The sequence below is a fragment of the Rhizobium sp. J15 genome (assembly GCF_002531825.1).
Classification (GTDB): Bacteria; Pseudomonadota; Alphaproteobacteria; order Rhizobiales; family Rhizobiaceae; genus Rhizobium.
This window is the reverse complement of the sequence record NZ_NWSX01000009.1, coordinates 1-210,368: the sequence shown is the minus strand read 5'-3', so window position 1 is coordinate 210,368 and position 210,368 is coordinate 1. Positions and strand designations below refer to the sequence as shown.

Sequence of the window (210,368 nt, the reverse complement as noted above, 5' to 3'; positions counted from 1 at the left end):
TCGCAGACTTCATGGGATCGCCCGCGATGAACTTGCTCGCTGGCACAATCGAAAACGGCGCGGGCGGGCTCACGGTATCGCTGGAGCGGCCGAATGCCGCGCCGCTCAAGCTGCCCGTCATGGCGGGAAATAACGGCCTCAGCTCCTATGCCGGCCGGCAGGTGGTCTTCGGCATCCGGCCTGAGGCGCTGACCGATCCAGACGGCGCCGACCGCAAGGCGCGGTCGCTGACCGAGGGCGATTGCCTGATCGAGGTGATCGAACCTGCCGGTTCCGACACTTTCGCGGTCACCAAGCTCGGCGGCAAGGAGGTCGTGGCCCGTCTGCGCGCCGATGCCGGCATAGCGCCCGGCCAGAGCGCCCGCCTTGCCTTCAATCTCGACAAGGCGGTGTTCTTCGATCCGGAAAGCCAGCTCAGGATTTCGTGATCGCCGTCAGGCGACAGCCGTCACGTTAAGCGTCGCCGGCGCAAAACGCGAGGAAACGGCTTCGACGGTGATTTCGCCGGTCAGTCCCGTCGCCTCCAGCCAGAAGCCGGTGGTGCCGCCCTGCAGCGGCACGTTGACCGGGCCGACGATCTTTGCCGGTCCATGAACCTTCAGCGAAATACTGTCGTTCATAAAGGGAAGGCGCTGGCCGCACTGATCGAGCGCGCGGATGATGACGCGGGTGCTGTCGCGTTCGCGGGCTTTCAGCGTGCGGCTGTCGGCAACGATTTCCAGCGTCGTCGGCAGCGGATCGGCCGCGAGCGTCAAGCTCGCCACCGGTTGGCCGCCGATATAGCCGGTCAAGGTGCCGTCGATCCATTCGAGGCCCCAGGTGCCGAGTTCGTCGGGCGTGAAGTGCCGGTGGTCGAGCACGATGGGCGGATGCGGCAGGTGCGGATAGTTCTCGCGGTCCGGACCGATGCGCTTGGACAGCGCGCCGTATTGCAGCTCCACCTCGTCGCAATTGGTCAGGATGATCAGCGGCAGCACGCCGCCGATATTGCGCTCGCCGCGCGCCCAGAAGGTCGCCGGCTTCATGACGATCTCTTCGGAAGGGTCGCACTGGCTGATATAGGCATAGGCCGCGAATTTCGGCTCGCGGAACATGTCCATGACGCCGTGATAGCAGATGCGGTCGCCGGAGCCGAAATCCTTGTGGGTGTTGTAATCGAACATGCACCAGCCGATGGCGCCTGAGATATCGGGGTCGCCATAGGCGGCATTCAGCACCTCCAGGTGACGGCGCACATGCTCGGCCTGGCGCTGTTCCTGGTCGTAGATCTTCGTCGGGTGCATGTGGCCGTTGAACTCGGTGATGAGGTACGGCACCTTCTGCGACAGGCCGGTGTTTTCCTGCTGGCCGCGCAGCGCCGTGCGCGGCCGGTTGGCGCCCGGCAGTTCCTCGTTGCCGAGGATGAAATCGTTCATCGTGTAGACGTCCTCGAGCAGTTCGCTCTCGGTAATATACCGCACGCCGCCGGTCTGGCGGGTGCTGTCGAGGTCGCGGGCCAGCCGGTTGGTCTCGACGTAGAAGTCGTGACTATCCTGCGACTCGTTGATGCGCACGCCCCAGATGATGATCGAGGGATGGTTCCAGTCGCGCTCGATCATGCGGCGGACATTCTCGATCGATTCCTTCTGCCAGTCGGCATCGCCGATATGCTGCCAGCCGGGAATTTCCTCGAAGACGAGCAGGCCGATCGCGTCGCAGCGGTCGAGGAACCATTTCGACTGCGGATAGTGCGAGGTGCGGACGATATTGCACTTCAGCACCGACTTCATGATGTCGGCATCGCGCTCCTGGGCGGACCGGCCGGCGGCGTAACCGACATAGGGGAAGGCCTGGTGGCGGTTGAGGCCGCGCAGCTTCAGGGGCTTGCCGTTCAAGCGGAAGCCTTCGGGCGTGAATTCGGCGGTGCGGAAGCCGAAGCGGGTGGAGACACGGTCGGAGCCGTGCTCGGTCCTCAGTTCGACGATGACTTCGTATAGCGTGGGATCGGTGATGTCCCAGAGGCTGATGCCGGTGAGGCCGCCGAAGGATAGCCTGGTGCGCTCGCCAATCGTTTCGGTTGCGGCGGTGGCGATCACCGTGCCGTCGGCCTGCCTCAGCGTGGCGGTGACGGTCGCCGAGAAGCTGCGGCCCTCGGGATTGGCGATATCGACGCGCACGCTTGCCGATTTCTCCGAAGCGAGAACATCGGTGGTTTCGATCTTGAGATTGCGGATCGAGACGGGGTCGGTGACCTTCAGCCAGACGTCGCGATAGATGCCGGCATAGGTGAGATAATCGATGCGGCCGCCGAAGGGCGGAATGGCGGGGTTTTCGCTGCCGTCGATTTTGACGGTGACGAGGTTCTCGCCCCTGATGAGCTTACCGGTAAGGCGGGCTTCGAACGGGGTGTAGCCGTCCTTGTGGGCGATGATTTCCTCGCCGTTCAGATAGACGACGCTGTCGGCCATGGCGGCGTCGAAGACGAGCGAGACCTCGCGGCCCTCAAATTCCGGCAGCCAGCGCAGCATCTTCTGATAGGTGAAGGCGCGCTGGTAGCTGGTTTCATCGAAATAGTTGAAGGGCAGTTCGACGGCGGTGTGCGGCAGGCTGACGGACTTCGCGGCATCGAAGCTTTCGAGCAGACGCTGGCCGAAGCCCTCGTGGAAACTCCAGCCTTCGTTGAAGGAAACGACGGAACGCATTCAGGCTCTCCCGCTCGTGGCATCCGGAGCCGTACGGCGCTCTTCGGCGCGTGAAAATCGGATCATCGTCTATTCCTCCTTGATGCAATAAGGCGCGGCCGCTTCAGCGCTTCGCGTCAAATCTGATTCATGCGACGCGCTTTAGCTTTTTTCAGCGATGCCGTCATCCTGCAACCGCTGCCGGGCGGCATGCATCGGGCCAACTAAGGCTACGCCGCAATGCTCCGATCCTTACGGATATTGCGCGCCGTTCGTCTTCGTATAGATCGAATAGACCGAGCGTGTCGCGGTGATGAAGAGCCGGTTCTTCTTGGGGCCGCCGAAGGTGAGGTTGGATACCGTCTGCGGCACTCTGATCTTGCCGAGCAGGGTGCCGTCCGGCGAAAAACAGTGCACGCCGTCGGACGCGCTTGTCCAGAGATTGCCGCTGACATCGAAACGGAAACCATCGGGATTGCCGATGTCGAGGCTGCAGAAATAGCGGCCGTTCGCGAGCCTTCTGCCGTCGACGACATCGAAAACTCTTATATGGCGCGGCACTTCATGTTTTGCCGAGCCGGAATCGGCAATGTAGAGCTTTGTTTCATCGGGCGAGAAAGCGAGGCCGTTCGGCTGGATGAAATCCTCGACGACGGCTTCGATCGCGCCGCTCGCGGGATCGATGCGGTAAACATTGCGGGTCGGCTGTTCGGGCTCGGCCTTGTGGCCCTCATAGTCCGACAGAATGCCGTAGGTCGGATCGGTGAACCAGATCCCGCCATCGGAATGCACGACCACGTCGTTCGGCGAGTTCAGCCGCTTGCCCCTGTAGCTGTCGGCGAGAACGGTGATGGCGCCATCCGGCTCGGTACGAGTGACGCGGCGGCCGCCATGCTCGCAGGAGATCAGCCGGCCCTGCCGGTCGCGGGTGTTGCCGTTGACGTAATTGGAGGGCGAGCGGAAGACCGAGACCGTTCCATCCGGCGTCCAGCGCATGATGCGCTCGTTCGGGATATCGCTCCAGAGCAGGCAGTTCAGGTCGGAAAACCAGACCGGACCTTCCGTCCAGCGGCAGCCGGAATAGAGCTCCTCGAGGGCTGCGCTGCCGATGACCAGAGCGCCGAAGCGTTCGTCGCGGATGTCGTAAAGCGGATTGTCGGCCACGCCGGTTTCCTCCCTGAATGCTGGCAGCCCTTCGTAGCGGCAAATGCGGGGAGGTGCCAGAGCCCGGTGGCGGGAAATGCCGGGCTCCGGTTGCGTCAGAGGGCCGCGACCGGGTGCGGCGAACCGTCGTAAGCACCCCAGATCGACTGGTCGAAGCAGATGACCGAGCCGGTCATCAAGCCGGATTCGGCCGATGACAGGTAAGCGCAGGCGCGCGCCACCTCATGCGGATCGACGAGACGGCCGAAGGGCTGGTTCGCCGCCGCCTGTTCCAGCCAGTCGGCGGGTGCACCGTGATATTCGCGCTGGATGCGGTCCTCGCCTTCGGATGCCATCCAGCCGATGTTGAGGCCGTTGACGCGAATGCGATTGCGCAAGAGCGCATAGGCGGTGTTTTTCGTCAGCGTTTCCAATGCACCCTTGGAGGCGCAATAGGCGGCGATGAAGGGCTGGCCCGCCTTGGCCGACATCGAGCCGATATTGACGATCGTGCCCTCGATCTTTTCGCGGCGCATGATCTTCACCGTCTCCTGCATCAGGAAGAACGGCGCACGCACGTTGACGGCGAACATCGCGTCGAAGAGTTCGGGGCTGGTGTCGAGAATGGTGCCGCGATCGGTGATGGCGGCGGCATTGACCAGCGCGTCGACACGGCCGAAGGCCTCGTCGCAGGCATGGACGACGTTCTGGGCGTCTTCGACCTTGCCGAGGTCGGCCTTGACGTAGACGACCCGTGTGCCGGTGGCGGCGGAAATCTCGGCGGCCTTCGCCTTGCCCTTGGCTTCGTTGCGGCCGCAGATGACGATGCCTTGCGCACCGCGTTCGGCGAAGAGACGGGCAATGGTCGCGCCCAGCCCTTGCGTGCCGCCGGTGACGATCGCGATCTTGCCGTCGAGGCGGCCGTGGTCTGTGCTCATGTGGTTCCTCCTTGGTGATATGCGAATGGCCTCCCGCGGGGGCGCGGAAGGCTCTTCTGTCATTGCCGATGAGCGAGCTTCCAGCTCCTTAGCTCAACTTCTTCTTCGCCTGCTCGGCAAGCGCTGCCGTAAAGGCTTCGTCGCTCCAGCCTTCCCGTAATGCCTCGTGCATCAGCTGCGCCTGTGTCTTCGGGGCCAGGCCGCCGAGCGGCGGGTCGCGGTCGAGATTGGTGGGGAAGGAGTAGCCTTCGGCGCAGGCGACGACGGCATTGGCGATTTCACCGGCCGACAGCTTGCCCCGCAGTGTTTTCAACGCGGGAAAGAGCCTGCCGCTCATCCTTTCGCGGTTGACGGTTTCCATTGCCCGGCCGAAAGCGGAGGAAACCTGCAGGAGGTTGGCGACGCGCTTGATGTCGGTCGAGCGGTTGGTGCCGGCGGCGTGGAAGAGTGCCGGATTGAAAAAGACGACGTCGCCTTTTTCGAGCGGCAACTGCACATGGCTGGCTTCGAAATAATCCCGGAACTCCTGGCGCTTCAGCGCGAGATAACCCGGCACATAGGTCTGGCTGTGCGGCAGGAAGAGCGTCGGGCCGCTTTCGAGCGGCATGTCGCAATGGGCGACCGCGCCCTGCAGCGTCAATACCGGCGAGAGCCGGTGCACATGCGCCGGAAACTGCTCGATCACCTCCGACGACTGGAAGCCGAGATGGTAGTCGCGGTGCGCCGACTGCGCGGCGCCGCCCGGATTGACGCGGTTGACCTGCGCCGTCATCTGGTAACTCGGACCGAGCCAGGCTTCGCTTGCCAGCGCCACGATCGCGTTGCCGTAATATTCGGCGAAATTTTCAGGATCGGCGAGGCAATGCTTCTCCAGCGAGTTCCAGATGCGGTCGTTGGCGCCGGGCTTCGCGAAGTGATCGCCGCCGCCGGTCGATGTGCGGTGTTGCTCCTCGATGATCGCATCGAAGATGGCGCTGGCGCGGTCGATGATGCCGGTGTCCTCGTAAGCACGCTTGAACACCACGACGCCGGGACCTTCGCCGAGAGCCTCACAGATCTCGGCCAGGACGGCGCGGCGGCCTTCCGGTCCTGCGGCGGCTTCCATTACCTTGCGGCTGTCATAGATCAGGATATTCCGTTCCACCGCCGACGCCGTCGGATAGTCGGCAAGCGCGGTCGTCTTTTCCGCAAGTCTGCGAAAATCGTCGAGATCGCAGGCGTCCTCGCTCAGCCAGACGCGGTCGGCGCGCAATTTCCGCTGATTGTCCGTTTTCATCAGGTGCTCCTCCCTGGTTCCGATGGAGGCACTATACGCCGCGCTGTCCGGTGATATAGATCAGGAATCCATCAAAAAACCATCAGGACGGCCTGTGGCACATAGCTTTCTCGTCAAGGACATCGCCTTTCAGGCGGGATTGAGCACCGCGACCGTCGACCGGGTGCTGAACGGCCGGCCGGGTGTGCGCCAGCAAACGGAAATGCGGGTGAGGGCGGCGATCGCTGAGCTGGAGAAACAGCAGGCGGGCGCGATAAGCAGCGGCCGCACGCTGGCGATCGATATCGTCATGGAGACGCCGCAGCGTTTCAGCGACGCGGTGCGCGCCGCCTTCGAAGCGGAGATCGCGGCCTTCCTGCCCGGCGTTTTTCGCTGCCGCTTCCATTTCGCCGAGGTGATGAAGCCGGCCGAGCTGGTGCAGCTTCTCGATCGCATCCGGCTACGCGGCACCCACGGCATCGTGCTCAAGGCGCCCGATGTCGCCGAAGTGGCTGCCGCCGTTGCGCGGGCGGATGCGGTGGGGATTCCCGTGGTGACGCTGGTGACCGATCTGCCGAATTCGGCGCGCATCGCCTATGCCGGGGCCGACAACCGTGCGGCCGGGGAGACGGCTGCCTATCTCATCGGCGAAGTGCTCGGGAACCACGGCGGCAAGGTGCTGGTGACGCTGTCGAGCGGGCGGTTCCGCGGCGAAGAAGAGCGCGAAATCGGCTTTCGCCGGATCATCCGCGCCCGTTATTCCGGCATCGGCATTACCGAAATCAGCGAGGGACACGGCACCGATGCCGCGACGGGAACGCTTGCGGCGGCAGCGCTCGCTGCCGATCCCGATATCAATGCCGTCTATTCGATCGGTGGCGGCAACCGAGCGGTGCTCGCCGCTTTCGAGGCCGCCGAGCGTCCGGTCCGCGTCTTCGTCGCCCATGATCTCGATGCTGACAACCGGGCGCTGCTTGCGGCGCGTCGCATCGGTTTCGTGCTGCATCACGATCTCCGAACCGATGCGCGTTCCGCCTTCAGGGCGATCATGGGCCGGGTGACATCACCGGGGCGGGCGATTCCGGCCTCGCTTTCATCGGTCGAAATCGTCACGCCCTACAATATGCCCGCCGGCGATTGAGGCGCTGGCGTTCCTTCCGCAGTGATTTTGGGCTACAGCTTGGGCAGAGCAAAGGTGAGCGGCATGGATTACAGCGACGTCAGCACGATTGCGGCCTGGGTTACGGAGCAAGGGCTAAAGGGCGTTTCGGAAGCCGAGCTGATGACCGGCTTCTGCGGGGCCTGCCGAAACGCCGGCCTGCCGCTCGACCGCGGTCTGGCGCTGATGGATACGCTGCACCCCGTGCATGAGGGCCGCGCCTTCCGCTGGGACAGCGTCGAGGAGATCGAAACCGAATTCGAATATGGTCCGACGAGCTCCGGCGAAGCGGCGCAGAACTGGCAGCGATCGGCCTTCTACCATCTTTGGTCGGGCAACGAGCGGGAGGTGCGCCGGCGCCTGGGCTTCGGCGATCCGACCGATTTCAGCATGCTCGACAAGATCGCGGAAGACGGCCACACGGATTTCGTGGCGATGATGCATCGGTTCAACGAAGCCGGCACGATCGGCGAAATGGATTGCTTCTTCTCGCATTTCGCAACCAGACATCCGCAGGGCTTTTCCGATCACGATCTCGCCATCCTGCGCAAGCTGGTGCCGGTCCTCGGATTGGCGATCAAATGCATCGCGCTCGGGCGCATCGCCCGCACCATCGCGGAAGTCTATCTCGGCGAAGATGCGGCGCGCCAGGTGATGGAAGGAAAGATCAGCCGTGGCAAATCCGAGCGGATTTCAGCCGCACTCTGGTTTTCCGATCTCCTGAACTACACCAAGATTTCCGATCGTGTGCCGCCGGAGGAAATCATCCCGCTGCTCAACGATTACAGCGAGGTGGCGATCTCGGCGATCCACGAGGCGGGCGGCAATGTGCTGAAGTTGATCGGCGACGGCGTGCTCGCCATCTTCAAGGGCGAGGTGCCGGCCGAGACCTGCCGTGCGGCGCTCAGCGCCGAATCGCTGCTGCGGGAAAAGCTCGTCACGCTGAATGCCGCGCGCGCAGCTGATGGCCGGCCGACGACGGATGTCTATATCGGCCTGCATATCGGCGATGTCTTCTACGGCAATATCGGCAGCCAGGACCGGCTGGACTTCACCGTCATCGGCCCTGCTGTCAACGAGGTCAGCCGCATCGCTTCGATGTGCCGCTCGGTCGACCTCAACCTGCTGATCTCCTCCGATTTCGCGGCGGCCATTCCGGAGGAGGAGCGCGCCGCGCTCGCCTGCGTCGGGCGTTATGCGCTGCGCGGGGTGCAGCGCGCGCAGGAACTCTACACCTTGGAGAGTGCACGGCTGGGCGACTGACTGTCTGACGACGCGCTGTTATCGCAGCAGGCCCTGGCCGCCGTCGATCCAGATCGGCGTGCCGGTGATGTGCCGGGCACGCTCGGAGGCAAGGAAGAGGATGGTTTCGGCGACATCCTCGCTCTTGCCGGCTTTGCCGCCTGCGATCGGGATATCGCCTTCCGGCCAGATGACCGGGACCTCGGTTTCTTCGCGGCCGCGGCTGGCGGTATTGGCGCTGATACTGGTTTCGATCTCGCCGGGGCAGACGGCATTGACGCGGATGCCGTGCCGCCCGAGTTCCAAAGCGAGCTGCTGGACCATGGCGACCTGCCCGGCCTTGGTCGCGGTGTAGGCGGTGGCGCCCGGCGTGGTGAAGGTGCGGGTGCCGTTGATCGAGGAGACGACGATAATCGAACCGCCACAACGCTTCAAATGCGGAACCGTCAGATGCAGGGTCAGATAAGTGCCGCGCAGATTGACGGCGATCGTCTTATCCCACTCGTCCGGCTTCAGATCGTCGATCGGAGCCCAGACGCCGTTGATTCCGGCATTGGCGACGACGATGTCGAGACCGCCGAAGCTATCCGCAAGCTTTTGCACGGCCGTGCGCATCTGAGCTTCGTCGCTGGTATCGGCCGTCAGCGCGATCGCTTCGCCACCGGCTGCCTTGATCTCGGCGCAGGTCTTTTCGACCTCGTCCGCCGTGCGGCTGAGCGCCGCCACACTTGCGCCCTCTGCGGCGAGCTTCACCGCGGCCGCCTTGCCGATGCCGGAGCCGGCGCCCGTCACCAATGCGATCTTTCCCTTCAGCTCCATGGCGGCCCTCCTTGACGTCCTGCCCTATGCCAATGTCCGGCGCGGCAGTTGGTTCCGGATGAGAGCGGGCCGTCGCGCTTATCTCAGCAGCGTCTGCTTCAAAGCCCATTTCTCCGGTCCATAAACGGCGGCAAAGAGCAGGCCGGCGAGGAATGTGAAGTGATCGACGAAGAAGCCGAATTCGGCCTGGTTCTGCCGCCAATGGGATGGCCCGTGGAAGGCGAAAGCAAGGAAGATCACGTAGATGCCCGCAAGCAGGCTGGCTTCGCGGAAGAAAGCGCCAGAGATGAAGGCGAGCGCCAGGGCGATTTCGAAGAAGGCCGCGACCCAGGTCAGGAACGTCGCCATCGGAAAACCGGCAGCGGCGATATAGCCGGATGTCGCGCCGATATCGGCGAACTTGAAGCCGGCGGCCATGAAGAAGATGAAGCTGAAAATGATGCGGGCGGCAATGATTGCGATTGCTCTGGCCATGGAAACCTCCTCTTGAGCTTCCATTATGACGGATGAGCCGCCTGATTTCCGACATGGCGAATGAAAAAGGGGCCGCTTGCGCGACCCTTTCCCTTTTACCATTCGGCAAAGCTGCCATCGGCATGGCGCCAGATCGGATTGCGCCAGCGGTGGCCCTCCCTGGCGCGCTCGATGACATAGGCTTCGTCGACTTCGATGCCGAGGCCCGGCCCTTGCGGGATCGAGACGAAACCGTCGGCATAGTGGAACACCTCCTTGTTGGAGACGTAATCGAGGATGTCGTTGCCGGTGTTGTAATGGATGCCGAGGCTCTGTTCCTGGATGAAGGCGTTGTAGCTGACGGCATCGACCTGCAGGCAGGCGGCAAGCGCGATCGGGCCGAGCGGGCAATGCGGCGCCAGCGCCACGTCATAGGCTTCGGCCATGGCTGCGATTTTGCGGCATTCGGTGATGCCGCCGGCGTGCGAGAGATCCGGCTGAATGATGTCGACATAGCCGTCCGCAAGCACCTGCTTGAAGTCCCAGCGGGAATAGAGCCGTTCGCCGAGCGCGATCGGCGTCGAGGTGTGGTTGACGATATCGCGCAGCGCTTCCTTATTCTCCGAAAGCACCGGCTCCTCGATGAACATCAGCTTGTAGGGATCGAGTTCCTTGGCGAGAACCTTGGCCATCGGCTTGTGGACGCGGCCGTGGAAATCGACGCCGATGCCGATATGCGGGCCGATCGCCTCGCGGATGGCGGCGATGGTCTCGACCGCCTTCTCGACTTTTTCATTGGTATCGACGATCTGCATTTCCTCGCAGCCGTTGAGCTTGATCGCCTTGAAGCCGCGCGCGACCACCTCCCTGGCATTGTTGGCGACGTCGGCGGGACGGTCGCCGCCGATCCAGGAATAGACCTTGATGCGGTCGCGCAGTTGGCCGCCGAGCAGCGAATGGATCGGCTGGCCGAGCGCCTTGCCCTTGATGTCCCAAAGCGCCTGGTCGATGCCGGAGATCGCGCTCATATGGACGGCGCCGCCGCGATAGAAGCCGCCGCGATACATCACCGTCCAATGGTCCTCGATCAGGAAGGGGTCCTTGCCGATCAGGTAGTCTTCCAGTTCGTGAACCGCGGCCTGGACCGTCAGGGCGCGACCTTCGACGACCGGCTCGCCCCAACCGACAATACCCTCGTCGGTCTCGACCTTCAGGAACAGCCAGCGCGGCGGAACGATATAGGTGGTGAGTTTGGTGATCTTCATCGCGGTTCTTCAGCTCTTCCTGGGGTTGCGATCGGCGGCATTTCTGCAGAGGTGTGGGATCGATTACTTCGTTCTGCCGATCGCCTTTTCGGCAGCGGCAAGGTCGCGCACCGCAAGATCGAGCATGCGGTTGGCGCATTCGCGGGCGCCGGCTTTGTCGCGCATGCGCAGGGCCTCGACCAGTTGGCCGTGAACGAGCACCGCATCCTCCCGATTTTCGACAGCGATGTTGGAGGCATGCAACGCATATTTCAGCGCCGCATGGATGGCGCTCGACAGGCGGCGGAACACCTGGTTGTGGCTGGCGGTGAGCAGTACCGTATGAAACATCACGTCGGCATCGGTGAAGCTTTCCGGTTCGCCGGCGCTGTCGCGCATCTGCCGCCAGGCCTTGTCGAGATCGGCGATCTCCTGGGCGCTGGCGCGTTCGGCGGCATATTCGGCGGCTGCCGGTTCGATGGTGCGCCGGGCCTCGAGAATGCAGCCGAGTAGATCGAATTCCTTGATGTAAGGCCCCATCCAATCGAGCACCTCGGCATCCAGGATATTCCACTCGTCCCTGTCGCAAACGGTCGTTCCGACCCGCGGCTTGCCACGGACGAGGCCCTTGGATTCCAGCACTTTCAGCGATTCGCGAATGACGGTGCGGCTGACGCCGTAGAGTTCGCAGAGATCGTTCTCGCGGGGCAGCGGCGAGCCAGAGGGGTAGCGGTCCGCACAGATATCCTGGGCGATCGCCGCCGTGATGTTGCGGCGTACGCGCGGCCGGCGTTCGCTGCTGCTGGAGCTTTCCGCTCGGCTTTGTCCCTCAGATTCCAACTTCACCTCTCCGCAGCTCTCTCCCGGGAAGAAACCGAACCTCATTATCCGAATTCGACCGGCTTTGCGACGGGCCCTCCCGGCTCCTATCGCTATCCTATTATTCTAATCATCATACATTGGCAATTGACTGGTATGATGATTTAACATAATTCATTACACACTGCCGGGGAGGCAGTTGCTCGATTTCAGAGTTTAGGGAGAGAGACATGCGCTTGTTCAAAGCAGCTATTGTGGCTGGCACTTTCGCCATTCTGACAGCCGGCTCGGCATTTTCCGCGGACGTCAAAATAGGATTCATCGTCAAGCAGCCCGAAGAGCCGTGGTTCCAGGACGAATGGAAGTTCGCCGATCAGGCCGCCAAGGAAAAAGGCTTCACCGTCGTCAAGATCGGTGCGGAAGACGGCGAGAAGGTGCAGTCGGCGATCGATAATCTCGGCGCCCAGGGTGCGCAGGGCTTCATCATCTGCACGCCCGACGTCAAGCTCGGCCCCGGCATCGTCGCCAAGGCCGAAGCCAACCAGCTGAAGCTGATGACGGTCGACGACCGCCTCGTCAGCGCCGACGGCAAGCCGCTGGAAGACGTGCCGCATATGGGCATCTCGGCGACCAAGATCGGCGAGACGGTCGGCCAGGCCATCGTCGACGAAATCAAGAAGCGCGGCTGGGACATGAAGACTGTCGGCGCGATCCGGGTCTCCTACGACCAACTGCCGACCGCCGTCGACCGCGTCGAGGGCGCTATTTCCGTGCTGAAGGCCGCAGGCTTCCCGGCCGAAAACATCTATGACGCGCCGCAGGCCAAGACCGATACGGAAGCGGCGCTGAATGCCGCGACCACGGTTCTCAACAAGCATGCCGACGTCAAATACTGGGTCGCCTTCGGCCTCAACGACGAAGCCGTTCTCGGCGCCGTCCGCGCGTCCGAATCGGTCGGCATCCCGGCGGCCAACGTCATCGGCGTCGGCATCGGCGGCGCGGAGTCGGCGATCAACGAATTCAAGAAGCCGGCCGCGACGGGCTTCTTCGGCACCGTTATCATCTCGCCGAAACGCCACGGCTACGAGACGGCGCTCAACATGTACGACTGGATCGCCAACGGCAAGGAGCCGGAAAAGCTGACGCTGACGTCCGGTTCGCTGGCGCTGCGCGGCGATTACGAGAAGGTCCGCAAGGATCTCGGCATCGAGTAATCATTCCCGAATGATGCATCTCCGGCGGCCGCTTACGCGTGCCGCCGGAATTTTCGCGGTGGAGTGACGATGGCTTTCCTCGAATTCAAACACATTTCCAAGGGCTATCCCGGCGTGCAGGCGCTGGCCGATGTCTCCTTCAGCGTCGAGAAGGGCGCCGTGCACGGCCTGATGGGTGAGAACGGCGCCGGCAAATCGACGCTGATCCGGGTGCTTTCCGGCGATCAGGCCGCCGATGCCGGCAGCATCCTCATCGAGGGCGAGGAACAGAGATACGGATCCGTTCGCGACGCTTTCCACGCCGGCGTCATCGTCATCCACCAGGAACTGCAGCTCGTTCCGGAGCTGACGGTGGCCGAAAATCTCTGGCTTGGCCGCTTTCCCGCCAAGGGCGGCGTGATCAATGCGAAGACCCTGATCGAGACGGTCCGATCGAAGCTCGAAGACATCGGCATCGATGTCGATCCGTCGGCCAAGGTTTCCTCGCTTTCGATCGGCGCCCGGCAGATGGTCGAGATCGCCAAGGCCGTCATGCTCGACGCCAGGGTCATAGCGCTCGACGAGCCGACGTCCTCGCTTTCCTCGCGCGAAAGCGAAATCCTGTTTTCACTCATCGATAAGCTGAAGGCGAAGGGCACGGTCATTCTCTACGTCTCGCACCGGCTCGACGAGATTTTCCGGCTTTGCGACAGCCTGACGGTGCTGCGCGACGGCAAGCTTGCCGCCCATCATCCCGAGATCGCCGTAACGACGCGCGAGCAGATCATTTCGGAGATGGTCGGCCGCGAGATCAGCGATATCTGGGGATGGCGCGAGCGCCCGCTCGGCGACATGAGACTGGAGGTCAAGGATCTCTCGGGGCCGAGGCTGCGCAATCCGATCAGCTTTTCGGTCCGCCGGGGCGAGATCCTCGGCTTCTTTGGCCTGATCGGCGCCGGCCGCAGCGAGATGGCGCGGCTGCTCTACGGCGCCGATGCGAGAGACCAGGGCCAGGTGAGGATCGATGGCGCCGCCGTTTTGCCGAACGATCCGAAAGCGGCGATCGATGCCGGCATGGTGCTCTGCCCCGAGGACCGCAAGTCCGACGGTATCGTTCAGGGGCGGTCGATCGAAGAGAATATCGCCATCTCGTCGCGCCGGCATTTCTCCCCCTTCGGGATTTTGAACCCGAAAAAGGAGGCGGCGCTGGCAGATGAGTTCATTGCCCGGCTTCGGGTGCGAACGCCGTCACGCAAGCAGGACATCATCAATCTCTCCGGCGGCAACCAGCAGAAGGTCATTCTCGGCCGATGGCTTTCCGAACAGGGTATCAAGGTGCTGGTGATCGATGAGCCGACGCGCGGCATCGACGTCGGGGCGAAATCCGAGATCTACGAAATTCTTTATGAGCTGGCCGCCGGTGGCATGGCGATCGTGGTGATATCGAGCGAATTGCCCGAAGTCATGGGCATCTCCGATCGCATCATGGTGATGTGCCAGGGCAGGGTGGCGGCTGATGTCGCGCGACCGGATTTCGACGAGCGCAGCATTCTGACGGCAGCGCTTCCCGACAAGAATGCCGCCGGCACTATCCAGCATCAGGAACAGGGACGATGAACTCGTTGAAAAAAATCCTTCTCGGCGAACAGGGACTGGTGGTGATCTTCGCCGCCGCCTTCGTCATCGTTTCGCTCTTCGTCCCGAACTTCCTCACCGAGCGGAACATGCTCGGTCTGCTGCAATCGGTGGTCACGATCGGCATCGTCGCCTGCACGATGATGTTCTGCCTTGCGTCGCGCGATTTCGACCTTTCGGTCGGATCGATCGTCGCCTTCTCAGGCATGGCTGCGGTGATGGTCTCGAACGCGACGGGCTCCATTCCGGTCGGGTTGCTGGCAGCCCTGCTCTGCGGCGCGCTCGTCGGCTTCGTCAACGGCATCGTTATTGCCCGCTTCCGCATCAACGCGCTGATCACCACGCTCGCGACCATGCAGATCGTGCGCGGGCTGGCGCTGATCGCTTCGGATGGCCGCGCCGTCGGCATCAACGATCCCGCCTTCTACCAGCTTGCGCTGTCGCGCTTTCTTACCGTGCCGACGCCGATCTGGATCATGCTCATCCTGTTCGTCTTCTTCGGCTTCGTGCTCAACCGCACCGTCTTCGGCAAGAACACGCTGGCGATCGGCGGCAATCCGGAGGCCTCGCGGCTTGCCGGCGTCAACGTCGTCAACATGCGCGTCTGGATCTTTGCGCTGCAGGGCCTCGTCTGCGGCATTGCGGGCATCCTGCTTGCCTCGCGCATCACTTCCGGCCAGCCGAATGCTGCGACCGGGCTCGAGCTTTCGGTGATTTCGGCCTGCGTTCTCGGCGGCGTCTCGCTTGCCGGCGGCCGGGCGGCGATGAGCGGCGTCATTGTCGGCGTGCTGATCATGGGCATTGCTGAAAATGTTATGAATCTGCTGAATATCCAGGCATTCTATCAGTATGTCGTGCGCGGGCTGATCCTGTTGATCGCGGTCCTGCTCGACAATCTGAGGTCTTCGGCGGCAGGGCGGCGTGGATGAGCAACGGACATGGCGGAGATGAAATCGAGCTGAGCCACGGCGATCTCTTGGTCAGGGTCAGCCGCCGGGGCGCTGCCGTCACCGCCGCAACGTTTCGCGGCAAGCCCTTTCTCCTTCCGGCCGGCGGCCCGGAGGGGATCTTCGCAAGTTTTCCCATGGTGCCGTTCGGCAACCGCGTCGAAGGCAATACTATGTCCTTCGGCGGACGCGACTATGTCTTCCAGCGAAATTGCCACGATCCCCTCTATCTGCACGGCGATGGCTGGATCAGCCTTTGGCAACTGGAGGAATTGAGCCCCGAACATATGCGGCTCTGCTTCTCGCGTGATGCCGACAGGATCTCGCCCTATGCCTATCTCGCCCGGCAGGAGATCCGCCTCGCCGGCAATCGGCTGGCGCTGACGCTTTCCGTGGAGAACCGGGGTGAGGCGGCTCTGCCTTTCGGCCTCGGCCAGCATCCCTTCTTCGTCAGGACGCCGGAAACGCGGTTGACGATTGCCGCCGACCGCTTCTGGAACGAGCGTCACGACCATCTCCCCGGCGAGCCCGGCCCGGTTCCCGATGATTTCGATTTCAGCCCCGGCAAGCCGCTGCCGCGGCTCTGGATGAACAATGCCTTCGAGGGATGGGACGGGCAGGCAGCGATCGCCTGGCCGGAACTTGGAATTCAGGCGGCGCTGGAAGCCGATGCCGCGCTCAGCCGGTTCATGCTGTACATGCGGATCGACCGCACGGATTTCTTCTGCCTCGAGCCGATGAGCCATCTGCCGAACGGCCATCACCTGCCGGAGTTCGGCGGCCTCATGCCGCTCGCGCCGGGGGAGGTTCTTTCCGGCATGGTGACGATCGAGCTGTCGGCGCTGCCGGTTCAAACGGAGGAGAGATGATGGGCAACCGCCTGCAGGGCAAGAACATCCTGATAACCGGCGCTGCGCAGGGTATCGGCCTTGCGATCGCGAAGGCGTTCGTCAGCGAGAATGCGGCCGTCTATCTCGTTGACCGCGATGCGGCGCTGCTGGCTCGGGCAGCGGGAGAGCTCGCGAGCACCGGTGGCCGGATCGGCTATCTGCCGGCCGATATAACCGATGCCGGAACGATCAGACTGGCGGTTGCCGAGGCGAATGAGGAGATCGGTCCGCTGAACGCACTCGTCAACAATGCGGGGGTCAATGTCTTTGCCGAGCCGCTCGCCACGACGGATGAAGAGTGGAGCCGCTGCTTCGACGTCAACCTCAAGGGCGCATGGAATTGCTGCAAGGCGGTGCTGCCCGGCCTGATCGAGCGGGGCGGCGGCGTCATCCTCAATATCGCCTCCACGCACGCCTTCACCATCATTCCGCACACCTTCCCTTATCCGCTGGCGAAACATGCGCTGCTCGGCATGACGAAATCCCTGGGCCTGGAATATGCGGCCCGCAATATCCGTGTCAACGCGCTGGCGCCGGGCTATGTCTCGACGCAGAAGGTGATCGACTACTGGAACAGCTTCCCCGATCCCGAAGCGGCCAAGGCGGAGACGATGAAGCTGCATCCCGGCGGGCGGATCGCAACGCCGGAGGAGATCGCCATGGCGGCGGTGTTCATGATTTCCGACGAATGCCCCTTCATGAACGCGACCTGCCTGACGGTCGATGGCGGCCTCAGCGTGCTGCAGCATCCCGTCTGAGCGGCATTGCCGACGGCGATTTTTACAAGCCTGTCGTCTTCTGCCGATAGAGCGTTATATTGCCTGTCGGGAAGGCTAACCTGATCTCCCGCAGGCTTGGAGCGGCGCCGCCGCTGCCTGAAAGCTCAACCGAAAACAGGAGGACGGCATGCAGATCAATCGTACGGCTTCGGCCCATTGGGCCGGTGGACTCAAGGACGGCAAAGGCCTGATCTCGACGCAGAGCGGCGCGCTGAAGGACTATCCCTACGGCTTTGGAAGCCGCTTCGAAGGCATTCCCGGCACCAATCCGGAAGAGTTGATCGGCGCTGCCCATGCCGGCTGCTTCACCATGGCGCTGTCGCTGATCCTCGGCGAAGCCGGCTTCACCGCCGAGCATATGGAAACCTCCGCCAAGGTGACGCTCGAAAGCGTCGAGGGCGGCTTTGCCGTCACCGCCATCCATCTTTCGCTCTCCGGCCGCATCCCCGGCGCCGATGAGGCGACCTTCACCGAACTCGCCAACAAGGCGAAGGCCGGCTGCCCGATTTCCAAGGCGCTCGCCGCCGTGCCGATCACGCTCGACGTCAAGCTCGCCTGATTTTTCTGCTGTCGCCGACGAGTGCCGCGCGCTACCGTGTCGCGGCACTTTCGTTTTTCTCCCGCGCACCGAGATCTTTTCCGAAATGCCGTGGTCAGTGGGCCGGGAAGCAGCGTCGCAGAACCTTTCGCGCTGTTGCAGTTCCATGCTTCGATATTGACAAATGACGTCTGATATTTTACGACTGACGAAATTCAAAAATCGTCAGTCGTAACTCGAGGCATCGAAACTTATGAACGACATTGCGGAAAATACGCTCGACGTCACGCGGCAGGAGAATGTGACCCGCATTCTCGACGCGGCCGAGCGGCTGTTCCGTCACTACGGTTACAGCAAGACGACGGTGGCCGACATTGCCCGCGATCTCGGCATGTCACCGGCCAATATCTATCGCTTCTTCGCCTCCAAGGTGGAGATCCACCAGGCACTCTGCGGGCGCATGCTCGCGACCGCCTATCAGATCGCCTACGACATCCGCCATCAGCCGATCAGCGCCACCGAGCGATTGCGCCGTTATGTCAAGACACAGCATCAGCTGACGCTGGATCTGATGCTCGACGAGATGAAGGTGCATGAGATGATCATCGTCGCGATCGAGCGCGACTGGCACGTCATCGAGAAACATATCGATCGCGTCCATGATCTGATTGCCGAAATCATCGCGGAAGGCATTGCAGCCGGCGAATTCGCCGAGCAGGACCCGGTCGTGGCCTCGCGCTGCTTCGGCGCGGCGACCATCAATCTCTGCCATCCGCAAATGGTCGCGCAGTGTCTTGCCAAAACCAACCGCGCAAGTGTCGACGAACTGATCGATTACGTGATCAGGGCGCTGAAGAAATAAGGGGCGGCAGCGGCCGCCGGAAACCCAGAAACGATCCAGGAGTGCGGAAGATGTTTTCGCTCAAGACCCTCAGCAACCGCATGCCGTCCGCCCTGAGCTTCGCGCTCGTCGGCGCCATCGGCATTGGCCTTTCGGCCTGCTCGGAAGAAAAAGCTGAGGTCAAGGAGGTTATCCGGCCGGTGAAGGTCGTCGAGATCGCCAAGGCCGGCGATACGCGCAAGCTCGATTATTCCGGTTCGGTCAAGGCGCGCACGGAGATGAACCTCGGCTTCCGCGTCGCGGGCAAGATCACCGAGCGCCTCGTCGATATCGGCGACCGGGTGACGCCGGGCAATGTCCTTGCCCGGGTCGACGCCACGGATTACCAGCTGGCGGTCAAGACGGCGGAGGCCAATCTCGCCGCGGCGGAACGCGGCGTCGAAACCGCTGACCTTGCCAATAAGCGCGCCGAGCAGCTCTTTGACAAGAGCGTCGCCCCCAAGTCGCAGCTCGAACAGGCCGCACTCAGCCACGACCAGGCCATCTCGCAGCGCGATGCAGCGCTCTCGGCGCTCGACCAGGCAAAGAACCAAGTGAGCTATACCGAACTCAAGGCCGGCCAGACCGGCATCGTCACATCGATCAATGCCGATATCGGCCAGGTGGTCGGCTCCGGCAGCCCGGTCGTCACCGTCGCCGTCGACGGCGAAAAGGAAGTGCAGATTGCGGTTCCGGAAAACGACATTGCCGAGTTCAAGCCGGGCAAGACGGTCAAGGCCAGTTTCTGGGCGGACGACAGGCTGGTGCTCGACGGCAAGGTGCGGGAGGTCTCCGGCAGCGCCGATCAGCAATCGCGCACCTTTGCGGTGCGGGTGAGCCTGCCGAACGACCCGCGCATATTGCTCGGCATGACGGCGACGATCGAGGCCGACGTCGACAATGGCGAAAGCTATGTCTCGATCCCGCTCAGCGCGCTGGCGGAGAAGGACGGCAAGCAGATGGTCTGGACCGTCGACCGCGACACGGCGACCGTGCACGGCCGCGACATCAAGGTCGCCGATTTCACCGGCGACGGCGTGCATGTGACCGAGGGCCTCGACACCGGCGATCTCGTCGTCGCGGCCGGTACACAGTTCATGAGCGAAAATCTGAAGGTGAAGGTGCCGGACCAGCAGTCGGCCCTGGCCAAGACGGATCAGACGGTCCGTTAACCGCGCCATACAAGGGAACAGGACCATGGACGCCACCACTACCGAGAAGCGGCCCTTCAATCTGTCGCGCTGGGCGATCGCGCATCCGAGCATCGCCCGTTTCCTCTTCGGGCTGATCATCATCACCGGCGTGCTCGGCCTGATGCGCATGGGCCAGCGCGAGGACCCCGAATTCACCTTCCGCGTCATGGTCGTCCAGGCACTCTGGCCGGGCGCTTCCATTCAGGAGATGGAAGATCAGGTCGTCAACAAGATCGAGCGCAAGCTGCAGGAAACCCCGCATCTCGACTGGGTGAAATCCTATACGCGGGCGGGCAGCGCGATCATCACCCTGCAGGTCCAGGGCGACACGAATTCGCAGGAAGTGGCGGATGCCTTCTACCAGGTGCGCAAGAAGGTCGGCGACATCTCCAGCGAGCTGCCGCAGGGCCTGCTCGGCCCCTATTTCAACGACGAGTTCGGCGATACCTTCATCACGCTGCATTCGATCAGCGGCGAGGGCTATTCCTATCCGGAACTGAAGAAATTCGCGATCCAGGCGCGCGACATGCTGCTGACGACGCCGGGCGTCGAGAAGGCCGTCATCATCGGCGACCAGCCGGAGAAGATCTATATCGACGTCTCGTCCAAGGCGCTCGCCGAGCGGGGGCTGACGATTCTCGACCTGCAGAACGCCATCAAGGGCCAGAACAATGTCGATCCGGCAGGCTCCGTCGACACAGGCCTGCGCTCGGTGCGCATCTCCGTCGAAGGCGACGTGAAGAAGGCGGCGGATATCCGTGAGCTGCGCCTTCGCGCCGGCGGCCAGGTGACGCGGCTCGGCGATATCGCCACCGTCAGTTCCGGGCTCGAGGACCCCTATCAGCGCAAGTACCGTTTCAACGGTCTCGAAAGCGTTCAGGTCGGTGTCGTCATGGCCAAGGGCTTCAACGTCACCGATGTCGGCAAGGATGTGGAAGCGACCTATCACCGCTTCGAGGAGGCGCTGCCTTACGGCGTGGCGGTCGATCAGATCGCCAACCAGCCCGACGTGGTGACGGATGCGATCAGCGAATTCATGCATGCGCTCGGCGAAGCCCTCGTCATCGTGCTCGTCGTCTCCTTCCTGTCGATCGGCTGGCGCTCGGGCCTCGTCATCGCCATCGCCATTCCGCTGGTGCTCGCCGCCACCTTCGCGCTGATGTACGAACTGGGCATCGACCTGCAGCGCATTTCGCTCGGCGCGCTCATCATTGCGCTCGGCCTGCTCGTCGACGATGCGATGATCGTCGTCGAGATGATGGAGCGAAAGCTGGAGGAGGGCTTGGTCAAGGTCGAGGCGGCGAGCTTCGCCTATTCCTCGACCGCCTTCCCGATGCTGACGGGCACGCTGATCACCACGGCGGGTTTCATTCCCGTCGGCTTCGCCGCATCGACGGCGGGTGAATATGTGCGCTCGCTGTTCTATGTCGTCGGCATCGCGCTGGTGACCTCGTGGTTCGTCGCGGTCTATTTCACGCCGTGGCTCGGCTACATGATCCTCAAGCAGCGCCATCACGCCGGCGAGCATCACGACGCCTTCGACACGAGTTTCTACCGCCGGCTGCGCGGCACGGTCGCCTGGGCGGTCCGCCATCGGGTCATCGTGCTGCTCCTGACGCTCGGCACCTTCGTCAGCAGCCTCTGGGCCTTCCAGTTCATTCCGCAGAATTTCTTCCCGCAATCCTCGCGGCCGGAAATTCTCGTCGATCTCTGGCTGCCCGAGGGCACCAGCATCAAGGAAGTCGAGGTGCAGGCGAAGGCGCTCGAAGCCAAGATGATGGATGATCCCGACAAGCGGTTCATCGCCACCTATATCGGCGAAGGCGCACCGCGCTTCTTCCTGCCGCTCGATCAGCAGCTGCGCAATCCGAACTTCGCCCAGCTTCTCGTCATGGCGAAGGACGAGCCGGCGCGCGAACGGCTGATCGTCAAGCTGCGTACCATCCTCGCGGAGGATTTCCCATCGATTCGCGGCAAGGTCGACCGCCTGTTCCTTGGGCCGCCGACCGGCTGGCCGGTGCAGATGCGCGTCATGGGTCCGGACCGCCAGGAAGTGCGTGCGATCGCCGATCAGGTGAAGGCGCGCTTCACCGCCAATCCGACGCTCGGCGCCATCCATGACGACTGGCTGGAGCCGGTGCCGGCGATGAAGCTGGTGATCGATCAGGACCGCGCCCGGGCGCTCGGCGTCACCTCGCAGCGTGTGCGCCAGATGCTGCAGACCGCCATGTCCGGTGCGCCGCTCGACGATTTCCGTGACGGCGAGGAGACGGTCTCGATCGTTGCCCGCGAGCCGGATTCCAGCCGCTCGCTGCTGTCGGCGGTCAATTCCGTCTATGTCCCGACGGATTTCGGCGGCTTCGTGCCGGTCTCGCAGGTCGCCAAGGTCATGCCGGTCATGGAGCAGGGCATCGAATGGCGGCGTGACCGCCTGCCGACGATCACCGTGCGCGCCACGCTGCCCGACGGCGTGCAGCCGAACGACGTGGTCATGAAGATGTATGCCGACATGAAGGACCTGCGCGACAGCCTGCCGGCCGGCTACAAGGTCGAGATCCAGGGCGGCGCCGAAGATGCGGCCGAAAGCCAGATGTCGATCGCCGCCAAGGCGCCGATCATGCTCGCCGTCATCATCGTGCTGCTGATGGTGCAGCTGCAGCATTTCGGCAAGGCGATGCTGGTGCTCGCCACCGGCCCGCTCGGCATCATCGGTGCGGCGGCCGCCTTGCTGATCAGCGGCGCGCCCTTCGGCTTCGTGGCGATCCTCGGCGTCATCGCGCTGCTCGGCATCATCATGCGCAACTCGATCATCCTGGTCGATCAGATCGATCAGGACATCAAGGCCGGCATGCACCGGCAGGAGGCGATCGTCGGCGCGGCCGTGCGGCGCTTCCGGCCGATCATGCTGACGGCGCTGACCGCCGTGCTGGCGCTGATCCCGATCTCGCGCGGCGTCTTCTGGGGCCCGCTCGCCTACGCGATGATGGGCGGCATCCTTGTTGCGACAGTGCTCACCATTCTGGTTCTACCCGCCGGTTACGCCCTTTTCTTCGGCCGCGAGCCGAAGGCGAAGGACGAGCCAGGCCGGGATGCCGACGCCATCCAGGAAGAGGCGGATGCCAGACATCCGCCGGCGTTGGCAGCCGAGTGAAGGCGGCGCGGCGAAAGCCGCGCCGTTTTCCTTTCAGGCCGCAGGTCCTCGTCAAAGCCCGCCGGCGCCGATTCCATTGCTCTCTCGAAGAAGCTAAGCTGCTAGAGAATGGCCGGGAACCAGCCGCGATCCCGGCCATTCGATGACGGGGAGGATGCGACCATGGCCGATTATCGTCTGGAAACTAGCTGGCACCCGGTCGAAGGCAGTTTCGGGCGCTTGACCTTCACGCTCTTCAATCTTTCGGCCGAGCCGCTTTCCGGCTTTTCGTTCGCCTATACGTCGGAGACGCGGGTTGCCGACAAGCATGTCTGCGACGGCGGCAGCCTCAAGCGGCAGGTGGCCCATTTCCATGAATTCCTGCCGCCCGAGGGGTTGAGCGTGCGGCCCGGCGGACATTGGCGGTTCACGGTCGAGGGGCTGACCAGAGAGCCGAAACATGGAACCGCCGGCGTCAAATCGGCCTATCTGACGCTTGCCGACGGGCGCCATGTCCCCGTCGGGTTCGGCGATCTCATTCTCGAAGGCCGGGACGGCGGCGTGGCGCCGCCGCTTCTGCCGGTGGGCCAGGTCCAGGAACCCTATTCGCTGCTGCCCTGGCCGCTTTCGCTCGGGCTGAAGGCGGGAGAATTGCCGGTCGTTCTTTATCCAGCGGACAAGACGCGGCCGGATGCGATCAGGACGCTTTCCCTGGTTCTCGGGCTCTACCAGCGGCTCTATCCTGCCGACAACGCACCGTTTTCGCTGAGCGCAGTCAAAGGCGGGCGCGCCATTCGTTTCGTCACCGAATCGTCGATCGCCGCCTTTGCCTACGAGCTGCGTTTCACCGCTCATGAGATCGTGCTGTCGAGCGCGGATGAAGCGGGGCGGCAATATGGACTGATCAGCCTGGCGCAGCTGCTGCGCGGCGCCCGCGCCGATCGCGAACACTTCAAATTTCCGAATTTCGGCACCATCGCCGACCAGTCGCGTTACGACTGGCGCGGTTGCCATCTCGATGTCGCCAGGCAGTTCTATCCGGTGGCCGACATCGTGCGGCTGATCGATATCCTCGCCTGGAACAAGCTCAACATCTTCCATTGGCATCTGACCGACGACGAAGCCTGGCGGCTGGAGATCAAGGCCTATCCAGCGCTGACTGCGATCGGCGCGCGGCGCGGGCCGGACGAGGTGCTCGTGCCGCAGCTCGGCGACGGAGCCGAACCCCGCGCCGGCCATTACACGCAGGATGACGTCAGGCGGATCGTCGCGCATGCCGCCTCGCTGCATATCGACGTCGTGCCGGAAATCGACGTTCCCGGCCACAGCACCGCGACGCTGTTCTCGTTGCCGGAGCTTATCGACGGGCAGGAGGCGCCGGACAGCTACCGGGCGGTGCAGGGCTATCCCAACAACGCCCTCAATCCTGCGGTCGACTTCACCTATGAATTCCTCGGCAAGGTGTTCGACGAGATGGTGGCGCTGTTTCCCGGCGACTACATCCATATCGGCGGCGACGAGGTGGCGCAGGGCGCCTGGCTTTCCTCGCCGCTCTGCAAGGCATTGATGAAGCGGGAGAAACTTTCCGGCACAGCCGAGCTTCAATCCTATTTCCTCAAGCGGATCAAGGCCATGCTGTCCGAGCGCGGCAAGAAGCTCGCCGGCTGGAACGAGGTCTCGCATGGCGGCGGCGTCGATCGCGACGGCACGCTGCTGATGGCCTGGGAGAAGCCCGCCGTCGGCATCGAGCTGGCGCAGCAAGGTTACGACGTGGTGATGACGCCGGGCCAAGCCTATTATCTCGACATGGCGCAGGCCGAAGCCTGGGACGAGCCCGGCGCAGCATGGGCGGGCCATGCGCCGCCGGAGCATAGCTATGCCTACGAGGCCGCGGGGGAGTTGCCGGAGGCGCTGCAGGAGAAGATGCGCGGCATCCAGGCCTGCATCTGGACTGAAAATTTCACCTCACGCGCCTATTTCAACCGGCTGGTTTTCCCGCGCCTTCCTGCCGTCGCCGAAGCCGCCTGGACGCCCTTGGAGCGTAAGGACTGGGACCGTTTCGCCGCAATCGTGCGGATGTGGCCTATGCTTTAGGACGCAGCCGCTTCGGCTTTCAGTCCGAGGAGTGCAGCGCCGATCAGGCCCGGTTCGATACGGCATTGGCTCGACACCACCAGCGGGCGGTCGAACCTGCGCAGGGTGCGGGCGCGCACGGCGCGGTCGAGTTCGGCAAGCAGCGGCTCGACATTGGAAAGACCGCCGCCGACCGGAACGATCGTGGCGCCGGTGATGTTGATGGTCAGCGCCAAGGGCGAGGCGACGAGATCGACATAGACGTCGATGGTGCGTGCCGCCTTCTCCTCGCCGTGCCGCCACTCTGCGATGATCTCCTCGCTGGAAAGATCGAGATCGTGCAGCGTCTTGTGCAGGCGCTCCAGCCCCCGGGCGCCACCGACGGTGTCGACGCAGCCCTTCTGGCCGCAGCCGCAGGCATAGGCGGGAATGGCGGCGGGCGGATTGCCGGCCGCCGAAGCGATGATCGGGCCGTGACCCCATTCGCCGGCGAAGCCGCCGGCCTCGTTGACGAGGCGGCCGTCGGCAACCAGGCCGCCGCCGACACCGGTGCCGAGAATGGCGCCGAAGACGATGCGATGGCCGCGGCCGGCGCCGAGACCGGCTTCGGCCATGGCGAAACAATCGGCATCGTTGGCGATCAAAACCGGCAGATCGAGTTCGGCTTCGAGATCGGCCGCGAGCGTGCGGCCATGGATGCAGGGAATATTGGCGCAGGTCAGGCGCTGCGTATCGGGATCGACGACGCCGGCGATGGAGAGCGCGATGCAGCTCGGCTGTTCGCCTGTTTCGGCGATGATGGCGCGCAAGGTCTCGACGAAAGCGGCAAAATCGTCCTTCGGCGTCGGGCGGCGGCCGAGAGGGACGATGTCTGTCTCGGAGCGGGCGATGCCGCCCTTGATGGCGGAACCGCCGATGTCGAATGAAATGATCATTGCACTGTGCCGTCTCTCTGGTCCTGCAGCGTCTGCTCGCACTGTTGCGGTGGAATTACAAGCCTTCAATCCTCGCGCTGCCATCCGCTTGCGCGGCAAATGAACGATGATCGAAAACGCAAATCGCCGCCGCCAGGTCTTCTCATTCGATATCCTGTCTCATAAGTCATTCAATTGGCATATTGCGCCGCCAGAATCGCAGCCTACATTTCCACCATCCACCGGTATCATGACCATCGAAAACGCCGAATCCCAAAGACGCAGAAGACCACGTCCGCCACGCCCCAAGGGCCGCCGCCTCTCAGCCGTCCTGCGGCAGCTTGCCGGCGACCGGAGCCGGGAATGGATTTCGATCGGCGATCTGTTCCAGACCATGGGCGACAGGGCGATCAGCGCGCTGATGCTGATCTTTGCGCTGCCGAACGCCTTTCCCACTCCGCCCGGCACCTCGGCGGTGCTTGGGGCGCCGCTGGTTTTCCTGGCGGTGCAACTGACCTTCGGGCTGAAACCCTGGCTGCCGAAGGCGATTGCCAACCGCTCGATGCGGCGGGAGGATTTCGAGACCATCGTCGTGCGCATCCATCGCTGGCTCGCCTGGGCCGAGCGCATGCTGAAGCCGAGGCTCGCGATCTTCGCCGAGCCGCCGGCGGAATATTTCGCCGGTCTCGCATGCCTGCTGCTGTCGATCGTGCTGGTGCTGCCGGTGCCGCTCGGCAATATCCTGCCGGCGATCACCATTTCGGTCTTTGCCTTCGGTATCTTGGGGCGCGACGGGCTTTTCGCGCTTGCCGGTTTCATCATGACGGCCGTATCGCTCGTCATCGCCGGCGGCGTGATTTACGGTCTGGCGAAGGCGGCGATCTATATCGTCATGCAATGGTTTGCCTGAGCGGCATCGGTTATTTCACGGGCTCGGTTGCAACGGGCTCGACATTTCCAGGAATTTTGTTTTGATCTGGCGCGATACAGACTCAAAAATCATGTTCGACGGCGGCAAGCCGGCTCACTTCGTGCGGTAGGCATTCAATGGCAAAAAGATCCGAGACCCCTGGACGGCTCGACGATGCGGCACGCGCCGGCTGGCTTTATTACGTCGCCGGGCGCACGCAGGACGAAATCGCCGCGTCGATGGGGATCTCGCGGCAATCGGCGCAGCGGCTGGTGTCGCTCGCGGTGGCCGAGCGTCTCATCAAGGTGCGGCTCGACCATCCGATCGCCGCCTGTCTCGAGCTTGCCAACCAGCTGCGGCGGAAATTCGGACTGAAACATGTGGAAGTGGTGCCGAGCGACCCCGGCTCCTCATCGACCACGGTCGGCATCGCCGAGGCGGCAGCGGCCGAAATCGAGCGCTGGCTGAAACGGCCGGAACCGATCGTGCTTGCGGTCGGGACAGGCCGCACGCTGAAGGCCGCCGTCGACCAGCTGCCGGCCATCGAATGTCCCGGCCACCGCATCGTTTCGCTGACCGGCAACATCGCGCCGGACGGATCGGCGGCCTATTACAACGTCATCTTCAGCATGGCGGATGCGGTGAAAGCGCGGCATTATCCGATGCCGCTGCCGGTGCTCGTCACGTCGGCGGAGGAGCGGGAATTGCTGCATGGCCAGCAACTGGTGCGCTCGACGCTCGACATGAGCGCCCAGGCCGACGTCACCTTCGTCGGCATCGGCGAGCTTGGCATCGACGGGCCGCTCTGCGTCGACGGGTTCCTCGAAAAGGACGAGATGATGGAGCTGATGCGCGGCGGTGCTGCGGGCGAGATCTGCGGCTGGATCTTCGATGCCGACGGCAGGCTGATCGACAACCCGATCAACGAGCGCGTCGCCTCCGCGCCGATCCCGTCGCGCGAGTCGTCGACGGTCATCGGACTGGCCAAGGGCAAGCGAAAATACAAGGCGATCAGGGCCGCCGTCGTCGGCCACCAGATCAACGGCCTGATCACGGACGAGGACACCGCTGAGTTTTTGCTCAGGAACTGAGCAAAAAATTTTCCATTTCAGATCAATGAGATAGGTGTTTTCTTCGGCATCGCAGCAACGAATGCCGATTGACTTTTTTTGCCGTCTGGTGAGTAATTGCTCATGAGCAAAGCGAATGCTCACATCTCGTCTTCTGGGAGGAAGATATGACATTGAGAACTTTTCTGCTGGGCGCCTGCTCAGCACTGGCGTTTGCCGGCATGGCTTCGGCCGAGACGCTGACAATCGCGACCGTCAACAACGGCGACATGATCCGGATGCAGAAGCTGACGGATGACTTCAAGGCGAAGAATCCCGGCATCGACCTCGAATGGGTCACCCTCGAAGAAAACGTGCTGCGCCAGAAGGTCACGACCGACATCGCGACCAAGGGCGGCCAGTACGACGTTCTGACGATCGGCACCTATGAAGTTCCGATCTGGTCGAAGCAGGGCTGGCTGCTGCCGCTCGACAATCTCGGCGCCAATTATGATGCCGACGACCTGCTGCCGGCGATCCGCAGCGGCCTGACCACGGACGGCAAGCTCTATGCGGCTCCGTTCTACGGCGAAAGCTCGATGGTCATGTACCGCAAGGACCTGTTCGATGCCGCCGGGCTGAAGATGCCCGACGCCCCGACCTGGGACTTCGTTGCGGAGGCTGCCCGCAAGATCACCAACAAGGACAAGGAAATCTACGGCATCTGCCTGCGCGGCAAGGCCGGCTGGGGCGAGAACATGGCCTTCCTGACGGCCATGTCGAACTCCTTCGGCGCGCGCTGGTTCGACGAGCAGTGGAAGCCGCAGTTCGATCAGCCCGAGTGGAAGGACACGCTGAACTTCTACGTCAACCTGATGAAGGATGCCGGCCCTCCGGGCGCTTCCTCCAACGGCTTCAACGAAAACCTGGCGCTCTTCCAGACCGGCAAATGCGGCATGTGGATCGACGCAACCGTCGCGGCTTCCTTCGTCAGCAACCCGAAGGAATCCACCGTCGCCGACAAGGTCGGCTTCGCGCTCGCCCCGGACAAGGGCCTCGGCAAGCGCGGCAACTGGCTGTGGGCCTGGAACCTCGCCATCCCGGCAGGCTCGCAGAAGGTCGAAGCCGCCGAGAAGTTCGTCGCCTGGGCAACGAGCAAGGACTACACCAACCTCGTCGCCGAGAAGGAAGGCTGGCTGAACGCACCTCCCGGCACCCGCACCTCGCTCTATGAGAATGCGGAGTACCAGAAGGCCGCTCCCTTCGCCAAGATGACGCTCGACTCGATCAACTCGGCCGATCCGACCAAGCCGACCGTCAAGCCGGTCCCCTATGTCGGCGTCCAGTTCGTGGCGATCCCGGAATTCCAGGGTATCGGCACGGCGGTGGGCCAGCAGTTCTCGGCAGCCCTTGCCGGCCAGATTACGGTCGACCAGGCACTGCAGAGCGCACAGCAGCTGGCAACCCGCGAAATGACCAAGGCCGGCTACATCAAATAACACCTCCTGAGCCAAGAGGCGGATACTTGACAATCCGCCCCTCTGGGCCGCCGATTGCCCGAATTGCATCGGCGGCCGCCTTTTTCAGAGAAAATTATCCTGCGACCGGCCCCCGCGTCAGATCAGATCGGTGATTGCCATGGCAACGTTACACACTCGCTCCGCAGCACGCCTGATGATTGCACCCTCCGTGCTTTTCCTCTTCGCGTGGATGATCGTCCCACTCGCGATGACGATCTATTTCTCGCTGCTGAATTACAATCTGCTCAATCCCGGCATGGAAAGCTTCGTCGGCTTTCTGAACTACGAATATTTCCTGTCCGATCCGGCCTTCTTCGCGGCGCTGGTCAATACGCTGCTGCTTGTCGCCGGCGTGCTCGTCATCACCGTCATCGGCGGCATCGCCTTCGCGCTGCTGCTCGATCAGCCGATGTACGGGCAGGGGATCGTGCGCATCCTCGTCATTGCGCCGTTCTTCGTCATGCCGACTGTGGCGGCACTCGTCTGGAAGAACATGTTCATGAACCCGGTCAACGGCCTCTTCGCCCATCTTGCGAAGGCGCTCGGCCTGCAGCCGATCGACTGGCTGGCGAATGCGCCGCTGTTTTCCGTCATTCTCATCGTCGCCTGGCAATGGCTGCCCTTTGCCACCCTCATCCTGCTGACCGCATTGCAGTCGCTCGACGAAGAGCAGAAGGAGGCGGCCGAAATGGACGGCGCCGGGGCGATCTCGAAATTCATCTACATCATCCTGCCGCACATGGCCCGCGCCATCACCGTGGTGATCCTGATCCAGACGATCTTCCTGCTTTCGGTCTTCGCCGAAATCCTCGTCACCACCAATGGCGGGCCGGGCACAGACAGCACCAATCTCACCTATCTCGTCTATGCGCAGGCGCTCCTGCAGTTCGATATCGGCGGCGCTTCGGCGGGCGGCATCGTCGCAGTCGTGCTTGCCAATATCGTTGCGATCTTCCTCGTCCGCCTCGTCGGCAAGAATCTGGAGGCTTGAGATGGCTCGAAAAGTCACAACCCAGCGCAAGGTCATCGTCACCGCGATTGCCTGGACGCTCGGCATCCTGATCTTCTTCCCGATCCTGTGGACGTTCCTGACCAGCTTCAAGTCGGAGGCCGACGCCATCGCCTCGCCGCCGCAGTTCCTGTTCTTCCACTGGACGACGGAGAATTATGCGGAGGTGCAGAGCCGGTCGAACTATCTCGGTCACTTCATGAATTCGGTGGTGATCTCCTTCGGCTCGACGCTGATCGGCCTGATCATCGCGATCCCGGCCGCCTGGGCGATGGCATTCGCGCCCACCAAGCGGACCAAGGACGTGCTGATGTGGATGCTCTCGACCAAGATGATGCCGCCTGTGGGCGCGCTGATCCCGATCTATCTGATGTTCCGCAATTCCGGCCTGCTCGACACGCGCACCGGTCTGGTGATCGTGCTCACCCTGATCAACCTGCCGATCATCGTCTGGATGCTCTACACCTACTTCAAGGAAATCCCCGGCGAGATCCTCGAGGCGGCCCGCATGGACGGGGCGTCGCTGATGAAGGAGATCGTCTACGTGCTGACGCCGATGGCGGTGCCCGGCATCGCCTCGACCCTGCTCCTGAACATCATCCTCGCCTGGAACGAGGCCTTCTGGACGCTCAACCTCACCGCCTCGAAGGCGGCGCCGCTGACGGCCTTCATCGCCTCCTATTCCAGCCCGGAAGGCCTGTTCTACGCCAAGCTCTCGGCCGCATCGACCATGGCGATCGCGCCGATCCTGATCCTCGGCTGGTTCAGCCAGAAACAACTCGTCCGCGGCCTGACCTTCGGCGCAGTGAAATAAGAAAAGGGAGAGAAACATGGGCAGCATTACCCTTCAGAAGGTTTCCAAGGTCTTCGGCGAAGCCAAGGTCATCCCTTCGATCGATCTCGATATCAATGACGGCGAATTCGTCGTCTTCGTCGGCCCGTCGGGCTGCGGCAAGTCCACGCTGCTGAGATTGATCGCCGGTCTCGAGGATGTCTCCGGCGGCAAGATCGTCATCGACGGCAAGGACGCCACCGAAAAGGCGCCCTCGGAACGCGGCCTTGCCATGGTTTTCCAGTCCTACGCGCTCTATCCGCATATGAGTGTGCGCAACAATATCGCCTTCCCGCTGAAGATGGCGGGCATCGACAAGGCGGAGATCGACCGCAAGGTGGCGGATGCCGCCCGCGTGCTGAACCTCACCGACTATCTGGAGCGCAAGCCGCGCCAGCTTTCCGGCGGCCAGCGCCAGCGCGTTGCGATCGGCCGCGCCATCGTGCGCCAGCCTTCGGCCTTCCTCTTCGACGAACCGCTGTCGAACCTCGACGCGGCGCTGCGCGTCAACATGCGTCTCGAAATCAGCGAGCTGCATCAGCAGCTGAAGACGACGATGATCTACGTCACCCACGACCAGGTCGAGGCCATGACCATGGCCGACAAGATCGTTGTCCTGAACCGCGGCAATATCGAGCAGGTCGGCTCGCCGCTCGAACTCTACAGCCGCCCGCGCAACCTTTTCGTCGCCGGCTTCATCGGCTCGCCGAAGATGAATTTCATCAAGGGCCAGAATGCGGTTCAACTCGGCGCCCATACGATCGGTATCCGCCCCGAGCACATTCTGCTGTCGATGGAAAGCGGCGACTGGAAGGGCAGGGTCGTGGTGGCCGAGCATCTCGGCTCCGACACCTTCCTGCATATCGATGTCGAAGACATCGGCATGGTGACGGCGCGCGGCAGCGGCGATTTCGCCGCCAAGGCGGGTGACGTCGTCTATCTGACGCCGGACCGTTCGCGCATTCATAAATTCAACGAGGGCGGCCTCGCCATCTGAGGTGGGCAGCCGGCTGGGGGCAGGCATGCGAGCCGGGCGATGGCGCCCGGCCGTCTCGGCAAGACCTTCAAGAGGACTGAAACATGACGTGCAAACTATCGCTGGCAACGCTTTCGGACGCGGCGCGCACTGCCGCCGTCCCCTCCTATGACAGGGCCTCGCTGAAAGCCGGCATCGTGCACTTCGGGGTCGGCAATTTCCACCGCGCCCACCAGGCGATCTATCTCGACGATCTCTTCAACCAGGGCGCCGATCATGACTGGGCGATCGTCGGCGCCGGCGTGCTGCCCTCGGATGCCGCCATGCGCGAAAAGCTTGCGGCGCAGGATTTCCTGACGACGGTGGTGGAGCAGGACAACAACAAGACGGCGGCGCGCGTGACCGCGCCGATGATCGACATCCTGCCGGTCGGCGATGCCGCCGCGATCATCGCCAGGCTTGCCGATCCGGAGATCCGCATCGTCTCGCTGACGATCACCGAGGGCGGTTATTTCATCGATGCTTCGGGCACATTCAATCCGGCGCATCCGGCGATTGCCACCGACGGGAAAAATCCCGATGCGCCGAAAACGGTCTTCGGCCTGATCGTCGCTGGCCTGAAGGCGCGCAAGGATAAGGGCCTCGTGCCCTTCACCGTCATGTCCTGCGACAACATTCCGCATAACGGCATCGTCACCGCCAATGCCGTGATCGGCACGGCGGCGCTTTCCGACCCAGCTCTTGCCGATTGGATCCGCGCCAATGTCGCCTTCCCGAATGCGATGGTCGACCGCATCACGCCGGCGACCGGCCAGCGGGAGATCGATTTCCTCCGGGATAATTTCGGCATCGAAGACAACTGGCCGGTCTATTGCGAAGAATTCAAGCAGTGGGTGCTCGAAGACAAGTTCACGGCCGGCCGGCCGGCGCTGGAAAAAGTCGGCGTCACCTTCGTTCCCGACGTCACGCCTTACGAGCATATGAAGATCCGGATTCTCAACGGCGGGCATGCGGCGATCGCCTATCCGGCGGCACTGATGGACATTCATTTCGTGCATGATTCCATGGAGGACCCGCTGATCCGCGCCTTCCTGGCGAAGCTCGAGAAGGACGAGATCATTCCGATCGTGCCGCCGGTGCCGAACACCTCGCTGACGGATTATTTCGCACTGATCGAACATCGCCTGCTCAATCCGAAGATTGCCGATACCATTCCGCGGCTGGCGCAGGACGGCTCGAACCGCCAGCCGAAATTCATCCTGCCTTCGACGCTCGACAATCTCCGCCAGGGCAGGGATATCGTCGGCCTCGCGCTGGTTTCGGCGCTGTGGTGCCGCTACTTCGCCGGCGAGACCGACAGCGGCAAGGATATCGTCTTCAACGACGCCAGCGCCGATCGGCTGCATGCGGCGGCGCTGAAAGCCAAGGACGATCCGTCAGCCTTCCTCGCCTTCGACGACATTTTCGGCGAAGTGGCGAAATCCGAACTTTTCCGCAAACGTTTCGCCCATGCGCTCAAAACCCTGTGGGTAAAGGGCACGCGGGAGACCTTGCAGCTCTATCTCGACGGCAAACTGGCAGTGTAGGAATCGGCATGGCGGCATCCGCTGCCGCCGTTCATCGGCCTTGCGGGGTACAGCGGGTCGCGTCCGAATTGAACTCAGGTTGGGTCTTTCATGGCTGATGCTGAACCACGGCTGGTGATCTTCGATTGCGACGGCGTGCTCGTCGACAGCGAACCGATCTCGATCAGCGTTCTCGTCGGCGCGATGAACGATCTCGGCGTCTCGATCACCGAGGATCAGGCCTATGAGCGCTTTCTCGGCCGCAGCCTCTCGACCCTCATCGATACGCTGGAAACCGAGTTCAACGTCCATGCCAGCGAGGAATTCCTCGAGCGTATCCGCACCGATCTCTATTCGCGTTTCCGCACCGAACTGAAGCCGATCGAGGGCATTGCGGCAACGATCGACGGGCTCGGCATTCCCTGCTGCGTCGCCTCCTCCAGCCAGATGGAGCGGATCCGGCTGTCGCTCTCCGTCACCGGACTTCTCGACAGGCTGCCCGATATCTTCAGTGCGACGATGGTCAAGCGCGGCAAACCGGCGCCCGATCTCTTCCTGCATGCGGCCAGGCAAATGCGTGTGGAACCCGCATCCTGCCTCGTTATCGAGGACAGCCCGGCCGGTATCGCGGCGGCCAAGGCGGCGGGCATGACGGTCTTTGCCTTCACCGGCGGATCGCATGCCAATTTTGCCGGATACCGCGCCGAACTCGACCGGCTTTCGCCGGAAGCGGTGTTTGACGCCATGCCGGATTTGATACACCTTGTCCGCAACCATAAGCTGGACGGGACCAAGTCTTGATGCGTGATCATGTGGTTGCGGTGGATATCGGCACCGGCAGTGCGCGCGCCGGCGTCTTTAATGCACGCGGCCGGCTGCTTGCCAAGGCAGAGCAGGTGATCATCATGAACCGGCCCCGTGAAAACCATGCCGAGCACGATTCCGAGGATATCTGGTCGGCCGTCTGCACGGCGGTGCGCCGCGCGATGGAGCAATCGGGAATTGCGGCTGCTTCGGTCGGAGCGATCGGTTTCGACGCGACCTGCTCGCTCGTCGTGCGGGATGTCGAGGGCCGCCAGATCAGTGTTTCGACAGGTGGCGAGAAGCGTTTCGACACGATCGTCTGGCTCGATCACCGGGCGCTGAAGGAAGCCGATTTCTGCACGGCGACGGAGCACCGCGTGCTCGAACATTCCGGCCACGTGATGTCGCCGGAAATGGAAATGCCGAAGCTGATGTGGCTGAAGAAGAAGCTGCCCGCCACATGGGAGAAGGCCGGCTATTTCTTCGACCTTGCCGATTTCATGACCTGGAAATCGACCGGATCGCTTGCCCGTTCGCGCTGCACGCTGACGGCGAAATGGAACTATCTCGCCCATCTCGAGAAAGGCTGGCAGCGCGATTTCCTGGAGCGGATCGGTCTCGACGATCTTCAGGCGCGCGGCAATCTGCCGGATGAGACCGCGCCCGTCGGAGACAGTGTCGGCCGGCTGACAGCTGATGCGGCCGAGGCCCTTGGGCTCACCATCGATTGCCATGTCTCGGCCGGGATGATCGATGCCTATGCCGGCGCACTCGGCGCGCTCGGCGGCTATGCCGCCGATCCGGTCAAACGCGAGCACCAGCTGGCGCTGATTGCCGGCACGTCGAGCTGCATCGTCGCCTTCTCGCTGGAGCGCAAACCGAGCCACGGCATGTGGGGGCCTTATTACGAGGCGGTCTTCCCGCAATGCTGGCTGGTGGAGGCCGGGCAATCGGCGACCGGGGCGCTGCTCGACCACATCGTGCGCATGCATGCGGCCGGCGGGGAGCCGACCTCGGCGCTGCATCAGAAGATCGTGACGCGGATTGCCGAATTGCGGGCCGAGGAAGGCGATGCCTTCGGAGAGCGCATTTTCGTGCTGCCGGATTTTCATGGCAACCGATCGCCGTTTGCCGATCCGCATGCTGTCGGCGTCGTCAGCGGCCTGACGCTCGATGTCTCCTTCGACGGGCTCTGTGCGCTCTATTGGCGGACCGCCGTGGCGATCGCGCTCGGCATTCGCCACATCCTGGAGAAGATGAAGGAATACGGCTACGTGCCCGATACGCTGCATATCGCCGGCGGGCATGTGAAGAACCCTGTCCTGATGGAGCTCTACTCCGACGCCACCGGCTGCAAGGTCGTGGTGCCGAAGATGAATGAGGCGGTGCTGCTCGGCACGGCGATCGCGGCATCCGTCGCCTGCGGCCTGCACAGGGATTTGGCGGCGGCCGGCGAGGCGATGTATCCGGGCGGCGAGGAGAGGCTTCCCGACAAGTCAAAGCAGGCGCTCTACGACCGCGATTACCGCCGCCTTCTCGCCATGTACCGGCATCGCGCCGAACTGGAAGCGATGCAGTAAGTAGTCAGAGCGTCATGCAAACCGCTTTCACACTTTTGCTTAGTGGTTGACGGTCTCGCCGAGGACTGTCGCGAATTCCAGCATGCGGCGACGGCGAAGCGCTGCCTCCTCTCCGACCTCGAGAATGACGGCCTCCGACAGGCAATCGAGCAGCGCGATCAGCGGCGGAATATTGTCGAGATCGGGAGCGCGGGCGGCCGGCAGGGGCAGCATGACGTTCGACTGGTCCGCCATCCAATCCGCCTGCTGCGGCGAAATCAGCACGACCTTATAGCCGTAGCGCCGCGCGGTCCTGGCAAGCAGCCGCGCCTTGGCGAAGCGGCGACAGTCGATGATGACGAGCAGCGCATCGTCGACCGCCAGCCGGGCAAAGAGTTCGGCAAAACGGTTTTCGGCGCCGTCGAGCGTGCGCACGCCGTCGCGGGCCTGCGTCAGGCGCTGGCAGAAATGATTGGCGAGGCTTGCGAGCCGCGCATGCGTGGCGATCGACACTTCGCGGGCCGTGCTGATCAGGCTGACGGCTTCGGCCCAGTTCGGCTGCGCCGTCAGATGATAGATGTGATGGAGCGCCTGGATCTGCTCGGCGACCAGCACGGCAAGCGGCTTGCCCTCCGCCGCGTCCTGATGCAGCTCGGTCATGGCGCTCTGCAATTGTGCCGGCGACGTCGTGACGGTCTCGCGAATCTCTACTTTGACGCTGTCCAGCCCCTGATAGCCGAGGGCGCGCAGGAAGCGCCCGACGGTCATCGGCGATAGATCAAGCCTGTCGGCGACGGACGCGGCCGTCTCGAATGGCAGGTCATTCAGGTGTTCGGAGAAATATTTCGCGATACGACGCTCAGCGGGCGTCCCGGTTTTTGCGTATTGCCTGAGCTTCTGTACAAAGTCTTCCACATCAGCCTCCCCCCGTCATTCCTCAGAGGCGTTCCGCGGATGCGCTATTGCGACCCCTTGTCTTTGCAACTATTTCGGAAGCTGCTTCTCAGGCCCATGCATATTCTGCTGTTACACAATATTATATTAGCATTTAATTTGCGACAAGTTTTCTAGTAAAGCCTGCAATTTTATTCTCTCTTGCCGGTGGCATTCGCTTTTCCTACATCTTCTGCGCAACTGGAGACGCCTGAAGAAATGATCCTCGACGCCGCACGACTTTCGCTCGCCAATCTATTCGCCCCCGAAACACGCTCGGTATTCTGGAAAGTGCTGGGGCTGACGGTCCTGGTGCTGGTCGGCCTCTGGTTCGCGCTGCGCGGAGCCTTCATGGCCTTTGTCTTTCCCTGGCTGACGAGCTTCTTTCCCGACCTGCCGGAATGGGCGGGGTGGTTCACCCTGGTCTTCGCGATCCTTGCGGGTATCGGCCTTGCGCTCATGCTGGCGCTGCTGCTTTCGCCGGTGACGGCCTTGATCGCCGGCCTGTTTCTCGACGATGTCGCCGATGTCATCGAAAAGCGCGACTATCCGACGGACGTGCCGGGCACCGCCATGCCGCTCGGACCGGCGATGGCAAGCTCGATCAAGTTCCTCGGCGTGGTGATCGCCGGCAATATCGTCGCCTTGCTGCTGCTGTTCATTCCCGGCGTCAATCTCGTCGCCTTCTTTCTAGTGAACGGCTACCTCCTCGGACGGGAATTCTTCGAATTCGCCGCCATGCGCTTCCGCTCGCCGCAGGAGGCGCGGCTCTTCCGCGCCAAGCATGCGCCCACCGTCTTTCTCGGCGGGCTGGTGATTGCGCTCTTCCTGATGATCCCCTTCGTCAATCTGCTGACGCCGCTCTTCGCCGCCGGCATGATGGTGCATCTGCACAAGCTGATTTCGGCGCGCGACGCCGGCTCGCGCGCCTGAGGCTCAGCCGGGCAGGGCGGAGGCCTCGTACATCGCGGCGAATTCCGCGCTCGGCGGGATCGGCTTGATGATGTCGATCAGCACGCCGTTCGGATCGGCGGTGATGAAATGCCGCTGGCCGAAATCCTCATCGCGGATCTCTCTCAAAATCGGCAGGCCGGCGCTCCGGCAGGCCTCGTAGATCCGATCGACATCCTCGACCTCGAAATTGAGCAGCAAGCCGCGGACTTCGCCGCGGGCGGCGGCAGGAATGGTCTCGTGGCTGCCGTCGAGGATGGCGAGCGCGACATTCTCCGTCTCGGCCGATTGCAGGTGAACGTACCAGTCGCTTTCAAAGAGCGCCTTGAAGCCGAAGTGGGCGCAGTAGAAGGCGGCAGTGGCCTCAACGTCGCCGGTCATGATGACAGGGTAATAGCTGGTCGATCGCATTTCTTGCTTCCTTCCTTTTTACATGCAGGCTGTATGTTTTTATGTATTAACATACATGCAGTTTGTATGTAAACAGGCTGCATGAGCCGCAGCAATCGCGAGAGAACGGAACAGACGAGGCAGGCGCTGATCGACGCCGGACGGCGCATCTTCGTCGAGAAGGGGTATGCCGAGACGGCGACGCCGGAGATCGTCGCGGCGGCAGGGGTGACGCGCGGCGCGCTCTACCATCATTTCGAGGACAAGAAGGCGCTTTTCGAGGCGGTGATCAAGTGTGAGGCGCAGGAAGTGGCCAAGGCGATCGAGGCGTCTTCGGCATCGGAACAAGCGCCGCGGGCCGCACTGATCGCCGGCGCTTCGGCCTATTTCACCGCCATGGCGCAGCCGGGGCGAACACGGCTGCTGTTGATGGAAGCGCCTGCCGTTCTCGGATCGCCGGCGATCGCGGCAGTGGATGCGGAGAATGCGGAGGCGAGCTTGCGGGAAGGACTTCAGGCGCTTCTGCCTGAGGCAGGCGCCTTGCTCGGCCCGCTGACGTCACTGCTGTCGGCGGCTTTCGACCGCGCCGCGATCGCGATCGATGCCGGCGGCGAGCGGCGGGATTACGAGCGGGCGATTGCGGCCCTACTCGACGGCCTCGCCGATCACCTGCGGCGGTAGCTCGACGAGCGGCGCCGGAATATCCGAACTCTTCTCCGGCGATTTGCAGATGTCGGCGATGACGCAGCGCTCGCATTCGGGGCGGCGCGCCTTGCAGGTGTAGCGGCCGTGCAGGATCAGCCAGTGATGGGCGTGATAGAGATAATGTTTCGGAACCACCTTCATCAGCCGCGCCTCGACCTCGTCGGGCGTCTTGCCGGGGGCGAGCCTGATGCGGTTGGCGATGCGGAAAATGTGGGTGTCGACGGCCATCGTCGCCTGGCCGAAGGCCATGGAGAGCACGACATTGGCGGTCTTGCGCCCGACGCCGGGCAGGCGGACCAGTTCGTCGCGCGTTTCCGGCACCTTGCCAGCGAATTCGTCGACCAGCATCTGGGAAAGCGCGATGACGTTCTTTGCCTTGTTGCGATAAAGGCCGATCGTCTTGATGTAGTCGCGGACCTTCTCCTCGCCGAGATCGAGCATCTTCCGCGGCGTGTCGGCGATCTTGAAGAGCGCCCGCGTCGCCTTGTTGACGCCGGCGTCGGTCGCCTGGGCGGAAAGCGCCACGGCGACGACAAGGGTGAAGGGATTGGTGTGTTCGAGTTCGCCCCTCGGTTCCGGCCGCTGCACCGAGAAACGGCGGAAGATCTCCTCGCGCTCAGCCACGGAATAGGCGGTTTTTACCGCCGCTGCCGGTTTGCGGCGGGCAATCACATTCGAGCTTTGCGAGGGTTTGCCAACGGATTTGAGTTTCGGATTCGCCATGGAGAATCTATACTCAACGGCCATGATGGAAAGCAACGCCGACAGCTTCAACGAAAAGCCTGTTTTCGCCGCCGAACTCTTTCCCCACCGGTCTCTCGGGCGCAAGGGCTTCAAGGTGCTGCTCATTTTGTCGGGCGCCGTCTGCTTTCTCTACGGCCTATTCTTCACCGTCACCGGCGCCTGGCCGATCGGCTTCTTCTTCGGGCTGGATTTCGTGCTGCTCTACGGCGCGTTCTGGCTGAGCTACCGCTCCGGAAGGGCGCGCGAGGAAGTCACGGTATCGCGCACGGATGTTTCGGTGCGCAAGTTCGCACCGTCGGGGCGGATGGTGGAGCATCATTTCAACCCGTTCTGGGCGCGTTTCCGCGTGCGCCGGCATCAGGAGATCGGCATCCTGTCCATGCAGATTTTCGGTGAGGGCCGGCGTACCGATATCGGCTCTTTCCTCAATCCCGAGGATCGCGAGACGTTCGCCAAGGCTTTCAAAGGGGCGCTCGCCACGGTCAAGCAGCGTATCTGATGCGCTGATAGGAAAGGGTGCGCAAGAAACGGGTGGTTTGGCCGGCCGCCCTTGATTATCTCCTGTCTAAAGGAGAAAAACGATGAATATGATCGCGAAGCTCGACACCGATATCACCCCGGATGGCCCGGATTACGACACCGTCCGCCAGGTCATCGAACTCATCAGCGAAGAATATCGCGACCAGCCCTCGCTGGAGGCGATCGCGGCGCGGCTGAACCAGTCGCCGACGCAGCTTCAGAAGACGTTCACCCGCTGGGCCGGCCTTTCCCCGAAGGCGTTCCTGCAGGCCGTCACGCTCGACCACGCAAAGCGGCTCTTGCGCAGGGAGGAGATGCCGCTGCTCGAAACCTCGATCGAAGTCGGTCTTTCCGGTCCGAGCCGCCTGCATGACCTGTTCGTCACCCATGAGGCGATGTCTCCGGGCGAGTGGAAGGCGAGGGGCGGCGGCCTGACGATCCGCTACGGGTTCCACACCTGCCCCTTCGGCACGGCGCTGGTCATGGCAACAGACCGCGGCCTTGCCGGTCTCGCCTTCAGCGATACCGGTGACGAGAAGGCTTGTTTTGAGGACATGACCTGCCGCTGGCCGAACGCCTGTTATATCGAAGACCGGCAGGCGACGGCTTTCTATGCGGAACGGATCTTCCAGCCGGGCCGCTGGAGCTCGGACCAGCCGCTGCGGGTGGTTCTGATCGGAACGGATTTCCAGGTCAGCGTGTGGCAGAGCCTGTTGAAGATCCCCTTCGGCAAGGCCGTGACCTATAGCGATATCGCCAGGGATATCGGCCGGCCGACCGCGATGCGCGCCGTGGGCGCTGCGGTCGGGGCCAACCCGATCTCCTTCGTCGTGCCCTGCCATCGCGCGCTCGGCAAGAACGGAGCCCTGACCGGATATCATTGGGGCCTGACCCGCAAGCGGGCGATGCTCGGTTGGGAATCGGCCCATGCCTGATAGATGCCGGAGCTAGTCAAAATCGGAATTGATGATCCGAGCGATGATGTCATCATCCAGATTGGATAGCGCCTCCGCGATATGGATATGGCCCTTGGCAACTGCCTGGGCCGCGCTTGCCGACAGGAGGGTTGGCCGATCCCATGCTTCATGGCGATGAAGGCTCACACACTCGGCTAAGGATGCGATCGCGTGCAGGTAGGCTTGCTCCAGATCACCCGGTATATCCGGTCCTCGCCCTGTTTTTCGAGAAACTTCGATACTCGCCGGCAACTGGTAGAATGAGAAATCGATTGGCGTCGCCGTGGTGAGCGCGATCCTGACGATATGAGGAACGGCCGCATATGACGCCGTGTAGACATCACCTTGATGACAGAGGCTCGACCACAGGCTGAACCAGGGTTCTGCCCCAGGGGTGGGCATTGGTCCAGGCGATTTTTCCAGCGTTTTCAGCAGCTCCGGCGTGTCTGTCGCAAGACCATAGCATTGCCTCAATTCACCCCAACGCTGACTATCGAGTGAAAGCATGAACTCATTCCGCCAGTCGCAAAAGTTCTCGCGCGGCGCTTTCATCGGTGATCAGCGTGTTGCAGCCGATGCGCTTGATGGTGGCGCGGATGGCGACGGCGCGGTGAGCGCCGCCGGAGGAGAGCACGATGTGCCTGGCCTCCTTCAGCGTGTCGAGATCGACGGACATGACGCGCCGGTTGATCGAGTGGTCGACCGAATTGCCGTCCTTGTCGAGGAAGTTGAACATGGTGTCGCAGACGCAGCCGGCGTCGATCAGTTCCTGCAACTCTGCCTTCGATATCCAGCCCTCCGACAGCGAGGTCGAGTGCGGGCCGATATCGCCGCAGCTGACGATGGCGAGATCGAGGTTTTCGGCGAGACGATAGATCGTGTCCAGCCCGCATTTCTCGATCAGATTGCGTTTGGTCTCGACGGAATCGACGAGCAGCGGCGCCAGGAACATATAGCATTCGGCACCGAGCTGGTTTGCCAGCCGCCAAGTATAGTCGATCGGGTTCGTCTGGTGCACGGCGACTATGCCCCCGAGCAGCGAAACGATCTTGCAGTTGTCGCGACGCGGCGGCCGGAAGCTTGCGAGCGACGCCGTCATGGTGCGGCCCCAGCCGACGCCGATGGTGTAATCGTCGGGAATCGCTTCGGAGAGGAACTGGCCGAGCGCCAGCCCGACATTTTTCGCCAGCCCGTTGACGTCGCAATTGACGGGCTTCGGTACCACGATCGCCTCGTCGAGGCTATAGGCGCGCTCCAACTTCACCGAAAGCTCGACGCAGTCGCCGATCGAATCGTTGATCCAGATCTGGACTTCGCTGCGTTTCATCGCTTCGTCGAGCAGGCGGATGACCGTGGTGCGGCTGATGCCGAGCTGTTCGGCGACGTCCTTCTGGGTCAGGCCCTCATTGTAATAGAGCCATGCGGCCCTCAGCCGCAGCGATGACGCTTCTGAATAGGCCGTGTGCGTGCCGCGTTTGAGCTTGACCACATCTCCTCCCGCACGATTTCTGTCCTAAATCCCTTGCGAGGACAAAGGCTGCAATGACGCGCTTGCTGCCGGGATAATGACGGGTGTGACACTTATGTCAATTGAAATGCACAAATGTCCTTGACTTTTCCTTAGCCGCGCGGCGATAGTCCTCGCGAGATGAAGTCGTTCTTGTCCGTCCGAGGAGGACATAGTGCGGGCATGCCGAAAGTCACGACCGGCCCTTGAGCCGCAGGCGCTGCCGCTTGCGTTCGAACAGCCGTTCGCATGCGGCCGGAACAGGTCCGCTGTCCCTCACGTTTATCGATCATCCGTTACGGATGCGCGTATTTCCGTCTGCAGCATGCAAACCGTCTGTCCCTAGATCACCTCTTTGCCGGGCGGAACTCGCGCCGGTCCGCAGCCCAAATTCAACAAGGATTACTGACCATGACATCCAAGCTTGACCAACTCCGCGAGATTACCACCGTCGTCGCCGATACCGGCGACATTCAGGCTGTCGCCCGCCTGAAGCCGGTCGACTGCACGACCAACCCGTCCATCGTTCTCAAGGCGCTCGGCACCGAGATGTTTGCCGACGACATGAAGGAAGCGATCGCCTGGGGCAAGAAGCTCGGCGGTGATGCCAATGTTGCCGCTGCAGCGGTTGCCGACCGCCTTGCCATCTCCGTCGGCGCCGCGCTGGTGAAGCTTGTTCCCGGCCGCGTTTCGACTGAGGTCGATGCCGACCTGTCCTTCGATACCGAAGCGTCGCTGAACAAGGCCCGCAGCATCATTGCCGCCTACAAGGAGCGCGGCATCGAGAAGGACCGCATCCTCATCAAGCTCGCTTCCACCTGGGAAGGCATCCGCGCAGCGGAAATCCTGCAGAAGGAAGGCATCGACTGCAATCTGACGCTGCTCTTCTCCAAGGCACAGGCGATCGCCTGCGCCGATGCCAAGGTTTTCCTGATTTCGCCCTTCGTCGGCCGCATCCTCGACTGGTACAAGAAGTCGACCGGCAAGGATTTCACCGCCGAGGAAGATCCGGGCGTGCTGTCCGTTCGCGATATCTACAACTACTACAAGGCGAACGACATCAAGACCGTCGTCATGGGCGCATCCTTCCGCAATACCGGCGAGATCGAAGCGCTGGCCGGTTGCGATCGCCTGACCATCGCTCCGAACCTGCTCGACGAGCTTTCGAACGACCAGGGCAAGCTTGAGCGCAAGCTGTCGCCCGAGACGATCAAGCCGGCCTCGAAAATCGCCGTCGACGAGAAGACTTTCCGCTGGATGATGAACGAAGACGCGATGGCGACCGAAAAGCTCGCCGAAGGCATCCGCGCCTTTGCCAAGGATCTGGCGACGCTGCGCACCATGGTGCAGAAGGAACTGCAGCTCGCTGCCGCCTGATCGGGCACGGCAAACGATCGAAGGCGCGGTGGCCCGCTGGCAACCGCGCCTTTTTCATGCTGTTATCAAGGACCTATGCGGCCGGAGGTGAAGATGGAGGACGAGGAACGGACAACGTCTCTGACGGCGCTTTCCTCCCGGCATGCAAGTTTCATCATCGCTTTCCTTGCCGGCCTGGCGGTCTTTCTGGCCGTGACATCGCGTGAGGTCAGCGCCCGCAACGTGCTGTTCGGATGGAATGCCAGCGCCGGCGTCTTCATTGCGCTCAGCTGGCGCAAGATGCTGCGGGCGACGGTCGAAAGCATCCGCAAACGCGCCGAGGATCTCGATTTTTCCGACACGGTCCTGCTGGCGCTTTCGATCGGTGCGTCGCTCGCGAGTATCGCCGGCATCGGGCTCGAGCTTCATTCGATCAAGGAGGCGACGCCTGACGTCGCGCTGGCAAGGGCGGGCGGCGCGGTGCTGACGATCCTGATCTCCTGGGTCTTTCTGCACACGCTCTTCACTATCCATTATGCCCACCATTTCTATGGCGGGGCGGACGAAGAGAGCGGCCTCAAATTCCCCGACGGTATCGACGAACCCGGTTACTGGGATTTTCTCTATTTCTCCTTCACCATCGGTGTTGCCGCGCAGACGGCGGATGTCGCCGTCAGCTCGACCAGCATGCGCAAGCTGACGCTGCTGCATGCCGTGCTGTCTTTTTTGTTCAACACGACGATCCTGGCGCTTGCGATCAATGTCGGGGCGAGCCTGCTATAGCGTGAGCTGGGCTCGGGACGTGTTGAAGAGGATCCGAACGAAAGCGGGCCGCCCGTCCGCTCTGCAAATGGGAGAATCTGATGGAAAGCGCCTCAAGCCGGCCGCCCCTGGCCGATATCATTCTTCTCCTCGGCAGGCTTCTCTTGTCCCTGATCTTCCTGCATGAGGGATTATCACTGGCGGCAAATCTCACCGCGACCATCGAGATTTTCGAGAAACTGGGCTTGTCGGCGCCGATTGCTTTTGCCACGATCGCGCTTCAGATAAGCGCCGGCCTTTCCGTCGCCGCAGGCTTCCTCAGCCGGCTCGGGGCATTGGCGCTGGCGCTTTTCTGTCTGGCGACGGCTTTTCTCTTCCATACCAATTTTGCAAGCCAGAACGAGCTGCTGCATTTCGAAAAGGACCTGGCGATTGCCGGCGGCATGTTCGCTCTTGTGGCTGTCGGCGCGGGATCGATCTCGGTCGACCATCTGCTGAAACGGCGGGCAGGCAACATGCATCCTTTGCTCAAGGCAATCCTGTAGCCAATTTGCTCACCGCAATGCGGGTGAGAGTGGAGGAGGTCATTGACGGGACAGCCGGCCAGCCGGGCGATCACCGCGATGATCGCGTTCCCGGCAACGGCCTATAGTTGGCACGACTTAGAGGACTGCCTGGCCTGCCATCAGCGCAAGGACGAGGAAGATCAGGAAGATCACCAGCGCGATACCGAAGAGAACGCGCGCGATCGTCGCGGTGGCGGCGGATACACCGGAGAAGCCGAAGAAGCCGGCGATGATCGAAATGACGAAAAATATCAGAGCCCATTTCAGCATGGCAGCATCCTTTTACCTTTGCCTGAGAAGACGCGGCAGCGGGGAAATTGTTCCCGCATCGTTGGAAGGATGCCTCATCAAGCGGAAGGCTGTTGCTGGCCGGGTCTAGATTTTCACGGCGGAGAGAAGCGAGATCAGCTGCGACTGGCGCTGCGTCCCGGTCTTGGCAAGCAGCTTCTTGACGTAGCCGCGCGCCGTTTCATAGCTCAGGCCGCAAATCTCGGCGATCTGGCGCGGCGAGGAGCCCTCCATCAGCAGACGGGCGACGGTCGCCTCCTGCGGCGTCAGGGCGAACAGCCGCCGCAGGAGGTCGCCGTCCGTTCTTGCGCGTTCGGAAAGGTCGGTAATGATGGCGACGGCGCGCGAGTGGGCGAAGATATCAGCGGGCAGGCCCCGGAGGGCCTGGGCACGAATGATGAGCGGGGCCTTGCCGGCGCGCGAGAAAAGCACCGGCGTCGATACGGCCGGGTTGAGGAAAGGGTCTCCCGCAAGAACCGCCTTCAAGTGCCGCCGCAGCAGGCCGGTCTCTTCCTGGCTGGCGGAAACCAGTTCACGGTCGACGATGCGGATATCGCCGTTGAGCAGTCTTTCGGCCCGATTGTTCAGATGGCTGACATGGCCGGTGCGGTCGAAGAAGACGGCAGCGGTGCCGCTGAGCTCGAAAGCCTCGCTCATGCCGTCGATCTTTGCGGCCTGCAGCGAGCGGATGATTTCGGCCGAGGCGGTCAGCTTCGATTGCATGGAGAGCAGGATGCGCTCCTCCTCCCGGTCGAACGGAGGATCGTCGATCCGGCGCTGCAGGTTGAGGGTGAGCAGCGTATCGCCTGAGGTAAAGGCGATCATGGCGGAATAACGCAGGCCGAAGCGGGCAAGAAACTCGGTGTAGAATTCGTGGCGCCGGAACTCCTCTTCCGAGGCGATGTCGTGCTCGATGATGATGCCTTTGGCGAGTGCGACCGGAAGCCCGCGCTCTCGAAAATCCCGCTTGTACCAGCCTTCGGCGAAATAGACGTCGAAGGCTTCGAGCAGGTTGGGCGTCGTCAGGAAGCCCGGAGAAAACTTGCCGATCGCCGGTAAAATATGGGCGCCTTCGGAGCCGGTCGCCCGGGAGATCGCTTCCAGCGTGCCGGTCCATTTTTCCGGGACGAGGGCGGATTCCAGCAGCCCGTCCATGGCCTTTTCAAGCTCGGAGATATCGATATGAGTCGCCATGAGAATGCTGCCTCATCGAATCTGTTGCGGGGTCGGCTTTCGAACCTCACGTCGCGATCTAACCGTATGGTCGTAACAACGATAGGACAAGAAGCAGGCAATATTTGCCGTCTTATTGTTCTGCTATGCTAAAGTTCGCCCGGTTGCTCCAGGCGAACCTTTTATTCATGCGATATATTGCCTTTCGCCTCAGCCGTGATTGATCATCACGTGACGAACCGCGGTATAATCCTCCAACGCATAAACCGACATGTCCTTGCCGTAGCCCGATTGCTTGAGGCCGCCATGCGGCATCTCGTTGACCAGCATGAAATGCGTGTTGATCCAGGTGCAGCCATATTGCAGGCGGGCGGCCGTCTTCATGCCGCGACCGATATCCCTCGTCCAGACGGAGGAGGCGAGGCCATAATCGCTGTCGTTCGCCCAGGCGATAGCGTCATCGGCTTGGGAAAAGCGGGTGACCGAGACAACCGGGCCGAAGACCTCGCGGCGGACGATCTCGTCGTCCTGGAGGGCGCCCGCGATGACGGTCGGGGTGAAGAAGAAGCCTCTGTCGCCGGAGACTGCGCCGCCGGTGGTGATTTCCATGTGCTTGTGCTCGGAGGCGCGGGCGACGAAGCTTTCGACGCGGTCGCGCTGGCGCCTGGAGATCAGCGGGCCGATCTCGTTTTCGGTGTCGTCGGCCTGATTGAAGCGGATGCTGGAGACGGCCGAGGAGAGATCGGCGACGAAATTGTCGTAGACCCTGGCATCGGCATAGATGCGGCAGGCGGCCGTGCAATCCTGGCCGGCATTGTAATAGCCGAAGGTGCGGATGCCTGAAACGACGGCGTCGATATCGGCATCGTCGAAGACGATGACCGGGGCCTTGCCGCCGAGTTCGAGATGGGTGCGCTTGACTGTCTTGGCGGCGGCCTGCAGCACTTTCTTGCCGGTGGCGATATCGCCGGTGATCGAGATCATGCCGATCTTCGGGTGGTTGATGAGCGCATTGCCGACGCTTTCGCCGCGGCCGAGAATGACGTTGACGACGCCTTCGGGGAGAATGTCGGAAAGCAGCTTTGCCATCTTCAGCGCCGTCAGCGGCGTCTGTTCCGAAGGCTTGAAGACGACGGTATTGCCGCCGGCAATCGCCGGCGCCAGCTTCCAGGCCATCATCATCAGCGGATAATTCCACGGCGCGATCGAGCCGACGACGCCGATCGGGTCGCGGCGGATCATCGAGGTATGGCCGGGCAGATATTCGCCGGCGGCCGGTGCGTGCAGGTTGCGGACGGCGCCGGCAAAGAAGCGATAACAATCGACGATCGCCGGAATTTCGTCGTTCAGCACCGCATTGATCGGCTTGCCGCAGTTCAGCGCCTCCAGCGTGGCGAAGCCTGCGGCATCCTTCTCGATGGCGTCGGCGATCTTCAGCAGGTAGCCGGAGCGCTCGGAAGGCGTCGTCTGCGACCAGCTCACAAAGGTCTTTTCCGCGGCGTCGACGGCGGCATCGATCTGTGACAGCGAGGCTTCAGGAAGGTCGATCACCGTCTCGCCGGTCTTCGGGTTCAGGATGTGCTCGTCCGTCTCCGTGCCCTTTTCGAAGCGGGAACCGATCAGCATTTGGGTGTCCATGACGTTCTCCCTGTCATTTGCCGGCGCCGGCGATCTGGTCGCCGTCGCGGGTGAGGTAGTAGGCTGCCAGGATCGGCAGGAAGGTGACGAGCACCACGACCATGGCGACCACATTGGTGACGGGGCGCTGGCGCGGGCGGATGAGTTCTTCGAGCATCCAGATCGGCAGGGTCGATTGCTGCCCGCCGGTGAAGGTGGTGACGATGACCTCATCGAAGGAAAGGGCGAAAGCGAGCATGCCGCCGGCAAGAAGCGCGGTGCCGATATTCGGCAGGATGACATGACGGAAGGTCTGGAAGCCGTCGGCGCCGAGATCCATCGAGGCCTCGATCAGCGAGCCGGAGGTGCGGCGGAAGCGGGCGACGGCATTGTTGTAGACGACGACCACGCAGAAGGTGGCGTGGCCGAGCACGATGGTCCAGACCGAAAACGGAATGTCGAAAAGGCTGAAGGCGGAGCGCAGCGCAATGCCGGTGATGATGCCGGGCAGGGCGATCGGCAGGATGACCAGCAGCGAGATCGCCTCGCGGCCGAAGAATTTCGTCTGGCTGACGGCCGCCGCGCAGAGCGTGCCGAGCACCAGCGCGATCGCCGTGGCGATGACGGCGACCTGCAGCGAAAGGCCGAGCGCCGACCAGACATCCGGCCGGTTCCAGGCAACGGCAAACCATTGCGTCGTCAGCCCGGGCGGCGGCCATTGATAGCTCTTTTCCTCCGTCGTGAAGGCATAGACGAAGATCAGCAGGATCGGCAGATGCAGGAAGAGCAGCCCCGCCGCAGCGGCGATCTTCAGGGGCAGCGGCGATGTCCTGAGGTCAGAGCGCATCGAAAGCTCCCTGTTTCTTGGCGAGCCAAAGATAGAGCGCCATGATGACGATCGGCACGACGGAAAAAGCGGCGGCCAGCGGCACGTTGCCGGCGGTTCCCTGCTGGGCATAGACGGCCTGGCCGATGAACAGCCTGGAGGAGCCGATGATCTGCGGGATGATGTAATCGCCCAATGTCAGCGAGAAGGTGAAGATCGAACCGGCGACGATGCCGGGGAGCGCGAGCGGCAGCAGCACGGTGCGGAAGGTCTGGCGCGGCGTGGCGCCGAGATCCGCCGATGCCTCGATCAGGTTGCCGGGCACGCGCTCGAGTGCCGCCTGCGTCGGCAGGATCATATAGGGCAGCCAGATATAGACGAAGACGATGAAGGTGCCGAGATAGCTCACCGAGAGCGAATTGCCGCCGATAACGGGCAGGTTCAGGATGCCGTCGAGCAGCCATGAGAGCGAGAGTTTCCCGAAGATCCAGGTGAGGATGCCTTCCTTGGCGAGGATCAGTTTCCAGGCGTAGACCTTGACGAGATAACTCGACCAGAGCGGCAGCATGACGCCGAGATAGAAGAGCGCCTTCCATTTGCCCTGCGCGTAACGCGCAGCGTAGTAGGCGATCGGAAAGCCGATCAGCGCCGAAGCGACGGTTACGAGAGCGGCCATCATGACGGTGCGGATGATGATGTCGAAATTCGTCGGGCTCAGCAGCTGGGCATAGGTCGAGAGCGTGAATTGGTAATTCACCAGGCCGGAGAAATCGTCGATCGAAAAGAAGCTCTGCAGAAGCAGGGCAATCAGCGAGCCGATATAGATGATGCCGAGCCAGAGCAGCGGCGGCGTCAGCATCAGGAAGAGCAAGAGTTTCGGGTGCCGCCAGAAGACATCCGACAGCCGACCGAAGAACCCGCCGCGGCGCGGAAGGATCGATGTCTTGCCGGCTGACAGGGTGAGCGTCGTCATGCCGCATCGTCCATATAGTGGATATCGGTGGGCTGCCAGGCAAGCCGGATGCCGGCGCCGACATCGGGCACGGCTGAACCCGCCGGCAGCATGACGTGCAGCCGGCTGCCCTTGAGATCGACGCTGAGGCGCGTCGCCGCGCCGAGGAAACTTGCATTCTCGACTTTCGCCTCGATACCGTCGCTTGCCAGCCGGATCGCTTCGGGACGCAGGCTCGCCCAGCGTTTCTCGCCGCCGAGCGAGACCATCAGATCCGGCGCGATCACATTCGACGAGCCGACGAAATCGGCGACGAAGCGGGTCTTCGGGCAGCGGTAGATATCCTGCGGCGTACCGTGCTGGACGATGTTGCCATTGTTGAAGACGGCGACCCGATCGGCCATGGACAGCGCCTCACCCTGATCGTGCGTGACGAAGACGAAAGTGATGCCGAGCGCGCGCTGCAGGCTCTTTAGCTCCTCCTGCATCTGCTCGCGCAGCTTCAGGTCCAGAGCGCCGAGCGGCTCGTCGAGCAGCAGCACCTTCGGCTTGTTGACGAGCGCGCGGGCGAGCGCCACACGCTGCCGCTGGCCGCCGGACAATTGACCGGGCCTGCGGGCGCCGTAACCGGGCAGTTTAACGAGCTCCAGGGCATCGTTCGCGGCTTTCATCCGCTCCGCCTTGCCGACACCCCTGACCATCAGCCCGTAGGCGACATTGTCAAGGATGTTCAAATGCGGGAAGAGCGCATAGTCCTGGAACACGGTGTTGACGTTGCGCCGATAGGGCGGAACGCCATCGGCCGTCTCGCCGAAAATCTGGATATGGCCCGCGGTCGGCTGCTCGAAGCCGGCGATCAATCTGAGGCACGTCGTCTTGCCGGAGCCGGAGGGGCCGAGCATGGCGAAGAACTCCCCCGGCGCGATCTCGAGATCGACGCCGTCGACGGCGCGAACCTGGCCGAAATGGCGCGATACTTGCTGGAAACGGACGGCTGACGTCATTGGAGCGCTCCGGGTCTTGCAATTTAGAGAGGGCTTCGGTCTTGGCTGATGAAGACCCCGCCCCAAACCCCTCCCCACAAGGGGGAGGGGCTTAACCTGCCGCGCTCCAGGATACACATGACTGCTGGATGCGGCCGGGTTAGGCGCCGCCTCTTGAGCCCCTCCCCCTTGTGGGGAGGGGTTGGGGAGGGGATTCTTGCCCTACGAAGCGAGACGGCTCACCGCCCGCCGATCACGCCGATATAATCCGAGACCCAGCGGTGATACGGCACGCATTCGCCCTGCGTCGTGCATTTGGCGACCGGGGTCTTCCAGAACTTGATCTTGTCAAAGTGATCGAAGCCGTTGTTGGCGCAGCCGGTATCGCCCATCAGCGCGTTGCCCTTGCAGGCAGCGGGAACGGAGGGCACGGCGCCGAACCAGGCGGCGGCGTCGCCCTGGACCTTGGCTTTGAGCGAATGTTCCATCCACATATAGGCGCAGTTCGGATGTTCGCTGTCGGCGTGCAGCATGGTGGTGTCGGCCCAGCCGGTGACGCCTTCCTCTGGGAAGGTGGAGGCGATCTTCTGCTTGTCGGCCTGCAGCAGGTTCACCTGGAAGGGCCAGGAGCCGGAGGCGACGACGCCTTCGTTCTTGAAGTCGTCGATCTGGATCATCGCGTCATGCCAGTAGCGGGAGACCAGCTTGCGCTGGCCGCGTAGCAGATCGAGGGCGGCCTTGTACTGATCCTCGGTCAGCTCGTAAGGATCCTTGATGCCGAGATCCGGCTTGTGGGCCATCAGATAGAGGGCGGCGTCGGCAATATAGATCGCGCCGTCATAGGCCTGGACGCGACCCTTGTTCGATTTGCCGTCAGGCAACGTCTCTTCCTCGAAGACGACTTTCCAACTGGTCGGCGCCTTGTCCTTGAAGGCGTCGGTATTATACATCAGCACATTCGGGCCCCAGAGATAGGGCACGCCGTAATGCACGTCGCCGACCGTATACCACGGGCCTTTCTGCAGGCGTTCGTCGACATTCTTGAAGCCCGGGATCAAATCGGTATTGATCGGCTGCACACGCTTGCCGGCAATGAGGCGCAGCGATGCGTCGCCGGATGCCGTGACGAGGTCGAAGCCGCCTTCGTTCATCAGCGAGACCATTTCGTCCGAGGTGGCGGCGGTCTTGACGGAGACCTTGCAGCCGGTCTCCTTTTCGAAATCGGTAACCCAGTCGTAGTTCTTGTCGGTTTCGCCGCGTTCGATGTAACCGGCCCAGGCGACGATGCTGACCGCGCCTTCGCCCTTGCCGAGCGCCTTTAGCGGTTCGGCGGCGACCACCTGCGTCGCGAAGCTCAGGCTGGCAAGCGCTGCCGTGCAGGATTTCAAGAGATTCGTCATCATCCGTCTCCCGGTTTGGTGCCACTTTTCGTGGCCGTTCGTTCCCGGTTATGAAGGTGAGCCGAAAAAGCCGCTTTCGCAAATTCATTTATCAGAAAGGCGATATCGGAAATTCCGATATCAACGTATGCGGCCGGAGCGCATGCTTTCGGCGATCCCGACGAAATCGCGTGCTGCCTGCGGCAGGCTGGAGCCCTTGCGCCAGACCATGCCGACCTGGACGACCGGTAGCGAGCCGGAAACGTCCCGGCTCTCGATGCGGTCGCCTTCGAGCGACCATGGGCGATAGACGAGATCGGGAAGCAGCGCGACGCCCGCGCCCGTTGCAACCAGGCTGCGCACCGCTTCCACCGAGCGGGTGCGGAAGGCGACATGCGGGCGGGCGCCGAGAGCCGAAAGCAGCTTGCCGGTATTCTCCTCGATTTCGTCGACCGTCAGCATGATCAGCGGCTCGCGGGCGATATCGGCGACCGAGATGATGTCGGCGGAAACGAGCGGATGGCCCATCGGCAGCCATAGGCGATAGGGCGAGGTTTCGAGGATTTCCGCCTGCAGCGCCATGCGGTCGCGCAGGTTGGAGATCACCATGACGGCGACATCGAGCTCGCCGCCGACCAGAAGATGTTCGAGATAGCCGCCATTGTCCTCGATGGCGCTGACTTCGATGCCCGGGCAGGCGCGCCGGTAGCGCGCTAAGAGATCGGAGAGCACGTAGCCGGCGACAAGCGAGGTGACACCGATGTTCAGCGTGCCGGAAAGCGCGCTTTGCTGCCCCGAGAAGCTGGTGCGCGCATCGGAGACGGACGCCAGGATCTTCGTCGCGTGGCGCAGGAACTGGTGGCCGTTATGGGTGATCGTCAGGCCGCGCGGATGACGCTCGAAGAGTGCGACACCGAGGTCCGTTTCGAGCTCCTTCAGCGCTTCCGTCACCGAGGATTGCGAGATCGAAAGGTTCTGCGCAGCCCGTGTCACCGAACCCTGTTCGGCGACGGCGACGAAGTACTGGATCTGGCGAAGGGTGAAGGCCATGGGCGTTTAGAGCATGGCGGAATATGCCGTGGCAAGCAGCTGAAAAATTCGGACCTTTTTTGGTGTTTTCCTGAAATGGGGCAAGCTCGGCATGCCCACTTAAACTTTCCGAAACGTCATTTCTTTAGCCTTGTCGGCACCTGTCCTGCGTTGGAGTTTCAGATGACGGAGCAGTTGGCGTGAAGGCCTTACTGCGCATATTCCGGCCTTCCCGGAAATTGGCAATCATCATCGGTGGAGTCGCTCTTCTGGCGGGCGTTTCCGGCGGCGCGGCCGTCTATGTCGGCAAGGACAGGCTGATCGGTTCCTCCCACGGGGGCTCCGGGCTTGAATGCAGCGACGTCAATCTGGTGACGATCAAGAAGCAGGATCATGTCTGGGTCCGGAAATATATCAAAACCGAACCGACCGACGGGATGACGCGGGTCAGGACGGCCCTTCGCGTCGCCCAGGCCGTCTATGCCGCGCAGAAGCCGGATCTCGTGCAGGTCGTGGTGCTCGACGAGAACGGCCCGACGCTGCGCGCCGATATTCGCGGCCGGGCGATTGGCGCCGATGTCGTCTATATCCCGCATCCCGATGAGACCGTTCCGGGCCTCGACGACAAACCCTATACGGCGCGCTACTACGACGGCAAGGCCAGCGAAAACGGGCTGTTCTTCGGCGAGCGCATCGAGCTGCCGGCCGACGAGATCGCCATGATCAGCGCCTCCTTCGAGGATCCGGAGGATTGTGTCGATCCGGTTGCCGTTGCTTCCACCAAGGGCGGAGAGAAGGTGAAGAAGGCCGAAGGCGGCGGCGGGCATGGCGCAGCGCCAGCGGCCGAAACCGCAGCGGCGCCTGTCGCCGAAGGCGGCCACGGCGCCGAGGCCGTAACCGAAGCGCCGGCCGAAGAGCCGCCGGCGGATGCCCCCAAGACACACTGAACAAGCGGCATGAAAAAAGCGGAGCGCCGGCCGGCACTCCGCTTTGCTTTTTCCGTGCTTCTTCCCGTCAGTCGGCCTTGCTGCGGCGGGCCGGGAAGAGGATGACGTCGCGGATCGACGGCGCGTTGGTCAGCAGCATGATCAGGCGGTCGACGCCGATGCCGAGGCCGCCGGCCGGCGGCATGCCCTGATCGATCGCGTCGAGGAATTCCTCGTCCAGCTGCTTTTCCTTTTCGCCCCGGGCGTGGGCCTGTTCGAGCTGCTCGACCATGCGGCGGCGCTGCTCTTCGGGATCGTTGAGTTCGGAGAAGGCGTTGCCGAGTTCCCAGGCATTGCAATAGGTCTCGAAGCGCTCGACGAGGCGTGGCTCGCCCGGCACTTCCTTGGCGAAGGGCGAGATATCCTTCGGGAAATGCGTGACGTGGGACGGCTGGATCAGCGTGGCTTCGACCTTCTCCTCGAAGATGAAGGCAAGGCATTCGCCCCAGGTCCAATCCTTCTCGACCGCGAAGCCGGCAGCCTTGGCGGCGGCGCGGGCTTCCTCATCGGTCTTGATCGCGAGGAAATCGATGCCGGTCGCTTGCCTGACGGCATCCGGCATCGGCACGCGCTTGAACGGACCCTTGAAGGACAAACGCTTGTCGCCGAAATCGAACTCCGTCGTGCCGTGAATGGAAAGCGCCAGACCCTCGAACAGCCGCTCGACGAGGTCCATCATATCCTCGTAATCGGCATAGGCCCAGTAACACTCCATCATGGTGAATTCGGGATTGTGCCGGGTGGAGACGCCTTCATTGCGGAAGTTGCGGTTGATTTCGAAGACCTTGTCGGTGAGGCCGGAAACCAGCGTGCGCTTCAGGAACAGTTCCGGCGCGATGCGCAGGTACATGTCGAGCTTCAGCGTATTGTGATGCGTCTTGAACGGTTCGGCGGTGGCGCCGCCGTAGATCGATTGCAGCATCGGCGTCTCGACTTCCATGAAGCCGTCATTTTCCATGAAACGGCGGATGCCGGAGACGATCTTCGAGCGCTGCTGGAAGCGCAGCTTCGAATCCTCATTGGTCATGATGTCGAGATGGCGCTTGCGATAACGCAGCTCGATGTCGGAAAGCCCGTGCCACTTCTCCGGCATCGGCAGCAGCGACTTCGTCAGCATTTCGATCTTCTGGGCGTTGATCGTCAGTTCGCCGCGCTTGGTGCGGCGCACGACGCCGGTGACGCCGATGATGTCGCCGATATCGATCATCGGCAGCAGGGCGCGGGCCTCTTCGCTCGTCACATCCTTGTGCGAGAAGATCTGGATCTTGCCGGAGGCGTCATGGATATCCATGAACATGCCGGAGTTGCGCGAGGAGTAGACGCGGCCAGCGACGGTGACGACGTCCTGCGTCTCGACGTCGGGCTCTAGGCCCTCGTATTTCGCCGCAAGCTCGGCATTGGTCAGCGTCCGGTGGAAATGCGCCGGATAGACATCGCCGATCTGCTCGCGCAGCAGCTTCAGCTTCTGGGCGCGCACTTCCGTCGCGTCGGAGGAGAGAGTGTTTTCGGTCTTGTCGTTCATGTCATTCGCCTCATCGATGCGGCACGAATTCTAAATCAATGGTTCCGCGGTTCGAAGCGCGGCGGCTGGCTCGGCTCAACCCTCCCCCTTGTGGGGAGGGTCGGAGCGAAGCGGAGGGGAGGGGTCTCTTGAAAAAAAGCCCCTCCCCAACCCCTCCCCACAAGGGGGAGGGGCTCCACAGTCATTTCGAGCCGACGAGAGCGGCGACGGCCTGGGCGGCGAGCTTCAGGCGCTGACGCACGACCGAGCGGCCGAGGATCGCCATGGAATCGAAGAGCGGCAGGGAGCGCGACGAGCCGGAGACGGCGACGAAGAGCGGCGAAACCACGACCTTCAGCTTCTTGCCCATGCGGTCGGCGATGGCGCGCAGCTCCGCCTCGATGGTCTCGACGTTCCATTCCAGGATCTTTTCGAGATCGGGCTGGACGGTGTTGAGGATCTCCAGGATCTCTTCCGGCGGCGACTTGATCTTGGCGAAGTCGGAAGGCTGCAGGCCGAGGTCGGACTTCAGCAGGAAGCCGGCGAGATCGGGCAGTTCGCCGAGCTTGGAAATGCGCGTCTGCGACAGGCGAAGGCCAGCCTTCAGACGATCGTTTTCCATCGCCCAGGCCAGCACGCGCGCCTGGAATTCCTCTTCCGAGAGCTTCTCGCGGATCCAGCGGCCGTTCAGCCAGTCGAGCTTCTGGATGTCGAAGATCGCGCCCGCCTTGGAGAGGTTTTCGGGATCGAATTTTTCGGAGAGCTCGTCCATGGTGAGCAGCTCTTCGCCTTCGGCGATCTGCATGAAGAACAGGCCGAGGAAGTTCATCAGCGCTTCGGGGATATAGCCGAGCGCGGTATAATAGGAGATCGAGGTCGGGTTCTTGCGCTTCGACAGCTTCGACTTGTCGGCATTGCGCATCAGCGACAGATGCATGAAGACCGGCTGGTCCCAGCCGAAATAGCGATAGAGCAGAATGTGCTTCGGCACCGAAGCCAGCCATTCCTCGCCGCGGGCCACATGGGTGATCTTCATCAGATGGTCGTCGATGACGTTGGCCATATGATAGGTCGGCATGCCGTCGGCCTTGATCAGGACCTGCATGTCGACGGAATCCCAGGGGATGGAGACATCGCCGTAGACGCCGTCGGTGAAGTCGCAGGAGCCCTCGGCCGGAATCTTCATGCGGATGACCGAGGCTTCGCCGGCGGCCGTGCGCGAGATCACTTCCTCCGCCGTCAGGCCGAGGCAGAGACCGTCATATTTCGGCGGCTTGCCGGCGGCGCGCTGCGCCTCGCGCATCTGCTCCAGGCGCTGCGGCGTGCAGAAACAGCGGAAGGCATGGGCCTTGTCCAGCAGTTCCTGTGCGTAGGGCTGGTACAGCGGCTTGCGGTCGGACTGGCGATAGGGGCCGTAGGGACCGCCGATATCGGGACCTTCCTTCCATTCCAGCCCGCACCATTTCAGCGCATCCAGCACCTTCGTCTCGAATTCCGGGGTCGAGCGCGTCGCATCGGTATCCTCGATGCGCAGGATGAACTCGCCGCCGTGTTTCTTGGCGAAAAGGTAGTTGAAGAGAGCGATGTAAGCGGTGCCGACATGCGGCTCGCCGGTCGGCGAGGGAGCGATGCGGACGCGGACGCCGGAAGCTGTCATAGTATGAGCCCGTCAATGAATGCCGGACGGCTTTCACGGGAAAGCGACGTTCGGCCGGAAGGATGCAGATATCTTCGGCAAACCGGCCGGAAAAAGGGCATGCGCCCGCACCATCCGCCGATCGTCCGTTCGGCTGGCCTTAGGCCATATTCAACCGGGCGCGTCAAGGAAAACCGCGTCCCGCGAGGGGATGACGGCGCTTGCGAGAGGGCGGCGGCTGCCGCGCACCCTCCCGCGTCGGCCTCAATGGGCGCTGTCGCGTTTGCGCTTGCGGGCGTTGCGCGCGAACATGTTCAGCACCTCGACCAGCGCCGAGAAGGCCATGGCGGCGTAGACGTAGCCCTTCGGCACGTGGAAGCCCATGCCTTCGGCGATCAGCGTCGTGCCGATCATCAGCAGGAAGGCGAGCGCCAGCATGACGATCGTCGGGTTCCGCTCGATGAAGTTGGCGAGCGGGGTGGCGGCGACCAGCATGACGGTGACGGCGGCGACGACGGCGATCACCATGATCGGCAGATGCGGCGTCATGCCGACGGCGGTGATGATGCTGTCGACGGAGAAAACCAGGTCGAGAAGCAGGATCTGGCCGATCGCCGATGCAAAGCCCGTCGTGGCTGAAGTCGCGATGAAATCCTCCTGGTGGTCGACCGGATCGACGCTGTGGTGAATTTCCTTGGTGGCCTTCCAGACGAGGAACAAGCCGCCGGCGATGAGGATCAGGTCCTTCCAGGAGAAGCCGTGTCCGAAGGCTTCGAACAGCGGTTCGGTCAGCTGCACGATCCAGGCGACGGTGCCGAGCAGCGCCAGGCGCATGACGAGGGCAAGGCCGATGCCGATCTTGCGGGCTTTCTCCCGGTGCTCGGGCGGCAGTTTGTTGGTGAGAATGGAAATAAAGATCAGGTTGTCGATCCCGAGAACGACTTCCATCACCACCAGCGTGATGAGCGCCACCCAGGCGGCCGGATCCTGAATGAGCGTCATAATTTCCTGCATCAGCTTATATCCCCTTTGCGTCACATGAGCGATGACGCCCGCAATGTAGTGTCGGCGGCTTTTCGCGCAAGCGCCGCAAGGGGATATACGAAATCTGTGTGACTTTTATTCCCTAAAGCGCGTCGCATCAAACTTGATTCATGTGACGCGCTTTAGCTCTTTGTTTTGATGCATGTCGTTATCCCGGAACCGCTGCACACTTCCGAGCGACATGCATTAGAACAGGATGTCGTCCGAAAACCGCGCACACTTTTCGGCATCATGCTCTGATCGGCAACCAGATTTCAGTGACGCCCATGCCGGTATAGGGGTCGAAGCGCTCGTCGTAGCGCTCGAACATGTCGGGTGTGGCACCGTGCTCGAGGCCGGAGGTTGGCCACCATGTGCCGAAAATCCGGTTCATCGTCGCGGAAATGCCGGAGACATGGCCGCGATGGATGAAGACGACGTAGCGCTGGCCCGGCAGCTTGAGTGTGGCAAAATCCGGCGGCAGATCGCCGGCATCGGAGATCTCGACCGCGGCCATATAGCGGAATTTCTCCGCTTCGCCGTCGATATGCGTGCAGATGCCGTAAGCGACGTTGCCCTTCTGGCCTGATATATGGCCGAAATGGGCATTGAACTTCTGCCAGAGAGAGGGAATGGCGGCATTGCCGCCATAAGGGTAAGTCTCCTGCAAACCGGCTAAGAGCATCGGCGGCAAGGTTTCGAAGCGGGGCGGTTCGAGGTCGTTGAGGTGGGCGGGGTCCATTCTGATCGGCTCCAGCAAGGCAAGGTTGCGGGCGTGCCCTTGTTTGCGCACCGCATCCGGCGTCATGCCGAACTGGTCGCGGAAGGCACGGGTGAAGGCCTCGTGCGAGCCGTAGCCCGCGCAAAGCGCAACCTCGAGAATTGTGGATGAACCGCCGACGAGCGCGGGCACGGAGCGGCTGAGGCGCCGTCCCCTGACATAGCCGCTGATCGAGTGGCCGGTGACGAGCCCGAAGACGCGCGACAGATGGTAGCGCGACAATCCGGCCGCTTCCGAGATCTCTTCCAGCGATATATCGCTTTCGAAATGGCTCTCTATGAACCAGATCGCCCGTGCGACGGCGCTCATCCCTTATCTCTCCTGGTTGCGGCTTCCTTCTTAGAAAAAAGCCGCCTGCCGGATTTGATCGTTCTTGCGGAGTTTTGGCCGATCACGGGCGGCCGTCAAGAAAGGGTGTCAGGCGGTGGCGGGCCGGCGGGTGCCGTAGGCGGCCATGAAGACCTTGATCGCGCCGCGGATGACGCGGTCGATTTCTTCGCGGGTGGGCGGCTCTTCCATGCTGCCGAACAGGCGCAGCTTGAAGAAACTGCCGCTGGCAAGATCGAGGAACTGGCCGGCGGCCAGATCGATGTCATCAATCTCAAGCGTGCCTTCGGCGACGTGGCGTTCGAGGAAATCGCGCATGATCGTGCGCAGATTGACTGGCCCCTTGAAGAAACGCTGACAGAGCGCCGGCATGCGGTCGCGCACACCGAGAACGGTGCGCATCGCGTTGATGACCTTTTCGTCGGTCATATGGGTGACGAAGCTTATCCCGAATTCATACAGTCCGGATTCAGGATCGTCATGTTCGGCAAGCGCGGTGCGGACGGCGGCCACGAAGGCAGCGCGCTCGGCCTCGATCATCGCCGAAAACAGCTCTTCCTTGTTGGTGAAGTAGACGTAGAGCGTCCCCTTGGAGACGCCGGCCTCGCGCGTCACATCGTTCATGCTGGCGGCGTCGAAGCCCATCTTCATGAAGACGCGCTTTGCGCCGTCGAGAATCTGCTGACGCTTGGCCGGGTCTTCGCCTGCGGCAAACCGGCCTCCGGCAGCAGGAGGACTGAACACGGCGGCATTGTCGGATTTCAGCGTCATGTCTCCTTAACCGTGTTTACGGTTTCGCCTTTCCCTTAAAAGAAATCGAACCGATTGGTTCTATGCATCTTGATATGACGATAAAACAGGTTTATGTCAACTGAACCGAACCGTTCAGTTCGATTAATTACACCAAGATCGGTAATGGCCATGTCGAGCAATTCAAAAAGCAACGTCGCGCGGATCGTCAGCGAAAACGCCGAGGCCGAAGAGGCAAAGGCCGCGGCCGTTGCGGAAGCTCCGGCTGCGGAGGCCCGTGAGGCCCCGCCTGCTCCCGCACAGTCGGCGCCGGCTTCTGTCGCCGCGCCTGCGGCCGCCAAGAAGCGCCGCAGCCCGGTGCTGCCGATCGTCGTGCTTGCCCTTCTCGCAGGCGGCGGCTGGTATGGTTACGAATGGTGGACGAACGGCCGCTTCATGGTGTCGACCGATGACGCCTACATCGAGGGCGATATCGCAACGATCTCGCCAAAGGTCACGGGCTACGTCGCGAAGGTGAATGTGGTCGCCAACCAGGAAGTCAAAGCGGGCGACGTGCTTGCCACGCTTGATAACGGCGACTATCAGAACGCCCTCGATCAGGCCGAGGCCCAGATCGCCACCGAACAGCTTTCGCTGCAGCGCATCGACGCGCAGATCGAAGGCGCGAATGCGAGCCTTGCACAGGCGCAGGCGCAGAAGGTGGCACTCGAAGCGGCCGTTCGCGGTGCCGAGATCACCCAGAAGCGCCAGAGCGAGCTCCAGGCGAAGTCGGTCGGCACGGCCGCCGACCTCGACAATGCCAATATCGCCCTTGATCAGGCCAAGGCCAATCTCGCCGGTGGCGACGCCAACATTACCGCGGCCCGCGCCAATATCACCATCCTCCAGGCCCAGCGCAAGGAGGCGGAGGGTTCGGTCCGTTCGCTGGAAATCTCGCGCGACAAAGCCGCTCGCGACCTCTCCTTCACCGTGCTCAAGGCGCCTTATGACGGCATCGTCGGCAACCGTTCGGTCCAGGAAGGCGATCTCGTCTCGCCCGGCCAGCGCCTGATGGCGCTGGTTCCGGTGCGCCAGCTCTATATCGACGCCAATTTCAAGGAAACGCAGATCCAGCATCTCGTTCCGGGCTCGAAGGTCAATGTCCATGTCGACGCCTATGACGACCATCCTGTCGTCGGCACCGTCGAATCGATCTCGCCGGCCTCCGGCTCGGTCTTCTCGCTGCTGCCGCCGGAAAACGCCACGGGCAATTTCACCAAGGTGATCCAGCGCGTGCCGGTGCGCATCGCGCTGCCGCAGGAGGCGCTCGACAGCGGGCGTCTGCGCGCGGGCCTCAGCGTCGTCGTCGACGTCGACACCCGCACGGCGCCCGGCAAGTGAGCCTTGAAGAACAAGTAAGCCTTTAAGAAAAGGCGGAGGTGGTTTGATGGCCGGGAGCGCGACAGCAACAGCGGCAACGATTCCGGCAGCGCCTGCTCATGCCGAGGATCGGATGGATCCGAGGAAGCTCATCGCCTTCTTCGCGATGGTGCTCGGCATGTTCATGTCGATCCTCGACATTCAGATCGTCTCGGCCTCGCTTGCCGAAATCCAGGCCGGCCTTTCGGCCGGCAGCGACGAGATCGGCTGGGTGCAGACGTCCTATCTGATCGCCGAAGTGATCATGATCCCGCTTTCGGGCACGCTGGCGCGCATCATCTCGACGCGTTACCTCTTCGCGATTTCCGCCGCCGGCTTCACCATGGCGAGCGCGCTTGCGGCGACGGCGACGAACATCGACCAGATGATCGTCTACCGCGCCATCCAGGGCTTCATCGGCGGCGGCATGATCCCGTCGGTCTTCGCGGCGGCCTTCACGATCTTCCCGCCGTCGAAGCGCAGCATCGTTTCGCCGATCATCGGCCTGATCGCGACGCTGGCGCCGACGATCGGCCCGACCGTCGGCGGCTATCTCAGCCACGCCTTCTCCTGGCACTGGCTGTTCCTCGTCAATATCATTCCCGGCATCATCGTCACGATCGTCACCTGGAACTTCATCGATTTCGACAAGCCCGAATTGTCGCTGTTCAAGAAGTTCGACTGGTGGGGGCTGGTCTCGATGGGCGTCTTCCTCGGGGCGCTGGAATATGTGCTGGAAGAGGGTAATTCCAACGACTGGTTCAACGACGACTCTATCGCCATCGCGGCCGTTGCCTCCGGCGTGGCAGCCATCGTCTTCTTCTATCGTGCCTTCACGGTGGAATTCCCCGTCGTCGATCTCAAGGCCTTTGCCAACAGGAATTTCTCCTTCGGCTCGGTCTTCTCCTTCGTCATGGGTATCGGCCTTTATGGCCTCACCTATATCTACCCGGTCTATCTCGGACGCATCCGCGGCTACGACTCGCTGATGATCGGCGAGACGATGTTCGTCTCCGGGCTTGCGATGTTCTTCACCGCGCCGATCGCCGGCCGGCTGTCGACCAAGATGGACCTGCGCCTGATGATGGTGATCGGCTTCGTCAGCTTCGCCGCCGGCACATACATCATGATGCATCTGACGGCGGACTGGGATTTCTACGAACTCTTCATCCCGCAGATCCTGCGCGGCTTCGGCCTGATGATGTGCATGGTGCCGATCAACAACATCGCGCTCGGCACGATGCCGCCCTCGCGCATTCGCGGCGCATCCGGCCTGTTCAATCTGACCAGAAACCTCGGCGGCGCTGTCGGCCTTGCCGTCATCAACACCGTGCTCACCAACCGGCAGGACGTGCATTACGAGCGGCTGCGCGAGAATATGGATTGGGGCAATCCGGCGGCGATCGAGCAGATGAACAACATGACCGCCAATTTCAACACCTATGGCATGGACGGCGCGTCGGTCGCGATCAAGCAGATGGTCGGCCTCGCCACCAAGCAGGCGGTTATTCTGTCTTTCAGCGACGTGTTCCTGATCCTCACCGTGCTTTTCCTGGCGATGATCCTCGGCGTCGCGATGATCAAGAAACCCGCGCCGCAAGGCGGGGGAGGAGGTGGCGGCGGCCACTGACCTCCGGCCCCGCCCCTTGAAAAGGCCCTCTCCCCCGGAGGGCCTTTTTGTTTGCCGTTTTCCAACCGTTATGTCATCAGGCGCCTGATCGCTCGTCCGAATCGGCCGAGCGTGGCCGGGGCACCGAAAAGTGCCGTCCGCGCGCGCGTCTCGATTTTTTGATTTACGTACATCAAATTTGGCGCTAATGGTCTCGTCAGGAGGAATGATGAGGCCAACTGTTCACGATATTGCTGCTGCCGCCGGTGTCAGTCTCGCGACTGTCGACCGGGTTCTCAACCAGCGTCCGGGCGTGCGCAGCGTTACGCGGGAGAAGGTCGAGGCCGCCATCCGCGAGCTCGGCTATATCAGGGACCTCGCTGCCGCCAACCTCGCCAAGGGGCGCACCTATCCGCTGGTGTTCATACTGCCGGCCAGCGACAATTCCTTCATGCACGGGCTCAATGCCGAAATCCGGCAGGCAATCGTCCGTTCGCCGGCCGAGCGCACCGATATCCGCACCATCGAGGTGCCGGCCTTCGATCCGGCCGCGCTCGTCGCAGTGCTCGAAGAGCTTTCCAGGGGCAAGCCTTGCGGCATCGCGATGGTGGCGACCGATGCGCCCGAAGTGTGCGCCGTTGCCGACAGGATGGTGCGCGACGGTTTCCCGATCGTCACGCTGGTTTCCGATCTCACGGGATCGCTGCGCCATCACTATGCCGGCGTCGACAATATTGCCGCAGGCCGCACGGCCGCCCGCCTGCTTGGCCGGTTTCTCGGGCCGCGAAAAGGCGAGATCGCCGTGCTTGCCGGCTCCATGCTGGTGCGTGACCATCGCGAGCGGCTCGAGGGCTTCACCTCCGTCATGGCCGAGGAATTTCCCGGTCTTGCGATCCTGCCGGTTCTCGAAGGCCGCGACGATCCCGAGGTCGCCCATATGCTGGTTGCCGACGCGCTTGGGAATGCCGGCATCGTCGGCGTCTACAGCCTCGGCGCCGGCAATCGCGGCCTCATCCGGGCGCTGAAGGAAAAGGCCGTCGACCGGACGCTGACCGTCATTGCCCATGAACTGACCGTGCATACGCGCGCCGCGCTCATCGATCATACGATCGATGCGATCCTCAACCAGGATGCCGGCCATGAGGTGCGCAGCGCCATCCGGGTGCTGAAAGCAAAGGCGGACGGGCTTGCCGTCATCGAAGCGCAGGAACGCATCCGCCTCGACATATTCCTGAAGGACAATCTGCCGTAACGGCAAAGGAGAATACCAGATGTATCTCGGTCTCGATCTCGGAACCTCCGGCGTCAAGGCGATGCTGATCGACGGCGATCAGAAGATCGTCGGCTCGGCCAACGGTTCGCTCGACGTCTCGCGCCCGCATTCCGGCTGGTCGGAGCAGGAGCCTGCCCACTGGGTGCGCGCCACGGAGGAGGCGGTCGCGGGCCTCAGGGCGAAGCACTCGCACGAACTTGCCGCGGTCAAGGGCATCGGCCTTTCCGGCCAGATGCACGGCGCGACGCTGATCGATGCATCCGACAATGTGCTGCGCCCCTGCATTCTCTGGAACGATACGCGCAGCCATGTCGAGGCCGCGGCGCTGGATGCCGATCCGCGTTTCCGGGCGCTGACCGGCAATATCGTCTTCCCCGGCTTCACGGCGCCGAAGCTCGCCTGGGTCAGGAAGCATGAGCCGGATATTTTCGCCAGGATCGCCAAGGTGTTGCTGCCGAAGGATTACCTGCGCCTCTGGCTGACCGGTGAATATATCTCGGAAATGTCGGATTCGGCCGGCACGTCCTGGCTCGATACCGGCAAGCGCGGCTGGTCGTCCGAGCTGCTGGCCGCCACGGACCTTTCCAAGGAGCAGATGCCGGCGCTCGTCGAAGGCACGGAGCAGGCCGGAAAGCTGCGGCCGGAGCTCGCGGCGCAATGGGGCATATCAGGCAATGTCGTCGTTGCCGGCGGCGCCGGCGACAATGCGGCCTCGGCCTGCGGCATGGGCACCGTCAGCGATGGCGCGGCCTTCGTCTCGCTCGGCACTTCGGGCGTGCTTTTTGCCGCCAACGGCTCCTATCTGCCGAAGCCGGAGAGCGCCGTGCATGCCTTCTGCCACGCGCTGCCGAACACCTGGCATCAGATGGGCGTCATCCTGTCGGCGACCGATGCGCTGAACTGGCATTCCAGTGTAACCGGCAAGTCGGCCGCCGATCTTACAGGCGAACTCGGCGAGACGCTGAAGGCGCCCTCCGGCGTCACCTTCCTGCCTTATCTCTCGGGCGAACGCACGCCGCACAACGATGCCGTCATCCGTGGCGCCTTCATCGGCCTCGAGCATGAAAGCAGCCGGGCCGTGCTGACCCAGGCCGTGCTCGAAGGCGTGACTTTCGCCATCCGCGACAATCTCGAAGCGCTGCGTTCGGCCGGCACCGGCATTTCCCGCGTGACCGCCATCGGCGGCGGTTCGCGCTCGCACTACTGGCTGGCCTCGATCGCGACCGCGCTCGGCGTTCCGGTCGATCTGCCGGCCGACGGCGATTTCGGCGCGGCCTTCGGCGCTGCCCGTCTCGGCCTGATCGCGGCAACCGGCGCGGATCCTATCGCCGTCTGCACGCCGCCGGTAACGGCAGGAACGATCGAGCCGGTTTCGGCGCTGAGCGGCGCTTATGAGGATGCCTACACGCGCTACCGCGCGCTCTACCCGGCGATCAAGTCGCTGGCACATTGAAAATCGGCGGCCCCCTCACCCTACCCTCTCCCCGAGGGGAGAGGGGGAGCCGCAACGGTGTTCGAAAGAGCTGAAACGTTGCAGCAAGTCCCTTCTCCCTCGGGGAGAAGGTGCCGGCAGGCGGATGAGGGGGCTTTTTCCGGCCGCATATCAATCAAAACCCAAGGAGACCTGACATGAGCACCGGATTTTTCGGCGATATCCAGAAAATCAAATATGAAGGGCCGGATAGCACCAATCCGCTGGCCTTCCGCTACTACCAGCCGGACGAGATCGTCCTCGGCAAGCGCATGGAAGACCATCTGCGTTTTGCGGTGGCCTACTGGCACACCTTCACCTGGCCGGGCGGCGATCCCTTCGGCGGTCAGACCTTCCTGCGCCCCTGGTTCGAGGACACGATGAAGGCCGCCAAGCTCAAGGCCGACGTGGCTTTCGAATTCTTCTCGCTGCTCGGCGCGCCCTACTACTGCTTCCATGATGCCGACGTGCGTCCGGAAGGCAAGAACTTCGCCGAAAACACCAAGAACCTGAACGAGATCGTCGACTATTTCGCCGAGAAGCAGGCTGCCACCGGCACCAAGCTGCTGTGGGGTACGGCGAACCTCTTCTCCAACCGCCGCTTTATGTCGGGTGCGGCGACCAACCCCGATCCCGATGTCTTCGCTTTTGCAGCCGCGACGGTGAAGACCTGCATCGACGCGACGCAGAAGCTCGGCGGCGAGAACTACGTGCTCTGGGGCGGCCGCGAAGGGTATGAGACGCTGCTCAACACCGACCTCAAGCGCGAGCTCGACCAGCTCGGCCGCTTCCTCAACCTCGTCGTCGAATACAAGCACAAGATCGGCTTCAAGGGCACGATCCTGATCGAGCCGAAGCCGCAGGAGCCGACCAAGCACCAGTATGATTACGACGTCGCGACCGTCTATGGCTTCCTCAAGAAGCACGGCCTCGAAAACGAGGTAAAGGTCAATATCGAGCAGGGCCATGCGATCCTCGCCGGCCACTCCTTCGAGCATGAGCTGGCGCTTGCCAACGCGCTCGGCATTTTCGGCTCGATCGACATGAACCGCAACGATTACCAGTCCGGCTGGGATACCGACCAGTTCCCGAACAATGTTCCGGAAATGGCGCTCGCCTATTACCACGTCCTGGCAGGCGGCGGCTTCAAGACCGGCGGCACCAACTTCGACGCCAAGCTGCGCCGCCAGTCGCTCGACCCGGCGGATCTGCTGATCGGCCATATCGGCGGCATGGATTGCTGCGCCCGCGGCCTGAAGGCGGCGGCCAAGATGATCGAGGACAAGGCTCTGTCGAAGCCGCTCGCCGATCGTTATGCCGGCTGGGAATCGGCAGAAGCGCAGAAGCTGTTCCGCGGCGAATATTCGCTGGACGAGATCACGAACTGGGTCGAAAGCAAGGACGTCAACCCGCAGCCGAGATCCGGCCAGCAGGAACTGCTCGAGAACATCGTCAACCGCTACGTCTGATAATAGGCGCCGGCGGCCATGGGTCGCCGGCGCAGCCTTCCCGGCCGGTTGTTGCCGGCCGATACCGCTTCAGCGTTTCGACCAGTTGCGCGACGGTGCGGAGACGGAATTGCGGACGACCAGATCCGGTCGCAGCAGGATTTCCGTCTCGGCCGGCCGGCCATCTGACAAGAGCTCCAACAGCAGCGCCATCGCCTGTTTGCCGATCGCCGTTCTCGGCTGGCGGATCGTCGTCAGCGACGGCGAGATGAAGACGGCCTGCGGCACGTCGTCGAAACCGGTCACCGAGAAATCCCGCGGAATATCGTAGCCCCGCGCGCCGAGCCCGATCATCACGCCGATGGCCGTCTGGTCGTTGACGCACATGAAGGCTGTGGGAAGCGTGTCGCGCATGAAAAGCTGTTCGACCGCATGCCGCCCGCTTTCGATCGTACCGTCGCCTTCGAGCACGATCCTGGCGTCACGCGGGATGCCGGCGGCGTCGAGACCGGCATCATAACCCATGCGGCGCCTGGTATAGGCGAGCCTTGTGCGGGAATCGCCGATGAAGGCGATCTTGCGATGGCCTTCGGCCAGCAGCAGGTCGACGGCCTTCCTGGCGCCCTCGATATCGTCGACGCCGACATAGGGAATGCCGCCGTTGAAGACCGGCTCGAAAACGCCGACGCTCGGCGGCAGCCGTGCCGTCATGGTCTGGTGACCGAAGGGCAGGATGCCGGTGAACAGGATCAGTCCGGCCGCCTGGTTCGAGTTTAAAAATTTCAGATATTCCAGGCCGCGCTGGGCGTCGTTCTGGGTGTGGCCGATCAGGACGCCGTAGCCGTGCGCACGGGCCTCGTTCTCCAGGCCGACGAGAATGTTGGAGAAATTGGGGTCGCCGATGTCGGGCGCCACGACGAGGATCATGTTGGAGCGGCCGAGCCTCAGGCTGCGCGCCATGGCATTGGTCGTGTAACCGGTGACGGCGATCGCCTGGTTGACCTTGAGCCGGGTGGAGTTGGCGACCTTCTCCGGCGTGTGGATCGCCCGGGAAACCGTCGCGATGGACACCTCGGCGATCCGGGCGACGTCTTCGATTGTTGCGGGCGTGGAATTCGACACTGCGCTCTGCCTTAAGGCTGTCTTCGCCGCGACACTACACAGACTCGTCGAGAGGTCAAAGGCAAGCTTCGACTGATCTGTGTAAATCCACGATGTAAACCTTTACATGCCTGATGTAAAGGTTTACATAAGGCTCAAAGCGGACGGGAGCCGCAAGCGCACGGCCCTGAGGATCGAAAGCGGTTTTCAGAAAGGAAATGTGCGCTACTTCAATGTGATGGAGCGTTGCCGGCACATGCCGCCGGGCGCGCAGCGCTCTAGGGGAGGGGATAATGACCGTCGAGACCGCCGACACCGCACCCGTGGTGCTGTCCGCCAGGCGCATATGCAAATCCTTCAGCGGCGTCCAGGTCCTCTTCAGCGTCAATTTCGATCTCCGCGCCGGCGAAATCCATGCCCTCATGGGCGAAAACGGCGCCGGCAAGTCCACCCTCGTCAAGGTGCTCTCAGGCTTCGAGCAGCCGAGTTCCGGCGAAATCCTGCTCGACGGCAAGCCTGTGGTGCTGCCGCCCAACGGTGCTGCCGAAGCACTCGGCATCGTCATCATTCATCAGGAATTCAACCTCGCCGACCATTTGACCGTGACGGAAAGCCTTTTCCTCGGGCGCGAGGTGACGCATTTCGGTGTGCTCGACCGCAAATATATGCGCGCCGAGACCCGCAAGGTTCTGGACGTGCTTGGTTCGCATGTCGATGAGAATGCGCTGATCAGCACGCTTTCCATCGCCGACAAGCAGATGGTCGAGATTGCCAAGGCGATCAGCCGCGATGCGCGCGTCGTCTTCATGGATGAGCCGACCGCCGTCCTGTCGCGCGAAGAGACCAGCATGCTCTTCAAGCAGGTCCGCAAGCTGCGTGATCAGGGGACGAGCTTCGTCTTCGTGTCACATAAGCTCGACGAGGTGATGGAGCTGACCGATCGGGTGACGGTGCTGCGCGACGGCCAGTGGATCAAGACGTCGCCGACATCGATTCTGGATGGGGAATCGATCGCGCAGCTGATGGTCGGTCGCGAACTTTCCAGCCTCTATCCCACCAAGGTCGAGCCCAATGTCGACGAGGAGATCGTTCTGCGCGTCTCTTCGGTCTCGACCGGTTATGTCAGGGATGCGAGCTTCGAGGTGCGCAAGGGCGAGATCATCGGTTTTTCCGGACTGATCGGCTCCGGCCGTACCGAGCTGATGGAGGCGATTGCCGGGCTGCGGCCGCGTCTCGACGGCGAAGTGGTCATCAAGGGGGAGGCGGTTCCCTCCGGCGACGTGCACGCCGCCAATCGCTGCGGCCTTGCCTACATGACCAAGGACCGCAAGTCGAAAGGCCTGCTGCTGCGTTCCGGCATGGTGACCAATCTGACTTTGCAGTCGCTCGGAAGGCATTCCCGCCATGGTTATCTCAGCCCCGGCAGCGAGGCGGCTGCGCTGGCGAAGGCCAGGCGCCGCTTCGACATCAGGGTTCGCGACGCCAATATCGTCGCCGGGCGCATGTCCGGCGGGAACCAGCAGAAATTGCTGCTCGCCAAGGTCATGGAGACCGATCCCGACATCATCATCATCGATGAGCCGACGCGCGGCATCGATGTCGGCACGAAACAGCAGATCTATCATTTCATCTCGGCGCTCGCCCGGGACGGCCGGTCGATCATCGTCGTTTCCTCCGAGATGCCGGAGGTCATCGGGCTCTGCACGCGGGTGGCGGTGATGCGCGAAGGGCATATCGTCGGCCTGCTCGAGGGAGACGAGATTTCCGAGCAGGAAATCATGCGCTACGCCGCCGGGCTGAAAAGGAAGGCGGCCGCCTGATGCATGTCGCCCAAAGTGTTCCGCGGTTTTGGGAGCACGACATGCATGGAACAAAGACCTGAGGGCGGGGCGGGACTTCGCCGGCGCGGACAATAGATAAGATGCCCAGGCAGTCTGGGACGGGAGGTTGGTTTTGGACATGAGTGTTAACGAGGAAACGCGAGACATCCGGCGCAGGTCCTGGCGTGATGTTGATTTGCGCGCGGTGGCACCATTTGCCGCTTTGGCCTTGCTTCTCATTGTCGGCGCACTGGTCAATCCGAATTTCATCGGCATCACCAACCTTGCCAACGTCGCGACGCGTTGCGCTTTCATCGCCATTATCGCCGTCGGTGCGACTTTCGTGATCTCCTCCGGAGACCTCGATCTTTCCGTCGGCTCGATGGTCGCCTTCGTCGCCAGCCTGATGATCCTGCTGATCAATTCGGGCGTGATTGCCGATCCGGTGCTGATGCTGACGGCGGCTGTGGTCTTCACGATCCTCGCGGGCGCCCTCTGCGGTCTCGCAAACGGCCTCATCACCACTGTCGGCAAGATCGAACCTTTCATCGCCACGCTCGGCACCATGGGCATTTATCGCGGCCTGACCACCTGGCTGTCGCAGGGCGGCGCGATCACTTTGCGCTCGAGCGAAATCCAGACGCTCTACCGTCCGGTCTATTTCGGCAACATTCTCGGCATACCGGTTCCGATCGTGGTCATCCTCGTCGTTACCGCGATTGCAGCCTTTATCCTCTACCGCACGCGTTACGGCCGCCATGTCGTGGCTGTCGGCTCGAACAGCGACGTCGCGCGCTATTCAGGCATTGCCGTCAACCGCGTGCGCACCATTGCCTTCGTCATCCAGGGCCTCTGCGTGGCGATCGCCGTGCTTCTCTATGTTCCGCGTCTCGGCTCCACGTCGGCAACGACCGGCATTTTGTGGGAGCTGCAGGCCATTACGGCCGTCGTCGTCGGCGGCACCGCACTCAAGGGTGGCGCCGGCCGTGTCTGGGGCACGATCTGCGGCGCCTTCATTCTCGAGCTCGTCGGCAACATCATGCTGCTTTCGAACTTCATCAGCGAATATCTCATCGGTGCGATCCAGGGTGCGATCATCATCATCGCCATGCTGGTGCAGCGGTCGCTGGTGCGCAAATCGTAGAGCAAACGGCTTTTCGGATTGGCCGGGCTTTACAGGGCGCCCGGCTCGGATTGGACAAGTCCCTGATATTTTTGGGAGGAAATAGCATGCGCAAGCTGATGTTGGGTCTGGCGGTTGCGGGGGTGGCTTTTGCCGGCGCAGCCTACGCCCAGGACAAGAACTACACGATCGGCGTGTCCATTCCGGCCGCCGACCATGGCTGGACCTCCGGTGTGGTGTTCCACGCCGAGCGCATTGCCAAGAAGCTGATGGCCGAACATCCTGGGCTGAACGTCATCGTCAAGACCTCGCCGGATGCCGCGACGCAGGCCAACGCCGTGCAGGATCTCGATACGCAGGGTATCGACGCACTCGTCATCCTGCCGTCGGATCCGGATCCGCTCGTCAACGCCATCAAGGAAGTCAAGGGCAAGGGCAAGTTCGTGGCGCTCGTCGACCGTGCGCCGTCGAACAACGACAATTCCGTGCGTGACCTCTATGTCGCCGGCAACAATCCGGCGCTCGGCGAAGTCGCCGGCAAATATATTGCCGAAAAGACGCCGGAAGCCGAGGTCGTCGTTATCCGCGGTCTGCCGATCCCGATCGACCAGCAGCGCCAGGACGGTTTCGACAAGGGCATTGCCGGCTCCAAGGTCAAGGTTCTTGACCGCCAGTACGGCAACTGGAACCGCGACGATGCCTTCAAGGTGATGCAGGACTATCTGACGAAGTATCCGAAGATCGACGTCGTATGGTGCCAGGACGACGACATGGCCGTCGGCGTTCTTCAGGCGATCGAGCAGGCCAAGCGCACCGACATCCAGTATGTCGTCGCCGGCGCCGGCTCCAAGGACATGATCAAGAAGGTCATGGACGGCGACAAGCTGATCCCGGTCGACGTTCTCTATCCGCCGGCAATGGTCGGCACGGCGATGGAACTGACGGCGGCTGCGCTCTACGATCAGGTTCCGGTCCACGGCAACTATATCCTCGACGCTACGCTCGTCACCAAGGACAACGCCAAGGACTTCTACTTCCCGGATTCTCCGTTCTGATCGATCGGCTATGCAAGCGCGCCCATTCGAAAGGATGGGCGCATTTTTTTGCCCTCGTTTTGGCGGGCAGTCGAAAATGCTGCACGTACCTCTTGCCCGCCAAAGCCCATCATGATTAGTTCTGAGCCATATCGCATCAGGCCTTGCGTGAGATCCGCGAGTTGAGAGCAAGGAAGCGTCTTGCTCCCGCCGAAATGCGTGCTACAAGTTTTCAGAAACGTTTACGGTCGATGTTCAGGGAGGAATCTGACATGAAGACGATCAAGGGCCCCGGCCTTTTCCTTGGCCAATTCGCGGGCGATACCGCGCCTTTCAATTCCTGGGACGCGATTACCAAATGGGCGGCCGGCATCGGCTACAAGGGTGTCCAGGTGCCGACCTGGGCCAGCCAGCTGATCGATCTGAAGAAGGCCGCCACCTCCAAGGATTATTGCGACGAATTCGCCGGCAAGGCCCGCGAAAATGGCATCGAGATCACTGAACTTTCCACCCATCTGCAGGGCCAGCTCGTCGCCGTGCATCCGGCCTATGATGAAGCCTTCGACGGGTTCGCGGCGCCCGAAGTACGCGGCAATCCGAAGGCGCGCCAGGAATGGGCGGTCGAGCAGGTCAAGATGGCGCTGACGGCATCGAAAAATCTCGGCCTCAAGGCGCATGCGACCTTCTCCGGCGCGCTCGCCTGGCCTTTCATTTATCCTTGGCCGCAGCGTCCTGCCGGCCTGGTTGAGACCGCCTTCGACGAGCTTGCCCGCCGCTGGACGCCGATCCTTAACCATGCCGACGAAAACGGCATCGACGTCTGCTACGAGATCCACCCGGGCGAGGACCTGCATGACGGCATCACCTTCGAGATGTTCCTGGAGCGGGTGAAGAACCATCCGCGCGCCAATATGCTTTACGATCCCTCGCATTATGTCCTGCAGTGCCTCGATTATCTCGAGAACATCGACATCTACAAGGACCGCATCAAGATGTTCCACGTCAAGGATGCGGAGTTCAATCCGACCGGGCGCCAGGGCGTCTATGGCGGTTATCAGGGCTGGGTCGAACGCGCCGGCCGCTTCCGCTCGCTCGGCGACGGCCAGGTCGATTTCGGCGCGGTCTTCTCGAAGATGACCGCCAATAATTTCGACGGCTGGGCCGTGGTCGAATGGGAATGTGCGCTGAAGCATCCGGAGGATGGCGCCCGCGAGGGAGCTGAATTCGTGGCGGCCCACATCATCCGCGTCACGGAAAAGGCCTTCGACGATTTCGCAGCCGGCGGCACGGACCAGGCGGCCAATCGGCGGATGCTGGGACTTTAATTTTTCATTTCCTTTCTCCCCAGCGGGGAGAAGATGCCCGTCAGGGCAGATGAGGGGGATGAGGAGCGATAGCGACGAATGCCTTGAGCGGCAAGCGAAAGGCGATGTCTGTCGTGAAGCCCTCTCATCCGACCCTTCGGGCCACCTTCTCCCCGCCGGGGAGAAGGGAAGCAAGATTCAGGAGGACAAGAATGGCAATCGAAGCATCATCCGAACAGACCCGCGAGCCGCGCATCCGGCTCGGCATGGTGGGCGGCGGCGCCGGCGCGTTCATCGGCGCGGTGCACCGCATCGCGGCGCGCATCGACGATCAGTACGATCTCATTGCCGGCGCCCTGTCGTCGACGCCTGAGAAGGCGGTTCAGTCCGGCCGCGACCTCGGCCTCGACCCGTCGCGTACCTATTCCAGCTACCGCGAGATGGCGATTCGCGAGGCGAAGCTGAAGAACGGCATCGAGGCGGTGGCGATCGTCACGCCGAACCATGTGCATTACGATGCGGCCAAGGAATTCCTGAAGCGCGGCATCCATGTCATCTGCGACAAGCCGCTGACTTCAAACCTTGCCGATGCGAAGAAGCTGAAGAAGGTGGCAGACGAGAGCGGCGCGCTCTTCGTGCTGACGCATAATTACACCGGCTATCCGATGGTCCGCCAGGCGCGTGAGATGATCGCGAGCGGCGAGCTTGGCGATATAAGAGTCGTCCAGGCCGAATATCCGCAGGACTGGCTGACGGAAGCGGTGGAGCAGACCGGCCAGAAGCAGGCAGCCTGGCGCACCGATCCCGCCCAGTCCGGCGTCGGCGGCTCGACCGGGGATATCGGCACGCATGCCTATAATCTCGCTGCCTTCATCACTGGCCTGGAACTCGACAGCCTGGCCGCCGATCTCGACAGTTTCGTGCCCGGCCGCCGGCTGGATGACAATGCCCACGTCATGCTGCGCTTCAAGGCGAAGGGCTCGGAGAAGCCGGCCAAGGGCATGCTCTGGTGCAGCCAGGTGGCGCCCGGCCATGAGAACGGCCTGATGGTCCGCGTCTACGGCACCAAGGGCGGTCTGGAATGGACGCAGAAGGACCCGAATTACCTCTGGTACACGCCCTTCGGCGAGCCGAAGCGGCTGATCACCCGTGGCGGCGCCGGGGCAGGCGCGGCTGCCGGCCGCGTTTCGCGCGTGCCGTCAGGGCATCCGGAAGGTTATCTCGAGGCCTTCGCGACGATCTATACGGAAGCCGCGCATGCGATCAACGCTCGCAAGAAGGGCAAGACGGCCGACAAGGCGGTGGTCTATCCCACAGTCGATGACGGCGTGAAGGGTGTCGCCTTCGTCGAGGCCTGTGTCGCCTCGTCCAAGAAAAACGGCGCCTGGGTCAAGGTCTAGGACGGATCGACATTCATGACATCCAGGATCGGATGGATTTCTCCATAAACAGGATCTACAGACTCAATATGTAAAAAAGCGCCGTGTGCCTCTTGGGGCGCACGGCGCTTTCATTAGCGCTCACTTGTTTTCTGAAGTGCTGCACGGTTGACGACAAACCTGGGGGAGCGCCCCTCGAAGAAGTCCTTCACTCCTTCCACGACCGCCAGCGCCAGCCGCTTTCGGCTGCTGTCCGTATAGGCGGCGGCGTGGGGAGAAAGGATCACGCTGTCGAGTTTCAGCAGCGGATTGTCCGGCGCGACTGGTTCTACCTCGAATACATCAAGAGCCGCGCCGAAGATTCGCCCTTCCTTCAAAATTTCGAAAAGGGCTGCTTCGTCGACGATGCCGCCGCGAGAGAAATTCGCAAGAATTGCCCCCGGTTTCATAAGCCCGAGACGTCGGGCATCGATGATATGATGGGTTTCCGCCGTCAAGGGAACGTGGAGCGAGAGGACGTCGGCCTGGGAGCAGATCGCGTCCACGTCCCTCAACAACTCGATACCGTTTTCTTCGGCGCGCTCTTTCGGCACGTAGGGGTCATAGGCGATGACCGGCATGTCGAAGGCGGCCCTGGCCTTCTTCGCGAGGATAAGACCTATATTCCCCAAGCCGATCAGGCCGAGCGTAGAGCCCGAAATGTCGATGGATCTGTTGTCCAGCTTGTCGTTCCACCGGCCTTCGCGTGTCGCACGGTCCATGACGACGGTGCGCTTGGCGACGGCGGCTATACCGGAAAGGGCATGTTCCGCCACCGACAGGGCGTTGGCATCTCCCGTATTGAGAACCGGAATGCCGCGCGCCGTGGCCCGATCGATATCGATATCGTTCGTTCCGGCGGCATGTTTGACGATCAGCTTGAGCTTTGGGCCATGATCCATCAGATCGGGCTCTATACGCGTCAATTTCACGACGAGGCAATCGGCATCCGCGATTAGCTTTTTCAATGTCGAAGGATTCTTGTCAGGCGCGACGACGACATCGAATTCCTTTTCGAGCGCTTCCATTCCCGCCTGGTGCATCGCCTCGGTCAGGAGTATTTTCGGCATGGTCGAACTCCTCCCCGCCAAAATCAGCTTACGACCTGAAGCACGTTTCCTTCGGGATCGATCAGATTGGTCAAGCGGCGGCCGGTCGAGGGAATGGCGCGAGGTTCCTTGTCGAAGGTTTTGCCCTCTTCGGTCAATTCGCGATATGTCTGGTCCACGTTGTCGCAACGCAGCGCCATATGCCGCAGACCAAGATTGAATGAGGGACGTCCCTCGCCGTGCTGTGCCGTCAGTTCCAGGATCGGCTGGTCGCCTTCACCCGGAAAACGAAGCTCTACGGCACCGCCATTGTGGTCCGTACGGCGTATTTCGGTGAAGCCGAGTGATATGAAGTAATCCGCCATCGTGTTCGGATCCTGAACGACGATATCGATATGGTCCAGCGCGGTAAACTTGCTCATTCTTTCCTCCGGAATGCGATGACGCGGTCGGTTGCTACGATCTTGCGTCGGGCAGATATTCATCCGGTCTTACGTGGCAGGCAGGCGGCCTGTCCAATTTGTTCCAATGCGGTCTGATATACGAAAAATAAATAACTACAGCGGGCGCGGCCTGTGCTAATGAATAAATGCAAGAGGATCGCATGTGGAAGGAATGACATGAACGATCGACAGCTTCGTTATTTCATAGCAGTGGCCGAGCATCTCAATTTCAGCAGGGCAGCCGAATATCTGAATATCAGCCAGCCGCCGCTGAGTTTGCAGATCAAGGCGCTGGAAGACGAACTGGGCATCGTTCTCCTCAAGCGAACTCGCCGCAGCGTCGAGCTTACCGATGCGGGCGTGTTGTTTCTGGACCATGCGCGCAAAGCCATGAGTCACATGGACGACGCGGCAGAAGTCATCCGGCAGGCGGTCAACGGACAGGCCGGTGTTTTGCGCATCGCGTTTACCGGCTCGGTTCCGATGCTCGATATTTTCAGCACGCTGATAAAGCGGTTTCGCCGTGATTATCCGAATGTCAGGCTGGAGTTTCGTAATCTGTCTTCCGCAAACCAGTTCGAGGCCCTTGAGGATGGAAAGATCGATCTCGGTATCCTGCGCCCTCACTACCGGTTCACAGGACGTATGGGTGCCGATGTTCAGGAATTGTGGAGGGACCGGCTGATGGTGTTCATGCCGGAGGATCATCCCCTGGCGGCTCCCGGTCAACCGATCGATATGCAGGATCTGGCGTCTCACCAGTTCGTCGCCGTTTCGCGCAAAGTCGGTTGCAGCGTTCAGGACCTGATCCGCAATCTGTCCGCAGCGGCGGGTTTCGAGCCCAAGGTAGTGCAGGAAGGACACGAGCTTTCCACCGTTCTCGGTCTCGTCTCCGCCGGTATCGGCGTGGCGATCATGCCGGAATGCTACTCCCGCATCGGCACGCCCTATGTTGTTTCACGGCCTATCAACTCACCCGATGCCAATAGCTGCTTCATGCTTGCGATGCGCTCCGGTGAGCAATCCAGGGTAGTGAACCGGTTCTGGGATACGGCCAAAGCCGTCCTTGACGACAGAATACATGTCGTGAAGGCCGCCTGAGCCCGATGACAGCTGCATCGTAAGAGGTCTGGCTCGAGAAGAGCTCAGCTCCGTTCGGCCAAAACTAATAATTCTGCTCTATATTCAGATATTTACGACGGGATTTCTGAGCGAAAAGCCGCAGGCGGCCTTCGCTATTCGCTGTAGTGCTTATATGCATTCCAAATAACTGTAAGCAAATAAGATATTGGACTTAGCCGACTGACTGCCTCAGATTCCGGTCGAGGCTATGGGAGGCTAAGTTCGGCAGTACAACTTATCGGAATATGATGCCGTATGTCTCCCTAGTATTTCAGGAGGAGACTAATGGCTGACAATATAAATTCGACGCCAAAACAGCAGGGCACACTTGTCGACTTCGCGTCCGTCGAGAAAAAGTTCGGCGAACTGACGGCAGTGACCGACATCAATCTGAAAGTGCGCGAGGGAGAGTTTCTCTGCCTCTTGGGGCCATCGGGCTGTGGCAAGTCCACGCTTCTGAACATGACCGCCGGTCTGTTCGCGCCAAGCACTGGCAAGGTCCAGTATCGTGGCAAATTTGTAACCGGCATCAATAATTCCGTCGGTTACATGACTCAGGCGGACCATCTGCTTCCCTGGCGCACGGTCAGCAAAAATATCGCCGTCCCGCTGGAGATCGCAGGCAAGTCCTCAAACGAAACGGCATCGACCATCGCCAGCCTTATCGAGACGGTGGGCTTGAAGGGATTTGAGAATTCCTATCCCTCTCAGCTTTCCGGCGGCATGCGCAAGCGTTGCGCTCTGGCTCGTCTGCTGGCCTACAATCCCGAAACATTGCTCATGGATGAACCATTCGGGGCGCTGGATGCCCAGCTGCGTCTTCGCCTGCAGATCGAATTACGCAACCTTTCACTGCGCTTGAACAAGACTGTGATCTTCGTGACCCACGATGTGGACGAAGCCGTCTCGCTGTCGGACCGCTGCGTCGTGTCCAGCGCGCGTCCGGGCACCATCCGTGAGATCGTGGACATCAAGCTTCCCCGTGACCGCGACATCAGCGCTCTTCGCTTCGATCCCGAATATCAGAAGGAATGTGCGCGCCTTTGGCACCTCCTGACACCTGAATTGGCTGCTCAAGAGGCGTTGGGAGTGAAGTGATGATTATAAACCTGATCAGATTCGCCTTTCTTGCCGCCATTCTTCTGTTTTGGCAGATCTTGTCGCCAGCTTATAAGATGGAGTTCTTCATTTCGACGCCTGCCGACATCTTCCACTCGTTCTGGGGATCGGTGCAGGATGGATCGCTGTTTTATCATGCAGGCATCACCAGCATTGAAGCGCTCGGCGGCTTTGCGCTGGGTAGCGCCATCGGCATGACGCTTGGCTTGATGCTGGGCCGCTTCGAAACGCTTGCTAAGATTCTCGACCCCTTCCTGATGGGATTTTACAGCCTGCCGAAGGCGGCGCTCGCCCCGCTTTTCATTCTCTGGTTCGGTATCGGCCTTGATATGAAAATCTATCTCGCGGCTTCCATCGTGTTCTTCCTGGTGTTCCTGAATACGTTCACCGGTGTCAGAAACGTCAGCCGCGAACAGATATCGATCCTTCGTCTGATGGGCGCGACGGAGCGCCATCTCATTACCAAGGTCGTCATTCCCTCCGCGGTAACATGGGTATTCGCCGGTCTGCGGCTTTCGGTTCCCTATGCCCTGATCGGCGCGATCGTCGGCGAAATCATCGCGGCCAATCGCGGGCTCGGCTTCCTTCTTGCGCATGCCACCGGGGAGTTCGATACGGCCGGCACGTTCGCGGCGCTGTTTGCCATCATGATCCTCGCGCTGCTTTTGAATGTGAGCGTCAACGCGATCGAAAAGGCGCTTCTTCCCTGGAAGACAGTGGAAGCCGAGCGCGAGATTACAGTGTGAAAATTATCGAGGAGGAGAAGACATGCTACGAGCATTCATGATCGCATTGTTGCTTTTGGGTCCCGTATCGACCGCAGTGGCCGAGGACACGAAAGTCGTATTCGGACAGGCATCCGAGGGCTTTCTCTACTTCCCGCTCTACGTGGCGAGGGGCATGGGCTATCTCGAGGAGGAGAAGATCAAGCCTGAGGTCATCGTGTTCAAGGGCGGCGCCCCTGCACTGACGGCGGTGATCGGCGGCGATGCGCAGGTTCAGATCGGCGATCCGACAGGCGCCATCACGGCACGGGAAAAAGGTGCTCCCATCAAGATCTTTGGTGGTGTCATGCAGCAGTTCGCGAGCAATATCGTCATCACCAAGGAAGCTGCTGAAAAGGTCGGGCTGAAGGAGACGAGCACCATCGAAGAACGGCTTGCGATGCTGAAGGGGCTGCGCATTGCCATCACCAGTCCCGGAAGCACCAGCGACAAACTGCTGCGTCATCTGGCGACCGCTGCCAAGATCGACGCCGACCGCGACTTGACGCTCGTGCCTCTCGGCACTGCCGGACCGATGCTTGCTGCATTCTCGCAGGGCCGTATCGACGGGTTCTCCCTGTCGTCTCCGACCTCCGATATCGCCATCAAGGATTATTCGGGCGTCATGCTTCTGGACCTTGCAAAGGGTCAGTACAAGCCTTTCGCAGGTTTCCCGAACATCACCCTGATCGCGCGGGAAGACTGGCTGCAGAAAAACCCGGATGTCGCAACAGGCGTCGTTCGAGCCATCGGTCGCGCTCTAGCCCTGATCAAAAACGATCCGGAAAAGGCGATGGAGGCTGCCAAGCAGTTCTATTCGAAGACCGACCCCGAAATCTACCGGCTGGCTTTCGAGAACAACAGGCGGGCCTATGCCGAAACACCCGTCCTCACGGAACAGGGCGTGAGCCTAGCCAACGACTTCCTGAAGGATGCAGGCGGCGGCACTTCCGGCTCCATCTCGGCCCTCTTTACCAATGAATATGCGGAAAAGGCGGCCAAGAAAGGTTTCTAATCCAAAATGGGCGGGCAGTAACGGCCCGCCCTCAAACCACCAGAGCGAGAGCATTTTCTGATGATCATCGATTGCCATGGACATTACACAACCGCTCCGGCCGCGCACGATGCATGGCGCGCAGCGCAACTGGAAGCCTTCAATGCAGGAAAGGCCGCTCCGGCCTATCCCTCCATAAGCGACGACGAGATAAGGGAAAGCCTTTCTGCAGCCCAACTGCGCATCCAGAAGGAGCGCGGTATCGATCTGACCATTTTCTCGCCCAAGGCGTCAGCGATGGGACATCATCTGGGTGATCTTGCCGTCAGCCGCGAATGGACGCGCCACAGCAACAATCTCATTCACCGCGTCTGCAGACTATTTCCCGACCGTTTCGTGGGTGTTTGCCAGTTACCACAATCACAGCATGGCACGCCTTCCGACTGCATAGAGGAACTGGAACGCTGCGTGACGGACCTGGGTTTTGTCGGCTGCAACCTCAACCCCGATGTTTCCGGCGGCAACTGGACCGGTCTGCCGCTGACCGACGAAATCTGGTTCCCCCTCTACGAAAAGATGGTCGAGCTGGACGTCCCGGCGATGATCCATGTCAGTGGCTCGTGCAACTGCAATTTCCACACCACCGGCGCGCATTATATCAATGCCGATACGACGGTGTTCATGCAGCTCATATCGGGAAACCTCTTTGAGAAATTTCCGAAGCTGAAATTCATCATTCCTCATGGCGGCGGCGCCGTACCCTATCACTGGGGCCGTTATCGTGGCCTGGCGCAGGAGCTGAAGCAGCCGCCTCTTGCCAAGCATCTGCTGAAAAACGTCTTCTTCGACACCTGCGTCTATCATCAGCCCGGTATCGATCTTCTGACAAAGGTCGTGCCGATCGACAACATCCTCTTCGCGACCGAGATGATGGGTGCAGTAAAGGGCATCGATCCAGAAACATCCCGTAATTTCGACGATACAGGCTGGTATCTCAACAACACCCAGCATCTTCAGCACACTGACCGCGCGAAGATTTTCGAACAGAATGCACGACGCGTCTACGGCCGGCTTTCCGGACAGATTCTGGCCCAGGCATACTGAGGGCAATCGCGGGACATATTATGAAGGCGCTGGAGCAGCCTATGGCATTTTTGCTTCGTACGGCATCCTGTGAATCAGTCAGCAACCGATTTGGGAATCCTGGATGTCGATTGGGGTCTAGGCCTGGAGCGGCGCGGAGCCTGCAAAAAGGCCAAGGCGATCATTGACCGCCTCGGCCTGTCCGTCATTCGTCAGGCCGCAGCGCGGTTGCGCTTCATCAGGCTGTCGACGCTGAGCGGCCCGGCGCCTGCCGCCACTAGATAGAGAAATACGAAGCAGAACAGGATTGCCGCGACGCCGCCGTTCTGCGCGGGATAAAAGCTCTTTCCCGCATGGCCGATGAAATAGGCGAAGGCCATCAGGCCGGAGAGCACGAAGGCCGCGATGCGGGTCTGGAATCCGATCAGGACGAGGAAGCCGAGAGTGAGTTCGATCAGCCCGGCGATCCAGGAGAGCGAGCCCATCGGCGGCACGCTTCCCGCGGCCGGAAAATGCAGGATCTTCTGCGTTCCGTAGCTGAAAAGCACGAGCGAGGAGATGATGCGCAGCAGGCTCAGCAGATGGGGCTGCAGCAGATGGATCGAAGACAGCATTGGGTTCCTTTCATGTTGCAATGTCTTCGCTGTGTAGCGATCGCCGCCTCGGCAGCAAGTCACGCCTGCTGACATTCGCGTTATGAGATCGGTTGCGGCGGGAAGGCGAATGTCCGGAGCGGCTAAACGATGCCGATCATGGCCGTTCCGCCCTTCCTACTGCAACGTTGCAGTTTTTCTTGGCCGAGACCTGTACTTTGCTTTTCGGCTTGGCTAAATCCGGCCCAACGGTCAGTCCACATGCTGAGAGACGGGGATTAGAGATGATCGATGCCAAGACGCTTGCCAGCCGCTTTCCCGGTGACTTTACCTTCGGCGTTGCCACCGCGGCCTTCCAGATCGAAGGCGCGAGCAAGACCGACGGCCGCAAGCCATCCATCTGGGACGCTTTCTGCAACATGCCTGGCCGCGTCCACAATCGCGATAACGGCGACATTGCCTGCGACCATTACAACCGGTTGGAGCAGGACCTTGATCTGATCAAGGAGATGGGCGTTGAAGCCTATCGCTTCTCCATCGCCTGGCCGCGCATCATTCCCGATGGCACAGGCCCGGTGAACGAAGCGGGGCTCGATTTCTACGACCGGCTTGTCGACGGCTGCAAGGCGCGCGGGATCAAGACCTTCGCGACGCTCTACCACTGGGACCTGCCGTTGCTGCTGGCCGGTGACGGCGGCTGGACGGCGCGCTCGACAGCTTACGCTTTTCAGCGTTATGCCAAGACGGTGATGAGCCGCCTCGGCGACCGTCTCGACGCCGTCGCGACCTTCAACGAGCCTTGGTGCATCGTCTGGCTGAGCCATCTCTACGGCATCCATGCTCCCGGCGAGCGCAACATGCAGGCTGCCCTTCACGCCATGCACCATATGAACCTTGCCCACGGCCTCGGGGTCGAGGCGATCCGTTCCGAAGCTCCCAACGTGCCCGTCGGCCTGGTGCTCAATGCCGCCTCGGTCATCCCGGGTTCCGACAGCCCGGCCGATCTCGCCGCCGCCGAACGCGCGCATCAGTTCCACAACGGCGCCTTCTTCGATCCCGTCTTCAAGGGCGAATATCCGAAGGAATTCGTCGAGGCGCTCGGCGACCGCATGCCTGTCATCGAAGACGGCGACCTGAAGTTGATCAGCCAGAAGCTCGACTGGTGGGGGCTGAACTACTACACGCCCGAGCGCGTCACCGACGATGCCGAACGCAAGGGCGATTTCCCCTGGACGGTGAAAGCGCCGCCGGCGAGCGACGTCAAGACCGATATCGGCTGGGAAATCTATGCGCCGGGGCTGAAGCTCCTGGTCGAGGACCTCTATCGCCGCTACGAACTGCCGGAGTGCTACATCACCGAGAACGGCGCTTGCGACAACACCGATGTGGTCGGCGGCGAGGTCGACGATGTGATGCGTCTCGATTATGTCGGCGATCACCTTGCTGTCGTCGCCGATCTCATCAAGGACGGTTATCCCTTGCGCGGCTATTTCGCCTGGAGCCTGATGGATAATTTCGAATGGGCGGAAGGCTACCGCATGCGCTTCGGCCTCGTCCATGTCGATTACGAAACCCAGATCCGTACAGCGAAGAAAAGCGGCAAGTGGTATAGCGAACTGGCGGCCCAATTCCCGAAAGGCAACCACAAGGCGGGTTAACTCTCATCGGCCTTAAGTGACTGACATTGCTTGGTTGAACCTTCGCATCAGCGGCAGGTACAGAAATTGATCGCTGGAGATCTTTAGCAGTGGTTGCTTAAACGTTTTTGAACCCTTGGCTGGCAAAGTCCTGCGGTCAGGGAGCCGTAATGCAGACAGTTGCCAAGTCGCAGAGCAAGGGATCGGGAATAGGCCGTCACATCACCGTCACCGGCGTGCTTTTCTCCTTCGCGGTCATCGTCGCTGTCGTCACCATCATGGTGCTGACGGCGCTCGAACGCGTGGCCGGAAATGCCAATCTTCTCGATGACGAGCGCTCGCGCGAAACGACGATCGGCGCGATGAAGACCTTCGAGGAGCAGCTCGGCGCCACGCTTGACGATTATGCCGCCTGGGACGATGCCGCAGCCAATGTCTACGCGCCTGACGGCATGGCCTGGACGGTCAGCAATTACGGCGAGATGTCGGTCAACAGCCCGCTTTTCGACATGGCGATCGTCATCGACGATCAGAAGAAGGCGATCATCGCCTATCGCGACGGCCAGCCGATGGCCGAGCCGCTCGCGGATTTCTTCGCGCCCTCGCTCTGGACCCTGTACGACAGGGTGAAGGCGGCAGGTCCCGCCGATCGTCCGCAGGCGGTCGGCTTCGTCACCACCAAACGCGGCATTGCCGCCGTCGGCGTGGCGCTGGTGCGGAAAAAATCCGGTGAGCTCGACGCGCCTGCCGGCCAGCACCGCTATCTCGTTTTCGCCCGCCATCTCGACGACGACAGGGTGACGGCGCTCGGTCAGACCTATGTCATCGGCGGGCTGAGGCTGGCGCCGCCGGCCTTCGAAGCCGATTATTTCGTGCCGATCACCGATCCCTCGGGAACAACGCTCGGCAAGCTCGTCTGGATCTCGCGTTCGCCCGGCGATATCGCCTATGCGCAGGTTCGGCCGATGGTCCTTCAGGCGCTCGGGCTGGTAGGCCTGTTCTTCATGGTGCTGCTGGTCATCGGCTGGCTTGCCGGCCGCCGGCTGAAGGGCGAGGAAAACAGCGCCCGCGAGGAGGCGCTGCGCGACAGGCTGAGCGGCCTTTCCAATCGCGATGGCCTCGGGCTCGCCGTCGATCGTTTCGTTGCCGAGGCGCGCCAGACCAGGCGCAACGTGCTGCTCCTCTATCTCGACCTCGACGGCTTCAAGGAGGTCAACGACAGCTATGGCCACGGCACCGGCGATCAGCTGATCCGCGCGGTCGCCGCCGGTCTCGCCGTGCTCATTCCTCAAGGCGCGGTTCTCGCCCGCATCGGCGGCGACGAATTTGCCATCGCCTTTCTCTCCGACGGAGAACATGCCGCCGCCCTGCAGCTTTCCGAACAGATTCTCGATTTTCTTGCCGAGCCGCTGGAGATCGGCCGCCGCGTCGTCGTCGTCGGGGCAAGCATCGGCATCGCCATGTCGCCTGCCGGCACGATCAGCCGCGAGGAGCTGGTGCGCCGCTCGGATCTTGCCATGTACAAGGCGAAGGAGGCAGGCCGCGCGCGCATGACGCTGTACGATCCGTCGATGGATGCCGATCGGGAACAGCGTAACGCGCTGGAGATCGACCTCCGGGTTGCGATCGAAAGCGGCGATTTGACGCTCGTTTACCAGCCGCTGGTCGATGCGGCGACGCAAGCGCTGAACGGCGTCGAGGCGCTGGTCCGCTGGAACCGTCCGGGCCACGGTCCCGTCTCGCCGGATGTCTTCATCCCGATCGCCGAGACCAGCGGGCTCATTGAATCGCTCGGCCTGTTCGTGCTGCGCAAGGCCTGCGAAACGGCCAAGCAGTGGCCGGGGCTCGCCATCTCGGTCAACGTTTCTCCGGGCCAGTTCCGCAATCCCGCCTTCACCGACTATGTGCGCTACGTGCTGAAGCAGACGGAGATCGAAGCCGGCCGCGTCACGCTCGAGATCACCGAAGGCTACATGATCCAGAATCCGCAGCGCACCCGCCAGTCGATCGAAAGATTGAAGGGGCTGGGGGTCAAGGTGGCGCTCGACGATTTCGGTTCCGGCTTCTCCTCGATCGGCTATCTCAGGCAGTTCGGTTTCGATCGTATCAAGATCGACCGCTCGCTGGTCATGGATGTCGACCAAGGAAAACGCCAGCGCGAGATGTTGCAGGCGACGGTGGCGCTTGCCCGCTCGCTCGACATTCCCGTCACCGCCGAAGGCATCGAGACCGAGGCGCAGGCCGTCGCCATGCGCCTCTTCGGCTGCGATTGCCTGCAGGGTTACCTGTTCGGAAAGCCGATGGCGGCCGACCACATCACCGCGTTGCTGAACGAGGGGCATGCGGCGGAGCCGGCTGCCCCGCGCCGTCTGGGCGCGGCCTGACCGGTCTAGGAATTTTCGTAAGGCAAATTCAAAACGAAATTGGCTTCAGCTGCCGATATGCCGCTGGCCGCGTTTTTTTGCCAGCGCGATCTGGTGCTGACGCTGGCGGTAACGCAGCCGGTCCTCTTCGCTGCGCGTGTGATAGCAGTGGCTGCAGGAAACGCCTTCCTCGTAGAACGGCGAAGTGATTTCCTCTGAAGTGATCGGATTGCGGCAGGCGTGGCACAGTCTGTGTTCTCCCTCCTTCAGCCCGTGCTCGACCGAGACACGCTCGTCGAAGACGAAACAGGCGCCGTCCCAGAGGCTTTCCTCCTGAGGCACGTCCTCCAGATATTTCAGGATGCCGCCCTTCAGATGATAGACCTCGTCGAAACCCTCCGCTTTCATGAAGGCGGTGGCCTTCTCGCAGCGGATGCCGCCGGTGCAGTACATGGCGATCTTCGGCTTGTTGTGCAGGCCGGAATTCTGCCGCACCCAATCGGGAAATTCGCGGAACGTCTTCGTCTTCGGATCGACCGCGCCGCGGAAGGTGCCGATTGCCGTCTCGTAGTCGTTGCGGGTATCGATGACGATGGTGTCGGGATCGGAAATCAGCGCATTCCAATCCTTCGCCGTCACATAGGTGCCGACCACCTTGTTGGGGTCGATGTCCTCGACGCCCATGGTGACGATTTCCTTCTTCAGCTTCACCTTCATGCGCAGGAAAGGCATTTTGGAAGCGCGGCTTTCCTTGTGCTCCAGCCCCGAAAATTCGGGCTGGGCGCGCAGAAAGGAGAGGACGGCATGGATGCCGGCATCCGGCCCTGCGATCGTGCCGTTGATGCCCTCATGTGCCAGAAGCAGCGTTCCCTTGACGCCTTTCTCCTCGCACAGCGCCTGCAGCGGAGCCTGAAGGCTCGCAAAGCGCGGCACGGAAACGAAATGGTAAAGCGCCGCCACGAGGAACGGGCTGGTGTGTGTCAGGCTGTCGGTCATGCGCCGGAAATACAGAAAATCGGCGGGCCGCGCAATTGCCTTCCCAAATCGCCCTCTCAACGCCCGGCCGTCAGCCAGAGAAGCTCGATACGCTCGGCTTCCTCGTCGGGATCGTCGGCGAAGACGGCTTCGGCTTTGACGAGCGCTTGCCGACGGTCTTCCTGCTGGCGGAAGATGATGGCGTCGAGCAGATGTGCCAGATCGTCGTTGCGGGTGAAAAGCTGCGGCTCGGCTTCGACCAATTCGGACAGCACGGCAAGATCGTGGATATGGCCGAGATCCTCGACAAGCTCCTTGCCCGCATCGCGCTTGGCCTGCATCGCGCCCGGCCAGACGTCGCGCAGGAGGGAATGATAGAGCCGGTAGTCGTAGGTGCGTTTGCGCAGGTCGTGGAAATCGCCAGCCGATGCCTCGCCGTGGCAGGCCGCGAGGGCAGCCTTCGCCTTCCGCGCGGTGCGGCGCCAGCTTTTGCCCAGCATGCGGGCATTCTTGCGATGGCCGCCGGCAAAGGACACGTCATCCAGGCAATTGATCGCCTCGTTCAAGACATCCGAGGTTTCCACCAGTCTCTGTTCAAGGCCGCTTTCGGCTTCCGCCATCCAGTCGCGCCGCCCTTCGAGGATGGTGACGATGCGGCCGAGCGCCTCGTTCTCTTCTTTCTCGCGGGCCGTTTGCTGCAGATATTGGGCGGTGCCGACGAGGGCGTTTGCGTCCCGGATCGCCGAAAGCGACCGCGCGGCGCTGCGCAGGCGTTCATTCTCACGAGCCTGGAAATCCGGCACCTCGCGGGCCACCAGCCGATAGAGCGAGCGCAGCCGCTTCAGGTTCTTGCGAAAGGAATGGATCGCCTCATGCGCGCCGTCCGGTCTCTCCTCGAGAATTGCGACGGCCTCGCCCAGCTGCTCCTTCGCAACACTGCGGAACTCCCGGGTGAAATCGGCGTCAGGCCGTATGCGATAGGCCATGCCTGTCGTGCCCATATTCTGTGGCAAGGGCCTGGTTGGAATAGCGGAAGTCTCCGGTCACTTCGCGGCCGAGCCAGGCCGGCAGCGCCGGCTTGTCGGTTTCGGCAGTCATTTCCACCTCGGCGATGACCAATCCGCGATGTTCGCCGGCAAAGACATCGACCTCCCAGACGAAGCCCTCATGCGGAACGCGATGACGCGTCTTCTCGATGACGATGCCGATTGCGTTCTGCAACAGCTCTTCGGCATCGGCGACCGGAATGTCATATTCGAATTCGTCACGGGTGATGGCGCTGCGGCCGATCTTGATCGTCAGTCTCGCTTTCCTGCCATCGAGGATGCGCACCCGGACCGAGCGGTCGTCCATGGAGGCGATGTAGCCCTGTCTGAGGCTCGACTTCGTCTCGACGGCGGAACGCCATCCGTCGCTGCGCACGAGAAACTTCCGCTCGATCTCTTTCGCCATACCAGTGAACCTTTTGTGACGATCGGGGCACGGTAGCCCAATTCCCATGGATTTCCTACCCATCTTGTCATGTGAATTGGTTTTGCCTCGACAAGGTTCCCCTGGGGCGCTATTCGGGACCAATTCAATCGTTTCAAGGAGGTCGCGCGACCATGGGCGAGAAAACAGAGAAGCTCCTTTCCATCCTGAAACTCCAGCCGGTCGTTCCGGTGTTGATCGTCGACGATGCGAAGTCGGCCGTATCGCTGGCGCGCGCGCTCGTGGCGGGCGGCCTGAAGGCAATCGAGATCACCATGCGCACGCCGGCGGCACTTGATGCTGTGCGCGCCGTCGCCGACGAAGTCGAGGGTGCGGAAGTCGGAGCCGGCACGATCCTGAACGCCGCCCATTGGGAAGCCGCCGTTGAGGCCGGTTCGAAGTTCATCGTCAGCCCGGGCACGACCCAGGAACTGCTCGATGCCGCCGCCGATTCCGAGGTGCCGCTGCTTCCGGGAGCCGCGACCGCCAGCGAAGTCATGGCGCTGCGCGAGGAAGGCTATCAGGTGCTGAAATTCTTTCCAGCCGAGCAGGCCGGCGGCGCCGCCTATCTCAAGGCGCTCTCTTCGCCGCTCGCCGGCACGCTGTTCTGCCCGACAGGCAGCATTTCGCTGAAGAACGCCAGGGATTATCTCTCGCTGCCGAACGTCGTCTGCGTCGGTGGTTCGTGGGTCGCGCCGAAGGAATTGGTCGCAGCCGGCGACTGGGCGGGGATCACCAAGCTTGCGGCGGAGGCCGCGGCTCTGAAGGCCTGAGGCCGGATCGGCGGGGGATGCACAATCCCCCGCGCCCATGTTTGTATTTGAGCCGCCGCAAACCTATGTTCTCTCCAGCCTCAAACAGGGAGACGACGAGGGATGTTCGACGCAAAGAAGCTTCTCGACCAGTTCTTGGGTTCGCAGGTGCCCGGTCTCGGCGGTTCGGTCCGCGACAGGGCGGGCGAGGCCGTGCAGACGGCCAGGAACAATCCGATGAAGACCGGTGCGCTCGCCGCCGTGCTTCTCGGCACCAAGACCGGCCGCAGCATTGCCGGCAATGCGCTGGCGATCGGCGGGCTTGCCGCCATTGCCGGCCTTGGCTACCAGGCCTACAAGAACTACCAGGCGGGGCAGGCGCCCGCGGCTCCCTCGGATGCGCCGTCGGCCAACAATCCGGTTCTCCTGCCGCCACCTGCCGAATCCGGCTTCGGGCCGGCGTCACCCGCCGGCAGCAACGAGTTCGTGCTGGTGCTGATCCGGGCGATGATCGCCGCCGCCAAGGCCGACGGCCATATCGACGACGCCGAACGCGCGCTCATCATGGACAAGATCAAGGCGGCCGACGTCAGCGGCGAGGCCGCGGCCTTCATCGAACGCGAACTTGCTTCCCCGACCGATATCGATGCGCTCGTCGCTGCAGCGGTGACGGAAGAACAGCGCGTCGAGCTCTATACCGCCTCGCGCCTCACCATCGAACCGGATTCGCGCGCCGAACGCGGTTATCTCGATCTGCTTGCCGGCCGGCTCGGCCTTGCCGACCAGTTGGTCGACCATATCGAGGCGACGGTGTCGTCCGCCAAGACGACCTTGTCACAGTAACATCTAGGCCGGTTGCCTTTGTCGGGCGGCTGGCCTATCCACTCCTCAGATCAGACACGGGGAGTGAACATGCGCGATCTTGCGAATTTCAAGGGCTGCCCGGCGCCGAAGCCGGTGACGCTGAAGGGCCGCTTCGTCACGATCGAGCCCTATCGGCGCGCGGAGCATCTCGAAGCTCTGTGGGAGGGGCTCGGCGGCATGGGCATCAACCCGCTGCTGCTCTATTTCGCGCAGGACGATTTTTCCGGCATCGAGGACTTCGCCAACTGGCTGGAATCCGTCTACACCAAGTCCGGCTGGCTCACCCATATCTTCCGCGATAACGCCACCGGCAAGATTGTCGGCATGGCGAACTACATGCGCGCCGATCCGGCAAACGGCGTTGTCGAGATCGGCGGCGTGGCGCATGGCGCCGACATGAAGCGCTCGCCGCTCTCCACCGAGGTGCACTATCTGATGGCCAAGCACGTCTTCGAAGATCTCGGCTACCGCCGCTACGAGTGGAAATGCGACAACAAGAACGAAGCGAGCAAGACGACGGCGCTGCGCTACGGCTTCAGCTTCGAAGGCGTCTTCCGCCAGCATATGCTTTCCAAGCACCGCAACCGCGATACGGCGTGGTTCTCGATGATCGATGCCGAATGGCCGTTGATCAACGATGCCTTCGAAGCGTGGCTTTCGCCCGAGAATTTCGATGCTGCCGGCAGCCAGATCCGCCGTTTGCAGGATATCCGCGCCGATCTGGAGAAGGAAAGGCTCGCGTGACCCCCGAGAGCCGCTCCCAGGCGACCGCTGCCGCCCTCATCCTGCTCGGCGCCGGCCTCGTCCTCTATTTCCTGCCGACCATCGTTCTGTGGATCGGCAATTTCTCGCCGGTGCTGGCGATCTTCGTCGGCATTTGCCTGATCATGGCGTTTTTTGCGGTCTTCTGGCTGCGGGCGCGCTATCAGCGCGGCAGGGGCGAGTAAGGCTAAAGCGCATCGCGATCTTTCAGATTCGCCCTTGCGCTTTAGGTCTTTGTTTTTACGCATGTCGTTATCGCAAAACCGCTGCACACTTTTGCGCGACATGCTCTAGCCCTGCAACGAGGCGCCGAGCAACAGGACGCCCATCAGGATGACGAGCACGGCGCCGAGGATTTCGATGGCGTTGCCGACCCAGACCGAAGCGGCCGAGCCGCGTCCGGAAAGGCGGACGGCGGCGCCCTTGGCGGTGACGGCAAGGGTCGCAAGCACGGAAACGGTGATCGCGGTGCCGAGCGACATGGCGGCGACCGAAAGCACGCCGCCGAGATAGAGCCCGTTCAGCAGCGAAAAGGTCATGACCAGAAGCGCGCCGGAGCAGGGGCGAAGGCCGACGGCAACGATCGCCGACCAGGCTTCGCGGGCGCTGAACTTGTCGCCGCCGAGCAGCGCCGGGTCGGGCACATGGGCGTTGCCGCAGGTCTCGCAGACCATGCCGGGAACGAAGGTATGGCCGGCTTCCACGGGCTGCGCCTTGCCGCGGAAGACATAGGCCTGGCGTTCGGCCGCATTGTCCTTCCAATCGAGCATCATCGAGACCGGCCCGGCAGGCGTCGCCATCAGCCGGCGGCCAGGCAGGTTGCCGATCATCGAGCGCAGTTTGCGGAAGAGCAGCCAGCCGCCGAAGAGGATGACCATGACGAAGCTTGCGATCTCCATCGCATGGGTCGCTGCCGTCAGCGTGATGCCCGTGCCGCGCAGCACCAGCCAGGCGCCGCCGACGAGCGCCACCGCCACCACGCCCTGAATGAAGGCCGAGATGAAGGAGATCACCACGCCGCGCTTCAGCTCGACCTCGTTGGCGATCATGTAGGAGGAGATGACCGCCTTGCCGTGGCCCGGGCCCGCGGCATGGAAAACGCCGTAGGCGAAGGACAGGCCGATCAGCGAGGCGAGCTGCCACGGATCCTCCCGCATCGCCTTCAGAGCATTGGTCAGCGCCCGGTAGAAGGCCTGCTGCTCATAGTTCACATAGAGCAGCAGCGGGGCGAGCGGCCCGCCGGTCGGCTGGAAGCTCGGCTCCGCCGTGCCGATGCCGAGCGGCGATTGCGCATGGGCGAGGCTTGCAGCCGCCAGGAGGGCAAGGGTCGCCGCGGAAAGAATGAGCGGCAGGCGTTTCGTCAGCATGTAACCTCCAGCCGGGTGGCGAAGAGTTTGGACATGTTGGTGCCTGTGGGATCGTTGAAGAAGGCATCGGTCAACGACTGCTTGTTCTCAGAGATCACCTGGTCGGCATCGGGTCTCACGACCTGATGCTTGCAGGCCTTGAAGCCGTCGCCGACGATCGAAAGTTCGGCGTCGGTCGGAAAATCGATCGACGTATAGAGCGTCGGGTCGTAGACGCCGAAGCTCAGCCTGCCCTTGAGCGGCATCTTTTCCGCCGGCTTCACCGCGAAGAACATCAGCAGCTGGCCGTCCTTGTAATCGACGTGGATGATGTCGGGCTTCTGGACGGTGACGTTCTTCCCGTCGACCGTCAGGTTCATGTAGTAATCATAATCGGCCAGCGACTGCTTCACCGTCTTTCCGACCTCCGCGAGCTCGTTCGGCTCCAGCTTCAAATCGGTGTTCTTGTCGAAATCCATGACGACGGAGGAGGAGAAGACCTCGTCGAAGCGCCAGACGTTGCGCAGCTCTTCGACGCTGCCGTCCTTGGCGGCCACGACCTCCAGGCGCGCTTCCACGAAGATGTGCGGATGGGCAAAGGCGGCGGCCGGCGCCAGCGAAAGAAGCGCGGCCATCAATATCGTCGAATGTTTCATTTATCCCGCTGCCCTGTTCGGTGACGCTGACTTCTTGCCAGAAATTGGGACGGAATTGGGACCGGGGCCCATATCCGGCTCATGTGATCAGAGGTTCAGGCGGGACGCAGTGTCGCATCGCCGGTCCTCTCACGAGTGCTTCTTGAACCAGTTGTGCAGGTAATCGACGAAGATCCTCACCTTGGCCGGCAGGTAGCGCCGGTGCGGATAGACGGCATAGATGCCGCGGTCGGTCGGGATGTAGTCGTTGAACAGCGTCAGCAGTTCGCCGCTGTCGATCGACTTGCGAGCGATGAAATCGGGGACGAGGGCAATGCCGATGCCGGCAAGCGCAGCGCGCAAGGTCGCATGCGGGCTGTTGACCTCCATCGGGCCGGAAACGGCGACGGCGAAGGTCGTGTTGTCAGGATTGTAGAAGCGGATGCTGCCCTGGGTGCGCGAATTCGTATCGACGATGAAGGGGACGTTGGAAATGTCGCTCGGATGCTCGAGATCGGGATGGCGCTCGAGAAATTCAGGGGTGACGCAGAGATGGACGCGGAAATCGGAGATCTTGCGGGCGATCATGCCGGAATCTTCGAGCTTGGTGATGCGGATCGCGACATCAAAGCCTTCCTCGATCAGGTCGACGAATCGATCGTCGGCGGCGATCTCCAGCGACAAGTCGGGGTTTTCCCGGGCGAAATCGATCAGCGACTGGCCGACATCGGCATCGACGAAGGTGCGCGGCACCGAGACGCGAAGCTTTCCCTTCAGCTGCGCATTGTTCTCGCGAACGAGATCGGCGAGATTGTCGATCTCCTTCAGGATATCGGAGGCGGTGCGATAATAGGTGTGGCCGGCCTCGGTCATCGAGAATTGCCGGGTAGTGCGGTTGAGCAGCAGAGCGCCGAGCTCATCCTCCAATTCGCGCACATATTTGGAGAGCAGCGCCTTGGAGCGGCCGGTGCGCCTTGCTGCGGCGGAAAAGCCTTCGGCCTCGACGACGTCGATGAAGGCGCGTATGCGGGTCAGAGTGTCCATGGCGCTTCCCCAAGCTGTTTCGAAACGTTGAACAAATCGGCCCGTTTTGTTCAATTATTTTTTTGACCCAAGATCAAAAAAACGCTTGATTATGAAGGCGAATATTCTTATTTCCCACTCAGCCCAAAGTCGCACGTGCCCATGGGTGTCCGCCGAACCCTCGAATTGGTGAGGAAATCGGTAAGGTACCTGGAATTAACCCCTCCAGTCGCTATTCCGGCCAACCGGAAAATGCGAGGACGCCTGAAGCAACGACGGTGCGGGCCTTTTTGTTCTCTCCCTGCTTTCCATCAGCGGGGGTTACTGAAGAGGCACACCATCATTGCCGGAAGTGCGGTTGGGATTCTCCCTCCAATCCATGGCAGACAAAGCCGAACTTACACCGCGTCCGCGGCGTTGGTTCACTATCCGCGCATCGAGCGCTTGCTATGGTTCCGGGGTCTCCACCGGCTGGTTCCAATGCGAGTTCTCGTATGCCCTTTGTCCTCCGGTTCATGCCGGAGCTCTGGAATTGGAAGAGGGAACGATATGACCACCCAGCGCATCCGCGACTTTCTCGCAACCCGACGTCCCGACGGTCCCTGCCTCGTGGTTGACCTCGATGTCGTTCGCGACAATTTCCACGCCTTCCGTCACGCGATGCCGGACAGCGCCATCTACTACGCCGTCAAGGCCAACCCGGCCCCTGAAGTGCTGAAGCTGCTCGCAGGCCTCGGCTCCAATTTCGACTGCGCATCCGTTGCCGAAATCGAAATGGCGCTCGAAGCCGGCGCGACCGCCGCCCGCATCTCCTACGGCAACACGATCAAGAAGGAGCGTGACGTCGCCCGCGCCCATGCGCTCGGTGTCAGCCTCTTTGCGGTCGACAGCCACGAGGAAGTCGAGAAGATCTCGCGCGCCGCTCCCGGCGCCCGTGTCTTCTGCCGCGTTCTGACGGATGGCGAAGGCGCCGAATGGCCGCTGTCGCGCAAGTTCGGCTGCGTTCCGCAGATGGCCGTCGACGTCCTCGTCTACGCCCATCAGCTCGGCCTGCAGTCCTACGGCGTCTCGTTCCATGTCGGTTCGCAGATGACCAAGGTCGATGCCTGGGATTCGGCGCTTGCCGATGCCAAGCGCGTCTTCGTCTCGCTTGCCAAGCAGGGCATTCACCTGCAGATGGTCAACATGGGCGGCGGCTTCCCGACCAAGTATCTGCGCGACGTTCCGTCGGCGGAAGCTTACGGCAAGTCGATCTACCAGGCGCTGCGCACGCATTTCGGCAACCAGATCCCGCAGACGATCATCGAGCCGGGCCGCGGCATGGTCGGCAATGCCGGTGTCATCAAGGCTGAAGTCGTGCTGATTTCGAAGAAGTCGGACAATGACGATGCGCGCTGGGTCTTCCTCGACATCGGCAAGTTCGGCGGTCTCGCCGAGACGATGGACGAAGCCATCCGCTATCCGATCCGCACGGAGCACGACGGCGACGAGATGGAGCCCTGCGTCATCGCCGGCCCGACCTGCGATTCGGCCGACGTGCTCTACGAAAAGAACCTCTATCCGCTGCCGATCTCCCTTTCGATCGGCGACGAGGTTCTGATCGAAGGCACCGGTGCCTACACGACGACCTATTCGGCGGTCGCTTTCAACGGTTTCGAGCCGCTGAAGGCCTACGTCATCTAAGTTGTTTCCGCCGGCCCGGTAACCAGCCGGGGCGGCAATTTCACAATTTCCTTCATCGCCGCTGATAACGGTATTGGGTACGGGAGGCCAAGATGGCCGCTGTTCTTGATTCTGTCCGCGCATTCTTTGCGCCCACCACTTTTGCCATCGACGCCGAAAATCCTTCGGACGTCGTTGCCCGCGAAAACCTACTCGACCGCGTCATGGGTCCTGATCGCCGCAAGAAGTCGTCGGAGAAGATCCGCCGCAACCGGATTCCGGCCGACGGCCTTGCGCTCGTCGCGCGTGACCGCGACGGTCATGTCATCGGCACGGTGCGGCTCTGGAACGTCGAGGCCGGCGTCAACGATCAAGGCACGCCGATCAACGCGCTGCTGCTCGGCCCGCTCGCCGTCGATTCCCGTCATGGCGGCAAGGGCATCGGCGGGGCGCTGATGCGGGCGGCGATCCTCGAAGCGAAGAACCGCGGGCACGGCGCCGTCCTGCTCGTCGGCGATGCCGCCTATTACGAGCGTTTCGGCTTCTTTGCCGAAAAGGCTCGCCATCTGGTCATGCCGGGTCCGTTCGAACGCTCGCGCTTTCTTGCGCTCGAGCTCAGGGAAGGCTGGCTTGACGGCGCGGCCGGCATGATCGTCCCCTCGGGGCGCATGCTGGCCGGCGCGCCGGTTCGCCGCGCAGCCTGAGGCTCTTCGACCAGTCGGCCGGGGTTGAGGTCCTTCCCTCGGCCGGCAATATCCGCGCCGCTTGACCATGGAGGCAGGCGGGCCGCCATGGTTGCGGCGCGGATTTCTTTCACGGCCGGTGGGTTAGGGCAGCCGGTTCACCTACAGACACAATCGCGTGAAAAGTGCTGCCGGCACGCGAATATGCTGCGGCGATATCCTATCTTGCGCCGCATGATCCGCATCTTTCGCCTCCTCCTTTTCTTCAGCCTGTCGCTTGCTGCAACAGGCCCGGCATCTGCCCAGAGCACGGCGTCCGCCGCCGGTCTTGGTTTGCGCCTCGACCGGGCGGCGAGCGATCCTGCGATGCGGCCGCTAAAGACGGTGATCGTCGCCCGCGACGGGCGTGTGCTCACCGAGCGCGGCTTCCGCGGTCACTCGCCGGCGGAATCGACCAACATCAAATCCGCGTCGAAATCGATCATTTCAGCACTGGTCGGAATCGCTATCAGCAAAGGTCTGCTGGAAGGGCCTGACCAGAAGATCGCGCCGATCCTGAAGGCCGATCTTCCCGAAACACCCGATCCGCGCCTCAAAGACATCACGGTCGGCAATCTGCTCTCCATGCAGTCGGGGCTCGACCGCATGTCGGGGCCGAACTACGGTCGCTGGGTCTCCTCGCGTAATTGGGTGCGCTTTGCGCTGTCGCAGCCTTTCGTCGATCAGCCCGGCGGCGAGATGCTCTACTCCACTGCATCCACGCATCTGCTCTCGGCTGTCCTCACCAGGGTCAGCGGACGGTCGACGCTGGCGCTGGCCCGCGAATGGCTCGGTCCCGTCGAGGGTTTCCGCATCGGCGCATGGGAGCGCGATCCGCAAGGCATCTATCTCGGCGGCAATCAGATGGCGATGAGCGCCCGGTCGCTGCTTGCCTTCGGCGAGCTCTATCGCAATGGCGGGCGCACGGCGGAGGGAGAGCAGGTGGTGCCTGCCGATTGGATCGTGCAATCGTGGCAGCACCGCACCAATTCGCGCTTCTCCGGCGACGAATATGGCTATGGCTGGTTCACGCGTGAGATCGGCGGCGAAGAGGTGCATTTCGCCTGGGGTTACGGCGGCCAGATGCTCTACATCGTGCCGTCGCTCGATCTTACCGTCGTCATGACCTCGGAAGAGAGCGGCCCATCGGCGCGAAACGGTTATAGGGACTCCCTGCACGGCCTGATGGCAGACATTATCGGCGCGGTCAGGGCCGCCTGATCAAGGCAAATCCAGCAGGAGTGCGCAGGCATTATGCATGTAAAAGAGCGGAGATGCCTTGAAAAAACGCGATCGATAAACTTTTAACGAAGCCTCCAATCAAACCGCAAAACGCTTGCTGTAGGTTCGCCGCCAGAACCTCGGGAAAGCGCCATGCTACTGGATCTCAGGACGATCTATTTCATTGTTGCCGTGAGCTGCTTCGTGCTGGGCATTCTCCAGCTTGCAGCCTATGCGACCGGCCGCTTCGACAGGTGGCCGCTCTGGTGGGGCTTGAGCAACCTGCTCATCGGCATCGGTTCCTTTCTCGTGGCGCTGCGCAATATCGTTCCCTACGCGGTCTCGATCGACGGCGGCAATGTCGTGACCATCGCCGGCTACATGCTGATGTTCTTTGCCGTGCGCGTCTTTTCGGGGCGGGTTCTCGAGCAGCGCTATTTCTGGCTAGCGATCCTCCTCGTCAGCGTGCCTGTGCTGCTTATCGTCAGTGATCCCACAGCGGTCTCGGCAAGGCTCCTCTATGTGTCCGTCATCTGCTGCCTCTGCGATCTTGCCGTCGCAAGGGAGGCGCTCAGCATTGTCCGCCGCGAGAGGCTGTATTCGGCGGCTCTGCTCGTCGGCCTCTATGTCTGCACCGCCATGATCTTTGCCGCGCGCAGCATTCTTGCTGCGACCGGAGAGATCGGCGGGCCGGATCCTTTCGGCGGCAGCGTGGTCCATAGCTGGATGGCGGTATCGGCGGTTGCCTTCATCATGCTCCGCAGCATGGCCATGGTGCTGATGGCGGCCGAGCGCAGCCGAAACCAGCTGACGGAACTCGCCCACCATGATCCGCTGACAGGTGCGCTCAATCGCGGCGGCCTTGCCCAGCATCTGCCCGCTCTCGGCTCCCAGCCGGTTTCGCTGCTGATCATCGACATCGATCATTTCAAGCAGTTGAACGATCGGCATGGCCATGCGGCTGGCGACGAGGTCCTGCGGCTGTTCGCCAGCGTTTCGAGAAGCATCATGCGACCGCACGATCTGCTTGCCCGGCAGGGTGGAGACGAGTTCCTGGCGGTGCTGAAAAACCTGTCACGGGAGGATGCCGTGGCGATTGCCGAGCGCATTCGTCTCGATTTCGCCGCCGCCGTCATGCAACGGCCGGATCTCGCCGTGTTTCCGACGCTGAGCATCGGGGTCGCCGCGCGGGAAAGCGATGGAGACTTTGAAAGCCTGATGCACAGAGCGGATGAAGCGCTCTACCGTTCGAAGCGCGAAGGCCGCAACCGCGTCGAGGTCTTCTGGGAAAATCAGCAGGCGGCATAGCTAGATATTCTGATCCATCGTCTCGGCCGGGATTTCATCGGCGCGATGGATGCGCACGACGGTGGCCGGCACGCCGGCGACCGTGCAATGTTCGGGAACCGCTTTCAGCACGACGCTGCCGGCGGCAATCTTGCTGAAGGCGCCGATTTCGATATTGCCGAGGATCTTGGCGCCGGCGCCGATCATCACGCCGTGGCGGATCTTCGGATGACGGTCGCCCGTTTCCTTGCCGGTGCCGCCGAGCGTGACATTCTGAAGGATCGATACTTCATCCTCGATCACTGCCGTTTCGCCGATGACGATGCCCGAGCCGTGGTCGAGCATGATCGAAGCGCCGATCCGTGCGGCCGGATGGATATCCGGGCCGAAGACCAGCGAGGCGAGATTGGCGAGCCAGGTGGCGATCTCCGTGCGACCGGCGTTCCAAAGCGCATGGGCGATGCGATGCGTCTGCAGCGCATGGAAGCCCTTGAGGTTCAGAAGCGCGTGCAGAAATGTCGTGCAGGCGGGATCGCGCTGGCGCACCGCTGCGAGATCGGCCTCGACCTTTCGCATGATGTCGTCGTTCAGGGTGGACAGGATGAGATCGAACAGATTGCCGGTTTCCACCTGCGTCACGGAAAGCCGGGCAGCGAGCACGCGGGCGAGGATCTCATGATTGCCGGTGGCATCGGTGATTTCTGTGGTCAGTAGCCGTCGCAATATCGGCTCGCGCGCCGCAAGCTCCGCCGCCTCGGCGCGGATGACGTTCCAGACCGGTGCATCGCCCAAAGGCGGCGGCTGCTGCTCGGCTACACCGAGGCCGGTCGATTTCGGCATTCGCAAGTCCTCTGTCAGCACGGCGACGGCTATGCCCGCGTGCATTTCATGTTTCGCCCCGGCAAGGCATTTGGCAAGCTCAATGTTCCGGAGCTTCGGCCGATGTTCTAGCCGGACGGTTTCAGACCAGGCGTCAGCTCCGGAAGCCGGCGCCAATGGTAGAGCACGTCAGGCTCCTTTTCCTCATTATCGATGCCGTCGGTTTCTTCCCCGGCGGAAAAACCGTGCCGCTCGTAGAAAGCGCGTGCGCCCATATTGCGTTGGAATGTCCAGAGCCTGATTTCGTCCATCTCTTCCTTGGCGCAGCCGAGAAGCATCGAACCGATGCCGATGCCCTGGAAATCAGGAAGAACGTAAAGCTGCTCTATCCAGCCGTCGCCATAGGCGATAACGCCGACGAGCTTGTTTCCGATGGCGGCGCCGAGGATCGTGCAGTTCGGCAGCAGATGCATGCGCCAATACTGCTCTTCCTCCTCAGGCGTGTGGACATCCAGCAGCCAGGGCAGGCGCTGCCAAAGCGCCACGCGCCTGATCCCCGTCGCAGCCCGCATATGGTCGGGCCCGAGCTTTACGATCTCGGGTTCCGTCAAGGCGTCGTCCATGGCCGGCAACGCGGCCTCAAGCCGAAATGTCGATGACCCCGCAATCGCCGGCTTCGGAGGCGAAGGCGAGCAGTTTGCCGTTGCCGCTCCAGCTCATCGCGGTGATCGCGCCCTTGCCGGGGCGGCGCAGCAGCGCTTCCTTGCTGTCGGCGATGCGCACGGCCAGGATCATGCCGTCGATGAAACCGATGGCGAGGATATCCTCCAGCGGATGGAACCTCACCGAGGTCGCCATGATATTGGCGCGGGTCCCGAGTTCGAGCGGCGCCTTGCCCATCGGCCCGTCCTTGCCCTGGAAGGGCCAGACGATGGCGGCGGGCGCGCCTGATGAGGCAAGCCATTTGCCCTTGACGGACCAGGAGAGGGATTTCACCTTGGCCGGATATCCGGTCATGCGCATATGGCGCGCCTCGGCGCCGGGCTTGCTGTCGAGCTTCCAGCCGTGCAGGGCGTTTTCCTGCATCGAGGTGACGAGGAAATTACCGTCCGGCGAGAAGGTGACGGCAGTATGCGCGCCCTTCCATTCGAGATCGACGGGCTTGGCGCTCATGCCGACCCAGTGCAGGGATACGCCGTTATAACGGGCGGCGGCGATGCGCAGGCCTTTGGGGGCGAAGGCAATGCCCTCGACGGTGCGCTCCTCGGGAAATTCCTTGGTCGTGCCGTCGGCGAGGCGCACCAGCGAACTCTTGCCGTAGGAATAGGCGATGGCGCCCTGGGGTCCGGCGGCGACCTGCGAGATCCACTTGCGCGGCGCGGCGGCGAGTTCGCTGACGCTGCCGTCGGCAGCGATGCGCAGCACCTTGCCATCCTCGCCGCCGGAGATCAGGCTCTCGCTATAGGGATCGCGGATGGCGGTGAGCATGCCCTGATGGGCTTCTGAAACCCTCTCGCCGCCATCCAGCCGGTGATACGTGCCGTTTGCGTTTGCGAAGAAGGGAACATCACCTAAAAATTCGACGGCCAGAACGTGGCCGTCGAGATCAAGCGGTGCAACTGTCGGCATCAGGCGGCCGCCTCGCAGGCCTTGAAGGAGGCTTCGAGCTTTTCGCGGTCGAGATCGCGGCCGATGAAGACAAGACGGCTCTCATGCTTCTCGCCGTCCTTCCACGGCCGCTGGTGATCGCCCTCGATGATCATGTGCACGCCCTGGACGACATAACGCTCCGGATCGTCCTTGAAGGCGATGATGCCCTTGAGGCGCAGAATGTTCGGTCCCTGCATCTGGGTGATTTTCTGGATCCAGGGGAAGAAGCGCTCGGCGTTCATCTCACCGCCGCGCAGCGACACCGACTGCACCGTCACATCGTGGATCGCCGACATGGCGCCGTGATGATGATGGCCGTGGTCATGATCATGATCGTGGTGGTGATGATCGCAATCCGGGCCGCAGACGTGGTCGTCATGGCCGTGTTCCAGGAAATGCGGATCGTTTTCGAGGGCGCGCTCCAGGTTGAAGGCGCCCTGGTCGAGCACGCGGGCGAGGTCGACGCCGGAGCGGCTGGTCTTGTAGACGCGGGCGGCCGGGTTGATGGCGCGGACGATGTCTTCGATCACGGCGAGTTCGTCGGCGGTCACGAGGTCGCTCTTGTTGATGACGACGACGTCGGCGAAGGCGATCTGGTCTTCGGCCTCGCGGCTGTCCTTCAGGCGCAACGGCAGGTGCTTGGCGTCGACCAGCGCGATGACGGCGTCGAGCTCGGTCTTGGCGCGTACGTCATCGTCCATGAAGAAGGTCTGGGCGACCGGCACCGGATCGGCAAGGCCGGTCGTTTCCACGATGATGCCGTCGAAGCGGCCAGGGCGGCGCATCAGGCCTTCGACGACGCGGATCAGGTCGCCGCGCACCGTGCAACAGACGCAGCCATTGTTCATCTCGTAGATTTCCTCGTCGGACTCGACGATCAGGTCGTTGTCGATGCCGATTTCGCCGAACTCGTTGACGATGACCGCATATTTCTTGCCGTGGTTTTCGGAGAGGATGCGGTTGAGCAACGTCGTCTTGCCGGCGCCGAGATAACCGGTGAGCACGGTGACGGGAATGGGCTTCTGGGTGGAGATCGCGTCGGTCATGAGAACCTCTAGGATTAGGCGTGCGGCCGACCGGCTTCAGATCGGCCGCTTGAACGGTTGGTCTCATATAATGGCATGGGCACGGCAGTTCAAAGGATTTTATAATGTTATAAGATCACATGCCCGGCGTCGGCCAAATGAGCCTCTTCACCGGAGCCGCGTGATGTCGAACGCATCGACGTCTTCCAGCAATTCCATCAAACCCTTGACCGCATGCGCGATCAGCGCCTCGCCCTTTTCAGCGCTCGCAGCCGCGGCATTGCCAGCCACGCCCTGCGGGTTGAGATCCGACATCTTCCAGCCGAAGGCATGCGGCCCGTAGGCGCGCAGATGTTTGAAGCGGCCGGCGAATTCGGTCTGCCGCGAGGGAAAGTTCCCCGCCTTGGCCATATCGACCCTGTCGGGATGAAGCGCCAGCATCACCGAGGTCTCGATATCGCCGCCATGGATATCGATCGCCTTTTCCTCCGGCGAGATCACGCCGTCGGGCAGGCCGAAGCGGGTCCAGCTCGTCGCTACCGCCAGCATGGCGAAGCGGACCCTGGCCTCGGTCGCGACGATCGATATCAGAGGCGAATTGCCGCCATGAGCGTTCAGCATCACGAATTTGCGGGTGCCCTGCTTCGCCAGCCCTTCGGCGATGCCGAGCCAGCGGTTGACCGCTTCGTTGAAGGCGAGCGTCTTCGTTCCTTCAACATCCATGTGCTCTATGGAGTAGCCAACCGATTCGGCGGGCAGGAAGGTGACGGGCAGGCCGGCGGGCAGGGCCGCCTTCAATCGCGCGGCGATGCCTTCGGCAATCAGGGTGTCGGTCTCGAAGGGCAGGTGGGGGCCGTGCTGCTCATGGGCGCCGAGCGGCAGCACGGCAATCGGGGGGCGTGCGCCGGGGGCAGAGGCCGGGTCGCTGTCCTCGAAGCGGGGCGAAGGCGTCATCATCCGGTCGTAGCCTCTTGTTTATGACGAGATCCTGGGCAATGTCATATCGCAGCGGCGCCAGCGCTTAAAGATCAAAGGGATGGCTATGGGCAAGAAGCACAAGGACGGCAAGAAGAACAAGTCCAAGAAGAAGGACCAGACCGAGTATACGCTCGTCGATCTTTCTCCGGCGCTGACCCAGGCGGCCCGCTCCATGCGCACGGTGCTGTCGCGCAACCTGTTCGAAAGCGGGCTCTATGCCGGCCAGGACGGCGTCATCCTCTCGCTTGCCGAGAGCGACGGCATGACCGCCGGCGGGCTTGCCCAGAAGCTGGGCGTCAAGGCGCCGACGATGACGCGCACTATCGGCCGCATGGAGGCGCAGGGCTTTCTCGAGCGCAAGCCCGACGCCGAGGACGCGCGCCTGACCAAGGTTTATCTGACCCCGCTCGGTCGCGACAGCGTGCGGGCGATCGAGATGGCGGCCTCGGCCTGCGACAGGCTGGCGACACAGGAGTTCTCCGAAAAGGAAATCCGCAATCTCGTGCGCCTCTTGAAGGCGATCGACGCCAATCTGCAGGCCGAAGCCCTTCATATCGAAGAACCGGACGAAGACTGAAATTTCCCCTGAAAGACGAATTGCTTCCGCTGATTAAATCTTTTAATTAAACATTTTAAGGGGCCGTGCCGATTTACCGGCAGGGTCTTGCTGTCTTGCGTGCTGCCTGGAGGAGGACACGTGGTCCAGAAGATCAAGCTTTCGACAATCGCCGAAACGCTCGGCATTTCAACGGCGACCGTGTCGCTTGCCTTACGCGACAGTCCGCTCGTCGCCGGCAATACGAGGGAGAAGATCAAGGAGCAGGCGCGCGCTCTCGGCTATATCTACAATCGCCGCGCCGCCAGCCTTCGCACCTCCCGCTCCGGTATCATCGGCGTCGTCGTGCACGACATCATGAACCCTTTCTACGGCGAGATCCTGAAGGCGATCGAAAGCGAGCTCGATCGCAGCCGCCACACCTTCATCCTGTCCAACCACTACGACAACGTCGAAAAGCAGCGCACCTTCATCGAGACGCTTCTGCAGCTCGGCGGCGACGGCGTCATCATGTCGCCGGCGATCGGCACGCCGCCGGAAGATCTGCAGCTGGCGGAAGAAAACGGCATGCCGGCGATCCTCGTCGCCCGCTCGATGGACGGCCTGGACCTGCCGACCTATCGTGGCGACGACAGCTACGGCATCTCGCTTGCCACCAATCACCTGATCGGCCTCGGTCACCGCTCGATCGCGATGATCGGCGGCACGGACCAGACATCCACCGGCCGCGACCGCTACCAGGGTTATGTCAACGCGCTGCGCAAGGCGGGCATCGAGGTCGATCCGAACCTGCGCATTCCCGGCCCGCGCTCGAAACAGGGCGGTTTCGAAGCCGCGGTGCATTTCCTGTCGCTGCCGCAGAAGCCGACGGCGGCCGTCTGCTGGAACGATCTCGTCGCGATCGGCCTGATGAACGGCATTGCCCGCGCCGGACTGGTGCCGGGACGCGATATTTCCGTCACCGGTTATGACGATCTCGAGGAAGCCTCGATCGCCACGCCGGCGCTGACGACCGTCTGGAACGGCCAGACCGAGGTCGGGCGCCTCGCCGCCCGGGCGCTTCTCGATCGCCTTGCCGGCAGCCACGAGCCCGACGGCATGCATCTCATCAAGCCGGAAATGCGCATTCGCCAGTCCACCAGTCCCCATCGGCCCCGCGCCTGAATCAAGACCGCCACCCAAGAGGAAAAGCCATGTCCCGCATCGCCATTCTCGTTCCTGGGAAGATACACGACCGTGTTCTCGAAAGGCTGAAGGATCGTTTTGAGATTATCGCCGTTCCGCGCGCGGAAAGGCTTGCTCTCGATGGCGAGACCGCCGCGCGCATCCGCGGCGTCGCGGTCTCCGGCGCCTTTCCCGGCGCCTGGATGGACCAACTGCCTGGCGTCGAGGTGATCGCCAGCTTCGGTGTCGGCTATGACGGCATGGATGTGAAGCGTGCCGCCGAAAAGGGCATCGTCGTCACCAATACGCCTGACGTTCTGAACGACGAGGTCGCCGATACGACGATCGGCCTGCTATTGAACACGATCCGCGACCTGCCGCGGGCAGAAGCCTGGATGCGCGCCGGCAATTGGAAGCCCGGCACCGCCTATCCGCTGTCGCGCTTCTCGCTCAAGGGCCGCCATGTTGGGCTCTACGGCCTCGGCCGCATCGGGCTCGAAATCGCCAAGCGGCTGGAGCCGTTCAAGGTGAAGATCAGTTACCACACCCGTTCGCGCCACGCCGACGTCTCCTATGACTACTACCCGACACTGAAGGGGCTGGCGGAAGCGGTGGATACGCTGATCGCCATCGTTCCGAAGACGCCGCAGACACACAAGACGGTCGATGCCGATATTCTCGCCGCGCTCGGCCCGGACGGTATTCTCGTCAATGTCGGCCGCGGCTGGACGGTGGATGAAGAGGCGCTCGGCGCGGCTCTTGCTTCAGGCGCACTCGGCGCGGCCGGTCTCGACGTCTTCTACGACGAGCCGACGGTGCCGGCCGACCTGCTTGTCGCCGAAAATGCCGTCCTGCTGCCGCATGTTGCCTCCGCATCGGTGCCGACCCGCAATGGGATGGCCGATCTCGTCGTCGACAACCTCATCGCCTGGTTCGAGAAGGGATTGGCGCTGACGCCGGTGCCGGAGACGCCGCAGAAGGCGTAAGTCCTGCTCAGGCGATGGCTTGTGCCGGCACCGTCGCCAATTTGCCGGCCGCATGGCTGCGGACGGCGTCGCCGAAGGCAGTAAAGAGCTTGTTGGAGGGCTTGTCCGTCTCGGCCCAGTATTCCGGATGCCACTGCACGCCGACGGCAAAGGCCTTGGCGCCGATGACCGAGACGGCCTCGACCGTGCCGTCTTCGGCGGTGGCTTCCACCTGCAGGCGCGGCGCGGTCCTGGCGATCGCCTGGCGATGCAGCGAATTCACGCGGACTTCGCCGGGGCCGAGAATGCCTGCGATGCAGGAGCCTTCCTTGACGTGGACGGTCTGGCGAATGGCGTACATTCCGTCGCGGTCGACGCCTTCCGGCCGCCGGTGATCCCAGATGCCGGGCTGCTCCTGGATCTCGCTTGCGAGCGAACCGCCGAGCGCGACATTGAGCTCCTGGATGCCGCGGCAGATGGCGAGCAAAGGAATGGCGCGGTCGATGGCGCGACGGATGAGCGGCAGGCTGGTGGCGTCGCGAGCGGGGTCGAACGGGCCGTCCCTTTCGGTCGCTTCGACGCCGTAGAGCGAGGGATGCACGTTGCTGGCCGAGCCTGATACCAGGAGGCCGTCGACGCGGTCGAGGATCGCGTCGGTATCGTAACCTTCCTCGAAGGCCGGAATGATGAAGGCCATGACGCCGGCCGCATTCAATGCGGCCCTGAGATATTGATGCTGCACGGCATGCCAGGTGATGCCGTCGAAGCTGCGGATATCGGCAGGAATGGCAACGATCGGTTTCGTCATGTTCACCCCGGTGAAATCTTTGTGCTCACCGTTTTGCCGCCAGAATGGCCGTCAAGTCAACGCTTGGCTGCGCGAGGTGGCCAAATTGCGGCGCAAGCGCTCCCGCCGCCATCCGATCTGCCGCTAAGCTGCTGATTTTGATGGGTGCGCTCATATTGCCTTATTGCCGTCTTGATGCCAAAGGCTAATAGACTAAAGCTTGAATCGCGGCCTTCGCCATGCTTAGGTTTGCCCTTGCTGCGGGTAGGGGTGAAGATCGCCGCGCAGCGCCATCTATACGGGAGGTTTTTGATGGATCGTCGTTCGTTTTTCAAGAAGGCGGGGACCGCCGGCGCCGGAGCGGTTGCCGCAACGGCATTGGCAGCGCCTGCGATCGCGCAGGAGAATCCGAAGATCGCATGGCGCATGACGTCGTCGTTTCCGAAGAGCCTGGACACGATCTATGGCGGCGCTGAGGACATCTCCAAGCATGTCGCCGCCGCCACGGACGGCAATTTCACGATCCAGCCTTTCGCGGCCGGTGAAATCGTGCCCGGCCTGCAGGCCGTCGATGCGGTAGCCGCCGGCACGGTCGAGGCGGCGCATACCACCTCCTATTATTTCGTCGGCAAGGATCCGGCCTACGCCTTCGGAACGGCCATTCCCTTCGGGCTGAACAGCCGCCTGACCAATGCCTGGTTCTACGAGGGCAATGGCAACAAGCTGATGAACGAATTCTACGCCACGCAGGGCATGTATGCGCTGCCGGCCGGCAATACCGGGGCGCAGATGGGCGGCTGGTTCCGCAAGGAAATCAACACGCTCGACGACCTCAAGGGCGTCAAGATGCGCATCGCCGGCCTTGCCGGGCGGATCATGGAGAAGGTCGGCGTCATTCCGCAGCAGATCGCCGGCGGCGACATCTATCCGGCGCTCGAAAAGGGCACGATCGACGCGGCTGAATTCGTCGGCCCCTATGACGACCTGAAGCTCGGCTTCCATAAAGTGGCGAAATACTACTATTACCCGGGCTGGTGGGAAGGCGGCCCGACGGTGCATGCGTTCTTCAATCTCGAAAAATGGAGCAACCTGCCGAAGCACTATCAGGCAGCGCTGACCGACGCCTGCGCCTTCGCCAATACCAACATGCTGGCGAAATACGACATGAAGAACCCGACGGCGCTGAAGCAGCTGGTTGCGGAAGGCGCGACGCTCCGCCCGTTCAGCCAGGAAATCATGGAAGCCTGCTTCCAGGCGGCGACCGGCATCTACGGCGAAATCTCCGGCACGAACCAGTATTTCAAGAAGATCTATGAGGACCAGACCGCCTTCAAGCGGGACGCTTATCTCTGGATGCAGCTTTCGGAATATACGTTCGACACGTTCATGATGATCCAGCAGCGGGCCGGGAAGCTTTAAGCTTTTCGCAGACTGCCGATGTCAGCTGATGGCAAAACCCCCGGATTTCGGTCCGGGGGTTTTCTTTTTCTCGCATGTCGTTGCCGCAAAACCGCTGCACATTTTGGCGCGGGGTGCGCTACTTGCCGGGCGCCGGCGCTCCGGGCAGGCCGTTCAGCGGCGGCAAGGTGAGACCGGGGATCTGCGGCGAGCCGTTGCCGCCGCCGACCGGCGGCAGGCCGAGCTGGCCGCCGAAGCCGGGCACTTCGATCTTGATCGAGTTCGGGTCCACCTTCGGGCCGCGGTCCAGCCAGTAGGTTACCGATTCCGGCCAGAAGATCACGATCGCCACCAGGATGATCTGCATGCCGACCCAGGGGAGCGCGCCCATGTAGATATCCGAGGTCTTGACCTCCTTGCCGGCGATCGAGCGCAGGTAGAAGAGCGCGAAGCCGAACGGCGGATGCATGAAGCTCGTCTGCATGTTCACGCAGATCAAGACGCCGAACCAGATCAGGTCGATGCCGAGGCTGGAGGCGACGGGGGCGAGCATCGGGATGACGATGAAGGCGATCTCGAAGAAATCGAGGAAGAAGGCGAGGATGAAAATGAAGATATTGACGAAGATCAGGAAGCCGACCGGACCGCCGGGAATGCCTGAGAGCATGTGCTCGATCCAGCGTGAGCCGTCCATGCCCTGGAACACCAGGCTGAAGCAGGTGGAGCCGATCAGGATCATCACCACCATCGACGTGATGTGGGTGGTCGACGTCATCGCCTCGCGGATCAGCGGCCAGGTGAGGCGGCGATGCAAGGCAGCGAGCCCCATGGCGCCGACGACGCCGAGCGCGCCTGCTTCCGTCGGCGTGGCAAGGCCCATGAAGATGGTGCCGAGCACGAGGAAGATCAGCACGATCGAGGGCACCATGCCCATCAGCACCTTCGCCAGCAGTGCCCAGTCGAGGTCGCCGCGCACCTCTTTCGGCAGCGGCGGCATCGATTTCGGCCGGATGATCGACATCACCATGATGAAGAGCACGAAGATCGTGACCTGCAGGATCGAGGGGCCGATCGCGCCGAGATACATGTCGCCGACCGACCGGCCGAGCTGGTCGGCGAGAACGACGAGAACGAGCGAGGGCGGGATGACCTGGGTGATCGTGCCGGAGGCGGCGATGACGCCGGTGGCGAGGCGCGGGCTGTAGCCGTAGCGCAGCATGATCGGGAGCGAGATCACCCCCATGGTGATGACGGAGGCGGCGACCGTGCCGGTGATGGCGCCGAGCACGGCGCCGACGAGGATGACGGCATAGGCGAGGCCGCCGGGAATGCCGCCGAAGAGCTTGCCGGTGCCTTCGAGCAGATCCTCGGCAAGCCCGCATCGCTCCAGCACCGCGCCCATGAAGGTGAAGAAGGGGATGGCGAGCAGGAGGTCGTTGGAGACGATGCCGAACAGGCGCAGCGGCAGATTGTGCAGGAAGGCTTCGCTGAAATGGCCCGTGGCGATGCCGATGATGCCGAAGAGCAGGCCGACGGCGGCGAGCGAAAAGGCGACCGGAAAGCCGTAGAGCATGAAGACGACCATGCCCAGGAACATCGCCGGCGGAATGATGCCGAAATCAAACAAATCAGTTCCTCCCGGTCCGCGTTACTGCAGCGGTTTTTCGTATGTGGTGTCGATGCTGATGCGGCCGGTGAGCGCTGCGATCCGCTTGATCAGCTCGGAAACGCCCTGAAGGGAAAGCAGCGCGAAGCCGGCGACCAGGATCAGTTTGACGGGCCAGCGGATCAAGCCGCCGGCGTTGCCCGATATCTCCCCCTGCTGGTAGGAGAGGGCGAAAAACGGCCAGCACAGCCAGGCGAGATAGATGCATGCGGGCAGGAGCAGGAAGGTGAGGCCGACGATGTCGATCCAGATCTTCGCCCTCTCGGAAACCGACCCATAGATCAGATCGACGCGGACGTGTTCGTTGTTGCGCAGCGCATGCGAGGCGCCGAGCATGACGACGAAGGCGAAGAGATACCACTGAATCTCCAGCCAGCCATTCGAACTGTAATTGAAGGCGTAGCGGACGATGGCGTTTCCGGCGCTGATCAGACAGCAGAAGAGTACCATGTACTCGGAAAATTTGCCCACGATGCGACTGACCCAGTCGATCAACCGGCTGACTGCCAGAAGTGCCGACATTCGTTCCCCTTGTCTTTTGTCCTGCCGGTTTTCCGGCAGCTTTCCTTCTTTGCAATCGATGTAGACCACGGCCTTGGAAATTGGAAGGATAAATGCCGCGCCTTGGAGTATAGTCTTAGCCGCGATGGCCGGTGTGCGCGACTTCTGGAGATTTGGACAACCCTGGCGTGGATAAAATATTTCAATAATCTCGCCAAGAGGATGCATTATCGCCTGTAAGATGTGAGGTTCATCCTCTAGTTTTAGAAAATTTGACCAAATGTTTGAACCGATTGAAATCAATTTTTAAAGGGTTGGCCTTAGACTCCCCGCGCACAGGGAAAGTGTGGATGAAGCCAGATAACCCGAACAGGGTCCCTTTAGATGTGTATCTGTCGTTTGTGAGTTCCCTCTCCGGGAACCGCATGACGCTTCTTGCTGGCGTGATCGTCCACATCGCGACCTGCCTCGCCGTCGCAGCCAAGACGCAATATTCCATCTACATCCTGTTGTCGCTCGCCTTCCTTCTGGTCTTCAGCGCCCGCATGGCTATCTTCCGGCAGTTCGATCGCGTCGACAAGGAAAGACTGTCGCGCGCCGACATCGAGCGCTGGGAGCGGATCCTCGTGGCTGGTGCGGCCTGCACCACTGCCCTTCTCGGCTTCGCCAGCGGCTATGCGATCTTCGTCGTGCACGATTCCTTCGCGGAGCTGGCCTGCATTTCGGTCACCATGGCGACCATGGTTTCCGTCGTCGGCCGCAATTACGGATCGCGTCTTGCCGTCGATCTCCAGACATTTTCCTGCTGTTTGCCGATGATCGTCTGCAGCCTGCTGGCGATGGATTTCTATCGCGGCGTGCTGTCGATCTTCCTCATTCCTTTCTGGCTGACGACGCGGGCCATGGCGAACGGCGTGCGCGAGTTCCTCTACGAAAATGTCATCGCGCGCCGGGAAATCACCATCATCGCCGACCGTTTCGATACGGCGCTCAACAACATGCCGCATGGCCTCGTCATGGTGGATGCCGAAAACCGCATCCAGGTCGTCAACCGCAAGGCCTGCGAGCTTCTGAAGATCGGTGCGCCCGAGCGGCTGAAAGACCGCGACCTCGGCGCGGTGCTGCGTTATGGCGCGCGCCACAGCTTCATGGATGCTTCGCAGCCGGAGCTCATCCTGCGCCAGCTCACCCAGGTGGCCGAAGGCAACCTGTCGCGCATGCTCATCCATTTTCCCGAGGGCCTGTCGCTCGAATTTTCCGCCAGCCGAAGGGCCGACGGCGGCGCCGTGCTGATCTTCGAGGACGTGTCGAGCCGGGTCAAGGCGGAGCAGAAGATCATGCACATGGTCCGCTTCGATGCGCTGACCGGCCTGCCGAACAGGGAATATTTCGGCCAGCTCGTGCAGGAATATCTCGCCAAACATCCGAGGAAATCAGGCCCCCTCGGCTTCATGGTGCTCGACATCGACGAGTTCAAGCATGTCAACGACATGCGCGGCCACGTCACCGGCGACCATCTGCTTTGCGCCATCGCTGCCCGCATCAAGCAGGCTTCGGGCAACGCCATCCTCGGCCGGCTGATGGGGGACCAGTTCATCCTGTTCTTCCCGCATGCGAAGGAACCGGCTTCGCTCGATCTCGAGATCCGCCGCGTGCATGCCGCGATCCAGGGTCATTACGAGGTTGACGAGATCACTTTCCTGGTTTCGCTCAGCGCCGGCTATGCGATCCTCGAAAGCACCGCCTTTGCGCTCGACGAATGGAGCGTCAAGGCGGATCTTGCGCTCTTCGAAAGCAAGTCGCGCCTCAAGGGCGGCATATCGGGCTTCGAGCGGGAAATGGACGGCCGCTATATCGAGCAGCAGAAGCTGAAGGCGGATCTGCGCGAGGCGGTTTCGGCGCAAGCGCTGCATCTCGTCTTCCAGCCGATGTTCCGGGCCGACGGCACACGGATCGAATGCGCCGAGGCCCTGGCGCGCTGGGTGCATCCGGAGAAGGGATCGATCCCGCCCGATGTCTTCATCCGGCTCGCCGAGGATATGGGCATCATTTCCGACATCACCCGCTTCGTGCTGTTCAAGGCCTGCAGCGAATGCATGAACTGGCCGGAGCATATTGCCGTCTCGGTCAATCTTTCGGCGCGGGATCTGCGCGATGCGGACATTCTCGCGGTCGTCGCCGATGCGCTTGCCCATTCCGGCCTGGATGCGGCGCGGCTGCATCTCGAAGTCACCGAAAGCTGCCTGATCGACGAGCCGCAGGCCGTGCGCGCCATCCTGGCGGAGCTCAGGGCCCGCGGCATCACCATCGCCATCGACGATTTCGGCACCGGCTTTTCCAGCCTCAGCTATCTCGACACGCTGCCGCTCGATATCGTCAAAATCGACCGTTCCTTCGTGCGCAACATCGTCGAGGATACCCGTCGCCTGAAGCTCCTGCGTGGTACGGTCCACCTCGCGCGCGAACTCGGATTGAAGATCGTCATCGAGGGCGTCGAGACCGAGGAGCAGCTCGCGCTGCTCAACAAGCACCGCAGCACCGATCTCGTGCAGGGCTACGTTTTCTCGCCGCCTGTGCCGTCTCAGAACATTCCCCTGTTGCAACAGGGCATCGGCCGCCGCGTCGTGCAACGCCGCCGCAACAAGGTCGCCTGACGGTCTTTAACGATCAGTTTTCCGACTGAAAATCTGGCGCCCTATTAACCTTAACAATTGGTATTCGCCCGGAATTACCGGATTTACTTGCGCAAATGTTGGTGGCGTATGATTAATGATCCGTTAACGAGCGGATCATGAGAATGTCAGAGTCACTGTTCAAGCGTAGCGATTTCAGCACCAAAATCCTGGAAATTCTGGACCACGTCGAATATCGCCGGGTCGAAAGCAGCGAAGACATGGAAGAGGTCGAACGCCTGCGTTACAAGGCCTACAAGGCCCATGACGTGCTGGCGCTGGCCCCGAAGGGGCTGTTGGATGACAGCGATTTCGACAGCCATGCCTATGTCTTCGGCCTGTATTATTATGGTGAACTGGTCAGCACGATCCGGGTTCATTATGTGACACCTGAACATCGCCTCAGCCAATCCGGCGGCGCCTTCCCGGAGGCGATGGACGAGCTTCTGGATGCAGGCCTGACCTTGATCGATCCGGCGCGCTTCGCGGCCGATCCGGAGCTCACCGCCGATATGCCGTGGGTTCCCTATCTGACGCTCAGGCCGACGATCGTCGCGGCCGCCTATTTCCGCGCGGACCGCGTTCTTCAGTTCGTCCGACCGCCGCATGCCGCTTTCTACAAGCGGGTCTTCTATGCCGATACGGTCGTGCCGGGCCGGCTGGCGAAGAATTACGGCATCGACATGACGCTGATGGCGACGAATGTGATCGAGGTCGGCCGCAAGCTGCTGACGCGCTATCCCTTCTTCATCTCCAGCGCCAGCGAGCAGCGCATGATGTTTTCGCGCAATCCCAACGACACGCTGCCGCCGCTCACGATCATTCCGACGGCCCGTTTCGTGCCGCCGGGCGAACTCGGCACCGACCTGCCGCTCTGATTTCTGCAGCTCTCTGGATGAGAGAGGGCAGGCGGCGATGACAAGATCCGCAGCCGGTGGTCAGACGCGCTTTTTCCCTTGTGGGAGAAGGTGGTTTGCAACCGCGGCTGCGGCATTCTCATGCATTGCGCTTTCGCCTGTCATTGTGTAATTCCTGCAGGCAGGGACTTCCCTCGGCGCAGCCAAGGGAATCAGGCAGCGCAAAGGCATTTCAGGGAGACGATATTTATGGCCGAACATCATACCGGACCGGTCGAGACCGGCGCGCCGATGGATTACAAGGAACATGAGCAGACCTACAACATGTTCATTGCCGGCACGAAATACGGCACGATGCTTCTCGTCGTTCTCCTGCTCGCGATGACCGCCGGTTTCTTCGGCGGCGCCGGCCTTCTCGGCGGTCTCTTCGTCTTCATCGTTCTTCTCGCCATCGGCATCTTCATGGTCCGCTGATCGCGTCCGGCGCATCGGCCCGAAGCCGGGCTCGATGCGGGGAAAGCGCGATTAAGCAGATTGGAAGGGCTGGAGCGTTGTGCGTCGGAGGGACGTCCGCTGCTCCAGGGGAGGGAGGCTTCTCTGAAGCTTTGTGAGCTCGGTGCTTGGCCTGCGCAGGCGCGCCTGCGGCGGTCTGGCTGACCCGGAGGAGGGGGCAGTTGGGCAATATTATTTTCGTTGCAAGGGAAGTCACGGACGGGGAGACGCGTGTCGCCGCTTCTGCCGAAACCGTGAAGAAAATGAAGGGTTTCGGCTTCGACGTCGTGGTCGAAACCGGTGCCGGTGCGGCGTCGCGCATTCCGGACGCCGAGTTCGAGGCCGCAGGCGCCAGGATCGGCAGTTTTGCGGATGCCGCCTCCGCCGACGTGGTGCTGAAGGTGCGCCGTCCGAGCCCATCGGAAATCGCAGGCTATAAGAGCGGCGCGGTCGTCATCGCCATCATGGATCCCTACAGCAATGATGAAGCGATCGCGGCCCTCGCAGGCGCCGGGCTTTCTGCTTTCGCCATGGAGTTGATGCCGCGCATTACCCGCGCCCAGTCCATGGACGTGCTCTCATCCCAGGCCAATCTCGCCGGCTATCAGGCCGTCATCGAGGCGGCCGCGGTCTATGACCGCGCCATGCCGATGATGATGACGGCGGCAGGCACCGTGCCGGCCGCCAAGGTCTTCGTGATGGGCGCCGGTGTTGCCGGTCTCCAGGCGATCGCCACCGCGCGCCGCCTGGGTGCTGCGGTCTCGGCCACCGATGTCCGCCCCGCCGCCAAGGAGCAAGTTTCCTCCCTCGGCGCCAAGTTCATCGCCGTCGAGGACGAAGAGTTCAAGGCGGCGGAAACGGCCGGCGGCTATGCCAAGGAGATGTCGGCCGACTATCAGGCCAAGCAGGCAGCGCTCGTCGCCGAACATATCGCCAAGCAGGATATCGTCATCACCACCGCGCTCATTCCCGGCCGTCCGGCGCCGCGGCTCGTCTCGCGCGCCATGCTGGCCTCGATGAAGCCGGGTGCCGTGGCTGTCGACCTCGCCGTGGAGCGCGGCGGCAATATCGAAGGTGCGGTTGCCGGCGAGGTCGCCGACGTCGAAGGCGTGCAGGTGATCGGTTTTGCCAACATGCCGGGCCGGGTCGCCGCCAGCGCGTCGGCACTCTACGCCAAGAACCTCGTCACTTTCCTCGAGACGATGGTCAACAAGGAAAGCAAGAGCGTCGTCGTCAATCTGGACGACGAACTCGTCAAGGCGACCATGCTGACCTATGCCGGCGATGTCGTTCATCCCGCCTTCGGCGGCGCGAAGAAGGGAGACATGTGATGGCCAGTGAAGCAATGGACAGAGCGCTGGAGCAGCTCGACCAGGCGGTGACCGCCGTCGTCACGGCCGCCGCCCAGGCGCCGGAGGCGGCAAGCGCTGCGACCGGCGGGGCGATCGACCCTTTCGTCTTCCAGCTCGCGATCTTCGTATTGTCGATCTTCGTCGGCTATTACGTCGTATGGTCGGTGACGCCGGCGCTGCACACGCCGCTGATGGCCGTCACCAATGCGATCTCCTCGGTCATCGTCGTCGGCGCGCTTCTGGCGGTCGGCATCTCCACAAGCGGGCTTGCGACCGGCTTCGGTTTCGTCGCCCTCGTGCTCGTCTCGGTCAATATCTTCGGCGGCTTCCTCGTCACGCAGCGAATGCTTGCGATGTACCGCAAGAAGGACAGGTGAGGGACCGATGACCAATATCGCAGCTTTCCTTTACCTCGTCTCCGGGGTTCTCTTCATCCTGGCGCTGCGCGGCCTGTCGCATCCGGCCACCAGCCGCAAGGGCAATCTCTACGGCATGGTGGGCATGGGAATCGCCATCCTGACGACGCTCGTGCTGGCGACGCCTAATTTCGGCGGTTTCGTACTGATCGTCCTTGGCCTGGCCATCGGCGGCAGCGTCGGCGCCTATGTTGCCCGTACCATCGCCATGACCTCGATGCCGCAGCTCGTCGCCGGCTTCCATTCGCTGGTCGGCCTTGCCGCCGTGCTGGTGGCGGCTTCCGCGCTCTACACGCCTGCGTCCTTCGGCATTGGCGAGATCGGCCATATCCATACCGAGGCGCGCGTCGAGATGGCGCTCGGCGTGGCGATCGGGGCACTCACCTTTACCGGTTCGATCATCGCCTTCCTGAAGCTCGACGGGCGCATGTCCGGCAAGCCGATCCTGCTGCCTTACCGGCATGTCATCAATGCGGCCCTGCTGGTGCTGATCGTGCTCTTCATCATCGGCCTTGCCGCCACCGAAAGTCATTTCGACTTCTGGGCCGTGGTGGCGTTGTCGCTGGCGCTCGGGGTTCTGCTGATCGTGCCGATCGGCGGTGCCGACATGCCCGTCGTCGTTTCGATGCTGAATTCCTATTCCGGATGGGCTGCGGCCGGCATCGGCTTCACGCTCGGCAATCTGGCGCTGATCATCACTGGCGCGCTTGTCGGCTCTTCCGGCGCCATTCTCTCCTACATCATGTGCAAGGGCATGAACCGCTCCTTCATCTCGGTCATTCTCGGTGGTTTCGGCGGCGAGACGGCGTCGGGCGGAGCCGATACGTCGGACAGGACGGTCAAGCTCGGCTCGGCCGAGGATGCGGCCTATCTGATGGCGAATGCGTCGAAGGTGATCATCGTGCCGGGGTACGGCATGGCGGTCGCCCAGGCCCAGCATGCGCTGCGCGAACTCGCCGACAATCTGAAGAAGAACGGCGTCGAGGTGAAATATGCGATCCACCCGGTCGCAGGCCGTATGCCCGGCCATATGAACGTGCTGCTTGCCGAAGCCAATGTTCCCTATGACGAGGTCTTCGAGCTCGAGGACATCAATTCGGAATTCGCCCAGGCCGACGTCGCCTATGTTATCGGCGCCAACGACGTCACCAATCCGGCTGCGCGCGACGACAAGACCTCGCCGATCTACGGCATGCCGATCCTCGACGTCGACCGGGCCAAGACCTGCCTTTTCGTCAAGCGCTCGCTCGGTTCGGGTTATGCCGGCATCGACAATACGCTGTTCTACAAGGACGGCACGATGATGCTGCTCGGCGACGCCAAGAAGATGACCGAGGACATCAACAAGGCGATCGTGCATTGAGCGACGCTGAAACAGCCGCCTTCGGGCGGCTGTTTAATTCAAGCCGCATGACATCCGCCATGCCGGCTGCGGTCAGCGCCTTTCCTATACCTCGCCCGGCACGAGCGTCATCTTCTCGACGCCGATCGCGAGGTTCAGCCCTTCCTGGGCCTGGACGTTCAGCGGCTGCAGCATGAAGGCTTTGTTGGTGCCGCCGGCGATCACCTTGGCTCCGGCGCCCGCCCCGATGCTGGCATCGGCACCGACGCCGTAATATTCACCGGCAAGCGCGAATTGCGGGATATCCGTACCGGTCTTCGCCAGCACCTGCCAGATCATCACGCTCTTGCCGGTCTGGCCGATATCCAGGCCGAATTTTTCGATCTTGCCGGCATAGACCGCCTTGGGGCCGCCCGCTGCCGGCGTATAGGTGCAGATGAGGTTCTTCTGTGAGGTGATGATCAGGCCTTGGCCGCCATCCGATCCGCAGACCAGACGGCCAAGCGTGACATAGTTTTCCGCGCCGGCCGGGCCGGCCCAGACAGCCGCGGCCAGTGCTGCGGCTGCGATCATCGTTTGCTTGAACATGGTCTTTCTCCTTTGGAACGACCTGTCCGAAACGGGTGGGGATGGCGATTGTTCCTGCGCTATTCCCGCTCCAGCGTGCCACGCTGGGCCGTCAAAACCCATAGGAGGCCTTCGGGCCGGAAATCCACCTCGACCGTGCCGCGAAAGGCAGCGGCGGCATGGGCCTTGATGACAGTCGTGCCGAAACCCGAGCGCGAGGGCTGCGTTACCGGCGGGCCGCCGCGCTCGTCCCAGGTGAAGCGGAGCAGGGCCTCCGGCTTGTCTTCTTCCTTCACATCCCGCCATTCGAAGCGAACACGGCCCTGCGGCACGGAGAGCGCACCGTATTTCACCGAATTGGTGGCGAGTTCATGCAGGGCAAGGCCGAGATTCTGCACCGCATCCGGCTTCAGGACGAAATCTTTACCGCTGACTTCGATCTGTTCGCGCGCTTGCGGGAAGGCCTGCAGGTGGATGTCGACGACCCGCCTCAGCGATACGCCTCCCCACTGCTCGCTTGTCAGCAGTTCGATGGAGCGCACCAGCCCCTCCAGGCGATCGGCGACGGCGGCCTGGAAGGTCTCGACGCTGTCGGCCTGTTTGGCGAGCTGGCGCATCATCGCCTGGGCAAGCGTCAGGAGATTTTTGGTGCGGTGGACGAGTTCATGCATGACGAAGCGCAGCCGGTCTTCGGTCTGGCTGCGATCGAATGAGGCATTCGAAAGGGCGATCGCCACCTGGTTCGCCTCGATGACGCTGGTCTCGACGGGCGAGACGATATGACCTTCGCCCATGCGGTTCGCCATGTCGGCGATCTCGCGGATGGTGGTGCGGACCTGCCTTGCAACGGCATAGGCGGCCAGCACGGCGACGAGCACCAGCGCGACGCCGCCGATGATGAGGAAGCGCCAGGTGCTGAGGATCGAAGCCTGGGCGACCGGCCCCCAGATGACCGTCTTCCAGGACCAGCCGGGAATCTGGGCATAACCGAGAAGCATGTGCGGCAGGACCGCCTCATCCTCGAAAACGCCCCGGAAGGTGCCGAGCGCCGGCAGGATGCGCGGGTCGAAGGGCGTGCCGGGTTCGAGATTGGCCGGTCCGGTGGCGGCGACGACATGGCCGCTCTGGTCGATGATGGCGGCCGACCAGCCGGGGGCAAGGCCTTCGGTGGTCACGAGCCTGCCCAGATCCTTGGCGTCCTGGGTGATGATAAGGGCTGCGACGGGATCGTTCGGCCGTGGCAGGGTGACATTATAGACCCAGTCGCCGCTGGTCCGGCCGCGGAAGACATCGGAAGCCTCGATGCGGCCGGAGGTCATAGCCGATTCGAGAGACGGCATGTTCGCCACTTTGTCGAGCGGCGTGCCGAAGGCCCGGCGCGTGTTCAGGAGTTGCTGGCCGGTGCGGTCGACGGCGATGACGAACAGCGAATTGTTCCGCAACGCTGTTTCCGTGCGCTCGTGGAAGGCGGCGAGATTGCCGTTTTCCAGTTCCGGCGAGCTCGACAGCAGCCGCAGCGTCGTCGCCATATCCTGCAGCTGGCGGTCGATGATGCGCGAAAGGGCAACGGCATCCTGGGCCGTCTCGCGTTTCAGCGCCGAGCGCTGGTTATCCTCCAGCTGCAGCAGAAGCAGTGCCACGAAGGCAAAGATCGGCAGTGCGATCGCCACCGCCATGGCGACGAGATAGGTGCCGATCGAGGCCTTGGGAAAGAACAGTGCGACGATCTTCATCTATTGCGCCACATAACCTGCGCGGTGGATGAAGCCATGCAGCGCTTCAAAGTGCTGCAGCGTCCTCTACGCCTCTGAAAAGAGGCGCGGCGCTGCGATGCGCGCAGCCCGCAACAGTTTTCGTTCGCGGCCAGGAAAGCAAAGATCCTCATCTCTCGCAAACCGCCCTCAATGCGTTTCGTATCGCCGATAGCAGGCTATCGAAGCAGGCGCATGTTAGGGGGAGGAGCAGCAGGTTGCAACACAGTATGACATGCCATCGAAGAGGGCGAACGTTTTTTCGGCCTGCTTTTTTGACGCGGGCGGAACCGCCTGTGCGGGCTGGATGGCGCCTATGGACGGCGCCCAATCAAAAACGCGCTCAAAATGGCGCCGGAGGATTCGCTTAGCTTGCCAAGATCTCCGCCGGTGTTCCGATCGGCGGCAAGAGGCCGTTGCGGGCGGCCGGTATTCCGGGCCGCCCAATGCATGTCCTTAGCCGGCTGGTGCGACGCCGACGCGGGCCAGGCCGTCGCGGGCCGGCTGGTATTTGGGATCGAGGCCGACTGCGTGGCGGTAGGAGCGGGCGGCCTTCGCCTTGTCGCCGCGGCGTTCGTAGACGAGCGCCTGGTTGGCCCAGGATTCGGCGATGTTGCCGTTGAGTTCGATCGCATGATTGAAATCGGCAAAGGCGTTGTCGTCATCGTTCAGCGCGAAATAGGAGATGCCGCGGCCATTATAGGGCTCGGGCGAATTCGGCGCGAGCGAGATGGCCTTCGAGAAATCGTCGATCGCCTTGTCCTGCTGATTGCGCTTCTGAAAGATCAGACCACGATTGTGATAGGCGCGCCCATCGGTGGTGCCGAGCTGGATCGCCTTGTTGAAATCGTTGAAGGCCGCATCGTCCTGGCCGGCCATGCGATAGACATTGCCGCGGCCGATATAGGCGACGTCGTAGCTCGGATTGATCTGCAGAGCGGCGTTATAGTCGGCAATCGCCTGCTGCTGCTGGCCCATGTTGCGATAGACCAGGGCGCGGTTGGCATAGGCCTGGAAGAAGCGCGGGTTGATCTGTAGGGCCGTGTTGAAATCGTTCAGCGCCTGCCGGAACTGGCCGCCGCGGCCATAGGCGGAACCGCGGACATTGTAGCCTTCGGGATCCCTCGGATTGGCGTTGATAACAGCGGTCAGCGACGCGATGTTTTCTTCCGAGCCTTGCGCCTTGTCGATGCGGATCACCGCATCCGTGGTGTTGGTCGTCTCGCAGCCGGCGAGGCCGAGCATGGCGGCCAGCGTCAAGGCGGGCAGGAATGCGGTTTTCTGCAAGCGCCAGGCGCGGGACGGATTGAAGGTGATATCAGCCATTCGGGCTCGCTTTCCCCATGCGGCATATCCGGTACGCGGATATGCGATCTTCAGCGGCAAACTAAAAAGGCGGCGGCGAACCCATCGCCCCCGCCACAATGCATCTGAAAACGTCGAAAAAACGACGGCAACGCTTAGCGTGCGACCAGGCCTTCGCGCTGGGCGCGCTTGCGGGCCAGCTTGCGAACGCGGCGAACAGCCTCGGCCTTTTCGCGAGCACGCTTCTGCGACGGCTTCTCGTAGTAGTCGCGCATCTTCATTTCGCGGAAAATGCCTTCGCGCTGCATCTTCTTCTTGAGAGCGCGGAGAGCCTGATCGACATTGTTATCGCGGACAAGTACCTGCACGAGAATCACGTTCCTTTGGTTTGGTTGATGCCTGAGGCAGCGCTGCGCCAGGGGCAAAAATATAACGTTCGCGCGGCCGCAGCCTTGCGATTGGTGATGCGGGATAGCAGATCGGATAAGGGAAGTCCAGACGGATATGGAGAGCGGGCGGAAAAATCACGCCTCGCCCGATACCCGGCTGCGATCGGCTGCCTCGGGCAGGGTTTCATCCAGCGCGGCGATCGCCTCCTTGAGGGCTGTCCTGACCCGCAGGCGATCGGCCGGCTCCAGCCGGCCCATATCGAGATGCAAGTCGAGGCCGGCAAGGTGTTCGCTGAGAACGCGGCTCCTGTGATCGGCGCCGAGCTTCAGCCCGTCTACCGCATAGGGCACGATCTCACGCTGTATGCCTTTCATCGTGATCGGCGGCAAGGGATGGGCGTCGACGATCTCGTTCACCAGCGCATAGGTTTCGTAGCTGATGACGATTTCTCCGCCCTGGGCGATCGATTGCAGCCGGGCCGCGAGATTGGCCTCGGCGCCGATGATCGTATAGTCCATGCGGTCGCTGCTGCCGAAATTGCCGACATTGCAATAACCGCTGTTGATTCCCATGCGGACCACGAACGGCTCCTCGGTTCCGTTCCTGCGCCACCTGTCCTTGAGTTCTCCGAGGCGGCGCTGCATGTCGACGGCCATGCGCAGGCACGCTTTCGCATCCTCCTCGGGGCCTTTCGTCTCGGGATCGCCGAAGAAGACCAGCATCGCGTCGCCGATGAACTTGTCCACCGTGCCGCCATGCTCGAGCGCAATGTTCGACATTTCGGTCAGGTATTCGTTCAGCATCTCCGTCAGGGCTTCCGGCTGCAGGCGCTCGGTGGTCGCGGTAAAATCCTTGATGTCGGAGAAGAAGATGGTCAGGCGCTTGCGCTCGGTATGGACGACGACGTCCTTCTGCCCGCTGAAGATGCTCTTGTAGATCTGCGGCGAGAGATAACGCGAGATCTTCAGGGAAACGCTGGCGAGGAACTCGTTCGCCGCTTCCAGATCCTGGTTGGCGGCGTGGATCGCCCGCGTCTGCTGGCGCTGGAGCAGGATGAAGGCGATGCCGATGACGGCGACGAACAGAAAATAGCAGAGCAGGTATTTGAAGGCGAAGACGTTGCTCACGTAAGGCTGTCTGATGATGACTTCCTGAATGCCGCGCACATCACCCACTTTCCAATCGGTCTTGGGGCTTTCGGGATGGCTGTTGTGGCAGGCGACGCAGGCCTGGCCCATGACGACAGGGGTGATGAACCTCAACGTATCGGTCAATCCGACGCGGGTAAGGTCGTTCAGCGTCTGCTGCGGATTGGCGCGCAGGGCCGCGAGCGCCTGCTTCTCGAAGTCGTCGAGCTCGTGGGATGCGCGGCTCTTGAAGGGGAGGTCGGAAACGAAACGGTAGGTGATATTGGCCTGCTGCTCCTTGATGACGTCGCCGAGTTCCAGGGAAAGGGTTGCCGGCAGCGGTATGGCGCCCGGGATATTGGCGTAGTTATGGGAGACGACCGTGCCTGCCGTGCCTCCGCTCGCATGCGCGGCCAGAACACGCCCAACGACATTCGTGGAATAATAAGAGCGGATGCTCGATATCAGCGAGCTCATGTCGCGCGCCTGCCGCCGCAGGGTATTTCCCGAGAGGTCGCTGATGTCGAGCCAGACGGCAAGCGGCAGCCCCGCGAGCATGGCCAGCACCACGACAATGAGCCAGTAGCCGCTCCGACGCGCGGCGGATTCGGAAATCACGGGCGACCCTCATTCTTTTTGGAAAGCATCCGATTTTCGATCGCTACAAGAACATTTCGTCGCCTGCCCGGCAAGATCGAAGCCCTTGTCATGCAGGCAAAAGCACGGCCAAAATTGGAGACGTCGCGCGGCAGGCCAAAAAGGGAGAAGCCGGGCTCGATGTGCGAATGGCGTTTGGAGCGAAAGCGGCGTAGCCTGTCTTCAGGCAGCTGCGGGCCTGCTCCGCCGGCCGTGGGAGGGGACAGCCGGTGAGATCATGACGCGCGTCCAGCAAATCGGTGTCGTTATCGGTCTGGCGATCGTGGCTCTGCTGACGATGCTGCGCGCCGGCGATCCCGGAATTTTCAAGCTGATCCGCGGCGTGACGTTCGACGAGTATCAGCGGCTCGTTCCCAGAACCTTCGCGCCGATGCCGGTCCGGGTCATCGACATCGACGAGGCTTCGCTGCGCGAATTCGGCCAATGGCCGTGGCCGCGAGACCGGCTGGCTCTGCTGGTGGACCGGCTTTCGGAAATGGGCGCTGCGGCCATCGCCTTCGATGTTCTGTTCTCCGAGCCGGACCGGCTGTCGCCCCGCAATGTCGTGCGCGAGGTGGCCGGGATCGATCCTTCGCTTGCCGAAAAGCTGCCCGACAATGACGAGATCTTCGCCCGTTCGATCGCCGAGAAGCCCGTCGTGCTCGGTTTCGGCCTCTCCAACGAGGGCAATTACCGGCCGCCCGTGAAGGCGGGTTTCGCCTTTACGGGCGAAAGCCCCGTCTCGGCGCCGCCCCATCTCGGCGCCTCGACGCCGCTCAGGCCGCAACTGGAGGCCAACGCGGCCGGGCTCGGCCATATCAGCCTCAATCCCGGCAATCCCTCGCCGGTGGTGCGGGCGGTTCCGCTGTTCCTGACCGATGGCACGCAGCTTTATCCGAATCTCGCGGTCGAAGCGCTGCGCGTGGCGCAGGGGGCCTCGACCTATGTGCTGGCAGGAGCGCCCGATCGCGCCGGTATCATGACCACGGCGAAGATCGGGGATTTCGTCGTGCCGCTGACGGCGGCGGGCGAACTCTGGCTCTATGTCACTCCCGATCGGGCCGAGCGTTACATATCCGTCCGGCAGGTGCTTGCGCCGGAAGGGGCGTCTCCCGAGACCGCAGCCGCCATCGCCGGCAGCATCGTCTTCGTCGGCACATCGGCGGCCGGCCTGCAGGACATCCGCGTCACGGCGCTCGGCGAGAACGTTCCCGGCGTTTCGCTGCATGCGCAGGCCGTGGAGCAGATCCTCTCCGGCCAGTTCCTGTCCCGGCCCGACTGGGCGGACGGGCTTGAAATCCTCGTCATCGCGGTGCTTGGGTGCCTGCTCGTCGTGGTGACGACCTTCGTCAGCCCCGCCGTTGCACTGGTCTGCGGCCTGCTGGTCACGGCAATGGCGCTTGTCGCGTCGTGGCTCTCCTTTCTCTATGCCGGGCTTCTCTTCGATCCGCTGGCGCCGATCATCAGCGGATCGATCACCCATTTTGCCGCGACCTCGTTCAAGATCCTGGTGATCGACCGAGAGCGGCGCGAGGTGCGGCGCGCTTTCGGGCATTATCTCTCTCCGTCGCTGCTCCATCGCATCGAGCATAATCGTGATGCATTGCGTCTCGGCGGAGACGACCGCGAGCTGACGATGATGTTCGTCGACGTCAGGAATTTTACCGAGATGAGCGAGCGGCTGGCGCCGACGGAGGTCGTCGCCTTCCTGAATACGCTGCTCGATGCGCTGAGCCGCCATGTCGTGGCCAATGAGGGGACGCTCGACAAGTTCATCGGCGATTCGATCATGGCGTTCTGGAATGCGCCGGTCGATGTGGCGGATCACGAGACCAAGGCAGTTCGCACCGCGCTTGCCATGCGCGAGACACTTGCCGAATTGAACGCCGGCGACGCTTTCGGTTTCGGGCCCGATCAGCAGGTCAGTATCGGCATCGGCATCCATACCGGCCTTGCCTGCGTCGGCAACATGGGCGCCAAGACCCGCTTCAACTATTCGGCCGTCGGAGATGCCGTCAACGTCGCGGCCCGCATCGAGTCGTGCTGCAAGGAGGTCGGCTTCGATATCCTCATCTCCGACAGCACCGCACGGTCCGTGCAGGGAATGGCGCTGATCGAGGCCGGCGCGCTGCCACTCAAGGGAAAGAGCAGCCGGACGCAGATCCTGGCCGTCGTCGGCGATGAACGGGTCGCGGCATCTCAGGAGTTCGCCGCGCTCGAGGCCGTTCACAGGCAGTTGATGGAGGCCCTGCAATCGCATTCGCGGAACAGCCGAAAGCTGATCAGCGCCGCCAAGCTGAGGGCGGTGCAGGTGACCGGCGCTCTGGCGGAATTCTACCAGCGCATATCCGGCAGGACCGATCATTTTCGCGAGGCGCCGGAGGGGAGCGAAAAGAGCGTCGCCGACTGAAGGACTTTACCGGCCGCGATTGAAATTCCTGCCCCGATCTTTGTCATGATCACGATCGCGGTCTCCGCCGTGATCACGATCGCGGTCCCCGCCGTGATTACGATCGCGATTTCCGCCATGATCACGGTCGTGATCTCGATGATCCTCGCCGTGATTTCCCGGCTTGCCGTCGGTGTCATGCCGGCCATGGCCATCATGCTTGCTGGGCTTATCCGGCTTGTCGTGATGCGGCCTGTCGTGATGCGGTTTGTCGGGCTTGTTCGGCCGCTCTTTTTGCGGCTCGGCCTGTTTCTGCGGCGGATCCTGCTTTTGCGGCGCAGGCGCTGCTGCCGGCGGAGGCCGTATCCGATCTTTTCTTTCCGGCGCGACCGAGGCCATGTTGCAGCCGCCGAGCATGCCGATGCCGCCCGCAAGCCGCTGATTGCCGGAGAGGAAGGGCAGGGCGCGTGAATTTCCGAGCGTATCGAGAACGCTGGGATCGACCCGGCGGGCCGGCGACATATCGCCGTTCGGCTTGGCGACGACGCAATCGCAGCGCTGCTGCAACTGGCGGCAACCGCCCGGACCGCAGAAGCTGGCTGCGCCATTCAACAGCACGACGGCAGTGGTGCCGTCGGGGCCGACGTAAAAGTCGAATGCGGTGCCGCGCACGCCGATGGTGCCGGCGGGCGTCAGGATCTGGTAGGCCGAGGATTTCGAATTGCCGCTGACCCAGCGGAAGGTTCCTTTCGCGGCCTTGATGGTGAGTTTCCTGACCGATTGCGAGTCGTCGAAGACATATTTGTCGATGACGACGGACGAGCCCCAGCCGACTGCGAGCTTGGTGCCGTCGCGGAACAGGAATTGGCCGAGCCCGGATTGAGACGTCCGGATGCGCTCGTCGCGGTGAACGCTGGTGTTGACTTCGATCGGCCCGGCCTGTCCCGTCACTTCTGTCTTGATGACGACGGCTTGGCCGACGGGCTCTGCGGCGATCGCTGGCCGCATCGTGGAGAGCGCAATGCAAAGCGCCGCGAGTAATGAACGCCGACCCCACATGATACAGACCCCGGCAAGACGGGGAGAATTAACATTTTAGTAACTGCTTGTCTTCTCGCCCACTTGGGCTAGGGCAGGCCCGTCGGGCGCCATGCGGGCTTTGCCTCATCTTCCAGAGGGTGTCACCTTGGGTCCGGGCACGCCTCAAAATTGCACCGTTTCGGAATCATGTCGCACAGTGTCAAAACCAAAGCTCTCGCCTGTCGCAAAAGAGCCGTTGTGCCGCATTTGGATTTGCGATTTGTATGGGCGCGGAGAACAGCTCTTGCCCGAAGGAGAAGAAGGCGGATGCGGAAATATTCGGTTTTTGCCGTGGCGCGAGAGGCCCTGCGTGGCCACAGAGGCTGGGAGAAGCAGTGGACTTCACCGGAGCCTCGCGCCGAATACGATGTCGTCATCATCGGCGCCGGCGGCCATGGCCTGGGAGCTGCCTATTACCTTGCCAAGGAGCACGGCATCACCAATGTCGCGGTGATCGAGAAGGGCTGGCTTGGCGGCGGCAATACCGGCCGCAACACCACCATCATCCGCTCGAACTATCTCTACGAAGAGAGCATGCACATCTACGAGCATTCGATGAAGCTCTGGGAGGGGCTTTCTCAGGAGCTCAACTACAATGTGATGTATTCGCCGCGCGGCGTGATGATGCTCTCGCACAATATTCACGACCAGCAGTCCTTCAAGCGGCACATCCATGCGAACCGGCTCTACGGCATCGACAATGAATGGCTGACGCCGGAGCAGGCGAAGGCCTATTGCCCGCCGCTCGATATTTCGGCGAGCGCGCGCTACCCGATCAACGGTGCGGCGCTCCAGCGGCGCGGCGGCACGGCGCGCCACGATGCGGTCGCCTGGGGCTATGCGCGCGCAGCATCGGATCGCGGTGTCCACATCATCCAGAACTGCGAAGTGACCGGCATCCGCCGCGCGCCCGACGGGCGCGTGACCGGCGTCGAGACCTCGCGCGGTTTCATCGGCGCCAAAAAAGTCGGCGTGTCGGCGGCCGGCCATACCTCGACGATCATGAAGATGGCAGATGTGCGCGTGCCGCTGCAATCGAGCCCGCTGCAGGCGCTGGTTTCCGAGCCGCTGAAGCCGATCTTCCCGTGCGTCGTCATGTCGAACACGGTGCATGCCTATATCTCCCAGTCGGACAAGGGAGAGCTCGTCATCGGTGCCGGCACGGACCAGTACAACTCCTATTCCCAGACCGGCGGGCTGCAGATCATCACGCACACGCTCGACGCCATCTGCGAACTCTTCCCGATGTTCCGGCGCGTCAAGATGATGCGGCAATGGGGCGGCATCGTCGACAATACGCCGGACCGTTCGGCGATCCAGTCGAAGACGCCGGTTCCCGGGCTCTACGTCAATTGCGGCTGGGGCACCGGCGGCTTCAAGGCGACGCCCGGTTCGGCCAATCTCTTTGCCCACCTGATCGCCCGCGACGAGCCGCACAAGTTCAACGCCGGCCTGACGCTGGAACGCTTCCGCAGCGGCCGGCTGATCGACGAGGCTGCGGCTGCGGCGGTGGCGCACTGATGATGGATGTTTTTGCCCGGATGCTCGCCGCTTTCGTCGCTCACCCCCTCATCCGCTTTGCACGCACCTTCTCCTCGATGGGGAGAAGGGGAGGAGAAGGAAATCTCACATGCTGCTGATCCATTGCCCTTATTGTCAGGAAGAGCGTTCCGAGCTCGAATTCCGCGGCGCGGGTGACGCCCACATCGTGCGGCCTGCCGATATCGCTTCGATTTCGGACGAGGAATTCGAGACTTATTTCTTTCTGCGCGAGAACCCGAAGGGGCTGATCTTCGAACGCTGGCGCCATATTCATGGCTGCGGACGCTTCTTCAATGCGGCGCGCGATACGGTCAGCGACCAGTTCGTCATGACCTACAAGGCGGGCGAGCCGAAGCCGCGGATCGGCGCCGAAGCCGAGCAGCATGCGCCAGTCGAGACATATGAAGCCGTGGAAGGAGAGGCGCAATGAGCGGTGCACATCGTATCGCCGGGAAGGGGCGCCTGACGCCGGCCAAGACCGCGCGTTTCAGCTTCGACGGCAAGAGCTATATGGCGCTTGAGGGCGATACCGTCGCCTCGGCGCTGATCGCCAACGGCATCCACCTCGTCGGCCGTTCGTTCAAGTATCACCGGGCCCGCGGCATTCTGTCGGCCGGCGCCGAGGAGCCGAACGCGCTGATCGACGTCGCCCGCGACAAGGCGCGCAAGCAGCCGAACGTGCGCGCCACGGTGCAGGAAATCTTCGACGGCATGATCGTCCAGTCGCAGAACCGCTGGCCCTCGCTTGCCTACGATGTCGGTGCGGTCAACAATCTGATGTCGCCGTTCTTCGCCGCCGGCTTCTACTACAAGACCTTCATGTGGCCGCGCGCCGCCTGGAAACACGTCTATGAGCCGTTCATCCGCCGTGCCGCCGGCCTCGGCGTCGCGCCGACGGAGGAGGATCCGGACCATTACGCCAGCCGCTACGCCCATTGCGACGTGCTGGTGGTCGGCGCCGGTGTTGCCGGACTTTCGGCGGCGCTGGCCGCGGCCGAGACCGGTGCAAAGGTGATCCTCTGCGACGAGCAGGCGGAAGCGGGTGGAGCGCTGCGCTACGACGCCGGCGTGACGATCGACGGTCAGGATGGTTACGCCTGGGCGCAGAAGACCGTGGCGCGGCTGAAGGCGATGGACAATGTCGAAGTGCTCATCCGCACGACCGCCTTCGGCTATTACAACCACAATTTCGTCGCCCTCGCCGAACGCGTCACCGATCATATCTCCAAGCCTTCCCACGATCTGCCGCGCGAGCGGCTGTGGCAGGTCCGGGCCAAGCGGGTGATCCTTGCCAACGGCGCGATCGAACGGCACATGGTATTTCCGAACAACGACCGGCCGGGCATCATGCTGGCTTCGGCGGGGCGGATGTATCTCAATCATTACGGCGTCGCCGTCGGCACCAATGTCGGCGTCTACACGGCGCATGATTCCGCCTATGAAGCGGCTTTCGATCTCAAGCGTGCCGGCGTTTCGATCGCCGCCATCGTCGATTGCAGGCAGACGCCGGGAGCGGCGGTGCTGGCAGAGGCGCGTGCGCTCGGCATCGATGTTCTGGTGGGTCAATCGGTTGTCAACACGGCCGGGCGGCTGCGCATCTCGTCGATGACGGTGGCGCGCAACGGCGGCGGCTCGCAGCGCAAGATCGCGGTCGATGCACTCCTGGTTTCGGCCGGCTGGACGCCGTCGGTCCATCTGTTCTCGCAATCGCGCGGCAAGGTGGCCTTCGATGCCGAAAGCCAGCGCTTCCTGCCGGGCACCTATGCGCAGGACTGCCTCTCGGTCGGCGCCTGCAACGGCACCGACGATCTGCAGCGGACGGTCGAGGAATCGCTTGCCGCCGGTGAACTGATGGCGCAGGCCGCCGGCAAAAAGGGCGGCGGGAAAATCACCATCTCGGCCGAGCAGCCCTATGACTGGACGGGCGGCATGATCGGTGCTGCCGAAGGCGCCGGGCCGAAGACGAACGCCAAGGCCTTCATCGATTTCCAGCACGATGTCTGCGCCAAGGATATCCGCCTGGCCGTGCGCGAGGGCATGCACTCGATCGAGCACATCAAGCGCTTCACCACCAACGGCATGGCCTCGGACCAGGGCAAGCTTTCCAACATGCATGGTCTGGCGATCGCCGCCGAAATGCTCGGCAAGGAAATCCCGCGGGTCGGCCTCACCACCTTCCGCGCGCCCTATACGCCGGTGACCTACGGTACGCTGATCGGCCATTCGCGCGGAAAGCTGTTCGATCCGACGCGCAAGACGCCGCTGCACGACTGGGAAGAAGCCCACGGCGCGGTCTTCGAGGATGTCGGCAACTGGAAGCGTGCGTGGTTCTATCCCAAGGCGGGCGAGACCATGCATCAGGCTGTCGCGCGCGAATGCCGCACGGCCCGCGAGTCGGCAGGTATCTTCGATGCCTCGACGCTCGGCAAGATCGAGGTGGTAGGCCCGGATGCGGCCAAATTCCTCAATCTCATCTATACCAACGCCTGGGACACGCTGAAGCCCGGCAAGGCGCGCTACGGCATCATGACGCGCGAGGACGGTTTCGTTTATGACGACGGCGTCGTCGGGCGCCTGGCGGAGGATCGTTTCCACGTGACGACGACGACAGGCGGCGCGCCGCGTGTTCTCCACCACATGGAAGACTACCTGCAGACGGAATTCCCCGATCTGAAGGTATGGCTGACCTCGGTGACCGAGCAATGGGCAGTCATCGCCGTGCAGGGGCCGAAGGCGCGCGAGATCGTCGAACCGCTGGTCGAGGGACTCGACCTGTCGAACGAGGCCTTCCCGCATATGAGCGTTGCCGAGTGCACGGTCTGCGGCGTGCCGGCGCGGCTCTTCCGCGTCTCCTTCACCGGTGAAGTCGGTTTCGAAATCAACGTGCCGGCCGATTACGGCCAGTCGGTGCTCGAAGCGGTCTGGGCCAATGCCGAACCGCTCGGCGCGTGCGTCTATGGCACCGAGACGATGCACGTTCTTCGCGCCGAGAAGGGCTACATCATCGTCGGCCAGGATACCGACGGGACCGTGACCCCCGACGACGCGGGCGTCGCCTGGGCTGTTTCGAAGAAGAAGAAGGACTTCGTCGGCATTCGCGGACTGCAGCGGCCGGACCTCGTCAAGGAGGGACGCAAGCAGCTCGTCGGTCTCGTTACCAAGGATCCGAAGCTGGTGCTTGAAGAGGGTGCGCAGATCGTCGCGAGCCCGAACGAACCGAAGCCGATGACCATGCTCGGCCACGTCACCTCGTCCTACTGGTCGGAAAATTGCGGCCGGTCGATCGCCTTCGCGCTGGTCGCCGGCGGCCGGGCGCGGATGGGCGAAACGCTCTATGTGCCGATGCCGGACCGGACGATCGCCGTCGAAGTGACGGATCTGGTGTTCTTTGACAAGGAAGGAGGCCGCATCCATGGCTGATGTCGCAATTCGCAAGCCGGCTTTGGCCGGCCGTCTCGGCGGCTCCGCAACCGTGCGCCTGACGGTCGCACCGGCCGCGACCCGCGTGGCGCTGCGCGCCCCGGCAGGATCGCTTGCCGCGATTTCCTCTGCTCTCGGCCTGTCCGTGCCGACCGCCCCGAAAACATCCAGCCGCGCTGGTGCGCGCTCGGTGCTCTGGATCGGTCCGGACGAGTGGCTGGTCATCGACGAGGATGGCGCCGATCTGATGGCGGCGCTTTCCGGCGCCGGCGCCGTGCATTCGGCAACCGACGTTTCCCACCGCAATATCGCGGTCATCGTCTCGGGACCCGGTGCAGAGACTACGCTTGCCGCCGGCTGCCCGCAGGATCTCTCGCTTGCCTCCTTCCCTGTCGGCGCCGCCTCGCGGACCATTTTCGGCAAGGCGGAAATCGTGCTTCTGCGCACGGAAGAGGATACGTTCCGGGTGGAGTGCTGGCGGTCGTTTTCCGATTTCGTCTTCGGACTGCTGGCCGAGGCAGCGGAAGATGCCGGGCATTGAAGCTTGCCAATCCCGGCTGCCTAAAAGCTAGATAATACTTTCGGGGTCGCGAACGACAGTTGCGACCCCGCTTTCGTTATAGAGTGGCGCCTGTGCGGGATCCGGCTGGAACAGAGCCGCGCTTGCCTACAAGTCCTCAGGACGATCCTTCGGATCGAACTGGATGATGGTGATCCATCTTGCCGTCAGCGCCGGCTTCTTCTCGTTTTCGATCTCGATCGTCACGTCATAAGTGGTCATCAGCATGCCGCCGCCGCGGAAGCGCGCTTCGGAGAGCAGGAAGCGGCCACGGACGCGGGCGCCGCTCTTGACCGGCGTCATGAAGCGGACGCGATCGAAGCCGTAGTTGATGCCCATGGTCTGCTCGCGCACTTTCGGCAGGCAGTTATAGTTCATCGCCGACAGCAGAGACAGCGTCAGGAAGCCATGGGCGATGGTGCCGCCGAAGGGGCTCTCAGCGGCCGCGCGCTCAGGGTCGACATGAATGAACTGGTGGTCGTCGGTTGCCCCCGCAAAGGCGTCGATCATCGTCTGATCGACGGTGATCCAATCCGAAAGGCCAGTTTCCATGCCGATCAATCCCCGCACGTCGGAGAGTGAAATTTCCTTGACCATGAATTCCTCGTGAGAAAAGCCGCTGGGCCAAGCCTTATCGTGCATTTATGACGATTGCGACAAGGATTTGCATGCGTGGGAGGAGGCGGTCATTTTTCGATGAAAAAGGCGACCGAGCGTGGCTCCACGGTCACGCGGGCGCCGGCTTTCTTCGCTCCCTCCGGCGTCAATTGACGCCAGCCCGGTTCGCCAGTGCCGGGAAGTGTGAAGAGCTGGCGGTCCTCCGAACGATTGAAGAGCACGGCAAGCCGGGTCTCTTTGCCGCGCGAGGAGCGGTCGCCGGTCGCGAGCAGCATGCCGAGGGTTGAGAGCGACGGCGTCTCCCATTCGGCGACGGTCATCGGTTCGCCGGAGAGCGAGATCCATTCGACATCGCCGTTGCCGGAAAGGAAGCTTGTTTCGGAAAAGACGGTGAAGCGGCGGCGCAGCCCGGCGACGAAGGCGGTATGGGCGACGAGATCCTCGTTCAGCGCCTTCCAGTCCAGCCAGGTGATCTCGTTGTCCTGGCAATAGGCATTGTTGTTGCCGCGCTGGCTGCGGCCACCCTCGTCGCCTGCCGTCAGCATGATGCTGCCACGGGTGGCAAAGAGTGTTGATATCAGCGCCATGACGTCGTTTATCCGGCGCTTGCGGATCGAGGGATAGAGGGTCTCGCCCTCGACGCCGTTATTCCAGGAGTGGTTCTCGTTGTGGCCGTCCCGATTGTGCTCGCCATTGGCGTCATTGTGCTTGCCGGCATAGGAGACGAGGTCGATCAGCGTGAAGCCGTCATGGGCGGCGAGGAAATTGACGCTGCGCGTCTCCCTGCCGTCGTTGCGGGAGAAGATGTCTGAGGAGCCGGCGAGCGCGGTGGCGAGCGAACCGGTCTTCCACTGGTCGCCGCGCCAGTAGCAGCGCAGGTCGTCGCGAACCCGGTCGTTCCATTCGAAGAAGGGTGGAGGGAAATTGCCGAGCTGATAGCCGTCAGGCCCGATATCCCAGGGTTCCGCGATCATGATGCGGTCGGCAAGCACGTCGTCGGCAAGGATCGCAGCGAGCGTTCCGCCGTCGCGCTGGAAGCCGGTCGCGGTGCGGCCGAGCACTGGGGCGAGATCGAAGCGGAAGCCATCGACGCCTGAGTTGAGCACGAAATGGCGCAGGCTGTCGATGACGAGGCGCCTGACCTCGGGATGATCGCAGGCGATGGTATTGCCGGTGCCGGTGTCGTTGACGAGTTCGCCGGGGCTGTTCTGGGCGTGGCGGTAATAATGCAGGTTGTCGAGGCCGCGCAGCGACAGCGTCGCGCCATAGCGGTCGCTTTCGCCGGTGTGGTTGAAGACGAGATCGAGGATGACCGCGATGCCTTCGGCATGGAGAGTGGCGACGGTCTTGCGCAGCTCCGCCATGCCGCCCGGGACGATCCTCGGATCGAGCGCCATCAGACCGACGGGATTGTAGCCCCAGCCGTTGGTGAGGCCGAGCGGCGGCAGGTGGCGTTCGTCGATCCAGGCGGTGATCGGCATCATTTCGACGGCATCGACGCCGATCCGCTTCAGGTAAGCGATGACCGAGGGATGGGCAAGGGCTGCGACGGTGCCGCGCTCGGCTTCCGGCACATCGGGGTGGAGAATGGTGAAGGGCCGTACCGCGACTTCGTAGATAAAGCCGCCCGGTTTGAAGAGCGGCTTGCCGATCGCTGCGCGCGTATCGCTGGTGACGATCGCCTTCGGCATCAGATCCTGGCTGTCCTCGCCATAGATGCCGAGGCGGGGATCGTAGCGGAATGGCCGGTCGATCTCCTTGGCGTAGGGGTCGATCAGCAGTTTGGAAGGATCGAACCAGAGGCCATTGTCGGGCGCATAGATGCCGTCGGCGCGATAGCCGTAGCGGGCGCCTTGCCTGAGGCCGTCGACGAAAAGGCGATGGATATGGTCGCCGTCGCGCACCATCGGCAGGCACGCGAATTCCCGGTTGCCGTCATCCTCGAAGAGGCAGAGCTCGATCTGTGCGGCATCATGCGACCACACGGCAAATTCGACGCCGGTCTCGAAGACGATCGCGCCCCGCGCCGAATTGCTATCCTGCATGCTCCCCCCGGATCAGGTGATCACGGTTGGCTCGTCGCGTCCCGTGCGCTCACGAATGCTGGCGATGCTTTCGGCGGCCGCGATCAGATCGGCGAGCGCTTCCTGCGTCTCGATGTTGTGGCGAGTCGAATCCGGCTCGTAGCGCTCGATGTAAACACGCAAGGTTGCGCCAGACGTGCCGGTGCCGGAGAGGCGGAAGACGACGCGGGAGCCGCCTTCGAAGAGTACGCGGATGCCCTGATGCTCGCTGACCGACTTGTCGATCGGATCGTGATAGGCGAAATCGTCGGCCTTTTCGACCTTCAGGGTGCCGAAGGTCTTGCCGGGCAGGGTGGGAAGCTGGCTGCGGAGATTGTCTATCAGGCCGTTCGCCGCATCGGTGTCGAGGCCTTCGTAATCGTGGCGCGAATAGTAGTTGCGGCCGTAGGTCTGCCAGTGCTGGGTGACGATATCGGCGACACTCTCGCCGCGCACGGCAAGAATGTTCAGCCACAGCAGCACGGCCCAGAGGCCGTCCTTTTCGCGGACGTGATTGGAGCCGGTGCCGGCGCTTTCCTCGCCGCAGATCGTCGCCATGCCGGCGTCGAGCAGGTTGCCGAAGAACTTCCAGCCGGTCGGCGTCTCGTACATGCCGATGCCGCGTTTCTCGGCGACGCGGTCGGCAGCGCCCGATGTCGGCATCGACCGGGCGATGCCGGCAAGGCCGCCGGAATAGCCGGGAGCGAGGTTGGCATTGGCGGCAAGGATCGCCAGGCTGTCGGAGGGTGTTACGAAGATGCCGCGGCCGACGATGAGGTTGCGGTCGCCGTCGCCATCGGAGGCGGCGCCGAAATCGGGCGCGTCGTCACCCATCATCTCGTCGAACAGTTCCTTGCAGTGAACCGGGTTCGGGTCGGGATGATGGCCGCCGAAATCCGGCAGCGGCATGAAGTTGCGAACCGAGCCGGAGGGAGCGCCAAGGCGGTTTTCGAAGATTTCCTTCGCGTAAGGGCCGGTGACGGCGCTCATGCCGTCGAAGGCGATGCGGAAGCCGAGGCTGATCAGATTGCGGATGGCGCCGAAATCGAACAGCTCTTCCATCAGCGCCGCATAGTCCTCGACCGGGTCGATGACCGACAGGATCATGCCGCCGGGAAGCTCGTCCTTGCCGATGCGGTCGAGGTTGACGTCGGCAAAATCGGCGATCTTGTAGCTGTCGATCGTCTTGGAGCGCGCATAGATCGCGTCGGTGATCTTTTCCGGTGCCGGGCCGCCATTGTTGATGTTGTACTTGATGCCGAAGTCTTCGGTCGGGCCGCCGGGATTGTGGCTGGCGGAGAGAATGATGCCGCCGAAAGCCTTGTACTTGCGGATGATGTGGGATGCGGCCGGCGTCGACAGAATGCCGCCCTTGCCGACCATGACCTTGCCGAAGCCGTTGGCGGCGGCCATCTTCACCGCCTTCTGGATGACTTCGCGATTGTAGTAACGTCCGTCGCCGCCGATGACGAGGCATTTGCCCTGGTAGCCTTCCAGCGAATCGAAAATCGACTGGATGAAGTTCTCCGCATAATTCGGCTGCTGGAAGACCGGGACCTTCTTGCGCAGGCCCGACGTGCCGGGTTTCTGGTCCAGATAGGGCGTGGTGGGAACGGACTTGATCATTTTAGGTCACATGCCTTTCGAGACGAGGCTTGAATAGAGGGCAGCGTAGCGTTCGGCGCTCTTCTCCCAGGAGACATCCGATTTCATGCCTTGCTTTTGCAATTGGGTCCAGAGTTTTCGGTCCGCGTAAAGATGCATCGCACGGCGGATTGCCTGTAGCATGCCCGTTTCGGTTATGGGGGCAAATTGTATTCCTGTTGCCACTTTCGCCGCAAGTGCGGCGTGGTTGGCGTCGATCACGGTGTCGTTGAGCCCGCCGGTGCGGGCAACGATCGGCACGCAGCCGTAACGCAGGCCGTAAAGCTGGGTCAGGCCGCAGGGTTCGAAGCGCGAAGGGATGATGATCGCGTCGCAGCCGGCCTGCATCAGATGCGACATCGGCTCGTTATAGCCGATCGAGACGCCGATGCGGCCGGGATGGCGGCTGGCGGAGGCGAGCAGGGCGCCTTCGAGGGCGGCTTCGCCGGAGCCGAGCACCACGAGCTTGCCGCCCATGGCGACGATCTCGTCGGCGACATTGGCGACGAGGTCCATGCCCTTCTGCCAAGTGAGACGGCTGATGACGCAGAAGATCGGAGCCTCGTCATCGTCGAGATGGAAGAATTCGGCGATCGAGCGGCGGTTCTCCTCGCGGTTCTTCAGCGTCGTGGGGCCATAATGGGTGTGGACGACAGGATCGGTTGCCGGGTTCCAGATATCGGTGTCAATGCCATTGACGATGCCGGAGAGATCGTCGACGCGGCTGGCGATGACGCCTTCAAGCCCCATGCCGAATTCAGGCGTCAGGATTTCATCGGCGTAGGAGGGGCTGACCGTGGTGATCGCATGGGCGGTTTGCAGGCCGCCTTTGAGATAGCCGATGGTGCCGTAATATTCGAGGCCGTCGACGGCGAAGGCATGGCCGGGCAGGCGCAGGCCGGGGAAGATCTCGGGGCCGAACTGCCCCTGGAAGGCGATATTGTGGATGGTCAGCACGCTCGGCAGCTCAGGCGTCGGGTAGTAGCGCATATAGACCGAGGTCAGCGCCGCCTGCCAGTCATGGGTGTGGACGAGATCCGGCCGCCAGCCGGGCAGAAGACCGGCGGCGATTTCGGAAGCGGCGAGCGACAGGGCGGCGAAACGGCGCCAGTTGTCTGGATAATCCTTGCCGAGCGGGTCGAGATAGGGACCGCCCGGCCTGTCGTAATAGGCCGGCGCATCGAGGACGAGCAGGTCGAGGCCCTCGTGCTGAACCTCCAGCACGGTCGCCTTTTCTCCGAGCAGATCGGGGAATTCCAGTTTGGCGACGGGATCGCGAATGACCTTCATGACGGCGGGATAGCCGGGCAGAAGGGTCTTGGTTTCGACCCCGAAGGCTTTCAGGGCAATGGGCAGGGCGCCTGACACATCGGCCAGGCCCCCTGTCTTGATCAGAGGGAAGACTTCGGACGAAACCGAAAGAACTTTCATAAGTCAGATATCCAGCTTGTCGATCATCGGTTGCGTGATCAGGCAGATGCCGCTTTCCGTCCGCCGGAAGCGCTTGGCGTCGAATTCCGGATCCTCGCCGACGACCAAGCCTTCGGGAATGACGACACCATGGTCGATCACCACGTTCTTGAGCTGTGCGCGCCGTCCGATCTTCACGTTTGGCAGGATGACCGCCCCTTCCAGCTTGGAAAAGGAGTTGGCCCTGACACCGGTGAAAAGCAGGCTCTTGTTGAGCATGGCGCCTGAGATGATGCAGTCGCCTGACACGACGGAGGAGGTGGCCGAGCCACGGCGGTCCTCGTCGTCGTGGACGAATTTTGCCGGCGGCGTGATCTCCGCATAGGTCCAGATCGGCCAGGACTTGTCGTAGATGTCGAGCTCCGGCACGATCGCCGTCAGGTCGATATTGGCCTGCCAGTAGGCATCGATCGTTCCGACGTCGCGCCAGTAGGGCTCGTGCTCGAAATCGGAGCGGACGCAGGACTTGGCGAAGCGGTGGGCGACCGCCTTACCGTGCTGGACGATATAGGGGATGATGTCCTTGCCGAAGTCGCGGCTCGAATTCGGGTCGGCTGCATCGCGGCGCAGCGCGTCGAGCAGGAATTTCGTGCGGAAGACGTAAATGCCCATCGAAGCGAGCGCGAAATCCGGCTTGTCGGGAATACCGGGCGGATTGGCCGGCTTTTCGACGAAGGCCTTGATCTCGTCCTTCTCGTTGACATGCATGACGCCGAACCCCACCGCTTCCATGCGCGGCACTTCCAGGCAGCCGATCGTCACGTCCGCGCCGGAATCGACATGCTGCTGGAGCATGTATTCATAGTCCATCTTGTAGACATGGTCGCCGGCGAGGATGACCATGTATTCGACGCCGTAGTCCTCGATGATATCGATGTTCTGATAAACGGCGTCGGCGGTGCCTTCATACCATTGCGTTTCGGAAACGCGCTGCGAGGCGGGCAGGATGTCGAAGCTTTCGTTTCGTTCCGGGCGGAAGAAGTTCCAGCCGCGCTGCATGTGGCGGATCAGTGAATGCGCCTTGTACTGCGTCGCGACGCCGATGCGGCGAATGCCCGAATTCAGCGCATTCGACAGCGCGAAATCGATGATGCGGGCCTTGCCGCCGAAATAGACGGCGGGCTTGGCGCGCCGGTCGGTGAGTTCCTTGAGACGGCTCCCCCTGCCGCCTGCCAGAACATAGGCCATTGCATCGCGGGCAAGTGGCTGAATACGCTTTTCTACCATTTTCTCCTCCCACCAGTCTTAATTTTCAGGTTCAAGCATGATCGTTGCCAAAGGCGGCAGCGTAATCGAGCAGGTGATGTCGCCGCCGGCATTGACGGCCTGCACGCGCCCGCCATTGCCCTTGCCGCTGCCGCCGTAGATATCGGCATCGGTGTTCAGAATTTCCCGCCAGCGACCCTCGGAGGGCAGGCGTATCGAATAGTTCTCGCGGTAGACGGGAGTGAAATTGGTGATGACGGCGACCGGCTTCTCGCCAGGCGCCTTGCGCAGCCAGGCGAAGACGGAATTCTCGCCGTCATCGGCCACCAGCCATTCGAAACCATCGCCCTCGCAATCGCGCGCATGCAGGGCCGGTTTGCTGCGATAGGTGAAATTGAGGTCGCGCACCAGGCGGCGCATGCCCTCGTGCATGCGGTACTGAAGCAGGTTCCAGTCGAGCGACTTGTTCTCGCTCCACTCGGCCCACTGGGCGAATTCCTGGCCCATGAACAACAGCTTCTTGCCGGGATAGCCCCACATATAGGCGTAGTAGGCGCGCAGATTGGCGAATTTCTGCCAGTCGTCGCCCGGCATCTTGGCGATCAACGAGCCCTTTCCGTGAACGACTTCGTCATGCGACAGCGGCAGGACGAAATTTTCCGAATAGGCATAGAGCAGGCCGAAGGTGAGCTCGTTGTGATGGTGCTTTCGATGCACGGGATCGCGGCTCATGTAGCTCAGCGTGTCGTGCATGAAGCCCATGTTCCACTTGAAGCCGAAGCCGAGGCCGCCTTCATGCACCGGCTGCGAGACCTTCGGCCACGAGGTCGATTCCTCGGCGATGGTCATGACATTGGGGTGCTGGCCGTAGATGCGGATGTTGAGATCCTGCAGAAAGCGGACGGCTTCCAGGTTCTCGTTGCCGCCATACTCGTTCGGGATCCATTCGCCGTGCTTGCGGGAATAATCGAGATAGAGCATCGAGGCGACGGCATCGACGCGCAGGCCGTCGAGATGGAACTTCTCGGCCCAGTAGAGGGCGTTGTTGACGAGATAGGAGACGACCTCGGTGCGGCCGAAATTGTAGATCGCGGTGTTCCAGTCGGGGTGGAAGCCCTTGCGCGGGTCTTCATGCTCGTAGAGCGCCGTGCCGTCGAACCAGCCGAGGCCGTGCTCGTCGGTCGGGAAATGCGCCGGCACCCAGTCGAGGATGACGCCGATGCCGACCTTGTGGCAGCCGTTGACGAAACGGGCGAAGCCCTCCGGCTCGCCGAAGCGGGCGGTTGGCGCGTAGAGGCCGGTCGTCTGGTAACCCCAGGAGGGGTCGTAGGGATGCTCGGTGATCGGCAGGAATTCGATATGGGTGAAACCCATGTCGACGCAATAGGGGATGAGACTGGAGGCGAGTTCGTCCCAGGAGAGCATCGTGCCGTCCTGCCGGCGCTGCCAGGAGCCGGCATGCACCTCGTAGATCGAGATCGGCTGGCGGCGCTTGTCGGTCTCCCGCCAATGCTTCACATGGGCTTCGTCCTCCCAGACCTGCTCCAGCTCGGCGGCGGCGAGGGAGGCTGTCTTCGGCCTCAGTTCGCTGCGGCGGGCGAATGGATCGGCCTTCAGCGGCAGCAGCACGCCGTCATGGCCGCGGATTTCGAATTTATAGGCAACCCCGAGCGGGATATCCGGAGCGAAGATTTCCCAGATGCCGCTGTCGGCGCGGAAGCGCATGACGTGGCGGCGGCCGTCCCAATTGTTGAAATCGCCGACGACCGAGACGCGCTGCGCATTCGGCGCCCAGACGGCGAAGTGGATGCCCTGCGCGCCGTCATGCTTGATGCGGTGCGCGCCCATCTTGTCGAACAGGCGCAGATGCGAGCCTTCGCGGGCGAAGTAATCGTCCATCGGTCCGAGCACCGGGCCGAAGCTGTAGGGGTCGGTCACCGCCCATTCGGCATCGCCGCGCCGGGCGCGGTAGCGCACCGGCTGGAGCTTGGTCAGCGAAACCGGCCCGGCGAAGAAGCCGTCGCCATGAAGCTGTTTCAATTCGCCGATGACGCTGCCGTCGAGCGTCATGGCGGTCACTTCCTCCGCACCCGGGATGAAGCAGCGGGCGACGAAAGCGTCGCCGGCCTGGTGCACACCTAGGACGGCAAAGGGATTGGAGTGCGAGCCTGCAAGGATCGCCGTGATTTCATCTGCCGAAATTTCCCAGGTAAGCTGTACTTCAGGGACTTTTTTCGGCGTTTTCATCCGGCTCTCCAGATTTCGTCTGCATATTGCCTGATTGTGCGGTCGGAGGAGAACCAGCCCATCCGCGCCGTATTGTTGATCGTCTTGGTGTACCAGGCGGACTGGTTGGTCCAGATCTGGTCGACGTCGCGCTGGGCCTGGGCATAGGCGTCGAAATCGGCCGCGACCATGAACCAGTCATGCGAATAGATGCCGTCGATCAGCGCCGTATAGCGGTTGCGGTCATCCGGCGAGAAGACGCCCGAGCCGATGGCCGAGAGCGCCTGCGAGAGTTCGCGCGATCCTTCGATGATGGCGCGGGGATTGTGGCCGTCGCTGCGGACCTTCGAGACCTCGTCGGCTCTCAGGCCGAAGATGACGATGTTGTCCTCGCCGACATTGTCGCGCATCTCGACATTGGCGCCGTCGAGCGTGCCGATCGTCAGCGCGCCGTTCAAGCCGAACTTCATGTTGCCGGTGCCGGATGCTTCCATGCCGGCGGTCGAGATCTGCTCAGAGAGGTCGGCGGCCGGAACCATGACTTCGGCAAGCGAGACGTTGTAGTTCGGCACGAAGACGACCTTCAACAGGCCGCGCACCGACGGGTCGTTGTTGATGGTGCGGGCGACGTCGTTGATGAGCTTGATGATCAGCTTGGCGTTGTAGTAGCTCGGCGCCGCCTTGCCGGCGAAGAGTTTGACGCGCGGCACCCAATCGAGCTCCGGATGCGAGCGGATCTGGTCATAGAGAGCGACGGCTTCGATGATGTTCAGAAGCTGGCGCTTGTATTCGTGAATGCGCTTGATCTGGATGTCGAACATGGCCGAGGGATCGAGCTTCACACCCATGCGGCTGGCGACGAGATTGGAAAGAGCCACCTTGTTGGCCCGCTTCACCGCGGCGAATTTCTGCTGAAAGCTCGGATCGGAAGCATGGGCCTCGAGCGGGCGCAGCTTCTCGGCATCATCCAGGAATTCTTCGCCGATCGCTTCGCGGATCAGGTCGGTTAGGCCGGGATTGCACTGCTGCAGCCAGCGGCGCGGGGTAATGCCGTTGGTCTTGTTGTTGATGCGGTCGGGATAGAGCTTGTGCAGGTCGGCAAAGACAGTGACCTTCATGAGGTCGGTATGCAGCGCCGAGACGCCATTGATCGAATGCGAACCGATGAAGGCGAGGTTGCCCATGCGCACGCGGCGGTCGCCGCTTTCCTCGATCAGCGAGATCGAGCGGATTTCGCTGTCGGAGAAGTTCTTGCTCTTGCGGGCGTCGAGCAGGATCTTGGCGTTGATCGCATAGACGATCTGCATGTGGCGCGGCAGCAGGCGCTCGAAGAGCGGCACCGGCCAGCTTTCCAGCGCCTCCGGCAGAAGCGTATGGTTGGTGTAGGAGAATGTGCGGCGGGTGATATCCCAGGCCTGGCCGAAATCCATGCCGTGCACATCGCAGAGCAAGCGCACGAGTTCGGCGACGGAGACGGCCGGATGGGTGTCGTTCAGCTGAATGGCCACCTTATCGGGCAGCGAGGTGAAATCGTCATATTGCTGCAGGTGGCGGCGCAGAATGTCCTGCAGCGAGGCCGACGAGAAGAAGAATTCCTGGCGCAGGCGCAGTTCCTGGCCGGCGGGGGTGGCATCGGCGGGATAGAGGACGCGGGTCAGGCTTTCGGCCTTGTTGCTTTCGCGCAGTGCGCCGATGTGATCGCCGGCGTTGAAGGCGTCGAGCAGGATCGGGTCGATCGGCTGCGCCGACCAGAGGCGCAGCGTGTTGACGCGCTTGCCGCGCCAGCCGACGACCGGGGTGTCGAAGGCGGCGGCGATGACGCGCTCGGCCGGCTTCCAAACGTAGCGCGGCTGGTCGTCATGGGTGGTGATGAATTCGACGGCGCCGCCGAAGCCGATTTCATAGGCGCTCTCGCGGCGCTCGAACTCCCAGGGATTGCCGTGCGCCAGCCAGTTTTCCGGCAGCTCCACCTGCCAGCCGTCGGCCAACTGCTGGCGGAAGAGGCCGTGGACATAGCGGATGCCGTAGCCATAGGCCGGAACGTCGACCGTCGCCATGCTCTCCATGAAACAGGCGGCGAGACGCCCGAGGCCGCCGTTGCCGAGTGCGGCATCCGGCTCCAGGCCGGCAATGACGTTGATATCGACGCCGAGCGAGGTCAGCGCATCGCGCACCTCTTCCATCAGGCCGAGATTGGAGACGGCGTCGCGCATCAGGCGGCCGATCAGGAATTCGAGCGAGAGATAATAGACGCGTTTGGCGCCGGTCGCATAGACTTCGCGGGTGGAAGCCATCCACTTGTCGATGATGCGGTCGCGCACCACCAGGATCGTCGCGGTCAGCCAGTCATGCGGCTTGGCCACCTTGGCGTCCTTGCCGATGCGGTAGGTCAGGCGTTCGATGATTTCCTCTGCGAGAATTTCCGGCCTTGAACTGCGGGGAGCGGGAGAGGGGATAACCGGCTTGGAAACGGTGTTCATGGTCAGATCTCGCCAATTTTAATTTGGTTTCAGGGTGTTATGCCTGATTTAATCGATTTGTCGCTTGCACTGACCACAGTTTATGCATCGTTAGGAAGCACTTGCAACAAAGGATTTGGACAAACGAAAAATTTGCGAAACCTCCATATTCACATCATCGGAGGGGCTTGATTCCAATCGCTTTTCCCGATCTGATGCGCGGGCTAGCGATAACGAAAAGCCGCGCCGGTTTGTTCCGGCGCGGCTTTTCTTGTGGTCTCTCACAGCCGATTTCGTGACTTAGTTCGTCAGGCGGGTAATCGAGCTTGTAGCCTTTGCGGCGATGTCGCCGAAATCTTCAACCAGTTTGGCCATATTGTCGGGAGCATAATAATTGGCGGGACTGCTTGCACAGGCCTGCAGCAGATCCTTACCCTTCTGCGGGGCCATGAAGGCAATGCTGAAGATGGTAATGCCATCACCTTTTACCAGAGTGCAGAGATCGCGGACTTCCTTGTCAAGCGAACTGCTCCACGAACCGCTGTTGCCCGTCATTTCACCGTCGGTCATCAGAATAATATATCGTTGGAAACTGTCGTGATTCTTGGATTTGTGCTTCTGGGTCTCGGTATCGGTGCCATCGGTCGAGGACTTCAGAGCCTTGTAAGCTGTATCGAGGGCATCACTCGCATCTGTGCCGCCGGTCGGCAAATAAGGGAGAGCCGAAACGTAGCTCGCGGCGTCCGCGGTGCCCCAATTGATCGCTTTGGCCGTCTGTTGTTTGTCCGTATAGGAGACGGCGCCGACACGTACGAGTTCGCTTTGTGGATCAGCTTTGTTAAGTTCAGTGAAAAGCCCGGCAGCGGCTGTCTGCAATGCCTCGATCTTGCGGATATAGCAATAGGACCTTAAATCTTTGTCCGGATCCGGCCAACTGCCTTGTGTGTAGTTGTCACATTTCGACGGCTTCGTTTTCTTCTGATCGGTTATGAAAGACATCGAACCGGAGCGGTCGAGGACCAGATACATCGAGAGTGCCCCCTGTGTATCGGTCTGGCCGTTCTCGCCGGTGCTTGTCGCGCTGATCGTATGCGTCGCCATACCAAAGACGCGCATCAGAGGACTGAGCGGGAGGTCGAAGGAGGTGTTGACATCGACCTTGAAGATCTTGCTTTTTGTGCCATTCGCCGTGGTCGTGACGTTGACGTCCGTTGTATCCTTGATCGAGCCTTGAATTGAATTCTTCGCAAGAACCTGTGCCATCTGTCCGGCGACAAAATCTTTCGCAAGGTTTTTTGCGCCGGCCTCGTCGGTCTTCTCATTGGCAAGCGCGGTCGCTGCGGCGAGAGCCGCCGAGTCCGTCGCTTCCTGCAACTCGCGCTTCGACAGCGCCATGTTCGAGTAGTCGATCGCTAAGCCGGCAGCACCGAAAAGAACGGGCAGCAGGATAGCCGTCATAATACCGAAATTACCGCCTCGATCGCTGAACATGCGACGCAGGCAGGGACGCAAAAACGAGGTGCTCATCATGTTCACCCAACTGGAAACCCTGTGAGGTGATTTACGCACGCTGCTTCTTTACGCCGCCCTTACGGCATCAATAGAATTTTAACGAATCCGTCAATTTTTCCAGTTTTGGGATTATTTCAGCGGGATCACATCGACCGCCTGGACGGCGCGCTGGCCGCCATAGCTTTTCAGCACGCCGATGACGGGCACGACGTCGGAATAGTCCCGGCCATAGGCGACGACGATATGGTCGGTGCCGGCGGGGATGTTGTTGGTCGGATCGAGTTCGATCCAGCCGATCGTCTCGCCGCACCAGACCCGCACCCAGGCATGCATGGCGTCCGCCCCTTCCAGCCGCTCCTTGCCGGGCGGCGGGATGGTGCGCAGGAAGCCGGAGACGTAGCCGGCGGGAATGCCGAGGCTGCGGAGCGCCAGGATCATGATGTGGGTGAAATCCTGGCAGACGCCGCGCTTCAGTTTGAATGCCTCGATCGGCGTCGTGTCCACTGTCGTGGCATCGGGATCGTAGGTGAAGTCCTTGTTGATGCGGGCGCAGAGCGCATGGGAGATCTGCATGGCAGTCAGCTGGGGAGTGGCGCAGCTTCGCGCATAATCGGCGATCTCACGCGCCTGCGTCAGCCGCGGGCTGTCGCCGAGGAAGTGATGCGGCGAATCCGGCGCCAGCGACCAGACGCCCGATATCTCCGCCGGCAGATCGGCAAGCAGCGGCGAGAAATCGGCGGCGATCGGCTGGCTGTCCACCTGCACGCGGGCCTGCATGCGAATGTCGAGCGCCTCGTGCGGCGCGCGCAGCATGAAGGAGGTGGCGGGATGGCTGAAGAAGTCGACGAAATGCGACTGCTCGTCCGGCGTCGGCGAAATGGTGATCGAGCCGGCGACCAGGCGCTGCCGGTTGGTGAGCGACAGCGGCATCAGCCGCATGATGTGGCGGGCGCCGGAGGCCGGCACGTCGTAGCTGTAACCCATGCGGAGCGAAAGATCGTAGAGCACGGCGTCACCCGAGATAGGTCTGGGCGAGCAGATCGGAAAGCTGCTCCAATTCGCGTTCGAGCCGCTGGTAAACGTCGGCGCCCATGCCCTCCGGCGTCATCACCGCCAGGCCGGAATGCAGCCGCATCGCCTCGCGGTAGAAGGGCGACATCTGGCCGTTGATCAGGGCATTCGGCAATTGCTCGACCTCGTGATGGATCTCGTTGACCTGGAAGAGGACCGAGCGCGGGTTGAGGGGGTCGAGCGCCAGCAGGTCGGTCACCGTCAGCCGCGCCGTGTTGACGTTGTAGCGGCGGCGATGAGTCATGACGCTGTCGCCGATCTCCAGCAGCATGTCGAGGGCGCCGTCGGGCGCTTCCGGGCCGGACATGTGGCCGAGCAGGCGGGTCATGTGCAGGCCGCGCTCGATATAGCGGCCGAGCGAGAGGAAGCGCCAGCCCATAAAGCGGTACATGTTCTCGTGCACGAGGCCGGCAAAGCCCGCGAGCTTGCGCAAGAGGATCGTCATCGCATGGCTGGCGTCATCGCCGGCGGAGACGGTGACGTGGAAGCGGCGAGCGGTCTTGGCGAGATCGTTGAGCGCCAGCCAGCCGTCCGGCGAGAAGCGGTCGCGGATATTGCTCGCCGAATAAACGGCGCTGTCGATGTTGCGCAATAGCGTTTCCGGCACGGGCTCGGCGGTATCGATATCGACGGCGGCGAGATAGGCGGAGACGTCGGCAAGCAGCGGCTGGCTCGGATCGGCGGCTTCGGCAAAACGCGCATGCCAGGCGCGCAGGATGCGCAGCGCGCCTTCGGCGCGTTCGATGTAGCGGCCGAGCCAGAACAGATTGTCGGCCGCCCGGCTCGGCAGGCTGCCCGGCATGTTGCGGGTGAAGCTGCCTTCGGCCGGCAGCAGCGTGTGACGCTCGACCGGCTTGTCGCTGACGATCCAGACGTCGGCGGCCGCGCCACCCGACTGCATGGCGATTGCCGCGACGTCGGCGCCGGAGCCGATGCGGGCAAAGCCGCCGGGCATGATCTGCCAGCCGTTCGCCGTGCGGGCGGCGAAGACGCGCAGCGACATCGGCCGCGGCACCAGCTTGCCGTCCACCCAGGCCGGCGTCGTCGAGAGCGTGACGACCTCCTGTCCCACAAGTTTCGGGCCGTCCGAGTGCAGCCAGTCGGCAATGGAATCCTTGGCGGTCGCGCGCAGCGACGAGCCGAGCACGGATTCGCCGTTGTCGTCGAAGAAGGGGGCGCGGGAATAGGCCGGGCCGATCACCATTTTCTCGATATTCTCGGAGACCTGTTCGCGCTCTTCCTTCTGGCCGCACCACCAGGTGGCGATCGAGGGCAGTTTCAGGTCCTGCCCCAAGAGATGCCGGCAGATGGTCGGCATGAAGGCCAGAAGCGCCCGGGTCTCGAGAATGCCGGTGCCGAGCGCGTTGACGATGGTGACGCTTTCGGCGCGCAACGCCTCCACGAGGCCGGGCGTGCCGATATGCGAATTCTGGTTCAGCTCCAGCGGGTCGGCAAAGGCTGAATCGAGACGGCGCCAGAGCACGCCGATCGGCTTCAGGCCGGCGACGGTGCGAACCATGACGCGGCCCTTGACGACGGTGAGATCCTCGCCCTCGAGCAGCATGAAGCCGAGATAGCGGGCGATATAGGCGTGTTCGTAATAGGTCTCGTTGGCCGGGCCTGGCGTCAACACGGCGATGCGGTCGTCGCCCGAATGTTTCATGTCCTGCAGCGCGTCGCGGAAGGCGCCGAAGAAAGAGGCAAGGCGGTGGACCGGGGTCTCGGCGTAGATGTCGGAGAAGGCGCGGGTCGTCGCCACACGGTTTTCCAGCGCGAAGCCGGCGCCGGATGGGGCCTGGGTGCGGTCTGCCAGCACCCACCAGTTGCCGTCGGGGCCGCGGCCGATCTCGAAGGCGCAGAAATGCAGATAGTGGCCGGATGCCGGCCGGATGCCGGCGAGCGGGCGCTGGAATTCAGGATTGGCGGCAATCAGCGCCGGCGGCAGGAAACCTTCCTCCACCAGCCGGTTCTCGCCGTAGATATCGGCGATGATCGCCTCCAGGAGGTCGGCGCGCTGGACGAGGCCGGCCGAGAGCGCCTGCCATTCGCGCTCGTCGATGAGCACCGGGATATGCGAGATCGGCCAGGCGCGTTCGCCGGTACCCTTGCTGCCATAGGCGCGATAGAAGACGCCGGCATCCCTGAGGTAGCGGTCGGCGCGGGCGAAACGCTCGGCGAGATCCGGCATTGCGCCGAGATGCGAGAGGAAACGCTGCCAGACTGGGCGGACCACGCCCTTGTTGTCGACCATTTCGTCGGCGATGCCGGGAAGCGGCGCATAATCGAAGGCCGCATCCTTGCCGATGCTGCCTTCAGCCTCCTCCCTGCGCTCCACTGCCGGTCTCTTACCCATCAAAACCCAAGCCCTGCCCCTCGGCCTCAAATGCCCGCGGGCCGCCTCAGATCCAGCGTCAGCGGGAATTCCGGCGAACCCGTCTCGGCGCGCGGGATATAACCGCCTGCCGTATGCCCCCACGGCTCGAACCGGGCGAGCCGCCTTGCTTCCGCCTCGTTGCCGTTGACCGGGAAGGTGTCATAGGTCCGGCCGCCCGGATGGGCAACATGATAGATGCAGCCGCCGATCGAACGCTTCGACCATGTATCATAAATGTCAAAAGTCAAAGGTGTGTTGATCGGAAGCACCGGATGCAGGCCGGAAGCCGGCTGCCATGCCTTGTAGCGGACGCCGGCGACCGACACGCCCGATGTGCCGGTCGGTGTCAGCGGCAGGGTGCGGCCGTTGCAGGTCACGGTATAGCGGGAGGCGTTGCTGGTTTCGAGGCGAACCTGCAGGCGCTCGACGGACGAATCGACATAACGCACCGTGCCGCCGATCGCGCCCTGCTCGCCCATGACATGCCAGGGTTCCAGCGCTTGCCGAAGCTCCAGCTTCGAGCCTTCATATTCGACCTCGCCGCAGAACGGAAAGCGGAATTCGAGCTGCGCCTTGAACCATTCCGGGCTGAGATCGAAGCCGTTTTCGCGCAGGTCCGCCAGCACGTCGAGGAAATCAGCCCAGACATAATGCGGCAGCATGAAGCGATCGTGCAGCGACGTTCCCCAGCGCACGAACTTGCCGTCGGCGGGGTTCATCCAGAAACGGGTAATCAGCGCACGCACCAGCAATTGCTGGGCGAGCGACATGCGGGCGTTCGGCGGCATTTCGAAACCGCGGAACTCCACGAGGCCGAGGCGGCCCGTCGGGCCATCGGGGGAGAAGAGTTTGTCGATGCAGATTTCGGCGCGATGGGTATTGCCGGTCACATCGATCAGCAGGTTGCGGAACAGGCGGTCGACGAGCCAGGGCAGCGGCGGCTGGCCGCGGCCGGGGGCGGCGATCTGCGCCATGGCGATCTCCAGCTCGTAGAGGCTGTCATGGCGGGCCTCGTCGATGCGCGGCGCCTGGCTGGTCGGGCCGATGAACAGGCCGGAGAAGAGATAGGAGAGCGAGGGGTGGCGCTGCCAGTGCAGCACCAGGCTCTTCAAGAGATCCGGGCGGCGCAGGAAGGGACTGTTGTTCGGATTGCTGCCGCCGACGACGACATGGTTGCCGCCGCCCGTGCCGGTGTGGCGGCCGTCGATCATGAACTTGTCGGCGCCGAGGCGGCTCTGGCGAGCCTCCTCATAGATGGCGGTGGTGATGTCGACGGTTTCCTGCCATGTCGAGGACGGATGGATGTTGACCTCGATGACGCCGGGGTCGGGCGCGACGCGGATGACGTTGATACGTTCGTCCTGCGGCGGCGGATAACCTTCGATATGGACGGCAAGGCCGAGGGCCGCGGCCGCGCGCTCGGTCGAGGCGATGAGATCGAGATAATCTTCCAGCGTTTCCGTCGGCGGCATGAAGACGCAGAGGCGGCCGTCGCGCGGTTCGACGGAGAGCGCGGTGCGGACGGCGCCGCCGATCTCGTTCAATGATTGCTGTGCGGCCGGCCGCTGGCCGGTGAAGGGCTGGAAGTGGGCGGCCTGCAGCGGACGCCCGTTATCCCCCGCGAAATCCGGCAGTTCGGGCCGTTCGACGAAGGGATCGAGCGGGTTGATATAGGGATATTGCGACGGCGGGATATAGGCGAGCGAATTGAGCGGCAGGCGGTAGCCGACCGGGCTGTCTCCTGGCACGAGGAAGATGCGGCCGCGCCGCGTCGACCATTTCTCGCTCGTCCACGTGCGGCCGCTGGCGCGCGCGTTCCAGGCCTGGACAGGCAAGATGTAGCCGGTCGGGCGGGTCAGGCCGCGATCGAAGACGCGGGCGATGCGGCTGCGCTCCTCGGCATCCTTGAGCTTGGAATTCGCAGGGTCGACATTCTCCGGCAGGTTCGCTTCCTTGACCAGCCATTCGGCGGGATCTTCGAAAGCGGGTGCGACATACTCCGGAGAAATGTCGAGCTCGCCGGCAATTGCCGTCAGCAGCCGGCCGGCATCATCCTCGGTAGCCTCATAGTTGCGGCCCTCGGTGGCGACGAGATTGTCGTCGGACCAGATCGGCAGGCCGTCCTTGCGCCAGTAGAGCGAGAAGGTCCAGCGCGGCAGGCTTTCGCCCGGATACCATTTGCCCTGACCGTAATGCAGGAAACCGTCAGGCGCGAAGCGGCTGCGAAGCCGGCGGATGAGCATATCCGCCTTCTCGCGCTTGGTCGGGCCGACGGCCTCGGTGTTCCATTCGGCCGACTGGAAATCGTCGATGGAAACGAAGGTCGGTTCGCCGCCCATGGTGAGGCGCACGTCCTCGGCTTCGAGGATGCGGTCGATCTTCTCGCCGAGCTCGTTGAGCTCGTTCCAGCTGTCATCGGAGAAGGGCTTGGTAATGCGCGGATGTTCGGCGACGCGCGAAACCTTCATGTCGAAGGCGAATTCGGTCTCGGCCTCGCCGAAATAACCGCCGGAGATCGGGGCGGCGTTGCGGTAATGCGGCGTGGCGGCAAGCGGAATATGGCTTTCGCCGGTCAAGAGGCCGGAGGTCGGATCGAGGCCGACCCAGCCCGCGCCCGGCAGATAGACTTCGGCCCAGGCATGCAGGTCGGTGAAATCGACTTCGGTGCCGGAGGGGCCGTCGAGCGCCTTCAGGTCAGGCGTCAGCTGGATGAGGTAACCCGAGACGAAGCGGGCGGCGAGGCCGAGATGGCGCAGGATCTGGACAAGCAGCCAGCTGGTGTCGCGGCAGGAGCCCTTGGCGTTTTCCAGCGTCTCCTCCGGCGTCTGCACGCCGGCTTCCATGCGGATGACATAGCCGATCTGTCGCTGCAGTCGGGCGTTCAAACCGACGACCATATCGATGGTCGGCTGGTCTGGCGACCAATCGAGTGTGGGCAGCAGCGCCTTGAGGCGCGGGCCGGCCGGCTCCGGCGTCATGTAGATCGACAGATCCTCGCGGATCGTTTCAGGATAATCGAAGGGCCATTTGGTCGCCTCTTCCTCGATGAAGAAGTCGAAGGGATTGTAGACCGTCATGTCGGCGACGAGGTCGACCTCGATCTTGAACTCGGTGACGGGGTCCGGGAAGACGTAGCGGGCGAGATAGTTGCCGTAAGGGTCCTGCTGCAGATTGACGAAGTGATTGGAGGGCGTGACTTTCAGCGAGTGGCTGAGCACCCTCGTCTTCGAATGCGAGGCCGGTTTCAACCGGATGATCTGTGGGCCGAGGCGGACCGGTTTGTCATAGGTATAGTGCGTCAGATGATAGATGCTGGCTTTGATCGACATATTTCTCTTTTTTGTCCGGCGCGCATCGTTGTGCGGCTTGCTGTTCCCGGCACCAGTGTGTGCAATGCAGCGAAAGAAAGCAAGGCCGGAACGGCTGGGATTCGGCGGCTTTTACGCCGCCCTGGCGAAGGTCACCGCCGCCTTCAGGCCGCTGCCGCCGGTGCCCGGTTCGAGCGTCAGGACGGCGTTGAAAAGATTGGCGATTTCTTCGACGATCGGCAGGCCGAGCCCGGCGCCGGGCGCGCCGGAATCATTGCCGCGGGAGAAACGCCGGCGCACCGCCTCCAGCTTCTCGCGCGGAATGCCGGGGCCATTGTCCTCGACTTCGAGGCGGATCGTCTCAGGGGCGGCGATGATGCGGACGGTGACCTCCGCCCCCTTGCCGGCATAGGCGATGGCATTGCCGGCAAGGTTTCGCAGCATTTCGCCGATGAGCAGCGGCTCGGCGCGGATCATTGCCGGGCTCTCGCCCTCGAAGCCGAGATCGATGCCGGCACTGGCGGCTGCCGGGATCTGCTCGCCGGTGATTTCCTGGGCGATGGCGGCCAGATCGATGGCGGAAGCGGTCAGCGCCTCCTTGGCGGTGGCGGCGTCGATCTTCGCCATCAGGAGAAGCTGGGCCAGGATGCGCTCGGCGTGCGCCACGGCCTGATCGCCCTTCAGCGCCGCCGCCTGGGCCTCGTCCAGCGATGCGGCGCGGACCGAAAGGGCAAGCTGGGTGCGGATGATGGCCAGCGGCGTGCGCAATTGGTGGCTGGCATTGCCGGTGAAATTGCGCAGCGCATCGAGCGCCGATTGCAGGCGCACCATGAAGGAATTCACCGTATCGACCAGCGGCTCGACTTCGCTCGGCACGGTCTCTTCGATCGGATGAAGATCATCGGGGCTGCGTTCGCCGATGGCGTCGCCGAGCTTGTAGAGCGGGCGGAGCGCGACGGTGACCGAGATCCAGACGATGACGGCAGCACCTGCGATCATGAAGGCGAGGCGCAGCGCCGAGCGCACGAGGATCGCCTGCGTCAATTGCCGCCGAGCGATGGTGGTTTCGGCGACGGTCACCACGAAGGGCACGGAGCGGATGCCGGTCGAGGCGGAACGTTCGAGCGTCGCGATCCGGATCGGCTCGCCGCGAAAGGTGTCGTCGGCGAAGGCGGCGGCATTGCCCGGCGTGTTTTTCAAGACCGGCAGGGATTGGTAACCGGTGATGAACTGACCCGGCGGGCCGTCGACGCGGTAGAAGACGCGGTCCTGCGCCGCCGATGTCAGCATTTCCAGCGCGACATAGGGAATATCGACCTGCAGCGTGCCGTCTTCGGCGACGACGACGCGCTCGGCGATCGCGAGCGCCGAACCGGCAAGGACGCGGTCGGAGACGATGTTGGAGGTCTGGACCGCCTCGCTATAGGTATCGGCGAGTGCCAGCGTACCGATGACGGCTGTGGAAACAAGCAGCCAGAAGAGCAGCCGGCGCCTGAGAGAGTAGGCGACTTTCATGAGGCCTCGGGCAGCTTGTCGAGATAATAGCCGATGCCGCGCGCGGTCTTGACCGTCAGCCCGTAGGGCGAGAGGCGCTTCCTCAGACGGCTGACATATTGCTCGATGGCATTCGAGGAAATGTCGTCGTCGAAGGCCGTCAGCGACTGGATGATCGCCTCCTTGGCGACGACCTTGCCGGCCCGCATGAACAGGATTTCGAGCAGGCCGAGTTCGCGGGCGGGAATATCGAGCGGTGTGGCGCCTGATGAAAAGGTGCGGGAGTTGAGATCGAAGGAAATGCTGCCGAAGCCGACGGTCGCCGAACGCAGCCCGGCCTGGCGGCGCAGAAGCACGCGCACACGGGCCTCGAATTCTGATATGTCGAAGGGTTTGATCAGATAGTCGTCGGCACCGAGATCGAGACCCTTCACGCGTTCTTCCGGCGTGCCGCGCGCCGTCAGGATGAGGACGGCCGCCTGGTTCTGCCGGGCGCGCATGGCGCGCAGCACGTCCAGCCCGTCCATTTCGGGCAGGTTGAGGTCGAGGATGACGAGGTCGAAATTTTCCGCTGCGATGACGGCATTGGCGGAGGCTCCGTCATGCACGACGTCGACAGCGTGGCCCGTGCCGCGCAAGATCGCCGACAGGCCGTCGGCCAGCGCGATATTGTCTTCGGTGAGCAGGATGCGCACGGATGTTCCCCCTGTTTTTCAAAGGAAGTTACAGGGGGAACGAAGGCTTGTCACAGCCATTTTAAAGGTTGGGTGAACGGCGGCGAAAAAGCCGGTTTCAGCTTCCGGTTCTCTCCATCCGTTCCCGCTGCACCATCGCGGCGGCGAGCAGTTTCTGGAAGCGAGGATCGTCGCGGATGTTGTCGAGGTCGGAATCGTTGTCGAACCATTTGATGTGATAGACGGAGCTGTTCGGCAGCAGTTTCTCCAGCAGGTCGATCGCCTGGTCGACGTCGCCGAGGACGGAGTGGACGCAGGCAAGATTATACTGCGCGACGATGTCCTCCGGATCGATGGCGATTGCGCGTGCGGCCCAGTCGCGTGCTCTTGCCGCATCGCCGAGATGGGCAAGCGCCAGCGCACCACGATGCGCCGGGCCGGAATTTTCCGGATTGAGGTTCAGCGCGCGCTCGGCACGCAGAAGGCCCAGGCGCGCCCAGTTTTCCGTATCGACGAGGCGGCCGAGCGAGCGGTAGGCGGCCATCAGATGGATGGGCGAGACGTAGTCGTCGGGGCGAATTTCAGCGGCGCGGGTGAAATATTGGACCGATTCGGCAAAGTTGCCGCGCATGAAGAAGAACCGGGCATAGTGGAAATTTGCCTCGAAGAGGTTCGGGTCGAGCGTCAAGGCACGTTCGAAGGCCGCCGCCGCCCGATCGTCGTAGCCGCTCTGATGCAGGGCCAGGCCGTGCGAGGCGTGGGCCTCGGGAAGATCGGGGTCAAGCTGAAGGGCGCGGGCGCTCATATCAAGGATGCGCCTCAGCGGCACATCGTCGGGTGCCCAATCGCGGATCGCAGCGTCGCAATCGGCAATGCCGGCATAGGCGCGGGCGTAATCCGGATCGAGCTCGACCGCCTTGCAGAACATGCGTCTTGCAAGCTGCAGGTACGATTTCGTCCAGGTGTGAGAGAGCTGGCGGCCCCTGAGATAGTAAGTATAGGCTTCGACATTGGCCGTCGGCTCGTTGGCGATTGCCTTCTTCTCTTCCGGCAGCAGGCGCACTTTCAGCTGGCCGACGATCGCATGGGTGATCTCGTCCTGGATGGCGAAGATATCGGTCAGGTCGCGGTCGTAACGCTCGGCCCAGAGATGGTCGCCATTGGCGGTGTCGATCAGCTGGCCGGAGATGCGCACGCGTTTGCCGAAGATGCGTACACTGCCTTCGAGCACGTAGCGCACGCCGAGTTCCTGCGCGAGCCGTTTCAGCTTCACCGATATGCCCTTGTAGGTGAAGATCGTGTTGCGCGGCACGACGTGCAGGCTCGAGATCTTCGACAGGTCGGTGATGATGTCTTCAGTTATGCCGTCGGAGAAATAATCCTGATCGGCATCGCCGCTCATATTGGTGAAGGGCAGCACGGCGATGAAGCACGTGTTGCGGTTCTGCGCGACCAGCTTTGCGGAGGAGGGCGGCGCCAAGCTGACGGTGTAGACCTGAACGGGCTGCTTGATGTTCTTCAGCATGTGCTCGCCGATGAAATCAAAGCCGAGATTGAGACGCGAGCCGACCTGATCGCGGACCGAGCCTGACACGGCGATGCCGCCCGGCGCCGCGATGCGCTCGAGTCTGGCGGCGAGGTTGACGCCATCGCCGAATATGTCGCCGTTTTCGACCACGACGTCGCCGAGATTGATGCCGATGCGGAATTCGACGCGCTCGTCCTTGGGGACGTTCTCGTTGCGGGCCGACATGCTGCGCTGGATTTCGGCGGCGCAGGCGACCGCATTCACGACGCTCTGGAACTCGGCCAGGATGCCGTCGCCGGTGAGTTTGACGATCCGGCCCTTGTAGTCCGAAATACGAATGTCGACCAGTTCGCACCGATGGCGGTTCAACGCCTGCAGCGTGCCTGATTCATCGATGCCCATCAGTCGGCTGTAGCCAACGACATCCGCGGCGAGAATAGCGCTCAGTCGTCGTTCCATGACCCCTCCCATGGATCTTCCCAGTTTAGTCCCAGTTTTTTATAGAGTTTTTGTCGCGTAGAGTCGTCCCCCGAATAGAAGATTCGGGCGGTTTCGACGTTTTGACGCGGAAGCGCACCCTATATCGTCGCCAATCTTCATCAATACTCTAAACGGGCGAAGGTCGACGTTAAGCCATAATCCTTTATGGTGAGAAGTGACTTGCTGTGAGGCAAATGGGTGTTTTTTCCTGCGGGATTTTCTTTCGGCGGTTGCCCTGGCATTCGCCCTAAGCATCTGCGCACGCTCCGCTGCAATAACACAGGCGGTTTCGCCTGGTTCCTGCGCCCTTGCTCCTCCCGGCATGCTCGGGCATTGTTGCGGCATGAGGAGAATATTCATCTTGCTGCTGGCCTTCTGGCCGGGTTTTGCACTCGCCGATCAGGCCTTCTATCCCGCGAAATCGGGCAAGGCCGACGCGCCGGTGCTGACGGTTTATTCTTCGCTCGACGAGCCCCTGGCGCAGCCGATGATCCGCGGATTCCAGGGGGCCAATCCCGACGTTGCGGTCAGATATGAGGACATGCTGACCGGCGACATCTACGACCGGATCGTCAAGGAGACGGATGCCGGCAAGAAGACGGCCGATTTTGCCTTTTCTTCGGCCATGGACCTGCAGGTGAAGCTTTCCAACGACGGATATGCGCAGGTGAGCAACCTGCCGATGAGCGCCGCATGGCCGAAATGGGCGAACTGGCGCAATACCGCCTATGCGCTGACCTTCGAGCCGGCGGTCTTCGTCTATCACAAGCCGAGCTTCGCGCATGAGCCGGTGCCGAGTTCGCGGGCCGAACTCGTCGATTATCTCAAGCGCAAGGGCAACGCGGTCTATGGCCGGATCAGCACTTACGACATCGAGCGTTCCGGCGTCGGGTTTCTCTTCATGGCGCGCGATCAGGAGCAGTTCGGCGACATCTGGTCGGTGATCGGGGCGATGGGCGCGGCGGGCGTCAAGCTCTATTCGACGAGTTCGGCGATCCTCGAACGCGTCGCCGACGGCCGCTTCGTGCTCGGTTACAATATTCTCGGCTCCTATGCGGCAGACTGGGCCTCGCGGCATCCCGATGTCGGCATCGTGTTGCCGAAGGACTATACGGTGGTCATGTCGCGCATCGGGCTGGTGCCGCAGGCGGCCGCCGAGCCGGAACTCGGCCGCCGCTACCTCGCCTTCTTCATGTCGAAGGAGGGCCAGACGATCATGGCGCGCGAACTGCAGATCCCGGCGGTCAGCCCCGAAGTCGCCGGCGAGAATACCGCCAACACGCTGCAGGAACTGCTCGGCGCCCAACTTCGGCCGGTGCCGGTCAGCCCCGGGCTGATGGTCTATCTCGACCAGGTGAAGCGGGCACGGCTGATCGCGCACTGGAACGAGGTTCTCAGGGCGCAGTGAAGCGTGTCAGCTTTCGGCCGCGTTGTGGCGCAACTTTTGGGCCGGCGCAGACCCAATTACGGCAAAAAAGTGGCCTATGCTTCTGGATATCTTGCCGATGTCAGCTAGATGACAGGTTGTTGTGGTGGCTTTGGCTACTTCTTCTCCGTGGAGGCGGAGAGCTGAAGCCTTGGGAGGAATTTCGCTCGTCACTCAGGACAATCGCGTCCATTGGCCGGCCATCCCTTCCGATTTCCAGAGAACAACAGGCGGTTGCTCAGCCGCCACGGAGGACATCGTGAAGCATACATTCATTGCAACCCTTTTCGCAGCCGCCATCGCGCTGCCGGCCTATGCGGCCGACTACACCATCATCGCTCCGGCCGCTCCCGGCGGCGGCTGGGACCAGACGGCCCGTTCGCTCCAGGCCGCGCTGCAGCAGGAGAAGATCTCCGGCAACGTGCAGGTCCAGAACGTTCCCGGCGCCGGCGGCACCATCGGGCTGGCGCAGTTCAGCAGCCAGGCTGCCGGCAATCCGAATTCGCTGATCGTCGGCGGCTATGTCATGGTCGGCGCCATCCTCACCAACAAGTCGCCGGTGACGCTCAAGGATGTCACGCCGATCGCCCGTCTGACCGGCGAATACGAGGCTGTGGTCGTTCCCGCCTCGTCCGATATCAAGACCATGGCCGATCTGGTCGCCATGCTGAAGAAGGATCCGGGCTCGGTTTCCTGGGCCGGCGGCTCGGCCGGCGGCACCGACCACATCACCGCCGGCCTGATCGCCAAGGCTTCCGGCGTCGACCCGACGAAGATCAACTATGTCGCCTTCTCCGGCGGCGGTGAAGCGCTCGCCGCCATTCTCGGCAACCAGGTTACAGCAGGTGTTTCGAGCTACAGCGAGTTCGAATCTCAGGTGAAGGCAGGCATGCTCCGTCTTCTCGCCGTTTCCAGCGACAAGCGCATCGACGGCGTCGACGCCCCGACCCTGAAGGAAGCCGGCACCGATGTCACCATCCAGAACTGGCGCATGGTCGCCGCGGCCCCGGGCCTGTCGGACGACGAGGTTGCGGCGATCACTGCCGATTTCGAGAAGCTGCACGGCTCGGCAACCTGGCAGGAAACGCTGAAGACCAAGGGCTGGGCTGATACTTACCTTTCCGGCGACGCCTTCAAGGCGCAGCTCGAGAAGGACGTCTCCGCCACCGAAGGCATTCTCAAAGAGATCGGACTTGTTCAATGAGCGAGGATAAGACCTCCTCGGCAAGCGAGCGCCGCCCTGATCGGGCGGCGTTCATCATTGCCGTTTTCCTCTTCGTCATCGCGGGCGTGATGGCCTGGGATGCATCGCATCTGAAGACGATCGCGCAATATGCCCGCGTCGGTCCGGCAACGGTGCCCGAAGTGGTGGCGTTCGGGCTCTTCTGTCTTGGGGTCTGGACCGTCGCCGAAGCCTGGCGCGGGGAGTTTCCGGAACGCGAGACGCAGGAAGTGGCGCCCGTCATCTGGATCGTCGCCGGTCTTGCCTGTCAGATGCTGCTTCTGCGCGTTGCCGGCTTCTCGATCGCAACGGGTGTGCTGTTTGCGCTGACGGCGCGCGGCTTCGGCAAACGCAAGCTGTGGATCTCGCTGCCGATCGGCATCGTTTTCAGCTTCGTCGTCTGGGCGATCTTCTCGCAGCTGCTGCAGCTGACGCTGCCGGCCGGCCCGCTCGAACGCCTGTTCTTCTGACCGCGCGGGACGCGCTGTCAGCTCTTTTGATTTTTCGCGGCGCCCGATTGCGAACGCACGGCCGGGAACGCCGCCTGGGACACCAAGATGAGCACATTCGAATTCCTATGGCAGGGTATCCTGGTTGCGATGCAGCCGATGAACCTGGTTTACGCGCTGATCGGCGTGACGCTCGGCACCGCCGTCGGCGTCTTGCCCGGCATCGGTCCGGCGCTCACCGTGGCGCTGCTGCTGCCGGCCACCTACAAGCTCGATCCGGGCGGCTCGCTGATCATGTTCGCCGGCATCTATTACGGCGGCATGTATGGCGGTTCGACGACGTCGATCCTGCTCAATACGCCGGGGGAAAGCGCCTCGATCGTCACCGCGCTCGAAGGTAACAAGATGGCGCGCGCCGGACGCGGCGGACCGGCGCTCGCGACGGCGGCGATCGGCTCCTTTGTCGCCGGCCTCATCGCCACGCTCGGGCTGGCTTTCATCGCGCCTTATATCGTCAAGCTGGCGCTGGTTTTCGGGCCGCGCGAATATTTCGCGCTGATGGTGCTCGCCTTCGTCACCGTTTCCTCTGCCTTCGGCGACTCGGCGCTGCGCGGCCTGACCGCGCTCTTCATCGGTTTCGCGCTTGCCATGGTCGGCATCGACCAGCAGACGGGGCAGGCCAGGCTTTCCTTCGGCATCCCCGACCTGCTCGACGGCATCGAGGTGACGACGCTGGCGGTGGCGATGTTTGCGATCGGCGAGACGCTCTATATCGCCGCGCGGGGCAAGCGGGTTGCCGACCAGGTGGAGGCGGTCAAGGGTTCGCTCTGGATGAACGCGCAGGACTGGGCGCGCTCCTGGAAACCCTGGCTGCGCGGCACACTGATCGGTTTCCCGATCGGCGCGATGCCGGCAGGCGGCGCCGAAATCGGCACCTTCCTGTCCTATTCGACCGAAAAGCGGCTGGCGAAAAACCCGGAAGAGTTCGGCCATGGCGCGATCGAAGGCGTGGCCGGTCCCGAGGCGGCGAACAATGCGTCGGCCGCCGGCACGCTGGTGCCGCTTCTAACACTCGGCCTGCCGACGACGGCGACGGCGGCGATCATGCTTGCCGGCTTCCAGCAATATGGGCTGCAGCCGGGGCCGCTGCTGTTTGCCACCAATCCGCAGCTCGTCTGGGGCCTGATCGCCAGCCTGCTCATCGCCAACGCGATGCTGCTCGTCCTGAACCTGCCGATGATCGGGCTCTGGGTGCGGCTGCTGACCATCCCGAAGCCGTGGCTCTATTCGGGCATCCTGCTGTTTGCGACGCTCGGAACGATCGGCGCCAATCCTTCCGTGTTCGAGCTCGGCATGCTGCTCGCCTTCGGCCTGCTCGGCTATGTGATGCGGCTCTTCGGCTATCCGATCGCGCCGGCCGTCGTCGGCCTGATCCTCGGTCCGCTTGCCGAGCAGCAGCTGCGCCGCGCGCTGGCGATCAGCCAGGGCGACGTCACGACGCTGGTGATGTCGCCGATCGCGGCAGGCCTTCTCATCGTTGCGGCGGCCGCCTTCCTCATCCCGCTGATCCTGCGCATTCGCGGCAGGGGCCAGGTGCTGTCGCAGCTGGCGGCGAACGAAGACTAGCTAGCGCGTAACTCCGACGATCGTACCGGTTGTCGGAAAGGATTATGCGCCGAATTAAATGATGGGGCGACCGTAGCGCGTCCTGCCGGACACGCGGCGCTCTATAAAAGACGACCTTACCCCTCCCTCGAGGCTGGCCATGGAGACATGCGCCGGCCTCTTCTTTTTGCATGGCTGAGGTGAATTTACGTGCATTGTCGATCCGCGTGCGCACTGCCATCTATGGATGGTCGATCAAAGAGCAAGAGGAAAAGGACAATGTCCACCATCCGCAAGTCAATCCATGCCGGTTTCCTGGGCCGTGCGTTTGCCGCCATCAGCGCCGCAAATTCCGTAAGCGCCGCTGTCGAAGCCGGCCGCCGTCCGCGCGCCCGCGACCTCAAGGAACTTGGCATCGACCCGGCCTCCTTCGGTCAGGTCATCCGCTAAGCCTTTCCAGTTATGCATGAATGAAACAGCCCGCAACCGGTTGGTCGCGGGCTTTATTTTTGTCCGGATGACAGCCGCAGCGCTAAGGCCCGTGGCGATCGCAAAACCGCTGCACGGTTTTGCGTGACGCGCTTCGGCGCTCCGGCCCGTCCTCGTCAGGCGTGCAGCTCTTCCCGCCCGCCGGCATGATCTTCCGCTCGTTCCCGCTTGTTGTAGCGGATGGACGACCAGAGGGAGAGACCGATCAGGATCGCGCCGCCGAGGCCGGTGATCACCTCGGGAATGTGCACCAGAGTCTGCGCATACATGATCACCGAGAGGATCAGGATGGCATAGAAGGCGCCATGTTCGAGATATCGGTATTCGGCGAGCGTTCCCTTCTCCACCAGCATGATCGTCATCGAGCGCACATACATGGCGCCGATGCCGAGGCCGATGGCGATGACGAACAGGTTCTGGGTAAGCGCGAAGGCGCCGATGACGCCGTCGAAGGAGAAGCTGGCGTCCAGCACCTCCAGATAGATGAAGGCGCCGAGACCGCCCTTGGCGGCAGCGCTCATCGTCTGCTGCGAAGCATCGAGCAGCTCACCGACGACCTCGACCGCGAGGAAGGTGAGCAGGCCGTAGATGGCGCAATGGACGAAGATGCTGGCTTCCTCGCCGCCGATCAGCCAGGAGAAAACGAGCATCAGCGCCAGCACGAAGGCGATTTCGATGCCCCTGATGGTCGCCGAGCGCGCCATCACCTTTTCCAGGCCGCGAAGCCAATGGATTTTCTTCTCGTGGTCGAAGAAGTAGCTGAGGCCGACCATCATCAGGAAGGTGCCGCCGAAGGCTGCGATCGGCAGATGCGCATCGTTCATGATGCGGGCATATTCCTCGGGTTCGCGAGCGGCCAGAACCAGAGCGTCCCAAGGGCCGATCCGCGCCGCGATCGCGACGATCGCTAGCGGAAAGACGATACGCATGCCGAAGACGGCAATGATGATGCCCCAGGTGAGGAACCGTTTCTGCCAGACCGGCGTCATTTCCTTGAGCTTGTTGGCATTGACGATGGCGTTGTCGAAGGAGAGCGAGATCTCCAGCACCGCAAGCACGGTGCAGATGAAGAAGACGGTCGCCATGCCGCCGATCGTGCCGGTGGTCTGCCAACCGAGCACGGCGCCGAGAATGAGCCCGAGGGCCGTGACGATGAAAGCCCAGCGGAAATAGCCGAGCGAGGATTTATCGGTCTGAGACTGCTTCATGGCCGCACCTCGCGGCCGCAAAGCGTGTTGGAAGAGGTAGAGATATTGGAAAAACGCAACATACCACAACGGGCATGCTGACGAGGCATGGTGAGCTTTTTCATCGATGAAAAATCCGCCGGCTGAGCTGCAGGCGGTACCGACATCACGAGAGCGCCGTAAAAACTCTCGCCAGAGGGGCCCGGCACCAATGTTCCCCGTAGCCGATGTCTGGAAGGCTGCGGGATAGGCCCTAGGTAATGAACTTCGCAAACCAGTCAAGGCCAATCGCGACACAGGGATCGGCAATTTTTTGGGAACCATCCGGCCCTCCGCCCGTTAAACCCTGGTTGAGCTTAAAGGAGGCCGATGATGCACACTTCGACCCATATCCCCGACAAACGCACGGAAGCGTCCGACCGCATGAAGCGGGCAAGGCCGAACCGCATGCAGAAGGCGCAGGTGCTGCCGCCGCATCATGTCGACCTGACCCTGACGCCCGGCGTCATCCACGACATCCACGTGCCGGCCCATGTCACCGGCGCGGACCTCTCCAAGGGTGGTCCCGATATCAAGGGCAAGAAATAACCGGTCTTCCGGAAGCCCTTTCGGCACTTCGACGGTAATTTAAACAGGATGAGAAGCCTATGAGTGTGAACTTTGTGCCCCGCGATATCTTCATCAGGCACGAAAATGAATGGAAGGCCGTCCGCGAGGCGGCCGACGAGCGCATCGATATCGGCAAGCGCCAGAAGCTGCTCACGGCGCCCATCATTCGCCCGGCATCGGTCGGGAAAAGCGATCCTTCAATCGCACGACCCGAATGACAAGCAGACAACTGTAACCGCATGAGCGCCCGGCATGATGCCGGGCGTTTTGTTTTTCTAAAGCACGTCGCGATCTTTCAGATTCGCTCCCCGTGCTTTAGGTCTTTATTTTCTCGCCTGTCGTTATCGCAAAACCGCGCACTTTTTTGTGCGACACGCTCTATTGTCGCCCGTCCCGATCGACGCGCTGCCCGGAATTATAGCCGAGCCACTGTTCGAGCTTGCCGAAGGCGAAGAGGACGCAAATCGCGGCAAGCGTCGTGAAGAAGGCGACCGGCCAGTAGCCGAAGCCCATGGCGAGGCCGATCGCGCCGGAGAGCCACATGCCGGCACCCGTCGTCAGCCCGTGGATCCGGCCCCTGGCAAAGACGATCATGCCCGCGGCCAGGAAGGCGACGCCTGCCGTCACGGCTTCGATGACGCGCAGCGGATCGATGCGGACCTGCTGGACATCGGCAAAACCCGGCATATGCACGGCCTCGATCGAAATGATGGCAAAGAGCGCGGCGGCAAGGCTGATCAGAATATGCGTGCGGAAGCCGGCAGGGCGGTCGCGCGCCTCGCGTTCGAAGCCGATGAGGCCGCCGAAGACGATGGCGCCGAGCAGACGGGCAAAGATGACGGGATAGTGGATACGCGATGCCGGTATCATGTCAGCGATAATGAGATCCATGGAAATTTCCTTCGGGGCATGTCGGCTTTTTCGCTGGCTAACGTCTGAACGCGGGATTTGTTCGGCTTTTCCCCGCTCGGCGCTTCGGCTTCCATGATCCCGGCACCGCCCGTTCGAGGGAGCGAGCGGTGGAGGAGGCGTCATCCTTTCGCCGCGCCAACCTTTCGGAAAGGATTGGGCGGCGATAATCCCGGCCTCACGGGATTCGGACAGATGGCCAAGACAGCAACACGCGGCCGCCGCAAGGCGCCGGCGAGAGGAAAGAGCAAGGCACGCAGCGGCGGTGGCGGGCTGTTGCCCTGGACGGTGATCGGCATTGCCGCGATTGCCGGCATTGCCGCCTATGACAATTGGAAGAGCATCAAGCCGATGCTCGCCAAAGAGCCGGCTGCTGCGATACGCGAGATCACGGAAGCGAAGCCCGCCGTCAGGAAGGATGTGCCGCCGAAGCAGGTGGCGCTCGCCGCGCCGGCGGCGAAAGCGGCGCCTCCACCCGCGCAGCTGTTGCCGCCGGCAGCCATTCCGACGCCGACCGCCCAGCCGGTAAAGGCAACAGCGTCCGCTCCTGCTTTAGGAGCCTCCGAAACGGGGACGGCAGCCTTCGGTTATTGCGGGCAGGGCGCGCACATCAACTGCGTCGGCGATGGCGGGGTCTTCTGGTACAAGGGCGAAAAGATCGTGATCGCCGATATGGCAAGCCCGATCGTCGACCGGGCGCGCTGCGAAGACGAGCGGCGGGTGGCCTTTGCCGCCAAGGCGCGTCTGCTGGCGCTTCTGAATGCCGGCCCCTTCAGCATGAATGCGGCCGGCAAGACCGAGTCATCAGGCGCGCCGCGCGTCGTCTCGCGCGACGGGCGCTCCTTCGGCACGCAGTTGATCAACGAGGGATTGGCGCGCAAGCCCGGAACCGCCGGCGGCGCATGGTGCGCCTGACGGCGATCACTTGCCTTTTTTCACCAGCTTGCCGCCCGTGCGGAAGCTGCCGGCGAAGGAGGAATCCTTGCTTTCGGCGGTGCATTCGATCGCGATCGGCTTGCCGGCATAGGGATTGCCGAAGGTGCAGAAGCCGGCGACCTTGACCTGGCCCGTCATCTTGTTGCCGACGCCCGTCGTGACGAGGCTGAGCGGCAGGCGGGCATTGCCGTTGGAGGCGGGCTTGATGCCGCTGCCATCGCCCTGGAAGCCGAGCGCCTTGCCGTCCGAGGTGAAGATGAATGTCACCGAGCCGTTGACCAGGGTGACGCTGGCAAGTTCGTTCTTGCAGCCCTTGGTCGCGTCGAACTTGGCGACGACAAGTTTGGCGCATTTGCCGGAAAGCGTAATGACGCCGGGCGCACCCGGAAAGGTCTCGGCAGGAGCAGCTGGTGCTGCTAAGGCCGGCAAGGCGGCGGCGGAAAAAAATGCGGCGGCGGCAAGCGCGGATAATTTCATTTCGATCTCAAACCCCATGTCCTGGCGAGGCGAATCACTGCCTCATCCTTGATTCGCCATGGCATGGTTCTGTGTCCGAATTTGGCTCCGTCATTCCTGCGGCATAAGATTCTCACCGGCTGAGAGTCGTTCGGCGATCGACGGCAGATGGGTGAGAAGCCCGTTGAGCTTGCTGGCTGGAAGGTCCAGCGATGGCGTAGACCGTCAGGTGTCGACAACAGGCCGGCGTGACACGACGGTGGCAAGGCACTCGTCGAGCGCCTGCCGTCTTGAATGCACTGTCTGACCGGGGGAATGGGTCCAGGCAGGGAAGTCCAGACCCATTCTTTCCCGATCGGAGGTCAGTCGGATCAGGAATTTGCGGCTGCCGGTCTAGCCGGCAGCCTTTTTGTTAGAACGCGCGCTGGAGGCGGAAGTAGCCCGAAGTTACGTCTGAAGCGTTGTCCGGATCGAGGTACTGAACCGAAACCTTGGCCGAGAAGTTGTCGACGATCTGGTAGTCGATCGTGACGCCGGCCTTCCAGGCGTTGACGTCGTCGTTGAACTCGCCAGCGGTGATGCCGTAGTTGTCGTAGTATTGAACAGCCGGGGTGATCTTCAGCTTGTCAGTCGCCTTGATGGCGTATTCAGCAGCGATCGCCCATTCAGCCTTGTTGTAGTAGGCGTTCGGGTTGGATGCGTAGACAACTGCGAGGCCGAGCGTGCCCGGACCAACAGCGACCGTACCCATAGCGCGGACGGCGCCTTCTTCGTTGTCGGTGTCGTAGCCAGCCGTGATCTGGTAGCTGAAGATGCCGGCCTTGCCGCCGAGGCCGACGGCAACGCCGACGTTGTTGGCGGTTTCGCCGTTGTAGAACGGGCTGTCTTCCAGCTCGTCAACGCTGATGCCAGCGTAGAAAGCGTCGGTTTCGTACTGATAACGGATGGAGTTATGCAGCGTGACCGGAGAACCGATATCGTCGGTTTCGCCCGAGAGGCCATCGTCCCACCAGCTGTAGAACAGACCGGCGCGGAAGCCGGCGATGTCGATGTAAGCGGAGTCGAGCTGGGCCTTCTGGGCCGAAGCGTTGTCAGCATTGAACTGCATGACGATGACGCCGGTCAGCGGACCGTACTCGGTGTCGCTCTTGGCGGTGAACTGAACCTGGCCGCGCGTGCGAGCGTCCCAGTCTGAGTCGTTGGCGACAGAACCGCCGCCGCTGGCGCCGATCGAGCTGGCGTTCGGAGCAACGTCAACCTGGAAACGGACATAGCCGTTGATCTTGAGGCAGGTTTCGGTGCCCGGGATGTAGAAGTAGCCGGTGCCGTAAGCGTCGCAGACGCGGACATATTCAACCGGTTCCGGCTCGGCAGCGACGATGGCGTCAGCAGCCTGAGCGCCGGATACTGCTGCGAGAGCAGCAGCGGAGCCGAGAAGAAGGCTCTTGATGTTCATGGAATAACCTCCAGTTCAGATGCAAGAGGATGAAGACCGTTGCCATCGGCAGTCCCTACGGATCTTCATCCCGTGTGATCGAAGCGGCACCTTTTTGGCTCGGTGCCTGCCTCGCCGCGGAAGTTACACAGGACATGTTGCGCTGCAACGTCATTGTCGATCATGACAACAGGGCGCATCGGCTATGTTGCTGAAATAACACGCGTTTTGTCACAAACTCGTCATCTGTCCGTCACAAAACGAGGTTCGGCAACGAGGGGCTGAGCAGTCGGCGTCACTATACAATTGTCGCTGGCGTGAGCAGGTTCTCATATGCGGGCATGCCGCAAACGCCATCTGCATGACTCGGGTAAAACCGGACAGCCATCGTGCACTACCAGGATATGTTGCCTGCCCTTTTCACCGGTTCGCTTCCGGTGAAGATGGAAGTCAGGCCGTGGCCGGGTGACGGCTTGCAAGTTCGTCCTGCAGCCCTTCGTAGCCGTTGGTATCGACGAAGCCGGCAAGGTGAGGGCGGCGGAAAAATTGTGGCGCTGCCGGTCGAGAAATCTAGTTAAATCCCATCCGCTTGCGACGGGCGAACTCACCGCGCGCTGGATCGGCAAAAATTCACATGGTTCTATGACCGAATTTGGCTTGGGGCCTCTCAGGAAGCATCTCTGCCCTGCAAATCACTCCAGAGTGGCTTCCTTGCGCGCCACGTTGCCGCTTACATCGATGTCGCTGCCCAACATCGCGCTGCCTGTGAGATCGACGCCATAGTCCAGGAGGTTCTGCCGCGTCAGGTGAAGCATCACCCGGCCGGCCTGCTCGACCGGCCTGCCGCGCATATGCGATACGACATATTCGGCAGTGACGGGGTAGCGCCCCTGCGGAAGGCTGATGCCCTTTGCGAGCGAAATCTTGTCGCTGGAAACCACAAGAGTTTTGCGTCGTTTAATTACCTGCGCCACGCTGAGAACTCCTATTGGCAGGTTTATCGAACCTGCGGGGCCATTATGTAAAAAGGCCTCTCGATTTCTCGAAAGGCCTTTGCTTTTCAGCGAATTAGGATGGTGGGCGTGACAGGGATTGAACCTGTGACCCCTACGATGTCAACGTAGTGCTCTCCCGCTGAGCTACACGCCCATCCGATGGCGGCGCATAGATCACAAAACCTTTGGAGCCGTCAATAGGCTTTTTTCAGTTTTGTGACGCGCCGGCCGACAAGCCTTACGCGGCAAGCATTTTGTTGACCTCGTCAACGAGGTCGCGCAGGTGGAAAGGCTTGGAAAGGACCTTGGCATCCTTCGGCGCCTTCGAATCAGGGTTCAGCGCAACGGCGGCAAAACCGGTGATGAACATCACCTTGAGGTCGGGATCGAGCTCGGTGGCGCGGCGCGCCAGTTCGATGCCGTCCATTTCGGGCATGACGATATCGGTCAGCAGCAGGGAGAACGGCTCCTCGCGCAGCCGGTCATAGGCGCTCGCGCCGTTGTCGTATGAAAGGACCTTGTAGCCGGCCTTTTCGAGCGCTTTCACCAGGAAACGGCGCATATCGTTGTCGTCTTCGGCGAGAAGTATCTTCTGAGTCATCAATCCAGACCGCTGATCAATAGGTTTTGGGTGGGCTGCCAGCCGTTTACACTAGTCTTTGCCCGGTAAACAACCGGTGAATTGCCTGTGCGTGATCGTCATCCCTGCTACATAGTATGGACTTGAGGCCGGGCAACTGGCAACATGGGCGAAGCAGTCAGTTCATGACATGGTAAAGAGGGCCAGAAGTGCCGGAAATACGCGAATACGAGCTTTTTGAGGTTCATGAGCCCGTGTCGCAGACCATTCCTTTCGTCTACAACTCCCCCCATAGCGGCCGCATTTATCCACCGGAATTCATCGCTCAGTCCAGGCTCGAAGGCATCGCGATCCGCCGTTCCGAGGATCATTATGTCGACGAGCTCTTCGGTTCGGCCGTCGCTCTTGGCGCGCCGCTTCTCGCCGCCAACTTTCCGCGCGCCTATCTCGACGTCAACCGCGAGCCTTACGAGCTCGATCCGCGCATGTTCGATGGGCTGCTGCCGCCCTATGCCAATGTCAATTCGCTGCGCGTCGCCGGCGGGCTCGGCACCATCCCGCGCATCGTCGCCGAGAACATGGAGATCTATGCGCGGCGGCTGCCGGTGCAGGAGGGGCTCGATCGGGTCGAGGCGGTCTACAAGCCTTACCATGCGGCGCTGCGCCGGCTGATCGCCCGCACCCATGTGCAGTTCGGCTTCGGCGTGCTGATCGACTGCCACTCGATGCCCGGCAATGTGCGGGTGGCCGGCTGCACCGGACGGCCCGATTTCATCATCGGCGATCGCTACGGCACCAGCGCTTCGGCCGAACTTTCGCGTGCGGCCATCGCCATCCTCGAGGAAATGGGTTTCGCGGCGATCCGCAACAAACCCTATGCCGGCGGCTTCATCACCGAACATTACGGCCGGCCGTCGCGCGGGCTGCATGCGCTGCAGATCGAGGTCAACCGGGCGATCTATGTCGACGAGGTGACGCTGGAGAAGCGCGACGATTTCGCCGCGGTGGCCGACGCCGTGACGGCCTTCATGCAGCAGATGGCGGACTACGTCGAAAAGTTCGCCGGCGACCGGGCGCTGGCGGCCGAGTAAGCGTCTTTCCCGATTTTGGCGATATTTGTGTGGCCTTCGTCTTCGCGGGCCAAAAAAGAACCGCGCTCGTGAGCGCGGCTAAGTCTAGGGAGGAAACACCCAAGGAGGGTATTTACAGTCAGAAGACTGTAATGACGACGCTACTATTGCATTGCACAAATGTCAAGCAATATATTGCGCTGCGATATCTTTGGGCAATTAGACTGAAATTGCCCGCCGCATTTGCATTCCCGCTGCTTTTCGCTATGAAAAGCGCCATTCCCGCCAGCAAAACGGTGCCATCATGCTTCCTGACCGCTCGTTCTTCAATCGTCTGGCGGAGGCCGCCAAGGCCGAAACACTGCCGCGTTTCCGCTCCGGCCTCGATGTCACTAACAAGCTTTCCTCCGGTTTCGATCCGGTGACGGAGGGAGACCGGGCGGCCGAACTCGCCATCCGGGCGCTGATCGAAGAAAGTTTTCCCGATCACGGCATTCTCGGCGAGGAGCACGGCAATATCGGGCTCGACCGCGACTATGTCTGGGTGATCGACCCGATCGACGGCACGCGCGCCTTCATCTCGGGCCTGCCTGTCTGGGGCACGCTGATCGGCCTGCAGAAACAAGGCCGGGCGGTCATGGGCATGATCGAACAGCCCTTTACCGGCGAACGTTATTTCGCCGACCAGAACGGCTCGATCTATATCGGTCCGGAAGGCGAGCGGCGTCTGGCGACGCGCCAGTGCGAGGCGCTTTCGAACGCCATCCTGTTCACCACCTCGCCGCATCTCTTCGCCGGCGAGGAGATGGAGAAATACCGGGAGATCGAAGGCCAGGTGCGGCTCTTCCGCTACGGCTGCGACTGCTATGCCTATGCGCTGCTTGCCGCCGGCCATATCGACCTCGTCGTCGAAAACGGCCTGAAGCCCTATGACGTCGGCGGCATCATTCCCGTTATCGAAGGCGCGGGCGGCATCATCACCACCTGGGACGGCGGGCGGCCGGAAAACGGCGGCTCGATCATCGCTGCCGGCAGCCGCGCGGTCTACGAGCAGGCGATCGCCATCCTGCAGCGCTGATTCCTACAGCGCGTCGCATCAAATTTGATTCATGCGACGCGCTGTAGCTCTTTGATTTGATGCATGTCGTTACGCCGGAACCGCCGCATACTTCCGGGCGACATGCATTAGCGCAGCAAAGCCGGTCCTCCTCATGTGCCGAGGGCGGCGACATCCTGGTTTTCTTCGGCATCGCTGCCGGGGATGAAGGCGTGGAAGGCGGCGAGCGCGGCGGCGCGATAGATATCCCGTTCCTGGAAGATCTCATGGCGGGCGCCGTTGATCGGCACCAGTTGCCCGGCGCGGAAGTAACGCGAAAGCCGCTCCTGCGCCGTATAGGGCACGACGCCATCGCGAGTCGGGGCGATGACGATGGTCGGGATGGTGATCGAGAAGAGATGGTTGGGCGAGGTGACCCGATCCATGGTGCGGAAGGCTTCGATCAGCCAGCGGGCGGTCGGCGGGCCGAGCGTCAGTTCCGGATGCGCCCTCATCATCGCGACATTGCGCTCGAAGCGGGTTTCGTCCGAGGTCAACGGGTTGTCGCGGAAATCCGCCTCCTTGAGCTTCGAGGTCAGCGGCAGAGAACCGAGACCGACGGCTGTCAGCGTGCCGGCAAGCTTGCGGATGACGCCCGGCGAGGCCGACTGGCCGGTCAGGCCGATGAAGGGGGCCGACAGGACCATGCGATCGATGCGGGTGGTGAGGTAGGGAGCGGCCGAGAGCGCGATCAGCCCGCCTGTGGAGTGGCCGAGCAGGTAGAAGGGCAAGCGGGTATCCGGCAGCACCACTTTTTCGAGGAAGATATGGAGATCCCGCTCGTAATCGGCGAAGCGCCTTATATGGCCGTGGTTGCGGCGCTTCAGCAGCCGCGACGAACCGCCCTGGCCGCGCAGGTCGAAGGTCGCGACCCAGAGGCCCTTGGCCGTGAAGTCGCGGATCGTCTCGAAATATTTTTCGATATATTCGTTGCGGCCGTGGATGATGACGACCGTGCCCTTGGCGACCCGGGCGCCGGAGCGGAAAACGGCGTAACGCAGCCGGTGACCGTCATGGGTTTCGAAGAACCCTTCCGTGCGGTTCTCCGGGGCGGGATTGTCGGGCGTCGAATAGAGAACCTGATCCATGACTTGCCAATGCGCCGCTGCTGACTGCTTCGCACTCAGGGATAGCGCATGGCACCCGGCTTGGAAAGCGGCGGTGTCCGGAAGCGCGCTCAGTGAAAAAGGGCCGGCAGGAGCGTGAGGGCGCTCGCGGCCGGCCCAAGTCAAGGCTGAAGAAGAAGGGACGATGCACTTCAGCCGCCGGGGCCAGTGTCACCCGACATCATCATTTCTAGGCAGGCCTGCCTGAACGCGTTCCGAACCGGCCGTTCATGCGCGGTTCACGGCCGATCGCGGCGATTTCGGAAAGGTCTTGAACTCCGCAAATCCCATCACCATCTCCTTCCTGCGGGTGCCAAAAGGGCCTGCGCAACCGTCCCGGAGCCGCCAAAGATGGGGTTTCAGGGACATTTTATCGCAACACGTCGCTTCCACAGGAGGACATCATGCGTCACGTAGACTTCTCTCCCCTTTATCGTTCGACGGTCGGTTTCGACCGGCTCTTCACCATGCTCGACAGCCTTGCCCAGCCGGAGCAGGCGCAGACCTATCCGCCCTACAATATCGAGCGCACCGGTGAAAACACCTATCGCATCACCATGGCAGTCGCCGGTTTCGACGAGACCGAGCTTTCGATCGAAGCCCATGCCCATGTGCTGTCCGTGAAGGGTGAAAAGAACGAGGAAGCCGCCGAAGGCGGCGAATTCCTCTATCGCGGCATCGCCAAGCGCGCCTTCGAGCGCCGCTTCCAGCTTGCCGATCATGTCGAGGTGACCGCCGCTTCGCTGAAGAACGGCCTGCTGCACATCGACCTTCTGCGCAACATTCCCGAGGCCATGAAGCCCCGCAAGATCGCGATTGCCGCAGAACCGGTCGAGGCTCCGAAGGCCATCGAGGCGCAGGTCATCAACGGCTAATCTTTGTCCCTCATGGGAAATGGACGGCGCTCCGATCGGGGCGCCGTTTTTGTTTCGGCTTATGCCGGGCTGGCGGCATCCTCGATCTGCTGTTCCGTCGCGCGGCGGGCCGCTGCGGCGGCGTATTTCTGGGCGATGACGGCGCAGGCCATGAGCTGGATCTGATGGAAGAGCATCAGCGGCAGAACGATCGCACCGATCGACTGGCCGGCGAAGATGACGTTCGCCATCGGCACGCCGCTCGCTAGGCTCTTCTTCGAGCCGCAGAAGGTGATGGTGATTTCATCGGCCTTGTTGAAACCCAGCCTGCGGCTGCCGAACATCGTCAAAAGAAGGACGAGCGCCAGGAGCAGGATGTCGGCGAGGATGACGACGGCAATGTCGGCGAGCGAGAAGGTGTGCCACAGCCCCTCGACCACGGCCGTTGAGAAGGCGAGATAGACGACCATCAGGATCGAGCCGCGGTCGACAGGCATCAGGATTTTCTTCTTGGCGCGGATCCAGTCGCCGATCCAGGGCTGCAGGATCTGGCCGACGATGAAGGGGGCGAGCAGTTGCAAGAGGATCTGCTGAAGCGCGTCGAAGGAGAAGCCGCCATGGCCGCCGACGGAAAAGAGCAGGCCGACGAGCAGCGGCGTCAGGAACATGCCGAAAATGTTGGAGGCCGAGGCCGAGCAGATGGCAGCAGGCACATTGCCGCCCGCCATCGAGGTGAAGGCGATCGACGACTGCACCGTCGAGGGCAGCACGCAGAGAAAGAGAATGCCGAGATAAAGCGGCTGAGGCAGGATGCTGTCGGGAATGAAGCCGAGCCCGAGGCCGAGCAGCGGGAAAATGCCGAAGGTCGTCAGCAGGATGACGAGATGCAGGCGCCAGTGCAGCAGGCCAGCAATGACGACGTCGCGCGAGAGGCGGGCGCCATGCAGGAAGAACAGCGCCGCGATGGCAAGATCGGTGGCGACGCCGAAATAAGCCGCAGAGCTGCCGCTCGCCGGGAACAGCGAGGCGAGGATGACGGTGCAGATGAGCAGGATCGTGAACGTATCGGGCAGAAAACGGCGCATGGCGGTCTCGCGGCAATAGATAGCCATTGTTCTGTCGCCCATTATGATCCAGGATGCAAGGAATAACAGTTATCGCGAAACTGGATTCCAATGCTCGACCTCTCGCAATTGCGCAGCTTCGTCGCCGTCGAACAGATGGGCAGTTTCACGCTTGCCGCGGAAAGGCTGGGCCTCGGGCAATCGACGGTCAGCCAGCATATCCAGCGGCTGGAAGCGACACTCGGGCGCAAGCTGCTCGCGCGCGATACGCATAGGGTGATGTTGACCGGTGACGGCGAGGCTCTGCTGTCGCATGCGCGCTCCATGCTCTCGATCGAGAGGCAGGTGCAGTCCCTGTTCAAGAGCAACAGCCTGCGCGGCAGCCTACGGCTCGGCGTGTCGGAAGATTTCGTCACCAGCCAGTTGCCGGCGGTGCTGGAGGATTTCGTTCGTTCGCATCCCTCGGTCGACCTGGAACTGACGGTGGCGCTCTCGGGTGTCCTCTATGAGATGCAGGACAATGGAGAGATCGACCTGGTGCTCGCCAAGCGCCGGCTCGGCGATGCGCGCGGAAAGCTCGTTTACCGCGAGCCGCTCGTGTGGCTGGCGCGCGATCCCGAACATGTTCTCGCCTCCGGCCTCCTGCCGTTGATCGCCTTTCCGCCGCCGAGCGTGACGCGGGCGATCGCGCTGGAGGCGCTCGGGCGAAACGGCGTGGCGTGGCGGATCGTCTGCACCTGCGGCAGTCTCAGCGGATTGACGGCGGCGGCGCGGGCCGGGATGGGTGTGCTGGTGCAGCCGCGCAGCATGGCGCCGTCAGGGCTGAAGGAGATCGCGGCGGGAAGATTGCCGGTGCTGGAGGACGTCGAATTCGTTCTGGTGCCGCGCAAGGGGGCGGACCAGGCGCTGGTCGCCGCACTGTCGGAAGATATTCTGCAAAAAGTGAGACGGCTGAAGTCGGCGTGAGTCATTGGCGTTACCGAAAGACTCGCCGGGAAGGTCAGCCTTTCCGGAGAACGATCAGGCGCTCAGGCACTTGAGGAAACCATCCACATCCGCTTCCGTCGTCGCGAAGCTGGTGACGAGCCGGATCAGGGTTTCGCTGGCGGAAACGAGTTCGGGCGTTGCCGCGGGCACCGGCCATTCATAGAATTTCGCGCCTCTTTCCTCGGCGGTTTTCGCGGCGCTTCTGCTGATGACGGCAAAGACTTCGTTGGAGGCGGTCGGCCAGGCAAGGCGGGCGGCATTGCTGGCGCCGATGCCGGCGCGCAAGCGGTCGGCCATGGCGTTCGAATGGCGGGCGAGATCGAGCCAGAGGCCGTTTTCGAAATAGGCGTCGAACTGGGCGGCGATGAAACGCGACTTGGAAAAGAGCTGGGCGGCGCGCTTGCGGATGAAGGGCATTTCCCTTGCCTGATCCGGGTTGAAGAAGACGATCGCTTCCGCGCACCAGCAGCCGTTCTTGGTGCCGCCGAAGGAGAGCATGTCGATGCCGCGTTTCCAGGTCATTTCGGCCGGCGTGGCGCCGAGCGCAATCAGCGCATTGGCAAAGCGGGCGCCGTCCATGTGGAGCGGCAGGTTGCGCTTTCTCGCTATGGCGGCGATTTCGCCGATCTCGGGCAGGGAATAGACCGTGCCGATCTCGGTTGCCTGGGTGATGGTGACCGCGCTGGCGCGTCCGTGACGAAGGGCGTCTTCGGGAAAGTTTGCGATTCTTGCGGAAAGCTTGGCCGGATCGATCTTGCCGGCTTCGCCGTCGACGGCGACGAGGCGGGCGGAGCCGGAAAAGAATTCCGGCGCGCCGCATTCATCTTCGATCACATGGGCTTCCGAATGGCAGAAGGTGATCCCGCCGGGGCGCTGGACGCTTGCCAGCGACAGGGAGTTGGCGGCCGTGCCGGTGGCGACGAAGAAAACGGAAACCTCACGTTCGAAGATCTCGCAGAAGCGGGCCTCGATCTTTCGGTCGAGATCGCCGGCGCCATAGGCCGGGGCAAAGCCGGCCGATTCCGCCAGCAGGCGTTCGGCAATGGATCGGTGGGCGCCGGCCCAATTATCGGAAGCAAAGAACATGGCGGAGACCGTGGGGAGTGGGACGGGTTGGAAGGTTTGCGGCGGAGATTACGCCAAAGCTTCACGGGATCAAGGCTATTGCCTATAATCCATCACGAAAATTGAACTGCGCAATCAATAAATAAAATGACTGGCGTTTGCGTAACTTTATTTCGTCATCGCGATCGATTTGGTAATCTTCCTTCGCAAAATGACGATTTTTGACGCGGCGCTCTTGCGGAGCCAAATGCTTTCTGGCATAGAACGGATGAATTAGGACAGTGTTGCTGTCCTATTTTGGCCCTTGCGGCCGAAGAGGCGCCGAAAGCCCTGGAACAAGCGGGCTTTCACGTTATAGTTCTTCCGAGCGTCAAGCCCCAGACTGGGCGGCGCGCGGAGGCGAATGGCAGGCGCGGAACGCGACGGTTTGCTTTCCTTTGAAGCAGATGTCTGCGGCGATCTTCACAATGCAACAGCGCTGTCATGCGCCGAACCTATTTTCAGGTTGCGGCGCGGGACGAAAAGCCGCCCGCGGCACCGTGGGCTTCGACAGGAGGAAAGATGATGACGAAGACGCCATCCATGGAATTTGACCGGTTTGCTGCTGCCGAGGCGCGCGCGACGGCCAATATGTCCAAATCCGCCTCCGGCCTGCCGAAGAAGCAGGGGCTTTACGATCCGTCCAACGAACATGACGCCTGCGGCGTCGGCTTCGTCGCGCATCTGAAGGGTGAGAAGTCGCACCAGATCGTCAAGGACGGCCTCTTCATTCTCGAGAACCTGACGCATCGCGGCGCCGTCGGCGCCGATCCGCTGATGGGCGACGGCGCCGGCATCCTGGTGCAGATTCCCGACCGGTTCTTCCGCGAGGAGATGGCCGCGCAGGGCATTACCCTGCCGCCGGCCGGCGAATATGGCGTCGGCCATATCTTCATGCCGCGCGACGAAAAGCAGATCGAGCACTTCAAGAAGGTGATCAAGGACGTCATCGTCGAGGAAGGCCAGGTCTTCATCGGCTTCCGCGACGTGCCCGTCGACAATTCCTCGCTCTCCAAGGCGCCTGATATCGCCGCGACCGAGCCGCATCACGTGCAGGTCTTCATCGGCGCCGGCGAGGATGCGGAAAACAACGACGAGTTCGAGCGCCGGCTGTTCACGCTGCGCAAGGTCATCTCCAACCGCATCTATGATGAGTTCGACGGCGAGGAGAGCAACTTCTACCCGGTATCGCTGTCGTCGGCGACCGTGGTCTACAAGGGCATGTTCCTGGCCTACCAAGTCGGCGCCTATTATACGGATCTGGCCGACCCGCGTTTCGAAAGCGCGGTGGCGCTCGTGCACCAGCGCTTCTCGACCAACACCTTCCCGTCGTGGAAGCTCGCGCATCCCTATCGCATGGTCGCCCATAACGGCGAGATCAACACACTGCGCGGCAACGTCAACTGGATGGCGGCGCGCCAGGCATCGGTTTCCTCGCCGCTGTTTGGCGAAGACATTTCCAAGCTCTGGCCGATCTCCTACGAGGGGCAGTCGGACACGGCCTGCTTCGACAATGCGCTGGAATTCCTGGTGCGCGGCGGCTATTCGCTGGCGCATGCGGTGATGATGCTGATCCCGGAAGCCTGGGCCGGCAACCAGTCGATGGCGGCCGAACGCAAGGCCTTCTACGAATATCACGCGGCATTGATGGAGCCATGGGACGGACCGGCGGCGGTCGCCTTCACCGACGGCCGGCAGATCGGTGCGACGCTCGACCGCAACGGCCTGCGGCCGGCGCGTTATCTCGTGACCGATGACGACCGCGTCATCATGGCATCCGAGGCCGGCGTTCTGCCGGTTCCGGAGGAGAAGATCATCCAGAAGTGGCGCCTGCAGCCGGGCAAGATGCTGCTGATCGACATGGAAGAAGGGCGCATCATCTCCGACGACGAGGTGAAGTCGAAGCTTGCGACGGCGCATCCCTACCGCAGCTGGCTCGACCGCACCCAGCTCATCCTCGAAGAGCTGAAGCCGGTGGAGCCGCGGGCGCTGCGTCGCGACGTGTCGCTGCTCGACCGTCAGCAGGCCTTCGGCTACACGACCGAGGACACCCGCATCCTGATGTCGCCGATGGCGACGACCGGGCAGGAGGCGATCGGCTCGATGGGCACGGATACGCCGATCTCGGCGATGTCGGAAAAGCCGAAGCTGCTCTATACCTATTTCAAGCAGAACTTCGCGCAGGTGACGAACCCGCCGATCGATCCGATCCGCGAAGAGCTCGTCATGAGCCTCGTCTCCTTCATCGGCCCGCGCCCGAACATTCTCGACCATGAAGGCATGGCGAACGCCAAGCGTCTCGAAGTGCGCCAGCCGATCCTGACCAACGGCGATCTCGAAAAGATCCGCTCGATCGGCCATACGGAAGACCGCTTCGACACCAAGACGCTCGATTTCACCTATGATATCGAGCGCGGTGCGGCCGGCATGCCTGAGATGCTCGACCGGCTCTGCGAGCGCGCGGAGGCGGCCGTCAAGGGCGGCTACAACATCATCGTGCTCTCCGACCGCCAGATTGGTCCCGACCGTATCGCCATTCCGGCGCTGCTGGCGACCGCTGCCGTGCACCATCACCTGATCCGCAAGGGGCTGCGCACCTCCGTCGGTCTCGTCGTCGAGACCGGGGAACCGCGCGAAGTTCATCATTTCTGCCTGCTCGCCGGCTACGGCGCCGAGGCGATCAACCCGTATCTCGCTTTCGACACGCTGCTCGACATGCATGCCAAGGGCGAGTTCCCGAAGGAAGTCGATGCCTCCGAAATCGTCTACCGCTACATCAAGGCGGTCGGCAAAGGCATCCTCAAGGTGATGTCGAAGATGGGCATCTCGACCTACCAGTCCTATTGCGGCGCGCAGATCTTCGATGCGATCGGCCTGTCGTCTGAACTGGTCGACAAGTATTTCTTCGGAACCGCGACGATGATCGAAGGCATCGGCCTCGAAGCGATCGCCGAGGAGACCGTTGCCCGCCACACCGCAGCCTTCGGCAAGGATCCGCTGCTGGCGACGACGCTCGATATCGGCGGCGAATATGCCTACCGCATGCGCGGCGAAAGCCATGCCTGGACGCCGGATGCGGTGGCCGCCCTTCAGCATGCCGTGCGCGGCAATGCCGAGGATCGCTACCGCGAATTCTCCGAGATGGTCAACAATTCGGCGCTGCGGATGAACACGATCCGCGGGCTCTTCAACATCAAGAGCGCCGAGGCGCTCGGCCGCAAGCCGGTGTCGATCGACGAGGTCGAGCCGGCCGCCGATATCGTCAAGCGTTTCTCGACCGGGGCGATGTCCTTCGGCTCGATCTCCAGAGAGGCGCATACGACGCTGGCGATCGCCATGAACCGGATCGGCGGCAAGTCGAACACCGGCGAAGGCGGCGAGGAATCCGATCGCTATATGCCGCTCTCGGATGGTTCGATGAACCCGGAACGTTCGGCGATCAAGCAGATCGCGTCGGGCCGCTTCGGCGTCACGACCGAATATCTGGTCAATGCCGACGTGCTGCAGATCAAGGTGGCGCAGGGCGCCAAGCCCGGCGAAGGCGGCCAGCTGCCGGGTCACAAGGTCGATGCGACCGTTGCCAAGACCCGCCACTCGACGCCGGGCGTCGGCCTGATTTCGCCGCCGCCGCACCACGACATCTATTCGATCGAGGATCTGGCGCAGCTGATCTACGATCTGAAGAACGTCAACCCGACCTCCGACGTCTCGGTCAAGCTCGTCTCCGAAGTCGGCGTCGGCACGGTTGCCGCCGGCGTCGCCAAGGCGCGCGCCGACCATATCACCGTCGCCGGCTTCGACGGCGGCACGGGCGCTTCGCCGCTGACCTCGCTCAAGCATGCCGGCAGCCCCTGGGAAATCGGCCTTGCCGAAACCCAGCAGACGCTGGTGCTGAACGGGCTGCGGTCGCGTGTCGCGCTGCAGGTGGACGGCGGTCTGAAGACCGGCCGTGACGTCATCATCGGCGCGCTGCTCGGCGCCGACGAGTTCGGCTTCGCCACCGCGCCGCTGATTGCCGCCGGCTGCATCATGATGCGCAAGTGCCATCTGAACACCTGTCCGGTCGGCGTGGCGACGCAGGATCCGGTGCTGCGCAAGCGCTTCAAGGGCACGCCGGAGCATGTCATCAACTACTTCTTCTTCGTCGCCAACGAAGTGCGCGAAATTCTCGCCTCGCTCGGCTTCACCCGGCTCGACGAGATCATCGGCGCATCGGAGCTGCTGGAGAAGGACGAGATGCTGGCGCACTGGAAGGCGAAGGGTCTCGACTTCAGCCGCATCTTCCACAAAGTCGATGCCGCCAAGCAGGAGACCTTCTGGACGAGCCGGCAGCAGCACCCGATCGACGATATTCTCGATCGCGCGCTGATTGAACAGGCTCAGCCGGCGCTGACCGCCAAGACGCCCGTCGCCTTCGAGGTCGGTATCAAGAACGTCGACCGTTCGGCGGGTGCGATGCTCTCCGGCGAGGTTGCCAAGCGTTACGGCCATCGCGGGCTGAAGGAAGACACGATCAATGTGACGCTTCGCGGCACGGCGGGACAGAGCTTCGGCGCCTTCCTGGCGCGCGGCGTCACCTTCAACCTGATCGGCGACGGCAACGACTATGTCGGCAAGGGGCTTTCGGGCGGCAAGATCATCATCCGGCCGCCGGAGAATTCCCGGATCGTCGCCGAGAACTCGATCATCGTCGGCAACACCGTGCTTTACGGCGCGACCGAGGGCGAATGCTATTTCCGCGGCGTGGCGGGCGAACGTTTCGCCGTCCGCAACTCGGGTGCGATCGCCATCGTGGAAGGCGTTGGTGACCATGGCTGCGAATACATGACCGGCGGTGTCGTCGTCGTGCTCGGCGCCACGGGCCGCAACTTCGCGGCCGGCATGTCCGGCGGTGTCGCTTACGTGCTCGATGAAACCGGCGATTTCGCCAGCCGCTGCAACATGGCGATGGTCGAGCTCGAGCCGGTGCCGGAAGAGGACGACATGCTGGAGAAGCTGCATCATCACGGCGGCGATCTCATGCACAAGGGGCGCGTCGACGTCTCGGGCGACATGACGCGCCATGACGAGGAGCGCCTCTACCAGCTGATCTCCAACCATCTGCACTATACGGGCTCCGCCCGCGCCAAGCAGATCCTCGACAACTGGGCCGACTACCGTCCGAAATTCCGCAAGGTCATGCCGGTCGAATACCGTCGTGCGCTCGAGGAAATGGAACGCAGCCGGATGGGCATCGCCGCGGAGTGATTTGCGCCGGACATCGGCCGCCTGCCGAGCGCAGATGGCCGATGTCGGAAACGTCTCGATGACCCGTGACGATCATGCCGGCGAAAGGCCGTCCAGATCGCGCGGATGTTTCAGGGGATATGTTCCAATGACGGTCAAGAGATGCAACCCGCCCGGGATACCGGGACTGACGACAGACAACTGGCCGCGGGTGAGGCGGTCATGAGGGTAAGGGACGAAGAAATGGGTAAGGTAACAGGATTTCTGGAAATCGACCGGCAGGTGGCGAAGTACCAGCCGGCGTCGGATCGCATCCGTCATTTCCGCGAGTTCACGATCCCGATGTCGGACCCGGAAGTGCAGAAACAGGCGGCGCGCTGCATGGACTGTGGCATCCCCTATTGTCACGGCCCCACCGGCTGCCCGGTTCACAACCAGATTCCCGACTGGAACGACCTCGTCTACAACAACAACTGGGAAGCAGCGATCCAGAACCTGCATTCGACCAACAACTTCCCGGAGTTCACCGGCCGCGTCTGCCCCGCGCCTTGCGAGGAAGCCTGCACGCTGAATCTCGAGGATGCGCCGGTCGCGATCAAGACGGTTGAACAGGCGATTGCCGACAAGGCCTATGAACTCGGCTTCATCCGGCCGCAGCCGGCCACCGTTCATACCGGCAAGAAGGTCGCCGTCATCGGCTCCGGTCCCGCCGGCATGGCGGCCGCTCAGCAGCTCGGCCGCGCCGGCCACGAGGTGCATGTCTACGAGCGCGAGACCAAGCCGGGCGGGTTGCTGCGCTACGGCATCCCCGATTTCAAGATGGAGAAGAACTTCATCGACCGCCGCGTCGAGCAGATGAAGGGCGAAGGCGTCACCTTCCATTGCGGCGTCAATGTCGGCGTCGACGTCAAGGTCGAGCAGCTGCTCGCCGATCACGACGCCGTTCTTTACTGCGGCGGCTCCGAGACGCCGCGCGAAGCAGGCATTCCGGGCACCGATCTTGCCGGCGTGCATGATGCGATGCCTTATCTCGTGCAGCAGAACCGCCGCGTCGGACGTGAGAACATCGACAGCGTCGGCTGGCCGTCGGATCCGATCCTTGCCGGCGCCAAGCATGTCGTCGTCGTCGGCGGCGGCGATACGGCTTCGGACTGCGTCGGCACGGCCTTCCGCCAGGGCGCCGTCAAAGTCACCCAGCTCGACATCCGGCCGCAGCCGCCGGAAAAGGAAGATAAGCTTGCCGTCTGGCCCTTCTGGGCAACCAAAATGCGCACCTCCTCCTCGCAGGCCGAGGGCGCGGTGCGCGAATTCCAGGTGGCGACGCTTGAATTCGTCGGCGAAGACGGCGTGCTGACGGGCGTCAAGTGCTGCGAGGTCGACGAGCGCCGGCGGCCGGTCGCAGGCACGGAATTCGTTATCCGCGCCGATCTGGCCTTCATCGCCATCGGTTTCCGCGGCCCGTTCACAACAAGCGTGCTGAAGGAGCTCGAAGGCAAGCTGACGCTCAACACCGACAGGCGCGGCTCGACCAATGTCGTCGCCAATGATCGCGACTACAAGACCTCGGTCGACAAGTTCTGGACGGCGGGCGACGTGCGCCGCGGCCAGTCACTGGTGGTCTGGGCGATCCGCGAAGGCCGCCAGGCTGCTCGCGCCATCGACGAGGCCTTGATGGGCTCGACCGTGCTGCCGCAGTGACCGCAAGCTCATACAGCTCGGGACGATACGAACTCCGCCTTCACCGGCGGAGTTTTTTTATGGAGTCGCGCCCGGCCAGGGCGCTTTATTGCCGGTGCGACCGCTTGACGCGCCGGTCTCCCGCGCAAGCCTCGAGCAATGCCGGGGCGTGAAGCTTGCGCCGGACGCGGGCTCAGCAGGAGCCGGCGGCGACCGGAGCGGAGGTGCCCCGCCGTTTCGGCCAAGGCATTTCACCATCGGCCGCGGCACTGGGGATATTGACCGCCGCGAATGATCGACAAGGATTTTTCAAATGGTTTCCGCAGTTGACAGCACACGGCTGGTTTCGGCCCAATATGCCCTGAAGAACCTCCGCAATTCCGACGATAGCGAGCAGGATGCGCAAAGTTCGTCGGCGGCCAGTATCCTGAGCAGCTACGGGCTCGATTCGAGCTCGGCATCACTTCTTTCCAACCAGGCCCTGTCAGGGCTGCTCGACACGCTTTCATCCCAGAGCGACACGACTGACGAGACCGATGCGACGGGTGAGAGCGCGGATATCACCAGCGCCTCCTTCATGTCGATGCTGAAGCAGCAGCTGCAGGATGCGGCCGCGGCCGAAGGCGAGAGCGGCAAGGCTCACGACATGCTGGCGGCGCTGGAGGCAGGCACGCTGACCATCTCCGATCCGACGCAGGGCGTGTCGGTCACCGCCTGGGACGTCGACGATCCCGATGAGGCGGATACCGAAAGCAAGGCCGGCGAGGCGATCGACGTCAGCGGCTGGAGCGACTTCCTCAATGCACATCTGGAGCGTGGCTCCGACGGCGCCTTCGTCAAGGAAAACGGCAGCTATGTCGACCAGACGAATGACGGCAATGCCTTCTTCGGCCTGATCGGTTCGAACTACTATTATCTGAGCTGGCCGCGGGCGGCGGCGAAGTAACGGGAATGAAGGCTATCATCAGAGGATGATGTGGTCCGAAAACCGCGGACGCTTTTCGGCATCATGCTCGTGCGGCCTTTCTCATTTCACCGAGACTTCGGCCGGCGTCTTGGCCGCCGGCATGCGGTAGTCGTCGACGCGCCCGACGGGCGCCGGCGTCATCTCGCCCTGCTCGACGAGGAGATCGCGCGGCGATTTCGTCAGCGTCACCGGCGGCGGCCTTGCGCCGAGAAGCTCGGTGCCGCCGTCGAGATTGGGGTCGGAGAGGCTGATCGGCACGGTATGCTCGACCGGGTTGGTGGGAAGGCCGAGACCGGGCAGGGCGCTTTCGTCCAGCCGCACCAGATCCGGGCTTGCCTGGGTGCCGAGAATGCGGCGGGCAGGCTTTTCCACATAGAAGGCAATCTTGCGGCGGCCGGCCTGCGTGAGGTTGATGCCGTCGGACGTGCGCAGGCGCACCTGCTGGCCGTTCACATCCGAACCGGTGACAATGAAGTTGCCGTTTTCGTCGACGAAGCCATCCCAGATATCGACGAATTCGCCGCCGATGCTTTCCACCTGATTGCGGTAGAGCTGGTTCATCTGTACGGCATCGGCCGTCATCTGATCGGATTCGAAGGCGGGAAGCCCGACCCAAAGCAAGGGGATCTTGCGTTCGGTGACCTCCTTGCCGAAGGAAAGGACGCGGCGGCGATATTCGGTGAACCAGCCGTCGGTGCGGAATTTTTCCTTGGCGGTGTCGGTCACCATCTGCTGTCGGTCGTTGGCGCCGATCATGACGACAACCATTGCCGGCTTCAGCTCATCGATCATCTTCGGCAGCTGTTCCGGCCAGTCGTAATAATCGTCGCGGACGAGACCCGAGGAGACGTTGCCGCGGGCTTCGACGATGACGCCGGGCGAAGTCTCGAAGGCGGCGGTGAGGCCGTCACCGAGGCCGCTGGCAAGGAAATCGCCGACGATCAGGATCTTCTTGGCGTCGCCGAGCTTCTGAACGACCGGCTCTTCCTGCACGGGCGGCCGCACAGGCGGCGCGGTGCGGGTATTGACCACGGCTTTCTGCGCCGGCGGGCGTTTGCGCTGCTGCTGGCGTCTCGGCTGCGGGACGTCAGGTGCCTGCGGACTTTCGTCGAGATAGCGCCGGCCGAGGAAGAAATCGAGGATCGACCGGCGCTGGTAGCGCTGCTCCTGGGCTTCCGCGACATGCACCGGCGCTACCGCGCCGAGGCACAGCGAAACCGCCGTCAGGGCGAGCGTGAGCCAGCGGATTTTACGGGTCCGGTCGGTTTTCTTCATCATGGGCAGTTCCGCATCTGCCGGCATCTTGCACGCAGGGTAGGCCAGCGTCCACTCCCGCTTATTACTTAGGGCACGGTTCGGCCGCTTCTAGCGGCGAAGGGCGTTCAGAAGCGGTAGCGAGGGCTCGCCGTCCGGCTGCATGCCGATCCGCTCCTGCACGGCTGAAATCGCCGCTTTCGAACCCGAACCGAAATTGCCGTCGACCTCGCCATTGTAATAGCCGAGCGTTTTCAGGCGGGTCTGCAGCTCGAATTTCTCGGTGATGTCGAGGGCGCCGTCCGGACGCGGCCAGCGCTGCTGCATGCCGCCGTATCCGGCGATCTGATCGGCCAGCAGGCCGACGGCGAGCGCATAGCTGTCCGATGCATTGTAGTTCTTGATGGTGAAGAAGTTGGCGGTCATCAGGAAGCCCGGGCCGCTGGGCCCGGCCGGCATCTTTAGCACCGCCTTTGTGCCGCCTTCGCGGAAGGCCTTGCCGTTCGGACGCTTCAGGCCGAGCTCCGCCCATTGGGCAAGCGTATGGGTCTTGCCGGCCTGCTTGGCGGCGGCCGCGGGAACGACGACCTCGTAGCCCCAGGTCTTGCCGGTATCCCAGCCGTTCTTCATCAGGAGGTTAGCCGAGGTCGCCAGCGCGTCCGGCACAGAATTCCAGATGTCGCGATGACCGTTGCCGTCGGCATCGACGGCATAAAGCAGGTAGCTCGTCGGGATGAACTGGGTGTGGCCCATGGCGCCGGCCCAGGAGCCGGTCATCTCACGCGCCGGCACATCGCCGCTCTGCAGGATCTTCAGCGCGGCGACCAGCTGCTTCTTGGCGAATTTGGCGCGGCGCGGATCGGCATAGGCGAGCGTTGCCAGGGCGCGCGGCACGTAATGCAGTCGGTCGTCCTTGTCGAGGATCGCGCCGTAGTTCGATTCCATCGACCAGATGGCGAGCAGGATGCTCTTGTCGACGCCGAAGCGCTGCTGGATCGCATTGAGCGTGCGCGCGTGCTTGGCGGCCATCTCGCGGCCGATCTTGACGGTATAGGGATTGACGCGGGAATCGACGTAATCCCAGATTTTCGAGGTGAATTCCGGCTGATAGGCCGCCTTTTCGAGCACGGTGGGATCGGGCTCGGTGACCCCAGAAAAGGCCTTTTGATAGGTTGCCTTACTGATGCCACTCTGAGCGGCTGTTTGGTAAAAATCCGCGATCCATTTCTGGAACCGGGAATCAGCTTTCGCGTTGTCGGGGACCAGCCCAACCTGGGCGGCGACAATAAGAGCGAGAGCAAGACCACGAAGGGAGTTTTTGTGATTCTGGGTCATCGACAGTCGTATCCCACATCTTCAGTTTCAGGCGTAGCAGGGCGTCATGTCCGCCCAGACCCGAGACTACAGGAACGGAGTCAACAAAATCTTTACCATGACCGCCCGCTCAGGTCACCAGTTGCAAAACAGTTGCAATTCTATACTAGTCAGACGTGAACGGCTTTATTTACAAGGCGATTTAGTCAAAGCAGGAGGCCTGTGTGGCGCATCACAATAAAGTTCGTAAGGCAGTTTTTCCGGTAGCAGGTTTGGGGACGCGGTTCCTGCCGGCAACGAAGGCTGTTCCGAAGGAAATGTTGACCGTCGTCGACAAGCCGATCATTCAATATGTCGTCGATGAGGCGATCGAGGCCGGGATCGAGCATCTGGTTTTCGTCACCGGGCGCAACAAGCACGTCATCGAAGATTATTTCGACATCCATTTCGAACTTGAGCAGACGCTCAAGGAGCGCGCCAAGAAGGCGGAAATCACCCTCCTGCAGCAACAGCTTCCCAAGGCAGGCACGGTGAGCTTTACCCGTCAGCAGGAGCCGCTCGGCCTCGGCCACGCCGTATGGTGCGCGCGCGAAATCGTCGGCGACGAGCCCTTCGCACTGCTGCTGCCCGACATGATCATGAAGGGCGAAAAGGGCTGCATGAAGGGCATGATCGACCTTTATGGCCAGAGCGGCGGCAATATCATCGCCGTCGAGGAATGCGCGCCCGACCAGGCGCATAAATACGGCATCGTCGGCGTCGGCGAAGCGATCGGCGACGGTTTCCGCATCACCGGCATGGTGGAGAAGCCCGCCAAGGGAACGGCGCCTTCCAACTTCTTCATCAACGGCCGCTACATCCTGCAGCCCGAGATCTTCAAGATCCTCGAAACCCAGGAGCGCGGCGCCGGCAACGAGATCCAGCTCACCGACGGCATGCTGAAGCTCTTGAAGGAGCAGGATTTCGCCGGTTACCACTTCCGCGGCACGACCTATGACTGCGGCGCCAAGGATGGCTTCATCCTGGCAAACGTCGCCTACGCCTTGGAACGCGCCGATATTCGTCCGACCGTCGAAGGCGGCTTCAAGGAGTTGCTGGCCGGCCTGAAGTAAGCGTTCCGCTCAGCGCATCAATGACAGAACGCCGCGCGCCCGACCGGGTGCGCGGCGTTTCGATTTTTGGAAAGCATGGAAGCGTTAGCGTTTCAGCTTGAGGCCGACGCCGGCGCGCCATTGCTGGGAATCGTCGCCTTCCTTGCGGGTGGTCAGCTCGTAACCCAGGGTGCTGGTGAGATCGAGGTAGCGGTTGATGTTCCAGGTCAGGCCGGTCGCCGCGGTGTAGACGAGTTCGTCGTTGATGGTGCTGTCGGTGGGATAGTCGCGCCATATGACGCCGCCGATCATCGTGCCGACCAGATTGTCGCGCAGCTGGTGGGTGACCGTCGTCGTCAGCGCGTGCGAGACGTAGCCGCTCTCGCCCGGCGTGGTCGTCGGCTGGATGCTCGTCTGCAGGTCGAGATTGACATCGGTGCCGCGGATCGGCGACCAGAGCAGGCTTGCATCGAGCGTGGCGGTGTCGATCGAAGACAGCCGGCTATCTTCGAAATCCGCCCTCTCGTAGCCGATGCCGACCTCACCCTTCAGCTTTTCGCCGAGATCGACCTCGACGCCGGCCTTGGCGCCGTAGCTATGGCCCGAACGCTCGTAACCGGCGGAATCGCGCATTTCGTCATAGAGGGTCCGGCCGATCGTAGCCTCGATGAAGGGAATGAGCGCTGGCGACAGCTCATAGCCGACGCGGCCGCGCAACGTGCCCGCCGTCTGGTTGCGGTCGCTCAAGGTCACGGTCGTGCCGTTTGCCAGCGTGGCGTCGGAATAGATCGAGCGGGTGAGCGCCAGCGCCGTCGTGCCGCGCAGGATGCCGAAATCCCGCTGGACGGAGGCCCCGGCGGTAAACTCCTGCACGTCGGATTGCTGCGTGGCATCGGCGATGGCGTCGGGATCGTCGGTGTCCTCGCGGTAGAAATTGTAACCGGCGGTGAGGTGCGCGACCGTATCGTCGGGAAGATCCAGCCGGAGGTCGCCATTGACCTTGAAGGAGGGCTGCTCCTCGCCTTCGCCGCTGATATTCTGCTGCCAGGCGCCTTCCGAGGTGACGGTCAGCTGATGCCGGCCCCAGTCGGAGGTGAGCGTCGCGGCCGCATCGGTTTCGAGGAAAGCGCGCCGCTGGCGGGTGTTGCCGTCCTTGGTGGTCTCGGTGTTGATGCTCTGCGTCACGGTCGGGCGGAGCACGAAAGTGCCGATCGGGATGCCCGGCGTTTCCGCCGTCGAGGCGCTTTCGGCAGCCTTGCGGCGCGGCTGCGTTTCATCGACCGCTGGTTCGCGGGTGTTCAGCCGGCGTATGTCCTCATCGAGGATGGAGCCGGTGATATCGTCGCCGGATTGCGCATCCGGTATGGCGGGCCTTTGCTGGGCTTCATCCGTATTTCCAGCCGCGCCGGCTGCCGCCGGAGTGGCGGAAACGTCGGTTTGGTCATCGAAGCCAGCGGCGGCATTCGTGGTGCTGCCCTGGGCGGCGGAACGGCTGTCTGCGGTGTTTGCCTGAACTTGTGTAGCCGACTGCGCGAAGGCCGCCGTCTGGCCGAGAAGCAGGCTGCCGAACGCAGTCAAGCAGACGACACGGCTCATGGCGCGGAGCGGCGTCACACTGCTCGTCTGTTTTGGCTGGCCCATGCAATTCGCGCCTGACATGCTTTCGGTTCTTACCCAAAGGTAAAGCCTTGTGGTTAATCATTCGTTGCCGGGGCCAAGCGTTGTTCACATTCGGAAATATCCCAGGGTGGACTCGGAAAGTGAAAAGGTCTAACGCATCTGCATGAACAGAAGAGCGGTCAAACTCGTCGAAAACAGCGTGCTCGAATCGGCAAAACGCACGATAGAGACCGAAAAACGCGGTCTTGAAGCACTCGAACAGGCTTTCGACAACGGATTGGCCGGCCCCTTTACGCGGGCCATCGAAGTCATCGGGGACATCTCCGGACGCGTGATCGTCACTGGCGTCGGCAAAAGCGGGCATATCGGCGCGAAGATGGCGGCGACATTTGCTTCGACCGGGACACCTGCCTTCTTCGTGCATGCGGCCGAAGCCAATCACGGCGACCTCGGCATGATCGCGCGCGACGACGTCGTGCTGGCGATTTCCAAGGGCGGCGAGAGCGCCGAGCTCAAGAGCATCATCTCCTTCACGCGGCGCTTCTCCATTCCGCTGATCGCGCTCACCTGCGGCGAGCGCTCTTCGCTCGCGACGGCTGCCGACATCGTGCTTCTGGTGCCGAACGAACAGGAAGCCTGCCCGAACGGTCTGGCGCCGACGACTTCGACGCTGATGCAGCTTGCTCTCGGCGATGCTCTGGCAGTGGCGCTCCTGGAGGCGCGGGGCTTTACCGCCACCGATTTCCACGTCTTCCATCCGGGCGGCAAACTCGGCGCGAGCCTCACCCATGTCGCCGATATCATGCATACCGGCGAGCGGCTGCCGCTTGTCGCCAAGGGCACGCCGATGCCGGAGGCGATCACGGTGCTGTCGCGCAAGCACTTCGGCTGCGTCGGCGTGCTCGACGAGGATGGCCGGCTCTGCGGCATCGTCACCGACGGCGACATGTCACGCAATCTGACTCGCAACCTTGCCGAACTCGCCGTCGACGACGTCATGACGAAGACGCCGAAGACGGTGAAGCCGACGATGCTGGCGACCGCGGCGCTCGCACTGCTCAACCAGCATCATATCGGCGCGCTGATCGTCATCGATGACGACGGCCGACCGATCGGGCTGGTGCATTTCCACGACCTGCTGCGGATCGGCGTCGCCTGATCAGAATTGTTGGGTCAGATCGGCTCGACCCTGAGGTCGCGGCCGTTGCTCGAGACCACCTTGACCTGCGTTCCCACGGGAAGATCGGGTCCCATCACCTGCCATAGCGTATCGTCGAGACGGATGCGGCCGCGGCCCTCGCGGATCGGTTCCTGCAATGTCGCCGTCCGGCCGACGAGACTCGCGCCGCGCTGATTGAGGAAGGGCTCGTCGGTGGCGGCATGGCGCAGCACCAGCCGCCGGCCGGCAAAGGTCGTGGCGACGGCCAGCAGCGCAAAAAGGATCGCCTGCAGCTCCCAGACCCAGAAGGCGCTGTCCCAGAAAAGCAGCGACAGCGCGCCGACGATCAGGGCGGCAAGGCCGATCCAGACCAGGAAGAAGCCGGGCACCATCATCTCGGCGGCAAGCAGCACGAGGCCTGCCACCCACCAACTCCAGGGCCCGAGTTCGGCGATGATCTTCGCCAGCATGGCCTATCGCTCCTGATCGGGGGTGAAGGGGTTGGGGATCGGCGGATTGATCGACGGTGTCGAACGGGCGGGTGCAGGGCGCGGGCGCGGCGAGGGAGGCGGCGGCGGATTGCCGGCATCGCCGAAGACTTCGCGGGCAATGGCGCTGATGCCGCCGAGCGAGCTCAGGATGGAAGAGGCTTCCATCGGCATCAGCACGATCTTGGAATTGGGCGCGGAACCGACCGAGGCGAGCGCTTCGGTGTATTTCTGGGCGACGAAATAGTTGATCGCCTGGACGTCGCCGGCGGCAATCGCTTCGGAGACCATTCTCGTCGCCTTGGCTTCGGCTTCGGCCAGGCGCTCGCGGGCTTCGGCATTGCGGAAGGCGGCTTCGCGCTGGCCTTCGGCCTGCAGGATGGCGGATTGCTTGGCGCCCTCGGCCCTGAGGATCTGCGCATTGCGCGAACCTTCGGCTTCCAGCACTTGGGCGCGCTTCTCGCGCTCGGCCTTCATCTGCCGGGCCATGGCGTCGACCAGGTCGCGTGGCGGCTGGATGTCCTTGATCTCGACGCGGGTGACCTTGATGCCCCAGGGCTGCACCGCCTCGTCGACGACGCGCAGCAGCCGGTCGTTGATCGCATCGCGGTTCGAAAGCAGTTCGTCGAGATCCATCGAGCCCATGACCGAGCGGATATTGGTCATGGTGAGATTGAGGATGGCGTTTTCGAGGTGAGAGACCTGATAGGCGGCCTGGGCTGCGTTCAGCACCTGAAAGAAGGCGACGGCATCGGCCGAGACCGAGGCATTGTCCTTGGTGATCACTTCCTGGGTGGGCACGTTCAGCACCTGCTCCATCACGTTCATCCGCGCGCCGACGCGCTCGATGAAGGGGGTGATGAGGTTGAGGCCCGGCTCCAGCGTGCGGGTATAACGCCCGAAGCGCTCGATCGTGTAGCGATAGCCCTGCGGCACGGTCTTGATCCCGGCAAAAAGCACCAGGATGACGAAGATGACCAGCACGATCACGACGATGTCGAAGCCGCCGAACAGCATGAAAAATTCCTCCCATCGGCGCATGCGCCCGCGCCCCACAACTAATGTGGTGAGTTAGCATGTTCTTTGCGAGGAAGAAATCACGGCGCGACGAGGCCGGCTTCCAACGGAAAGGGAGGCCTGTTCGGCAGATCCTTCGGGCGATCGCCGGTTAGGCATCCGACGCTGTTTTTCGAAGGGGAGTTCTCAGATCCAGCCCTGCAATTCCCGGCGCACGACCTTTTCCAGCACCTTCATGCCGTCATCGCTGTCGTTGAGGCAGGGGATATGCGTGAACTTGTCGCCGCCGTTCTCATGGAAGGAATGGGCGGCCTGTTCGGCGATCTCCTCAAGCGTTTCCAGGCAGTCGGAGACGAAGCCGGGATTGATGACGGCGATGCGCTTGACGCCGTCCTGGGCGAGCTTCTCCACAGTCTTGTCGGTATAGGGCTGCAGCCATTCCTCCGGCCCGAAGCGCGACTGAAAGGTGACCATGAAGTTTTCCTTGGTCAACCCGAGCCGCTCGCGCAGCAGCCGGCCGGTCTTCTGGCACTGACAGTAGTAAGGGTCGCCCTGCTTGAAATAGGACATCGGAATGCCGTGGAAGGAGGCGACCAGCATCTCCGGCTTCCAGTCGAGCGTCGAAAGATGCCTTTCGACGGATTGGGCAAGCGCCTCGATATAGGTCTCGTCGTCATGATAGTCGGGCACGGTGCGCAACGCCGGCTGCCAGCGCATGGAAAGCAGCTTGTGGAAGGCCTTGTCGTTGACGGTCGCGGTCGTTGCCGCCGCATATTGCGGATAGAGCGGGAAGAGCACGATGCGGTCGCAGCCTTCTTGCTTCAGCGCCTCGATGCGCGAGGCGATCGACGGCGTGCCGTAGCGCATCGCCCAGTCGACCTTGACGTTAGCAAGATCCTTCAGCCGCCCGGCCATCAGTTCCGACTGATTGCGCGTATAGGTGCGCAGATAGCTTTCGTTCTTTTCCTTGTTCCAGATCAGCTCATAAGCCTTGCCGACCTTTTGCGGGCGGGTATTGAGCACGATGCCGAACAGGATCGGGTACCATTTCCAGCGAGACCATTCGATGACGCGGCGATCGGTCAGGAATTCCCTGAGATAGCGGCGCATCGAGCTATAATCGGTCCCGTCGGGCGTGCCGAGATTGACCAGCAGGACACCGACCTTGCCTGATTTGACGGCCGGATGGTCCGCCGGGCGGTGTGAAAGATCTGCTGTCATTTTTGGCCCCAACGCTCTTTTTTCTGTCTCGTCGGCTCATACGCAGCCGGGAGATCATGGTTCACCCTATAGAAAGAAAAACCGGCCCGGGAAACCCCGGGCCGGCCGTTGCAATCGGGACAAATTGTCTTATTTCGCCGGAACTTCGATCTCCTTGCCGACCATCAGGTGGCGCGGGTTCGGACTGCCGTTCGCCTCCGAGAGCTTCCGCCACAGCGTGCCGTCGCCATAGAAGGTGACGGCAAGATCCCAGAAGGTGTCGCCTGCGGCGATCACGTGGGTGGACGGCGTCGTTGCAGCGGGTGCAGAGGCTGCCGGCGCCGGTGCCGCTTCGGGGGCGGGTGCTGCCGGCGTGGCCGGGGCGGGGGCGGCAGGGGTGGGTTCGGTAGCCAGTGCGGGCGTTGCAGGGGCAGGCTCGGCTGCCGGGGCAGGTGCTGCCGGCGCGGGAGCCGGAGCAGCCGGTTCGGCGGCGGGTGCCTGCGCTACGGTCGCGCCGATTTCGGTGACGCGGCCATCGGTATAGGGCTTGTAGGGCGAATGCGCGGCCAGATAGCCGGCGGTCACGTCGGCAAGATCCGGGCCGAAATCATAGGCGTTCTTGCCTTCCTTGAAGATCGAATAGCCATCGCCGCCGGCCCGCATGAAATTGTTGGTGGCGATTTTGTAGGTCTTGGCCTGGTCGATCGGAGCGAAGGTGTCGCCCTCCTTCACCTGGATATCGCTGACGCGGCTGCCGACGGGTTTCGACTGGTCGAAGGAGAATTTCAGGCCGGCGACCTGCGGGAAGCGTCCGGCGCCCTGATCGATCTGGCTCACACCATTTTCGAGCGCCTTGACGACATCGGCGCCGGTCGTCTCGAAGGTGGCGAGCGTGTTCTGGAACGGCAGGACGGTAATGACCTCGCCCTGGGTGACATCGCCGCCGTCGATCGAGGCGCGCAGGCCGCCACCGTTCTGGAAGGCGATGGTGACGCCCTGATTCCTGGTGCGGTCAAGCATGGCGTCGGCCACCAGATTGCCCATCGAGCATTCCTTGACGCGGCAGACCTTGCGGTCACCCTCGATCGGGCCTTCGGAGGAGCCGATGACTTTCTTGCGCAGTTCCTCGATCGGCTTTGCCAGTTCGGCGACGCGGGTGACGACGGCCGGATCGGGCGTGAAGGAGGAATCGATCAGCATCGGATCGCCCTTGGTATCCTTGACGACGCCGTTATCGTCGAAATTGACGACGAGATCGCCGAGATATTTGCTGTAGGAGGCGGCCTGGACGACCGGCACCTTGTAGCCGCCGGGATTGTCGACCATCGTCGGGTAGGGACCTTCGGCTTTCGCGTCGGTGTTCGAGAGCAGGCTGTGCGAATGGCCGCCGACGACGACATCGACGTCGGGAATCTTGGCGATCACGGCGAGGTCGCGGGGGTAGCCGACATGGGTCAGCGCGATGATCTTGTTGACGCCCTGACCTTTCAGATCCTGGACGGCTGATGTGATGGTCTGAACATCATCTTCGATGGTGACGTTCGGGCCGGGCGAGGACAGTTCCGGCGTATCGTTGGTGACGGCGCCGACGATGCCGATCTTCTGGCCGCCGACATCGAGCACCAGCGACGGCTTGATGCGGTCGCCGAGCTTGGAAGCGGCCGCCGCCTTGACGTTTGCCGTCACGACGGGGAATTGCACCTTGTCGAGGAAGGTCGCGAGCCCGTCCTCGCTGTCGTCGAATTCATGGTTGCCGACGGTCATCGCGTCGAACTTCATCATGTTCAGGAATTCGGCTTCGGCCGCGCCCTTATAGGTCGTGTAGAAGAGCGAACCCTGGAAATTGTCGCCGGCATTCAGGAGCAGGACATTCTTGCCCGACAGCGCCTGGCGGCGCTGGTCGATCGCGGTCTTCAGGCGGGCAGCACCCCCGAAGCATTCCTTCTTGCCTTCCTCCTCGGCCGAGCAGGTGGAGTCGAACTTGTTGATCGATTCGATGCGTGAATGGAAATCGTTGATGTGAAGAATATTGAGTTCGTAATCCGCAAAGGCGGCACCCGCGCTCAGCGCCAGCATGGACGCGGTCAAAAGACCGAAGCTGAAAGACTTCGTCATCCCTGTTCTCCTGATTGAGGCGAGAGATCCCCCGATCCCCGCCGATCCCTTCCATAGTCCGCCGAGGCAATTCCCGGCACGCGGATGTTCTACCAGACGGTGCACGACCGCAAGGAAAAGCTGGGCCTGACGGGACGCTTTCCAAGGGGGAAGGGACAAAAAAGCCGGATTGGCTTATCCTGGGTAAGCCGGGCCGGCTTATCCCAGGCATTCGCCGTCGGCGGCGTTTCGGTAGAGTTCGCGCGCCGCTTCGACGATGTTGGGAAGCGTGGCGAGCGCAACGATCAGGCAGAACACGGTGACGAGCCGGTGAAAGCGCCGGCCGACCCGATAAGCAAGGAATGCGCCTGCGCCATAGATCAGAACGGCCGGCACGGCGAAGATCAGAACCTGCAGCGGTCCGTCGCAATCGGGAGCCGCGATGCCTTGGGCACGATAGACGTTGGCCGGCAGAACAACGGCAAGTGCCGCAAGCGGCATTGCGAGCAGCAGGATGAGGTAACCGGCCAAGGCCCGCATGGTTCTATCCCCGCAAGCCTATCGTCCATCAGCCCTTATCAACTGCGCCGGGACAGCGTGAACTGCGCGCCGGAATCAGAGGTGCAATTGAGCTGGCTCGGATTGACGAGGGCGCAATTGACCTTGGACTGGGTGTTGCGCACCAGCGAGGTCATATTGATCTCGACCAGAGTCGGCGAGGTGTTGACATAGGTGCCGGAGGCGAGAAGCTGGTTGCTGTCGGTGGTGCGGGTGGTGAAAGTGCCGCCCTGGAAAGTGGAGACGATGCCGTTCGGATCGCTCCAGCTGCCTTCGACGCCGGTGGGTGCGGGCGTGTTTGCAACCGGCAGGGGGCGCGGTCCTGATGAAACGCAGGCGGCAAGCGCGGCTGCTGCACCGACAAGAACGAGACCAGTTTTGATTTTCATAAGGCTTCTCCCGGCGATTCGGCGCGGGCAGAACCCGCTGCAGTTCGGGCAAAACATGGCCTGCACCCGTGAGGATGGCAAGTCTTGCAAGATGGCGCGCAGCATTTATACAGCCGGCGTTACAAAAATGCCCGCCTTGCGGCGGGCATCTTCAAAGTTGCACTGACGGTCTCAGCGAACGAGGATGTTCCTGAACTGCCAGGGATCCTTGGTGTCGATATCCTCGGGGAAGAGACCCGGACGGCCGTCGAGCGGGGTCCAGTCGGTATAATGGCCTTCGACCGGGCCGAGATACGGCATCTGCACTTCGAGGCAGCGCTTGTAGTCGATCTCGTCGGCTTCGACGATGCCGGCCTTCGGGTTTTCCAGCGCCCAGACCATGCCGGCGAGAACGGCGGAGGTTACCTGCAGGCCGGTGGCGTTCTGGTAGGGCGCGATGCGGCGGGTTTCTTCCAGCGACAGGCGCGAGCCGTACCAGTAGGCATTCTTCTCGTGGCCGTAGAGCAGGACGCCGAGTTCGTCGATGCCGTCCTCCAGTTCGTCCTCGTCGAGAACGTGATGGACCGGCTGCGGCGTGCCGCCATTGCCGAACATCTCATGCAGCGAGAGCACGGCGTCGTTGGCCGGATGATAGGCATAGTGGCAGGTCGGGCGGAAGGTTACTTCGCCGTCCTTGTCGCGGACCGTGAAATAATCGGCGATCGAGATCGACTCGTTGTGGGTGACGAGGAAGCCGTATTGCGGGCCGGGGGTCGGGCACCAGGTGCGCACGCGGGTGTTGGCGCCCGGCTGCTCCAGGTAGATCGCCGCCTTGTTGCCCTTCTTGTGCTTCTTGGCGTTCTTCGGCATCCACTGTTCGTGCGTGCCCCAGCCGAGTTCGGCCGGCTGCATGCCTTCGGAGATGAAGCCTTCGACCGACCAGGTGTTCCAGAAGACGTTGAGCGGCTTCGGATGCTTGGTGCGCTGGGTGTCGCGCTCGGCGATGTGGACACCCTTGACGCCGAGCTTCTTCATCAGCTTGGCCCAGCCTTCACGATCGTGCTGGTCCGGTTCGTCGAACTTCAGGCCGGTGTCGTTGGCGAGGTTGACGAGCGCCTGCTTGACGAACCAGGAGACCATGCCCGGATTGGCGCCGCAGGTGGAGACGGCCGTGGCGCCGCCCGGGTTCTTCGCCTTTTCCTTGCGCACGGTTTCGCGCAGCGCATAGTTGGTGCGGTCGGCATTGCTCATGCCCTTGTCGAAATAGAAGCCGAGCCAGGGTTCGACGACGGTGTCGACATAGAGCACGTCATGCTTGCGGCAGAGCTTGATGAGGTCGAGCGAGGAGGTGTCGACCGAGAGGTTGACGCAGAAACCCTGGCCTTCGCCTTCGGTCAGCAGCGGCTTCAGCAGCTCCTTGTAATTGTCCTTGGTGACATATTCCTTGATATGGCGGACGCCGTGCTTCTTCAGGATCTCCATGTCGGAGGGTTCTTCGCGCGGGTCGATGACGACCATCCGGCTCTTGTCGAATTTGAAGTGGCGCTCGATCAGGGGCAGGGTGCCGCGGCCGATGGAGCCAAAGCCGATCATAACGATCGGACCGGTAATTTCGGCATATACCGGATGGTTCTTGTCCGTCATTCTTTTCTCCTGTGGAAGGGGACGAAGGCGCGAAGCCCGAAGAATTCTTGTGAGATTGCCGCAGAAATTGCGAAGTGACCGGCTCTAACCACAAAACGGCGTCACAATAAAGAGCGTTGAAGGGGAAAGCTCAAATATCGGGCGGCCGAGCTGGCAAGGAGCGAGATCATCCGACCTCTCCCGCAAAATCAGCGTTTCAGGATTTCCAGTCCTTCGGCCGTCGTCGTCACGGCAAGCTCGGTGATGTCGTATTCGGCGACGCCGTGGATGATGAAGGGGTCGGCGGCGACATAGGCCTCGATTTCGGCGCGGTCGCCGATTGCGAGGATCGCGCCGCCGGTGCGCGGCACCTTGCGGCCGGAGGCGAGGAACCAACCCTTGGCATAGCCCTCCTTCACCCAGGCCATGTGCGGCTCCATGTGCCGGTCGGCTTCTTCGTTGGGTTTCACATAGGTCAGGGAAAGAATGAACATGGTCAGTTCCTGATGAGGTTGGCGCGGATCAGGCCGCGCAGCGAGTTGCCGAGGTAAAGTGTGCCGGTATCGAGATCGGCAAGCGCAAGACGGCCGACACGGGCCTTGCGTTGGCAGATGAGCTCGGTGCGCAGCACGCCTGCCAGCAAGCCGGAGGAAATGGGCGGGGTCCGCAGGACGCCGCTACCGTCGTCGAGAAAAAAGGAGGTGATGGTGCCTTCGCAGACTTCGCCGCGTTCGTTCAACAGGATGACTTCATCGGCTTCATCAGGAGCATATTCAGCGCGCGCGGCCTCGTAGACGGCGCGCCGTGTGGTCTTGACGCGCAGCAGCCTGTCGGCGGAGTGAAGGCGGGTCTTGGCGATACGGACGGTCCAGACGGTCTGCGGCGCCAGCGGAACGAAGGGGGCGCTCGTCACCTCGATGCGGCCTTGCGCGTCGAAAGTCAGGCGGACGCGCAATGGGGCCGTCGCACCCGCCACCGCTTCATCGAGCTTTGCCGCCGCGCCGACCGGCTGCGGGAAGCCGAGGCGGCGGGCCGAGCGGGAAAGCCGGGCGAGGTGCAGGCGCAGCCGGATCAAGCCTTCACCGGGCTGCCAGCGCAGCGTCTCGATCAGCGAAAAATCGGTCATCGCGCGATCCACTGGTCGCCGACGGCGAAGCGTGCCTTGAGCAGGCATTCCTCATATTCGGCCTCGGCGGTGGAGTCGAAGACGATGCCGCCGCCGACATTGAAGACGGCCCTGCCGCCGTCAAAAAGCGTGATCGTGCGAATGGCGACGGAAAAACGCATGGCGCCTGATGGTGAGATCATGCCGATCGCGCCGCAATAGGCGTCGCGGGCTCCATCCTCGAGCGTGTGGAGGATCTCCATCGCCCGCATCTTCGGCGCGCCGGTGATCGACCCACAGGGAAAGAGCGCGGCAAAGACGTCGCGGATCGAAAGGCCGGGAGTGAGCCTTGCCTGCACGTGGCTCACCATCTGGTGGACGGTCGGATAGGTCTCGACGTCGAAGAGCTTCGGGACGTCGAGCGTGCCGACCTCGGTGATGCGGGAGATGTCGTTGCGCAGCAGATCGACGATCATGCGGTTTTCGGCCTGCGTCTTGATGTCAGCGCGCATGGCCGCGATGATTTCGGCATCCTCGGCGGCGGTGGCGCCGCGTCGGGCCGTGCCCTTCATCGGATGGGTTTCGATCCAGCCTTGCTCGTCGGTGCGGAAGAAGAGTTCGGGCGAGCGCGACAGGATGATCGGGCCGCCGAGATCGACCAGCGCGCCGTATTTGACCGGCTGGCGTTCGATCAGCGACCAGAAGGCGGCGCGAGGATCGCCGTTCCAGCGGGCCTCGACCGGCATGGTGAGGTTCGCCTGATAGGCGTCGCCGAGCCTGAGATGCTCGTGAAGCCGGTCGAAACGCTCTTTATATATAGGGAAATCCCAGGCGGCTTTCGGGTGTGTGAGAAATTCCTCATTTTCGAGGCGCTGTTTCGGCTGGGCGAGCGGATGAGTATCCGGCTGCGGAGCGTCGAAGACGCCGAAAAGGAGAAGCGGTGTTTCGCGGTTTCCGTCGGCGAAAGAGGCGAGTTTTTCCTCGAAGAGATATCCGGCCTCGTAGGCCATGTAGCCAGCAAGCCATTTGCCTGCGGCCTTGGCCTCTTCCATTCTGATGAGGCCGGCGAAGAATTCGGCGCGCGTCCTCGCAATGATGATCTCGGCCGGCTCGGCGAAAAGCTTCACCTGTTCGGTCGTGTCGTCTCGGAAGAGGATATAGGGTTGGTCAGCCACGCAACGCTTTCAGTTTTGCTCCTGAGGGCGGGGTCTACTGTGCCGCCCCCTCATCCGCCTGCCGGCACCTTCTCCCCGCTGGGGAGAAGGAGACTCGTTGCGGCGGACTGCTCCAGTCCTATTCGAAACGAATTTCAGCCCTTATCCAAAGCTTCCAACTCGTCGATGAGCCCTTCGATCATCGACAGGCCCTGGCTCCAGAACGACGGATCGGTGGCGTCGAGGCCGAAAGGCTTCAGCAGTTCGGAGTGATGCTTGGTGCCGCCGGCCTTCAAGAGCTCGAAATACTTCTCCTGGAAGCCCTTCTCGGCCTTCTGGTAGACGGCGTAGAGCGAATTCACCAGGCAATCGCCGAAGGCATAGGCGTAGACATAGAAGGGTGAATGGATGAAGTGGGGAATATAGGCCCAATAGGTCTCGTAGCCCTCGGAAATGTTGATCGCAGGCCCGAGGCTTTCCGACTGGACGGAGAGCCAGAGTTCGCCGATATCGTCGGCGGTGAGCTCGCCTGCCTTGCGGGCGGTGTGCAGCTTGCGCTCGAATTCGTAGAAGGCGATCTGGCGCACGACCGTATTGATCATGTCCTCGACCTTCTGGGCGAGCATCGCCTTGCGCTCGCGCTTGTCGGTGGTCTTTTCCAGGAGCGCGCGGAAGGTCAGCATCTCGCCGAAGACGGATGCGGTTTCGGCAAGCGTCAGCGGCGTCTGGCACATCAGCGCGCCTTGCGCGCCGGCGAGAACCTGGTGCACGCCGTGGCCCAGTTCATGGGCAAGCGTCATCACGTCGCGCGGCTTGCCCATATAATTGACGAGCACGTATGGATGGGCCGAGGGGACCGTCGGATGGGCGAAGGCGCCGGGCGCCTTGCCGGGACGGACCGGAGCATCGATCCACTGCTCGTCGAAGAAGCGCCTGGCGATATCGGCCATCTCGGGGGCGAAATTGCCGTAGGCCGAAAGCACCGTCTCTTTCGCTTCGGGCCAGGAGATGACGGCGCTGGAGGTTTCCGGAAGCGGCGCGTTGCGGTCCCAGAAATTCATCTGCTCCATGCCGAGCCACTTCGCTTTCATCTTATAATAGCGGTGCGAAAGACGGGGATAGGCTTCCCGGACGGCGGCGGCCAGCGCATCGACGACCTCGCGCTCGACGCGGTTGGCGAGATGCCTGGAGTCGGCGATGTCCTCGAAGCCGCGCCAGCGGTCGGAGATGTCCTTGTCCTTGGCAAGTGTATTGGTGATCAGCGTGAAGATGCGGATATTGGCCTTGAAGGTTTCGGCGAGTGCCATGGCGGCCTTGCGGCGTGCCTCGGGATCCTTTTCCTGCAGCATGTTCAGCGCCACTTCGAGCGGCACTTTTTCGCCGTCGATCTCATAGCGGAGCTCCGCCATGGTTTCGTCGAACAGGCGATTGAAGGCGGCCGCCGACGTCATCGACTTCTCGAGAAAGAGCTGCTCCAGCCTGTCGTCGAGCTGGTAGGGCTTGTCTTTCCGCAGATCGACCAGCCACGGGCGGTAGTGGCCGGCGTCGGGGTCTTTCGCCATTGAGGCGTCGATCACGGCGTCGTCGATGCGGTTCAGTTCCAGCGCGAAGAACAGCAGATGGCCCGAGAATTCGGTGATCTTGGTCTGCACGTCGCCATAGAGCTTGCCGTTGGCGGGGTTGGTGGTGTCGGAGAAATAGGTGAGGCCGGCAAAAGAGCCGAGGCGGCCCATGAGATCATCAAGCGCCTCATATTCCTTCAGCGCCGCGCCTATGCCTTCGTCGCCGGTCTTCGACGCCGCGTCTGCGAGTTTGCCCTTCCACTTTTCTTCGAAGGCGATTGCGGCCTTTCCGGCTTTTTCCATGTCGGCGACGAAAGCGGTCGAGGTGGCGGAGGGATAGAGATCCTGCAGCTTCCAGACCGGCAGATCGCCGAGCGCGGGATCGGCGGCCACAGCCGGCGCGGCTGGCGACAAGAGAAGGCCGGCGTGCGGGAGCTTGATTTTCATGGGCGCAATTCCTCTCCACTTTATAACAGTTTTGCTTGTCTAGCGCATCGGCCTGAAAATCGGAATCGATTTTCGGAAAGCGCGACGGGTAGGCTCAAAGTGTGACAGCCACCGAAGGGACGCGCGGCGCTGCAAGGGCGGCAAGGCCCGGTATCAAGGGGATTTTCGGCGCGCAAAAGGCGTCGCTTCGGCACGAAAATCGCTCATCGCAATCGTTAAAATGCAATTGTTTCTCAAAACTGGATGTTCAAGCCTTTCTGCCAGAGTGCCCTCCAAGGTTTCGCATGAAGTGAGGCGACAATGACCGGTTACAATGAGCTCAAGGGAGCAGGGCAAATCCTCGTGGTCGAAGACGACCCGGTGCAGCGCCGCCTGCTCAAAAACGCAATCGAGCGTCACGGCCATGTCGTGCACCAGGCGGAAAACGGCCGGATCGGCCTTGAAATGGTCAAGCGCGACAGCGGCCTTTTCAATGTCATCGTGCTCGACCTGATGATGCCCGAAATGACCGGGCTCGAATTCCTCGACGCGCTTCATGAATTCGGCACGCAGATCCCCGTCATCGTGCAAACGGGCCAGGGCGGCATCGAGACCGTGGTGCAGGCGATGCGCGCGGGCGCCTTCGATTTCGTCGTCAAGCCGGTCTCTCCCGAACGCATTGCCACCTCGATCTCGAACGCGATGAAGCTCGACCAACGCGAAGTGAAGGCGCGGGCCGGGCGCCGGTCGCGATCGGGCTCCGTCGGCTTCGACGACATCGTCTCGGCAAGCCCGGCGATGCTCCGCGTCATCGATCTCGCCCAGCGGGCGGCACAATCCAATATTCCCGTCGTGCTCGAAGGCGAATCGGGGGTCGGCAAGGAGCTGGTGGCGCGCGCCATCCAGTCCGGCGGCGAGCGCTCGAACAAGCCGTTCGTCACCGTCAATTGCGGGGCGATCCCGCATAATCTCGTCGAGAGCATCCTCTTCGGCCATGAGAAGGGCGCCTTCACCGGCGCGACCGAACGTCACATCGGCAAATTCATGGAAGCCGACGGCGGCACCATCTTCCTCGACGAGATCGGCGATCTGCCGCTCGAAGTCCAGGTGAAGCTGCTGCGCGCCGTGCAGCAGGGCGAGATCGAGACCGTCGGCGCGCGCACCGCGCACAAGGTCAATGTCCGGCTGATCTCCGCGACCAACAAGGACCTGATCGAGGAGGTCAAGAACGGCCACTTCCGCGAGGATCTCTATTATCGCCTCAACGTCTTCCCGATCACCATTCCGGCGCTGCGCAAGCGTAAGGAAGACATTCCGCATTTGGTGCGCGTCTTTGCCGACCGCTTCTCCAGCGAGCAGAAGAACGGCCGCCGCATGACGGTGAACTCGGGCGCGCTGGCGCTTTTGACCGCCTATGACTGGCCGGGCAATATCCGTCAGCTCGAAAACGCGATCTTCCGCGCGGTCGTTCTGGCCGAGGGGCCGGAGCTGACGGAGGCGGACTTCCCGCAGATCGCCGCCCAGCTTCCGGAATATGAAGTGGTGGATCATCTGGCGCTGGTGGCCGACAATACCGGCCTCGATCCGGACGAAGCCTATAGCGAGGATTACCGGGCGCCGACGATGGGAGAGGTGCATCACCGGCTGCCGGAGACCTCCGATAACGCAATCGCCAGCGTCAATCCCTCAGGCGATGTGCGCAAGCTTGCCGATGTCGAGGAGGAACTCATCCGATTCGCGCTCAAATTCTATCGCGGGCAGATGAGTCAAGTGGCGCGTAAACTTGGCATCGGGCGGTCCACACTTTATCGCAAGCTCAAAGATTACGGCATAGATCCCGATAATCCCCAGAAAGATGCGGCTTAAGGCCTATTTATTAAGACTCGGGCAACCACGATTTGTTACTGATCATAAACCACTTGTTAGTGGCTCGTTCACTATGTAAAGAAAAGGTTGATCATGTGTGGCATTTTTGCCATCGTGTGACCGCATTTGACAGTCATCTGAGACAGTACGGGACATTGTCTGTCTGACGGGGATCGAGTTGCCGAATCTGAATGGGAATTCCAAGCCTTCGCGCTTGAGCTGGCGTTCTTTGTGCGCCGACATCTGCGGAAAGGCAGTGAGGACGGCAGCGGCCGCCCTTCTTGCGCTTGCGGTTTCCTCACTGGTATTCGTCAGTACGCCGTCTCAGGCCGCGGGCGATACCCGCAGTCTCAAGCTTTATTTCATCCATACCGGTGAAAAGGCCGTCATCACTTATAAGCGCAACGGCAAGTTCGACCCCAAGGGTCTGGAGCAGCTGAACCGCTTCCTGCGCGACTGGCGCAAGAACCAGCCGACGAAGATGGATCCGCGCCTGTTCGACCTGATCTGGGAAGTCTATCGCCAGAGCGGCTCGCGGGACTATATCAACGTCGTCTGCGGCTTCCGCTCGCCGGCCACCAACGAAATGCTGCGCGGCCGCTCGCGCAAATCCGGCGTCGCCGAAAAGAGCCAGCATATGCTCGGCAAGGCGATGGACTTCTTCATTCCCGACGTCAAGCTCGCGACCCTTCGCGCCATCGGCATGAAGATGCAGGTCGGGGGTGTCGGCTTCTATCCGAAATCGGGCTCGCCCTTCGTGCACATGGATGTCGGCGGCGTTCGCGCCTGGCCGCGTATGAGCCGCGACGAGCTCGTCCGGCTTTTCCCGAACGGCAATACCATCCATATTCCGGCGGATGGCAAGCCGCTGCCGGGCTACCAGCAGGCGATGGCCGACTATAAGCGCCGCGCCAGCGGCACGCAGATCGAGATCGCCAGCGCTTCCGAATCGGCGCCGAAGCACAAGACGCTGTTTGCCGCCCTCTTCGGCGGCGGAGCGGATGAGCAGGAAGACGATTCGGATGATTCCGCTCCTGTCGCCGTCGCCAAGGCGACGCCGCCGAAGGCTGCTCCCGCGCCTGCCGCCGTCGAGCCGCAGCAGACCGAAGTCGCCGACCTGAACGCACCGGTGCCGCAGGTTCGCCCAGCATTCAGCAACCAGCCGGCCGAAATGGCGAGCGCGCTGGTGGCGCCGTCTTCGGGTAATGCCGCACAGCAGGCCCTTGCCGCAGCGCTTCCGGCCGATCAGGCCCAGCCGCAGCAGTTCGCCGATCTCAGCGCCTACAGCATTCCGGTTCCCTCGCTTCTCGGCCAGCGCCGCGCACCCGGCGATGCCGAGGTGGCCTCGGTCGATCCGAACATGCAGAACGGCATGCCGGTTCCGACTCCGGTCGAACGCCCGGCCGTGGCCGAGAGCCTGCTTGCCGCGGCCAATGCCGATCCGGAAGCAGACGCCGACGAGGCCGACCAGGATACGCTCTCGCCTGACGTCGCAGCGGCGCTCGAGCAGCAGAACGACAAGGCGGCCGAAAGCGACGTTGCCGCGCAGCAGCCTCAGATGAGCGTTGAGCAGGCGATCGCCGCCGCGATGCCGCAGCAGGCGCCTGCCGAAAAACCGACGCTGCAGCTTGCTGCATTGGCCCCGACGACGAAATCGGCAAGCTTCGGCGACGGTTTCGACGTACCGGCTGCTGAAGGCGCCGTAGCGCCCGGCCTTCCGACCAAGGGCGGCCGCCCGACGCAGAAGGAAGCCGCCGCAGCCGACGCCAGCCGTGCGACCGTCCGGACCGAGCCGAAGCTGACGCAGAAGATGATTTCGCAGTGGGCGCTGACCAATGCCCGGCTGGAAATGGCTTCCAAGCAGGTCAAGGCGCCGCGCTTCGTCAGCCAGACGATGCGCGCCCAGCCGACGTCCGTCTATGCCGAGGGCTTCAACGTCAAGACCGCCTCGGTCGATCCGGCCCGCTTCAGCGGCACGGCCGTCAACTTCATGGAAGTGCGCAAGTTCAATACGAACTGAGCCTGCCGACAATTGAAAGATCGAAACCGCCGGGGTGATCCGGCGGTTTTTCTTTTGGCTGGTCCGCCCGGTGAGGCAATCGTCGGCTTACAGCCTAAACAAAGAAAAGCCGCCGGGAGGCCGGCGGCTTGTCGACATCAGCGATGCCAGGCGTATCAGCCTTCCGGCGGCGCCTCGATCATGCCGAGGGCGTGCAGGTAGGTGTCGAGGATCGCTTCCTCTTCCATGCGCTCCTGCTCGTCCTTCTTGCGCAGCGCCACGACCTTCTTCAGGATCTTGGTATCGAAGCCCATGCCCTTGGCTTCGCCATAGACGTCCTTGATGTCGTCGGCGATGGTCTTCTTTTCTTCTTCCAGCCGTTCAATGCGCTCGATGAAAGCGCGAAGCTGATCGCGGGCGACGCCATGAGCATCAGACATCGTGTTCTCCTGATTGGTGATCGATTTTGGATGCCAGTGACTGCCGCGAAAGCGGCGTCACGGTCAAGCCTGTTCCGGCTCGGGCGAGTTATTTGTGCGGGTTGTTCAGCTCAAAAGCGGCCTTTTGCACAGGCGAGGCCTCATTCTGATGGAGTTTCTTCCATTCCTCATAGGGCATGCCGTAGACCATCTCGCGTGATTCGTCCCTGGTGACGGCGACACCTTCGGCCTCGGCGGCTTCGCGGTACCAGTTCGACAGGCAGTTGCGGCAGAAGCCAGCTAGGTTCATCAGGTCGATGTTCTGGACGTCGCTGCGCTCGCGCAGATGGGCGACGAGGCGGCGGAAGGCGGCGGCTTCGAATTCGGTCTGCTGTTCCTTGCTGAGCGCGGTCATCTCGCTCTCCTTTCAATAGGGGCCTGTGCGCGAGACGTGGACGTCGTATTCGTGCAAGGCGGGATCGGCATTCATGGCGGCAAAGATCGGCGCGAGGCGCTCGGCCCATGCCGATATGCCGGCCTCGTCCGCGATCAGGTCCTGGCGCACTTCGAGCAGCGCGTGCGGGATGCCTGTCACCATGCAGTGGCGGTACATGGTATCGCCCTTCAGGGCGCCGTCATAGGGTTCGTTGTCGCCAACGACGAGATCGGGATCGGCGCGCAACAGATCGAGCAGCGGGCCGACGGCGCGCCGGTCGCTGTCCCAGAGGACAGCGGCGTGCCAGGGCCTGGGGATGCTCTTCCAGGCGGGCGTGTAGGAATGCAGCGACAGCACCAGCGGCGCCTTGCCGGTGGCGTTCGCCACGGTGTCGATCATCTCCGCCACGGCGCCGTGATAGGGACGATGGAAGGTTTCGACGCGGGCATTCCATTCCTGCGGCGTGATCGGATGGTTGCCCGGTATGACGGCGCCGTCCGATATTTTCATGATCAGCGTCGGATCGTCCTCGCCGCGGTTCGGGTCGATCAGCAGGCGCGAGAAGCCGCCGAGCACGGCCGGCACGCCGAGCTTTGCCGAAAGCTGCCGCGTCAGGCCTTCGATGCCGATATCATAGGCGATATGGCGGGCAAAGGCAGACTCGGGCATGCCGAGCTTCTGATACCGGGCGGGAAGACGGTTCATCGCGTGATCAGCGAGGATCACCATGCCTTTGTCATGTTTTCCGGGTAGGATTTCGAAGGATTGGAAGTCGTCCATGAAGGAATTGCCGTTCGTCATTGCGCAGTCGGGCTCAGTGATTGCATGCGGCCGCAGCAGGTTCAAGCGCAACAGTCGGCAAGCGGTAGAGACGGAGCCCCGGCGCATGGTTATGAAAGGAAATATAATCGATTAGCATTGCGTTGACTTTCGCATGACGGCGGCGCAAGAAGACACGGATACGAATAACCGTGGAGCTATTTGGGAGCCGTGTTGATTCAAGCCGCGCCAAGTTTCCTCACGCGGTCCGGGCCGCTCGCCCGTCTCGCTCTGTTCGCTCTTGCAGCCGCCATGCCGTTCTTCCTCGCAGATGCCGCACGCGCGGATTTCCGCGTCTGCAACGGAACGCAGAATCTGGTCGGGGTCGCCATCGGGTACCGGGCCAAGGACGGCTGGATCACCGAAGGCTGGTGGCAAGTGCCGGCAACGACCTGCGCCACGCTGATCGAGGGAGAATTGCAGTCGCGCTATTATTACCTCTACGCCGAAGACGCCGCCCGGGGAGGACGATGGACGGGCGACGTGCAGATGTGCGTGGCGGAAAACGAATTCAAGATCACGGGTGTGCAGGATTGTTATGCCCGGGGTTATCAGAAAATGGGATTCAAGGAATACGACACGGGCCGCCAGGGCAGCTGGATGGTTCAACTCTCCGACACCCCAGGGACGCAAGAAAGTCAGAATTGATGAAGCGTAATCGCAAAATTAAAATCCTCGCCACCCTCGGGCCCGCCTCCGCCGAGGAATCGATGATCGAGAAGCTGCACCAGGCCGGTGCCGATGTCTTCCGCATCAACATGAGCCATGCGAGCCACGATCTGATGCGCACGCTGATCCAGCGCATCCGCTCGGTCGAAGCGCGCTCCGGCCGGCCGATCGGCATTCTCGCCGACTTGCAGGGGCCGAAACTGCGCGTTGGCAAGTTCACCGACAGCAAGGTCGATCTGAAGCCCGGCCAGACCTTCACGCTCGACAACAATGACGCGCTCGGCGATGCGACCCGCGTCTACCTGCCGCATCCGGAAATCCTGGAATCGGTGCAGCCCGGCCACCGCCTGCTGATCGACGACGGCAAGCTCTGCCTGCGCGCCGACAAGTGCGACGGCAAGAGCATCGTCACCACGGTGATTTCGGGCACGCGCATTTCCGACCGCAAGGGCGTCAGCCTCCCCGACACGCTGCTCGGCGTCGGCGCGCTGACCGATAAGGACCGCGCCGACCTCGACGCCGTGCTCGCCACCGACGATGTCGACTGGGTGGCGCTTTCTTTCGTCCAGCGTCCCGATGACCTCGCCGAAGTGCGCAAGATCGCCCGCGGCCGCGTCGGCCTGATGTCGAAGATCGAAAAGCCGCAGGCGCTGGAGCGCATCGAGGAAATCATCGAGCTTTCCGACGCCCTGATGGTCGCTCGCGGCGATCTCGGCGTCGAAATGCCGCTCGAATCGGTTCCCGGCATCCAGAAGCAGCTGATCCGCGCTTGCCGCCGTTCGGGCAAGCCTGTCGTCGTCGCCACGCAGATGCTGGAATCGATGATTTCGGCGCCGGTGCCGACGCGCGCCGAAGTCTCCGACGTCGCGACCGCCGTCTTCGAAGGCGCTGATGCCGTCATGCTCTCGGCCGAATCGGCCTCGGGCGACTATCCCGTCGAAGCCGTCTCGACCATGGCGTCGATCGCCAGCGCCATCGAGCGCGAGCCGCATTATCCCGGCATCATCTATGCCCAGCGCGCCCAGCCGGAAGCGACCGGCGCCGACGCGATCTCGCTCGCCGCCCGCCAGATCGCCGAGACGCTGAAGCTGTCGGCGATCGTCTGCTACACCTCGTCGGGCACGACGGGCCTTCGCGCCTCGCGCGAGCGTCCGCAGGTGCCGATCCTGGCGCTGTCGCCGATCATCAAGACGGCGCGCCGCCTTGCCATCGTCTGGGGCCTGCACTGCGTCGTCACCCATGACGCGACCGATCTCGACGACATGGTCAACCGCGCCTGCCGCATTGTCGCCGACGAAGGCTTCGGCAAGCCGGGCGACCGCATCATCATCTCGGCCGGTGTGCCGCTCGGCACGCCCGGCGCCACCAACATGATCCGCATCGCCTATATCGGCTCCGACGGCCAGAGCGGCGTCTGATCCGATCCAAACCCTTGAGAAAGCCCGCAACCGGTTGTGAACTGACCCCGTAAAGTTGGACGGTTTATTGGCTG

Annotated in this window: 182 protein-coding genes and 1 tRNA gene; 91 read left to right on the top strand and 92 right to left on the bottom strand. The window is 62.4% G+C overall.

The genetic code is table 11. The features are described from left to right. Positions 1 to 428 (top strand): TOBE domain-containing protein (locus CO670_RS11315; protein ID WP_141502258.1); only part of this gene is annotated, 428 nt, incomplete at its 5' end. A 6-nt stretch (positions 429 to 434) separates the two neighbouring features. Here the strand turns inward: CO670_RS11315 and CO670_RS11310 are convergent. From CO670_RS11310 to CO670_RS11295, 4 genes are all read right to left on the bottom strand, one after another. Next, the gene (locus tag CO670_RS11310) at positions 435 to 2,681 is read right to left on the bottom strand and encodes a glycoside hydrolase family 2 TIM barrel-domain containing protein (protein ID WP_097590312.1); all 2,247 of its coding nucleotides are present in this window, start codon (positions 2,679 to 2,681) and stop codon (positions 435 to 437) included. 231 nt (positions 2,682 to 2,912) lie between these two features. Continuing rightward, positions 2,913 to 3,824, bottom strand: a complete 912-nt coding sequence (locus tag CO670_RS11305; RefSeq protein ID WP_097590311.1) for an SMP-30/gluconolactonase/LRE family protein — start codon at positions 3,822 to 3,824, stop codon at positions 2,913 to 2,915. Between the two features lie 95 nt (positions 3,825 to 3,919). After that, a complete protein-coding gene (locus CO670_RS11300) occupies positions 3,920 to 4,741 on the bottom strand; it encodes an SDR family oxidoreductase (RefSeq protein ID WP_097590310.1) in 822 nt (273 codons plus the stop codon). A gap of 88 nt (positions 4,742 to 4,829) precedes the next feature. Beyond that, complete coding sequence (locus CO670_RS11295; protein ID WP_097590309.1) at positions 4,830 to 6,017, bottom strand: phytanoyl-CoA dioxygenase family protein; 1,188 nt, start codon at positions 6,015 to 6,017, stop codon at positions 4,830 to 4,832. Between the two features lie 94 nt (positions 6,018 to 6,111). Between CO670_RS11295 and CO670_RS11290 the strand changes: the two genes are divergently transcribed. Together CO670_RS11290 and CO670_RS11285 are read left to right on the top strand one after the other, a co-directional pair. Next, positions 6,112 to 7,137, top strand: a complete 1,026-nt coding sequence (locus CO670_RS11290) for a LacI family DNA-binding transcriptional regulator (protein WP_097590308.1) — start codon at positions 6,112 to 6,114, stop codon at positions 7,135 to 7,137. 63 nt (positions 7,138 to 7,200) lie between these two features. Next, positions 7,201 to 8,418 (top strand): adenylate/guanylate cyclase domain-containing protein, encoded by a 1,218-nt coding sequence (locus tag CO670_RS11285; RefSeq protein WP_097590307.1) that lies wholly within the window; start codon positions 7,201 to 7,203, stop codon positions 8,416 to 8,418. Between the two features lie 18 nt (positions 8,419 to 8,436). Here the strand turns inward: CO670_RS11285 and CO670_RS11280 are convergent, their stop codons facing one another. The 4 genes from CO670_RS11280 to CO670_RS11265 all read right to left on the bottom strand — a co-directional run bounded on the left by CO670_RS11280 (position 8,437) and on the right by CO670_RS11265 (position 11,759). Next, entirely contained in the window at positions 8,437 to 9,216 is a 780-nt protein-coding gene (locus CO670_RS11280) for an SDR family NAD(P)-dependent oxidoreductase (RefSeq protein ID WP_097590306.1), read from the bottom strand. 78 nt (positions 9,217 to 9,294) lie between these two features. Continuing rightward, entirely contained in the window at positions 9,295 to 9,690 is a 396-nt protein-coding gene (locus tag CO670_RS11275) for a DoxX family protein (RefSeq protein WP_097590305.1), read from the bottom strand. A gap of 95 nt (positions 9,691 to 9,785) precedes the next feature. After that, the gene (dgoD, locus tag CO670_RS11270) at positions 9,786 to 10,934 is read right to left on the bottom strand and encodes a galactonate dehydratase (RefSeq protein ID WP_097590304.1); all 1,149 of its coding nucleotides are present in this window, start codon (positions 10,932 to 10,934) and stop codon (positions 9,786 to 9,788) included. Between the two features lie 63 nt (positions 10,935 to 10,997). Beyond that, positions 10,998 to 11,759, bottom strand: coding sequence for a FadR/GntR family transcriptional regulator (locus tag CO670_RS11265; protein ID WP_176538918.1), 762 nt, complete (start codon positions 11,757 to 11,759; stop codon positions 10,998 to 11,000). 203 nt (positions 11,760 to 11,962) lie between these two features. On the opposite strand from CO670_RS11265, the gene CO670_RS11260 reads away from it, so the two are divergent. The 10 genes from CO670_RS11260 to CO670_RS11215 all read left to right on the top strand — a co-directional run bounded on the left by CO670_RS11260 (position 11,963) and on the right by CO670_RS11215 (position 25,011). After that, positions 11,963 to 12,946 carry an arabinose ABC transporter substrate-binding protein gene (locus CO670_RS11260; protein ID WP_097590302.1) on the top strand — a complete coding sequence of 328 codons (984 nt, stop codon included), beginning with the start codon at positions 11,963 to 11,965 and terminating at the stop codon, positions 12,944 to 12,946. Positions 12,947 to 13,015: 69 nt separating this feature from the next. Continuing rightward, positions 13,016 to 14,542 carry an L-arabinose ABC transporter ATP-binding protein AraG gene (gene araG, locus CO670_RS11255; RefSeq protein ID WP_097590301.1) on the top strand — a complete coding sequence of 509 codons (1,527 nt, stop codon included), beginning with the start codon at positions 13,016 to 13,018 and terminating at the stop codon, positions 14,540 to 14,542. Beyond that, positions 14,539 to 15,489 (top strand): L-arabinose ABC transporter permease AraH, encoded by a 951-nt coding sequence (gene araH, locus CO670_RS11250; protein ID WP_064819058.1) that lies wholly within the window; start codon positions 14,539 to 14,541, stop codon positions 15,487 to 15,489. The genes araG and araH overlap by 4 nt, the downstream gene beginning before the upstream one ends. After that, a complete protein-coding gene (locus CO670_RS11245) occupies positions 15,486 to 16,376 on the top strand; it encodes an aldose 1-epimerase (protein WP_097590300.1) in 891 nt (296 codons plus the stop codon). The genes araH and CO670_RS11245 overlap by 4 nt, the downstream gene beginning before the upstream one ends. Beyond that, positions 16,376 to 17,155, top strand: a complete 780-nt coding sequence (locus CO670_RS11240) for an SDR family oxidoreductase (RefSeq protein ID WP_097590299.1) — start codon at positions 16,376 to 16,378, stop codon at positions 17,153 to 17,155. Before CO670_RS11245 ends, CO670_RS11240 begins: the two co-directional genes overlap by 1 nt. Before the next feature lie 148 nt (positions 17,156 to 17,303). Further along, on the top strand, positions 17,304 to 17,735 hold the full coding sequence (locus CO670_RS11235; RefSeq protein ID WP_097590298.1) for an OsmC family protein: 432 nt from the start codon (positions 17,304 to 17,306) through the stop codon (positions 17,733 to 17,735). 232 nt (positions 17,736 to 17,967) lie between these two features. Beyond that, positions 17,968 to 18,576 carry a TetR family transcriptional regulator gene (locus CO670_RS11230; RefSeq protein ID WP_097590297.1) on the top strand — a complete coding sequence of 203 codons (609 nt, stop codon included), beginning with the start codon at positions 17,968 to 17,970 and terminating at the stop codon, positions 18,574 to 18,576. A gap of 50 nt (positions 18,577 to 18,626) precedes the next feature. Continuing rightward, the gene (locus CO670_RS11225; protein ID WP_097590296.1) at positions 18,627 to 19,766 is read left to right on the top strand and encodes an efflux RND transporter periplasmic adaptor subunit; all 1,140 of its coding nucleotides are present in this window, start codon (positions 18,627 to 18,629) and stop codon (positions 19,764 to 19,766) included. Between the two features lie 25 nt (positions 19,767 to 19,791). Continuing rightward, positions 19,792 to 22,938, top strand: a complete 3,147-nt coding sequence (locus CO670_RS11220; RefSeq protein ID WP_097590295.1) for an efflux RND transporter permease subunit — start codon at positions 19,792 to 19,794, stop codon at positions 22,936 to 22,938. 162 nt (positions 22,939 to 23,100) lie between these two features. Then, complete coding sequence (locus CO670_RS11215) at positions 23,101 to 25,011, top strand: family 20 glycosylhydrolase (protein WP_097590294.1); 1,911 nt, start codon at positions 23,101 to 23,103, stop codon at positions 25,009 to 25,011. Here CO670_RS11215 and CO670_RS11210 read toward each other — a convergent pair. Continuing rightward, the gene (locus CO670_RS11210; protein ID WP_097590293.1) at positions 25,008 to 25,925 is read right to left on the bottom strand and encodes an ROK family protein; all 918 of its coding nucleotides are present in this window, start codon (positions 25,923 to 25,925) and stop codon (positions 25,008 to 25,010) included. The genes CO670_RS11215 and CO670_RS11210 overlap by 4 nt on opposite strands. A 310-nt stretch (positions 25,926 to 26,235) precedes the next feature. On the opposite strand from CO670_RS11210, the gene CO670_RS11205 reads away from it, so the two are divergent. The 9 genes from CO670_RS11205 (at position 26,236) to CO670_RS11165 (ending at position 36,149) form a co-directional block, all read left to right on the top strand. After that, positions 26,236 to 26,814 carry an exopolysaccharide biosynthesis protein gene (locus CO670_RS11205; RefSeq protein ID WP_176538920.1) on the top strand — a complete coding sequence of 193 codons (579 nt, stop codon included), beginning with the start codon at positions 26,236 to 26,238 and terminating at the stop codon, positions 26,812 to 26,814. A gap of 137 nt (positions 26,815 to 26,951) precedes the next feature. Next, a complete protein-coding gene (locus CO670_RS11200; protein WP_097590292.1) occupies positions 26,952 to 27,905 on the top strand; it encodes a sugar-binding transcriptional regulator in 954 nt (317 codons plus the stop codon). A gap of 146 nt (positions 27,906 to 28,051) precedes the next feature. Continuing rightward, positions 28,052 to 29,362 (top strand): sugar ABC transporter substrate-binding protein, encoded by a 1,311-nt coding sequence (locus CO670_RS11195; protein WP_097590291.1) that lies wholly within the window; start codon positions 28,052 to 28,054, stop codon positions 29,360 to 29,362. Between the two features lie 139 nt (positions 29,363 to 29,501). Further along, positions 29,502 to 30,374 (top strand): sugar ABC transporter permease, encoded by an 873-nt coding sequence (locus tag CO670_RS11190; protein WP_097590290.1) that lies wholly within the window; start codon positions 29,502 to 29,504, stop codon positions 30,372 to 30,374. A 1-nt stretch (position 30,375) separates the two neighbouring features. Beyond that, the gene (locus CO670_RS11185; protein WP_097590289.1) at positions 30,376 to 31,206 is read left to right on the top strand and encodes a carbohydrate ABC transporter permease; all 831 of its coding nucleotides are present in this window, start codon (positions 30,376 to 30,378) and stop codon (positions 31,204 to 31,206) included. 16 nt (positions 31,207 to 31,222) lie between these two features. Then, a complete protein-coding gene (locus tag CO670_RS11180; RefSeq protein ID WP_097590288.1) occupies positions 31,223 to 32,221 on the top strand; it encodes an ABC transporter ATP-binding protein in 999 nt (332 codons plus the stop codon). An 83-nt stretch (positions 32,222 to 32,304) separates the two neighbouring features. Continuing rightward, positions 32,305 to 33,786, top strand: a complete 1,482-nt coding sequence (locus tag CO670_RS11175) for a mannitol dehydrogenase family protein (protein ID WP_097590287.1) — start codon at positions 32,305 to 32,307, stop codon at positions 33,784 to 33,786. 90 nt (positions 33,787 to 33,876) lie between these two features. Further along, positions 33,877 to 34,566: an HAD family hydrolase gene (locus CO670_RS11170; RefSeq protein ID WP_097590286.1), complete on the top strand. Its 690-nt coding sequence runs from the start codon at positions 33,877 to 33,879 to the stop codon at positions 34,564 to 34,566. Continuing rightward, entirely contained in the window at positions 34,566 to 36,149 is a 1,584-nt protein-coding gene (locus tag CO670_RS11165; RefSeq protein ID WP_097590285.1) for an FGGY-family carbohydrate kinase, read from the top strand. The genes CO670_RS11170 and CO670_RS11165 overlap by 1 nt, the downstream gene beginning before the upstream one ends. A gap of 39 nt (positions 36,150 to 36,188) precedes the next feature. Here the strand turns inward: CO670_RS11165 and CO670_RS11160 are convergent, their stop codons facing one another. Then, entirely contained in the window at positions 36,189 to 37,043 is an 855-nt protein-coding gene (locus CO670_RS11160) for a MurR/RpiR family transcriptional regulator (RefSeq protein ID WP_097590284.1), read from the bottom strand. A 237-nt stretch (positions 37,044 to 37,280) separates the two neighbouring features. Between CO670_RS11160 and CO670_RS11155 the strand changes: the two genes are divergently transcribed. Next, complete coding sequence (locus tag CO670_RS11155) at positions 37,281 to 37,994, top strand: sulfate transporter family protein (RefSeq protein WP_097590283.1); 714 nt, start codon at positions 37,281 to 37,283, stop codon at positions 37,992 to 37,994. A 3-nt stretch (positions 37,995 to 37,997) separates the two neighbouring features. Here CO670_RS11155 and CO670_RS11150 read toward each other — a convergent pair whose 3' ends face one another. Continuing rightward, positions 37,998 to 38,423: a VOC family protein gene (locus tag CO670_RS11150; RefSeq protein WP_097590282.1), complete on the bottom strand. Its 426-nt coding sequence runs from the start codon at positions 38,421 to 38,423 to the stop codon at positions 37,998 to 38,000. A gap of 81 nt (positions 38,424 to 38,504) precedes the next feature. Here CO670_RS11150 and CO670_RS11145 point away from each other — a divergent pair, with 81 nt between their 5' ends. Continuing rightward, a complete protein-coding gene (locus CO670_RS11145) occupies positions 38,505 to 39,083 on the top strand; it encodes a TetR family transcriptional regulator (protein ID WP_097590281.1) in 579 nt (192 codons plus the stop codon). Here the strand turns inward: CO670_RS11145 and nth are convergent. Continuing rightward, positions 39,048 to 39,830: an endonuclease III gene (gene nth, locus CO670_RS11140; protein WP_097590324.1), complete on the bottom strand. Its 783-nt coding sequence runs from the start codon at positions 39,828 to 39,830 to the stop codon at positions 39,048 to 39,050. The two genes, CO670_RS11145 and nth, sit on opposite strands and share 36 nt — an antisense overlap. 22 nt (positions 39,831 to 39,852) lie before the next feature. Between nth and CO670_RS11135 the strand changes: the two genes are divergently transcribed. Beyond that, on the top strand, positions 39,853 to 40,350 hold the full coding sequence (locus CO670_RS11135) for a DUF2244 domain-containing protein (protein ID WP_097590280.1): 498 nt from the start codon (positions 39,853 to 39,855) through the stop codon (positions 40,348 to 40,350). An 82-nt stretch (positions 40,351 to 40,432) separates the two neighbouring features. Then, a complete protein-coding gene (locus tag CO670_RS11130) occupies positions 40,433 to 41,305 on the top strand; it encodes a bifunctional helix-turn-helix domain-containing protein/methylated-DNA--[protein]-cysteine S-methyltransferase (RefSeq protein ID WP_097590279.1) in 873 nt (290 codons plus the stop codon). A gap of 12 nt (positions 41,306 to 41,317) precedes the next feature. Here the strand turns inward: CO670_RS11130 and CO670_RS11125 are convergent, their stop codons facing one another. Both CO670_RS11125 and CO670_RS11120 read right to left on the bottom strand, forming a co-directional pair. Continuing rightward, positions 41,318 to 41,833 carry a hypothetical protein gene (locus CO670_RS11125; RefSeq protein ID WP_097590278.1) on the bottom strand — a complete coding sequence of 172 codons (516 nt, stop codon included), beginning with the start codon at positions 41,831 to 41,833 and terminating at the stop codon, positions 41,318 to 41,320. A gap of 4 nt (positions 41,834 to 41,837) precedes the next feature. After that, positions 41,838 to 42,815: a sugar-binding transcriptional regulator gene (locus tag CO670_RS11120; protein ID WP_097590277.1), complete on the bottom strand. Its 978-nt coding sequence runs from the start codon at positions 42,813 to 42,815 to the stop codon at positions 41,838 to 41,840. A gap of 429 nt (positions 42,816 to 43,244) precedes the next feature. On the opposite strand from CO670_RS11120, the gene tal reads away from it, so the two are divergent. From tal to CO670_RS11105, 3 genes are all read left to right on the top strand, one after another. Beyond that, the gene (gene tal / locus CO670_RS11115) at positions 43,245 to 44,210 is read left to right on the top strand and encodes a transaldolase (RefSeq protein WP_097590276.1); all 966 of its coding nucleotides are present in this window, start codon (positions 43,245 to 43,247) and stop codon (positions 44,208 to 44,210) included. 93 nt (positions 44,211 to 44,303) lie between these two features. Then, positions 44,304 to 44,972: a DUF1345 domain-containing protein gene (locus CO670_RS11110; protein WP_097590275.1), complete on the top strand. Its 669-nt coding sequence runs from the start codon at positions 44,304 to 44,306 to the stop codon at positions 44,970 to 44,972. A gap of 77 nt (positions 44,973 to 45,049) precedes the next feature. Further along, positions 45,050 to 45,496, top strand: a complete 447-nt coding sequence (locus CO670_RS11105) for a DoxX family protein (RefSeq protein ID WP_176538919.1) — start codon at positions 45,050 to 45,052, stop codon at positions 45,494 to 45,496. A gap of 117 nt (positions 45,497 to 45,613) precedes the next feature. Here CO670_RS11105 and CO670_RS11100 read toward each other — a convergent pair whose 3' ends face one another. The 8 genes from CO670_RS11100 to CO670_RS11065 all read right to left on the bottom strand — a co-directional run bounded on the left by CO670_RS11100 (position 45,614) and on the right by CO670_RS11065 (position 53,785). Then, positions 45,614 to 45,787, bottom strand: a complete 174-nt coding sequence (locus CO670_RS11100; protein WP_004678026.1) for a DUF1328 domain-containing protein — start codon at positions 45,785 to 45,787, stop codon at positions 45,614 to 45,616. 105 nt (positions 45,788 to 45,892) lie between these two features. Continuing rightward, entirely contained in the window at positions 45,893 to 46,999 is a 1,107-nt protein-coding gene (locus CO670_RS11095; protein WP_097590273.1) for a helix-turn-helix transcriptional regulator, read from the bottom strand. A 189-nt stretch (positions 47,000 to 47,188) separates the two neighbouring features. Beyond that, a complete protein-coding gene (locus tag CO670_RS11090) occupies positions 47,189 to 48,616 on the bottom strand; it encodes a gamma-aminobutyraldehyde dehydrogenase (RefSeq protein ID WP_097590272.1) in 1,428 nt (475 codons plus the stop codon). Positions 48,617 to 48,629: 13 nt separating this feature from the next. Further along, positions 48,630 to 49,442, bottom strand: a complete 813-nt coding sequence (locus CO670_RS11085; RefSeq protein WP_097590271.1) for an ABC transporter permease — start codon at positions 49,440 to 49,442, stop codon at positions 48,630 to 48,632. Continuing rightward, positions 49,432 to 50,394: an ABC transporter permease gene (locus CO670_RS11080; RefSeq protein ID WP_097590270.1), complete on the bottom strand. Its 963-nt coding sequence runs from the start codon at positions 50,392 to 50,394 to the stop codon at positions 49,432 to 49,434. The genes CO670_RS11085 and CO670_RS11080 overlap by 11 nt, the downstream gene beginning before the upstream one ends. Beyond that, positions 50,391 to 51,377 (bottom strand): ABC transporter ATP-binding protein, encoded by a 987-nt coding sequence (locus CO670_RS11075; protein ID WP_097590269.1) that lies wholly within the window; start codon positions 51,375 to 51,377, stop codon positions 50,391 to 50,393. Before CO670_RS11075 ends, CO670_RS11080 begins: the two co-directional genes overlap by 4 nt. A gap of 218 nt (positions 51,378 to 51,595) precedes the next feature. Beyond that, positions 51,596 to 52,756, bottom strand: coding sequence for an ABC transporter substrate-binding protein (locus CO670_RS11070; RefSeq protein ID WP_097590323.1), 1,161 nt, complete (start codon positions 52,754 to 52,756; stop codon positions 51,596 to 51,598). 120 nt (positions 52,757 to 52,876) lie between these two features. Further along, positions 52,877 to 53,785, bottom strand: coding sequence for a LysR family transcriptional regulator (locus CO670_RS11065; RefSeq protein ID WP_064694247.1), 909 nt, complete (start codon positions 53,783 to 53,785; stop codon positions 52,877 to 52,879). 179 nt (positions 53,786 to 53,964) lie between these two features. On the opposite strand from CO670_RS11065, the gene CO670_RS11060 reads away from it, so the two are divergent. Then, the gene (locus CO670_RS11060; protein WP_097590268.1) at positions 53,965 to 54,711 is read left to right on the top strand and encodes a hypothetical protein; all 747 of its coding nucleotides are present in this window, start codon (positions 53,965 to 53,967) and stop codon (positions 54,709 to 54,711) included. A gap of 67 nt (positions 54,712 to 54,778) precedes the next feature. On the opposite strand, the gene lysS is transcribed toward CO670_RS11060, so the two are convergent. The 5 genes from lysS to CO670_RS11035 form a co-directional block, all read right to left on the bottom strand. Next, positions 54,779 to 56,272 (bottom strand): lysine--tRNA ligase, encoded by a 1,494-nt coding sequence (lysS, locus tag CO670_RS11055; RefSeq protein ID WP_097590267.1) that lies wholly within the window; start codon positions 56,270 to 56,272, stop codon positions 54,779 to 54,781. Between the two features lie 181 nt (positions 56,273 to 56,453). Beyond that, positions 56,454 to 57,908: a glutamate--tRNA ligase gene (gltX, locus tag CO670_RS11050; RefSeq protein WP_097590266.1), complete on the bottom strand. Its 1,455-nt coding sequence runs from the start codon at positions 57,906 to 57,908 to the stop codon at positions 56,454 to 56,456. 243 nt (positions 57,909 to 58,151) lie between these two features. Continuing rightward, positions 58,152 to 58,901: a TerC family protein gene (locus tag CO670_RS11045; RefSeq protein WP_097590265.1), complete on the bottom strand. Its 750-nt coding sequence runs from the start codon at positions 58,899 to 58,901 to the stop codon at positions 58,152 to 58,154. Positions 58,902 to 59,160: 259 nt separating this feature from the next. After that, the gene (locus CO670_RS11040) at positions 59,161 to 60,000 is read right to left on the bottom strand and encodes an AraC family transcriptional regulator (RefSeq protein ID WP_097590264.1); all 840 of its coding nucleotides are present in this window, start codon (positions 59,998 to 60,000) and stop codon (positions 59,161 to 59,163) included. A 108-nt stretch (positions 60,001 to 60,108) separates the two neighbouring features. Further along, complete coding sequence (locus CO670_RS11035) at positions 60,109 to 60,789, bottom strand: TetR/AcrR family transcriptional regulator (RefSeq protein ID WP_097590263.1); 681 nt, start codon at positions 60,787 to 60,789, stop codon at positions 60,109 to 60,111. A gap of 150 nt (positions 60,790 to 60,939) precedes the next feature. Between CO670_RS11035 and CO670_RS11030 the strand changes: the two genes are divergently transcribed. The 5 genes from CO670_RS11030 (at position 60,940) to xylA (ending at position 67,988) form a co-directional block, all read left to right on the top strand. Further along, complete coding sequence (locus tag CO670_RS11030; protein ID WP_097590322.1) at positions 60,940 to 62,148, top strand: HlyD family secretion protein; 1,209 nt, start codon at positions 60,940 to 60,942, stop codon at positions 62,146 to 62,148. A 46-nt stretch (positions 62,149 to 62,194) separates the two neighbouring features. Then, positions 62,195 to 63,796 carry a DHA2 family efflux MFS transporter permease subunit gene (locus tag CO670_RS11025; protein WP_097590262.1) on the top strand — a complete coding sequence of 534 codons (1,602 nt, stop codon included), beginning with the start codon at positions 62,195 to 62,197 and terminating at the stop codon, positions 63,794 to 63,796. A 208-nt stretch (positions 63,797 to 64,004) separates the two neighbouring features. Further along, complete coding sequence (locus tag CO670_RS11020; RefSeq protein ID WP_097590261.1) at positions 64,005 to 65,027, top strand: LacI family DNA-binding transcriptional regulator; 1,023 nt, start codon at positions 64,005 to 64,007, stop codon at positions 65,025 to 65,027. A gap of 19 nt (positions 65,028 to 65,046) precedes the next feature. Then, entirely contained in the window at positions 65,047 to 66,501 is a 1,455-nt protein-coding gene (xylB, locus tag CO670_RS11015; protein WP_097590260.1) for a xylulokinase, read from the top strand. Positions 66,502 to 66,677: 176 nt separating this feature from the next. After that, positions 66,678 to 67,988, top strand: a complete 1,311-nt coding sequence (xylA, locus tag CO670_RS11010; RefSeq protein ID WP_097590259.1) for a xylose isomerase — start codon at positions 66,678 to 66,680, stop codon at positions 67,986 to 67,988. Positions 67,989 to 68,057: 69 nt separating this feature from the next. On the opposite strand, the gene CO670_RS11005 is transcribed toward xylA, so the two are convergent. Next, a complete protein-coding gene (locus CO670_RS11005; protein ID WP_097590258.1) occupies positions 68,058 to 69,089 on the bottom strand; it encodes a LacI family DNA-binding transcriptional regulator in 1,032 nt (343 codons plus the stop codon). A gap of 272 nt (positions 69,090 to 69,361) precedes the next feature. On the opposite strand from CO670_RS11005, the gene CO670_RS11000 reads away from it, so the two are divergent. From CO670_RS11000 to CO670_RS10980, 5 genes are all read left to right on the top strand, one after another. Further along, the gene (locus CO670_RS11000) at positions 69,362 to 70,888 is read left to right on the top strand and encodes a sugar ABC transporter ATP-binding protein (protein WP_097590257.1); all 1,527 of its coding nucleotides are present in this window, start codon (positions 69,362 to 69,364) and stop codon (positions 70,886 to 70,888) included. A 139-nt stretch (positions 70,889 to 71,027) separates the two neighbouring features. Beyond that, positions 71,028 to 72,032 (top strand): ABC transporter permease, encoded by a 1,005-nt coding sequence (locus CO670_RS10995; RefSeq protein ID WP_097590321.1) that lies wholly within the window; start codon positions 71,028 to 71,030, stop codon positions 72,030 to 72,032. Positions 72,033 to 72,118: 86 nt separating this feature from the next. Beyond that, on the top strand, positions 72,119 to 73,066 hold the full coding sequence (locus tag CO670_RS10990; RefSeq protein ID WP_097590256.1) for a substrate-binding domain-containing protein: 948 nt from the start codon (positions 72,119 to 72,121) through the stop codon (positions 73,064 to 73,066). A 251-nt stretch (positions 73,067 to 73,317) separates the two neighbouring features. Continuing rightward, positions 73,318 to 74,370 carry a sugar phosphate isomerase/epimerase gene (locus CO670_RS10985; protein WP_097590255.1) on the top strand — a complete coding sequence of 351 codons (1,053 nt, stop codon included), beginning with the start codon at positions 73,318 to 73,320 and terminating at the stop codon, positions 74,368 to 74,370. Positions 74,371 to 74,561: 191 nt separating this feature from the next. Continuing rightward, positions 74,562 to 75,749, top strand: a complete 1,188-nt coding sequence (locus CO670_RS10980) for a Gfo/Idh/MocA family oxidoreductase (RefSeq protein ID WP_097590254.1) — start codon at positions 74,562 to 74,564, stop codon at positions 75,747 to 75,749. A 113-nt stretch (positions 75,750 to 75,862) separates the two neighbouring features. Here CO670_RS10980 and CO670_RS10975 read toward each other — a convergent pair whose 3' ends face one another. Together CO670_RS10975 and CO670_RS10970 are read right to left on the bottom strand one after the other, a co-directional pair. Continuing rightward, on the bottom strand, positions 75,863 to 76,837 hold the full coding sequence (locus tag CO670_RS10975) for a hydroxyacid dehydrogenase (protein WP_097590253.1): 975 nt from the start codon (positions 76,835 to 76,837) through the stop codon (positions 75,863 to 75,865). A gap of 23 nt (positions 76,838 to 76,860) precedes the next feature. After that, entirely contained in the window at positions 76,861 to 77,238 is a 378-nt protein-coding gene (locus tag CO670_RS10970) for a VOC family protein (RefSeq protein ID WP_176538916.1), read from the bottom strand. A gap of 198 nt (positions 77,239 to 77,436) precedes the next feature. On the opposite strand from CO670_RS10970, the gene CO670_RS10965 reads away from it, so the two are divergent. The 5 genes from CO670_RS10965 (at position 77,437) to CO670_RS10945 (ending at position 82,362) form a co-directional block, all read left to right on the top strand. After that, a complete protein-coding gene (locus CO670_RS10965) occupies positions 77,437 to 78,360 on the top strand; it encodes a LysR substrate-binding domain-containing protein (RefSeq protein WP_176538915.1) in 924 nt (307 codons plus the stop codon). A gap of 306 nt (positions 78,361 to 78,666) precedes the next feature. After that, positions 78,667 to 79,479 (top strand): ABC transporter ATP-binding protein, encoded by an 813-nt coding sequence (locus CO670_RS10960; RefSeq protein WP_097590250.1) that lies wholly within the window; start codon positions 78,667 to 78,669, stop codon positions 79,477 to 79,479. Further along, on the top strand, positions 79,479 to 80,246 hold the full coding sequence (locus CO670_RS10955) for an ABC transporter permease (RefSeq protein WP_210202683.1): 768 nt from the start codon (positions 79,479 to 79,481) through the stop codon (positions 80,244 to 80,246). The genes CO670_RS10960 and CO670_RS10955 overlap by 1 nt, the downstream gene beginning before the upstream one ends. Before the next feature lie 22 nt (positions 80,247 to 80,268). Next, positions 80,269 to 81,279 (top strand): ABC transporter substrate-binding protein, encoded by a 1,011-nt coding sequence (locus tag CO670_RS10950; RefSeq protein ID WP_097590249.1) that lies wholly within the window; start codon positions 80,269 to 80,271, stop codon positions 81,277 to 81,279. A 60-nt stretch (positions 81,280 to 81,339) separates the two neighbouring features. Continuing rightward, on the top strand, positions 81,340 to 82,362 hold the full coding sequence (locus CO670_RS10945; RefSeq protein ID WP_097590248.1) for an amidohydrolase family protein: 1,023 nt from the start codon (positions 81,340 to 81,342) through the stop codon (positions 82,360 to 82,362). Between the two features lie 191 nt (positions 82,363 to 82,553). Here the strand turns inward: CO670_RS10945 and CO670_RS10940 are convergent, their stop codons facing one another. Then, complete coding sequence (locus CO670_RS10940; RefSeq protein WP_097590247.1) at positions 82,554 to 82,955, bottom strand: DoxX family protein; 402 nt, start codon at positions 82,953 to 82,955, stop codon at positions 82,554 to 82,556. A 263-nt stretch (positions 82,956 to 83,218) separates the two neighbouring features. On the opposite strand from CO670_RS10940, the gene CO670_RS10935 reads away from it, so the two are divergent. Both CO670_RS10935 and CO670_RS10930 read left to right on the top strand, forming a co-directional pair. After that, positions 83,219 to 84,592 carry a GH1 family beta-glucosidase gene (locus CO670_RS10935; protein ID WP_097590246.1) on the top strand — a complete coding sequence of 458 codons (1,374 nt, stop codon included), beginning with the start codon at positions 83,219 to 83,221 and terminating at the stop codon, positions 84,590 to 84,592. A gap of 149 nt (positions 84,593 to 84,741) precedes the next feature. Continuing rightward, positions 84,742 to 86,955 (top strand): EAL domain-containing protein, encoded by a 2,214-nt coding sequence (locus tag CO670_RS10930; RefSeq protein WP_097590245.1) that lies wholly within the window; start codon positions 84,742 to 84,744, stop codon positions 86,953 to 86,955. A gap of 45 nt (positions 86,956 to 87,000) precedes the next feature. Here the strand turns inward: CO670_RS10930 and CO670_RS10925 are convergent, their stop codons facing one another. Genes CO670_RS10925 through CO670_RS10915 form a run of 3 tightly spaced genes read right to left on the bottom strand, consistent with a single transcriptional unit; the run spans position 87,001 to position 89,361 of the window. Continuing rightward, positions 87,001 to 87,930, bottom strand: coding sequence for a rhodanese-related sulfurtransferase (locus CO670_RS10925; RefSeq protein WP_097590244.1), 930 nt, complete (start codon positions 87,928 to 87,930; stop codon positions 87,001 to 87,003). A 56-nt stretch (positions 87,931 to 87,986) separates the two neighbouring features. Next, positions 87,987 to 88,895, bottom strand: coding sequence for a CHAD domain-containing protein (locus CO670_RS10920; RefSeq protein ID WP_097590319.1), 909 nt, complete (start codon positions 88,893 to 88,895; stop codon positions 87,987 to 87,989). After that, positions 88,873 to 89,361, bottom strand: coding sequence for a CYTH domain-containing protein (locus CO670_RS10915; protein WP_088677805.1), 489 nt, complete (start codon positions 89,359 to 89,361; stop codon positions 88,873 to 88,875). Before CO670_RS10915 ends, CO670_RS10920 begins: the two co-directional genes overlap by 23 nt. 152 nt (positions 89,362 to 89,513) lie before the next feature. Here CO670_RS10915 and CO670_RS10910 point away from each other — a divergent pair, with 152 nt between their 5' ends. From CO670_RS10910 to CO670_RS10895, 4 genes are all read left to right on the top strand, one after another. After that, positions 89,514 to 90,152, top strand: a complete 639-nt coding sequence (locus CO670_RS10910) for a 2-dehydro-3-deoxy-phosphogluconate aldolase (RefSeq protein ID WP_097590243.1) — start codon at positions 89,514 to 89,516, stop codon at positions 90,150 to 90,152. Between the two features lie 102 nt (positions 90,153 to 90,254). Next, positions 90,255 to 90,974 (top strand): tellurite resistance TerB family protein, encoded by a 720-nt coding sequence (locus tag CO670_RS10905; protein WP_097590242.1) that lies wholly within the window; start codon positions 90,255 to 90,257, stop codon positions 90,972 to 90,974. A 69-nt stretch (positions 90,975 to 91,043) separates the two neighbouring features. Next, positions 91,044 to 91,739, top strand: a complete 696-nt coding sequence (locus CO670_RS10900; RefSeq protein ID WP_097590241.1) for a GNAT family protein — start codon at positions 91,044 to 91,046, stop codon at positions 91,737 to 91,739. Then, positions 91,736 to 91,942, top strand: a complete 207-nt coding sequence (locus CO670_RS10895; RefSeq protein ID WP_097590240.1) for a hypothetical protein — start codon at positions 91,736 to 91,738, stop codon at positions 91,940 to 91,942. The genes CO670_RS10900 and CO670_RS10895 overlap by 4 nt, the downstream gene beginning before the upstream one ends. 105 nt (positions 91,943 to 92,047) lie before the next feature. On the opposite strand, the gene CO670_RS10890 is transcribed toward CO670_RS10895, so the two are convergent. From CO670_RS10890 to CO670_RS10880, 3 genes are all read right to left on the bottom strand, one after another. Further along, the gene (locus tag CO670_RS10890) at positions 92,048 to 93,124 is read right to left on the bottom strand and encodes a nickel/cobalt transporter (protein ID WP_097590239.1); all 1,077 of its coding nucleotides are present in this window, start codon (positions 93,122 to 93,124) and stop codon (positions 92,048 to 92,050) included. Next, on the bottom strand, positions 93,118 to 93,759 hold the full coding sequence (locus CO670_RS10885) for a DUF1007 family protein (protein ID WP_097590238.1): 642 nt from the start codon (positions 93,757 to 93,759) through the stop codon (positions 93,118 to 93,120). Before CO670_RS10885 ends, CO670_RS10890 begins: the two co-directional genes overlap by 7 nt. A gap of 129 nt (positions 93,760 to 93,888) precedes the next feature. Next, a complete protein-coding gene (locus CO670_RS10880; RefSeq protein ID WP_097590237.1) occupies positions 93,889 to 94,782 on the bottom strand; it encodes a LysR family transcriptional regulator in 894 nt (297 codons plus the stop codon). A 528-nt stretch (positions 94,783 to 95,310) separates the two neighbouring features. Between CO670_RS10880 and odc2 the strand changes: the two genes are divergently transcribed. The 4 genes from odc2 (at position 95,311) to CO670_RS10860 (ending at position 99,674) form a co-directional block, all read left to right on the top strand. After that, a complete protein-coding gene (gene odc2 / locus CO670_RS10875) occupies positions 95,311 to 96,444 on the top strand; it encodes an ornithine/lysine decarboxylase (protein ID WP_016737287.1) in 1,134 nt (377 codons plus the stop codon). Between the two features lie 92 nt (positions 96,445 to 96,536). Next, positions 96,537 to 97,127, top strand: a complete 591-nt coding sequence (locus CO670_RS10870) for an N-acetyltransferase (RefSeq protein WP_097590236.1) — start codon at positions 96,537 to 96,539, stop codon at positions 97,125 to 97,127. Positions 97,128 to 97,340: 213 nt separating this feature from the next. After that, the gene (locus tag CO670_RS10865; protein WP_097590318.1) at positions 97,341 to 98,366 is read left to right on the top strand and encodes a serine hydrolase; all 1,026 of its coding nucleotides are present in this window, start codon (positions 97,341 to 97,343) and stop codon (positions 98,364 to 98,366) included. A gap of 153 nt (positions 98,367 to 98,519) precedes the next feature. Then, complete coding sequence (locus CO670_RS10860; protein WP_097590235.1) at positions 98,520 to 99,674, top strand: GGDEF domain-containing protein; 1,155 nt, start codon at positions 98,520 to 98,522, stop codon at positions 99,672 to 99,674. Here the strand turns inward: CO670_RS10860 and cysE are convergent, their stop codons facing one another. The 5 genes from cysE to CO670_RS10835 all read right to left on the bottom strand — a co-directional run bounded on the left by cysE (position 99,675) and on the right by CO670_RS10835 (position 104,104). Then, on the bottom strand, positions 99,675 to 100,493 hold the full coding sequence (cysE, locus tag CO670_RS10855; RefSeq protein WP_097590317.1) for a serine O-acetyltransferase: 819 nt from the start codon (positions 100,491 to 100,493) through the stop codon (positions 99,675 to 99,677). A 107-nt stretch (positions 100,494 to 100,600) separates the two neighbouring features. Next, positions 100,601 to 101,095: a GNAT family N-acetyltransferase gene (locus CO670_RS10850; RefSeq protein WP_097590234.1), complete on the bottom strand. Its 495-nt coding sequence runs from the start codon at positions 101,093 to 101,095 to the stop codon at positions 100,601 to 100,603. Positions 101,096 to 101,111: 16 nt separating this feature from the next. Beyond that, on the bottom strand, positions 101,112 to 102,101 hold the full coding sequence (locus tag CO670_RS10845; RefSeq protein ID WP_097590233.1) for a WD40 repeat domain-containing protein: 990 nt from the start codon (positions 102,099 to 102,101) through the stop codon (positions 101,112 to 101,114). Next, the gene (locus CO670_RS10840; protein ID WP_097590232.1) at positions 102,101 to 103,168 is read right to left on the bottom strand and encodes a GTP-binding protein; all 1,068 of its coding nucleotides are present in this window, start codon (positions 103,166 to 103,168) and stop codon (positions 102,101 to 102,103) included. The genes CO670_RS10845 and CO670_RS10840 overlap by 1 nt, the downstream gene beginning before the upstream one ends. Before the next feature lie 147 nt (positions 103,169 to 103,315). Continuing rightward, positions 103,316 to 104,104: a creatininase family protein gene (locus tag CO670_RS10835; RefSeq protein WP_097590231.1), complete on the bottom strand. Its 789-nt coding sequence runs from the start codon at positions 104,102 to 104,104 to the stop codon at positions 103,316 to 103,318. An 85-nt stretch (positions 104,105 to 104,189) separates the two neighbouring features. Here CO670_RS10835 and CO670_RS10830 point away from each other — a divergent pair, with 85 nt between their 5' ends. The 3 genes from CO670_RS10830 (at position 104,190) to CO670_RS10820 (ending at position 106,831) form a co-directional block, all read left to right on the top strand. Further along, a complete protein-coding gene (locus CO670_RS10830; RefSeq protein WP_097590230.1) occupies positions 104,190 to 104,702 on the top strand; it encodes a MarR family transcriptional regulator in 513 nt (170 codons plus the stop codon). Positions 104,703 to 104,822: 120 nt separating this feature from the next. Then, the gene (locus CO670_RS10825; protein ID WP_088677820.1) at positions 104,823 to 105,845 is read left to right on the top strand and encodes a LacI family DNA-binding transcriptional regulator; all 1,023 of its coding nucleotides are present in this window, start codon (positions 104,823 to 104,825) and stop codon (positions 105,843 to 105,845) included. Positions 105,846 to 105,874: 29 nt separating this feature from the next. After that, a complete protein-coding gene (locus tag CO670_RS10820; RefSeq protein ID WP_097590229.1) occupies positions 105,875 to 106,831 on the top strand; it encodes a 2-hydroxyacid dehydrogenase in 957 nt (318 codons plus the stop codon). A 7-nt stretch (positions 106,832 to 106,838) separates the two neighbouring features. Here the strand turns inward: CO670_RS10820 and CO670_RS10815 are convergent, their stop codons facing one another. Continuing rightward, on the bottom strand, positions 106,839 to 107,618 hold the full coding sequence (locus CO670_RS10815; protein ID WP_097590228.1) for a gamma-glutamyl-gamma-aminobutyrate hydrolase family protein: 780 nt from the start codon (positions 107,616 to 107,618) through the stop codon (positions 106,839 to 106,841). A 291-nt stretch (positions 107,619 to 107,909) separates the two neighbouring features. Between CO670_RS10815 and CO670_RS10810 the strand changes: the two genes are divergently transcribed. Beyond that, entirely contained in the window at positions 107,910 to 109,016 is a 1,107-nt protein-coding gene (locus CO670_RS10810) for a TRAP transporter substrate-binding protein (RefSeq protein ID WP_088677823.1), read from the top strand. A gap of 118 nt (positions 109,017 to 109,134) precedes the next feature. On the opposite strand, the gene CO670_RS10805 is transcribed toward CO670_RS10810, so the two are convergent. Continuing rightward, positions 109,135 to 110,622, bottom strand: a complete 1,488-nt coding sequence (locus tag CO670_RS10805) for a TRAP transporter large permease subunit (protein WP_097590227.1) — start codon at positions 110,620 to 110,622, stop codon at positions 109,135 to 109,137. A 21-nt stretch (positions 110,623 to 110,643) separates the two neighbouring features. Beyond that, the gene (locus tag CO670_RS10800) at positions 110,644 to 111,183 is read right to left on the bottom strand and encodes a TRAP transporter small permease subunit (RefSeq protein WP_097590226.1); all 540 of its coding nucleotides are present in this window, start codon (positions 111,181 to 111,183) and stop codon (positions 110,644 to 110,646) included. A 329-nt stretch (positions 111,184 to 111,512) separates the two neighbouring features. Here CO670_RS10800 and CO670_RS10795 point away from each other — a divergent pair, with 329 nt between their 5' ends. The 6 genes from CO670_RS10795 to CO670_RS10770 all read left to right on the top strand — a co-directional run bounded on the left by CO670_RS10795 (position 111,513) and on the right by CO670_RS10770 (position 118,314). Continuing rightward, a complete protein-coding gene (locus tag CO670_RS10795; protein WP_097590225.1) occupies positions 111,513 to 113,816 on the top strand; it encodes an EAL domain-containing protein in 2,304 nt (767 codons plus the stop codon). A gap of 143 nt (positions 113,817 to 113,959) precedes the next feature. Continuing rightward, complete coding sequence (locus CO670_RS10790; RefSeq protein WP_097590224.1) at positions 113,960 to 114,712, top strand: hypothetical protein; 753 nt, start codon at positions 113,960 to 113,962, stop codon at positions 114,710 to 114,712. A gap of 228 nt (positions 114,713 to 114,940) precedes the next feature. After that, positions 114,941 to 115,165 (top strand): aa3-type cytochrome c oxidase subunit IV, encoded by a 225-nt coding sequence (locus CO670_RS10785; protein WP_097590223.1) that lies wholly within the window; start codon positions 114,941 to 114,943, stop codon positions 115,163 to 115,165. Between the two features lie 200 nt (positions 115,166 to 115,365). After that, complete coding sequence (locus CO670_RS10780; protein ID WP_097590222.1) at positions 115,366 to 116,514, top strand: Re/Si-specific NAD(P)(+) transhydrogenase subunit alpha; 1,149 nt, start codon at positions 115,366 to 115,368, stop codon at positions 116,512 to 116,514. After that, entirely contained in the window at positions 116,514 to 116,912 is a 399-nt protein-coding gene (locus CO670_RS10775; RefSeq protein WP_097590221.1) for a proton-translocating transhydrogenase family protein, read from the top strand. Before CO670_RS10780 ends, CO670_RS10775 begins: the two co-directional genes overlap by 1 nt. A 7-nt stretch (positions 116,913 to 116,919) precedes the next feature. Continuing rightward, positions 116,920 to 118,314, top strand: a complete 1,395-nt coding sequence (locus CO670_RS10770) for an NAD(P)(+) transhydrogenase (Re/Si-specific) subunit beta (protein WP_097590220.1) — start codon at positions 116,920 to 116,922, stop codon at positions 118,312 to 118,314. 84 nt (positions 118,315 to 118,398) lie between these two features. On the opposite strand, the gene CO670_RS10765 is transcribed toward CO670_RS10770, so the two are convergent. The 5 genes from CO670_RS10765 to CO670_RS10745 all read right to left on the bottom strand — a co-directional run bounded on the left by CO670_RS10765 (position 118,399) and on the right by CO670_RS10745 (position 123,991). Continuing rightward, the gene (locus CO670_RS10765) at positions 118,399 to 118,881 is read right to left on the bottom strand and encodes a DUF992 domain-containing protein (protein WP_097590219.1); all 483 of its coding nucleotides are present in this window, start codon (positions 118,879 to 118,881) and stop codon (positions 118,399 to 118,401) included. 59 nt (positions 118,882 to 118,940) lie between these two features. Next, positions 118,941 to 120,593, bottom strand: coding sequence for a sensor histidine kinase (locus CO670_RS10760; RefSeq protein ID WP_097590218.1), 1,653 nt, complete (start codon positions 120,591 to 120,593; stop codon positions 118,941 to 118,943). A gap of 474 nt (positions 120,594 to 121,067) precedes the next feature. Then, entirely contained in the window at positions 121,068 to 121,937 is an 870-nt protein-coding gene (locus CO670_RS10755) for a tetratricopeptide repeat protein (RefSeq protein WP_097590217.1), read from the bottom strand. 134 nt (positions 121,938 to 122,071) lie between these two features. Beyond that, complete coding sequence (gene rpsU / locus CO670_RS10750) at positions 122,072 to 122,284, bottom strand: 30S ribosomal protein S21 (protein WP_003585885.1); 213 nt, start codon at positions 122,282 to 122,284, stop codon at positions 122,072 to 122,074. A gap of 156 nt (positions 122,285 to 122,440) precedes the next feature. Beyond that, a complete protein-coding gene (locus CO670_RS10745; RefSeq protein WP_245425789.1) occupies positions 122,441 to 123,991 on the bottom strand; it encodes an adenylate/guanylate cyclase domain-containing protein in 1,551 nt (516 codons plus the stop codon). A 316-nt stretch (positions 123,992 to 124,307) separates the two neighbouring features. Here CO670_RS10745 and CO670_RS10740 point away from each other — a divergent pair, with 316 nt between their 5' ends. Beyond that, a complete protein-coding gene (locus tag CO670_RS10740; protein ID WP_097590215.1) occupies positions 124,308 to 126,479 on the top strand; it encodes an adenylate/guanylate cyclase domain-containing protein in 2,172 nt (723 codons plus the stop codon). Between the two features lie 6 nt (positions 126,480 to 126,485). Here CO670_RS10740 and CO670_RS10735 read toward each other — a convergent pair whose 3' ends face one another. Beyond that, positions 126,486 to 127,517 (bottom strand): FecR domain-containing protein, encoded by a 1,032-nt coding sequence (locus CO670_RS10735; protein WP_097590214.1) that lies wholly within the window; start codon positions 127,515 to 127,517, stop codon positions 126,486 to 126,488. A 288-nt stretch (positions 127,518 to 127,805) separates the two neighbouring features. On the opposite strand from CO670_RS10735, the gene CO670_RS10730 reads away from it, so the two are divergent. The 4 genes from CO670_RS10730 (at position 127,806) to CO670_RS10715 (ending at position 133,041) form a co-directional block, all read left to right on the top strand. Continuing rightward, complete coding sequence (locus CO670_RS10730) at positions 127,806 to 129,059, top strand: sarcosine oxidase subunit beta family protein (RefSeq protein ID WP_088677838.1); 1,254 nt, start codon at positions 127,806 to 127,808, stop codon at positions 129,057 to 129,059. 109 nt (positions 129,060 to 129,168) lie between these two features. Further along, positions 129,169 to 129,510, top strand: a complete 342-nt coding sequence (locus CO670_RS10725; RefSeq protein WP_097590213.1) for a sarcosine oxidase subunit delta — start codon at positions 129,169 to 129,171, stop codon at positions 129,508 to 129,510. Next, complete coding sequence (locus tag CO670_RS10720; protein WP_097590212.1) at positions 129,507 to 132,500, top strand: sarcosine oxidase subunit alpha; 2,994 nt, start codon at positions 129,507 to 129,509, stop codon at positions 132,498 to 132,500. The genes CO670_RS10725 and CO670_RS10720 overlap by 4 nt, the downstream gene beginning before the upstream one ends. Beyond that, entirely contained in the window at positions 132,493 to 133,041 is a 549-nt protein-coding gene (locus tag CO670_RS10715; RefSeq protein WP_097590211.1) for a sarcosine oxidase subunit gamma, read from the top strand. The genes CO670_RS10720 and CO670_RS10715 overlap by 8 nt, the downstream gene beginning before the upstream one ends. A gap of 126 nt (positions 133,042 to 133,167) precedes the next feature. Here CO670_RS10715 and CO670_RS10710 read toward each other — a convergent pair whose 3' ends face one another. The 14 genes from CO670_RS10710 to CO670_RS10645 form a co-directional block, all read right to left on the bottom strand. Beyond that, on the bottom strand, positions 133,168 to 133,656 hold the full coding sequence (locus tag CO670_RS10710; protein ID WP_097590210.1) for a MaoC family dehydratase: 489 nt from the start codon (positions 133,654 to 133,656) through the stop codon (positions 133,168 to 133,170). Positions 133,657 to 133,745: 89 nt separating this feature from the next. Further along, positions 133,746 to 135,722 carry a glycogen debranching protein GlgX gene (gene glgX, locus CO670_RS10705; RefSeq protein ID WP_097590209.1) on the bottom strand — a complete coding sequence of 659 codons (1,977 nt, stop codon included), beginning with the start codon at positions 135,720 to 135,722 and terminating at the stop codon, positions 133,746 to 133,748. A 12-nt stretch (positions 135,723 to 135,734) separates the two neighbouring features. Continuing rightward, the gene (locus CO670_RS10700; protein ID WP_097590208.1) at positions 135,735 to 137,366 is read right to left on the bottom strand and encodes an alpha-D-glucose phosphate-specific phosphoglucomutase; all 1,632 of its coding nucleotides are present in this window, start codon (positions 137,364 to 137,366) and stop codon (positions 135,735 to 135,737) included. A 6-nt stretch (positions 137,367 to 137,372) separates the two neighbouring features. Next, positions 137,373 to 138,815 carry a glycogen synthase GlgA gene (gene glgA / locus CO670_RS10695; protein ID WP_097590207.1) on the bottom strand — a complete coding sequence of 481 codons (1,443 nt, stop codon included), beginning with the start codon at positions 138,813 to 138,815 and terminating at the stop codon, positions 137,373 to 137,375. Positions 138,816 to 138,818: 3 nt separating this feature from the next. Beyond that, entirely contained in the window at positions 138,819 to 140,081 is a 1,263-nt protein-coding gene (gene glgC / locus CO670_RS10690) for a glucose-1-phosphate adenylyltransferase (RefSeq protein WP_097590206.1), read from the bottom strand. Positions 140,082 to 140,099: 18 nt separating this feature from the next. Next, on the bottom strand, positions 140,100 to 142,307 hold the full coding sequence (gene glgB / locus CO670_RS10685; protein ID WP_097590205.1) for a 1,4-alpha-glucan branching protein GlgB: 2,208 nt from the start codon (positions 142,305 to 142,307) through the stop codon (positions 140,100 to 140,102). Then, on the bottom strand, positions 142,304 to 144,766 hold the full coding sequence (locus CO670_RS10680) for a glycogen/starch/alpha-glucan phosphorylase (RefSeq protein WP_097590204.1): 2,463 nt from the start codon (positions 144,764 to 144,766) through the stop codon (positions 142,304 to 142,306). The genes glgB and CO670_RS10680 overlap by 4 nt, the downstream gene beginning before the upstream one ends. 279 nt (positions 144,767 to 145,045) lie before the next feature. Further along, positions 145,046 to 146,275 carry a TadE/TadG family type IV pilus assembly protein gene (locus CO670_RS10675; RefSeq protein ID WP_097590203.1) on the bottom strand — a complete coding sequence of 410 codons (1,230 nt, stop codon included), beginning with the start codon at positions 146,273 to 146,275 and terminating at the stop codon, positions 145,046 to 145,048. A 111-nt stretch (positions 146,276 to 146,386) separates the two neighbouring features. Then, complete coding sequence (locus tag CO670_RS10670; RefSeq protein WP_097590202.1) at positions 146,387 to 147,265, bottom strand: transglutaminase family protein; 879 nt, start codon at positions 147,263 to 147,265, stop codon at positions 146,387 to 146,389. A 4-nt stretch (positions 147,266 to 147,269) separates the two neighbouring features. Next, positions 147,270 to 149,681, bottom strand: a complete 2,412-nt coding sequence (locus tag CO670_RS10665) for a circularly permuted type 2 ATP-grasp protein (RefSeq protein WP_097590201.1) — start codon at positions 149,679 to 149,681, stop codon at positions 147,270 to 147,272. Between the two features lie 26 nt (positions 149,682 to 149,707). Then, on the bottom strand, positions 149,708 to 153,031 hold the full coding sequence (locus CO670_RS10660) for a transglutaminase family protein (RefSeq protein WP_097590200.1): 3,324 nt from the start codon (positions 153,029 to 153,031) through the stop codon (positions 149,708 to 149,710). A 111-nt stretch (positions 153,032 to 153,142) separates the two neighbouring features. Further along, positions 153,143 to 154,525, bottom strand: coding sequence for a sensor histidine kinase (locus CO670_RS10655; protein WP_097590199.1), 1,383 nt, complete (start codon positions 154,523 to 154,525; stop codon positions 153,143 to 153,145). Next, positions 154,522 to 155,199, bottom strand: coding sequence for a response regulator transcription factor (locus CO670_RS10650; RefSeq protein ID WP_088686378.1), 678 nt, complete (start codon positions 155,197 to 155,199; stop codon positions 154,522 to 154,524). The genes CO670_RS10655 and CO670_RS10650 overlap by 4 nt, the downstream gene beginning before the upstream one ends. Before the next feature lie 97 nt (positions 155,200 to 155,296). Continuing rightward, positions 155,297 to 157,165, bottom strand: a complete 1,869-nt coding sequence (locus CO670_RS10645; protein WP_097590198.1) for an adenylate/guanylate cyclase domain-containing protein — start codon at positions 157,163 to 157,165, stop codon at positions 155,297 to 155,299. A 382-nt stretch (positions 157,166 to 157,547) separates the two neighbouring features. Here CO670_RS10645 and CO670_RS10640 point away from each other — a divergent pair, with 382 nt between their 5' ends. From CO670_RS10640 to CO670_RS32920, 5 genes are all read left to right on the top strand, one after another. Continuing rightward, positions 157,548 to 158,594 (top strand): ABC transporter substrate-binding protein, encoded by a 1,047-nt coding sequence (locus CO670_RS10640; protein WP_097590197.1) that lies wholly within the window; start codon positions 157,548 to 157,550, stop codon positions 158,592 to 158,594. 277 nt (positions 158,595 to 158,871) lie between these two features. Beyond that, positions 158,872 to 159,816 (top strand): tripartite tricarboxylate transporter substrate binding protein, encoded by a 945-nt coding sequence (locus CO670_RS10635; RefSeq protein ID WP_097590316.1) that lies wholly within the window; start codon positions 158,872 to 158,874, stop codon positions 159,814 to 159,816. Further along, a complete protein-coding gene (locus CO670_RS10630; protein ID WP_097590196.1) occupies positions 159,813 to 160,304 on the top strand; it encodes a tripartite tricarboxylate transporter TctB family protein in 492 nt (163 codons plus the stop codon). Before CO670_RS10635 ends, CO670_RS10630 begins: the two co-directional genes overlap by 4 nt. Positions 160,305 to 160,391: 87 nt before the next feature. Next, the gene (locus CO670_RS10625; protein WP_097590195.1) at positions 160,392 to 161,909 is read left to right on the top strand and encodes a tripartite tricarboxylate transporter permease; all 1,518 of its coding nucleotides are present in this window, start codon (positions 160,392 to 160,394) and stop codon (positions 161,907 to 161,909) included. Positions 161,910 to 162,167: 258 nt separating this feature from the next. Continuing rightward, entirely contained in the window at positions 162,168 to 162,338 is a 171-nt protein-coding gene (locus CO670_RS32920) for a hypothetical protein (protein WP_088677860.1), read from the top strand. 155 nt (positions 162,339 to 162,493) lie between these two features. Here CO670_RS32920 and CO670_RS10615 read toward each other — a convergent pair whose 3' ends face one another. Then, positions 162,494 to 163,585, bottom strand: coding sequence for a DUF475 domain-containing protein (locus CO670_RS10615; RefSeq protein WP_097590194.1), 1,092 nt, complete (start codon positions 163,583 to 163,585; stop codon positions 162,494 to 162,496). 348 nt (positions 163,586 to 163,933) lie between these two features. On the opposite strand from CO670_RS10615, the gene CO670_RS10610 reads away from it, so the two are divergent. Further along, positions 163,934 to 164,152, top strand: coding sequence for a hypothetical protein (locus CO670_RS10610; RefSeq protein WP_176538914.1), 219 nt, complete (start codon positions 163,934 to 163,936; stop codon positions 164,150 to 164,152). A gap of 59 nt (positions 164,153 to 164,211) precedes the next feature. Next, a complete protein-coding gene (locus tag CO670_RS10605; protein ID WP_097590192.1) occupies positions 164,212 to 164,391 on the top strand; it encodes a hypothetical protein in 180 nt (59 codons plus the stop codon). 160 nt (positions 164,392 to 164,551) lie between these two features. Here the strand turns inward: CO670_RS10605 and CO670_RS10600 are convergent, their stop codons facing one another. After that, positions 164,552 to 165,064, bottom strand: coding sequence for an MgtC/SapB family protein (locus tag CO670_RS10600; protein WP_097590191.1), 513 nt, complete (start codon positions 165,062 to 165,064; stop codon positions 164,552 to 164,554). A gap of 213 nt (positions 165,065 to 165,277) precedes the next feature. Here CO670_RS10600 and CO670_RS10595 point away from each other — a divergent pair, with 213 nt between their 5' ends. Further along, positions 165,278 to 165,997 carry a hypothetical protein gene (locus CO670_RS10595; RefSeq protein ID WP_097590315.1) on the top strand — a complete coding sequence of 240 codons (720 nt, stop codon included), beginning with the start codon at positions 165,278 to 165,280 and terminating at the stop codon, positions 165,995 to 165,997. Between the two features lie 6 nt (positions 165,998 to 166,003). Here the strand turns inward: CO670_RS10595 and CO670_RS10590 are convergent, their stop codons facing one another. The 5 genes from CO670_RS10590 to cpdR1 form a co-directional block, all read right to left on the bottom strand. After that, entirely contained in the window at positions 166,004 to 166,495 is a 492-nt protein-coding gene (locus CO670_RS10590) for a hypothetical protein (protein ID WP_245425785.1), read from the bottom strand. 391 nt (positions 166,496 to 166,886) lie between these two features. After that, complete coding sequence (locus tag CO670_RS10585; RefSeq protein ID WP_097590189.1) at positions 166,887 to 167,930, bottom strand: porin; 1,044 nt, start codon at positions 167,928 to 167,930, stop codon at positions 166,887 to 166,889. 671 nt (positions 167,931 to 168,601) lie between these two features. Next, on the bottom strand, positions 168,602 to 168,883 hold the full coding sequence (locus CO670_RS10580; RefSeq protein WP_245313583.1) for a hypothetical protein: 282 nt from the start codon (positions 168,881 to 168,883) through the stop codon (positions 168,602 to 168,604). Positions 168,884 to 168,983: 100 nt separating this feature from the next. Further along, positions 168,984 to 169,058: transfer RNA gene (locus CO670_RS10575), tRNA-Val, on the bottom strand. Between the two features lie 84 nt (positions 169,059 to 169,142). After that, positions 169,143 to 169,505, bottom strand: coding sequence for a response regulator CpdR1 (gene cpdR1, locus CO670_RS10570; RefSeq protein WP_003542883.1), 363 nt, complete (start codon positions 169,503 to 169,505; stop codon positions 169,143 to 169,145). 188 nt (positions 169,506 to 169,693) lie between these two features. Between cpdR1 and CO670_RS10565 the strand changes: the two genes are divergently transcribed. Further along, positions 169,694 to 170,575 (top strand): N-formylglutamate amidohydrolase, encoded by an 882-nt coding sequence (locus CO670_RS10565; protein ID WP_097590188.1) that lies wholly within the window; start codon positions 169,694 to 169,696, stop codon positions 170,573 to 170,575. A gap of 283 nt (positions 170,576 to 170,858) precedes the next feature. Beyond that, positions 170,859 to 171,632, top strand: a complete 774-nt coding sequence (gene hisN, locus CO670_RS10560) for a histidinol-phosphatase (RefSeq protein WP_097590187.1) — start codon at positions 170,859 to 170,861, stop codon at positions 171,630 to 171,632. A 131-nt stretch (positions 171,633 to 171,763) separates the two neighbouring features. Here hisN and CO670_RS10555 read toward each other — a convergent pair whose 3' ends face one another. After that, entirely contained in the window at positions 171,764 to 172,738 is a 975-nt protein-coding gene (locus tag CO670_RS10555) for an alpha/beta hydrolase (protein ID WP_097590186.1), read from the bottom strand. A gap of 422 nt (positions 172,739 to 173,160) precedes the next feature. Here CO670_RS10555 and CO670_RS10550 point away from each other — a divergent pair, with 422 nt between their 5' ends. Further along, entirely contained in the window at positions 173,161 to 173,631 is a 471-nt protein-coding gene (locus tag CO670_RS10550) for an Hsp20 family protein (RefSeq protein ID WP_097590185.1), read from the top strand. A gap of 59 nt (positions 173,632 to 173,690) precedes the next feature. Here CO670_RS10550 and CO670_RS10545 read toward each other — a convergent pair whose 3' ends face one another. Further along, positions 173,691 to 174,737 carry a bile acid:sodium symporter family protein gene (locus tag CO670_RS10545; RefSeq protein WP_097590184.1) on the bottom strand — a complete coding sequence of 349 codons (1,047 nt, stop codon included), beginning with the start codon at positions 174,735 to 174,737 and terminating at the stop codon, positions 173,691 to 173,693. 48 nt (positions 174,738 to 174,785) lie between these two features. On the opposite strand from CO670_RS10545, the gene CO670_RS10540 reads away from it, so the two are divergent. Next, positions 174,786 to 175,640, top strand: coding sequence for a LysR family transcriptional regulator (locus CO670_RS10540; RefSeq protein WP_097590183.1), 855 nt, complete (start codon positions 174,786 to 174,788; stop codon positions 175,638 to 175,640). Between the two features lie 54 nt (positions 175,641 to 175,694). Here CO670_RS10540 and CO670_RS10535 read toward each other — a convergent pair whose 3' ends face one another. Continuing rightward, the gene (locus tag CO670_RS10535) at positions 175,695 to 176,747 is read right to left on the bottom strand and encodes a low specificity L-threonine aldolase (protein WP_097590182.1); all 1,053 of its coding nucleotides are present in this window, start codon (positions 176,745 to 176,747) and stop codon (positions 175,695 to 175,697) included. Between the two features lie 540 nt (positions 176,748 to 177,287). Here CO670_RS10535 and gltB point away from each other — a divergent pair. The 3 genes from gltB to CO670_RS10520 all read left to right on the top strand — a co-directional run bounded on the left by gltB (position 177,288) and on the right by CO670_RS10520 (position 184,614). Beyond that, the gene (gene gltB, locus CO670_RS10530; RefSeq protein WP_176538913.1) at positions 177,288 to 182,012 is read left to right on the top strand and encodes a glutamate synthase large subunit; all 4,725 of its coding nucleotides are present in this window, start codon (positions 177,288 to 177,290) and stop codon (positions 182,010 to 182,012) included. Positions 182,013 to 182,234: 222 nt separating this feature from the next. After that, the gene (locus CO670_RS10525; RefSeq protein WP_097590181.1) at positions 182,235 to 183,689 is read left to right on the top strand and encodes a glutamate synthase subunit beta; all 1,455 of its coding nucleotides are present in this window, start codon (positions 182,235 to 182,237) and stop codon (positions 183,687 to 183,689) included. Between the two features lie 292 nt (positions 183,690 to 183,981). Next, a complete protein-coding gene (locus CO670_RS10520; RefSeq protein WP_097590180.1) occupies positions 183,982 to 184,614 on the top strand; it encodes a hypothetical protein in 633 nt (210 codons plus the stop codon). 81 nt (positions 184,615 to 184,695) lie between these two features. Here CO670_RS10520 and CO670_RS10515 read toward each other — a convergent pair whose 3' ends face one another. Both CO670_RS10515 and CO670_RS10510 read right to left on the bottom strand, forming a co-directional pair. Then, positions 184,696 to 185,937, bottom strand: coding sequence for a DUF459 domain-containing protein (locus CO670_RS10515; RefSeq protein WP_097590179.1), 1,242 nt, complete (start codon positions 185,935 to 185,937; stop codon positions 184,696 to 184,698). Between the two features lie 63 nt (positions 185,938 to 186,000). Then, on the bottom strand, positions 186,001 to 187,224 hold the full coding sequence (locus CO670_RS10510; RefSeq protein WP_097590178.1) for a lytic murein transglycosylase: 1,224 nt from the start codon (positions 187,222 to 187,224) through the stop codon (positions 186,001 to 186,003). A 203-nt stretch (positions 187,225 to 187,427) separates the two neighbouring features. On the opposite strand from CO670_RS10510, the gene galU reads away from it, so the two are divergent. After that, complete coding sequence (gene galU, locus CO670_RS10505) at positions 187,428 to 188,315, top strand: UTP--glucose-1-phosphate uridylyltransferase GalU (protein ID WP_097590177.1); 888 nt, start codon at positions 187,428 to 187,430, stop codon at positions 188,313 to 188,315. Positions 188,316 to 188,399: 84 nt separating this feature from the next. On the opposite strand, the gene CO670_RS10500 is transcribed toward galU, so the two are convergent. Then, positions 188,400 to 189,935, bottom strand: a complete 1,536-nt coding sequence (locus tag CO670_RS10500; protein ID WP_097590176.1) for an outer membrane beta-barrel protein — start codon at positions 189,933 to 189,935, stop codon at positions 188,400 to 188,402. 142 nt (positions 189,936 to 190,077) lie between these two features. Here CO670_RS10500 and CO670_RS10495 point away from each other — a divergent pair, with 142 nt between their 5' ends. Continuing rightward, complete coding sequence (locus tag CO670_RS10495) at positions 190,078 to 191,073, top strand: KpsF/GutQ family sugar-phosphate isomerase (protein ID WP_088686398.1); 996 nt, start codon at positions 190,078 to 190,080, stop codon at positions 191,071 to 191,073. A 14-nt stretch (positions 191,074 to 191,087) separates the two neighbouring features. Here CO670_RS10495 and CO670_RS10490 read toward each other — a convergent pair whose 3' ends face one another. The 11 genes from CO670_RS10490 to CO670_RS10440 all read right to left on the bottom strand — a co-directional run bounded on the left by CO670_RS10490 (position 191,088) and on the right by CO670_RS10440 (position 202,689). Continuing rightward, positions 191,088 to 191,543 (bottom strand): NfeD family protein, encoded by a 456-nt coding sequence (locus CO670_RS10490; protein ID WP_097590175.1) that lies wholly within the window; start codon positions 191,541 to 191,543, stop codon positions 191,088 to 191,090. A 3-nt stretch (positions 191,544 to 191,546) separates the two neighbouring features. Continuing rightward, on the bottom strand, positions 191,547 to 192,578 hold the full coding sequence (locus tag CO670_RS10485; protein WP_097590174.1) for an SPFH domain-containing protein: 1,032 nt from the start codon (positions 192,576 to 192,578) through the stop codon (positions 191,547 to 191,549). A 186-nt stretch (positions 192,579 to 192,764) separates the two neighbouring features. Further along, entirely contained in the window at positions 192,765 to 193,799 is a 1,035-nt protein-coding gene (gene hemH, locus CO670_RS10480) for a ferrochelatase (RefSeq protein WP_097590173.1), read from the bottom strand. 129 nt (positions 193,800 to 193,928) lie between these two features. Next, on the bottom strand, positions 193,929 to 195,893 hold the full coding sequence (locus tag CO670_RS10475; RefSeq protein WP_097590172.1) for a bifunctional metallophosphatase/5'-nucleotidase: 1,965 nt from the start codon (positions 195,891 to 195,893) through the stop codon (positions 193,929 to 193,931). Between the two features lie 198 nt (positions 195,894 to 196,091). After that, on the bottom strand, positions 196,092 to 196,412 hold the full coding sequence (locus CO670_RS10470) for a hypothetical protein (RefSeq protein WP_097590171.1): 321 nt from the start codon (positions 196,410 to 196,412) through the stop codon (positions 196,092 to 196,094). A gap of 38 nt (positions 196,413 to 196,450) precedes the next feature. After that, the gene (gene omp10 / locus CO670_RS10465; RefSeq protein WP_097590170.1) at positions 196,451 to 196,819 is read right to left on the bottom strand and encodes an outer membrane lipoprotein Omp10; all 369 of its coding nucleotides are present in this window, start codon (positions 196,817 to 196,819) and stop codon (positions 196,451 to 196,453) included. Positions 196,820 to 196,990: 171 nt separating this feature from the next. After that, positions 196,991 to 198,442 carry a homospermidine synthase gene (locus CO670_RS10460; RefSeq protein WP_088677886.1) on the bottom strand — a complete coding sequence of 484 codons (1,452 nt, stop codon included), beginning with the start codon at positions 198,440 to 198,442 and terminating at the stop codon, positions 196,991 to 196,993. A 188-nt stretch (positions 198,443 to 198,630) separates the two neighbouring features. Beyond that, the gene (locus CO670_RS10455) at positions 198,631 to 198,915 is read right to left on the bottom strand and encodes a YciI family protein (protein WP_097590169.1); all 285 of its coding nucleotides are present in this window, start codon (positions 198,913 to 198,915) and stop codon (positions 198,631 to 198,633) included. Between the two features lie 2 nt (positions 198,916 to 198,917). After that, positions 198,918 to 199,547 carry an aminotransferase class IV family protein gene (locus CO670_RS10450; protein ID WP_176538912.1) on the bottom strand — a complete coding sequence of 210 codons (630 nt, stop codon included), beginning with the start codon at positions 199,545 to 199,547 and terminating at the stop codon, positions 198,918 to 198,920. Next, positions 199,544 to 200,701, bottom strand: a complete 1,158-nt coding sequence (locus tag CO670_RS10445; RefSeq protein ID WP_097590167.1) for an aminodeoxychorismate synthase component I — start codon at positions 200,699 to 200,701, stop codon at positions 199,544 to 199,546. Before CO670_RS10445 ends, CO670_RS10450 begins: the two co-directional genes overlap by 4 nt. Before the next feature lie 134 nt (positions 200,702 to 200,835). Beyond that, positions 200,836 to 202,689 (bottom strand): M3 family oligoendopeptidase, encoded by a 1,854-nt coding sequence (locus tag CO670_RS10440; protein WP_097590166.1) that lies wholly within the window; start codon positions 202,687 to 202,689, stop codon positions 200,836 to 200,838. Positions 202,690 to 202,989: 300 nt separating this feature from the next. On the opposite strand from CO670_RS10440, the gene CO670_RS10435 reads away from it, so the two are divergent. Beyond that, positions 202,990 to 204,534: a sigma-54 dependent transcriptional regulator gene (locus CO670_RS10435; protein WP_097590165.1), complete on the top strand. Its 1,545-nt coding sequence runs from the start codon at positions 202,990 to 202,992 to the stop codon at positions 204,532 to 204,534. Positions 204,535 to 204,712: 178 nt separating this feature from the next. After that, entirely contained in the window at positions 204,713 to 206,554 is a 1,842-nt protein-coding gene (locus CO670_RS10430) for a DUF882 domain-containing protein (protein WP_097590164.1), read from the top strand. Positions 206,555 to 206,709: 155 nt separating this feature from the next. Here CO670_RS10430 and CO670_RS10425 read toward each other — a convergent pair whose 3' ends face one another. From CO670_RS10425 to CO670_RS10415, 3 genes are all read right to left on the bottom strand, one after another. After that, positions 206,710 to 206,973 carry a DUF2312 domain-containing protein gene (locus CO670_RS10425; RefSeq protein WP_008533181.1) on the bottom strand — a complete coding sequence of 88 codons (264 nt, stop codon included), beginning with the start codon at positions 206,971 to 206,973 and terminating at the stop codon, positions 206,710 to 206,712. An 88-nt stretch (positions 206,974 to 207,061) separates the two neighbouring features. After that, positions 207,062 to 207,367 (bottom strand): DUF1244 domain-containing protein, encoded by a 306-nt coding sequence (locus CO670_RS10420; protein ID WP_097590163.1) that lies wholly within the window; start codon positions 207,365 to 207,367, stop codon positions 207,062 to 207,064. Positions 207,368 to 207,379: 12 nt separating this feature from the next. Continuing rightward, positions 207,380 to 208,168 carry an N-formylglutamate amidohydrolase gene (locus CO670_RS10415; RefSeq protein ID WP_097590313.1) on the bottom strand — a complete coding sequence of 263 codons (789 nt, stop codon included), beginning with the start codon at positions 208,166 to 208,168 and terminating at the stop codon, positions 207,380 to 207,382. A gap of 201 nt (positions 208,169 to 208,369) precedes the next feature. Here CO670_RS10415 and CO670_RS10410 point away from each other — a divergent pair, with 201 nt between their 5' ends. Beyond that, entirely contained in the window at positions 208,370 to 208,855 is a 486-nt protein-coding gene (locus CO670_RS10410; protein WP_097590162.1) for a DUF1036 domain-containing protein, read from the top strand. After that, a complete protein-coding gene (gene pyk / locus CO670_RS10405) occupies positions 208,855 to 210,294 on the top strand; it encodes a pyruvate kinase (RefSeq protein ID WP_097590161.1) in 1,440 nt (479 codons plus the stop codon). The genes CO670_RS10410 and pyk overlap by 1 nt, the downstream gene beginning before the upstream one ends. Positions 210,295 to 210,368: the final 74 nt, after the last annotated feature.

Coding starts and splice junctions, on each gene's coding strand:
- CO670_RS10590 (WP_245425785.1), bottom strand. CDS start 166,495: ATGAAATTATCCGCGCTTGCCGCCGCCGCATTTTTTTCCGCCGCCGCC.
- CO670_RS10795 (WP_097590225.1), top strand. CDS start 111,513: ATGAAGCCAGATAACCCGAACAGGGTCCCTTTAGATGTGTATCTGTCG.
- CO670_RS10820 (WP_097590229.1), top strand. CDS start 105,875: ATGTCCCGCATCGCCATTCTCGTTCCTGGGAAGATACACGACCGTGTT.
- gltX (WP_097590266.1), bottom strand. CDS start 57,908: ATGACAGCTTCCGGCGTCCGCGTCCGCATCGCTCCCTCGCCGACCGGC.
- CO670_RS11285 (WP_097590307.1), top strand. CDS start 7,201: ATGGATTACAGCGACGTCAGCACGATTGCGGCCTGGGTTACGGAGCAA.
- CO670_RS10490 (WP_097590175.1), bottom strand. CDS start 191,543: ATGCTGGCGAAGATCATCGCCGAACTCGGGCCCTGGAGTTGGTGGGTG.
- glgX (WP_097590209.1), bottom strand. CDS start 135,722: ATGCAGGATAGCAATTCGGCGCGGGGCGCGATCGTCTTCGAGACCGGC.
- nth (WP_097590324.1), bottom strand. CDS start 39,830: ATGGCGAATCCGAAACTCAAATCCGTTGGCAAACCCTCGCAAAGCTCG.
- CO670_RS10935 (WP_097590246.1), top strand. CDS start 83,219: ATGATCGATGCCAAGACGCTTGCCAGCCGCTTTCCCGGTGACTTTACC.
- CO670_RS10525 (WP_097590181.1), top strand. CDS start 182,235: ATGGGTAAGGTAACAGGATTTCTGGAAATCGACCGGCAGGTGGCGAAG.
- CO670_RS10460 (WP_088677886.1), bottom strand. CDS start 198,442: ATGACGGACAAGAACCATCCGGTATATGCCGAAATTACCGGTCCGATC.
- CO670_RS10835 (WP_097590231.1), bottom strand. CDS start 104,104: ATGATGACGCCTTCGCCCCGCTTCGAGGACAGCGACCCGGCCTCTGCC.
- CO670_RS10850 (WP_097590234.1), bottom strand. CDS start 101,095: ATGGACGACGCCTTGACGGAACCCGAGATCGTAAAGCTCGGGCCCGAC.
- CO670_RS10930 (WP_097590245.1), top strand. CDS start 84,742: ATGCAGACAGTTGCCAAGTCGCAGAGCAAGGGATCGGGAATAGGCCGT.
- CO670_RS11020 (WP_097590261.1), top strand. CDS start 64,005: ATGAGGCCAACTGTTCACGATATTGCTGCTGCCGCCGGTGTCAGTCTC.
- CO670_RS10900 (WP_097590241.1), top strand. CDS start 91,044: ATGCGCGATCTTGCGAATTTCAAGGGCTGCCCGGCGCCGAAGCCGGTG.
- CO670_RS11195 (WP_097590291.1), top strand. CDS start 28,052: ATGACATTGAGAACTTTTCTGCTGGGCGCCTGCTCAGCACTGGCGTTT.
- CO670_RS10840 (WP_097590232.1), bottom strand. CDS start 103,168: ATGACCGACGCGATCTCCACCCAGAAGCCCATTCCCGTCACCGTGCTC.
- CO670_RS11260 (WP_097590302.1), top strand. CDS start 11,963: ATGCGCTTGTTCAAAGCAGCTATTGTGGCTGGCACTTTCGCCATTCTG.
- hemH (WP_097590173.1), bottom strand. CDS start 193,799: ATGACAGCAGATCTTTCACACCGCCCGGCGGACCATCCGGCCGTCAAA.
- CO670_RS10470 (WP_097590171.1), bottom strand. CDS start 196,412: ATGCGGGCCTTGGCCGGTTACCTCATCCTGCTGCTCGCAATGCCGCTT.
- CO670_RS10630 (WP_097590196.1), top strand. CDS start 159,813: ATGAGCGAGGATAAGACCTCCTCGGCAAGCGAGCGCCGCCCTGATCGG.
- CO670_RS10810 (WP_088677823.1), top strand. CDS start 107,910: ATGGATCGTCGTTCGTTTTTCAAGAAGGCGGGGACCGCCGGCGCCGGA.
- CO670_RS11200 (WP_097590292.1), top strand. CDS start 26,952: ATGGCAAAAAGATCCGAGACCCCTGGACGGCTCGACGATGCGGCACGC.
- CO670_RS11075 (WP_097590269.1), bottom strand. CDS start 51,377: ATGACGTCAGCCGTCCGTTTCCAGCAAGTATCGCGCCATTTCGGCCAG.
- CO670_RS10920 (WP_097590319.1), bottom strand. CDS start 88,895: ATGGCCTATCGCATACGGCCTGACGCCGATTTCACCCGGGAGTTCCGC.
- gltB (WP_176538913.1), top strand. CDS start 177,288: ATGATGACGAAGACGCCATCCATGGAATTTGACCGGTTTGCTGCTGCC.
- CO670_RS10660 (WP_097590200.1), bottom strand. CDS start 153,031: ATGTCGATCAAAGCCAGCATCTATCATCTGACGCACTATACCTATGAC.
- CO670_RS11030 (WP_097590322.1), top strand. CDS start 60,940: ATGTCGAGCAATTCAAAAAGCAACGTCGCGCGGATCGTCAGCGAAAAC.
- CO670_RS10870 (WP_097590236.1), top strand. CDS start 96,537: ATGGCCGCTGTTCTTGATTCTGTCCGCGCATTCTTTGCGCCCACCACT.
- CO670_RS11275 (WP_097590305.1), bottom strand. CDS start 9,690: ATGGCCAGAGCAATCGCAATCATTGCCGCCCGCATCATTTTCAGCTTC.
- CO670_RS10785 (WP_097590223.1), top strand. CDS start 114,941: ATGGCCGAACATCATACCGGACCGGTCGAGACCGGCGCGCCGATGGAT.
- CO670_RS10790 (WP_097590224.1), top strand. CDS start 113,960: ATGTCAGAGTCACTGTTCAAGCGTAGCGATTTCAGCACCAAAATCCTG.
- CO670_RS11025 (WP_097590262.1), top strand. CDS start 62,195: ATGGCCGGGAGCGCGACAGCAACAGCGGCAACGATTCCGGCAGCGCCT.
- CO670_RS10980 (WP_097590254.1), top strand. CDS start 74,562: ATGGCAATCGAAGCATCATCCGAACAGACCCGCGAGCCGCGCATCCGG.
- CO670_RS10720 (WP_097590212.1), top strand. CDS start 129,507: ATGAGCGGTGCACATCGTATCGCCGGGAAGGGGCGCCTGACGCCGGCC.
- CO670_RS10945 (WP_097590248.1), top strand. CDS start 81,340: ATGATCATCGATTGCCATGGACATTACACAACCGCTCCGGCCGCGCAC.
- CO670_RS10740 (WP_097590215.1), top strand. CDS start 124,308: ATGACGCGCGTCCAGCAAATCGGTGTCGTTATCGGTCTGGCGATCGTG.
- CO670_RS10765 (WP_097590219.1), bottom strand. CDS start 118,881: ATGTTCAAGCAAACGATGATCGCAGCCGCAGCACTGGCCGCGGCTGTC.
- CO670_RS10860 (WP_097590235.1), top strand. CDS start 98,520: ATGCTACTGGATCTCAGGACGATCTATTTCATTGTTGCCGTGAGCTGC.
- CO670_RS10515 (WP_097590179.1), bottom strand. CDS start 185,937: ATGCCGGCAGATGCGGAACTGCCCATGATGAAGAAAACCGACCGGACC.
- CO670_RS11225 (WP_097590296.1), top strand. CDS start 18,627: ATGTTTTCGCTCAAGACCCTCAGCAACCGCATGCCGTCCGCCCTGAGC.
- CO670_RS10925 (WP_097590244.1), bottom strand. CDS start 87,930: ATGACCGACAGCCTGACACACACCAGCCCGTTCCTCGTGGCGGCGCTT.
- CO670_RS10985 (WP_097590255.1), top strand. CDS start 73,318: ATGAAGACGATCAAGGGCCCCGGCCTTTTCCTTGGCCAATTCGCGGGC.
- CO670_RS11040 (WP_097590264.1), bottom strand. CDS start 60,000: ATGAGCGCCGTCGCACGGGCGATCTGGTTCATAGAGAGCCATTTCGAA.
- CO670_RS11215 (WP_097590294.1), top strand. CDS start 23,101: ATGGCCGATTATCGTCTGGAAACTAGCTGGCACCCGGTCGAAGGCAGT.
- CO670_RS10545 (WP_097590184.1), bottom strand. CDS start 174,737: ATGGGCGACAGAACAATGGCTATCTATTGCCGCGAGACCGCCATGCGC.
- CO670_RS10440 (WP_097590166.1), bottom strand. CDS start 202,689: ATGAAAATCAAGCTCCCGCACGCCGGCCTTCTCTTGTCGCCAGCCGCG.
- CO670_RS10655 (WP_097590199.1), bottom strand. CDS start 154,525: ATGAAAGTCGCCTACTCTCTCAGGCGCCGGCTGCTCTTCTGGCTGCTT.
- CO670_RS10420 (WP_097590163.1), bottom strand. CDS start 207,367: ATGACCGCGCTCAGCAAGGAACAGCAGACCGAATTCGAAGCCGCCGCC.
- CO670_RS10890 (WP_097590239.1), bottom strand. CDS start 93,124: ATGCTGACGAAACGCCTGCCGCTCATTCTTTCCGCGGCGACCCTTGCC.
- CO670_RS11180 (WP_097590288.1), top strand. CDS start 31,223: ATGGGCAGCATTACCCTTCAGAAGGTTTCCAAGGTCTTCGGCGAAGCC.
- CO670_RS11070 (WP_097590323.1), bottom strand. CDS start 52,756: ATGACGAATCTCTTGAAATCCTGCACGGCAGCGCTTGCCAGCCTGAGC.
- CO670_RS10500 (WP_097590176.1), bottom strand. CDS start 189,935: ATGGGCCAGCCAAAACAGACGAGCAGTGTGACGCCGCTCCGCGCCATG.
- CO670_RS10960 (WP_097590250.1), top strand. CDS start 78,667: ATGGCTGACAATATAAATTCGACGCCAAAACAGCAGGGCACACTTGTC.
- CO670_RS10815 (WP_097590228.1), bottom strand. CDS start 107,618: ATGACGAAACCGATCGTTGCCATTCCTGCCGATATCCGCAGCTTCGAC.
- CO670_RS10885 (WP_097590238.1), bottom strand. CDS start 93,759: ATGAAACATTCGACGATATTGATGGCCGCGCTTCTTTCGCTGGCGCCG.
- CO670_RS10680 (WP_097590204.1), bottom strand. CDS start 144,766: ATGAACACCGTTTCCAAGCCGGTTATCCCCTCTCCCGCTCCCCGCAGT.
- CO670_RS10830 (WP_097590230.1), top strand. CDS start 104,190: ATGGGCAAGAAGCACAAGGACGGCAAGAAGAACAAGTCCAAGAAGAAG.
- xylA (WP_097590259.1), top strand. CDS start 66,678: ATGAGCACCGGATTTTTCGGCGATATCCAGAAAATCAAATATGAAGGG.
- CO670_RS11130 (WP_097590279.1), top strand. CDS start 40,433: ATGAATATGATCGCGAAGCTCGACACCGATATCACCCCGGATGGCCCG.
- CO670_RS11090 (WP_097590272.1), bottom strand. CDS start 48,616: ATGGACACCCAAATGCTGATCGGTTCCCGCTTCGAAAAGGGCACGGAG.
- xylB (WP_097590260.1), top strand. CDS start 65,047: ATGTATCTCGGTCTCGATCTCGGAACCTCCGGCGTCAAGGCGATGCTG.
- CO670_RS11150 (WP_097590282.1), bottom strand. CDS start 38,423: ATGCGATCGACCAGCTATTACCCTGTCATCATGACCGGCGACGTTGAG.
- CO670_RS11185 (WP_097590289.1), top strand. CDS start 30,376: ATGGCTCGAAAAGTCACAACCCAGCGCAAGGTCATCGTCACCGCGATT.
- CO670_RS11095 (WP_097590273.1), bottom strand. CDS start 46,999: ATGGCGACTCATATCGATATCTCCGAGCTTGAAAAGGCCATGGACGGG.
- tal (WP_097590276.1), top strand. CDS start 43,245: ATGACATCCAAGCTTGACCAACTCCGCGAGATTACCACCGTCGTCGCC.
- araH (WP_064819058.1), top strand. CDS start 14,539: ATGAACTCGTTGAAAAAAATCCTTCTCGGCGAACAGGGACTGGTGGTG.
- CO670_RS11145 (WP_097590281.1), top strand. CDS start 38,505: ATGAGCCGCAGCAATCGCGAGAGAACGGAACAGACGAGGCAGGCGCTG.
- CO670_RS11220 (WP_097590295.1), top strand. CDS start 19,792: ATGGACGCCACCACTACCGAGAAGCGGCCCTTCAATCTGTCGCGCTGG.
- CO670_RS10415 (WP_097590313.1), bottom strand. CDS start 208,168: ATGGACGACTTCCAATCCTTCGAAATCCTACCCGGAAAACATGACAAA.
- CO670_RS10755 (WP_097590217.1), bottom strand. CDS start 121,937: ATGGCTGATATCACCTTCAATCCGTCCCGCGCCTGGCGCTTGCAGAAA.
- CO670_RS10725 (WP_097590213.1), top strand. CDS start 129,169: ATGCTGCTGATCCATTGCCCTTATTGTCAGGAAGAGCGTTCCGAGCTC.
- CO670_RS11100 (WP_004678026.1), bottom strand. CDS start 45,787: ATGCTGAAATGGGCTCTGATATTTTTCGTCATTTCGATCATCGCCGGC.
- CO670_RS10540 (WP_097590183.1), top strand. CDS start 174,786: ATGCTCGACCTCTCGCAATTGCGCAGCTTCGTCGCCGTCGAACAGATG.
- CO670_RS11085 (WP_097590271.1), bottom strand. CDS start 49,442: ATGCGCTCTGACCTCAGGACATCGCCGCTGCCCCTGAAGATCGCCGCT.
- CO670_RS11035 (WP_097590263.1), bottom strand. CDS start 60,789: ATGACGCTGAAATCCGACAATGCCGCCGTGTTCAGTCCTCCTGCTGCC.
- cpdR1 (WP_003542883.1), bottom strand. CDS start 169,505: ATGACTCAGAAGATACTTCTCGCCGAAGACGACAACGATATGCGCCGT.
- hisN (WP_097590187.1), top strand. CDS start 170,859: ATGCTTCCTGACCGCTCGTTCTTCAATCGTCTGGCGGAGGCCGCCAAG.
- CO670_RS10715 (WP_097590211.1), top strand. CDS start 132,493: ATGGCTGATGTCGCAATTCGCAAGCCGGCTTTGGCCGGCCGTCTCGGC.
- CO670_RS10735 (WP_097590214.1), bottom strand. CDS start 127,517: ATGTGGGGTCGGCGTTCATTACTCGCGGCGCTTTGCATTGCGCTCTCC.
- CO670_RS10770 (WP_097590220.1), top strand. CDS start 116,920: ATGACCAATATCGCAGCTTTCCTTTACCTCGTCTCCGGGGTTCTCTTC.
- CO670_RS10910 (WP_097590243.1), top strand. CDS start 89,514: ATGGGCGAGAAAACAGAGAAGCTCCTTTCCATCCTGAAACTCCAGCCG.
- CO670_RS10965 (WP_176538915.1), top strand. CDS start 77,437: ATGAACGATCGACAGCTTCGTTATTTCATAGCAGTGGCCGAGCATCTC.
- CO670_RS11110 (WP_097590275.1), top strand. CDS start 44,304: ATGGAGGACGAGGAACGGACAACGTCTCTGACGGCGCTTTCCTCCCGG.
- CO670_RS10555 (WP_097590186.1), bottom strand. CDS start 172,738: ATGGATCAGGTTCTCTATTCGACGCCCGACAATCCCGCCCCGGAGAAC.
- CO670_RS10995 (WP_097590321.1), top strand. CDS start 71,028: ATGAGTGTTAACGAGGAAACGCGAGACATCCGGCGCAGGTCCTGGCGT.
- CO670_RS11230 (WP_097590297.1), top strand. CDS start 17,968: ATGAACGACATTGCGGAAAATACGCTCGACGTCACGCGGCAGGAGAAT.
- CO670_RS10950 (WP_097590249.1), top strand. CDS start 80,269: ATGCTACGAGCATTCATGATCGCATTGTTGCTTTTGGGTCCCGTATCG.
- lysS (WP_097590267.1), bottom strand. CDS start 56,272: ATGAACGACAAGACCGAAAACACTCTCTCCTCCGACGCGACGGAAGTG.
- CO670_RS10745 (WP_245425789.1), bottom strand. CDS start 123,991: ATGCTCGCGGGGCTGCCGCTTGCCGTCTGGCTCGACATCAGCGACCTC.
- CO670_RS11165 (WP_097590285.1), top strand. CDS start 34,566: ATGCGTGATCATGTGGTTGCGGTGGATATCGGCACCGGCAGTGCGCGC.
- CO670_RS11045 (WP_097590265.1), bottom strand. CDS start 58,901: ATGCAGGAAATTATGACGCTCATTCAGGATCCGGCCGCCTGGGTGGCG.
- CO670_RS11300 (WP_097590310.1), bottom strand. CDS start 4,741: ATGAGCACAGACCACGGCCGCCTCGACGGCAAGATCGCGATCGTCACC.
- CO670_RS10800 (WP_097590226.1), bottom strand. CDS start 111,183: ATGTCGGCACTTCTGGCAGTCAGCCGGTTGATCGACTGGGTCAGTCGC.
- pyk (WP_097590161.1), top strand. CDS start 208,855: ATGAAGCGTAATCGCAAAATTAAAATCCTCGCCACCCTCGGGCCCGCC.
- CO670_RS10535 (WP_097590182.1), bottom strand. CDS start 176,747: ATGTTCTTTGCTTCCGATAATTGGGCCGGCGCCCACCGATCCATTGCC.
- CO670_RS10600 (WP_097590191.1), bottom strand. CDS start 165,064: ATGGATCTCATTATCGCTGACATGATACCGGCATCGCGTATCCACTAT.
- cysE (WP_097590317.1), bottom strand. CDS start 100,493: ATGCCGAAATCGACCGGCCTCGGTGTAGCCGAGCAGCAGCCGCCGCCT.
- CO670_RS10975 (WP_097590253.1), bottom strand. CDS start 76,837: ATGCCGAAAATACTCCTGACCGAGGCGATGCACCAGGCGGGAATGGAA.
- CO670_RS10485 (WP_097590174.1), bottom strand. CDS start 192,578: ATGCTGTTCGGCGGCTTCGACATCGTCGTGATCGTGCTGGTCATCTTC.
- CO670_RS10605 (WP_097590192.1), top strand. CDS start 164,212: ATGAGTGTGAACTTTGTGCCCCGCGATATCTTCATCAGGCACGAAAAT.
- dgoD (WP_097590304.1), bottom strand. CDS start 10,934: ATGAAGATCACCAAACTCACCACCTATATCGTTCCGCCGCGCTGGCTG.
- CO670_RS10880 (WP_097590237.1), bottom strand. CDS start 94,782: ATGGACACTCTGACCCGCATACGCGCCTTCATCGACGTCGTCGAGGCC.
- CO670_RS10775 (WP_097590221.1), top strand. CDS start 116,514: ATGGCCAGTGAAGCAATGGACAGAGCGCTGGAGCAGCTCGACCAGGCG.
- CO670_RS11135 (WP_097590280.1), top strand. CDS start 39,853: ATGATGGAAAGCAACGCCGACAGCTTCAACGAAAAGCCTGTTTTCGCC.
- CO670_RS11310 (WP_097590312.1), bottom strand. CDS start 2,681: ATGCGTTCCGTCGTTTCCTTCAACGAAGGCTGGAGTTTCCACGAGGGC.
- CO670_RS10520 (WP_097590180.1), top strand. CDS start 183,982: ATGGTTTCCGCAGTTGACAGCACACGGCTGGTTTCGGCCCAATATGCC.
- CO670_RS10475 (WP_097590172.1), bottom strand. CDS start 195,893: ATGACGAAGTCTTTCAGCTTCGGTCTTTTGACCGCGTCCATGCTGGCG.
- CO670_RS32920 (WP_088677860.1), top strand. CDS start 162,168: ATGTCCACCATCCGCAAGTCAATCCATGCCGGTTTCCTGGGCCGTGCG.
- CO670_RS10510 (WP_097590178.1), bottom strand. CDS start 187,224: ATGACCCAGAATCACAAAAACTCCCTTCGTGGTCTTGCTCTCGCTCTT.
- CO670_RS11170 (WP_097590286.1), top strand. CDS start 33,877: ATGGCTGATGCTGAACCACGGCTGGTGATCTTCGATTGCGACGGCGTG.
- omp10 (WP_097590170.1), bottom strand. CDS start 196,819: ATGAAAATCAAAACTGGTCTCGTTCTTGTCGGTGCAGCAGCCGCGCTT.
- CO670_RS10675 (WP_097590203.1), bottom strand. CDS start 146,275: ATGATGAGCACCTCGTTTTTGCGTCCCTGCCTGCGTCGCATGTTCAGC.
- CO670_RS10955 (WP_210202683.1), top strand. CDS start 79,479: ATGATTATAAACCTGATCAGATTCGCCTTTCTTGCCGCCATTCTTCTG.
- CO670_RS10905 (WP_097590242.1), top strand. CDS start 90,255: ATGTTCGACGCAAAGAAGCTTCTCGACCAGTTCTTGGGTTCGCAGGTG.
- CO670_RS10425 (WP_008533181.1), bottom strand. CDS start 206,973: ATGTCTGATGCTCATGGCGTCGCCCGCGATCAGCTTCGCGCTTTCATC.
- CO670_RS11065 (WP_064694247.1), bottom strand. CDS start 53,785: ATGGCCTTCACCCTTCGCCAGATCCAGTACTTCGTCGCCGTCGCCGAA.
- CO670_RS10760 (WP_097590218.1), bottom strand. CDS start 120,593: ATGAAGATCGTCGCACTGTTCTTTCCCAAGGCCTCGATCGGCACCTAT.
- odc2 (WP_016737287.1), top strand. CDS start 95,311: ATGACCACCCAGCGCATCCGCGACTTTCTCGCAACCCGACGTCCCGAC.
- CO670_RS10455 (WP_097590169.1), bottom strand. CDS start 198,915: ATGTTCATTCTTTCCCTGACCTATGTGAAACCCAACGAAGAAGCCGAC.
- CO670_RS10550 (WP_097590185.1), top strand. CDS start 173,161: ATGCGTCACGTAGACTTCTCTCCCCTTTATCGTTCGACGGTCGGTTTC.
- CO670_RS11280 (WP_097590306.1), bottom strand. CDS start 9,216: ATGGAGCTGAAGGGAAAGATCGCATTGGTGACGGGCGCCGGCTCCGGC.
- CO670_RS10665 (WP_097590201.1), bottom strand. CDS start 149,681: ATGGGTAAGAGACCGGCAGTGGAGCGCAGGGAGGAGGCTGAAGGCAGC.
- CO670_RS10700 (WP_097590208.1), bottom strand. CDS start 137,366: ATGATCAAGTCCGTTCCCACCACGCCCTATCTGGACCAGAAACCCGGC.
- CO670_RS10595 (WP_097590315.1), top strand. CDS start 165,278: ATGGCCAAGACAGCAACACGCGGCCGCCGCAAGGCGCCGGCGAGAGGA.
- CO670_RS10970 (WP_176538916.1), bottom strand. CDS start 77,238: ATGAGCAAGTTTACCGCGCTGGACCATATCGATATCGTCGTTCAGGAT.
- CO670_RS10615 (WP_097590194.1), bottom strand. CDS start 163,585: ATGAAGCAGTCTCAGACCGATAAATCCTCGCTCGGCTATTTCCGCTGG.
- CO670_RS11245 (WP_097590300.1), top strand. CDS start 15,486: ATGAGCAACGGACATGGCGGAGATGAAATCGAGCTGAGCCACGGCGAT.
- CO670_RS10450 (WP_176538912.1), bottom strand. CDS start 199,547: ATGACCGATTTTTCGCTGATCGAGACGCTGCGCTGGCAGCCCGGTGAA.
- CO670_RS11175 (WP_097590287.1), top strand. CDS start 32,305: ATGACGTGCAAACTATCGCTGGCAACGCTTTCGGACGCGGCGCGCACT.
- CO670_RS10865 (WP_097590318.1), top strand. CDS start 97,341: ATGATCCGCATCTTTCGCCTCCTCCTTTTCTTCAGCCTGTCGCTTGCT.
- CO670_RS10495 (WP_088686398.1), top strand. CDS start 190,078: ATGAACAGAAGAGCGGTCAAACTCGTCGAAAACAGCGTGCTCGAATCG.
- CO670_RS11155 (WP_097590283.1), top strand. CDS start 37,281: ATGATCCTCGACGCCGCACGACTTTCGCTCGCCAATCTATTCGCCCCC.
- CO670_RS10710 (WP_097590210.1), bottom strand. CDS start 133,656: ATGGTCAAGGAAATTTCACTCTCCGACGTGCGGGGATTGATCGGCATG.
- CO670_RS10435 (WP_097590165.1), top strand. CDS start 202,990: ATGACCGGTTACAATGAGCTCAAGGGAGCAGGGCAAATCCTCGTGGTC.
- glgB (WP_097590205.1), bottom strand. CDS start 142,307: ATGAAAACGCCGAAAAAAGTCCCTGAAGTACAGCTTACCTGGGAAATT.
- CO670_RS10585 (WP_097590189.1), bottom strand. CDS start 167,930: ATGAACATCAAGAGCCTTCTTCTCGGCTCCGCTGCTGCTCTCGCAGCA.
- glgC (WP_097590206.1), bottom strand. CDS start 140,081: ATGGTAGAAAAGCGTATTCAGCCACTTGCCCGCGATGCAATGGCCTAT.
- CO670_RS11080 (WP_097590270.1), bottom strand. CDS start 50,394: ATGACGACGCTCACCCTGTCAGCCGGCAAGACATCGATCCTTCCGCGC.
- araG (WP_097590301.1), top strand. CDS start 13,016: ATGGCTTTCCTCGAATTCAAACACATTTCCAAGGGCTATCCCGGCGTG.
- CO670_RS10730 (WP_088677838.1), top strand. CDS start 127,806: ATGCGGAAATATTCGGTTTTTGCCGTGGCGCGAGAGGCCCTGCGTGGC.
- glgA (WP_097590207.1), bottom strand. CDS start 138,815: ATGAAAGTTCTTTCGGTTTCGTCCGAAGTCTTCCCTCTGATCAAGACA.
- CO670_RS11190 (WP_097590290.1), top strand. CDS start 29,502: ATGGCAACGTTACACACTCGCTCCGCAGCACGCCTGATGATTGCACCC.
- CO670_RS11125 (WP_097590278.1), bottom strand. CDS start 41,833: ATGCTTTCACTCGATAGTCAGCGTTGGGGTGAATTGAGGCAATGCTAT.
- CO670_RS10645 (WP_097590198.1), bottom strand. CDS start 157,165: ATGGAACGACGACTGAGCGCTATTCTCGCCGCGGATGTCGTTGGCTAC.
- CO670_RS11210 (WP_097590293.1), bottom strand. CDS start 25,925: ATGATCATTTCATTCGACATCGGCGGTTCCGCCATCAAGGGCGGCATC.
- CO670_RS11240 (WP_097590299.1), top strand. CDS start 16,376: ATGGGCAACCGCCTGCAGGGCAAGAACATCCTGATAACCGGCGCTGCG.
- CO670_RS10915 (WP_088677805.1), bottom strand. CDS start 89,361: ATGGCGAAAGAGATCGAGCGGAAGTTTCTCGTGCGCAGCGACGGATGG.
- CO670_RS10625 (WP_097590195.1), top strand. CDS start 160,392: ATGAGCACATTCGAATTCCTATGGCAGGGTATCCTGGTTGCGATGCAG.
- CO670_RS10610 (WP_176538914.1), top strand. CDS start 163,934: ATGATGCACACTTCGACCCATATCCCCGACAAACGCACGGAAGCGTCC.
- CO670_RS10940 (WP_097590247.1), bottom strand. CDS start 82,955: ATGCTGTCTTCGATCCATCTGCTGCAGCCCCATCTGCTGAGCCTGCTG.
- CO670_RS10845 (WP_097590233.1), bottom strand. CDS start 102,101: ATGCCGACAGTTGCACCGCTTGATCTCGACGGCCACGTTCTGGCCGTC.
- CO670_RS11235 (WP_097590298.1), top strand. CDS start 17,304: ATGCAGATCAATCGTACGGCTTCGGCCCATTGGGCCGGTGGACTCAAG.
- CO670_RS11000 (WP_097590257.1), top strand. CDS start 69,362: ATGACCGTCGAGACCGCCGACACCGCACCCGTGGTGCTGTCCGCCAGG.
- CO670_RS10990 (WP_097590256.1), top strand. CDS start 72,119: ATGCGCAAGCTGATGTTGGGTCTGGCGGTTGCGGGGGTGGCTTTTGCC.
- CO670_RS11295 (WP_097590309.1), bottom strand. CDS start 6,017: ATGAAAACGGACAATCAGCGGAAATTGCGCGCCGACCGCGTCTGGCTG.